Source organism: Rhizobium sp. RU36D, from assembly GCF_900176345.1.
In the GTDB taxonomy this organism is placed as follows: domain Bacteria; phylum Pseudomonadota; class Alphaproteobacteria; order Rhizobiales; family Rhizobiaceae; genus Allorhizobium.
In genome coordinates this window covers 1-230,686 of the sequence record NZ_FWXU01000005.1, presented here as the reverse complement: position 1 = coordinate 230,686, position 230,686 = coordinate 1, and the positions used below count along the sequence as shown (strand labels likewise).

The 230,686-nt window shown below is 62.2% G+C and carries 207 protein-coding genes and 3 pseudogenes (1 of these 210 cut by a window edge); 92 read left to right on the top strand and 118 right to left on the bottom strand.

The window, feature by feature from the left end:
- Positions 1-830: the 5' portion of an IclR family transcriptional regulator gene (locus tag B9A97_RS08765; RefSeq protein ID WP_244564161.1), read on the bottom strand. It extends 118 nt beyond the left edge of the window; only the first 830 of its 948 coding nucleotides appear in the window; the start codon lies at positions 828-830; its stop codon lies beyond the left edge, outside the window.
- On the opposite strand from B9A97_RS08765, the gene B9A97_RS08760 reads away from it, so the two are divergent.
- From B9A97_RS08760 to B9A97_RS08745, 4 genes are all read left to right on the top strand, one after another.
- Entirely contained in the window at positions 829-1,707 is an 879-nt protein-coding gene (locus B9A97_RS08760) for an IclR family transcriptional regulator (protein ID WP_084364980.1), read from the top strand. The genes B9A97_RS08765 and B9A97_RS08760 overlap by 2 nt on opposite strands.
- 94 nt (positions 1,708-1,801) lie before the next feature.
- Complete coding sequence (locus tag B9A97_RS08755; protein WP_084364831.1) at positions 1,802-2,740, top strand: acyl-ACP thioesterase; 939 nt, start codon at positions 1,802-1,804, stop codon at positions 2,738-2,740.
- Positions 2,741-2,909: 169 nt separating this feature from the next.
- A complete protein-coding gene (locus B9A97_RS08750) occupies positions 2,910-3,890 on the top strand; it encodes a sugar-binding transcriptional regulator (RefSeq protein WP_084364978.1) in 981 nt (326 codons plus the stop codon).
- A 60-nt stretch (positions 3,891-3,950) separates the two neighbouring features.
- Positions 3,951-6,005, top strand: a complete 2,055-nt coding sequence (locus B9A97_RS08745) for a bifunctional aldolase/short-chain dehydrogenase (RefSeq protein ID WP_084364829.1) — start codon at positions 3,951-3,953, stop codon at positions 6,003-6,005.
- A 65-nt stretch (positions 6,006-6,070) separates the two neighbouring features.
- Here B9A97_RS08745 and B9A97_RS08740 read toward each other — a convergent pair whose 3' ends face one another.
- From B9A97_RS08740 to B9A97_RS08720, 5 genes are all read right to left on the bottom strand, one after another.
- Entirely contained in the window at positions 6,071-6,379 is a 309-nt protein-coding gene (locus tag B9A97_RS08740; protein WP_084364827.1) for a type II toxin-antitoxin system RelE/ParE family toxin, read from the bottom strand.
- Complete coding sequence (locus tag B9A97_RS08735; RefSeq protein WP_084364825.1) at positions 6,376-6,630, bottom strand: antitoxin; 255 nt, start codon at positions 6,628-6,630, stop codon at positions 6,376-6,378. Before B9A97_RS08735 ends, B9A97_RS08740 begins: the two co-directional genes overlap by 4 nt.
- Positions 6,631-6,788: 158 nt before the next feature.
- Entirely contained in the window at positions 6,789-7,832 is a 1,044-nt protein-coding gene (locus B9A97_RS08730) for a substrate-binding domain-containing protein (RefSeq protein WP_084364823.1), read from the bottom strand.
- 50 nt (positions 7,833-7,882) lie between these two features.
- Positions 7,883-8,932, bottom strand: coding sequence for an ABC transporter permease (locus B9A97_RS08725; protein ID WP_084364976.1), 1,050 nt, complete (start codon positions 8,930-8,932; stop codon positions 7,883-7,885).
- The gene (locus tag B9A97_RS08720; protein WP_084364821.1) at positions 8,932-10,446 is read right to left on the bottom strand and encodes a sugar ABC transporter ATP-binding protein; all 1,515 of its coding nucleotides are present in this window, start codon (positions 10,444-10,446) and stop codon (positions 8,932-8,934) included. Before B9A97_RS08720 ends, B9A97_RS08725 begins: the two co-directional genes overlap by 1 nt.
- Positions 10,447-10,591: 145 nt before the next feature.
- Between B9A97_RS08720 and mtnK the strand changes: the two genes are divergently transcribed.
- Genes mtnK through B9A97_RS08695 form a run of 5 tightly spaced genes read left to right on the top strand, consistent with a single transcriptional unit; the run spans position 10,592 to position 16,016 of the window.
- The gene (gene mtnK, locus B9A97_RS08715; protein WP_084364819.1) at positions 10,592-11,863 is read left to right on the top strand and encodes an S-methyl-5-thioribose kinase; all 1,272 of its coding nucleotides are present in this window, start codon (positions 10,592-10,594) and stop codon (positions 11,861-11,863) included.
- Positions 11,860-12,954, top strand: a complete 1,095-nt coding sequence (mtnA, locus tag B9A97_RS08710; RefSeq protein WP_084364817.1) for an S-methyl-5-thioribose-1-phosphate isomerase — start codon at positions 11,860-11,862, stop codon at positions 12,952-12,954. The genes mtnK and mtnA overlap by 4 nt, the downstream gene beginning before the upstream one ends.
- A 4-nt stretch (positions 12,955-12,958) precedes the next feature.
- Positions 12,959-13,894 (top strand): transketolase, encoded by a 936-nt coding sequence (locus tag B9A97_RS08705; protein ID WP_084364815.1) that lies wholly within the window; start codon positions 12,959-12,961, stop codon positions 13,892-13,894.
- A gap of 2 nt (positions 13,895-13,896) precedes the next feature.
- Positions 13,897-14,898, top strand: coding sequence for a transketolase family protein (locus B9A97_RS08700; RefSeq protein ID WP_084364974.1), 1,002 nt, complete (start codon positions 13,897-13,899; stop codon positions 14,896-14,898).
- Complete coding sequence (locus B9A97_RS08695) at positions 14,898-16,016, top strand: RuBisCO large subunit C-terminal-like domain-containing protein (RefSeq protein WP_084364813.1); 1,119 nt, start codon at positions 14,898-14,900, stop codon at positions 16,014-16,016. The genes B9A97_RS08700 and B9A97_RS08695 overlap by 1 nt, the downstream gene beginning before the upstream one ends.
- A 71-nt stretch (positions 16,017-16,087) precedes the next feature.
- Here B9A97_RS08695 and B9A97_RS08690 read toward each other — a convergent pair whose 3' ends face one another.
- From B9A97_RS08690 to B9A97_RS08660, 7 genes are all read right to left on the bottom strand, one after another.
- On the bottom strand, positions 16,088-17,728 hold the full coding sequence (locus B9A97_RS08690) for a dihydroxyacetone kinase subunit DhaK (RefSeq protein ID WP_084364811.1): 1,641 nt from the start codon (positions 17,726-17,728) through the stop codon (positions 16,088-16,090).
- 10 nt (positions 17,729-17,738) lie between these two features.
- Positions 17,739-18,734, bottom strand: a complete 996-nt coding sequence (locus tag B9A97_RS08685; RefSeq protein WP_084364809.1) for an ABC transporter ATP-binding protein — start codon at positions 18,732-18,734, stop codon at positions 17,739-17,741.
- Positions 18,727-19,824: an ABC transporter ATP-binding protein gene (locus tag B9A97_RS08680; RefSeq protein ID WP_084364807.1), complete on the bottom strand. Its 1,098-nt coding sequence runs from the start codon at positions 19,822-19,824 to the stop codon at positions 18,727-18,729. The genes B9A97_RS08685 and B9A97_RS08680 overlap by 8 nt, the downstream gene beginning before the upstream one ends.
- Positions 19,825-19,827: 3 nt before the next feature.
- Positions 19,828-20,016, bottom strand: coding sequence for a hypothetical protein (locus B9A97_RS08675; protein ID WP_084364805.1), 189 nt, complete (start codon positions 20,014-20,016; stop codon positions 19,828-19,830).
- Entirely contained in the window at positions 20,013-20,954 is a 942-nt protein-coding gene (locus B9A97_RS08670; protein ID WP_084364803.1) for a carbohydrate ABC transporter permease, read from the bottom strand. Before B9A97_RS08670 ends, B9A97_RS08675 begins: the two co-directional genes overlap by 4 nt.
- On the bottom strand, positions 20,951-21,898 hold the full coding sequence (locus B9A97_RS08665; RefSeq protein WP_084364801.1) for a carbohydrate ABC transporter permease: 948 nt from the start codon (positions 21,896-21,898) through the stop codon (positions 20,951-20,953). Before B9A97_RS08665 ends, B9A97_RS08670 begins: the two co-directional genes overlap by 4 nt.
- 104 nt (positions 21,899-22,002) lie before the next feature.
- Entirely contained in the window at positions 22,003-23,337 is a 1,335-nt protein-coding gene (locus tag B9A97_RS08660) for an ABC transporter substrate-binding protein (RefSeq protein WP_084364799.1), read from the bottom strand.
- A 289-nt stretch (positions 23,338-23,626) separates the two neighbouring features.
- Between B9A97_RS08660 and B9A97_RS08655 the strand changes: the two genes are divergently transcribed.
- From B9A97_RS08655 to B9A97_RS08625, 6 genes are all read left to right on the top strand, one after another.
- Positions 23,627-24,649 (top strand): LacI family DNA-binding transcriptional regulator, encoded by a 1,023-nt coding sequence (locus tag B9A97_RS08655; protein WP_084364797.1) that lies wholly within the window; start codon positions 23,627-23,629, stop codon positions 24,647-24,649.
- Between the two features lie 391 nt (positions 24,650-25,040).
- Positions 25,041-26,750, top strand: coding sequence for a potassium-transporting ATPase subunit KdpA (gene kdpA / locus B9A97_RS08645; protein ID WP_084364793.1), 1,710 nt, complete (start codon positions 25,041-25,043; stop codon positions 26,748-26,750).
- A 9-nt stretch (positions 26,751-26,759) separates the two neighbouring features.
- Complete coding sequence (gene kdpB, locus B9A97_RS08640) at positions 26,760-28,796, top strand: potassium-transporting ATPase subunit KdpB (protein WP_084364791.1); 2,037 nt, start codon at positions 26,760-26,762, stop codon at positions 28,794-28,796.
- Positions 28,797-28,798: 2 nt separating this feature from the next.
- On the top strand, positions 28,799-29,368 hold the full coding sequence (kdpC, locus tag B9A97_RS08635) for a potassium-transporting ATPase subunit KdpC (RefSeq protein ID WP_084364789.1): 570 nt from the start codon (positions 28,799-28,801) through the stop codon (positions 29,366-29,368).
- 7 nt (positions 29,369-29,375) lie between these two features.
- On the top strand, positions 29,376-32,066 hold the full coding sequence (locus B9A97_RS08630; RefSeq protein WP_084364787.1) for a sensor histidine kinase: 2,691 nt from the start codon (positions 29,376-29,378) through the stop codon (positions 32,064-32,066).
- Positions 32,063-32,752 (top strand): response regulator, encoded by a 690-nt coding sequence (locus tag B9A97_RS08625; protein WP_084364785.1) that lies wholly within the window; start codon positions 32,063-32,065, stop codon positions 32,750-32,752. Before B9A97_RS08630 ends, B9A97_RS08625 begins: the two co-directional genes overlap by 4 nt.
- Before the next feature lie 17 nt (positions 32,753-32,769).
- Here B9A97_RS08625 and B9A97_RS08620 read toward each other — a convergent pair whose 3' ends face one another.
- Positions 32,770-33,585, bottom strand: a complete 816-nt coding sequence (locus tag B9A97_RS08620) for a ParA family protein (protein WP_084364783.1) — start codon at positions 33,583-33,585, stop codon at positions 32,770-32,772.
- A gap of 144 nt (positions 33,586-33,729) precedes the next feature.
- On the bottom strand, positions 33,730-35,244 hold the full coding sequence (locus tag B9A97_RS08615; RefSeq protein WP_143530373.1) for a hypothetical protein: 1,515 nt from the start codon (positions 35,242-35,244) through the stop codon (positions 33,730-33,732).
- Positions 35,245-35,456: 212 nt separating this feature from the next.
- On the opposite strand from B9A97_RS08615, the gene B9A97_RS08610 reads away from it, so the two are divergent.
- From B9A97_RS08610 to B9A97_RS08565, 10 genes are all read left to right on the top strand, one after another.
- Complete coding sequence (locus B9A97_RS08610) at positions 35,457-36,242, top strand: hypothetical protein (RefSeq protein WP_084364779.1); 786 nt, start codon at positions 35,457-35,459, stop codon at positions 36,240-36,242.
- Positions 36,243-36,552: 310 nt separating this feature from the next.
- Positions 36,553-38,487, top strand: a complete 1,935-nt coding sequence (locus tag B9A97_RS08605) for a methyl-accepting chemotaxis protein (RefSeq protein WP_084364777.1) — start codon at positions 36,553-36,555, stop codon at positions 38,485-38,487.
- Positions 38,488-38,498: 11 nt separating this feature from the next.
- Positions 38,499-40,034 (top strand): chemotaxis protein CheW, encoded by a 1,536-nt coding sequence (locus B9A97_RS08600; protein ID WP_084364775.1) that lies wholly within the window; start codon positions 38,499-38,501, stop codon positions 40,032-40,034.
- An 11-nt stretch (positions 40,035-40,045) separates the two neighbouring features.
- Positions 40,046-41,104 (top strand): chemotaxis-specific protein-glutamate methyltransferase CheB, encoded by a 1,059-nt coding sequence (gene cheB / locus B9A97_RS08595; protein WP_084364773.1) that lies wholly within the window; start codon positions 40,046-40,048, stop codon positions 41,102-41,104.
- A 9-nt stretch (positions 41,105-41,113) separates the two neighbouring features.
- Complete coding sequence (locus B9A97_RS08590) at positions 41,114-41,737, top strand: HEAT repeat domain-containing protein (RefSeq protein WP_084364771.1); 624 nt, start codon at positions 41,114-41,116, stop codon at positions 41,735-41,737.
- Complete coding sequence (locus tag B9A97_RS08585) at positions 41,738-42,574, top strand: CheR family methyltransferase (protein WP_084364769.1); 837 nt, start codon at positions 41,738-41,740, stop codon at positions 42,572-42,574.
- Positions 42,575-42,582: 8 nt separating this feature from the next.
- Positions 42,583-42,951 carry a response regulator gene (locus B9A97_RS08580; RefSeq protein ID WP_084364767.1) on the top strand — a complete coding sequence of 123 codons (369 nt, stop codon included), beginning with the start codon at positions 42,583-42,585 and terminating at the stop codon, positions 42,949-42,951.
- Positions 42,951-45,668 carry a chemotaxis protein CheA gene (locus tag B9A97_RS08575; protein ID WP_084364765.1) on the top strand — a complete coding sequence of 906 codons (2,718 nt, stop codon included), beginning with the start codon at positions 42,951-42,953 and terminating at the stop codon, positions 45,666-45,668. The genes B9A97_RS08580 and B9A97_RS08575 overlap by 1 nt, the downstream gene beginning before the upstream one ends.
- The gene (locus B9A97_RS08570) at positions 45,658-45,897 is read left to right on the top strand and encodes a hypothetical protein (RefSeq protein ID WP_084364763.1); all 240 of its coding nucleotides are present in this window, start codon (positions 45,658-45,660) and stop codon (positions 45,895-45,897) included. The genes B9A97_RS08575 and B9A97_RS08570 overlap by 11 nt, the downstream gene beginning before the upstream one ends.
- A gap of 10 nt (positions 45,898-45,907) precedes the next feature.
- Complete coding sequence (locus tag B9A97_RS08565; RefSeq protein ID WP_084364761.1) at positions 45,908-46,273, top strand: response regulator; 366 nt, start codon at positions 45,908-45,910, stop codon at positions 46,271-46,273.
- A gap of 372 nt (positions 46,274-46,645) precedes the next feature.
- On the opposite strand, the gene B9A97_RS08560 is transcribed toward B9A97_RS08565, so the two are convergent.
- From B9A97_RS08560 to B9A97_RS08515, 10 genes are all read right to left on the bottom strand, one after another.
- The gene (locus B9A97_RS08560) at positions 46,646-47,014 is read right to left on the bottom strand and encodes a response regulator (protein WP_084364759.1); all 369 of its coding nucleotides are present in this window, start codon (positions 47,012-47,014) and stop codon (positions 46,646-46,648) included.
- Between the two features lie 261 nt (positions 47,015-47,275).
- Positions 47,276-48,925, bottom strand: coding sequence for a flavin-containing monooxygenase (locus tag B9A97_RS08555; protein ID WP_084364757.1), 1,650 nt, complete (start codon positions 48,923-48,925; stop codon positions 47,276-47,278).
- Positions 48,926-49,235: 310 nt separating this feature from the next.
- Positions 49,236-49,679, bottom strand: coding sequence for an acyl-CoA thioesterase (locus B9A97_RS08550; protein WP_084364755.1), 444 nt, complete (start codon positions 49,677-49,679; stop codon positions 49,236-49,238).
- 184 nt (positions 49,680-49,863) lie between these two features.
- Entirely contained in the window at positions 49,864-50,655 is a 792-nt protein-coding gene (paaG, locus tag B9A97_RS08545; RefSeq protein ID WP_084364753.1) for a 2-(1,2-epoxy-1,2-dihydrophenyl)acetyl-CoA isomerase PaaG, read from the bottom strand.
- A gap of 36 nt (positions 50,656-50,691) precedes the next feature.
- Complete coding sequence (locus B9A97_RS08540; protein ID WP_084364751.1) at positions 50,692-52,254, bottom strand: SDR family oxidoreductase; 1,563 nt, start codon at positions 52,252-52,254, stop codon at positions 50,692-50,694.
- Positions 52,255-52,273: 19 nt separating this feature from the next.
- On the bottom strand, positions 52,274-52,825 hold the full coding sequence (locus B9A97_RS08535) for a flavin reductase family protein (protein ID WP_084364749.1): 552 nt from the start codon (positions 52,823-52,825) through the stop codon (positions 52,274-52,276).
- Between the two features lie 48 nt (positions 52,826-52,873).
- On the bottom strand, positions 52,874-54,994 hold the full coding sequence (locus tag B9A97_RS08530; protein WP_084364747.1) for an acetate--CoA ligase family protein: 2,121 nt from the start codon (positions 54,992-54,994) through the stop codon (positions 52,874-52,876).
- Between the two features lie 19 nt (positions 54,995-55,013).
- The gene (locus tag B9A97_RS08525) at positions 55,014-55,901 is read right to left on the bottom strand and encodes an SMP-30/gluconolactonase/LRE family protein (protein ID WP_084364745.1); all 888 of its coding nucleotides are present in this window, start codon (positions 55,899-55,901) and stop codon (positions 55,014-55,016) included.
- 75 nt (positions 55,902-55,976) lie between these two features.
- Positions 55,977-57,209 carry an ABC transporter substrate-binding protein gene (locus B9A97_RS08520; protein WP_084364743.1) on the bottom strand — a complete coding sequence of 411 codons (1,233 nt, stop codon included), beginning with the start codon at positions 57,207-57,209 and terminating at the stop codon, positions 55,977-55,979.
- Positions 57,210-57,283: 74 nt separating this feature from the next.
- Positions 57,284-58,039 carry an SDR family NAD(P)-dependent oxidoreductase gene (locus B9A97_RS08515; RefSeq protein WP_084364741.1) on the bottom strand — a complete coding sequence of 252 codons (756 nt, stop codon included), beginning with the start codon at positions 58,037-58,039 and terminating at the stop codon, positions 57,284-57,286.
- Positions 58,040-58,269: 230 nt separating this feature from the next.
- On the opposite strand from B9A97_RS08515, the gene B9A97_RS08510 reads away from it, so the two are divergent.
- Positions 58,270-59,049 (top strand): IclR family transcriptional regulator, encoded by a 780-nt coding sequence (locus B9A97_RS08510; RefSeq protein WP_084364739.1) that lies wholly within the window; start codon positions 58,270-58,272, stop codon positions 59,047-59,049.
- 14 nt (positions 59,050-59,063) lie between these two features.
- Here B9A97_RS08510 and B9A97_RS08505 read toward each other — a convergent pair whose 3' ends face one another.
- The 8 genes from B9A97_RS08505 to B9A97_RS08470 form a co-directional block, all read right to left on the bottom strand.
- On the bottom strand, positions 59,064-60,044 hold the full coding sequence (locus B9A97_RS08505) for a branched-chain amino acid ABC transporter permease (protein ID WP_084364737.1): 981 nt from the start codon (positions 60,042-60,044) through the stop codon (positions 59,064-59,066).
- 2 nt (positions 60,045-60,046) lie between these two features.
- Positions 60,047-60,916 (bottom strand): branched-chain amino acid ABC transporter permease, encoded by an 870-nt coding sequence (locus tag B9A97_RS08500; RefSeq protein WP_084364735.1) that lies wholly within the window; start codon positions 60,914-60,916, stop codon positions 60,047-60,049.
- Positions 60,917-60,918: 2 nt separating this feature from the next.
- Positions 60,919-61,662, bottom strand: coding sequence for an ABC transporter ATP-binding protein (locus B9A97_RS08495; protein WP_084364733.1), 744 nt, complete (start codon positions 61,660-61,662; stop codon positions 60,919-60,921).
- Entirely contained in the window at positions 61,655-62,449 is a 795-nt protein-coding gene (locus B9A97_RS08490; RefSeq protein WP_084364731.1) for an ABC transporter ATP-binding protein, read from the bottom strand. The genes B9A97_RS08495 and B9A97_RS08490 overlap by 8 nt, the downstream gene beginning before the upstream one ends.
- A gap of 80 nt (positions 62,450-62,529) precedes the next feature.
- Complete coding sequence (locus tag B9A97_RS08485) at positions 62,530-63,684, bottom strand: acyl-CoA dehydrogenase family protein (protein WP_084364729.1); 1,155 nt, start codon at positions 63,682-63,684, stop codon at positions 62,530-62,532.
- Positions 63,684-64,460, bottom strand: a complete 777-nt coding sequence (locus B9A97_RS08480; RefSeq protein WP_084364727.1) for an enoyl-CoA hydratase/isomerase family protein — start codon at positions 64,458-64,460, stop codon at positions 63,684-63,686. Before B9A97_RS08480 ends, B9A97_RS08485 begins: the two co-directional genes overlap by 1 nt.
- Before the next feature lie 18 nt (positions 64,461-64,478).
- Positions 64,479-65,594: an acyl-CoA dehydrogenase family protein gene (locus B9A97_RS08475; protein WP_084364725.1), complete on the bottom strand. Its 1,116-nt coding sequence runs from the start codon at positions 65,592-65,594 to the stop codon at positions 64,479-64,481.
- 57 nt (positions 65,595-65,651) lie between these two features.
- Complete coding sequence (locus B9A97_RS08470; RefSeq protein WP_084364723.1) at positions 65,652-67,283, bottom strand: long-chain-fatty-acid--CoA ligase; 1,632 nt, start codon at positions 67,281-67,283, stop codon at positions 65,652-65,654.
- Positions 67,284-67,575: 292 nt separating this feature from the next.
- On the opposite strand from B9A97_RS08470, the gene B9A97_RS08465 reads away from it, so the two are divergent.
- The 4 genes from B9A97_RS08465 to B9A97_RS08450 are packed head-to-tail and all read left to right on the top strand — an operon-like array spanning position 67,576 to position 70,715.
- The gene (locus B9A97_RS08465) at positions 67,576-68,121 is read left to right on the top strand and encodes a nuclear transport factor 2 family protein (protein ID WP_084364721.1); all 546 of its coding nucleotides are present in this window, start codon (positions 67,576-67,578) and stop codon (positions 68,119-68,121) included.
- A complete protein-coding gene (locus B9A97_RS08460) occupies positions 68,118-68,579 on the top strand; it encodes a MaoC family dehydratase (protein WP_084364720.1) in 462 nt (153 codons plus the stop codon). The genes B9A97_RS08465 and B9A97_RS08460 overlap by 4 nt, the downstream gene beginning before the upstream one ends.
- A 31-nt stretch (positions 68,580-68,610) precedes the next feature.
- Positions 68,611-69,501 carry an SDR family NAD(P)-dependent oxidoreductase gene (locus B9A97_RS08455; protein WP_084364718.1) on the top strand — a complete coding sequence of 297 codons (891 nt, stop codon included), beginning with the start codon at positions 68,611-68,613 and terminating at the stop codon, positions 69,499-69,501.
- 11 nt (positions 69,502-69,512) lie between these two features.
- Positions 69,513-70,715, top strand: coding sequence for an acetyl-CoA C-acyltransferase (locus B9A97_RS08450; protein ID WP_084364716.1), 1,203 nt, complete (start codon positions 69,513-69,515; stop codon positions 70,713-70,715).
- A gap of 116 nt (positions 70,716-70,831) precedes the next feature.
- On the opposite strand, the gene B9A97_RS08445 is transcribed toward B9A97_RS08450, so the two are convergent.
- The 3 genes from B9A97_RS08445 to B9A97_RS08440 all read right to left on the bottom strand — a co-directional run bounded on the left by B9A97_RS08445 (position 70,832) and on the right by B9A97_RS08440 (position 74,515).
- Positions 70,832-72,841 carry a primary-amine oxidase gene (locus tag B9A97_RS08445; protein ID WP_084364714.1) on the bottom strand — a complete coding sequence of 670 codons (2,010 nt, stop codon included), beginning with the start codon at positions 72,839-72,841 and terminating at the stop codon, positions 70,832-70,834.
- A gap of 67 nt (positions 72,842-72,908) precedes the next feature.
- Positions 72,909-73,079, bottom strand: coding sequence for a hypothetical protein (locus B9A97_RS29760; RefSeq protein WP_179145249.1), 171 nt, complete (start codon positions 73,077-73,079; stop codon positions 72,909-72,911).
- Positions 73,076-74,515 (bottom strand): APC family permease, encoded by a 1,440-nt coding sequence (locus B9A97_RS08440; protein ID WP_084364712.1) that lies wholly within the window; start codon positions 74,513-74,515, stop codon positions 73,076-73,078. Before B9A97_RS08440 ends, B9A97_RS29760 begins: the two co-directional genes overlap by 4 nt.
- Before the next feature lie 121 nt (positions 74,516-74,636).
- On the opposite strand from B9A97_RS08440, the gene B9A97_RS08435 reads away from it, so the two are divergent.
- On the top strand, positions 74,637-75,659 hold the full coding sequence (locus B9A97_RS08435; protein WP_084364710.1) for an AraC family transcriptional regulator: 1,023 nt from the start codon (positions 74,637-74,639) through the stop codon (positions 75,657-75,659).
- Positions 75,660-75,783: 124 nt separating this feature from the next.
- Here B9A97_RS08435 and B9A97_RS08430 read toward each other — a convergent pair whose 3' ends face one another.
- Together B9A97_RS08430 and B9A97_RS08425 are read right to left on the bottom strand one after the other, a co-directional pair.
- The gene (locus B9A97_RS08430; RefSeq protein WP_084364708.1) at positions 75,784-76,710 is read right to left on the bottom strand and encodes a response regulator transcription factor; all 927 of its coding nucleotides are present in this window, start codon (positions 76,708-76,710) and stop codon (positions 75,784-75,786) included.
- Positions 76,703-80,077, bottom strand: coding sequence for a hybrid sensor histidine kinase/response regulator (locus B9A97_RS08425; protein WP_084364706.1), 3,375 nt, complete (start codon positions 80,075-80,077; stop codon positions 76,703-76,705). The genes B9A97_RS08430 and B9A97_RS08425 overlap by 8 nt, the downstream gene beginning before the upstream one ends.
- A 323-nt stretch (positions 80,078-80,400) precedes the next feature.
- Between B9A97_RS08425 and urtA the strand changes: the two genes are divergently transcribed.
- The 7 genes from urtA (at position 80,401) to B9A97_RS08390 (ending at position 87,085) form a co-directional block, all read left to right on the top strand.
- Positions 80,401-81,663, top strand: a complete 1,263-nt coding sequence (urtA, locus tag B9A97_RS08420) for an urea ABC transporter substrate-binding protein (RefSeq protein ID WP_084364704.1) — start codon at positions 80,401-80,403, stop codon at positions 81,661-81,663.
- Between the two features lie 205 nt (positions 81,664-81,868).
- A complete protein-coding gene (urtB, locus tag B9A97_RS08415) occupies positions 81,869-82,795 on the top strand; it encodes an urea ABC transporter permease subunit UrtB (RefSeq protein ID WP_084364972.1) in 927 nt (308 codons plus the stop codon).
- A gap of 11 nt (positions 82,796-82,806) precedes the next feature.
- On the top strand, positions 82,807-83,940 hold the full coding sequence (urtC, locus tag B9A97_RS08410; protein WP_143530378.1) for an urea ABC transporter permease subunit UrtC: 1,134 nt from the start codon (positions 82,807-82,809) through the stop codon (positions 83,938-83,940).
- Between the two features lie 10 nt (positions 83,941-83,950).
- Positions 83,951-84,706, top strand: coding sequence for an urea ABC transporter ATP-binding protein UrtD (gene urtD / locus B9A97_RS08405; RefSeq protein ID WP_084364700.1), 756 nt, complete (start codon positions 83,951-83,953; stop codon positions 84,704-84,706).
- Positions 84,707-84,715: 9 nt separating this feature from the next.
- Positions 84,716-85,405, top strand: a complete 690-nt coding sequence (gene urtE / locus B9A97_RS08400) for an urea ABC transporter ATP-binding subunit UrtE (protein ID WP_084364698.1) — start codon at positions 84,716-84,718, stop codon at positions 85,403-85,405.
- 47 nt (positions 85,406-85,452) lie between these two features.
- Entirely contained in the window at positions 85,453-86,682 is a 1,230-nt protein-coding gene (gene fmdA, locus B9A97_RS08395) for a formamidase (RefSeq protein ID WP_084364696.1), read from the top strand.
- A gap of 70 nt (positions 86,683-86,752) precedes the next feature.
- Positions 86,753-87,085 carry an FmdB family zinc ribbon protein gene (locus B9A97_RS08390; RefSeq protein WP_084364694.1) on the top strand — a complete coding sequence of 111 codons (333 nt, stop codon included), beginning with the start codon at positions 86,753-86,755 and terminating at the stop codon, positions 87,083-87,085.
- Positions 87,086-87,558: 473 nt separating this feature from the next.
- Here the strand turns inward: B9A97_RS08390 and B9A97_RS08385 are convergent, their stop codons facing one another.
- Positions 87,559-88,215: a GntR family transcriptional regulator gene (locus B9A97_RS08385; protein ID WP_084364692.1), complete on the bottom strand. Its 657-nt coding sequence runs from the start codon at positions 88,213-88,215 to the stop codon at positions 87,559-87,561.
- A 142-nt stretch (positions 88,216-88,357) separates the two neighbouring features.
- Here B9A97_RS08385 and B9A97_RS08380 point away from each other — a divergent pair, with 142 nt between their 5' ends.
- The 12 genes from B9A97_RS08380 (at position 88,358) to B9A97_RS08325 (ending at position 102,403) form a co-directional block, all read left to right on the top strand.
- The gene (locus B9A97_RS08380; RefSeq protein ID WP_179145248.1) at positions 88,358-89,932 is read left to right on the top strand and encodes an ABC transporter substrate-binding protein; all 1,575 of its coding nucleotides are present in this window, start codon (positions 88,358-88,360) and stop codon (positions 89,930-89,932) included.
- Between the two features lie 59 nt (positions 89,933-89,991).
- A complete protein-coding gene (locus B9A97_RS08375; RefSeq protein ID WP_084364688.1) occupies positions 89,992-90,933 on the top strand; it encodes an ABC transporter permease in 942 nt (313 codons plus the stop codon).
- On the top strand, positions 90,930-91,787 hold the full coding sequence (locus B9A97_RS08370) for an ABC transporter permease (RefSeq protein ID WP_084364686.1): 858 nt from the start codon (positions 90,930-90,932) through the stop codon (positions 91,785-91,787). Before B9A97_RS08375 ends, B9A97_RS08370 begins: the two co-directional genes overlap by 4 nt.
- Positions 91,784-92,800, top strand: a complete 1,017-nt coding sequence (locus tag B9A97_RS08365) for an ABC transporter ATP-binding protein (RefSeq protein ID WP_084364684.1) — start codon at positions 91,784-91,786, stop codon at positions 92,798-92,800. Before B9A97_RS08370 ends, B9A97_RS08365 begins: the two co-directional genes overlap by 4 nt.
- Positions 92,797-93,783: an ABC transporter ATP-binding protein gene (locus B9A97_RS08360; RefSeq protein WP_084364682.1), complete on the top strand. Its 987-nt coding sequence runs from the start codon at positions 92,797-92,799 to the stop codon at positions 93,781-93,783. Before B9A97_RS08365 ends, B9A97_RS08360 begins: the two co-directional genes overlap by 4 nt.
- A complete protein-coding gene (locus B9A97_RS08355) occupies positions 93,776-94,402 on the top strand; it encodes a GDSL-type esterase/lipase family protein (protein WP_084364680.1) in 627 nt (208 codons plus the stop codon). Before B9A97_RS08360 ends, B9A97_RS08355 begins: the two co-directional genes overlap by 8 nt.
- A gap of 126 nt (positions 94,403-94,528) precedes the next feature.
- Entirely contained in the window at positions 94,529-95,788 is a 1,260-nt protein-coding gene (locus B9A97_RS08350) for a malonyl-CoA decarboxylase domain-containing protein (RefSeq protein ID WP_084364678.1), read from the top strand.
- A complete protein-coding gene (locus B9A97_RS08345) occupies positions 95,781-97,292 on the top strand; it encodes a malonate--CoA ligase (protein WP_084364676.1) in 1,512 nt (503 codons plus the stop codon). Before B9A97_RS08350 ends, B9A97_RS08345 begins: the two co-directional genes overlap by 8 nt.
- A 322-nt stretch (positions 97,293-97,614) precedes the next feature.
- Complete coding sequence (locus B9A97_RS08340; protein WP_084364674.1) at positions 97,615-98,640, top strand: helix-turn-helix domain-containing protein; 1,026 nt, start codon at positions 97,615-97,617, stop codon at positions 98,638-98,640.
- Between the two features lie 69 nt (positions 98,641-98,709).
- Complete coding sequence (locus B9A97_RS08335) at positions 98,710-99,648, top strand: SphA family protein (protein ID WP_084364672.1); 939 nt, start codon at positions 98,710-98,712, stop codon at positions 99,646-99,648.
- Between the two features lie 11 nt (positions 99,649-99,659).
- Complete coding sequence (locus B9A97_RS08330; protein ID WP_084364670.1) at positions 99,660-100,883, top strand: MFS transporter; 1,224 nt, start codon at positions 99,660-99,662, stop codon at positions 100,881-100,883.
- A 74-nt stretch (positions 100,884-100,957) separates the two neighbouring features.
- On the top strand, positions 100,958-102,403 hold the full coding sequence (locus B9A97_RS08325; protein ID WP_084364667.1) for an amidase: 1,446 nt from the start codon (positions 100,958-100,960) through the stop codon (positions 102,401-102,403).
- 8 nt (positions 102,404-102,411) lie between these two features.
- Here the strand turns inward: B9A97_RS08325 and B9A97_RS08320 are convergent, their stop codons facing one another.
- The gene (locus tag B9A97_RS08320; RefSeq protein ID WP_084364665.1) at positions 102,412-103,287 is read right to left on the bottom strand and encodes a helix-turn-helix domain-containing protein; all 876 of its coding nucleotides are present in this window, start codon (positions 103,285-103,287) and stop codon (positions 102,412-102,414) included.
- 92 nt (positions 103,288-103,379) lie between these two features.
- Here B9A97_RS08320 and B9A97_RS08315 point away from each other — a divergent pair, with 92 nt between their 5' ends.
- The 9 genes from B9A97_RS08315 (at position 103,380) to hpaI (ending at position 112,604) form a co-directional block, all read left to right on the top strand.
- Positions 103,380-104,942, top strand: a complete 1,563-nt coding sequence (locus tag B9A97_RS08315) for a 4-hydroxyphenylacetate 3-hydroxylase N-terminal domain-containing protein (protein WP_084364663.1) — start codon at positions 103,380-103,382, stop codon at positions 104,940-104,942.
- A gap of 7 nt (positions 104,943-104,949) precedes the next feature.
- Positions 104,950-105,462, top strand: coding sequence for a flavin reductase (locus B9A97_RS08310; protein WP_084364661.1), 513 nt, complete (start codon positions 104,950-104,952; stop codon positions 105,460-105,462).
- 103 nt (positions 105,463-105,565) lie between these two features.
- Positions 105,566-105,952 (top strand): 5-carboxymethyl-2-hydroxymuconate Delta-isomerase, encoded by a 387-nt coding sequence (locus tag B9A97_RS08305; RefSeq protein ID WP_084364659.1) that lies wholly within the window; start codon positions 105,566-105,568, stop codon positions 105,950-105,952.
- Positions 105,953-105,997: 45 nt separating this feature from the next.
- Positions 105,998-107,515 carry a 5-carboxymethyl-2-hydroxymuconate semialdehyde dehydrogenase gene (hpaE, locus tag B9A97_RS08300; protein WP_084364657.1) on the top strand — a complete coding sequence of 506 codons (1,518 nt, stop codon included), beginning with the start codon at positions 105,998-106,000 and terminating at the stop codon, positions 107,513-107,515.
- 58 nt (positions 107,516-107,573) lie between these two features.
- On the top strand, positions 107,574-108,554 hold the full coding sequence (gene hpaD / locus B9A97_RS08295) for a 3,4-dihydroxyphenylacetate 2,3-dioxygenase (protein ID WP_084364655.1): 981 nt from the start codon (positions 107,574-107,576) through the stop codon (positions 108,552-108,554).
- Positions 108,555-108,652: 98 nt separating this feature from the next.
- A complete protein-coding gene (locus B9A97_RS08290; protein ID WP_084364653.1) occupies positions 108,653-110,065 on the top strand; it encodes a pyridoxal phosphate-dependent decarboxylase family protein in 1,413 nt (470 codons plus the stop codon).
- Between the two features lie 22 nt (positions 110,066-110,087).
- Positions 110,088-110,960, top strand: coding sequence for a fumarylacetoacetate hydrolase family protein (locus B9A97_RS08285; protein WP_084364651.1), 873 nt, complete (start codon positions 110,088-110,090; stop codon positions 110,958-110,960).
- A 1-nt stretch (position 110,961) separates the two neighbouring features.
- A complete protein-coding gene (gene hpaH, locus B9A97_RS08280) occupies positions 110,962-111,765 on the top strand; it encodes a 2-oxo-hept-4-ene-1,7-dioate hydratase (protein WP_084364650.1) in 804 nt (267 codons plus the stop codon).
- 29 nt (positions 111,766-111,794) lie between these two features.
- Positions 111,795-112,604 carry a 4-hydroxy-2-oxoheptanedioate aldolase gene (gene hpaI / locus B9A97_RS08275; RefSeq protein ID WP_084364648.1) on the top strand — a complete coding sequence of 270 codons (810 nt, stop codon included), beginning with the start codon at positions 111,795-111,797 and terminating at the stop codon, positions 112,602-112,604.
- 61 nt (positions 112,605-112,665) lie between these two features.
- On the opposite strand, the gene B9A97_RS08270 is transcribed toward hpaI, so the two are convergent.
- Both B9A97_RS08270 and B9A97_RS08265 read right to left on the bottom strand, forming a co-directional pair.
- Positions 112,666-114,147 carry an aldehyde dehydrogenase gene (locus tag B9A97_RS08270; RefSeq protein ID WP_084364646.1) on the bottom strand — a complete coding sequence of 494 codons (1,482 nt, stop codon included), beginning with the start codon at positions 114,145-114,147 and terminating at the stop codon, positions 112,666-112,668.
- Between the two features lie 59 nt (positions 114,148-114,206).
- Complete coding sequence (locus B9A97_RS08265; RefSeq protein ID WP_084364644.1) at positions 114,207-115,658, bottom strand: APC family permease; 1,452 nt, start codon at positions 115,656-115,658, stop codon at positions 114,207-114,209.
- Between the two features lie 205 nt (positions 115,659-115,863).
- Here B9A97_RS08265 and B9A97_RS08260 point away from each other — a divergent pair, with 205 nt between their 5' ends.
- Genes B9A97_RS08260 through B9A97_RS08245 form a run of 4 tightly spaced genes read left to right on the top strand, consistent with a single transcriptional unit; the run spans position 115,864 to position 119,931 of the window.
- Positions 115,864-116,646, top strand: coding sequence for an IclR family transcriptional regulator (locus B9A97_RS08260; RefSeq protein WP_084364642.1), 783 nt, complete (start codon positions 115,864-115,866; stop codon positions 116,644-116,646).
- Between the two features lie 2 nt (positions 116,647-116,648).
- Positions 116,649-117,902, top strand: a complete 1,254-nt coding sequence (locus B9A97_RS08255; protein WP_084364640.1) for a Tm-1-like ATP-binding domain-containing protein — start codon at positions 116,649-116,651, stop codon at positions 117,900-117,902.
- 2 nt (positions 117,903-117,904) lie between these two features.
- On the top strand, positions 117,905-118,570 hold the full coding sequence (locus B9A97_RS08250) for an HAD family hydrolase (protein ID WP_084364970.1): 666 nt from the start codon (positions 117,905-117,907) through the stop codon (positions 118,568-118,570).
- Positions 118,570-119,931, top strand: coding sequence for an aspartate aminotransferase family protein (locus B9A97_RS08245; RefSeq protein ID WP_084364638.1), 1,362 nt, complete (start codon positions 118,570-118,572; stop codon positions 119,929-119,931). Before B9A97_RS08250 ends, B9A97_RS08245 begins: the two co-directional genes overlap by 1 nt.
- A gap of 31 nt (positions 119,932-119,962) precedes the next feature.
- Here the strand turns inward: B9A97_RS08245 and hpaR are convergent, their stop codons facing one another.
- Entirely contained in the window at positions 119,963-120,433 is a 471-nt protein-coding gene (gene hpaR, locus B9A97_RS08240) for a homoprotocatechuate degradation operon regulator HpaR (protein ID WP_084364636.1), read from the bottom strand.
- A gap of 544 nt (positions 120,434-120,977) precedes the next feature.
- On the opposite strand from hpaR, the gene B9A97_RS08235 reads away from it, so the two are divergent.
- From B9A97_RS08235 to B9A97_RS08215, 5 genes and pseudogenes are all read left to right on the top strand, one after another.
- Positions 120,978-122,255 (top strand): ABC transporter substrate-binding protein, encoded by a 1,278-nt coding sequence (locus tag B9A97_RS08235; RefSeq protein ID WP_084364634.1) that lies wholly within the window; start codon positions 120,978-120,980, stop codon positions 122,253-122,255.
- Positions 122,256-122,286: 31 nt separating this feature from the next.
- The gene (locus B9A97_RS08230; protein ID WP_084364633.1) at positions 122,287-124,587 is read left to right on the top strand and encodes a molybdopterin-dependent oxidoreductase; all 2,301 of its coding nucleotides are present in this window, start codon (positions 122,287-122,289) and stop codon (positions 124,585-124,587) included.
- Positions 124,588-124,618: 31 nt separating this feature from the next.
- Complete coding sequence (locus B9A97_RS08225; protein ID WP_084364968.1) at positions 124,619-125,905, top strand: NAD(P)/FAD-dependent oxidoreductase; 1,287 nt, start codon at positions 124,619-124,621, stop codon at positions 125,903-125,905.
- 12 nt (positions 125,906-125,917) lie between these two features.
- Positions 125,918-126,877, top strand: coding sequence for an ornithine cyclodeaminase family protein (locus B9A97_RS08220; RefSeq protein ID WP_084364631.1), 960 nt, complete (start codon positions 125,918-125,920; stop codon positions 126,875-126,877).
- Between the two features lie 75 nt (positions 126,878-126,952).
- Positions 126,953-127,117, top strand: a pseudogene (locus tag B9A97_RS08215) (GntR family transcriptional regulator); the annotation flags it as partial.
- 125 nt (positions 127,118-127,242) lie between these two features.
- On the opposite strand, the gene B9A97_RS08210 reads toward B9A97_RS08215, so the two are convergent.
- From B9A97_RS08210 to B9A97_RS29755, 7 genes are read right to left on the bottom strand one after another with little or no spacing between them, the layout of a single operon-like run.
- Complete coding sequence (locus tag B9A97_RS08210) at positions 127,243-128,187, bottom strand: branched-chain amino acid ABC transporter permease (RefSeq protein ID WP_084364629.1); 945 nt, start codon at positions 128,185-128,187, stop codon at positions 127,243-127,245.
- Positions 128,188-128,194: 7 nt separating this feature from the next.
- Positions 128,195-129,097: a branched-chain amino acid ABC transporter permease gene (locus B9A97_RS08205; protein WP_084364627.1), complete on the bottom strand. Its 903-nt coding sequence runs from the start codon at positions 129,095-129,097 to the stop codon at positions 128,195-128,197.
- Positions 129,094-129,837, bottom strand: coding sequence for an ABC transporter ATP-binding protein (locus B9A97_RS08200; RefSeq protein WP_244564159.1), 744 nt, complete (start codon positions 129,835-129,837; stop codon positions 129,094-129,096). The genes B9A97_RS08205 and B9A97_RS08200 overlap by 4 nt, the downstream gene beginning before the upstream one ends.
- Positions 129,834-130,622, bottom strand: coding sequence for an ABC transporter ATP-binding protein (locus tag B9A97_RS08195; RefSeq protein WP_084364625.1), 789 nt, complete (start codon positions 130,620-130,622; stop codon positions 129,834-129,836). Before B9A97_RS08195 ends, B9A97_RS08200 begins: the two co-directional genes overlap by 4 nt.
- A complete protein-coding gene (locus tag B9A97_RS08190; protein ID WP_244564158.1) occupies positions 130,615-131,772 on the bottom strand; it encodes a pyridoxal phosphate-dependent aminotransferase in 1,158 nt (385 codons plus the stop codon). The genes B9A97_RS08195 and B9A97_RS08190 overlap by 8 nt, the downstream gene beginning before the upstream one ends.
- 47 nt (positions 131,773-131,819) lie before the next feature.
- Positions 131,820-132,209 (bottom strand): Rid family hydrolase, encoded by a 390-nt coding sequence (locus tag B9A97_RS08185; protein WP_084364621.1) that lies wholly within the window; start codon positions 132,207-132,209, stop codon positions 131,820-131,822.
- Between the two features lie 29 nt (positions 132,210-132,238).
- Positions 132,239-132,508, bottom strand: a complete 270-nt coding sequence (locus B9A97_RS29755) for a hypothetical protein (protein WP_179145247.1) — start codon at positions 132,506-132,508, stop codon at positions 132,239-132,241.
- Here B9A97_RS29755 and B9A97_RS30130 point away from each other — a divergent pair.
- A pseudogene (locus tag B9A97_RS30130) lies at positions 132,416-132,607 on the top strand (flavin reductase family protein); the annotation flags it as partial. The gene B9A97_RS29755 and the pseudogene B9A97_RS30130 overlap by 93 nt on opposite strands.
- 219 nt (positions 132,608-132,826) lie before the next feature.
- Here B9A97_RS30130 and B9A97_RS08175 read toward each other — a convergent pair.
- The 9 genes from B9A97_RS08175 to B9A97_RS08135 form a co-directional block, all read right to left on the bottom strand.
- A complete protein-coding gene (locus B9A97_RS08175; protein WP_084364620.1) occupies positions 132,827-134,200 on the bottom strand; it encodes a M20/M25/M40 family metallo-hydrolase in 1,374 nt (457 codons plus the stop codon).
- Between the two features lie 4 nt (positions 134,201-134,204).
- The gene (locus tag B9A97_RS08170) at positions 134,205-136,238 is read right to left on the bottom strand and encodes a hydantoinase/oxoprolinase family protein (RefSeq protein WP_210189689.1); all 2,034 of its coding nucleotides are present in this window, start codon (positions 136,236-136,238) and stop codon (positions 134,205-134,207) included.
- Positions 136,225-138,057 carry a hydantoinase B/oxoprolinase family protein gene (locus B9A97_RS08165; RefSeq protein WP_143530371.1) on the bottom strand — a complete coding sequence of 611 codons (1,833 nt, stop codon included), beginning with the start codon at positions 138,055-138,057 and terminating at the stop codon, positions 136,225-136,227. Before B9A97_RS08165 ends, B9A97_RS08170 begins: the two co-directional genes overlap by 14 nt.
- Before the next feature lie 22 nt (positions 138,058-138,079).
- The gene (locus B9A97_RS08160) at positions 138,080-139,102 is read right to left on the bottom strand and encodes an NADPH:quinone reductase (RefSeq protein WP_210189688.1); all 1,023 of its coding nucleotides are present in this window, start codon (positions 139,100-139,102) and stop codon (positions 138,080-138,082) included.
- 14 nt (positions 139,103-139,116) lie between these two features.
- A complete protein-coding gene (locus B9A97_RS08155; RefSeq protein WP_348532392.1) occupies positions 139,117-140,019 on the bottom strand; it encodes an ABC transporter ATP-binding protein in 903 nt (300 codons plus the stop codon).
- 104 nt (positions 140,020-140,123) lie between these two features.
- A complete protein-coding gene (locus B9A97_RS08150) occupies positions 140,124-141,137 on the bottom strand; it encodes an ABC transporter ATP-binding protein (RefSeq protein ID WP_084364614.1) in 1,014 nt (337 codons plus the stop codon).
- Positions 141,134-142,036 carry an ABC transporter permease gene (locus tag B9A97_RS08145; RefSeq protein WP_084364612.1) on the bottom strand — a complete coding sequence of 301 codons (903 nt, stop codon included), beginning with the start codon at positions 142,034-142,036 and terminating at the stop codon, positions 141,134-141,136. The genes B9A97_RS08150 and B9A97_RS08145 overlap by 4 nt, the downstream gene beginning before the upstream one ends.
- Positions 142,029-143,006 (bottom strand): ABC transporter permease, encoded by a 978-nt coding sequence (locus B9A97_RS08140; RefSeq protein ID WP_084364610.1) that lies wholly within the window; start codon positions 143,004-143,006, stop codon positions 142,029-142,031. Before B9A97_RS08140 ends, B9A97_RS08145 begins: the two co-directional genes overlap by 8 nt.
- 134 nt (positions 143,007-143,140) lie before the next feature.
- On the bottom strand, positions 143,141-144,790 hold the full coding sequence (locus B9A97_RS08135; RefSeq protein WP_084364608.1) for an ABC transporter substrate-binding protein: 1,650 nt from the start codon (positions 144,788-144,790) through the stop codon (positions 143,141-143,143).
- Between the two features lie 270 nt (positions 144,791-145,060).
- On the opposite strand from B9A97_RS08135, the gene B9A97_RS08130 reads away from it, so the two are divergent.
- Positions 145,061-145,873, top strand: coding sequence for an IclR family transcriptional regulator (locus B9A97_RS08130; protein ID WP_084364606.1), 813 nt, complete (start codon positions 145,061-145,063; stop codon positions 145,871-145,873).
- 173 nt (positions 145,874-146,046) lie between these two features.
- Complete coding sequence (locus B9A97_RS08125; protein WP_084364604.1) at positions 146,047-147,780, top strand: M28 family peptidase; 1,734 nt, start codon at positions 146,047-146,049, stop codon at positions 147,778-147,780.
- 105 nt (positions 147,781-147,885) lie between these two features.
- Here B9A97_RS08125 and B9A97_RS08120 read toward each other — a convergent pair whose 3' ends face one another.
- The 5 genes from B9A97_RS08120 to B9A97_RS08100 form a co-directional block, all read right to left on the bottom strand.
- A complete protein-coding gene (locus B9A97_RS08120) occupies positions 147,886-148,638 on the bottom strand; it encodes an ABC transporter ATP-binding protein (RefSeq protein ID WP_084364602.1) in 753 nt (250 codons plus the stop codon).
- The gene (locus B9A97_RS08115) at positions 148,635-149,444 is read right to left on the bottom strand and encodes an ATP-binding cassette domain-containing protein (protein ID WP_084364600.1); all 810 of its coding nucleotides are present in this window, start codon (positions 149,442-149,444) and stop codon (positions 148,635-148,637) included. The genes B9A97_RS08120 and B9A97_RS08115 overlap by 4 nt, the downstream gene beginning before the upstream one ends.
- Positions 149,441-150,289, bottom strand: coding sequence for an ABC transporter permease (locus B9A97_RS08110; RefSeq protein ID WP_084364598.1), 849 nt, complete (start codon positions 150,287-150,289; stop codon positions 149,441-149,443). The genes B9A97_RS08115 and B9A97_RS08110 overlap by 4 nt, the downstream gene beginning before the upstream one ends.
- Complete coding sequence (locus B9A97_RS08105; RefSeq protein WP_179145246.1) at positions 150,286-151,266, bottom strand: ABC transporter permease; 981 nt, start codon at positions 151,264-151,266, stop codon at positions 150,286-150,288. The genes B9A97_RS08110 and B9A97_RS08105 overlap by 4 nt, the downstream gene beginning before the upstream one ends.
- Before the next feature lie 65 nt (positions 151,267-151,331).
- Positions 151,332-152,834: an ABC transporter substrate-binding protein gene (locus B9A97_RS08100; protein WP_084364959.1), complete on the bottom strand. Its 1,503-nt coding sequence runs from the start codon at positions 152,832-152,834 to the stop codon at positions 151,332-151,334.
- A 193-nt stretch (positions 152,835-153,027) separates the two neighbouring features.
- On the opposite strand from B9A97_RS08100, the gene B9A97_RS08095 reads away from it, so the two are divergent.
- Both B9A97_RS08095 and B9A97_RS08090 read left to right on the top strand, forming a co-directional pair.
- The gene (locus tag B9A97_RS08095) at positions 153,028-154,242 is read left to right on the top strand and encodes a M24 family metallopeptidase (protein ID WP_084364957.1); all 1,215 of its coding nucleotides are present in this window, start codon (positions 153,028-153,030) and stop codon (positions 154,240-154,242) included.
- A 347-nt stretch (positions 154,243-154,589) separates the two neighbouring features.
- Complete coding sequence (locus tag B9A97_RS08090; RefSeq protein WP_143530370.1) at positions 154,590-155,684, top strand: site-specific integrase; 1,095 nt, start codon at positions 154,590-154,592, stop codon at positions 155,682-155,684.
- Positions 155,685-155,764: 80 nt separating this feature from the next.
- Here B9A97_RS08090 and repC read toward each other — a convergent pair whose 3' ends face one another.
- The 6 genes from repC to B9A97_RS08060 all read right to left on the bottom strand — a co-directional run bounded on the left by repC (position 155,765) and on the right by B9A97_RS08060 (position 162,680).
- The gene (gene repC, locus B9A97_RS08085) at positions 155,765-156,979 is read right to left on the bottom strand and encodes a plasmid replication protein RepC (protein WP_084364594.1); all 1,215 of its coding nucleotides are present in this window, start codon (positions 156,977-156,979) and stop codon (positions 155,765-155,767) included.
- A 154-nt stretch (positions 156,980-157,133) separates the two neighbouring features.
- Positions 157,134-158,120: a plasmid partitioning protein RepB gene (gene repB, locus B9A97_RS08080; RefSeq protein ID WP_084364593.1), complete on the bottom strand. Its 987-nt coding sequence runs from the start codon at positions 158,118-158,120 to the stop codon at positions 157,134-157,136.
- A gap of 81 nt (positions 158,121-158,201) precedes the next feature.
- Positions 158,202-159,383, bottom strand: a complete 1,182-nt coding sequence (gene repA, locus B9A97_RS08075) for a plasmid partitioning protein RepA (protein ID WP_084364591.1) — start codon at positions 159,381-159,383, stop codon at positions 158,202-158,204.
- 296 nt (positions 159,384-159,679) lie between these two features.
- Positions 159,680-160,693 carry a zinc-binding alcohol dehydrogenase family protein gene (locus B9A97_RS08070; RefSeq protein ID WP_084364589.1) on the bottom strand — a complete coding sequence of 338 codons (1,014 nt, stop codon included), beginning with the start codon at positions 160,691-160,693 and terminating at the stop codon, positions 159,680-159,682.
- Positions 160,694-160,797: 104 nt separating this feature from the next.
- The gene (locus tag B9A97_RS08065) at positions 160,798-161,178 is read right to left on the bottom strand and encodes a DUF983 domain-containing protein (protein WP_084364587.1); all 381 of its coding nucleotides are present in this window, start codon (positions 161,176-161,178) and stop codon (positions 160,798-160,800) included.
- Between the two features lie 98 nt (positions 161,179-161,276).
- Complete coding sequence (locus B9A97_RS08060) at positions 161,277-162,680, bottom strand: aminotransferase-like domain-containing protein (protein ID WP_084364586.1); 1,404 nt, start codon at positions 162,678-162,680, stop codon at positions 161,277-161,279.
- A gap of 408 nt (positions 162,681-163,088) precedes the next feature.
- Here B9A97_RS08060 and B9A97_RS08055 point away from each other — a divergent pair, with 408 nt between their 5' ends.
- The 9 genes from B9A97_RS08055 to B9A97_RS08015 all read left to right on the top strand — a co-directional run bounded on the left by B9A97_RS08055 (position 163,089) and on the right by B9A97_RS08015 (position 170,849).
- The gene (locus B9A97_RS08055) at positions 163,089-163,571 is read left to right on the top strand and encodes an MSMEG_0572/Sll0783 family nitrogen starvation response protein (protein WP_084364584.1); all 483 of its coding nucleotides are present in this window, start codon (positions 163,089-163,091) and stop codon (positions 163,569-163,571) included.
- 61 nt (positions 163,572-163,632) lie between these two features.
- Positions 163,633-164,679, top strand: coding sequence for a Nit6803 family nitrilase (locus B9A97_RS08050; protein WP_084364582.1), 1,047 nt, complete (start codon positions 163,633-163,635; stop codon positions 164,677-164,679).
- Positions 164,615-165,733, top strand: a complete 1,119-nt coding sequence (locus tag B9A97_RS08045; RefSeq protein WP_084364580.1) for an MSMEG_0568 family radical SAM protein — start codon at positions 164,615-164,617, stop codon at positions 165,731-165,733. Before B9A97_RS08050 ends, B9A97_RS08045 begins: the two co-directional genes overlap by 65 nt.
- Positions 165,730-166,272, top strand: a complete 543-nt coding sequence (locus B9A97_RS08040) for an MSMEG_0567/Sll0786 family nitrogen starvation N-acetyltransferase (RefSeq protein WP_084364578.1) — start codon at positions 165,730-165,732, stop codon at positions 166,270-166,272. The genes B9A97_RS08045 and B9A97_RS08040 overlap by 4 nt, the downstream gene beginning before the upstream one ends.
- Positions 166,273-167,241, top strand: coding sequence for a sll0787 family AIR synthase-like protein (locus B9A97_RS08035; protein WP_084364576.1), 969 nt, complete (start codon positions 166,273-166,275; stop codon positions 167,239-167,241).
- Positions 167,238-168,392, top strand: a complete 1,155-nt coding sequence (locus B9A97_RS08030) for an MSMEG_0565 family glycosyltransferase (RefSeq protein WP_084364574.1) — start codon at positions 167,238-167,240, stop codon at positions 168,390-168,392. The genes B9A97_RS08035 and B9A97_RS08030 overlap by 4 nt, the downstream gene beginning before the upstream one ends.
- Entirely contained in the window at positions 168,385-168,672 is a 288-nt protein-coding gene (locus tag B9A97_RS08025) for an MSMEG_0570 family nitrogen starvation response protein (RefSeq protein ID WP_084364572.1), read from the top strand. The genes B9A97_RS08030 and B9A97_RS08025 overlap by 8 nt, the downstream gene beginning before the upstream one ends.
- Positions 168,673-168,683: 11 nt before the next feature.
- Positions 168,684-169,958 carry an MSMEG_0569 family flavin-dependent oxidoreductase gene (locus tag B9A97_RS08020; RefSeq protein ID WP_084364571.1) on the top strand — a complete coding sequence of 425 codons (1,275 nt, stop codon included), beginning with the start codon at positions 168,684-168,686 and terminating at the stop codon, positions 169,956-169,958.
- 3 nt (positions 169,959-169,961) lie between these two features.
- Positions 169,962-170,849: a Pnap_2097 family protein gene (locus B9A97_RS08015; RefSeq protein WP_084364569.1), complete on the top strand. Its 888-nt coding sequence runs from the start codon at positions 169,962-169,964 to the stop codon at positions 170,847-170,849.
- On the opposite strand, the gene B9A97_RS08010 is transcribed toward B9A97_RS08015, so the two are convergent.
- The 7 genes from B9A97_RS08010 to speD all read right to left on the bottom strand — a co-directional run bounded on the left by B9A97_RS08010 (position 170,836) and on the right by speD (position 177,105).
- Positions 170,836-171,567 (bottom strand): hypothetical protein, encoded by a 732-nt coding sequence (locus tag B9A97_RS08010; protein WP_084364567.1) that lies wholly within the window; start codon positions 171,565-171,567, stop codon positions 170,836-170,838. The two genes, B9A97_RS08015 and B9A97_RS08010, sit on opposite strands and share 14 nt — an antisense overlap.
- Positions 171,568-171,595: 28 nt before the next feature.
- Positions 171,596-173,218 (bottom strand): ABC-F family ATP-binding cassette domain-containing protein, encoded by a 1,623-nt coding sequence (locus B9A97_RS08005; RefSeq protein WP_084364565.1) that lies wholly within the window; start codon positions 173,216-173,218, stop codon positions 171,596-171,598.
- 65 nt (positions 173,219-173,283) lie between these two features.
- Positions 173,284-174,882, bottom strand: coding sequence for a polyamine aminopropyltransferase (locus B9A97_RS08000; RefSeq protein ID WP_210189687.1), 1,599 nt, complete (start codon positions 174,880-174,882; stop codon positions 173,284-173,286).
- The gene (locus B9A97_RS07995) at positions 174,879-175,115 is read right to left on the bottom strand and encodes a hypothetical protein (RefSeq protein ID WP_084364563.1); all 237 of its coding nucleotides are present in this window, start codon (positions 175,113-175,115) and stop codon (positions 174,879-174,881) included. The genes B9A97_RS08000 and B9A97_RS07995 overlap by 4 nt, the downstream gene beginning before the upstream one ends.
- Positions 175,115-175,837 carry a hypothetical protein gene (locus B9A97_RS07990; RefSeq protein WP_143530369.1) on the bottom strand — a complete coding sequence of 241 codons (723 nt, stop codon included), beginning with the start codon at positions 175,835-175,837 and terminating at the stop codon, positions 175,115-175,117. The genes B9A97_RS07995 and B9A97_RS07990 overlap by 1 nt, the downstream gene beginning before the upstream one ends.
- On the bottom strand, positions 175,795-176,646 hold the full coding sequence (locus B9A97_RS07985) for a DUF350 domain-containing protein (protein ID WP_143530368.1): 852 nt from the start codon (positions 176,644-176,646) through the stop codon (positions 175,795-175,797). The genes B9A97_RS07990 and B9A97_RS07985 overlap by 43 nt, the downstream gene beginning before the upstream one ends.
- A gap of 78 nt (positions 176,647-176,724) precedes the next feature.
- A complete protein-coding gene (gene speD / locus B9A97_RS07980) occupies positions 176,725-177,105 on the bottom strand; it encodes an adenosylmethionine decarboxylase (RefSeq protein ID WP_244564164.1) in 381 nt (126 codons plus the stop codon).
- 212 nt (positions 177,106-177,317) lie between these two features.
- On the opposite strand from speD, the gene B9A97_RS07975 reads away from it, so the two are divergent.
- Entirely contained in the window at positions 177,318-178,901 is a 1,584-nt protein-coding gene (locus B9A97_RS07975) for an ABC-F family ATP-binding cassette domain-containing protein (RefSeq protein ID WP_084364557.1), read from the top strand.
- Positions 178,902-178,978: 77 nt separating this feature from the next.
- Here B9A97_RS07975 and B9A97_RS07970 read toward each other — a convergent pair whose 3' ends face one another.
- The 4 genes from B9A97_RS07970 to B9A97_RS07955 form a co-directional block, all read right to left on the bottom strand.
- On the bottom strand, positions 178,979-179,266 hold the full coding sequence (locus B9A97_RS07970) for a hypothetical protein (RefSeq protein WP_084364555.1): 288 nt from the start codon (positions 179,264-179,266) through the stop codon (positions 178,979-178,981).
- 77 nt (positions 179,267-179,343) lie between these two features.
- Complete coding sequence (locus tag B9A97_RS07965; RefSeq protein WP_084364553.1) at positions 179,344-179,742, bottom strand: DUF6481 family protein; 399 nt, start codon at positions 179,740-179,742, stop codon at positions 179,344-179,346.
- A 68-nt stretch (positions 179,743-179,810) separates the two neighbouring features.
- Positions 179,811-180,035 (bottom strand): hypothetical protein, encoded by a 225-nt coding sequence (locus B9A97_RS07960; protein WP_084364551.1) that lies wholly within the window; start codon positions 180,033-180,035, stop codon positions 179,811-179,813.
- A 126-nt stretch (positions 180,036-180,161) separates the two neighbouring features.
- Positions 180,162-180,371: a cold-shock protein gene (locus tag B9A97_RS07955; RefSeq protein WP_084364549.1), complete on the bottom strand. Its 210-nt coding sequence runs from the start codon at positions 180,369-180,371 to the stop codon at positions 180,162-180,164.
- A gap of 352 nt (positions 180,372-180,723) precedes the next feature.
- Between B9A97_RS07955 and B9A97_RS07950 the strand changes: the two genes are divergently transcribed.
- Positions 180,724-181,545 (top strand): bifunctional allantoicase/(S)-ureidoglycine aminohydrolase, encoded by an 822-nt coding sequence (locus B9A97_RS07950; RefSeq protein ID WP_084364548.1) that lies wholly within the window; start codon positions 180,724-180,726, stop codon positions 181,543-181,545.
- Positions 181,546-181,600: 55 nt separating this feature from the next.
- Here B9A97_RS07950 and B9A97_RS07945 read toward each other — a convergent pair whose 3' ends face one another.
- From B9A97_RS07945 to B9A97_RS07840, 22 genes are all read right to left on the bottom strand, one after another.
- Positions 181,601-182,896, bottom strand: a complete 1,296-nt coding sequence (locus B9A97_RS07945) for an alkaline phosphatase family protein (RefSeq protein WP_084364547.1) — start codon at positions 182,894-182,896, stop codon at positions 181,601-181,603.
- A gap of 40 nt (positions 182,897-182,936) precedes the next feature.
- The gene (locus tag B9A97_RS07940) at positions 182,937-183,818 is read right to left on the bottom strand and encodes a metallophosphoesterase family protein (RefSeq protein ID WP_084364545.1); all 882 of its coding nucleotides are present in this window, start codon (positions 183,816-183,818) and stop codon (positions 182,937-182,939) included.
- Between the two features lie 10 nt (positions 183,819-183,828).
- Complete coding sequence (locus B9A97_RS07935) at positions 183,829-185,403, bottom strand: ABC transporter substrate-binding protein (RefSeq protein ID WP_084364543.1); 1,575 nt, start codon at positions 185,401-185,403, stop codon at positions 183,829-183,831.
- Positions 185,404-185,484: 81 nt separating this feature from the next.
- Complete coding sequence (locus B9A97_RS07930; protein WP_084364541.1) at positions 185,485-186,264, bottom strand: glycerophosphodiester phosphodiesterase; 780 nt, start codon at positions 186,262-186,264, stop codon at positions 185,485-185,487.
- A gap of 4 nt (positions 186,265-186,268) precedes the next feature.
- Positions 186,269-187,144 (bottom strand): ABC transporter permease, encoded by an 876-nt coding sequence (locus tag B9A97_RS07925; protein WP_084364539.1) that lies wholly within the window; start codon positions 187,142-187,144, stop codon positions 186,269-186,271.
- Complete coding sequence (locus B9A97_RS07920) at positions 187,141-188,091, bottom strand: ABC transporter permease (RefSeq protein WP_084364537.1); 951 nt, start codon at positions 188,089-188,091, stop codon at positions 187,141-187,143. The genes B9A97_RS07925 and B9A97_RS07920 overlap by 4 nt, the downstream gene beginning before the upstream one ends.
- Positions 188,088-189,122, bottom strand: a complete 1,035-nt coding sequence (locus B9A97_RS07915) for an ABC transporter ATP-binding protein (RefSeq protein ID WP_084364535.1) — start codon at positions 189,120-189,122, stop codon at positions 188,088-188,090. The genes B9A97_RS07920 and B9A97_RS07915 overlap by 4 nt, the downstream gene beginning before the upstream one ends.
- The gene (locus tag B9A97_RS07910) at positions 189,119-190,117 is read right to left on the bottom strand and encodes an ABC transporter ATP-binding protein (protein WP_143530367.1); all 999 of its coding nucleotides are present in this window, start codon (positions 190,115-190,117) and stop codon (positions 189,119-189,121) included. The genes B9A97_RS07915 and B9A97_RS07910 overlap by 4 nt, the downstream gene beginning before the upstream one ends.
- Positions 190,110-190,766, bottom strand: coding sequence for a DapH/DapD/GlmU-related protein (locus B9A97_RS07905; RefSeq protein ID WP_084364531.1), 657 nt, complete (start codon positions 190,764-190,766; stop codon positions 190,110-190,112). Before B9A97_RS07905 ends, B9A97_RS07910 begins: the two co-directional genes overlap by 8 nt.
- Entirely contained in the window at positions 190,763-191,626 is an 864-nt protein-coding gene (phnE, locus tag B9A97_RS07900; RefSeq protein WP_084364529.1) for a phosphonate ABC transporter, permease protein PhnE, read from the bottom strand. Before phnE (B9A97_RS07900) ends, B9A97_RS07905 begins: the two co-directional genes overlap by 4 nt.
- Before the next feature lie 3 nt (positions 191,627-191,629).
- Positions 191,630-192,568, bottom strand: coding sequence for a phosphonate ABC transporter, permease protein PhnE (gene phnE, locus B9A97_RS07895; protein WP_084364527.1), 939 nt, complete (start codon positions 192,566-192,568; stop codon positions 191,630-191,632).
- Between the two features lie 67 nt (positions 192,569-192,635).
- Positions 192,636-193,538 (bottom strand): phosphonate ABC transporter substrate-binding protein, encoded by a 903-nt coding sequence (phnD, locus tag B9A97_RS07890; protein ID WP_084364525.1) that lies wholly within the window; start codon positions 193,536-193,538, stop codon positions 192,636-192,638.
- A gap of 23 nt (positions 193,539-193,561) precedes the next feature.
- A complete protein-coding gene (gene phnC / locus B9A97_RS07885) occupies positions 193,562-194,368 on the bottom strand; it encodes a phosphonate ABC transporter ATP-binding protein (protein WP_084364953.1) in 807 nt (268 codons plus the stop codon).
- A 166-nt stretch (positions 194,369-194,534) separates the two neighbouring features.
- Positions 194,535-195,704 (bottom strand): alpha-D-ribose 1-methylphosphonate 5-triphosphate diphosphatase, encoded by a 1,170-nt coding sequence (locus B9A97_RS07880; RefSeq protein WP_084364523.1) that lies wholly within the window; start codon positions 195,702-195,704, stop codon positions 194,535-194,537.
- Positions 195,691-196,398 carry a phosphonate C-P lyase system protein PhnL gene (locus tag B9A97_RS07875; protein WP_084364951.1) on the bottom strand — a complete coding sequence of 236 codons (708 nt, stop codon included), beginning with the start codon at positions 196,396-196,398 and terminating at the stop codon, positions 195,691-195,693. Before B9A97_RS07875 ends, B9A97_RS07880 begins: the two co-directional genes overlap by 14 nt.
- Before the next feature lie 7 nt (positions 196,399-196,405).
- Complete coding sequence (locus B9A97_RS07870) at positions 196,406-197,233, bottom strand: ATP-binding cassette domain-containing protein (protein WP_084364521.1); 828 nt, start codon at positions 197,231-197,233, stop codon at positions 196,406-196,408.
- The gene (locus B9A97_RS07865; RefSeq protein ID WP_084364519.1) at positions 197,230-198,144 is read right to left on the bottom strand and encodes an alpha-D-ribose 1-methylphosphonate 5-phosphate C-P-lyase PhnJ; all 915 of its coding nucleotides are present in this window, start codon (positions 198,142-198,144) and stop codon (positions 197,230-197,232) included. The genes B9A97_RS07870 and B9A97_RS07865 overlap by 4 nt, the downstream gene beginning before the upstream one ends.
- Positions 198,141-199,220 (bottom strand): carbon-phosphorus lyase complex subunit PhnI, encoded by a 1,080-nt coding sequence (locus B9A97_RS07860; protein WP_084364517.1) that lies wholly within the window; start codon positions 199,218-199,220, stop codon positions 198,141-198,143. The genes B9A97_RS07865 and B9A97_RS07860 overlap by 4 nt, the downstream gene beginning before the upstream one ends.
- Positions 199,220-199,792, bottom strand: coding sequence for a phosphonate C-P lyase system protein PhnH (gene phnH / locus B9A97_RS07855; protein ID WP_084364515.1), 573 nt, complete (start codon positions 199,790-199,792; stop codon positions 199,220-199,222). The genes B9A97_RS07860 and phnH overlap by 1 nt, the downstream gene beginning before the upstream one ends.
- Positions 199,792-200,250, bottom strand: a complete 459-nt coding sequence (phnG, locus tag B9A97_RS07850) for a phosphonate C-P lyase system protein PhnG (RefSeq protein WP_084364513.1) — start codon at positions 200,248-200,250, stop codon at positions 199,792-199,794. The genes phnH and phnG overlap by 1 nt, the downstream gene beginning before the upstream one ends.
- On the bottom strand, positions 200,240-201,019 hold the full coding sequence (gene phnF, locus B9A97_RS07845) for a phosphonate metabolism transcriptional regulator PhnF (protein ID WP_084364511.1): 780 nt from the start codon (positions 201,017-201,019) through the stop codon (positions 200,240-200,242). The genes phnG and phnF overlap by 11 nt, the downstream gene beginning before the upstream one ends.
- A gap of 94 nt (positions 201,020-201,113) precedes the next feature.
- Entirely contained in the window at positions 201,114-201,767 is a 654-nt protein-coding gene (locus B9A97_RS07840; RefSeq protein WP_084364949.1) for a glutathione S-transferase family protein, read from the bottom strand.
- Positions 201,768-201,890: 123 nt separating this feature from the next.
- Here B9A97_RS07840 and phaZ point away from each other — a divergent pair, with 123 nt between their 5' ends.
- The gene (gene phaZ / locus B9A97_RS07835; RefSeq protein WP_084364509.1) at positions 201,891-203,105 is read left to right on the top strand and encodes a polyhydroxyalkanoate depolymerase; all 1,215 of its coding nucleotides are present in this window, start codon (positions 201,891-201,893) and stop codon (positions 203,103-203,105) included.
- A gap of 364 nt (positions 203,106-203,469) precedes the next feature.
- Here the strand turns inward: phaZ and B9A97_RS07830 are convergent, their stop codons facing one another.
- The 3 genes from B9A97_RS07830 to B9A97_RS07820 all read right to left on the bottom strand — a co-directional run bounded on the left by B9A97_RS07830 (position 203,470) and on the right by B9A97_RS07820 (position 205,758).
- Positions 203,470-203,616, bottom strand: a complete 147-nt coding sequence (locus B9A97_RS07830; protein ID WP_084364507.1) for a DUF1127 domain-containing protein — start codon at positions 203,614-203,616, stop codon at positions 203,470-203,472.
- A gap of 178 nt (positions 203,617-203,794) precedes the next feature.
- Complete coding sequence (locus B9A97_RS07825; protein WP_084364505.1) at positions 203,795-204,517, bottom strand: response regulator transcription factor; 723 nt, start codon at positions 204,515-204,517, stop codon at positions 203,795-203,797.
- On the bottom strand, positions 204,514-205,758 hold the full coding sequence (locus tag B9A97_RS07820; RefSeq protein WP_084364503.1) for a GAF domain-containing sensor histidine kinase: 1,245 nt from the start codon (positions 205,756-205,758) through the stop codon (positions 204,514-204,516). The genes B9A97_RS07825 and B9A97_RS07820 overlap by 4 nt, the downstream gene beginning before the upstream one ends.
- A gap of 271 nt (positions 205,759-206,029) precedes the next feature.
- Here B9A97_RS07820 and B9A97_RS07815 point away from each other — a divergent pair, with 271 nt between their 5' ends.
- The 5 genes from B9A97_RS07815 (at position 206,030) to B9A97_RS07795 (ending at position 211,426) form a co-directional block, all read left to right on the top strand.
- Positions 206,030-207,046, top strand: coding sequence for an ABC transporter substrate-binding protein (locus B9A97_RS07815; protein ID WP_084364501.1), 1,017 nt, complete (start codon positions 206,030-206,032; stop codon positions 207,044-207,046).
- 101 nt (positions 207,047-207,147) lie between these two features.
- Positions 207,148-208,614, top strand: coding sequence for a sugar ABC transporter ATP-binding protein (locus tag B9A97_RS07810; RefSeq protein WP_084364499.1), 1,467 nt, complete (start codon positions 207,148-207,150; stop codon positions 208,612-208,614).
- Positions 208,611-209,558 (top strand): ABC transporter permease, encoded by a 948-nt coding sequence (locus tag B9A97_RS07805; RefSeq protein ID WP_084364497.1) that lies wholly within the window; start codon positions 208,611-208,613, stop codon positions 209,556-209,558. The genes B9A97_RS07810 and B9A97_RS07805 overlap by 4 nt, the downstream gene beginning before the upstream one ends.
- Positions 209,555-210,496, top strand: coding sequence for an ABC transporter permease (locus tag B9A97_RS07800; RefSeq protein WP_084364495.1), 942 nt, complete (start codon positions 209,555-209,557; stop codon positions 210,494-210,496). Before B9A97_RS07805 ends, B9A97_RS07800 begins: the two co-directional genes overlap by 4 nt.
- A gap of 15 nt (positions 210,497-210,511) precedes the next feature.
- Positions 210,512-211,426 (top strand): SMP-30/gluconolactonase/LRE family protein, encoded by a 915-nt coding sequence (locus B9A97_RS07795; protein WP_084364493.1) that lies wholly within the window; start codon positions 210,512-210,514, stop codon positions 211,424-211,426.
- 23 nt (positions 211,427-211,449) lie between these two features.
- Here B9A97_RS07795 and B9A97_RS07790 read toward each other — a convergent pair whose 3' ends face one another.
- On the bottom strand, positions 211,450-212,454 hold the full coding sequence (locus B9A97_RS07790) for a GlxA family transcriptional regulator (protein WP_084364491.1): 1,005 nt from the start codon (positions 212,452-212,454) through the stop codon (positions 211,450-211,452).
- 195 nt (positions 212,455-212,649) lie between these two features.
- Here B9A97_RS07790 and B9A97_RS07785 point away from each other — a divergent pair, with 195 nt between their 5' ends.
- Complete coding sequence (locus tag B9A97_RS07785) at positions 212,650-215,469, top strand: type 2 lanthipeptide synthetase LanM family protein (RefSeq protein ID WP_179145245.1); 2,820 nt, start codon at positions 212,650-212,652, stop codon at positions 215,467-215,469.
- Here the strand turns inward: B9A97_RS07785 and B9A97_RS07780 are convergent.
- The 3 genes from B9A97_RS07780 to B9A97_RS07770 are packed head-to-tail and all read right to left on the bottom strand — an operon-like array spanning position 215,447 to position 221,789.
- Positions 215,447-218,359, bottom strand: a complete 2,913-nt coding sequence (locus B9A97_RS07780; RefSeq protein WP_084364487.1) for an NHLP bacteriocin export ABC transporter permease/ATPase subunit — start codon at positions 218,357-218,359, stop codon at positions 215,447-215,449. The genes B9A97_RS07785 and B9A97_RS07780 overlap by 23 nt on opposite strands.
- Positions 218,356-220,539: an NHLP family bacteriocin export ABC transporter peptidase/permease/ATPase subunit gene (locus tag B9A97_RS07775; RefSeq protein ID WP_084364485.1), complete on the bottom strand. Its 2,184-nt coding sequence runs from the start codon at positions 220,537-220,539 to the stop codon at positions 218,356-218,358. The genes B9A97_RS07780 and B9A97_RS07775 overlap by 4 nt, the downstream gene beginning before the upstream one ends.
- Entirely contained in the window at positions 220,536-221,789 is a 1,254-nt protein-coding gene (locus B9A97_RS07770) for an NHLP bacteriocin system secretion protein (protein WP_084364483.1), read from the bottom strand. Before B9A97_RS07770 ends, B9A97_RS07775 begins: the two co-directional genes overlap by 4 nt.
- A gap of 221 nt (positions 221,790-222,010) precedes the next feature.
- Between B9A97_RS07770 and B9A97_RS07765 the strand changes: the two genes are divergently transcribed.
- Positions 222,011-222,304 (top strand): hypothetical protein, encoded by a 294-nt coding sequence (locus tag B9A97_RS07765; RefSeq protein ID WP_084364481.1) that lies wholly within the window; start codon positions 222,011-222,013, stop codon positions 222,302-222,304.
- A 76-nt stretch (positions 222,305-222,380) separates the two neighbouring features.
- Here B9A97_RS07765 and B9A97_RS07760 read toward each other — a convergent pair whose 3' ends face one another.
- The 8 genes and pseudogenes from B9A97_RS07760 to B9A97_RS29750 form a co-directional block, all read right to left on the bottom strand.
- Positions 222,381-223,586, bottom strand: coding sequence for a pyridoxal phosphate-dependent aminotransferase (locus B9A97_RS07760; RefSeq protein ID WP_084364479.1), 1,206 nt, complete (start codon positions 223,584-223,586; stop codon positions 222,381-222,383).
- Positions 223,587-223,632: 46 nt separating this feature from the next.
- On the bottom strand, positions 223,633-225,042 hold the full coding sequence (locus B9A97_RS07755; RefSeq protein ID WP_084364477.1) for a M20 family metallopeptidase: 1,410 nt from the start codon (positions 225,040-225,042) through the stop codon (positions 223,633-223,635).
- A gap of 29 nt (positions 225,043-225,071) precedes the next feature.
- Entirely contained in the window at positions 225,072-226,229 is a 1,158-nt protein-coding gene (gene argE / locus B9A97_RS07750) for an acetylornithine deacetylase (protein WP_084364475.1), read from the bottom strand.
- 50 nt (positions 226,230-226,279) lie between these two features.
- The gene (locus B9A97_RS07745) at positions 226,280-227,293 is read right to left on the bottom strand and encodes an ABC transporter ATP-binding protein (protein WP_084364473.1); all 1,014 of its coding nucleotides are present in this window, start codon (positions 227,291-227,293) and stop codon (positions 226,280-226,282) included.
- A gap of 12 nt (positions 227,294-227,305) precedes the next feature.
- Positions 227,306-228,268 (bottom strand): ABC transporter ATP-binding protein, encoded by a 963-nt coding sequence (locus B9A97_RS07740; protein ID WP_210189691.1) that lies wholly within the window; start codon positions 228,266-228,268, stop codon positions 227,306-227,308.
- A 20-nt stretch (positions 228,269-228,288) separates the two neighbouring features.
- A complete protein-coding gene (locus B9A97_RS07735; protein WP_084364472.1) occupies positions 228,289-229,212 on the bottom strand; it encodes an ABC transporter permease in 924 nt (307 codons plus the stop codon).
- A gap of 5 nt (positions 229,213-229,217) precedes the next feature.
- Positions 229,218-230,195: an ABC transporter permease gene (locus tag B9A97_RS07730; protein ID WP_084364471.1), complete on the bottom strand. Its 978-nt coding sequence runs from the start codon at positions 230,193-230,195 to the stop codon at positions 229,218-229,220.
- Between the two features lie 102 nt (positions 230,196-230,297).
- Positions 230,298-230,686, bottom strand: a pseudogene (locus B9A97_RS29750) (hypothetical protein); the annotation flags it as partial.

The following is a 230,686-nucleotide window of genomic DNA, read 5'->3' as shown; positions in this document are numbered from 1 at the left end:
AAGCTTCCCATCGGGCTTTCGCCGCCGTCAAAAAGCGGCGCGGCAATACCGACGACACCGGGCGTGACCTCACCGAATGCCACGGCGACACCCGCCCTGCGGACCCGCTTCAACGCCTCCAGCACCTCGGCTTCGCCATGACCGAAACCCACGGCAGCGAGCTCATCGAGCAGCGACCGGACGACCGGAAGCTGCTGTCGCCGGGACAGGAAGGCCAACACCGAGCGGCCAATCGCGCCGCGACCAAGCGGCATCGGACGCCCTCGTGGGTAGCTCGTCACCGGTTTTTCGGCCGAATTTCGCGAATCGATGCACAGAATCTTGGCTCCGTACCAGCGTGCGAGCAGGGCTGTGCATCTGTAGCGCGCGACGAGGCGCTCCAAATGTTCGGCTCCATGCAAGGCCAGCGGATCGGATTTTCTCAGCAGATAGTCCATTTCCACGACGCGTGGGCCGAGCGTGAAGGCCCCTGATGATGCTGATACCAACAGGCCGGACTCCTTCAGCGTTTTCAGATAGCGATACAGCGTCGGTCGGGAATAGCCCAAGCTCGCCATCAGCTCCTCCGGCGTCCATTCCAGGCGGTCTTCGGTAAAGACGTCCAGGACGGCAAGGATCCGCTCAAGGCTGTTGGAGGCGGGAATGTTCAATATCTTACTGCCATATGACGAAGCCGATAAAGGCCCTTGCTGCCGCGAAAATCGCATAAAACGAGATTTTTGGACCGGAGGCAAGGTTGCCCATACCGCAGCCGCATTGTGGAAAACCGCGACCGCCTCGACCCACTTCGCAAAGACGGATAAAATGATCGGCGAGCGGGGAGCCAGCATGTCGACAAAAGACCAGAAGCCCGGAGAGTGGACCCAGCGCCGCATCCAATCAATCGAAGTTGGATTTCAAGTCATCAGGGCCATGGAAGCCGCCAACGGCCCCCTGCCCTTGCGGGATATCGCCGCCGCGGCCGGCATGCCGCCCAGCAAGGCGCATCTTTACCTGGTCAGCTTCATCAAGGAGGGCATCGCCTTTCAGGATCCGGTGACGGGGCATTATGGTTTCGGCCGCTTTGCCGTGCAACTTGGGCTCTCGGCCATCCGCCAGTTGGATGTCGTGGCCTTCGCCCGGGAGGAACTGTCGGCGCTGCAACAGGCGACCGGGTTCGCCACCTATCTCTCGCTCTGGGGCGATCGGGGACCGGGCATCGTCTCGAAGGTGGACGGCGAAAGACAAGGGTCGCTCGCCGTGCGTCTCGGCTATGTGCTGCCGCTCCTCACCTCCGCGACCGGTCAGGTTTTCCTGACCTATCTTGATGAGGCTGAAACCGCGGCCGTGCGCCAGGACGAAATGGCCGCCGCCCGCCGCGAAGCGCCGGATGATGCCCAATCCCTGGCGCCGCGGGTGACGACGGCGCGGGACATCCAGAAGATCGTGGAGACCGTTCGCCGGCAGGGTTATTCCATGACCATCAACAGCATCAATTCCAGCTTTGCGGCCATCGCGGCACCGGTCTTCGACTATAGCGGCGCCATCGTTGCAGCCATGACCGTGCTCGGCTCCGACAAGCAGATCGCCGGTCCGCGCATGACCTCGACGACGGAGGCCTTGATTGCAGCCGCCGGGCGGCTGTCGGAGCGGCTCGGTGCAGGGACCCGGGCCGCCGAGGCTCAGGTTGCCATGACATCGAAGACACGGCGACCGGCGGAGAAATAAACAGGCCCTGGCCATCGGCAGGTCCAACCGAGACAGGCAATTGCGATATCGCAGGCCTCCTGATATGCAGATGCTGCATTTGGGAGGAAGCGAAATGAGCGAAACGATGATCGAGGTCTGGCGCGGCAGCGTGCGCCAGTGGGAACTGGACGAAATGGGCCACTGGAACACCCAGTTCTATGCCGCCCGGTTTCATGAGGCGCTGGTCGTTCTTTTCGGACTGTCCGGCATGCCGGGTCTCTATTCGCCGCGATCCCCTTCGACCCTGAGCTATGATGAGAGCCATATCCGCTTTCACCGCGAGGCGCATGCGGGCGCGCCGCTGCATATCACGGGTGGATTCCTCGGCGTCGAAGAGAGCACAGCGACGATCGTCCTCGTCATGTATCACAGCGTGAGCGGGCAGGTCGCAGCAACATTCCGGGTCAGGGTCTCCCATGTCACGGCTCCCGAAGGCACCGTGACACTGCCATGGCCGCCCGCATTCACGGAGGCTGCGGCGTCACGGCGTGTCGATCTTCCCAAGGAGGCTCAGGCCCGCAGCACCGGCGATGATCCGGTCGTCATGACCGCCGCGCGACATCGGGCCATGGAACTCGGCCTCAAACGCACCGCGATCGGGCTGATCGAGCAGGATGCCTGCGATGCATTCGGCCGCATGGGCCTGCAGAAATTCATCGGCGCTGTCGGCAATGGGGTGAAGCAACTGACCGGCCCCCTGCATGCTATCGTCGCCGAAAACGCTGTTGCGCCAACCGGCAAGATCGGCGGCGCTCTACTGGAGTTCCGCATCCTCAAAGGCAAGACGCCGCGCCTTGGCGACTGTTTCGAGATCTGGGCCGGCCTGCAGCGGGCAGACAAGCGCGTGATGCACCTGGTCTTCTGGATGATCGATCCCATTACGGGCACCGTCTTTGGATCGATGCAATCCGTCGCCGTCGTCTTCGACATCGACAGGCGCGGGATCATCGATATTTCCCCTGCCGCTGAGGCAGCGCTTTTACCGCATCTTGTCGCCGGGCTGGATCTGTAGGAAGGAGCCACCAACCCAAGTCACCATAGCTTGACGCTCCTGAGCTTCCGATCAGAAGTGGGAGGCGCCACACGCCCGGCACGGCCAACCCAACCGTCCCAAATGACCTGCATTGACTTTTGTCAGCGTTGATGAATTATGTCAGTGCTTATCATGCTTAGGGACAATGATGCCGATCCGTGCCGCCGACCAGATCATCCACAAGGCCGCCTGGCTTTATTATACCCATGGCCTGCGCCAGGATGAGGTAGCCCAGAGGCTGGAAATTTCGCGGGCATCGGTGGCCATGTATCTGCGCCGCGCCCGCGAGATGGGCATCGTGACGATCACAACGTCGTCGGAACTGTTTTCGGATGACGTCCTTGCCCGTGAGCTGGAGGACGCGACCGGGCTGACGACCGTATGGATCGTTCCCGAGGACCGACAGGCGATGAACCCGGCCGCAGAAATGCCTGTTGTTGCCGCATCCGTTTTCCTCGAGCTCATCAACAAGGGTGACCGTGTCGGTGTCGCCTGGGGCCGCACCGTCTATCACATCGCCGATGTCATGCCATTCGCTGATTTGCGCGGTGTCACGGTGGTGCAGCTCTGCGGCAATCTCGGCGCGCCCTATTCCTATCGTCCCGATCAATGCACGACGGAAATCGCCCGCCGCCTGAATGCCGAGGGCATCAACTTCTATGCGCCGCTCGTGCTGTCCTCGGAGCGCCTGGCGGAGGAACTGCGCGGCGAGCCTGTGATCAAGGAGCAGTTGGCCGCCATATCCGACTGTGAGTTGGCGCTTTATTCCGTCGGCGGCATCGAGGATGACAGCCACCTCGTCAAATGTGGCGCCCTTTCGGCGCAGGACATGCATGACATGGGGGAACAGGGCGCCGTGGGCGTCATTGCCGGGCAGTTGATCGACCACGACGGAAATTGGATGGATTGCGCGCATAACCGCCGCTGCATTTCTGCCGATCTCGATTCCATCAGGGCCATCCGCAAGCGTATGCTGGTCGTGCAAGAGGACAACAAGTTCGCGCCGCTGATCGCCGCGCTGAAAGGCGGTTTCGCCTCGCATCTGATCCTGACAAGCTCAATGGCGCGGCGGGTCCTGGACCATTGGAAACAGCAGGGTTTCGGCAAGATCGGTTCGAGCAAGGCTTGAATTTGAGGAGTTTTGGCCCGCCGTTTCCGGCCGGGCCGGTATATCGGGAGGCTTAAATCAATGGAAAATCTCTGGCGCGACGACGAAGCGGAAAAGATCGTCGCCGGCTATGCCGCCAAGGGTATCAATCGCGACCTGGCGCTACGGACCTATACGACGCGCCTGCTGGGCGGCGAGCCGCGGCTCGTCTTGCACGGTGGCGGCAATACCTCCGTGAAGACCGAGATGACCGATTTGGTCGGGGATACCCATGCGGTGCTTTGCGTCAAGGGCAGCGGCTGGGACATGGGCACCATCGAGCCGCCGGGTCTGCCGGCGGTCAAGATCGCCGCGCTCCTGAAAAGCCGCAAGCTGGACAAACTGTCAGACGAGGACATGGTGACGCTGCTGCGCGCCAATCTTCTCGACCCCGCAGCGCCGAACCCATCCGTGGAAGCGCTGCTGCATGCCTTCCTGCCGCACAAGTTCGTCGATCACACCCATTCCACCGCCATCCTTGCCATCGCCGATCAGGCGAAGAGCCGGGAGATGAGTGCTGAACTCTTCGGCAAGAAGATGGGCTTCGTGCCCTATATCATGCCGGGCTTCGCGCTGGCCAAGGCGGCGGCCGAGGTGTTCGACCAGGACCCGACCGTAGAGGGACTGATCCTCGACAAGCATGGCATCTTCACCTTCGCCGAGACGGCGAAAGAGGCCTATGACCGGATGATCCACTATGTGACGATCGCCGAAGACCACGTAAAGAAGAATGGTCGAAACCCCTTCACGCCAGCGGCCCTGCCAAAAGACTTGGCAAGCGCCGACGACATCATGCCCCTGCTGCGCGGCGCCGTCGCTGTCGACAAGGGCGAAGGTCGATACGACCGCATGGTCAGCGTCTTCCGCAGCTCGGCTGACATCCTTGACTTCGTCAACGCACGCGAAGTCCGCGACATGGCGGCGCGGGGCGTGTCCACGCCTGATCTGTCGATCCGCATTAAGACCGGGCCGATGGTCCTGCCGGCGCCGGAAAAGCAAGGTCTCTCGGGATATCGCGCCGTTATCGATGAGCATGTCGCCCGGTTTGTGGCCGATTACACCGAATACTTCCGCAGCAATGATGCGCGGGACGATGTGAAGCGCACGATGCTGGACCCGATGCCGCGCCTGACGCTGGTGCCGGGTCTCGGCATGTTCGGCCATGGCCGCACCTACAAGGATGCGATGATCGCCGCCGATGTCGGGGAGATGTGGATCGAGGCGGCCCGCGATGCCGAATCCGTCGGTCGCTTCGAGCCGGTCAGCCGGCCCGATCTGTTTGACCTCGAATACTGGTCGCTGGAACAGGCAAAGCTCGCAGGCGCAAAACCCAAACCCTTTACCGGCCAGGTCGCACTGGTCACCGGCGGCGCAGGCGCAATCGGCGCGGCCGTCGTGAAGGCCTTTGCCGCCGAGGGCGCCCATGCCGTGGTGCTGGATCTCGATGGCGAAAAGGCGTCTGCGGTGGCAAAGGCCGCGGGCAACAATTCCATCGGCATCGCCTGCGACATCACCGATCCGGCCTCCGTGCGTGCCGCCTTCGACAAGGCTGTGGCGACCTTCGGTGGCGTCGATATCGTGGTGTCCAACGCCGGCGCCGCCTGGGAAAGCCCGATCGCAACCATGGACGACGCGCTGCTGCGCAAGAGCTTCGAATTGAACTTCTTCGCCCACCAGACCGTCGCGCAAAATGCGGTGCGCATCATGAAGGCGCAGGGCACCGGCGGCGTCCTGCTGTTCAATGCCTCGAAGCAGGCGGTCAATCCCGGCGCAAAATTTGGCGCTTACGGCCTGCCAAAGGCAGCGACGCTGTTCCTGTCGCGGCAATATGCCCTGGAGCATGGCGCCGACAGTATCCGGGTAAACGCCGTCAACGCCGACCGCATCCGCTCCGGCCTGTTGAATGACGAGATGATCGCCAACCGCGCCGCCGCCCGGGGCCTGTCCATCAAGGAATATATGGGCGGAAATCTGCTCGGTCTGGAGGTCACGGCGGAAGACGTCGCCCGCGCCTTTGTGCATCAGGCGCTCGCCGAACGCACCACCGCCGACGTGACAACCGTCGACGGCGGCAATATCGCAGCCGCCATGCGCTAAGTTGTGTTGCGGAGGCAGGGCTTGACCCTGCCTTCCGCGATGCAGGCAGTGTCGGGTGACCGCCTCTAACCGCCCAACCTGTCGGCCAGTCGCACCATCAAGTCCATGCGCTCATGGAAGATCGCGATGATCAGGGCTGGCGCCTTTTCACGCGGCAGGCAGAAGATGTAGTGGTGCTCGCAACGAGCCATGCGCAGCGCGGGGTGTAGGGCGTCAAGCCTCTTGAACACGCCCTGTCCGGCCGCGACGCGGACGACTGCCGCTTCCAGCTTGGCCACATAGATGCGCAGCTGCGCGTCGCCCCATTGTTTTCGCGTGTGGCGGATGATGGCACGCAGATCAGCTTCCGCGTCATGGGTAAGAACGTAGCTCAAGCGGAGCCGCGTCCAGCCAGTTCCTCGTCAAGAATCTGGTTGATGCTCTTGTCCGAGACCCTTCCAGCCATCCCGGCCTTGATCCGGTCACCCAGGACGGATTTCAGGTCCTGCCAAGCCTGGTCGGCATCGGTATCGCCGGGAAAGAGACGCTCAAGCGCATATTGCTTTATCGTCTTTCCCTCCAAGGCAGCAAGCGCCTTGAGGCTCTGGTGCTGCTGGTCGGTCATGTCGATCGTCAGGCGGCTCATGCGGACTACCTCGCTAGTTCCCACATCCCCACATTAGCACATATACGGGCGGCGTGCCAATCTGGCCCCAACCGCCATCGCAACAGACAAACGTCCATGAATAAAAAAATGGGGGCGGCCCGGCGGACCGCCCCCTTTATCTTGTCGTTCCGTAAAGCTCAGGGCTTCGGCATCCAGGCGGGCATGGCCACATCGGCATGGGCGAACTGCGGCAGCTTCGCACCAAGCTCTTCCATGTTCTTGATGTCCTGGTCGTTCAAATCCTTCTGGGTGATCAGGGTCGGCGGCACGATGACCTGCTTGCCCGGATCTTCACCAGCCAGCGACATCGCCAGCGCGCGGACGGAGACCTGGCCGACGACAGCCGGGTTGGTGGCGGCGGTAGCGACCCAGGCGGAACCGGGCTCGCGCATGGCGGCGATGTCGGATGTGGAGATGTCGGCGGAATAGATCTTGACGCTGGAGGTCAGCCCCGCCTCGTCGACAGCGATCTTCACGCCCTTGGCGAATTCGTCATAGGGGGCGAACATCACGGTGATATCGGGATTGGCCGAAATGACCGAACGGGCCTGGTTGGCGACGGAATTGGCGATCGGGTTATCCATCGTGCCGAACTGGGCGGCTTCATTGATGCCAGGATACTTCTTCTTGAATTCCTTCCAGGTCTCGTCGCGGCGGTCGAGCGGGGCGATACCGGCAACATAAACGTAGCCGGCCTTGAAGCTTTCGCCATTGTCCTTGATCGCCTGCTCCAGCGCCAGGCGCGCCAGGTCGCGGTCGGACTGCTCGATCTGCGGGATCTTGTCGTTTTCGACGTTCACGTCAAAGGCGACGACCTTGATGCCGGCATCCACGGCGCGCTGGGCGGCTTCCTTCATGGATTCCGTCAGGCCGTGCTGGATGATGATGCCCTGCACGCCAAGCGCAATCGCCTGGTCGACCATGTCGGCCTGGAGAGCAGCATCCTGGCGGCTGTCGAAGACCTGAAGCTGGACGCCGAGTGCCTTGGCCTGGGCCTCAACGCCCGAGAGATAGGACTGGAAAAAGTCACCGGTCGAGAGATAGCGCACGAGCGCAATCTTCACGTCGCCCGGCTTGTCGAATGGCTTGGGCATGTCGGCCGCGAAAGACGGGCCGGCAAATGCCACGGCGCCCATCAGTCCCAATGTCAGCTTGCCCAGAGTTCTGCGAGAAATGCTCATATCAGTCTCCTCCACTTGTCTATCTTGGTTATCCGCTGCGGCCTCCCGCCTCAGCGTTTGCCTCTTTTCGAGAGCGCAAAGGTGAATATCAGGGCGATCACCAGCACGGCGCCCTTGATGAAATCCTGGGTGTAGTAAGGCGCATTCATCATCGTCAGGCCCTGCAGCAGGATGCCGACAAAGAGGGCGCCGATGGCGGTGCCGAAGGCGTTGGGCTTGGCGGCGCCCAGCACGGCAAAGCCGATCAGTGCAGCGGCGACCGCATCGAGAAGCAAATTGTTGCCGGAGGCAATGTCGCCGCGGCCGAGCCGTGCGGCCAGCAGGATGCCGCCGATCGACGCAAACACGCCCGAGATGATGTAGGCGGAAATCTTGTAGGCATTGACGGGCGCTCCGGCGAGTGCAGCGGCACGCTCATTGGAACCGACCGCATACATCATCCGCCCGAAGCGCGTGTATTCCAGGAAGAACCAGATGACGATCGCCAGCACGATCAACACGACCACCGACACCGGCACGAGATTGGGCAGGATGAAATCAAACCGATGACGCCCAAGTGCCAGGAAGGCGGGGCTGAAGGCACCCGTGGCGGTCGAACCGTCGGGCAGCGACATGCCGGTGGCAATAGAACGGCCCTCCGTTGGAATGCGCTGGAGGCCGAGCAGCAGGAACATCATGCCAAGCGTCGCCAGGAGATCCGGCACCCGCATATAGACGATGATGATGCCATTGATGAGGCCCACGAACACGCCGACCGCCAGGCAGACCAGCGTTGCCGTCAGCGCATCGCCACCCATCACCACCATGACATAGGAAGAGGCCATCATGGCCGTCGTGGCGACCGAGCCGATCGATAGGTCGAAGCCGCCGACGACCAGCGTCGCCGTGACGCCAAGCGCCAGGATCCCGGTGATCGAAACGGATTGCAAGATGAAGACAGCACTCTGCGGCGAGGCGAACCCGCCGGTGACCAGGGAGAAATAAACCACCATGCCGACGAGCAGCACCAGAAAGCCGTATTTGATCGCGGCCTCCCGCATGCTGAAGGCAGCGGGTGGGACAACACCTGTCGTGGCGGATTTGCTCTGTTCACTCATCATCATGCGCTGACCTGTTGATAGAATTGCCCGGCGATCTCCTGGAGCAGCCGGTCCACATCGATATCGGCGTTTCGGTGCGCGCCAACGATGGTCTGTTCCGACATGACGAGGATCCGGTCTGCGACCTCGAAGGCCTCGTCGAGTTCGGTCAGAAAGATAATTGTGGACCGCCCCGAGGCAGACGCCCGTAGCTTCTCGCCGATGTCGCGCCGGGCCGCGATGTCGACGCCCTGGAACGGTTCGTCGAGAATGAGCAGCCGCGAGGGCTCCGACAGCCAGCGACCGACCATGACCTTCTGCTGGTTTCCGCCCGAAAGGGTCTGCATCTCGTCCCGCTCCGTGCGGCAGACGACACCCAGTTCGGCGATCTGCCGCCTGGCCCGCGCCCTTTCGGCCCGCCGGCTGGAGATGCCGAGCGACGACAGGCGGCGCAGGAATGGCAAACTGATATTCTCGTAGATATTGAAATCTGGCACGATGCCGCTGATGGCGCGATCCTTGGCGACGAGGAAGACGCCCCGGTCGATCGCCTGGCCCGTCGTTTTCGGGGCATAGCGTCTGCCGTCCAGGGTCATCTCACCCGCAGCAGGCGGGCGAGCACCAAACAGCGTTTCAGCAAGCGCCGTCTTGCCGACACCGACAAGCCCTGTCACGGCAACGATCTCACCATCCGCGAGATCGAAGTCGAAGGGCCGCGTATGCTCGGACAGCTTCAGTCCACGCGCGGTAAAGACAGCCGGGCCGCCCTCGCGCATGGCGATGGCGCCCGCTGAGACCTTGCGGCCCAGCATGGCATTGACCGCACCCTCATAGTCTAGGTCAGGCCCCTCGAAGCGGCCGGTGATCCGGCCATCCCGCAAGGACAGGATGCTGTCTGCCAAACGGCGGATATCGGACATGCGATGCGAGATATAGAGGATGGCGACGCCACGGGCCTTGAGGCGATCGACCAGTTCGAACAGCCGATCCGCCTCGGCACTGGAAAGGGACGACGTCGGCTCGTCCAGGATCAGCACCCGGGGCTCATGGGCCATCGCCCGGGCAATGGCGACCATCTGCCGGTCGGCAAGCGTCAGGTCATTGATATTGGCGGCGAGATCAATGTGCAGGCCCATGCGGGAGGCAACCGCGGCAGCCTCGCGCCGCACCCGCCTCGGATTGAACAGCAAGCGCGCACCGCTGCCATTGAGCCGGTCCAGGGTGAGATTGGTGGCGACATCGAGATCGGCAACGACGCCATCATTGATATTCTGGTGAACGGTGACCACGCCCGCCCGGATAGCCTCAGCCGGCGTCGCCGGATCGAACGCCTGTCCCGCAAGCGTGATCCTGCCGCCATCACGGGTGTAAACACCTGAAAGGATGCGCACGAGCGTCGACTTGCCGGCGCCATTGGCACCCATCAACACCGTTACTGCGCCTGCCTTGAGGTCGAGGTCAACACCCTGCAGGACCGTGACCGGCCCAAAGGATTTGCGCACGTCCTCAATGCGAAACACTGCCTGTTCGCTCATTCTCTCCTCCCAATGCCATCAGGTTAGGATGACCATTCATCAAATGTCAAGGCCGTTGACATTTGACAAGATCATGCCTTAGCTGTTGATAAGAACGACATGGCGGCGCGCGGTGGAGGCAGCCCCATGCTGAGGAGGAGCAATCATGGACAGCCACGCCTTCGAGGCATTGACAGTGGAAACATTGCCGGTCCGGCTGGGCGGCAACGCCGCCATAAAGCGGAGGATCGGTGACAATTCGTCGCTCTGGAGCATCAAGGAAGTCGGCGACGGCAACCTGAACCTGGTCTTCATCGTGACCGGCGAGACCGGCAGCGTCATCGTCAAGCAGGCGCTGCCCTATGTTCGCCTCGTCGGTGAAAGCTGGCCGCTGCCGCTCAAGCGCTCCTTCTTCGAATATCACGCCCTGAAACGCCAGGCCGCCCGCGACCCAGGCATGGTTCCGGAAATCCTGTTCTTCGATGAAGCCCAGGCGATCATCGCCATGGAGTTCCTGACACCGCACGTCATCCTGCGCCGCGCTTTGATCGATGGGCGCGAGCTGCCGAGGGTTGGCCGTGATCTGGGCCTGTTCGTGGCGCGCACGCTGTTTCGCGGTTCCGACCTCTCGATGGATACCCGCGCCAAGAAGGCGGATGTCGCGCTGTTTTCCGACAATGTCGAGCTTTGCGACATCACGGAAAACCTCGTCTTTTCCGATCCCTATTTCGAAGCGCCGCTGAACCGGCACACCACGCCACAGCTCGACCCGCTGGTTGCGGAACTGAGGGCCGACCGCGACCTCAAGGTCGAGGCGCAGCGGCTGAAGCACCTGTTCTCCGCCAAGGCCGAAACGCTCTGCCATGGCGACCTGCATACTGGCTCCGTGATGGTGACCGAGGCCGAGACGCGGATCATCGATCCGGAATTCGCCTTCTACGGTCCGATCAGCTTCGACATCGGCATGCTGGCTGCAAATTTCTGGATGAGCTATTTCTCGCAGACAGGTCATGAGGCCACTCCCGGCGCCCGCGATTCCATGCGCGCCTATCTGCTGGGCACGATCGATACGCTGTGGGAAACCTTCCGGGCCGAGTTTGCCCATCTCTGGCGCACCGAGCGCAAGGGCATTCTCTATCAGGCAAGCCTGTTTGAGAGCCGCAGCGATCCGCTGGCCGCCGAGCAGGCGCTGGCCTGCGTCATGAATGACATCTGGCATGAGATGCTCGGCTTTGCCGGCATCGAGATCCATCGCCGGATTATCGGCCTCGCCCACAATGCCGATTTCGAAACCATCACCGACCCCGACAGCCGTGCCCGTTGCGAAAGCAAGGCGCTCAAGCTCGGGCGTCACCTCGCCGTCAACCGGCAGCGTATCCACAGCCTCCGCGACATCCGCGAGACGGTGGAACGGCTTGAAAAGGAGATTCTCGCGTGAAAGTCGGAGAACGCCACTACCATACGATCTGGCTCAACGAGGATGGCCGCTCGGTCGACATCATCGACCAGCGCTGGCTGCCCCATGAGTTTCGTGTCGTCACACTGAAGACCGTGACCGACGTCGCAGTTGCGATCCGTGACATGTGGGTGCGCGGCGCGCCGCTCATCGGGGTTACCGCCGCCTATGGCGTGGCCATCGCCATGGCAAAGGATCCCTCCGACGCGCATCTCGATGCCGTATGGGAGGAACTGAACGAAACCCGGCCGACAGCGATCAACCTGCGCTGGGCGCTGAATGCCATGCGCGACCATTTGAGGCCACTTCCCGAGGGTGATCGGGCAGAGGCGGCCTATCGGCGCGCGGCCGAGATCGCCGAGGAAGACGTGGAGCTGAACCGTGCCATCGGCGCCAACGGCCTTGATGTTATCCGCGAGATCGCTTCGAAGAAGAAACCGGGCGAGCCCGTGCGCATCCTGACCCACTGCAATGCCGGCTGGCTGGCGACCGTGGATTACGGCACGGCGACCGCGCCGATCTATATGGCGGTGGAAGAAGGCATTCCGGTCCATGTCTATGTCGACGAAACCCGGCCGCGCAACCAGGGCGCCTATCTGACCGCCTGGGAGATGAACGGCCATGGCGTGCCCCATACGCTGATCGTCGACAATGCCGGCGGGCATCTAATGCAGCATGGCGATATCGACATGGTGATCGTCGGCACCGACCGCACTACGGCCAATGGCGATGTCTGCAACAAGATTGGCACCTATCTTAAGGCGCTGGCTGCGCGCGACAATGGCGTGCCTTTCTATGTCGCACTTCCCTCGCCGACCATCGACTGGACGGTGCATGACGGGGTGAAGGAAATTCCGATCGAGGAGCGCGCTGCCGACGAGGTGAGTTTCGTCCAGGGCCGCGCCGCCGACGGCTCTATTGCCACGGTGCGCATCTCGCCGGAAGGCAGCCCGGCGGCCAATCCCGCCTTTGACGTCACCCCCGCGCGCCTCATCACCGGCCTGATCACCGAGCGCGGCATTGCCACGCCTTCGCCCGAGGGACTGAAGGCGCTCTTCCCGGAACGGAGCTGAAACAATGATCCTGCCCAACGCCAGATCAACCGAGGACATCGCCCTCGGTATTCGCAGACGTGTGTTCTTTCACACGATGAAACATAATGGCGGGTATCTCAGCCAGGCCTGCTCGGCCGCCGAGAGCCTGGCCCTGCTCTACAACGAGTTGCTTAAGATCGGTGAGCCGACGTTGCCTAAGGTGCCGCTCCCGTTCCGCGGCGTGCCCTCGGCCCACAATCCCGATTCCTTTACCGGTGCCGGCTATCACGGCCCCATCGGCCCGGAATATGATCGCTTCTTCATCTCTCCCGCCCACTATGCGCTGGTCATCTATTCGGCCTTGATCGAAACCGGCCGAATGGACGAGCATGCACTCGACCATTTCAATAAGGATGGCGGCTCGGTCGAAATGATCGGCGCCGAGCATAGTCCGGGCATGGAAGTCACGACCGGATCGCTGGCCCAAGGGCTTTCCATGGCCTCGGGCGTTGCCTGGGCACGGCTGCGCAGACATGAGCCGGGCAAGGTCTGGGTCTATATGTCCGACGGCGAGTTCCAGGAAGGCCAGACCTGGGAATGCCTTGCGGCCATGAGCTATCACGGCATCGACAACATCCGCGTCGTCGTCGATGTGAACCGCCAGCAATGCGATGGCGCCATGTCGTCGGTGCTGGATCTCGGTGATCTTCAAGCTCGCGTCTCCGCCTTCGGCGTCACTTGCCGCTCGGTGGACGGTCATGACCTGAAAGCCCTGCGCGACGCCGCCGAGAGCGCGGAAGCCGGCAAGCCGTTGGTGGTGCTCGCCAACACATCGCCCTACCAGGGCATGGACTTCCTGAAAAAACGCTTCCCGCGACTACATTATGTGCGCTTCAAGAGCGTGGAGGAGCGGAAGGAAATGCAGGTGGCGCTGGCCGCCGAACTCGGGATCGATGCAGCCGAAATGGAAGGGGCATGAGCATGGTCGAAATCGTCAACCGCCCCTATGCCAAAGCCTTCGAAGCCTTTGCCACGGCAAGGCCGGAAGTGCTCTGCCTGTCCGCCGATCTCACTTCCTCCTGCGAGGTCGATGGCTTCCGCGACCGGCATCCGGACCAATTCCTGTCGCTTGGCATGGCGGAGCAGAACATGCTCTCCTTTGCCGGCGGCCTCGCGATGCAGGGCTATCGTCCGTTCATCCATACCTTCTCGGTCTTTCTCTATCGCCGGCCCTATGACCAGCTGATCAATTCGATCGCCTATTCCAACCGCAAGGTCCGGCTGATGGGCTTCCTGCCGGGCATCACCACCCCCGGCGGCATCACCCATCAGGCTATCGAGGACATCGCGGTGCTGCGCGCCGTGCCCAATATGACGATCCTGGAAACCGGCGACGCGACCGAGGTCGAGACCGTGCTTGAGGTTGCAGACAGCATCGACGGCCCCGTCTATGTCCGCGTGTTGCGCGGCGAGGTGCCTCGGCTCTTTGCCACACCCTTCGAGTTCAACAAGCTCCGGGTTCTCTCCGAAGGCGACGACGTGCTTGTGGTCTCCTCAGGCGTCTGCACCGAAGAAGCCTTGCGCGCAACCCGACCGCTGCAGGCGCGCGGAATTGGTGTCACGCATCTGCATGCCTCGACGCTGAAGCCCTTTGACCGGGAGGGTCTCTTGAAGGCGGCCCGCGGCAAGAAAGGCGTCATCACTCTGGAAAACCACACCGTCGTTGGTGGCTTGGGATCGCTGGTCGCGGAAATCCTGGCGGAAGAGGGTCTTGGCATCAAGCTCAAGCGCCTCGGCCTGAACGATACTTTCGCTCATGGCGCGTCGAAACCGTATCTGATGAAGAAATACGGGCTCGATGCAGGCGCTCTGGTTGCGGCCATCGGCGATCTCATCGGCAAGCCCATGGCAATCGATGAGGCGGAGCTTGCCGAAGTTCGTCTCGACCATGTGCATTCCGCACAAAAGGCGGAGGCGCTCTGATGGCACCGCGCTTTGCCGTCACCTATTTCGTGCGCGCCGCCGACGAAGCGGAAGCAAAGGCGCGCGCGCTCGACATCGCGCTGGAGCAGACCGTCGAAATCCCACGCAATGCCGTGCCCAGCGGCTATGTCGAAGACGAGATCCTTGGCAGGCTTGAAACGCTCGAAACCGATCCCGCGGGGCGTCCGGGCTATCTCGCGACGATCTCCTATTCCGAGGACGATGTCGGTGGCGATTTCCTGCAATTCCTCAACATCGTCTTCGGCAACAGTTCGATAAAGCCGGGCCTGAAGGTCGAAGACATCCATCTGTCGCCCGGGCTTTTGCAACTCTGCAAGGGTCCCCGGCACGGCATTTCCGGGCTGCGCGAACAGGCGGGCATCGGCCAGACCCCGCTACTCATGTCGGCGATCAAGCCGGTTGGCCTGACGACGCGGGAGCTCGCGCGCCTCGCCCGCGACTTCGCATTGGGCGGCATGCACTATGTGAAGGACGATCACGGACTGGTGGACCAGAAGACGTCGCCCTTCGAGGAGCGGTTGCGCGCCTGTGTCGATGCCGTCGGCGATGCCAATGCGACAACCGGCGGCAAGACGCGTTTCGTGCCGAATATCACCGGCCCGGCCACCGCTATCATCGAGCGGGCCAAGACGGCGCAGGAACTGGGCGCCGGCGCCGTCATGATCGCCCCCGCACTGGCCGGCTATGACGTGGTTCGCACGCTCGCTGCCGATCCTGATTTCGCGCTGCCGATCGTCTCGCACCCGGCATTTTCAGGCGCCAACGTCGTTTCTCCGGATTGCGGTTTCTCGCATCGCAGCTTCTTCGGCACCTTGCATCGCCTGATGGGGGCGGATGCCGTGATCTATCCGAATTTCGGCGGACGTTTCGGCTTCACCCGCGACGAGTGCCTGTCGATTGCGCGCGCCTGCGCCGAAGACCTCGGCGGTCCCAAGGCCATCGTCGCGGCCCCCGGCGGCGGCATGACCTTTGCCCGGGTGCCGGAGATGCGCGACGCCTATGGCAACGATGTCATGTACCTCGTCGGCGGCGCCCTTCTTCAGGAACCCAACCTCGTCGACGCCTGCCGTCGCCTCGTTGCCGCGGTTTATAAGTAACGGAAACAGGATATAACGGTGACAGTTGATGGGACGGCGGCAATCAAGCTGCCACTGTCCCGCAGCGGAGATCAGGCGGTGTTGCGTTCTGCACGCGCCGCCAGATATTCGAACAACTGGGCAACCGCCTCCGCACCGGGATCCTTGTTGCCTTCGAGCTGGCGGGCATTCACATAGGCGGCCCGCCCCGCCTTGGCGCGGGCCATATGCGCGGTTCCGTCGGCTCCCTTGCGCGCCGCCGCAGCAGCGGCCTGCAGTCCGCTGCCAAGGTTTTCCAGTGCCGGGGCCAACGCATCGATCATGGTGCGATCGCCGATGGTGGCTCCACCGATTTCCTGCATCCGGGCAAGACCTGCCTTCAGCGCATCGCGCATCGTCATGCCGCTGGATGCGCCATCTCCGGCCGCGGCAAAGAAGATCGCCAGCAGGACGCCCGAGGACCCGCCCATCGTCTGGCTGAGTTCAAGCCCGATGGCGCGCAGGAGTTGGGTGTGGTCGGATAGCGGCAGGCGGTCCATGGCGCTGATCAGCGCGCGGGCGGCGCCTGCAAGGGTGGAGCCAGTATCCCCGTCCCCGGACTTGGCATCGAGCGCATTGAGTTCCTGTTCCGCGCCGATCATGACGTTGCAGCAATCGGTGAGGAAGTCGCGCGTCGGCTTGTGATCGGATGGCAGGGGCATGATGGGCGTGAGGCCGTCCGGCAATGCCAGAATTGCCGTGGGCCTGACACTCGCGAGCCCTGGCCAGGCCGAGGGGCCTGCTGGCGCGGCCAGGCTGGCAAGATCCTCGGCATCGGCCGGATAAAGCGAGATCGAAAAGCCGCGCATATCGAGCGAGGTCATCATGGCGGCCGGGCCGACAACATGGCTGATATGGGCCCCGATCTCGGAGCGAATGAGTTCGTGAGTGAGGACGGACATCTCAAGAACGGAGGTCCCGCCGAGATTGTTGATCAGCGCTACATGGCTGCGATCGCCCACCACGGCCTTCAGTTTCTGGGCAACCGCGGCCATGGCAGACTGGGCGCCGGAAAAATCCACCTGCTCGACCCCGGCCTCACCGTGGATGCCGAGACCCAGTTCGGCCATGCCCTTGGGGATTCGATCTTCCTTGGGTGAGCCCGGCACAGTACAGGTGTCGAGCGACATGCCGATGCTCTTCGTGCCGGCGATGACCCGCCGGGCGGCCAAGGTGACGGTGTCCAGGTCCTTGCCCTGTTCGGCCAGGGCTCCGGCGATCTTGTGCACGAAGAGCGTGCCCGCGACGCCGCGCGCCTGCGGCAGGTCGGGCAGAGCGATATCGTCATCGACGATGACCATCTCGACATTGAGGCCAAAGGCCCGCGCCCTCTCGGCCGCAAGGCCAAAATTGAGTCGGTCACCCGTATAGTTTTTCACGATCAGGAGGCAGCCTGCAGCACCTGTGACGGCAAGGATACCGGCAAGGACCGCATCAACGCTTGGCGAGGCGAAAACATCGCCGCAGACCGCAGCCGTCAGCATGCCGGCGCCAACGAAGCCGGCATGGGCCGGCTCATGCCCCGAGCCTCCGCCCGAGACCAGCGCGACCCGGGATTTGTCCCAGTCGGCCCGGACGATAACGCGCACATGGGGATAGCCGTCGAGCCGCGCAAGCGGCACACCCGAGGTGGCAAGCAGGCCCTCAAGGGCCTCCACGACGACGTCTTCCTTCTTGTTGATGAATTGTGCCATGGGGTTCTCCTTATGCCAATCGCATGCCGTCGGCATCGAAATAGAGTGGATCGAGAGGTTCGAACTGGACGATGTCGCCTTCGCTCAAGGTCGTATGCGGATCGGTGACCGTCACCAGGGCATGGCCCTTGAAGCTGAGGTGCAGCCGCGTCTGGTCCCCCAGGCGCTCGACGCGGTTGACGAAGCTTTCCTGCCCTGAGCCCTGGCGAATATGCTCGGGCCGCAGACCAATGTTGACAGCGGATGACGGGGCGGCAGGGAAGAGATTGGCCGGCAGCACGTTGATGCGAGGCTGGCCCAACCGCTGGGCGGCATAAAGGCTCACCGGCCGCTCATAGATTTCCCTTGGCGGTCCGAACTGGATGAGGCGGCCCTGGTGAAGCACCCCGACATGGGTCGCCATGGTCATCGCCTCAATCTGGTCGTGGGTGACATAGAGCAAGGTCGCCCCTGATTTCGCCTGGATGTTCTTCAGTTCGATCCTGAGATCAGCCCTGAGTTTCGCATCAAGCGAACTCAGCGGTTCGTCCATCAGATAGATCTGCGGATTGCGCACGAGAGCCCGTCCGATGGACACGCGCTGCATCTCGCCGCCGGACAGGGCCGTGGCCTTGTTGTCCAGCTTGTGGGCGATCCTCAACATCTCTGCCACGGCCTTCACCTTGGTCTCGATCTCGGCGGGAGGCGTGCGCAGCAGCGGCGATTTCAGCGGGAAGGCCAGGTTTTCGCGCACGCTCAGATGCGGGTAAAGGGAATATTGCTGGAAGACCATGGCAACATTCCGCTCCGCCGGCGTCAGCCCGTTGACGGGGTGGCCACCGATGGAGATATCGCCCATATCAGGCTTTTCCAGCCCGGCTATCAGCCTCAGAGTGGTTGTCTTTCCCGCGCCCGTCGGTCCCAGAAGCACCACGAAGGAGCCATCCGGCACGGTCATCGAGACATCATCAAGCGCGGTGGTTCCGCCAAAGGACTTGGCTACGGCGTTAAGGACGACTTCAGCCACGGCGCAGCACTCCCTCATTGACCTCTGAGACCAAGGCCTGGCCACGGTCGCCAGCGAAGATTGTCAGGGTGCGGGGATTGAATTCAAGTCCGACAGTCTCATCGCTCAAAACCCGGTCCGCAGATGAAATCCGCGCCTTGATCGTGCCGTTTGCGGTAGTCAGCGTCACGATCTGGGTCGTTCCGAGATACTCAACCGCAATTACCTTGGCTCGGTACGTCGAACTGTCGGAAAACCTGACATGCTCGGGCCGGACACCGAGCGTCAGCCGTCCCTCCGCCCCCTCGCGCTGCACCGGCACGGCAAAACGCGTGTCCCCGAGCATAACGTGGTCCCCGCCTGTTCCGATCATCCCCTCGAATTCCAGGAAATTCATCGGCGGAGAGCCGATGAAGTCCGCGACGAAGCGCGTCGCCGGCCAGTCATAGATCTGCTGCGGCAGGCCAAACTGCTCGACCACGCCGTGGTTCATCACCGCGATCTTGTCGCCCATCTGCATGGCCTCCAGTTGGTCATGGGTAACGTAGACGGTCGTCGCCCCGATGCGGTCATGGAGAGCACGCAGTTCTTCCGCCATATGTTCGCGAAATTCCGCATCCAGCGCACCCAGCGGCTCGTCCATGAAGAAGGCCTTGGGCCGCCGGACAATCGCACGTCCCAGAGCCACCCGCTGCCGGTCGCCGCCGGACAGTCCTCCGACCGGCTTGTCCAAAATGCTTTCGATCCGAAGCGTGCGCGCCACCTCGTCCACGCGCTTTCGCACATCGGCTGCCGGAACGCCCTGGCTTACCAGCGGATAGCCGATGTTGCGCCGGACATTCATGTGCGGATAGAGGGCAAACATCTGGAAGACGAAGGCAATGTCCCGCTGGCTCGCCCGCTTCATGCCGACTTCTTCGCCATTGATGAAGATCTCGCCACTGGTCGGCAGTTCAAGCCCCGCCATCATCCTCAGGGTTGTCGTTTTTCCACAACCGGATGGCCCCAGCAGCATGAAGAACTCGCCGTCCTCGATGGTGAAACTCGATGACTGCACGGCGGTAAAGGCGCCGAATTCCTTGCGCAGGTTCTGAATTCTGATCTGCGCCATGTCTTACTCCGGAAAGTGACTTACGATGACGAACATCACTGTGCCGATGAGCGTCACGACGAAGGAATAGCTGTAGAGGGCGAGCGCGAAGGGCTGCATCATCATGAAGACGCCGAGCCCGATGGTGAGGGACGCCAGGATTTCCCATTCATTCCGGCGAAGGCGGAACAGTCTCTCAAGGAACCTTCTCATTTGCGAACGGCTCCGAATGTGATGCCGCGAAGCAGATGCTTGCGCAGGACGATCGTGAAGACCACGACGGGGACAAGGAACAGGGTGGCGCCCGCGGCGACGGCCGGCCAGTCCTGGCCGCTGACGCCGATGATCGTCGGGATGAAGGGCGGCGCCGTCTGCGCCGTTCCCGAGGTCAAGAGGACGGCGAAGGCATATTCGTTCCAGGCGAAGATCAGGCAGAAGATGGCGGTCGATGCGATCCCCGTCACCGCCTGGGGCAGGACGACCTTGTAGAAGGCCTGAAACCGCGTGTAGCCGTCGATCAGGGCCGCTTCCTCATACTCGATCGGGATCTCGTCGATGAAGCCCTTGAGCAGCCAGACGGACAGCGACAGGTTGACGGCGGTGTAGAGTAGGATAAGGCCGGCATGGGTGTCGCTGAGCCCAAGCGACCTGAACATCAGGAAGATCGGGATGGCAACCGCGATCGGCGGCATCATGCGCGTCGACAGAATGAAGAACAGCAGATCGTCCTTCAGCGGCACCTTGAAGCGAGAGAAGGCATAGGCTGCGGCCGTTCCAAGGACGATGCAGAGGAAGGTCGATCCGAAGCCGATGATGAGCGAATTGGTGAAGCGTTCGCCAAAGCGCGAGGGGCCGGCGATGACGAGCCCATCCTTTCGCACCAGACGATCATACCATGTCTTCGGCTCGCCCAGCGCCTGCAGATCGGCCTCCGTGACCCGCGTCCTTGTGGTAAAGAGGTTCACATAGCCTTCCAGCGTCGGCGAAAACAGGAGCTTGGGAGGATAGGCAATCGAGTCGGAAGGGCTCTTGAACCCGGTCGCGATGATCCAGACCAGCGGCATCAGCGTGACGAGCGCATAGATCACCACCAGTGCGCCGGCGAACCATTTCTGGCGGATCGAGGGCTCGGTAACGGAATAGCTGCTCATCGCTCTTTGACCTTGTTCAGGGCTTTGACATAGATCGACGCGAGACCGAAGACCGTGACGAACAGGATCACGGCATAGGCAGAGGCGTAGCCCGTCCGCCATTTCTCGAACGCCTCGCGCTTGAGATTGATCGAGGTGAGTTCCGTGACCGAACCCGGACCGCCGCCGGTCAACTGCACCACCAGATCGAACATCTTGAAGTTCTCGATGCCGCGGAACAGGATCGCCAGCATCAGGAACGGCAGGACGAGCGGGATGGTGATCGTCCAGAACTGGCGCCAACGGCTGGCACGGTCGCATTCGGCGGCTTCGTAGATGCTATCGGGGATGGAGCGCAGCCCGGCCAGGCAAATGAGCATCACAAAGGGCGTCCACATCCAGGTGTCGACGATGACGATCGCCCAGGGTGCGAGCGACACGTCCCCGATCATCGAGAAGCTGGAGGGATCGGCGCCCGTCAGGAAGGCAATGACGTAGTTGAAGAGGCCGATCTGCGGCTGATATAGGAAGGTCCAGAAATTCCCGACCACCGCGGGGCTCAGCATCATCGGCAGGACAATGATCGTCGTCCAGAGATCGTTGCCGCGAAACTTCTTGTTGATCAGATAGGCGAGCGTAAAGCCGATCAGCACCTGCAGCGCGATGGTCCAGAAGAGGAAATGCGCCGTCGCCTGCATTGTCAGCCAGATGTCGCCGTCGGTCAGGATTCGCTCGTAATTCCTGAGGCCCACGAATTCCGGGGCTTCGTTTGGCCTGTTAACGCGGAAATTGGTGAAGCTCAGCCACACGGTCCAGATCAGCGGAAAGATATTGACCGCCAGAAGAAGAAGGATGGTCGGCGTGACGAAGATCCAGGCAATCGCCCGATCGGACAGGCCTGACACCCGTCGGGAAAGGCCTGATGGTGTTGCGCGCGCAATGCGGTCGATGGCGCTGTCGGACATGGGATCGGTCTCCCCCGCATGAACATGGATGAAGAGCGGAACAGCCGCGGCAATTCCTGATGAACCGGACCGTCCTGGCGAACGGTCCGGTAAAGGCAGGCTGATCAGAGCTTGCCTTCGTCCTCGAAGACCTCGGTCCAGTCCTTGACCAGACCGTCGAGCGCTTCCTTCGCCGTTCCCTTGCCGGCAACGACATAGTCATGGAAGCGTTTCTGGGATGCCTGCAAAAGCGAGGCATAGGAGGGCTCGGCCCAGAAGTCCTTCACGATCGCCATGGAATCCAGGAAGGTCTGGGCATAAGGCTGGCTGGTGGCAAAGCCCGGATCCTCGACGACGGAGCGCAGTGCCGAATAGCCGCCGAGCGACCACCACTTGTTCTGGATCTCGGGCTGAGCAAACCACTTGATATATTCGAGCGCCGCTTCCTGCTTGGACGAGGCCGCGACCACCGAGATGCCCTGCCCGCCGAGCTGGGCGAACTGCTTGCCGTCAGGCCCCGCCGGGTTGGGGAAGTAGCCCGACTTGTCGCCGCCGACATTGGCATCGGCATGGATGCCGGGCCAGATGAAGGCGAAGTTCATCTGCAAGGCCACCTGACCAGACTTATAGGCGTCGATGTTCTCCGACATATAGGTGTCGGAAGAACCGGGCGGCGTGCAGCAATCATACAGGGCCTTGTAGAATTCGAGGCCGGCAACGGCCTGGGGCGAATTCACGAAGCCTTCCATCTCATAGGGTTTTGCGGGATTCTGGTATTCGAAGCCGAAGGAATAAAGCACATCCATGGCGCCCATGGTGATGCCTTCCGAACCACGCTCGGTATAGATCGCGGCGCCATAAACGGTCTTGCCGTCGATGTTGCGTCCCTGGAAAAATTCCGCGATGTCCTTCAACTCGGCGAAGGTCTTCGGCACGGCGAGGTCGCGGCCATATTTCTTCTTGAACTCGTCCTGCAGCTCGGGCCGCGAGAACCAGTCCTTGCGATAGGTCCAGCCGACGACATCGCCGAAGGCCGGCAGCGCCCAGTAGTTCGGGGTATTCTTCGGCCACTGCGCATAGCCGACGACGGTTGCGGGAATGAAGTTGTCCATCTTGATTCCTTCCTTGTCGAAGAAATCATTGAGCTTCACATACTGGCCGTTTTCCGCGGCACCGCCGATCCACTGGCTGTCGCCGATCATCAGATCGCACAGCTTGCCGCCGGAATTCAGTTCGTTCAGCATGCGGTCGGCAAAGTTCGGCCAGGGGACGAACTCGAATTTCATCTTGTGGCCTGATTTGGCCTCGAAGTCCTTGCTCAGTTCCACAAGCGCATTGGCGGGGTCCCAGGCGGCCCAGCACAAGGTCAGGTCTTCGGCTTTCGCCGCCGTCGCGCCCGTCAGTCCGGCATAGAGCAGGACCCCAGTTGCGACGGATGATTTCAGGAATGCAGGCGTCATGACGTTCTCCTCCCATTGCGAACCGCGCACGCACGCGTTCGACAGACGGCCAAAGGGCCCCAAGCATCGGATATGCAAGTCCTCCAGTCGCACCCCTCTTCTCCGGCGCGACGCCGAGCCAAGGCAATGACAGATCCCCGTCGTCAACCAAGCTCTCATCACATCTATAATTGAGGTGCGCACCTCAAATCAAGGTCATTTTGAGGTGCGCACCTCAATTTCTTGCTTTTCGTTTGAAATTGCTACAGAACTCTTTGCTGAAATCGATCCGCCGGGACCCTTGATACGCATGAGACCAACAGCCAAAGATCTCGCCGAAGCAGCGGGCGTCAGCCTCGCAACGGTCGATCGTGTCCTGAATGACAGGCCCAATGTGAGCCAGAAGGCGGCCCGCAAGGTCAACGAGGCCATCGAGCGGATCGGCTTCATCCGCAATCCGGCGGCGGTGAACCTTGCCCGCAGCCGCATCTATCGCTTCCTTTTCGTGCTGCCGCAGACGGGCGATCAGTATCTCCAGGAACTGCTGAGCCAGGTAGATGCCGCACGCGAGGTCATGCGCGCCGACCTGACCGACATAGACGTGATTCAGGTGCCGAGTTCCGACCCCCACGGTCTTGCCCGGCGGCTTTCACAGCTGACGACGGACGAGATCGACGGGGTTGCCATCATGGCGCCGGAATCGCCGCAGGTGCGTGACGCCATGGCGCGGCTGATCGAACGCAACATCAAGGTCGTGCAGTTCCTCTCGGGACAGGAGCGATTGCCGGCGGCGGATTTCGTCGGCATCAACAACTTCGCTGCGGGCGCCACGGCCGGGAAGATCATCGGCCGGTTCCTTGGCCATCGGGTCGGCAAGATCATGGTGGTGGCCGAGACCATGATGGCGCAGGACAGCATCGAGCGACGCCTGGGCTTCGACAGCATCATCAATGGCCAGTTTTCCCATCTGGTGTCGCTGCCGTCCCTCGAGACGTATGGCGACGAACGGCGTGCCCGCATGGTAGTGCGCCGCCTCCTCGAAAACCACCCTGACGTGAGTGCCGTCTATGTCATGAGTTCCGAGGCCCGCGCGCCGCTTGCAGCCGTCGAGGAGGTCCGCGATGCCCGGGCGCTCACCATCGTGGTGCATGAACGCACCCCGTTCAGCGAAGACGCCTTGAAGGATGATCGCATCGACGCCATCATCGCCCAGGATCCCAGCCACGCGGTGAGAAGCGCCATTCGCATCATGCGCGCAAGGCTGGAACTGCGCGAGCCCATCGCTTCCCAGGAGAAGATTCGGATCGAGGTGCTGCTAAAGGAGAATTTGTAGGCCGCACCGGGGCCGTAGACGGACGGGCTTGCCGGCATAGTATGATATCCGCTGATAGTGGCTTTCAGCAGGTCGTGGTTCTTGCGGCGGTGGCTCGCCCTTCCTTATCTTTTCTTGATACCCGCTTGTTGCCTTCCCAATCGAAGCCTGACGTGAAACGGGGCTAGCCTCCTCCTGTACCAACAGGAGACCCTGGTATGTCCGACCTCATCTTCATCGCGCTCGGCGGAGGCACGCTTATTGTGCTTGCCTTTTATGCCCGCGTGCTCGACCGGCTGTGAGTGGTTCCGATGATTGAACCTCTCTTCGGCCTTTTCGTTGCCATTGCCCTTGGCATCTATCTCGTTGTGACGCTGCTGCGTCCCGAGCGTTTCTGATCGGGAGCAGATCCATGACCATTGTCGGATGGCTGCAGATCAGCCTCCTCTTCCTCGCCGTCCTCATCGTCATCAAACCACTCGGCCTTTATATGGCACGCGTGTTTTCCGGCGAGCGGACCTTTCTTTCGCCCTTGCTCGGTCGCGTGGAGCGTGACCTCTACCGCGTCAGCGGCATCAATCCTGATAAGGAGCAAAACTGGCTTGGCTATACGCTTGCCATGCTTGCTTTTTCGCTCGCCGGCTTCCTGGCGCTCTACGCCATGCTGCGGCTGCAGGCCTATCTGCCGCTGAACCCGCAAGGCTTTTCCGGCGTCCCGGCAGACCTCGCCTTCAACACGGCGGTCTCATTCGTCACCAACACCAACTGGCAGAACTATGCCGGCGAGACGACGATGAGCCATTTCTCCCAGATGGCAGGCCTCACCGTGCAGAACTTCCTGTCGGCGGCGACCGGCATGGCGCTCGCCGTTGCGATCACCCGGGCGCTCGCCCGTTCCAAGGTTTCGACGCTTGGCAATTTCTGGGTCGATATGACGAGAGCCACGCTCTACGTGCTGCTGCCGATTTCCATCGTCGTAGCCCTCGCCTTTGTCGCCATGGGCTTGCCGCAGACGCTTGATGCGTCCGTGACGGCCACGACGCTGGAAGGCGCCAACCAGGTGATCTCGCTCGGACCCGTCGCATCCCAGGAAGCGATCAAGCAGCTGGGCACCAATGGCGGCGGCTTTTTCAACGTCAATGCCGCGCATCCCTTCGAAAACCCGACCACCTGGTCGAACTATCTCAACATCTTCGCGATGCTGTCGATCTCGGCGGCCATGGTCTACACCTTCGGCCAGATGGTCGGAAATCGCCGTCAGGGCTGGGCCCTGATCTCGGCCATGGCCGTTCTGCTGATTGCAGGCGTAGCCGTCGTCTACTGGGCAGAGGCCCAGGGCAATCCGATCCTGACAGCTGTCGGTGTCGATCCCGCGCTCGGCAACATGGAAGGCAAAGAAGTCCGCTTCGGCCAGGCCATGACCGCGCTCTATGCGGCGGTCACCACCGGTTTGTCGGATGGCGGCGTCAACGGCATGCACGGCTCGTTCACCGGCCTGGGTGGTCTGGTGCCGATGTTCCTCATCCAACTCGGTGAAGTGCTGCCCGGTGGTGTGGGTTCGGGTCTCTACGGCATGCTGGTCTTCGCCATGCTGTCGGTCTTCGTCGCCGGCCTGATGGTCGGGCGCACGCCGGAATTCCTCGGCAAGAAGATCGAGGGCCGCGAGATGAAGTTCGCCATGCTGGCCGTCCTGATCCTGCCATTGGTCATCCTCGGCTTTACCGCCGTCTCGGCCATGCTGCCGTTTGCGGTGGCAAGTGTCGGTACCGCTGGTCCGCACGGTCTGTCGGAAATTCTCTATGCCTATACCTCTGCAGCCGGTAACAACGGCTCGGCCTTTGGCGGGCTCACGGGCAATACGGTCTGGTACAACACCACGCTCGGCATCGCCATGCTGCTGGGTCGTTTTGCCTATGTCGTGCCGGTCATGGCGATCGCTGGATCGCTCGCCGCCAAGGTGAAGTCGCCGGCCTCTGCCGGCACCTTTCCGACCGACGGCCCGCTCTTCGTCGGCCTGCTGATCGGCATCATCCTCATTCTCGGCGGCCTGCAGTTTCTGCCTGCGCTGGTGCTCGGCCCTATCGTCGAACACTTCGCCATGCTTGCCGGCCAGACCTTCTAAGGAACCATCATGTCAAATGAGAAAAAGGCATCCGCTCTTTTCGACCCGGCGATCCTGTTCCCGGCGATGCGTGATGCATTCATAAAGCTCGATCCGCGCCAACTCCTGCGCAACCCGGTCATCTTCGTGACCGAGATCGTCGCCGTCGTCGTGACGCTCCTCTTCATCCGCGACCTCGCCTCAAATCCGGGCGAGGCCGGTTTCTCCGGCCAGATCGCCGCCTGGCTCTGGTTCACCGTTCTGTTCGCCACCTTTGCCGAAGCCGTGGCGGAGGGCCGCGGCCGCGCCCAAGCGGACAGCCTGAAGAAGACCAAGTCGGAACTCGTCGCCCGCCGACTGGGCAACAACGGCAAGGTGGAGACCATCCCGGCCTCCAGCCTCAAGGTCGGCGATATCGTGCTGGTCTCAGCCGGCGAGTTGATCCCTGGGGATGGCGAAGTGATCGAAGGTGTCGCCTCGGTCAATGAAAGCGCCATCACAGGTGAATCCGCCCCCGTCATCCGCGAATCCGGTGGCGACCGCTCGGCAGTCACGGGTGGTACTCAGGTTCTGTCGGACGAGATCAAGGTGAAGATCACCGTCCAGCCCGGCTCGTCCTTCGTCGATCGTATGATCGCGTTGATCGAGGGCGCCCAGCGCCAGAAGACGCCGAACGAGATCGCCCTGTCGATCCTCCTTTCGGGCCTGACGCTGATCTTCCTGTTCGTCTGCGTCGCGATCTGGGGCCTTGCCGGCTATTCCGGCACGGTGCTCTCGGTCACGGTTCTGGCAGCCCTGCTCGTGACCCTGATCCCGACCACGATCGGCGGCCTGCTCTCGGCGATCGGCATCGCCGGCATGGATCGCCTGGTGCGCTTCAACGTCATCGCCACGTCAGGCCGCGCCGTGGAAGCTGCCGGCGACGTCGACACGCTGCTGCTCGACAAGACGGGCACAATCACCTTCGGCAACCGCATGGCCAGCGACTTCCTGCCAGCTCCGGGCGTAACGCCGGCGGAACTGGCAGAAGCGGCGCTCATCGCCTCGCTGTCGGACGAAACGCCGGAGGGACGCTCGGTCGTGGCGCTTGCGACAGGTGAGTTCGGCATTCCCATGCCGAAGGCCGAGTTCGATGCCGTGATCGGCTTCACCGCCGAAACCCGGCTGTCGGGCGTGGATATCGGCTCGCGCCGCCTGCGCAAGGGTGCCGTCGATGCCGTCTTGAAATTTGCAGGTCTCACCGAACAGGATGCCCCGGCCGAATTCCGCCGCGCCGTCGATCAGGTCGCCCGCACCGGTGGCACGCCGCTCGGCGTGGCCGATGGCGACCGCCTGCTCGGCGTCATCCACCTCAAGGACGTGGTCAAACCCGGCATCAAGGAACGCTTCGCGGCGCTGCGCGCCATGGGCATCCGCACGGTCATGGTGACAGGCGACAACCCGGTCACGGCAGCCGCGATTGCTTCCGAGGCCGGCGTCGACGACTTCCTCGCCCAGGCAACCCCGGAAGACAAGCTTGCCTATATCCGCCGGGAACAGCAGGGTGGCCGCCTGATCGCCATGTGCGGCGACGGCACCAACGATGCGCCGGCCCTTGCCCAGGCCGATGTCGGTGTCGCCATGCAGACCGGCACCCAGGCCGCCCGCGAGGCCGCCAATATGGTGGACCTCGATTCAAGCCCCACCAAGCTCATCGAGATCGTCGAGATCGGCAAGCAGTTGCTGATGACACGTGGTTCGCTGACCACCTTCTCGATCGCCAACGACGTCGCCAAATACTTCGCCATCATTCCGGCGCTGTTCGTGGCGACCTATCCGGCACTCGAAGCCTTGAACATCATGGGCCTTGCCTCGCCGCAATCGGCCATTCTCTCGGCCGTCATCTTCAACGCGCTGATCATCGTGGCACTGATTCCGCTGGCCTTGAAGGGTGTGGCGTACCGCCCGGCCGGAGCCGCCTCGCTGCTGCGCCGCAACCTGCTGGTCTATGGCGTCGGTGGTCTGATCCTGCCCTTTGCAGGCATCAAGGTCATCGACATCGCCGTCAGCGCTCTCAATCTGGTGTAACCATGCTCAACCATATCAGACCCGCCCTCACTCTGGTCGTCGCTCTCACCGCCCTCACGGGCCTCGCCTTTCCGCTGGCGATCACCGGCATTGCCCAGGCCGTGCTGCCTGGGCAGGCCAATGGCAGCCTGATCGAACGAAACGGAACGGTCATCGGTTCGTCCCTGATCGGCCAGACCTTCACCTCAGATCGCTATTTCTGGCCGCGCCCCTCCGCGACCGGCCCCGACGCCTACAACGCAGCCGCATCCTCGGGCTCGAACCTCGGCACCACCTCGGTCAAGCTGAAGGATCGTGTCATCGCGGATGTCGCCCGTCTGGCCGAAACCGGCATCACAGCGCCCGTTCCCGCCGATGCCGTCACCACCTCCGGCTCTGGCCTGGATCCGCATATCTCGCCTGCCTTTGCCGCAGCACAGGTAACACGTGTCGCAACAGCACGCGGATTGCAGCCCTCCGCCATTGCCGCGCTCGTAGCACAACAAACCGAAAATCCAGACTTCGGCGTTATCGGCGAAGCAAGGGTCAATGTGCTAGAGCTCAACCTGGCGCTCGATGCCCTGAACCAATGAGAGCTTGATGGCGGAAGACGACCGCAGGGACGAACGGCGTCCCGATCCCGATGCATTGCTTGCCCTGGCGGACAAAGACCGCCGGGGCAAACTGACAGTTTTTCTGGGTGCCGCTCCCGGCGTCGGCAAGACCTATGCGATGCTATCGCGCGCTAGACGCCTGAAGGCCGATGGCAGCGATGTCGTGGTCGGACTGGTCGAGACCCACGGGAGAAGCGAGACGGCAGCCCTGCTCGATGGACTGGAGATCCTGCCACGTCGGCGGGTGGCCCATCGCGGCCGAATGCTGGAGGAATTCGATCTCGATGCGGCACTTGCAAGGCGACCCCGCATCATCGTCGTTGACGAACTCGCCCATTCCAACCCGGAAGACAGCCGCCATCCCAAACGCTATCAGGATATCGAGGAACTGATTTCTGCGGGCATCAATGTCTGGACAGCACTGAATATTCAGCATCTCGAAAGCCTTGGCGATCTCGTCACCCAGATCACCGGTGTCACAGTGCGCGAGCGCGTGCCGGATGTGGTTCTGAAGCGGGCCGATGAGGTGCTGCTGGTCGATCTCGCTCCCTCGGAACTGATCGAGCGGTTGAAAGAGGGCAAGGTCTACCTGCCCGAAAGCGCCAACCGCGCTGTCGACCGCTTTTTCCGGCTCGGCAACCTGACGGCGCTGCGCGAACTGGCGCTGCGCCGCACCGCCGACCGGGTCGACGACCAGATGGTCGACTATCTCAAACAGAACGCCATCGACGGCCCCTGGGCCACCGGCGAACGGCTTCTGGTCTGCGTCGGTTCGGACGCCCTGTCGGAAAAGGTGGTGCGCGTGGCAAGCCGTCTCGCCTCGGGCCTCAACGCGCCCTGGCTGGTCGTCTCGATCGAGCGGGCCGACCGGGAAGTCGAGACGCCTCAACGCCTGCAACGCATCGAAACCCTCTTCCGTCTGGCTGAACAGCTCGGCGCCGAAACACGCCGCGTCATCGGCAATGATTTCGTCGAGGAGATCCTGAAGCTCGCCCGCCGCGAACACGCCACCCAGATCGTCATCGGCACGCGCAAGCGTTCTCGTTGGCAGAAGCTCGTCAACCGGTCGCTGCCGGACGCGCTTTCGGGCAGTGCATCCGGTCTCGGCATCCATATCGTGACGCCGGATAGCGCTCCCGTTGAGAGGCGGCATATCGCCTTCGCCATGCCGAAAGCCGCATCGCTGCGCCAGTCGACATTGTCGGCCGTCGGCTTCGTTGCCCTGACGGCGCTGATCGGCAAGGGCATCGATCTATTCGTCGATCTGCCGAACATCTCGCTGCTGTTCCTGCTCGCCGTTCTCGGCGCTTCCGTGATCGGTGGTTACATGGCGGCCTTTCTTGCCGCGGCGCTCTCCGCGCTGGCCTACAACTTCCTGTTCATCGATCCCGTGCACACCTTCACCATCGCGGCACCCCACGAGGTTTTTGCACTTCTCATCTTCTTCGCGGTCGCGATGATTACCGGCGGATTTGCCTCGCGCATTCGCGAACAGGCGGAGGTGGCGCGGGTGCGAGCAACGGCGTTGCAATCCCTCTATGATTTCTCCCGCAAGCTCGCGAGTACCGCCAAGGGCGATGACGCGATCTGGCTCGCCGTCTCGCAATTGCAGGCGAGCCTCAAGCGCAAGGTCGTGCTGCTGGTGCCGCGCAAGGGCGATCTGGGCGTCGCGGCCGCTTGGCCACCGGACACCGAGCTCGACGTGACCGACATGACCGCCGCCCGCTGGACCCATGACAAGCGAGAGCCCGCCGGCCATGGCACCGGCACCCTGCCGAACAGCCGTTTCGAGTTTCGTCCCTTGCTCGGACCCCACGGCATCGTCGGCGTCTGCGGCGTGGAACATGCCGGCGAGCGGCTCGATCTCAATGCCGAGCGGTCGCTGACCGCCATTCTCGACCAGACCGCCATAGCGCTCGATCGCGCGCGCCTCGCCGAGGAAACGGTCGAGCAGGCCGCGAGGCTGGAGGGCGAGCGTTACCGCGAAGCGCTCTTGTCGTCGATTTCCCACGACCTGCGCACGCCGCTCGCCACCATCACCGGCGCCGTCACAGGCCTTCGCGAACTCGGCGAGCGCATGACACCGGAGAACCGCGACGATCTTCTGCAGTCGATCGAGGAGGAGAGCGGCCGCATGAGCCGCTTCGTCGCCAATCTGCTCGACATGACACGCATCGAAGCCGGAACCCTGAAGCCCAAGCGGGACTGGGTCGATGTTGCCGACGTCGTGCAATCGGCTGTCGAGCGGACCCGCAAGCATGCGCCGGGCCGCGTGATCGAGACGGGGATTGCCGGAGACCTGCCCCTGATACGCGGAGACAGCGTGTTGTTGAGCCAAGTTTTGTTCAACCTGCTTGATAATGCGGTCAAATACGGCGGAAGCGAACCGATCAACGTCTATGCCAGGCGCGACGGCAAGGACGTGCTGATTTCGGTGACGGATCTCGGCAAGGGCATTCCGCCGGACGATCTGGACCGCATCTTCGAGAAATTCTACAGGCGGGGAAAACCCGATGGACGATCGCCGGGCACGGGGCTCGGGCTTTCCATCGCCCGCGGCTTCGTGGATGCCATGGGCGGGCGGATCCATGCAGAAAGCCCTGCGCTGAAGAAGCGTGGCACCCGGATCGTCATACGGTTTCCGGGAAGCGATGACAGGAAGGGCGCCATCGAATGAACCAGTCCCGCATACTTGTGGTTGATGACGAGCCGCAGATCCAGCGCTTCCTGAAACCCTCGCTATCCGCCGCCGGCTATGAGGTCGTTGAGGCCGGCACAGGTGCCGAGGCCTTGAAGGCGGTGGCCACCCAGGCGCCTGACCTCATCATCCTTGATCTCGGCCTGCCAGACATGGACGGCAAGGAGGTGATCGCCAGCCTGCGCGGCTGGTCGGATATTCCGATCCTCATCCTCTCGGCCCGCGACCGCGAAAGCGAGAAGATCGCCGCCCTCGATCTGGGCGCAGACGACTATGTGGAGAAGCCCTTCGGGATCGGCGAACTCACCGCCCGCATCCGCACGGCGCTGCGCCATCGTGGACGCCGCGACGCCATCCCTGCCATCAGCGAGATCGATGGGTTGACCATCGATCCGATCAAGCGTCTCGTCTCGCGAGACGGCGAGATCGTCCATCTGACGCCGAAGGAATACGATCTCCTTCTGCTCCTGTCCCGCCATGCCGGGCGGGTGGTCACCCACAAAACCCTGCTGACATCCGTCTGGGGACCCGCCCACGGCGACGACCTGCACTACCTGCGCGTCTTCATCGGCCAGCTGCGGCAGAAGATCGAGCGCGACCCGACCCAACCGCGCATCGTGCGGACAGAGCCGGGCGTGGGCTACCGCATGGCGGAGACGGAGTGAGGCCCGCCTCTAATTTCCTAAACCCGAGCCGAGGTCTTGGCGGCTTCGGCATAGACCACATCGCGCGTCCCGAACCAGCCTGATATGACCGCCTCGGTTAGCAGATGATAGTCGCTTGCTCCGCGTGAGGCGGGATAAAGATCATAGATGGGCATATGGCTCGCCGCACAGCGGGCGAGTTGGATATCGCTGCGAATGGCGCCGACCAACCGCGAAGCGCCGAATTCATGGCGCACGGATTCGACGACATGCCGGTGGAGCGCGCTTTGCTGGTTCATCTGCGTTGCAACCATACCGAACGACTTCAAACCGGGATTGAGCTTCATGCGGATCATCAAGGCAATCCGCATGAACTGCCGGATGCCTTCCACTGCCAGCGGATGCGGTACGAACGGAATGAGCACGGCATCTGACGCGGCAAGGGCGACGACCAGGCTCTGGTCATAGGCCGGCGCGGTGTCGATGACAACGGCCTCGTATCGATCCACGTTTTCGTCCGCCAACAGGAGATTGCGAAGGGCCAGAGGTTTGGCTCCATTTTCACCGGGTCCTCGATTGCGATCCGCGCAGATCACATCTAGGCCATTTACCGGCGAGTCCATCACGGCAGGCGACAGGTCGGCACCACCGGCTGATGTGATGAGATCATGCGATGTCACGCTGCCCGGCTTCGCCTGCAGGCCAAGCAGGAGCCCGGCATGGCCGAGAGTATCGAGATCGATCAGCAAGGTGCGACGTCCGCGGCGGGCAATCCCTGCCGCCAGGTGAACAGCCGTCGTGCTCTTCCCCGTGCCGCCTTTCCTGTTCGCCACGGAAATAATGACCGGCGCCATGAACCTCTCCCACAATCACGCAGACTATGGGTTACATTAGCTTTTTGCGGAAGAGCGAAGGTTTCTCGACCACCCTCGCATCCCCGCCTTTTTCGATTGATCGCTTGTCGAGTGCCTTGATTACGGCTGAGGTGAGGTCAAAAACTAGAAAAGCACGGAGGCAAGATCGAGTTCGGAGTTCGCGGGCTGTGCGGAAAACACGTTGATGGCATCGCAGTCGGACGAATCGATATCGATCCAGAAGTGCTTCTTGTGGACCTCTCGCTCGGAATTCATCGTATAGAAGGCAAATATCTTCTCACTCAATTCCTCTGCCCTGTGCGACAAGTCTGACTGGTCTTGCGCACCTCGGTGATACTGCCCGAGGTAGGCCTGGATCGTATCGGACCCTTCCGCCACCGCATGCAGACGCGGAATTTCCGCCAGCACCGCGTCCGAGAGTTCCTGCAGCCGACCGGGGCTCAGCCAGGCCTGGCGGGCGCGTTCGGCGAGAGCTGCAACCTGATTGGCCAACCTATCCTTTTCGCGCCTTAGAACGTCGTCGACTTCGCTGTTGGATCTGGCTTCGTTGTCGGCCACATAGACTTCTCCCAGGCCGGGCATCAATGCAGCGACATTATCGACGATCTCCGTGAGCTTCAGCACATGAAAGCGAATCTCGGAGGTGATCGGCGATGCAGATGATGCATCCTGTCCTAGACGACCGCAGCAAAGCGTGGTGTTCAGGGCCATGTAATATATGTCGAGCACGGCCGACCGCATGATTGATATCTGCCGGTCGAGCTGTGCGGGGCTGTCGAGCCCCTCTTCTGATGCCAACTGCTCATGCTGTTGAACCTGTCGACGCAAGAGATCGAGGAGCGCTTCGAAATAGGCCTCCAACCGTGCCTGCAAATCCTTGTAGTTACCCGCAAGCCGGATCCGGTGCACGTCGGCGTTCTCGACCAGAATGCCGATGCGCGCAGCGATGCGGTCGATGCTTTCCGTGAATAAGCCGCAGTTGGACTCCAGTTCGACAAGGGTGTGTTCGATCTGATCCGCCACCATGGCCATGAAGCGGCTGCGCTCGCTTTGCGATAGCGAGGCCGCTTCGACCGCCTCCATGGTCTGACCGATGTGATCCAGTCGCTGGCTGGCAATATCACCGCTTTGCAGGGTGCTCATCAGCCGGGAGATCATCCGGTCGATTTCCTCGGCGGCGACGCGCATCGATTCGGGTTCGGTGTGGAATGCCTCGTCCAGCGGCGGCGGTTCGGGCGTTTCGAACGCTGTAGTCCTCGGGTCTCCGGCCATTCCCAGCATCGTGCCGAGGGGTGTCTCCATCGCCTCGACAGCCCCGCGCACGCGGTTCACGCAACCGGCCATTTCCTCGGCAAAGCCGAGGATTTCCCCATAGCGTGCGCTCACGACCTTCAGCGTGAAGGTGCAGCTTCTGAGAGAGATGCTGTGAGCCACGATATCAGGCATCATCTGGGAGAATTCTTTTGCACGGGCCGAATTACGCTCGCGAAAAAGCTGGTGTCGTCGGACCGCGGCCTCCAGATGCGACATGGCACCGACGAAGTCGACCGTGTACTGCGGCAGGTGAATGCCCGAACTCGGATCTTGCCGCAGATAGCCCTGGAACGCCGCCGCCACCGCGGCTAGCTGGTCAAGCAAGGCACCAATGGCATGGAAACTGGTTTCGACTCGTGTCCTGATTTGCGATACCGGTTGGCATACCATCACGGACGATTGATTTTTTTCAGAAAAAGCGAATTGCGCCACCGCGCTCCCCACCGATATCAATGTAATTACGAACACACTAAAACACGAATGTTAAATATCTTTATGCGATTGTCCTCTCAAATTGAGTCGAATCGGAGCCTTCCATGACGGGCGGTCAAAATGCCCCCTCGGAGATCTCATCCTCGCAGGAGCGGCACGAAACTCTCTATCTGCTGCGCGAGACGCTTGCGGCACTCGTTGAAGACAAACGGATCAAGAGCTTCTCTCTTGGCTGCAGAGAGGGCATGGGATTGCTGGACATCCGTTTTCGGCCCGGTCTCGTGCCGGGTCTGAACCTGCGCCGCGGTGAAATCCTGTTTGCACCGGAGCATCTTGGCGTTTGCTGGGAGCAGGTCGATGGGTTGCGTCGGGGGATTTCGATAAAAGGCGAGGACCCGGATCAAATCGCCGGGTTGTTGCTGGACCCGATGGCCCTGCTCCTGCCGGTGACGGGGAATGATGTTCCGTGGCAGTTGCGCGAGGCGAAACCATCTGAAGGTTTCAAGATCTCCTGCGCGGCTATCCGCATGCTGCTGCGGCACGCAAGTGTGACCGACCTCCTGTTCGGATCGGACGGCAGTGAATGCAGCCTGCAGTTTCAGCTTGCCGATGGCTTTGCCGGCATCTGTTCCCAATCGCCGGAAGACTGGGTCGGACTGGACTTTGACGACACGACAGCCGACCTCTCATGGTTCGATCGCACCGGAAACTACAGTATTCGCTCCTATCGATGGCCGGATGACGCGGACGTCCTCGCGCGGCTCGAGGTCGATCCCCTGGGACACGTCATGTTGGCCGGACTGGACGCCAGCGTGACGGCGGCCAGCCAGGGAATCCTTGGCTTGATGCAAACATTAACATCGAGTTTCCAGCACAACCCCAGCCAGTGATGAAACTCCGGGAATCAGGCTGCAACAGCGTTTCCACAGTGTGTTCGGCGCGGGACGCGCTTTGACGCCATTTGCCTTGATATGGCGAAAGGCCGGAATTGCGGGGAATCCTGACGCGTTAATTTCTCCATAACAATCATAGGCTTGCAACGCGCCTGTCTCAGCAATGGACAGTCTCAACCCTTTGTTGACGCTATGGGAGCTTACGGCTTGACCGCCTCTTATTAGTAATTCCAGAAAGTCTCACGCAAGCTAGTTCTTATATGCACACATAGACAGATAACCATTCATATCCCGCCGAGGTTTCCTCATGCCTATCGTCAAGAAGACATCCCTTTCCTCCTCTGCTCATCCCTCCTCGGCACCGTCAGCTGCAAAGGGCCTTCCCGCCTCCGCCGCGCGGGAGGCCGAAGCGCAACGCAAACGGGCGAGGACATTCGCCAAGCAGCAACAGGCCGCAGAACGGATCGCCGCCGCCACCGCGCAGATTGCTTCCAGCACCGCAGAAGCATCCTCGGCAGCCGAACAACTGAAACGCGCGTCGGATCTGATCGCGGCCGGCGCAGAAGAATCCAGCGGCGCGGCCCAGGAGTCGCTTGCCGCCACCCGGCAGGTGATGGACCTCTTGACCCGCCAGATGAAGGCCGCGGAACTCAGCCAGACAAAGGTGGAGGCAGTTCAGGGGCTGACCACGCGTACCACGGTTGATATCGAAGGTTTGATCTCGAATGTCGGCGTAGCGGCCCAGCGGCAGGCCGGTTCGGTGCAACTGGTCAAGGAACTCGAAACCCAGGCCGCCAATATCGGCGACATCGTCAAGGCGGTGGCGCGCATTGCCGACCAGACCAATCTTCTGGCTCTCAATGCGGCCATCGAAGCCGCGCGTGCCGGAAAGCATGGCAAGGGCTTTGCCGTGGTGGCCGACGAAGTGCGTACCCTGGCAGAAACCTCCGAAAAGAGCGCCCAGCAGATTTCGGAACTGGTCGGTCAGATCCAGGCAGAAGTCGATCTCATCACCACGGGCATCAACAGTTCGGCCTCCGCGGTCATGGGCGAGGTGGAGAAGGGCAAGGCCATCAGCGTGCAACTCTCCGAGATCGGCACGAACATGCTGGAGATCCTGGCCGGCGCCCGCGAGGTGGCGACAGCAGCGCTTCAGTCCAACGCCGCCGCGACCCAAGCCCTGCGCGGCGCCGAGGAGATAGCTGCTTCAGCCGAGGAACAATCGGCGGCGGCAGAGGAATCGGCGAAGGCGGTCGCATCTCAGACCGAGAGCCTGGCCGAATGCGAACAGACCGCGCAATCCCTCAACGAACTCGCGGAAGACCTGAAGAACTCTGCCGACATCACCAAGAGTGCAGAGGACGTGGCTTCGGCATCGGAGGAACTGTCCTCGGCGATCCAGAGCATCAACCGCTCCGGCGCCCAGATCATGACGGCCCTTGAACAGATCCGCAAGGGGGCCCAGACCGCGGCCGCAGCCACGAGCGAATCCGCCGCCGCCATGACGCAAATTGAGAAAGGTGCCGATGTGGCCTTGGCCAAGGCCGAAGCAAGTTCCGAGAAAATTGGCATCATCCGCCGCCTCATTGCCGAGAACCAGGTTTCGGTGGAGCAGTTGATCCAAGGCATCTCAGGATCGGCAGACAGCACTCGCACCAGCATCAGGCAGGTGAAGGACCTCGGCGTGGTTTCCCGCAAGATCGACAAGATCGTGGAAGCAATCGCAAATGTGTCGATCCAGACCAACATGCTGGCCGTCAACGGCTCGATCGAAGCAGCCCGTGCGGGCGAATTCGGTAAGGGCTTCGCCGTGGTGGCCACCGATATCCGCAATCTCGCACGGGATTCGGCAGAAAACGCGGACCGAATCAAGGACCTCGTTAAGGCGGTGCAGGACCAGATCCAGGTGGTCGGCCGTGACCTCGACGAACTGGTGGATACGGCCCAACGGGAAGTCGAGAAGGCCCGCAGGACCAGCGAGACGCTCAACGTCATCGAAGGTGATGTGCGCGAAATGGAGAATGGGTCCGCGGCCATTGCCGGCAGCGCCCGCGAGATCTCGATCGCCCTCGGCCAGACCAAGCAGGGCATCGATCAGATTTCCGCCGCTTCGAACGAAGCGGAGAAGGCGGTGACGGAAGCCGCCACGGCGGCCAAGCAGCAAGCCCAGGGAACCGAGGAAATGCTCGCCGCAATCGAGGAAATCGCCTCGCTGGCCGATGAGTTGCAGAGCGCCGGTTGAGGGAGGTTCCCATGCAGGAAGCCACTAACATGGACGGGCCGGAAGACGATTCGGTCGAGCGGGAAGAACGGCAGTTCGTCACCTTCGTGGTGGAGGACGAAATCTTCGCCGCACCGATGGCGCCGGTACAGGAGATCATCCGCCTGCCGGATCTCGCCCGGGTTCCACTTTCTCCACCGTCGCTCATTGGTCTTGCCAATCTGCGCGGCCGCGTTCTTCCCATCGTCGATCTCCGTCAGATCTTCGAACTGAACACGGTTGCCCATACCGATGCCACCCGTGCCCTGGTCATCAACTTCGGGACGCCGCTTGGCTTCGTGGTCGATCGTGTATCCAGTGTCATCGCCGTCGATCCGGCCGATATAGAGCCGGTCTCGACCATCCGTTCCGCCATCAGGGATGATCTCCTGACCGGTGTGGTGCGGGCCCAGGATGGGCGCCTGATCATGGTGATCGATTTTGAACGGATCATCTCGAGCGAGTTTTCTGCGGTCATGGAGCGGCAGGAACGGCAAGGCCATGCCGACGTCATGGGGCAGAGCACGGATGCGGATGAAGATGGCGAGAGCGACGAATTGCAGCTCGTTTCCTTCTCCGTCCACGGCCAGGAATATGCAGCCGACATCGCCGCGGTTCAGGAAATCGTGCAGATGCCGCCGCGTATTACGGCATTGCCGAAAGCCTCCCATCATGTGCTCGGCCTGATGACGCTGCGGGAACGCCTGCTGCCTCTGGTTTCCATGCGCGCCCTATTGGCTTTGCCGCCAGCTTCGGAGGGTGGCGTGCAACGGGTCGTCGTCCTGGCGTTGCGCGGCGGTAATGCCGTGGGCGTGGTTGCCGACTCGGTCGATGAGGTCTTGAGGGTGCCGCGCCAGCTTGTCGAGCCGCTGCCCGGCCTCCTGTCGCAGAACAATGGCATCGAAGAAATCTCGTCAGTTTGCCGTCTCGATGGCGGACGCCGGCTCGTATCCGTGATCGATTCCAACAGGATGTTCGACCAGGACGCCTTCCGTCACGCAATCGACCAGGTTTCCCAAATGGAGAACACGATGAGCGAGCAGTCCAACGACAACGACGATGTCGGCCTGGAGGACGAGGAACAGGTCGTCGTCTTCCGCCTTGGCAGCGAGGAGTTCGGCGTTCCCATTTCCTCGGTTCAGGAAATCGTCAGGGTGCCCGAGCAACTGACCCACGTGCCCAAAGCACCGGGCTTCGTCGAAGGCGTCATCAACCTGCGTGGTTCGGTCCTGCCTGTCATGGATCAGCGACGTCGGCTGGGGCTCGACGACGTCGAGCGCAACGACCGTCAGCGGATCATGGTGTACCTGCTCGACGGCAGCCGCATGGGCTTCATCGTTGATGCGGTCTCCGAGGTGCTCAAGATCCCGCGCGCCGCGATCGAGGAGGCTCCGCATCTCTCGGGCGAACAGCGGCGCATGCTGGGCCGGGTGGCCAATCTTGAGAAACAGCGACGCATGATCCTGCTGATCGAGCCCTCCGCGCTTCTCACGGGCACCGAGATGGCCGAAGTCGCCAAAGTGGCGTGAGGGTCTGACCGATGACCGCAGTCCTGATTGTGGATGACTCTGCCCTGATGCGAAAGCATCTGAGCTCGCTGTTCAAGGAAGCGGGCATGGTGGTGCGAACGGCCAGCAACGGCGCGGACGCCGTTCAGGAAGTCCTGAACAATCCGCCCGATGTCATTACCCTCGACGTCAACATGCCGCAGATGGACGGCTTGACCGCGCTGTCGCAGATCATGGCCGCGCGGCCCACGCCGGTGGTCATGGTTTCCTCGCTGACGGCTAAGGGCACCATGGCGACGCTCGAAGCGCTGGCCATGGGAGCCGTCGATTTCATCGAAAAGCCCGGTGGCACCATCTCGCTGTCGCTGGACGCCGTGGCGAAGACCCTGGTCGACAAGGTGTCGAGCGCGGCGCGCGCGCGCCTTGCAAAGCCCAAACCCGCGGCACCGGCCGTGCGCCGTGTCGTCGAGAAACCTGCGCCGCCGGTCGCAAAACCGCCGCAGGTGACGCCTGGCATGCCGGACGGGCTCGTTCTGATCGGCATTTCCACCGGCGGGCCCAAGACGCTGGAAGAGATCCTTCCCGCGCTGCCGGCTGATCTGCGCTGGCCGGTGCTGGTCGTCCAGCATATGCCGGCCAGCTTTACCGGACCGCTGGCCAACAGACTGAACCAGAAATGTCAGCTCGAAGTGAAAGAGGCCGCCCAGTTCGACCGTGTCGTTCGGGGATGCATCTATATCGCCAGGGGTGGCACCGATCTTGCGGTGGGCGTGCGCAACGGCGTGCTTGTCGTGATCAACAAGCCGGAGTCGCCCCGCTATCACTGGCATCCCTCCGTGGATGGTCTTGTCTCCTCGGCTTTGGAATGCATGCCCGCCGCCCGCATCCTCGGGGTACAGATGACCGGCATGGGCAATGACGGCGCGGAAGCCATGACGGATCTGAAACGCCGCGGCGGACGCACGATCGCCGAAAGCGAGGAAAGCAGCGTCGTCTTCGGCATGCCGCGGGAACTCATCGAGCGCGGTGGAGCGAGCATTGTGCTGCCCTCAAGCGCCATCGCGCAAAAAATCATCGACTGGGCGAGATAGGAGATCGCTATGCCGCTGACCAAGCACAAGTCCGACCCGGCAGCGAAATCGGATCAAGGATCGCCTCTGTCTCAAGACGAGGCCATCGAGCTGCTCAAAAGCCCCGATCCTTCGCAACGCCAGGCGGCGGCGCGCAGCCTGGCCGGCAGCGAGCCGGCGGCCGCTGCTCTTTGCGACCGCTTCATCGTCGAAGACAATGCGCCGACGCGGGAGGCGCTCGCGGTGGCCATCATGCGAACCGGCAGCCGGGTCGCGGTGGAGAAGCTTCTGCCCTTGCTTTCGTCCGAGAGCACCCCGCTCCGCAACCATGTCATCGAAATCCTGCAGGCGCTTCCCGCAGACGTGGCGCCCCACATGGAGGAACTGCTTGATAATCCGGATTCGGACGTCCGGATCTTCGCGGTCAATATCCTGGAAGCCCTGCGCCACCCCAAAGTCGAGGACTGGCTGATCGCGGTGATTTCGACCGACACCCACGCGAACGTGGTCGGCACGGCCCTCGACCTCCTGGTGGAAGTCGGCACCAAGTCGTCTATCCCCTCCCTCATGCGGGTCCGGGAACGATTTGCCGAGGAACCATACCTGCAGTTTGCCGCTTCAAATGCGATCCAGCGAATTGGAGCAGGATCCTGAATGTCAAACCTGACGATCGGCCACGAGGACTTTCAGAAATTTCGCGAGTACTTCTATCGCAAGACCGGCATCCTGTTCGAGGACAACAAGCGCTATTTCGTCGACAAGCGGCTGATCGAGCGCATCCAGGCAACGGGCAGCGACGGCTTCCGCAACTACTTCACCATGCTGCGCTTTCAGACCTCTAACGAGGAATTGCAGGCGCTCACCAATTCAATGACGGTGAACGAGACCTACTTCTTTCGCGAGTCCTATCAGTTCGACTGCCTTGTGAATTCCATGCTGGATGAGGCAACGCAGAACCGCAAACCCAACCAGCCGATCCGCATCTGGTCGCTGCCCTGCTCCACCGGGGAAGAACCCTACTCGATCGTCATCTACCTCCTTGAGCATTGGTCGAAGCTCGAGCAATTCGACGTCGAGATACTGGCCTCCGACATCGATACGGAAGTGCTGAAGGCGGCGGCGGCCGGCGTCTTCAGCCCGCGTTCCGTCCAGCACCTGCCGGCGGCGCTGCTGAAGAAATACTTCACCCGGCTCGCCAGCGGCAGCTACAAGATCGATCCCGAGATCGCCGGCCTGATTGATTTCTCGCGGGTCAACCTGCTCGACCCGCTCGATACGATGAAATACCACGACATCGACGTGGTCTTCTGCCGCAACCTGTTGATTTACTTCGATGACACGTCCCGACGATCTGCCGCCGAGACCTTCTTCAATGCAATGCGGCCAGGCGGTTTCATCTGCCTTGGCCATTCTGAGTCCATGAGCCGGATTTCCGATCTGTTCACCGTCCGGAAGTTCAAGGACGCGATCGTTTACCAGAAGCCGAGGTGAGCATAACGATGAAATCCATTTTGATAATCGATGATGCCTCGACGGTCCGCATGTACCACCGGTCACTGCTGGAAGAGGCGGGCTTTGCCGTAGATGAAGCCATCAACGGGATCGAGGGACTGGAGAAGGCGCTGGGCAAGCGCTACGATCTCTATGTGGTCGACGTGAACATGCCGAAGATGGATGGCTACGCCTTCCTGCGCGAGGTGCGCAAGCGCAAGGAGATCCATCAGGCACCCGCCGTCATGGTTTCGACCGAGGCGGAGGAGCGGGATCGCCAGCGGGCCTTTGCTGCCGGCGCCAATTTCTACCTCGTCAAACCCACCAAACCGGCGGAACTGCTGGAAGTGGCCAGCCTCATGGTCGGAGGCAATTGATGCCCAACCTGCTCAAACAGTTCGTCCTCGACGCTCACGACATCCTGGAACGGATGGGCGAAGCGCTGCTTGCGCTTGAAAAACGCCCTGACGACGAAACCATGGTGGACGAACTGTTCCGAGCGGCCCATACTTTGAAGGGCAATTCAGGCCTCTTCGACATTCCGACCTTTACCCGCGTCGTCCACGCGGCTGAAGATCTGCTCGACAAGGTCAGAGATCGCGAGTTGTCGATCGACAACGACATGACGGACGACCTGCTCGACTCCATGGATTTCATCCAGCAGATGGTCGAGGCGGTCGAGGCCACCGGTGGCATACCGGATCACTTCACCGATGCGGCCGAGGCGCGCATCGCGCGGTTGCGGGAACGCCTGCCCCTTGTGGACCCTTCGGCGGCAACCGCTCAGGAGTATGAAAACCCCGACCAGGTAAAGCCGCCGACCACGCTTGATTGGCTCTCGCGCCTCGATGAGAGCGAGCGCCTGTCGTTGATCACTGATGGTGGCGCCGATCTTCTGGGTGTGCTCTATCGGCCGGAGCCGGAATGCTTCTTCAAGGGCGAGGATCCGCTGCTGGTGCTGCGCAATCTGCCGCATCGCCAAGCCTTTCTGATTTCTCTCACCACGCCATACGGCGACCCAGGGGAAACCGACGTTTACCGCTGCAACCTGGAAATCCAGGCGCTTAGCCGCGCTGCCGAAAAGGACCTGCGCGAGCATTTTCGCTATATGCCGGAGCAGGTGGCGATCTATCCGGTCGCCCGCCATTTGCTGGCGCAGCCCACCGGCAGTGCAGGTTGCGACGAAGGCTTGCGGGACGAATTCCTCGCCCAGGCCGACCAGGCGCTTCGCCAGGCCGATACTGCCATGCTTGCATCGGCTGCCGAAGCGATGCTCGACATGCTGAACCCGGAGCTGAAGGCGGCCTCCACGCTGCGCTTCATCCGGGCGCTTGCCCTTGGCGGCGCTGATCACACTGTCCTCCAGGCGCTGCTAAAGGCTTTTGAGACAGGGGAACCACCGGTGTTTCCGAGCGCCGAGCTGCCGGAACCAGCCGCATCTTCTGTTGCCGATGCCACATCCGCGGCTTCACCGGCGATCCGTGCAGCCCAGGGATCGGTACCCTCGGCTCCGCCGCGTGGAGGTGCTGCGTCGGTCGCCTACAATATTCTTGCCACCCAACGACAACTTCTCGACATGGCAGCCCCCGACGATCAGTGGGAAGGTCGCCTCAACGCCGTTGGCAATACGGTCAGAGCCATGTTCCAGGCGCGGCAGATGACAGCTGCGGTAGAAGAGCTGGATGGAGTGCTGGAGCGCTGCCGCAACGACGCCAGTCTTGTCCCGCTGGCCTTTTTCCTGGATGAGAAACTGGAAGACCTTGAGGGCGAGACAGCCACGCCTGCGGTCGCAGCGCCTGTTGCCGCACCCGCCACAGAGGAACCGGCTGCCCAAGCCCCAGCGACCCGTGAGCGCGCAGGTGCCGAGGATGGAGCCGACGTCGGCAAGGCTGCCGAGCATTCGGACCGGCCGGCCCGCACACTCAAGGTGCCCCAGGAGAAGATCGATCGGCTGATGGACCTCATCGGCGAGATGGTGGTCGCCAAGAACGCCCTGCCCTATCTCGCGGCAAAGGCCGAAGATGTGTATGGCTCGCGCGATCTTGCCCGCGAAATCAAGGCGCAATTCGCCGTGATAAACCGCATTGCCGAGGATATGCAGGACGGGATCATGCAGGTGCGCATGCTGCCTGTCGGTCACGTCTTCCAGCGCTTTCCCCGCCTCGTCCGAGACGTGGCGCGCCAATTGGGCAAGAAGGTGCGCCTGGTCCTGGAGGGCGAAGATGCCGAAGCCGACAAGCACATCGTGGAATCCCTAGGGGATCCACTCATCCATATCCTGCGCAACAGCCTGGACCATGGGCTGGAAACCCCCGAGGCCCGTCGTCTGGGCGGCAAGCCGGAGGAAGGCCGTATCCTTGTCAGGGCGAGCCAGGAAGGCGATCGCGTCCTGATCGAGATCGAGGATGACGGCAAGGGCATCGATCCGGTGCTGATCAAGAGAAAGGCGTTCGAAAAGGGCCTGATCGATGAGGCGCGGCTGGAAACCCTGACCGATGCCGAGGCTATCCAGTATATCTTCGCTCCCGGCTTCTCCACGGCCGAGACCGTATCGAACCTCTCCGGACGCGGGGTGGGCATGGATGTGGTCAACACCAGCCTGCAGAAGATCGGCGGGCAGATCCGGCTGACCAGCGAGAAAGGCCGGGGCACGCGCATCCTGCTGACCCTGCCCCTGTCCGTCTCGGTATCGCATGTGCTGATGGTGAGGATGAACGGGCAGCGTTATGGCGTGCCGATGGACGTGGTGGTCGAGACCGTCCGCGTGCCACGCGCGGATATCCATGTCATCAAGGACCGGCGCGTTGCCGTCTTGCGCGGGCGCATCGTGCCCCTGTTCGGCGCCGACCATCTGCTGCAGCTTCCCGATCCGCCGCTCGCCAATAACGACGATGAGTTCGCCGTCCTCGTCGCCCGGGTGGACGGCGCCGTCGTCGGCGTGATCGTGGATGGCTTTGCCCAGACGACCGACGTGATCCTGAAACCCCTGGAAGGCCCGCTATCCTCGCTCGCCGGCTTCCTGGGCAGCGCCCTTCTGGGTGACGGAAGTGTGCTGCTCGTTCTCGACCTCAAGGAGCTGATGCATGGCGCTTAAGTTTGGAAAGTCCCGCGTCGAACTGACGGGAGAGGTGGTGGTCGACGATGCCGAGACGCTGTTCGGCTGGCTGACGACCAATACCAAGGCTCAAGTCGATGCAAGCAAGGCAACCCATATCCATGCGGCGGTGCTGCAAGCCCTCGTCGCCGGCAAAGGCCAGATTTCGAAAATGCCGCAGGATCCGTTTCTAGCGGACTGCATTCGCCAGATTAACATGCCAGTATAGGACCAAAGACATGAAAACCATCTTTGTCGTCGACGATTCTCCTCTCATCATTTCCTTTTTGAAGACGACGCTTGAAGGCGCCGGATACAAGGTCAACAGCGCGGCCGATGGTGCGCAGGCTGTGTCTGCCTTGAAAGTGGCGATGCAGAAACCCGACCTCATCATCACCGACATCAACATGCCGCACATGAACGGTCTGGAACTGATCAAGAACGCCCGGCAGATGTTTCGCTTCACGCCGATCCTGGCGCTGACGACGGAGAACCAGGCGGCCAAGCGCGACGAAGCCAAGAAGCTGGGAGCCACGGGCTGGCTGACCAAGCCGGTGACGCCCGACGACCTGTTGAAGGTGGTACGCCAGGTGCTGCCGGGCTAAAGCATGCCTCCCAAAAGTGGGCACCGGTTTTGGGACAAAGGCATGCGAAAACAAAAGTCTACAGCAGGCCCATGAATCCGAATCAACGCGACCTGCTGTAACACGCAGGTAGCACAGATGCGATCGAAGGTTTTCAAAAGCCGTTGCAACGATCGCGTTGTCAGTGATGGATGGCAGCCGTGCGGAAGACCAAAACGGCTTGCCGCCATTGCTCAAGCTGACTTCGGCATAGAATGTCGAACTGTGTACGGGTAACGCGCGCTACTGCGCGAACCATCTGATGCAAACGACAAATGTCCGGGAAGCCGCATATCCCATGCGACTGCCGGACATCCTTCCATGACAATCTGAAAAAAAGCGCTGAGATTGGCGTCAGGCGGCCTTGGCCAAGAGCGCATCGATGACCTTCAGCACATCGGTCGGCTGAACGGGCTTTACCAGCCAGCCGGTTGCACCGGCGCGCTTGGCCTCATCCTTGATCCCCAGCTGGGATTCCGTCGAAACGACGATGATCGGCGTGAACCGCAGCTTCTGCCGGACGGCGCGGATCAGCTCCAATCCATTCATATTTGGCATGTTCAGGTCTGTCAGGATGAGATCCGGGCGCATGCCCGAATTCACGCGCTCCAAAGCCTTGGCCCCATCGGGACAGGCTTCGACCTTGAACTGAGCCCCCTCCAGTGTCGACTTCAGCGACCACTGTATCAGCGTCGAATCGTCGACGACGAGTATCGTTTTCATCTGCTGCTCCAAACCAGCTATCAGACCTAAAAGGAGCGGGAGGTCCTGAAAACCATGTGCTTTAAAGCTTGCAGCCCCCACGCCCGGCACAGGGGAATATCTATCAGAGAATTACGCATGCGTAATTAAGCGTATACTTAAACATTGATGCTTCATAGGAATTCGGGGGCTGGCATCAGACCCCGCTGGCAAAGCGTCGATCACGGCGACGGTATAATCTGCACCGTGATCTTGCTCATAAGCCGCCTGTCTATCCCACCGTCAGGCGACTTCTTGCCTGTTGACACCTGTAAACGTGAACTCGCGATATCCGGCGCGGGCGGAAGCGGCGCAATGTTCGGCATATCGCGGAAAGCCGCCGGTGAAGATCGTGAGGCCCTTTGGCTTGCCTTCGACATTGGCGCCGACATACCAGGTCTGCGCCTTGGACAGCAGAGTGCGCTGGGCCAGCGTGTTGACGGTCTCCATCCAGCTGTTTTCCGCCTCAAGCGTCGGCTCCATGGCTGAGAGGCCGTTGTGATGCATGCTGGTGAGGGCGTTGGCGATCCAGTTCACGTCGTTCTCGCTGATGCGGACGATGTTGGCGAGGGCGGAGGGCCCGTTTGGTCCCGTCGTCATGAACAGGTTGGGGAAGCCGTTCATCATCAGGCCGAGATAGGACCGCGAGCCGTCCTTCCATTTGTCCTTCACGCGCAGCCCGTCGCGTCCGACCACGTCGAAGGCCAGCATGGCACCGGTCAGACCGTCATAGCCGGTGGCCAGGATCAGCATGTCCAGTTCCACCTCGCCCGAGCGCAGCCGGACGCCCTTCTCGGTGATCTCCTCGATCGGATCGTCAAGGCAATCGAGCAAATGGACATGCGGCAGGTTGTATGTCTCGTAATAGCTGGAATCGAGGCAGGGGCGGCGCGCGAAGACCGGATAGCCCCGCGGCTTCAGCTTTTCCGCCACCGCGGGATCGTGCACGACCTCGCCGATCTTCTCCCGCATGAATTCCGCCACATGTTCGTTCGCCTCCGGGTTCGTCAAGAGGTCGCTGAACGTGCCGAGCATCGCCAGCCCACCTTGTTTCCAGGCGTCTTCCAGGAGGGATCGGCGCTGCTGCGGTGTGACGCTGAAGAAGGCGCGGGTGGATTGCGGCCGCAATCCGCCGACGGCGCTGTTGAGTGCGGCTGCGCGCAGCCCCGCATAGTTGCGCTTGACCTCGGCGACATAGTCCGGTTCCAGCGTCTTGTTGCGCATGGGCATGGAGAAGCTAGGGGTCCGCTGGAACACGAATAGCTCGCCCGCCCGCGGCCCGACCTCCTGGATGATCTGGATGCCGGTCGAGCCCGTGCCGATGACGCCCACGCGCTTGCCGGCAAAATCCACCGGCTCGTGCGGCCAGCGAGCGGCACGCATCAACTCTCCCTTGAAGCGATGCAGGCCGGGAATTTCCGGGTCCTTCGGCACCGAGAGCGGACCGGTGGCCATGACGCAATAGGTCGCCTCGTAGAGCTCCCCACCTTCCGTGAAGACCTGCCAGATCTGGCGCTGTTCGTCCCAGATCGCGCGGGCGATGCGCGTGTTGAACTGGTAGTGCTTGCGCAGATCCAGCCGGTCCGCGACGAAATTCATGTAGGACAGCAGTTCCGGCTGGGCCGCGAACTCTTCGCTCCAGGTCCATTCCTGCTCGATTTCGGGGGAAAAGGAGAAGCAATAGTCGATGCTCGGCAGATCCACGCGCGCGCCCGGATAGCGGTTCCAATACCAGACACCGCCGACATCGCCACCGGCCTCGAAAGCCTGGATCGACAGGCCCATTTCGCGGAACTTGTAGACCGCATACATGCCGCCGAAACCCGCACCGACGATCACCATGTCAAGGCGCTTCACGGCCTTCATATCCTGCCCAGCAGTCTTGTCGCTCATCTGAATTCCTCCCTTGCGATATCCATGCCGCATCGGCCGATGCGCGAAACGCGCAACGCCTGGCCTTTGTCCGGCGCCTTCTCCCCGGCACCCGCAAAGGGCAAGCCAGCCTCCTCACGAGGCAAGGATGTCATTCAAAGGAGAGGCTGCACAGCGAAATTCATCCGTGCAGCTTGAATTCACGTACATGAATTCCGGCATCGCCAGATCCCGCCGCGAAGCGCTCAAAATGCGCTGACGCCCACCTCCGCCACGATGGATGTCGTGGCGTTGAAGACGACGCCGATCATGACGGATGGTGCTTGGGAGATTAGACGCTGTGAACCCTCAGCGCTTCCAGCACCTCTCGGTGTTCCGGCTTCAAGGGCATTGGTCGGCGCGATACGGCATCGACATGCACGTGAACGAAATGCCCCTGCGCCGAGGCCGTGTTTTCGTCGTTGCGGAACAGTCCTATTTCATAGCGAACGGAGGACGAGCCGAGATCTGCCACACGAACCCCGGCAGTCACCTCGTCTGGATAGGCCATCTCGGCGAAATAAGCGCAGCCGGTCTCCGCGACCACGAAGATCGTGTCTCGGACGGCACGGCTCAGAATGCCCTTGTCCACCAGCAGCCGGTCAATGGCCGTATCGAACAGCAGGTAATGCACGACATTGTTCATGTGGCCATAGATGTCGTTGTCGGACCAGCGCGTGGTCATGGTTCGGAATACGCGATAGTCCTCGCGCGCATTTGGCTTCGGCCTCGTCATTAGTCCTCCCGTCGCCTCGCGACATACCCCACCACACAAGCATCCATCAGAGCGTCAGGCCCACAGGCTTTCAAGGCATCGCAGGCAAAGATGCCGAGGATTCATGTATCTGAAACTCGCGCGACGATATGGCAGCCACGCCTCCTTGCCGCCCGGCCGCTCACCTGACAGGGGAACCGGCGGTTCAGCGGCCGACGAAATGCGGGGGCTCTCCGGCGCGAAACGCAGCGACGCCGATGCGGTAGTCCTCGGAATGTCCCGCCTCGCGCTGGAGGGTGGCCTCCAGCGCGAGTTGCTCCTCCAACGTATTGGAGCCGCTGGCCAGCAGTGCCTGCTTCATCAGGGCGAAGGCGCGGGTCGGGCGCTGCGCCAGATCGGCGGCCAGAGCTTCGGCCTGCGGCATCAACTCAGTATCGTCCACCGCCTTCCAGATCAGCCCCCATGCAGCCGCATCCTCGGCCGTCAGCGGCTCGCCCAGCAGGAAGAGCGCCCGGGCCCGGGCATCGCCGATCAGCCGCGGCAGGAAATAGCTGCCGCCGGCATCCGGCACCAAGCCGATGCGGGAGAATGCCTGGATGAATTTGGCCGACCGGGCGGCCAGGACGATATCGCAGGCCAGGGCTACATTGGCGCCGGCGCCGGCTGCCACGCCGTTGACGGCACAGATGACCGGCTTGGGCGCGCTGCGGATGGCAAGAACAAGCGGATTATAGTTCTCGGCGAGAGAGGCGCCCAAGTCCGCGACCTGCCCTTCCTCCAGCTTGCGTTCATTCAGGTCCTGGCCGGCGCAGAAACCGCGACCGGCTCCGGTCAGCAGGATGGCACGGCAGGCGCTGTCAGCCGCTGCTTCGTCAAACGCCGCCTTCAACGCCTTGTGCATGCCAACCGTGAAAGAGTTCAGTTTTTCCGGTCGGTTGAGGGTGATGGTGGTGACAGCGCCGGTTCTGGACACCAGAACGGGAGACGGCTCGGACATGATCAACTCCAGTTTTCTTGGATATCTGTATCGGCATTATTGCCCGGAGAGTTCTGCAGCATCTCCAGCATCCCCGAAAGCCGTCCAGCCTCCATCCACATAGAGGATCGACCCGTTGATGTAGGAGGCTTCGGACGACGCGAGAAATGTCGCGGCCTCGGCGATATCAGCGGGGGCTCCCAGATCCCCCATCGGAATCCGGCGGCGGATCTTCATGATGTCGATACGCTCGGCCTGTTCCAGCGCCGCGACCCCCGGGGTTCTGATATAGCCGGGTGCCAGGGTGACCACGCGGATGCCCTCCGGCCCCAGTTCGCCCGCCATACAGCGGGTCAGCATGTCGATCCCCGCTTTGGACGCACCATAGGCGTGGCGGGGAGCAAATGGCAGGAAAGTGTTGATCGAGCCGATATTCAGAATGACACCGCCGGGTCGCGGCATGGCGCACAGCGCCTCCCGGGCACAGAGGAAAGTGCCTGACAGATTGACGTCGAGCAGCGACATCACATCTTCGGCGCGTTGCTCCCCGACCGGCAGGAAACGATCGGCGACACCGGCATTGTTGACGAGAACATCGATCCGGCCGTGGCGCTCCGCGATGTCAGCGAATACACGCACCACCTGCTGCTCATCAGCCACGTCGACTGCAAATACATTCTCCCCGGCGGAGCCGGCTACATCCCGGTCCAGTATGATGACCGTATCGCCAAGGCTCTGGAAGCCGGCGGCGATCGCCTGTCCGAGCCCGCGCGCACCGCCAGTGACCACCACCACCCGCGGCCTGGACACCTCGGCCGGACGGTTAAGTTCCGCAGGCGGCACGCCGTCAACAGGCGGGTGGGCCTCGCCGGGCTGGTTGAAACAGGCCCAGCCACCATCGACGGTGAGCACCGTTCCGGTGACATATCTTGCGGCTGGGGAGGCGAGAAATGCGGCGGCGGAGGCGATCTCCTCGGGCCGTGCCATCCGCCCCATGGGAATGCGCTGCCGCACGCGCGCGAGATCGGCCTTGCCGTCCCGCTCCAGGCCCGCCACCATGGGCGTGCGGACATAGCCGGGCGCCACGGCGCAGACGCGGATCTTGCGGCTTGCCCATTCGCAGGCAAGCGACCGCGTCAGGCTGATGACGCCGGCCTTGGAGGCGGCATAGGCATTGCGTTTCGGATTGGAGACTATGCCGGCGAGCGAGGCGATATTGACGATCGCCCCGCCGTCAGGTCCCATGCGTTGCGCGACCTCGCGCGCCAGAACCATGGGACCGACGAGGTTGACGCTCAGGGCAGCGCGAAAATCCTCCAGACGGGTGTCCGCCGTCGCGGCCATGGTGGGGCCGAGAGCGGCGTTGTTGACGAGAACGTCGATGCGTCCGAAGTGCCGGAAAATGGCCTCGACGGTGGTGACGATATCCGCCTCGCGCTGCAGGTCGCAGGCAAAGGCGCCATGCCCCTCGCCCAACGAACCGGCCACCTCCTCGATCGGTGTGCCCGGGAGATCGATGGCCGCGATTGCATGGCCCTGCCGCGCCAGGGTTTCACACAGCGCGCGACCGATCCCGCCCGCAGCACCGGTAACGATGGCAACCTTCCTTGCTTCGTTCATGATCTTGTCTCCGCTCGCCTCAGGTGATCGGTTGCAGGCGACGGAACAGGCCGTCGCGATAGAGAAGCACATCCTGCGGCAGAGAGGCGACCCCAACCACGCGTCCGACATAGATGGCATGGCTGCCCGAGACGAAACAACTCTCGACGCAGCAATCGAAAACGGCCACGGCCCCCTCCAAGACAGGCGCGCCGGTCACCATGTCCCGCCAGTCGCTCACCGCATAGGCCTCGGCAGGGTCAACCACCGGGGCGGAAAACAGCCGGGCGACGGGATGATGGGCATCTGCCAGCATGTTGATGGCAAAGGCCCCGCTCTGGGCGATAATCCTGTCTGCGCCGGCACTGCGATTGACGCAGACCAGCATGGTCGGCGGCGCCGCCGAGACGGAACTGATGGATGTCGCCGTCATGCCGGTTCGCGCGTCGCCATGCCTTGAGGTGATCACGGCGACCGGCAATGCGATCTGCCGCATTGCCAGCCTGAATTCGTCCGCATCGACATACGCCTTGGTGCCGAGCTGGTTGCTGTGGGCCGGGCGCCTATCGGCTTTGTCCTGGGGTGGGGGCATGGGAGGGGCCTTTATCTCGGTGTTGCCGCAGCAGGGCGCGGTGGGCAATCAGGTCTCTGCGACCTGCCTGGCAACGATCAGGGCGTCCAGTGGCACGACGCCGTTGCCGCGCTCCATCACCAGAACCGGATTGAGATCGATGCTGTCGATCCGATCGGCGTTTGCAGCGGCAAAATGCGACAGCTGCGACAGCAGGTCGGCCAGCGCCTCGATATCGGCGGGCGGCGCACCCCGCACACCCTCCAGCATCGCAAATCCCTTGATGTCACGGATCATGCGCAAAGCTTCCGCCTGATCGAAAGGCGCGGCGCGGAAGGTCACATCCTTCAGAACTTCGACGAATACCCCGCCAAGGCCGAACATTACCATCGGCCCCATGACGGGATCGTTGAAAACACCGGCAATGGTCTCAACACCCTTCTTGACCATCGGCGCAAGGATGACGCCTTCGATGACGGCCTGGGGCGCTTTCTCGCGAACGCCGGCAAGCATGTCGGCCATGGCTAAGCGCACCTGGGCGGCATCCCTGAGGTCGAGCCGAACCCCGCCAACCTCGGTCTTGTGCGGGAGATCGGGGGATGAAATCTTCATGACGAGGGGATAGCCGATCGCGTCTGCGGCGGCCGAGGGATCCTCCCCCGGCGCGACCAACCGCTCATCGGGAAACCGGATACCGGCATTCGACAGGATCGCCTTGGCCTCATGTTCTGCAATGGCTCTTTGCGGAATATCAGTCACAGAAAGGACAGACTTGGCCTCTGTCTTCGTCTTCGCCTGGTCGAAGCTGTGGCGAAAGCGCACGAGCGCACCCAATGCATGGATCAGCGCGGTGCCGTCCTCATAGACGTAAAAGCCCTTGTCCTCATAGCTGCGAACGATATCAGGCGGTGCCGACATCGTCACGCATTTGAGGCAATGGTCCTTGCCGGCGGTGGCCTCTTCCAGCGCCTGGCGGAGCGAGGCCGCAAAGGATGGGCTGGCCGGACCGACGCCGAATATCCCGGCAAAAATATTGTAGGCGCCCTTGTCCAGCATATCGGAAATGAAGCGGGTCATCAGCGGCAGGTCCGTCACCGCCTGCGCCGTCGCATCCACGGGATTTCGCGGCGACGCGTAGGGAAGAAGCTCCTTCAACTCCTCCTGGGCCTGTTCCGGCATAGGCGCCACATCAAGGCCCGCTTCCGCCGCATCATCCGCCATCTGAATGCCGAAGCCGCCGGACATTGTGAAGATGCCAAGCCGGTTGCCGGACGGGAAGACCCCGCGTGAGGCGGCGTAGGCAACGTCAAGCTGCTCCGCCGTTGTGCGCGCCCGGTGAACGCCATATTGCCGCAAGACGGCGTCGAACACGGCGTCCGATCCCGCCAGCGCCGCCGTGTGGGAACTCACTGCATGCTGGCCGACCTCGGAACGCCCGACCTTCATGAAAACGATGGCGGTCTCACGGTCTCGGGCGGTTTCGAGGGCGGCGATGAAGGCGTCGCGATTGCGCACGCCTTCCGCATAGGCCATCACCACATTGACGTCAGGCTGCTCCACGATCCACTGCAGGGCTTCCGCGACATCGATATCGCATTCATTGCCTGTCGTGACCCAATGGTTGATGCCGAGCCCCCACTGGCGGGCCAGATGGGTGATATGTGATCCATAGGCGCCACTTTGCGACACGATGGAGATCGGCCCGGGCTTCACGAAACCGGTATCGAAGATGGCCGAAAACGTCCCGTAGTAATTGGCGCTGGCGTTAAAGACACCGAGACAATTCGGCCCGAGCAGGCGCATGCCGCTCTCTCGGGCGACACCCGCCATTTCCAGCTGCAGCGCCCGCCCCTCGTCCGAGGATTCGGCAAAGCCTGCGGAAAACACGATGGCCGAGGTCACCCCTCGCCCGGCGCATTCGCGAACGGCTTCAAGCGTCGCGGAGGCCGGAACTGCCAGAATGGCGACATCGGGCGTCTCCGGCAGGCTTGATATGGAGGCCCAGGCCTTCACACCCTGGACCGTGTCCCGGTTGGGATTGACGGGGTAGATCTTCCCCGCAAAACCACTTTCCCTGAGATAGCGCAGCGGCCGCCCGCCGATGCGCGCGACATTGTCCGACGCGCCTACAAGGGCGATGGAGCGGGGCGAAAGCAGGGACGAAAGGGAACGGTGCCTGGTGGCGCTCATGATGTCAGTCCTGACCGTTTCAATGGGAAGGGGGAGCGCCGAAACGCTGTTCAGGCAGGCCCTTCACACCCAGGCCCTCGATGGCAAAGAGACAGCCGCCATGCGGATGTCGGGAGATGGCGCGGCCCGAGCCGGAATTGCGGATCGACGTCACGTAGAGCGTCGAGAGGTCCCGCCCGCCGAAGGCCAGGCATGACGGCATGTCGGTCGGCGCCTTGATCTTGCGCTCAAGCCGTCCATCCGGCGCAAACCGCGCGATTTCACCCACCTGCACCAGCGCGACCCAAACAAAGCCCTCGGCATCCACGGTCGCACCGTCAGGCCCGGAGCCAAAGGGTTCGGTATCGACGAACATGCGCGCTTCCGTCAGTGGCTCCGGACCCTCGCCATAGCGATAGGCGCGGATGGTGCGGTCCAGGCTGTCGGCAAAATACATGGTGTCGCCGGAAGGGCTGAAGCACAGCGCGTTGGAAATGCGGATACCATTGGCCAGGACATCCGTCGCGCCATCGGGCGATATGCGGAACAGCGCCCCGCGTGGATCGGCATGCACGCCCATGGAGCCGCAAAGAAAGCGGCCGGAGCGGTCAACCTTGCCATCGTTGAAGCGCACCGCCGGATCCGGCGGCGAAATCTGGAACAGGGGCGAGAACGTCCCTGATGCAATGTCGAAGCGATAGATGCCATCCGCAAGACCCGCCACCAGCGTCCCATCCGCGGCAAGGCCGATCGACCCGATCATCGACGGTGTTTCCCAGCACTGGAATGCCCCCGTCTGCGGGTCATGGGAGCGGATCAGCTTGGAGACGCCATCCACCCAGTAGAGGCGCGAGCTCTCACCGTCCCAGACCGGACTTTCTCCGAGCAGGTCGGGTTTTTCGCACACGCGCTTGTAGATGACGGACATGGTGATCCTTCATAAAATCTTGGCATTGATGGAATGGAGACCGGTGGCGAGCGTCCGCCGCCACCGGCTGACGGATCAGTTCGACTTGAGCTGTGGGCAGACACTCTCAGCGGCCGGGCGCCAGGCATCCTCTGCCGCAACGATGCCGGTGATCTCGTAGTAGTCGTAAGGTCCCTTCGATTCAGCAGGCTTCTTGATCCGGGCGGAGTAAAGCGGCCGCATGACTTGTCCATCGGCGCGGATCGTGACGCCCTTCATTTCGAAGTCTTCGATCGGCAGTTCGCGCATCTTGGCTGTCACGGCCTCGCCGTCATCGGTGCCGGTGGCCTTGATCGCCTTGAGGTAGTGATGGATGGCGCTATAGGTGGAAGCCTGCGGCTCATTGGGGGCACGGCCACCAAAGGCTGCCTTGAAGCGATCGGCAAAGGCACGGGTCTCGTCGGTCCGATCCCAATAGAAGGGCGTGCTCAAGCGCACATCCTGCAAGATCTCCAGGCCGATGCCGTGGGTCTGGTTGAGGAAGAGCCCGAGAGGGGCGATCTTCTGTCCACCCTCCGACACGCCGAACTCCTGGGCCTGCTTGACCACATTGGCAAAATCCGAGCCGGAATTGGCAATGGCGATGACCTTGGCCCCGCTGGCCTGTGCCTGGACGATATAGGACGAGAAATCGGTGGAGTTGAGCGGGTGCAGGACCGAGCCGATGACCTTGCCGCCACCCTGTTCGATGAAGCGCGTGGTATCGGCCTGCCAGGCCTTGCCGAAGGCATAGTCAACAGTGATGAAGAACCAGCTGTCCAGCCCCTGCTCCAGCAGGGACTTCACCGTTGCCTTTGGCAGGGCGTAGGTATCCTGGACCCATTGGGTCGTCATCGGGGTGCACTTCTCGTTGGTGAAGGCCGAAGACGCCGTGCCGACCAGCATATAGGGCTTCTTGCGCTCCTTGGTGATATCCTGAACCGCCAGCGCGATGGACGAGGCGGAGCAGCCGGCGATGGCATCGACGCCATCCTTGTCGAGCCATTTCAGCGCGGCAGCCACACCGACATCCGGCTTGTTCTGGTCGTCAGCGACCACGATCTCAATTTTCTTGCCATCGATGGCACCGCCGACATCTTCGACGGCAAGCTTGGCCGCCGCCACCGAACCCGGGCCGCAATTGTCGGCATAGGGACCGGATTGGTCGTTCATGATGCCGATGCGGATGACGTCATCGGAAATGCCCGCCGCCAAGGCCTGCTGCGATCCCGAAGCCAGGAGCGCCGCAAGGATGCCGGCTGTCACAAGAGTATGCGATCTGCTTTTCATGTCTCTCTCCCCTTTTGCGGCCGCCGGTCCTCCTCCGGGAATGGCGCGCGTTTCCTCAATTCTCAACCCTTCAGTTACGAAAAGGCGAATGTCTGACCGCCATCGACAAACAACATGTCTCCGGTGATGAAGCTGGCTTCGTCGCTTGCCAGAAAGACGGCGGCGCTGGCGATGTCCTCCGGGCGACCCAGGCGCCCCAACGGAACCCGGGCCCGCCGACGCTCCCAGGCCTCTTCGGTCACCACGAGATTGGCGCCCTCCGTCGGCGTGGAGCCCGGCGCAATCGCGTTGACACGAATGTTGCGCGGGCCAAACTCTGCCGCACCGGAGCGGGTCATGCCCAGGACCGCCGCCTTGATGCCGCTGTACATAACCCCATGCTTCATCGCGAGCATGGATGATGGCGAGCCGATATTAATGATGCTGCCGCCGCCGGCCGCCTCCATGGGAGCCAGCACTGCCTGATAGCCCCAGACGACACCCTTCAAGCCGACATCGATCATGCGACCGATCATGTCTTCCGTCTGCTCCTCAAGCGGGCCGTAGCGGTTCCACATGGCATTGTTGACCAGGATGGTCACGCCACCCGACGCCGCTTGAAGCGCATCCACGGCTCGAAAGACATCTTCGCGACGCGCCACATTGCCGGCGATGCCCAGGGCACGGCCGCCCGCGGCTTCAATGGCCTCCACGGCCTGGTTGGCGATCTCTTCCTTCAGGTCGAAAACGCCGACAAAAGCCCCTTCCCGCGCGAAGGCAAGGCTGATCGCCCTACCGATCCCGCGTCCACCGCCGGTGACGAGCGCCACCTTTCCGGCCAGTCTTTGCATACCTGTCTCCCACTGCGGATCCCATGCCACGGCGCCCCTGCCCTCAAGGGCAGGCAAGGCTGTGGCTCCTGCGGAAGTCTCCTCCCTCCGCTGTCCTGCGCGGGAAAGTGCCGCGCTGGACTTGACGAGGAACATCCTGTCACGCAACGTCGCCGGAGAACAATTGCAATTCGTATGTGCGGTCGAATTTCACGGATGTGAAAGAGTGCCGTTCTGGGAGGACATTCGACATGCAGCCGTCGCAGGTAAAATCGGCCATGCGCGTTCTGGAAATTCTCGATTATTTCAAGCGGATAAGACAGCCGCGGGCGATGTCGGAGATCGCCGCGGCACTGCAGTATCCCCAATCGAGCACCACCGTGCTGCTCAAGACCCTGGTGTCCATGGGCTTCCTCAACTTCGACCGTCGCGAGAGACTGTATTTCCCGACGGTCAAGGTCACGGCGCTGGGGGATTGGGTGCCGCGCGCCCTGTTCGGCTCGGGCAAGGTGATCGAGGCCATGCGGGATGTGCACACCGCCACGGGCGAAACCGTGTCGATCAACACCAAGAACGATGTCTACCTGCAATATGTGCAAGTGATCCAGTCCGTCCATGCGCTGCGCTTCCATGTGAATGAGGGGGAACTTCGCCCGCTCACCCAATCCGCCGTGGGCTGGCTGCTGATGTCGACGATGAACGATGACCTGATCGACAATATCATCCGGCGCGCCAATATCGCCACGCAGGACGTTAGCAAACGGGTCAAGCTGCCCGAGATGATGGAGCGTATCCGCAAGATCAGGGCCCAGGGATATGCGTCGGTCGAGAATGTCCCCTTCACCGGTGGCGGCACCATCTGCGTCCTGCTGCCCATATGCATTCGCGACCAACCCGTTACCCTGGGGCTTGGCGGTGCGGCCGAACGCATTCGCCAGAACCATGATCGCTACCTCGCCGTTCTGCAGCAGGCGGCAAAGTCCGTCGAGCCCACGGATCCCTTCGACCAGCCGATCGAGATCGATTTCTGACGCTCCGCAACATTCTACGACTTGCCTTCGGCGAGCCTTGATGAGACCGGCACGGGTGGTTCGGCTGTGTCGGCTGCGCGAAGACGCTGCCTGAGGCTAGCCAATTCCCCGACGAAGCCCCGGCGGAAAAAGATCACCACCACCAGCAGAACGACCCCCTGGGCGATCAGGGCCCATTCGCCCAAGCCGGCCAGGAGATCGTTCATCACGATGATGATGGCCGCGCCGAACATCGGTCCGGTAAAGGTGCCAAGCCCACCCAGCAGCGTCATCAGGATGACTTCGCCCGAGATGTTCCAGGAGGCATCAGTCAGCGTGGCGAACTGGAAGACGGTCGCTTTCATGCTGCCGGCCAGGCCGGCAAGGGCCGCGGACAGAACGAAGGCAATCAGCTTGAAGTGGACCGTGTCGAAGCCAAGCGACTCGACCCGTGGTTCATTGTCCCGGATTGCGCGCAGTAGTTCTCCGAAGGGAGAATGCACGATCCGGTGGAAGGCCAGGATCGCGAGAACGGTAAAACCCAGGATGACATAGTAGAAGGTGAAGCTGTCCTTGACCTCGAAGAGGCCGAAGAGATTGTTGCGCGGAATGCCCTGCATGCCATTTTCGCCGCCGGTGAACGGCGCCTGAAGCAGCAGGAAGTAGACGAACTGGGAAATGGCCAGCGTGATCATGGCAAACTGGATGCCCTGCCGGCGGATGGCCAGCAGGCCGACGACCAGACCCAGGCCCGCCGAAAACACCATTCCCGCCAGGATCGACACCTCAACGGAGATCGAAGTCGTCTTCAGGATATGACCGGTTATGTAGGCCGAGGTGCCGAAAAACATGGCGTGGCCGAAGCAAAGAAGACCCGCATAGCCGAGCAGCAGGTTGAACGAGCTTGCGAAGATGACGAAGCACAGGATCACCATCAACAGCACCGGGTAGACGAAGAAGGGAGCGACCAGTGCCAGAACAGCGGCGATGACGGCGAGAATGATGTTTCTGTTCATGCTCAACCCCGATGGCTGGACTGGAAGACGCCGGCAGGCCGAAACAGCAGCGCCGCCATCATGAAGATGAAAACGACGACCGTCGCCGCTTCCGGATAGAAGACCTTGGTCAATCCTTCCACCAGGCCCAGAAGGTAACCAGTGACAATCGCGCCAAGGATCGATCCCATTCCGCCGATCACGACTATGGCGAAGACGACGATCATGACGCTCGACCCCATCGAGGGCGAGACCTGATAGATCGGAGCCGCCAGGACGCCTGACAGCGCGGCAAGCCCGGCACCGAAACCGTAGGTAAGGGTGATCATCTTTGGCACGTTGATGCCGAAGGTTTCGACGATATCAGGCTTCTCGTTGGCCGCGCGCAGATAGGCACCGAGCTTCGTATGCTCGATCAAGTACCAGGTGCCGAAACAGGTCACGAGCGAGAAGGCCACGACCCACAGACGGTAATAGGGCACGAACATGAAGCCCAGGCTGACACCGCCCGGGAAGGGATTGGCATAGGGAATGCCGGTCGCCCCATACTTCTGGCGCACAAAGCCCTCGACGATCAGGGCCACCGCATAGGTGGCGAGCAGGCCGTAGAGATGATCGAGGTTCTGCAAGGGACGCAGCAGCAGCCGTTCCATCACGACCGCCAGCATCGCGACCGCCAAGGGCGCGATGACGAGGGCGGCCCAGTAGGGCAGACCGAAGGTCGTCAAAAGCAGCCAGGCGATGAAGGCACCGATCATGTATTGGGCGCCATGGGCAAAATTCACGACGTTCATGAGCCCGAAGATAATGGCAAGGCCCATGCTGAGCATGGCATAGAACGAACCGTTGATCAGCCCGAGGAGCAACTGGCTGGCGAGTAGCTGGATGGACATGGTCACACTCCGAGATAATGCTGGATGCGCTGCGGCGAGCGGTCCAGTTCGTCCGCCGTCAGCACATCCGCGACCTGGCCGTTTTCGATGACCACGTGCCGGTCGGCGACGCGGCGCGCGAAGCGAAGGTTCTGCTCGACCAGGAGGATGGTGTAGCCGCGTGCCTTGATCTGGAGAATGAGATCGCGGATTTCCTGGACGACCACAGGCGCCAGCCCCTCGCTCGGCTCATCCAGCAACAACAGCCGGGCGCCGGTCCGAAGGATCCGGGCAATGGCCAGCATCTGTTGCTCGCCGCCCGAAAGCTTGGTGCCCTGGCTGTTGGCGCGCCGCTTGAGATTGGGAAAGGTCTCCAGCAGCTCTTCTTCCGCCATGCCACCCGGACGCAAGGCCGGCGGCAGCAGCAGGTTCTCCCGCACGGAGAGCGAAGAGAAGATGGCCCGTTCCTCCGGACAATAGGCGATGCCCTTGCGCGCGATCTCGAAGGTACGCCGGCCCATGAGGTTTTCGCCGTTGAGCGAGATCGATCCGGTTTTCTTGCGCAACAGGCCCATCAGCGCCCGCAGCGTGGTCGTCTTGCCGGCACCGTTGCGGCCGATCAGCGTGACCAGCTCGCCTTCCCGCACGTCAAACGAGATGCCATGCAGCACCTTCGATTCAGCATACCATGCATGCAGATCGCGCACCGACAGAAGGGCGGGTGCCGTAGCCATGGCGGGGTTTTGAGCGGTAGCAGCGTCACGCATCGTCTTCTCCCATATAGGCGGCCCGAACCTGCGGATCGGTGGAGACTTCGGCATAGGAGCCGTCGGCAATCACCTGGCCGTGCTGCAGAACCGTGATCCGGTCACAGAGCGTCGAAACCACCGAAAGATTGTGCTCCACCAAGAGAACCGTCCGACCTTTGGCGACCTCGCGGATCAGGTCAGTGATCGGCCCGATGTCCTCATGGCCCATGCCGGCCGTCGGCTCGTCCAGCAGCAGGAGTTCCGGCTCCAGCGCGAGCGTCGTGGCAATTTCCAGCGCACGCTTCTTGCCGTAGGACAGCGCCGAAGCCGTCAGATGGCTGGAATCGGCAAGCCCGACCTGGGAGAGCAGCTGCATCGCGCGGTCGTTCAGCGTCTCAATGGAGGCGAGCGGTCGCCAGAAGTGATAGGCCTTGCCATGGGTCTGTTGCAGCGCGACCCGCACATTCTCCAGGAGCGTCAGATTGGCGAAGGTGGCCGAGATCTGGAAGGAGCGCACGAGACCGAGCCGCGCGACGGCAGCCGGGCGCAGGCCCGATATGTCGGTGCCGTTGAAGGTGATCCGGCCTGAGGTCAGCGGCAGCGCCTTGGTCAACAGGTTGAAACAGGTGGTCTTGCCAGCTCCGTTCGGCCCGATCAGGGCATGGATCGAACCGCGCCGGATCGACAGGTTGAGGTCGCTCACCGCCAGGAAGGCGCCGAAACGCTTGGACAGGTTTTCTGCCACGAGAATATCATCCGTCGCGACGGATTGCTCTGCCCGCGGTGACCGCAAGACGCTTTGCATGCTGCATGCTCCTCCCAAACAAAGATCGTCCCGTCCGATGCTCCGCTCCCTCCAGGGCGCCGGCCGGGCATGGGTATGAATCAGCCCGGCAACCCGAGAACTGCCTTGGCCAGGATGTTGCGCTGGATCTCGTTCGAGCCGCCGAAGATGGCCGGAGCCCGCGCATCGAGAAACAGGTTCATGGCATCCACCGGCCCCGTTCCGGTCTCCAGGTCGTCGTTGTAGCGAGCTTCCTCACCCGCAAGCGCAAGCAGTTCGTCCGTGACCCGCTGGTAGAGTTCGGTGGCCACGATCTTCAGGATTGACACATCCGCACCCAACTCGCCGCCGGACCGCAGCACCTTGGCAAAGCGCTCGAAGGCGGAGCCGAGATCGTAGATTTCAAGCCGCAGCCGCGCATAGCGGGAAAGGAAGGCGGGATCATCGAAAGCGCCGCGTTCCTCGGCCAGCTTTTCAAGCCGCCCCAGGGCATATTCGGCTCGTGTCGGCGCCCCGAGGAAAATGCGTTCATGGCCGAGCACCGACTTTGCCAGCGTCCAGCCCTGGTTGACCTCGCCGACCAGGTTGCGGGCCGGCACGCGCACGTTGTCGAAGAAGACCTCGCAGAAGTCGGCCTCCTCGCGCAGGTTGGCAATTGGACGCACGGTCAGCCCCGGCGTCGTCATGTCGACCAGCAGAACCGAAATCCCGCGCTGCGGCTTCGCTTCCTTGTCGGTGCGCACCAGAACGAAGATCCAGTTGGCGCAATGGGCAAGCGTCGTCCAGATCTTCTGCCCGTTGATGACGAATTCATCGCCTTCCATGACCGCGCTCGTCCGCAGGCTGGCGAGATCGGAGCCCGCATTCGGTTCGGAATAGCCCTGGCACCAGATATGCTCGCCGGTGAGGATCTTCGGCAGGTATTCCGCCTTCTGCTCCTCCGTGCCGTGGTGGATGAGCAGCGGGCCAGTGAGGCCGATCCCATGATCTGGAATACGCGGGCAACCGAGCCGCCCCCACTCCTCGACATAGATCATGTGCTTTGCCGCCGAGAGGCCCATGCCGCCATATTCCCGCGGCCAGACCGGGGCGAGCCAGCCCTTGCGGGACAGCGCCTGATACCAGTCCTTGACCTCTTCATAGAGGGGTCGCTGCTTGCGGATGAAACGCAGTTCCGGCGGGCAGTTTTCATCGACCCAGCTGCGGAAAATCCGGCGGAATTCCTCGTCCGGCAGGCTGTTCCAGTCTTGGCTCATCAGATCGTGTCCTTGAATACAGGCTCGCGCTTTTCCAGGAAGGCCCGCATCGCCTCCTTCGAATCCTCGTGCTGGGTCATTTCGACCGTGAGGTTCTGTTCAAAGCGGTAGCCGTCCTTGAGGCCCATGGTCTCCACGGTGTTTATGGCGCGCTTGGCGAGCTTCAGCGCCGCAGGGCTTTTCGAGGAGATGGCGCGGGCAATCGCCATCGCCTCATCCATCAGCTTTTCGCGCGGCACGCAGGCCTCGATGATGCCGCGCCGGTAGAGCTCTTCCGCCGGCACGCGATAACCTGAGAGAACCATGCGCCGCGTCAGCGAATGCGGGAAAAGCCGCATCGTATGGCGCACGCCGCCCATCAGGCCGATATCGATTTCGGGCAGACCGAAGACGGCCGTGTCCGATGCCAGGATAATGTCGCTGCACACGGCCAGGCCAAGACCCGCACCAAGTGCGGGACCATTGACCGCCGCGATGACGGGCTTGTTGCACTCCATGATGCAAAAGCCCACCTCGCGGGTGCGGCGCAGGTGCCGATAGGTATCGCCGGGTTGCGCGCCGACGCTGCTGCGGGACTTGATGTCTGCACCGGCGGAAAACACCTTGCCGGCACCGGTCAAGACGATGACGCGCACGGTGGGCATCTCGTTCAGTTCATCGAAAACCGAAATCAGCTCCTCGACGAAATCCTTGGACTGCGCATTGACGGGCGGCGCATCCATGGTGACAACCGCGATGTGGTCTTCGATCGTGGTCTTGATCAGATTGTTGAGCATTTTGTCCTCCCGGCGCCCTCAGGCAGCCCTTTCCTCGCGCACAAACTGCAGCCGCAGGTCCTCCGCCTGGCCCAGCATGGCGCCCAGGTTGATGGCGCGCTTCAGATACAGGCCGATATCGCATTCGTCGGTGAAGCCCATGGCGCCGTGCAGATGGATGGCGCGTCGACCGATGAGGAATGCCGCCTCGGAGGCACGCGCCTTGGCCGCCAGTACGGCCAGCCGTGCTGCCTTGCCCTCGCCTCTTTCGAGCCTTTCGATGGCATTGACGACAGCCGAAGCCGCGAATTCCGCCTCGCCCCACAGATCGACCAACCGGTGCTGGATGACCTGGAAACCGGCAATCGGCTTGCCGAACTGGACGCGCTGCTGCGTATAGGCGGAGGTGATTTCAAACGCGCTGCTGGCATTGCCCGAGAGTTCGGCCGCCAGCGCGACGCGCGTGATTTCCACCGCCTCGTCGATGACAGTCCGCACATCGTTCCCCTGTGCCAGAACACTGTCCGCCGGCACCCGAACCGCGGAAAACGTGAGCGAGGATACCAGAGTGCCATCCACACCGGGCCGGTCAACGCGCTGCAACCCGTCACTACCAGCAGGCAGGCTCACCAGCACCGGCGTGTCGCCAAGGGCAGCTTCTATGATGAAATCGGTGGCAGATGCGGCGGCCTCCAGGAAGTCTAGCCGTCCGGAGAGCACAATCCCCCCATGATCGGCCGTCGCCATGGCGGCGCTACTGCCTTGCGACAGCGCTGGCGCGACAATGGACGTGCCCTCCACCAGGCCAGCGGCCAGGCGGGAAACCTCGTCACCGGGTTGGACACGGGCCAATAGCGCTGCGGACAGGACGGAGGCCGTGGCCAGAGGCGAGGGTATGAGAGCCCGGCCGAGGGCCTCGCTGATCACGGCCTGATGACGGATGGAAAGACCCGCACCGCCCAGGGCTTCCGGTAGGAGAATGCCGAGCCAGCCGTTTTCCGCCATGGCGCGCCACAGAGCGATGTCCATGTCGCCGCCGGAAGCCCTTATGGCCCGCATTCGCTGCGCACCCGGCCATCCCTCAGCGAAGGATGCGATACTGTCGCGCAGCATGGCGATAACGCCGTCATCGTCCTCCAAAATCAATTGGGGCATAGTTTGTCTCCTGACTGCAGGGGTAGAGGATGCCGGACGCACCGGCCCACCACCCTTTCAGTGTTTGAAGGTGAAATCCTTGAACTGCTCGCGAAGGCGGTTCTTCTGCAGCTTGCCGGTTGCCGTGTGGGGCAATTCCTCCACGAACACGACGTCATCCGGCAGCCACCATCGCGCCACCCGATCGGCCAGGAAGGCGAGGATATCCGCCCCGTCGACCGCCGCGCCCGGCTTGGCCACGACCAATAGCAGGGGCCGCTCCTGCCACTTGGGATGGGGCAGCCCGATCACGGCCGCCTCCTGCACGGCGGGATGGGCCACGGCCGCGTTCTCCAGATCGATCGAGCTGATCCATTCGCCGCCCGACTTGATGACATCCTTCGAACGGTCGGTGATCTGCACAAAGCCCTGCTGGTCTATGCTGGCCACATCGCCCGTCGCGAACCAGCCCTCGTCATCGAGCACGTCGCCGCCCTCGCCCTTGAAGTAGGCAGCAGCGACCCACGGACCGCGGACCTTGAGATCGCCCGATGTCTTGCCGTCACGCGGCAGCGGGCGATTGTTGTCGTCGGTGATGCGCACTTCGACGCCATAGATGACACGCCCCTGCTTCGCGCGCAGGGCAAATTGCTCGTCAAGCGTCAGCCCGTCATGCTGCGGCAGCAGGTTGCCGATCGTGCCCAGCGGGCTCGTCTCGCTCATGCCCCAGGCCTGGATCGTATAGGCACCCAGCTTTTCGTGCAGGCGTTCGATGATGGCGCGCGGGGCTGCCGAGCCGCCGATGACAATCCGGTCGAAACGCAGCCGGGAGAGATCGAGCTCGGGATGATCGTCCAGATATTTCAGGAAGCCAAGCCAGACCGTCGGCACGCCCAGCGACATGGTGCAGCCTTCGGCGGCCGCGAGCTCGAACAGGCTTTTGCCATCAAGCCAAGGACCCGGCAGAACCAGCTTGGCGCCGCACATGGCCGATGTGTAGGGAATGCCCCAGGCATTGACGTGAAACAGCGGCACCGCAAGAAGAATGCAGTCGCGGCTTGAGACCTTCAACCCGTCAGACGCACAGGCGGTGAAGGAGTGCAGGACCGTCGAGCGGTGGCTGTAGAGCACGCCCTTGGGATTGCCCGTGGTGCCGGAGGTATAGCAGAGCGAAGAGGCGCGCGTTTCCTCGAATTGTGGCCAATCGAGCTCGTCGTCCTGCTCGGCGACAAGGTCTTCGTAGCACAGGCAGTCTTCAAGACCGGCTGGCATATGCGCCCGATCCGTCATGACAACCAGCGTTGTGGTAAACTTCAGCTTCGGCCTGAGCCGCGCAACGAGTTCGGCAAAGGTGGTATCGAAGAACAGCACCCGGTCTTCGGCATGATTGATGATGTATTCGATCTGGTCCGGAAAGAGGCGCGGATTGACGGTGTGCAGCACCGCGCCCATGCCTGAAACACCGAAATAGAGTTCCATGTGCCGATGGGTGTTCCAGGCCAGCGTTGCCACCCGATCGCCGCCCTCGATTCCCAGCGCGATCAATGCCTTGGCAATCTTTGCGGCACGAGAGCGCAACTGGCTGTAATTCAGCCGCACGGTCTCCCCATCGCAATTGCGTGAGACGATCTCCGTCAGTGGATGATTGAGCGCAGCATGTTCGATCAAGGTCGAAATCAATAGCTGCCGCTCTTGCATCAAGGCGCGCATGTATCCTCCCGAATAGCTGTCGCGGGCAATTTCCTCCAACCGCCCGAACATGCCCAGAGCGTGGGTTCGCAGGCCGATATTGTCAAACCAAACTCATTCGCGAAGTAGAAATTCACGAGTGTGAAGTTTTTCCGGACTTTGCACCCATGAGCGCCCCGCCCTCACGACATCGCATGGGTCGCCGGCGAGCGATTTCGGATGCAAACTTCACCCATGTGAAAGAGGCCGCGGTCCTTTGACGGGCGCCGAACAATCAAAATATGGTCTGCGCCGTTGGGGATGGGAGGAAAACATGCCGAACGACAGTGACATGCTTGCGGAGTTGATGGATCGCGAGGCGATCCGCTCTTGTCTTTACACCTATTGCCGCGGGATCGACCGCGCTGATGAGGCAGCCCTTCGCGCCGCCTATTGGGAGGATGCGACGGATCGCCATGGCCCCTATCAGGGCAGCGCGAGCGGCTTCATAGAGTGGGCGATGAAGGCGCTGGCGAACACAGAGCGCAGCATTCACCAGATCACCAACGTCATCATCGACTTCGCACCCGGCGGTGCGGCGGTTGAATCCCAGTTTACCGCCTGGCAGCGCGCTCCGAACGCCGCGGGCATCATGCAGCAGATGTTCCTGATGGGCCGCTACGCGGACTGGTTCGAAAAGCGCGATGGCGTTTGGAAGATTGCGCGGCGCACCGTCATTTACGACTGGGTCGAAGAGCAGCCCTTGCCGGTCGGAAGCGAGAGCGAGCGCTTCGGCGTGCGCCAGCCGATCGGCGCGAAATGGCCTGAGGACGCGATCTACACCGTCTTCAGTGCAGACCGCCTCGAGCAGGCCTCATGACGACGACGATCACCCTGGAGCAACTGGGTGCGCTGGTCGGCCAGACCGTGGGGACCTCGGACTGGATGTCGGTGGATCAGCCACGGATCGATGCTTTCGCCGACGTGACGGAAGATCGCCAATTCATCCACGTCGACCCCGAGGCCGCCCGCGAGACGCCCTTTGGCGGCACCATCGCCCATGGCTTTCTGACCCTTTCGCTGCTCAGCCGCATGGTCGAAACAGGCCTGCCGGTGCTGGAACGGCAGACAATGAGCGTGAACTACGGCTTTGACCGGTTGCGCTTCCTGGCGCCCGTGCCGTCTGGTGCGCGCGTGCGGGCCCATTTCGGTCTTGAAGGCATAACACCCCGCAAGGGCGAGCAATATCTCCTGCATTACCAGGTGAATGTCGAGATCGAAGGATCTGAAAAGCCGGCGCTATCCGCCAACTGGCTCATCCTGTCGGCGCTTGCTTGAAGCGCCGGAACACATCTACGGAGAGAATGGAATGAATGATTTCAACGGCCGTGTGGCCATCGTGACCGGGGCCGGCAACGGTCTGGGCCGCAGTCATGCCAAGGGGCTTGCGCGTTTGGGTGCCCGCGTGGTGGTGTCGGATCTTTCCGCCAGCGCTGCGCAATCTGTCGTGGCCGAGATCGAGGCGGATGGCGGTCAGGCCATCGCCGCAGCCACGGATGTTGCTGACGCAGCGGCCGTCAACGCCATGGTGGAGCGAATCCTAGGCCAGTGGGGCAGGATCGACATTCTCGTCAACAATGCCGGCATCCTGCGCGACAAGAGCATGAGCAAGCTCACGCTCGAGGATTTCGAACTGGTGCTAAAGGTTCATCTCACCGGAACCTTCAACTGCATCAAGGCCGTGTGGGATCACATGAAGGCCCGCCAATACGGGCGTATCGTGCTGACGGCCTCCTCCTCCGGCATCTTCGGCAATTTCGGTCAGACCAATTACGGCAGTGCCAAGGCGGCCATGGTGGGCATGATGAACTGCCTTGCCATCGAAGGCGCGAAATATGACATCCGCGTCAACGCGCTGGCGCCGACGGCCGCAACCCAGATGACCGACGGCCTCCTGGCGCCCGAAGCCGCCGCCCTGCTCTCCCCTGAAACCGTCACGCCCGCCGTGCTCTATCTCGTGGGAGACAATGCGCCCACCAAGACCATCATGGGGGCTGGCGCCGGCGTCTTCGCGGTGACGGAAATCCGGGAATCCGAGGGCGTGTTCCTGCCGGAAGAGCAGCGCACACCCGAGGGCATTGCAGCGGCCATCGGCCGCATCCGCGACCAGTCGCACTCCAGGCCGATCGAAACCGCTTTCCAGCAGACGGCAAAATATGTCGAGATCGCTTCTGCGGCGATCGGCAAAATCAGGGCGTGAAAGGTAGGATCATGAAAGAAGCGGTTATCGTCTCAACGGCACGCACGCCGATCGGCAAGGCCTATCGCGGCGCCTTCAACGACACCCAGGCCCAGGCACTGGGCGGCCATGCGATCGCCGAGGCCGTTGCCCGCGCCGGCATCGATCCTGCTGAGATCGACGACGTCGTGATGGGGGCTGCCTTGCAACAAGGCTCGACCCACATGAACATTGCGCGGCAATCGGCGCTGCGTGCCGGCCTGCCCACCTCGGTCGCGGGCATGTCCGTGGACCGGCAATGCGCATCGGGCCTGATGGCCATCGCCATTGCGGCAAAACAGATCACCGGTGACGGAATGACCGTCACGGTCGGCGGCGGCGTTGAATCGATCTCGCTGGTACAGACGCCCCGGATGAACCTCGACCGCTACAGCGATCCCTGGCTGGTGGAACACCGGCCGGACACCTACATGTCCATGCTGGAGACAGCCGAGGTGGTTGCCGCCCGCTACGGCATTTCCCGCGATGTCCAGGACGAATACGCCTTTATGTCCCAACAGCGCACCGCGCGCGCCCAGGCCGACGGCCGTTTCGATGCGGAAATCGCGCCGATGAGCACGCTCATGCTGGTCAAGGACAAGACCACCGGGGTCGAAAGCCGCGTGCCCGTGCGACTTGAGAAGGACGAAGGCAACCGGCCAGAGACGACGCTTGAGGGCCTGAAAAGCCTGAAACCGGTCTTCGCCGATGGGCAACAGATCGCCACGGGCGCCTATATCACTGCCGGAAACGCATCACAGTTGTCAGACGGCGCTTCCGCAAGTGTGTTGATGGAGGCTGGGGAAGCGGAACGCCGTGGCCTTGCCCCGCTCGGCATCTACAGAGGCATTGCGGTCGCCGGCTGCGACCCCGACGAAATGGGCATCGGCCCCGTCTTCGCCGTGCCGAAGCTTTTGCGCCAGCACGGCCTCACGGTCGATGAAATCGGTCTCTGGGAACTGAACGAGGCCTTCGCGGTGCAGGCGCTCTATTGCCGCGATCGTCTCGGCATCGATCCCGACAGATTCAATGTCAATGGCGGCGCCATATCCATCGGTCACCCCTATGGAATGTCCGGCGCACGGATGACCGGCCATGCTCTCATCGAAGGCAAGCGGCGCGGGGTTCGCTATGTGGTGATTACCATGTGCGTCGGCGGTGGCATGGGCGCCGCAGGTCTGTTTGAGGTCTGCTGAGCAAGGTGGGCTTGCCGGCGCTTGATCTCGAAATTCCCCAAAGGTAACCGCGATCAACGCCATTGTTGATCGCGGCCGTGGGTCATGATCTCGCGGCTTTCGCTTCGAATGGAGATTTATGGCATTGCCGTATGGCAGCAGCCGCTGCTCGCCGCCTCTGCCTTGGGTGAGCAGCAATCCGCCTCGCGGTTGTCCCGGCTGTGGCCATTTTTCTCGGCCGGCAGGTCCATCGCAATGTTGGCATCGAAGAAGCCGTTCGGTTTCAGGGTGAAGCCCGCATATTCGACCGGCATGATCGGGAAATCCTCGGGCTTGCAGACATGGGTGTGACCGAAGGAATGCCAGAGAACCAGGTCGGCATTCTCGATGTTGCGGTTCTGGGCGACATATTTCGGCAATCCGTCGCCGCCGGCATGGACGTTCGGATAATCGCCGGAAGCATATTTTTCCGCCGGATCGAAGGCCGTGACCCAGATATGCTTCTTGGCAAAGCCACCGCGCTGGGCGACCGTCGAGCCCTCCTGCGCCAGCATCAACGGGCTTGGCATCACCACCATCTTGTAGCCCGGCGCCTTGCCGACGGAATTCTTCACATTCGGGTTCTGCACCTTCCAGTAGCGGCCCGTCTCGCCATTGGCGACAGCGGGTGAATCCAGTTCGCGCTTCAGCACCCGGGTCCTGGTGTCGAAGACATTGCCATAGGGGTTGTCGTCGCCCCAGGGACGCGGCACGAATTCATGCTCGGTCACGGTATTGCCGCCGCCGTCGACATCCATGTGCAGGCGGGCATTGAAGAAGTGCTGGTGGGTCGGGCCGCCGAGATCATCATCGACCATGCCGCCCCATTGGTAGGTTTCGCCGGGAGCGACGGCTGCCGTCTGGATGATGCCGGTGAGCTTTGCTTCGAGCTGGATCGTGCCGTCCTGGTAGAGATACCAATAGAAGCCGTAGTCGTAATTACCGACGGTCGCGAAGAAGGAAATGACGAGGCGACGCGACCGGCGGACTTCGAAGATGCCGTTGCGGAATTCGTAATGCTTCCAGAGGATGCCGTAGTCCTCCTCATGCATGCAGATGGCATTTTTCATCACCACCGGCTGGCCAAAATCATCTGCCGAGGGCACGTCGAAATAGTGGATGTGACCCAGGCAATCGCAGCCCAGCTCCAGGCAGTTGGCGAGACGTCCGAGGCCATATTCACCGGCATCGAAGGCGCTTTTCCAGAAGTGGTTGGCGGTCGGGTCGGCATAGGGCACCACCATTTCCGTCACCGAGGCACGGAAGACGATCGGGCGCAACTTGCCGCCATCCTTGATGCCGAGTTCATGGAGGACAAGACCCTCTCGCGGGGTGAAGCCGACGCGGAAGGACCAGTTCTGCCATTCGACATTCCAGCCATCGACGGTGAAGCTCGGCCCATCAGGCTGAACGATATCGAGGGGTTTCAGGCCTTGGCGCGTTTCCGGAAAGGCCTCCTGGCCGTAATTGCGCTTCTTCTTGCGCACCGGAATGATCTTCTCGTCATCCACGAGGTCAACGACCTGGTTCTTCACCAGGTCCACCACGGCAACAACGCCTTCGATCGGATGAGAATAACCGTTGTCGCGGATGTCTTCGCGCCAGTAAGAGACGGCGCGGACGATGCGCTGGCCCTTCTCGAATTCCAGGCCAAAATAGCCTGACGAGAAGGGATCGATCTGCACGAGCGGGATATCCTCATCGGTGATGCCCCGCTTCTTGACCGCCGCGATCCAGCGCGGGTCGGATTTCACCGTCGCCTCGACGGTCTCGAATTCACAGAGCATGACCGGCGGCTGACCATAGGGGAGTTCGTCATGGGCAAGGCGCTTGTGGTCGGTCACGCGCTTGGTCTTCAGATCGACGATGCTCTCATGGGTCTCGCCGGTGGTGATGTCGAGCGAGAGGATGAAGGCGAGGCGCGCCAGCGGCTTGCCGGTCCGGAAGGCGGTGAGATCCGCCTTGGTTGGCTCTTCGAGCCGGATGATCGGAAAGCGGATGGTCTCGGCCAGTGCCTTTTCGTCCTTGAGGATCGCGACGGCTTCGGCGATTTCATTGAGGCTCAGGGGATCGAGCGGATGGCGGATGGTGTCGACGACAGCGTCCATGGGAGCGTCCTTTAGGCAAAAGAGTTGGGAAGATCAGGGTGGCGCAGGCACGCCACCCCAAATCGTGTCAGCCGCGGCCGGAGCAGATCTCGGTCTCGATCATTGGCATGCCGTGGATGCAGAAGAGATTGCAGAAGGCATGCGCCTCGGCGGCGAGCAGGATCGTGGCTACGGTCAAGGCAATGAGGGACGCGAAGAGCCAACGGTCAGTGGAGGGACGTGTGAGTAGCGCGATCATTCGAAGGCCTTTCCGAGGGAGGCGTAGAGCTGCGGCTTTGCCTTGCGGATCTGCATGGCGAAGGCAGCACCCACGAGGCCCACAAGCACGATCAGATAGGGGAAGGACTTGACGATGAGGCTTTCGGACCCCGAGAGCAGCGAGAGATTGGCGATCACCAGTCCCAGCGCGCCGAGCAGGCCTGCCAGTCCGAGCGCAGGCGCTATCATCGTCGTCCACGGGCCATAGCCGGTCTTCACCTTGCGGAAAAACAGGATGATGGCGACCGATACCAGGGCCTGAACAGTCAGGATGCCGATGACCGCCAGCGCCGACATCCAGGAAAAGACGACCGTATAAGGATCGGCACCGGCCAGGATAAAGAGCGCCAGCACGATCGCAGCAATCGCGCTCTGCAGCATGCCGGCGACATAGGGCGAGCCATGCATCGGATGCACCTTGCCCAGCAGCTTAAAGGCAAGGCCTTCGCGGCCAAGGGCAAAGAAGTAGCGGTTCAGCGTGTTGTGGAAGGAGAGCACACAGGCAAACAGGCTGGTGATCAGCAGGATGTTCATGACCTGCGACGCCCAGGGACCGAGAATGCTGTCAGTGGCTGCGAAATAGAAGGCTTCCAGACCAGCCGCCGCCGTCGGCTGCACGGCCGCCGGACCGTAGAACTGGACGATTGCCCAGGTTGAAAAGGCATAGAAACCGGTGATCAGCAGCACCGCAACGTAAGTGGCACGCGGAATGGTCTTTTCCGGGTTCTCCGCTTCCTCGCCAAAGATCGCGGTCGCCTCGAAACCGATATAGGAGCCGACAACGAAGACCAGCGCAACACCAAGGCCGGGTGCAAACACGGTGGCGGGCGAAAACGAGGTAAACCCAAAACCTTCGGGTCCGCCGCCCGCCAGAACGATGCCGATATCGAGCAGCAGCAGGATGGCAATTTCGGCGATCATGCAAATGCCGAGAATGGCGCCCGAGAAGGCGATGTTGCGCTGGCCGCAGACATGCACGACAACGAGTGCGGCAAACGACCAGACCCACCAGGGCAGGTCCGCGATCGGCGCCATGGCACCTGCCATGAAGACGCCGAACAGGCCGTAGACGGCGATCTGCACGGCGGAATAGGTGACGAGCGCCATCAGCGCCCCGCCGACGCCGGCCGGCTTGCCGATGCCATGGGTGATATAGGTGTAGAAGGCCCCGGCGCCGCCGACATGGCGGCTCATGGCGGTGAAGCCGATCGAGAACAGCAGATAGAGAATACCGGCGAGCACGAAGGCGCCGGGAACGCCTGCACCATTGCCGAAGGCAAAGGCGGCCGGCGTGGCACCGACCACCGCGGTCAAAGGCGCGGCCGCGGCGACAACGAAAAAGACGATGTGAGCGAGGCCGACGGAATTCTTCGCCAGCCGGTCCTTGGGACCATCCGCAATAGATTGTATTGTCATGAGAACCCCTCTTGTGCTTGATTTCCGTCAAGAGGGTAGGCGCGACATTCTGGTCTCGAAATTGCAGTTCATGCCATTGAATCGATAAACCGCGCCACGCGGCTGTTTCAGGATGGTGAAAATGGCAGTTGCATCGGAAATGAACAGGCAGATGCTCGGAATTGCATCCATCCGGGCCTCGGTACTTGCGCCGCTGGTCGACCAGATCGACCGGCGCAGCGGCAAGACCGACCTTTTGCTGGCATCCCATGGCATCCTGCGCAGCCAGCTCGACGATCCCCATGCCATGATCCCGATGGCCCGCTATGTCGCGATCTTCGAGGATGCGGCACTGGTCGCCGAGGAGCCATCACTCGGAGCCCGGCTCGGCACGCTGTTCAAGCCCAGCGATATCGGCCCGATCGGTGTCTTGTTTTCGATCTCGGGCACGATCCGCATCGGCTTCGAGCGCCTGGCGAAATACGTCAACACGGTGCAGAGCGCCACCAGTTCCGGCATCTTCGAAGAAGAAGGCAACCTGGTCTGGACCTACCGGCTGGAGGATCCGACCATGTGGCCGCGCCGGCAGGACAGCGAATTCTCGCTGGTCGCTTCCTGCCAGCTCGTCCGCTCCTGCTTCGCCAAGAGCTGGAAGCCGCTGGAGGTGCATTTCGAGCACATGGCACCGCGGGATCGCTCCGTCCTGGAGCGCATCTTCCGCTGCCCGCTGAAATTCGGGGAAACTGCAAACCGCATTATCGTCGCCGGGAGCGATGCAAACCGGCTTTACCGCAAGGAAGATCCCGCCCTTTCGGCCGTTCTCGAACACCATGTCGCCGAGCTGGTCGACAAGACAAGACTGCCAGATAGCATCAAAGAGCGGGTGCGCGGACTGATATCCATCTATCTCGGCCACAAGCCCGTCACCCTTGACGCGATCGCGGCGGACCTCCGGATCTCCGAGCGCACCTTGCAGAGACGGCTTGCCGAGGAGGGGACGTCGCTGAGAGACCTCATTAGAGAAACGCGGGCGACAATAGCGGCGACAAACATGCAGGCAGACGTGCAGATGGCACGGATCGCCGAAGTCCTCGGCTATGCCGACTCCACCGCTTTTTGGCGGGCACGCAAGTCCTGGGAGCGGCACATCAGGAAACCCGGGTAGTCGGTTCCGGGCTGCGGATATCTCCATACGCATTGGCGGCGGGCGGATGCGGCGGCTCATCGGCTCCCCCCTGGCGTGACTTGCCATGGGGTGTTCGGCGCATGAAACAGCGTCTTCCAGCACGTCACCCATCGCGCCACAGCACCTTGACTGCCATGGTCGCGGCGGACGTCCGCTTTTCCACCATCAGCTTGTTGAAGATCTGCTCCAGGTGCTTGTTGACGGTGCGGGGCGACATGTCGAGGATTTCGGCGATCTCCTTGTTGGATTTACCGTGCGCGATCCAGAGCAGCACCTCGGCCTCGCGCAGCGTGACGCCGAAGGCTTTTGAAAGCTGCTCTTCATCGGTGCCGCGATGCCGATCGATCAACCGCAACAACACCTCCTCGCCGCGATCATCCGAAAGAAGGCGAAACTCCAGGTCCTGGCCGTTTCGCGAATGACGCAGCGCATTACGGTTCAAGGGACCATGGCCGGCCTCGTCGGACTGCGACAGCCAGCCGACCACCTCCCAGGGAAGGTAGGCGCCAGGGTCGGAGCGAATGCCGGCACGATGCAGCAGGTCGGAAGCCTGTTGCGTGGACCAGAACACCTTGCCGTTGCGATCGCAGGCGACGATCCATCGCCCGGTGGAATCCAGTGCCCGGCTGGCCGAACGCGCCCGGCGAGCATTGCCGAGATGGACACGCATCCGCGCGAACAGCTCGTTCAGCTCGATCGGCTTGGAGACGAAATCCACCCCGCCGGCCGCCAAGGCTCGCACCACATGTTCGCTTTCGTTTAAGCCGGTCATGAAGATGATGGGAATGTCCTCGAAGCCACGATCGGCCTTCAGGATCTGGCAGGTCTCGAACCCGTCGAGCCCCGGCATGACCGCATCCATCAGCACGATATCGGGCGAGCCGCTATTGGCCATGGTTATCGCATGACGCCCGCTACTGCTGGTCAACACCTCCATGCCTTCGAGACGCAGCGCATCCGACAGCATCATCAGGGTGTCCTGGGAATCGTCGACCACCAGCACGCGATTGCTTTCTCTGGCATCAGACATGGGCTACCTCTTCAATCACCGCCATGAAGTCGCGCAAACGATGATGGGCGACCAGTTGGCGCATGTGGGCGCAAAAGCGCGCCGTTGCGGGGGATGATGCTTCGATGTCATCCAGCGTCGCCTCGATCGAGCGAACGAAACCCGTTTGGCCGAGGGTCCGCAACTGCTTGAGCTTGTGCGGTTCGGGCAGTTCGGATGACGCAAACACCGGTGTCAAATCAGGCTCATCGACGCCATCGGCGGCATGAACCCAGGTCAGCGACAGCAGCGTGGCAAGCTGGTCGAACAGTTCCTCGAAGCTGAAGGGCTTGGTGAGATAGGCGTTATAGAGCTCGGCCGATTCCGGCTTGGTGCGATCATTGCCGGCATCGGCTGAGAGCATGATGATCGGTAGGTCCCGGCCGATGCGCTTCCTGGCCCGCCGTGCCACTTCCCAGCCCGACATCCCCGGCATGGCGATGTCGAGCACCAGGAGATCGGGCCTGTAGAGCGACAATGCTGAGAGGCAGGCCGGGCCATCAGCGGTCGAGATCACGGTGAACCCCAGGGGTTTAAGCGCATCCTCCAGCAAGCCGCTGAGGCTTCGGTCATCGTCGGCAACCAGCACGGTGCGGCGCGGTCCCTCATAGCCACTGATGCTGGCGACCATGGATGTGGCATCCTCGACCCCGGTGGCCGATGACAGCAACAGGCGAACAGACACGAAGGTGCCTACACCAGGCCGGCTTCGCACGACAAGCTCGCCGCCCATGATCTCGACCAGAAGCTTGGTGATGGTCAGGCCCAGTCCCGTGCCCGGCGGGCGCATGCCGTCGGAGGGATGCTCGGCGCGTTCGAACGGCAGAAAGACGCGCTCGAGATCGGTTTCGCGGATGCCGACACCGGTGTCCTCGATCTCGAAGGTGGCAACCTGGTTGCGATAGCTGACAGTCAGCGTTACCCGGCCGTGACCCGTGAACTTGATGGCGTTGGACAAGAGGTTGATGAGCACCTGCCGCAACCGCTTCTCATCGGTGAACACGTAATCCGGCATGGAGGACGGCGCGCGGAACTCGAAGTCTATGCCCTTGGCCTGCGCCTGCAGCGTGAACATGTCGACGATCTGGTCGAGAAAGGGCTTGAGAGCGATCTTGTGGCGAAAGATTTCAAGCTTGCCTGCCTCGATCTTGGAAATGTCGAGCAGGCCTTCGATCATGTCAGCCAGATGCTCGCCGCTGCGCTTGATGGTCCGGGCGGCATTGTGGATATAGCCAGGAAGCCCCTTCTGCCGGTCGAGCAGCTGGGCATAGCCGAGAATGGCGCTGAGCGGCGTGCGCAGTTCGTGGCTGAGGCCGACCACATATTTGCTTTTGGCGATGTTGGCCGATTCCGCCACTTCCTTCGCCTTCTGCAACTGCCGGTCGGTTTCCTCATGGGCGCGTATCTCGTCCATCAGCAAACGGGTATGGCGGCGGGCTTCATCCTCGGCAAATATCCGGCTCTCCTGCGCCAGCACGAACAGCCAGACGATGATGCCCGATATGATGAAGACGATGATGAACAACTTCCAGAGCACGGTCGCAATCTGTTCGGCCGGCAGGTTCCGGTCCAGCGTACTTTGGAAATAGATGAGCCAGAAGACCAGCCCGATCAGCGCCGTGACGATCGTCAGTATGGTCAGATAGCGCGCCAACCGGCTTTCCAGGAAGCCGGCGAACCGATGCGGCAGATAAGCGCTGGTGAAGCTGCGTAACTGATCCATCAGCCGCGCATCCGGCTTGCAGGCATCCATGCAGCGGGCATCAAGCGAACAGCAGAGGGAGCAGATCGGTCCCGAATAGATGGGGCAGCGCGCCATGTCCTCGCTGTCGAAATGATGCTCGCAGATACAGCACTGGATTGCCTCGGCGCTTTTCCAGTCGGTTGAGGACTGGCGGGCGAGATAGAACCGTCCCTTCGTCAACACGGCCAGAACAGGTGCCACGACAAAGGCGGCCAGAAGGGCGACATAGATATAGACGGATGCCAGAACAGGCCCGAGGAAGCCGAAATAGGCCACGAGACCCGCAAGGGCCGAAATGATCATGGCACCGAAGCCGACAGGGTTGATATCGTAGAGATGCGCCCGCTTGAACTCGATCGAACGCGGCGACAAGCCCAGCGGCTTGTTGATGACCAGGTCGGCAACGATGGATCCCATCCAGGAGACCGCCAGGATCGAATAGAGGCCGAGCGTCTGTTCCAGCGCCTTGTAGACGCCGAATTCCATCAGCAGCAAACCAAGCATGACATTGAACACCAGCCAGACCACGCGACCCGGATGGCTGTGGGTCAGTCGCGAAAAGAAGTTCGACCAGGCGATCGATCCCGCATAGCTGTTGGTCACGTTGATCTTCAGCTGGCAGATGATGACGAAGATGCCCGCAAGCCCCAGCGCCAACTCCGGCGAGCCCAGCATTTCGCGAAACACGCTCAGATACATCTGTGTCGGATCAGAGGCATCCTCGAAGCTCACGCCGTGCTGGAAGGCATAGAAGGCGAGAAATGAACCTGCAAAAATCTTCAACCCGCCGATGACAACCCAACCGGGACCGGCAAAAAGCAGCGCCGCCCACCAGCGAAGCTGGTTCTGCCGGCTGCGTCGCGGGAGAAAGCGCAGGAAGTCGACCTGTTCGCCAATCTGCGCCACCAGCGAGAAGAGAACGGCCGAGGCCGCCCCGAAATGCACGATATCGACCTGGCCATCAGGCGCACCCAAAAGCCCGGAATAGCCCGTCCATTGCCTCACGGAAGAATGGCTCTGCAGCGCGATGAACACAAAGGGCGCCAGCTGGAGCACAACCCAGAATGGCTGGGTCCAGGCCTGAAATCGGCTGATGAACGTAACCCCGTGGGTTACCAGCGGAATGATGACGAGAGCGCTGACGATATAGCCGAAGGGAAGCGGCAGGCCGGTGCACAATTGCAGGGCCGTCGCAACGATTGCCGCCTCTATCGCAAAGAAAATAAAGGTGAAAGTCGCATAGATCAGCGATGTAACGGTTGAGCCGAGATAGCCGAAACCGGCGCCGCGGGTCAGGAGATCGATATCCACGCCATACTTGACGGCATAGTAGGCAATCGGCACGCCCATCAGGAAGATGATGCCGCAACACACGAGAATGGCGGTCGCGGCGTTTGCAAACCCGTAGTTGAGTGTGATCGACCCTCCAATTGCCTCAAGCGCCAGAAAGGAGATTGCGCCGATTGCGGTATTGGCAATCCGCCAGTTGGAAAAGCGGCGAACCTTGTAGGCGGTGAAGCGCAGCGCATAGTCTTCGAGGGTCTGGTTGGCGACCCACTTGTTGTAGGTTCTGCGATTTCGCGGAATGCGCCCCGTTTCGTTCAACCCATCGCCTCCATCCTGTCAGGGATCAAGAATGCACTGCACAAATCGGACGACAAGGGGATCACAGATCCTGGCGCAGCGCATTGTTCTGCAGCATCCGAAATATCTTTGCCGGCTATTTGCCCCGCCGAAAATTCATCTTTTTCTTCAAAGCGGTAATCGTTTCGTTCCCATCCATTGACTGCATGCTACGGGCAAAACGCACCAGGGCCAATACGTCAAATACTCCATTGTTGCATCGCGGCAATCCTGTCGAAACTCGCGTCAGTTGGCGGTTCACAAGCCAGCTCAGATGAACATCGAGCGAGATGAGAGGCTTTGCTATGAGGGACGATACCACCAGAAACACACTGTCCGTGAAGCGCAGGACGTTGCTTGCGGGAATTGCCAGCCTGTCGCTGCTATCCATGGCCGGGCTACCGGCGCTGGCCGTCGACTATCCGACCGCCACGGTCAACACCACGGGGCTGTCCGTGACCGACGACACGGTGAAGGTCGGCATTCTGCACTCGGTTACGGGCACCATGGCGATCAGCGAAACCGGTTCGGTTCAGGCCGAGAAACTGGCGATCGAGCAGATCAATGCCATGGGCGGCGTTCTCGGCCGCAAGATCGAGTTTGTTCAGGAAGACGGTGCTTCCGACTGGCCGACCTTCGCCGAAAAGGCGAAGAAGCTCTTGGTTCAGGACAAGGTGGCTGCAGTCTTCGGATGCTGGACCTCGGCGTCGCGCAAGGCCGTGCTGCCGGTATTCGAGCAGTATAACGGCATGCTGTACTACCCCACCTTCTATGAAGGCCTCGAAGAGAGCCCCAACGTCATCTATACCGGACAGGAAGCAACCCAGCAGATTCTTGCCGGCATCGACTGGGTGGTAAAGGAAAAGGGTGCCAAGAGCTTCTACCTGCTCGGCTCCGACTACATCTGGCCGCGCACCTCCAACAAGATCGCCCGCAAGCATATCGAGAAGCTTGGGCTGGAAGTCGTCGGCGAGGAGTATTATCCGCTCGGACATACCCAGTTCAACTCGGTGATCAACAAGATCAAGTTGAAGAAGCCCGATGTGATCTATGCGATCGTCGTCGGCGGCTCCAACGTCGCCTTCTACAAGCAGCTCAAGGCAGCCGGTATCGACCTCACCAAGGAAAAGCCGCTGCTTCTCACCATCTCGGTCACGGAGGACGAAATCCTCGGCATCGGCGGCGAGAACATCAATGGCGCCTATGCCATGATGAAATATTTCCAGAGCCTCGACAACGAGAACAACAAGACCTTCGTCTCCGAATTCAAGAAGATGTGGGGCGACAACATCGTAATCGGCGACGTGACCCAGGCCGCCTATCTGGGCCCGTGGCTGTGGAAGGCCGCTGTCGAGAAGGCAGGCTCGTTCGACATCGACAAGGTGAAGGCAGCCTCCCCCGGCATCGAGCTTACCACTGCGCCGGAAGGCTATGTGAAGATCCACGAGAACCATCACCTCTGGTCGAAGGCCCGTGTCGGCCGCGCCAAGACCGACGGTCAGTATGAACTGGTTTACGAGACCAGCGATCTCATGGAACCCGATCCGTTCCCCGAAGGCTATCAATGAGCCTCGCCTGACGCGCTGCCCTGCCCCCGGGGCATGATGCCGAAAAGTGGACGCGGTTTTCGGTCCACATCATGCCCTACTATTTGAAGCTAGAGCGGATTCAGATTTTAGGTCGATCCGACCTAAAATCATCCGGCTCTAGCCAGGGCAGCGCCTTTTCTTCCGTCCGACCAGAAGACACCAGCTTCCAGCACGCGAGGCCATGATGATTGGCGACTATACGATTGGCGAATTCACTTCGATCCTGGCCATGCAGGGCTTTGCAGGCCTCAGCCTCTTCTCCGTCTTTGTCCTGATGGCGCTGGGCCTGGCGATCATCTTCGGGCAGATGGGCGTGATCAATATGGCGCATGGCGAGTTCATGATCCTCGGCGCCTACATGACCTATCTGTGCTCGCATATCGTCACAGAATATGTGCCCTTCCTCTTTCCGATCTACTTCTTCATTGCCATGGCGATCGCCTTCGTCACGGCCTTCGGCCTCGGTGTGCTGGTGGAGTGGGGCATGATCCGGTTCCTCTACCGAAGGCCGCTCGACACCTTGCTCGCCACCTGGGGTCTGTCGCTGATTTTGCAGCAGCTTTATCGCTCGGTGTTCGGTGCCCGTGAAGTGGGCGTCACCCTGCCGGACTGGATGATGGGTTCGATTGCGCTCACCGATATGATCGAGATCCCGATCAACGGTCTCTTCGTGATGGCACTGACACTGCTGGTCTCCTTCGCCGTCTATTTCATCCTGTTCCGCTCGGCCTGGGGCAAGCAGGTGCGCGCCGTGTTGCAGAACCGGGTGATGGCCGGCGCGGTCGGCATCAATACCAAGCGCGTCGACCGCCTGACCTTCGGCCTGGGTTGCGGCATTGCCGGCATTGCCGGGTCGGCCTTCACGATGATCGGCTCCACCGGTCCGACGGCCGGCCAGCTCTACATCGTCGATACCTTCCTCGTGGTGGTGTTCGGCGGCGCGGGCAGCCTCATCGGCACCATCGCGTCCGCCTTCACCATCAGCCAGGCCCAGTCGACCATGGAATTCTTCATGAGTGGATCGATGGCCAAGGTGCTCACGCTGCTCACCGTGGTCGGCATCCTGATGCTGCGCCCGCAGGGCCTGTTCACGCTCAACATCCGTCGCTGAGGAAACCGATGATGAAAACCGAAAGCCTTCTCTTCAACCGGCAGGGCTGGATCGCCTTCGCCATCCTCGCGGCCCTGATCCTGGTCGTCATGCCCATGAGCGTCGATGTCTTCCGCCTCAATCTCGTCGGCAAATACCTCACCTATGCCTTCGTGGCGCTGGGACTGGTGCTCTGCTGGGGAACGGGCGGCATTCTCTCGCTCGGCCAGGGCATATTCTTCGGGCTCGGCGGCTACTGCATGGCGATGTTCCTGAAACTGGAAGCCTCCACGCCAGAGGCGACCAAGATCCAGTCAACACCTGGCATTCCCGACTTCATGGACTGGAACCAGCTTACGGAACTACCCTTCTGGTGGCAGCCATTCCACTCGCTGACCTTCACCCTGATCGCCATCATCGCCATACCCTCGATCTTCGCCTTCATCATTGGCGCGGCAATGTTCAAGCGGCGCGTGGGCGGCGTCTACTTCGCCATCATCACCCAGGCCATCGCAGCGATCCTGACGATCCTGATCATCGGCCAGCAAGGCTATACCGGCGGCGTCAATGGCATCACCGATCTCAGGACCATGCTCGGCTGGGACATCCGCACGGACGAGGCCAAGGTCATCCTCTACTTCGTTAACGCTGTCCTGCTGCTTGGCTGCCTGCTTTTGGCGCAGGCCGTGCGCATCTCCAAGTTCGGCAGGCTGCTCGTCGCCATGCGCGACCGGGAAGACCGGGTTCGCTTTTCCGGCTATGACGTCGCCAGCTTCAAGATCTTCATCTTCTGCTTTGCAGCGGCGCTTTCGGCCATCGGCGGCGCCATGTTCACGCTGCAGGTCGGGTTCATGTCGCCGTCCTTCGTCGGGATCGTTCCATCGATCGAGATGGTCATCTTCTGCGCTGTCGGCGGCCGGTTGTCACTGTTCGGTGCAGTCTATGGCGCCCTGATCGTCAACGCCGCGAAGACATCCTTCTCCGAAAGCTTCCCCGAACTGTGGCTGTTTGCGATGGGTGGCCTGTTCATCGCCGTCGTCATGGCCTTCCCCAACGGACTTGCCGGCCTTTACCGCGACCACGTCGAGCCAATGCTGCAGCCGATCTTCGGACGGTTGCTGGGCGGGCGTCCCACCGTCATCGCCACGTCCAACTCCGCCAACTGAGGATCATGCCATGCTGGTTACAGAGCCACAGAAGGACTTTCTGCTCAGCGTCGAAAAACTCACCGTCTCCTTTGACGGCTTCAAGGCGGTCAACGATCTCTCATTCTACGTCGACGAAAACGAGATCCGCGTGATCATCGGCCCGAACGGCGCCGGCAAGACCACGGTGCTGGACCTGATCTGCGGGCGCACCAAGGCAACGGAAGGGTCCATCCAGTTCAAGGGCAAGGAACTGACGGGCATGCGCGAGCATGAAATCGTGCATGCCGGTGTCGGCCGCAAGTTCCAGAATCCATCGATCTATGAGGACCTCACGGTCTTCGAGAACCTGGAACTTTCCTTCCCCCGCGGACGTGATGTTTTCGGCGCGCTGTTCTTCCGTCGGGACGCAGAGGTCAGAAACCGCGTCGAGGAAGTCGCGGAACTGATCTTCCTGAAGGACCACCTGAACACGGAAGCGGCGATCCTCAGCCACGGCCAGAAACAGTGGCTCGAGATCGGCATGCTGCTGATCCAGAGCCCCAAGCTGCTGATGCTGGATGAGCCGGTGGCCGGGATGAGCGTGGCCGAACGCATCAAGACCGCCGAACTGCTCAACACCATCATCCGCAACCAGTCGGTGATCGTCATCGAGCACGACATGAAGTTCGTCGAGGACATCGCCCACCGCGTGACGGTCCTGCACCAGGGCAAGGTTCTGTCGGAGGGCTCCATGGAGCGCGTCAAGAACGACCCAAAAGTCATTGAAGTCTATCTCGGCCATTAGGAGACCGTCATGCTCGCAGTCGAAAACCTCCACGTTTCCTATGGCCAGAGCGAAGTGATCCACGGACTGGATTTCGCGCTCAAACCGGGCGAGATCGTTGCCATCATGGGCCGCAACGGCATGGGCAAGACCACGCTGATGAAGTCCCTGATGGGCATCGTTCCCTCAACCAGGGGCGTGATCCGCATCGGAGGGACTGAGGTGGAGGGCATCGAGAGCTATCGCCGGGTCGCCGCCGGCCTCGCCTATGTGCCGCAGGGCCGCATGATCTTCTCGGCCATGACGGTGAAGGAGAATATTGAGACGGGGCTCACGGTGACCGGCGAAACCTCCGTCCCGGATCACATCTACGAACTGTTCCCTGTCCTGCTTGAGATGAAGAGCCGCCGGGGCGGCAATCTCTCCGGCGGTCAGCAGCAGCAACTCGCCATCGCCCGTGCGCTCGCCTCCAAACCGAAGGTCTTGCTCCTGGACGAACCGACCGAGGGTATTCAGCCCTCCATCATCAAGGAAATGGCCAGGACGCTTTGCCGCATTCGCGATGAGATGGGCCTTTCGATCCTGGTTTCCGAACAGGTGCTGAGCTTCGCGCTCGACATGGCCGACCGCGTGCTGGTCATCGAGAAGGGCGAGATCGTCCACGAGAGTGCACGCCAGGGCATCGACGAACAGAAAGTCGCCAGCTTCCTGTCCGTCTGACGGCAACGGACACATCAATCGCCACAACCAAGGAAGGAGTATCTGCGATGACGGAAACATTGATCGAGGTGGACCTTAGCACCTCGCCGCATACCAACGAGAAGATCCACAACCGCTGGCATCCCGACATTCCGATGGCGGTCTGGGTGGAGCCGGGTGACGATTTCAAGATCGAGACCTATGATTGGACCGGCGGCCAGATCAAGAACGACAATGACGCGTCCGACGTCCGCGACGTCGAGCTTGAGCAGGTACACTATCTCTCCGGTCCGATCGGCGTGAAGGGTGCCGAGCCGGGCGACCTGCTGGTGGTCGACATCCTCGACATCGGCGCCAAGCAGGACTCGCTCTGGGGCTTCAACGGCTTCTTTTCCAAGCAGAATGGCGGCGGCTTCCTGACGGAGCATTTCCCGCAGGCACAGAAATCCATCTGGGATTTCCATGGCATGTTCACGTCATCCCGCCATGTTCCCGGCGTGAAATATGCGGGCCTCATCCATCCCGGCCTGATCGGCTGCCTGCCAGATCGCAAGATGCTCGACATGTGGAACGAGCGCGAAAAGGCGCTGAAGGCCACCAATCCAACGCGCGTTCCGCCGCTTTGCGAACTGCCGAACACAAAATCGGCGCATATGGGCCAGTTGAAGGGAGAGGCGCGGGACAAGGCTGCCGCCGAGGGCGCACGCACGGTTCCGCCCCGCGAGCACGGTGGCAATTGCGACATCAAGGATCTGTCGCGCGGATCCAAGATCTATTTCCCTGTTTATGTCGATGGTGCCGGCCTCTCCATGGGCGACCTGCACTTCAGCCAGGGCGATGGCGAAATCACCTTCTGCGGTGCCATCGAAATGGCCGGCTGGCTCCATCTGAAGGTCAGCCTGATCAAGGGCGGCATGGCCAAATACGGTATCAAGAACCCCATCTTCAAGCCTTCGCCGATCACCCCCAAATACGACGACTACCTGATTTTCGAAGGCATCTCCGTCGATGAAGGCGGCAAGCAGCACTATCTCGATGTCCACATCGCCTATCGGCAGGCCTGCCTCAACGCGATCGAATACATGACGAAGTTCGGTTATACCCGAGCCCAGGCCTATGCGATCCTCGGGACTGCGCCTGTGCAGGGGCACATTTCCGGCGTGGTCGACATCCCCAATGCCTGCGCGACGCTGTGGCTGCCGCTCGACATCTTCGAATTCGACATGACGCCAGGGGCCGAAGGGCCGAAGAAGTTTCTCGACGGCTCGATCGATATCCCGCTCGCCCCCGATCTGTGACGAGGAGCCGGGGCGGAGAAGCGTCTCCGCCCTATCACCTCGCATACGTCCTATCACAAGGTGATCATCCATGCCGAACTACGACTACAACTGCCCTGAATGCGGAGGCTTCAGCGAAACGCGGCCGATGGCACAGTCGGCGGAGCCCTGCGCCTGCCCCGCATGCGGGACAATGTCCCCCCGCGCCTTCTTTACCACGCCGTTCTTCGCCATTTTGGACGGCGCAACACGCAAGGCGATCGCCACCAATGAACGCTCGGCCCACGCACCGAAAACCTCGAAATCCCTCGGCCACGGCCCGGGCTGCTCCTGCTGCAGCGGCAGCAAGCCCTCCAAGGCCATCTATCGTGCCGACGGATCAAAAACATTTCCTTCGTCGAGACCGTGGATGATCAGTCATTGAGCCAGGTGATATCGGTCTCCATATCTTGAGCGCGTAACCGACCCGCTCTCGATGCTCCCCGACTTCAGTTATCGGCCTGGTCTCGACATGCGTTTCATTCCAGGCCCAGATGGCGCCGCCAACGGGATACGCATAGCGGCCGACAACGGCTTCAATGATAAGGTCACACGGCGTTCGGTGCGCCGCGTCAGATCTTGCAGACAAGCGCCGGCCGAGTTGAACTGCTCTCACCTTTGCCAGGGAGCAAGTATAAATACCTTTTGCCGCTACGACCTTGGACAAGAGCGATGCTGGTCGGAACTCTTGGTAGCGGCCATCAGCGCGACGGCTCATCAACAGATCGACCCAGCCGTCGCCATACCAGCCATTCCTGAAAGCAAGAAAATTGCACCGACTCTAGCTGTCCTTGGTAGGTAAGCTATCGTACCATCACGTGGATGGTTCGATTGTCTCCAAGAGCGCACACCTGCCATTTATTGGTCGCGTGCCAGACCCGCGAGGAAGTCGTGAAAACGATCCGCCTGGATTGTGATGTGATCCCACAGCGCCTGTTCCGCCTCGGTTGCATGGCCGCTGATGATTGCCTTCACGATCTTGTCGTGCTCGGCAAATGATTGCTCGATGCGGTTGAGCGAGCGTAACTGAATGCGACGATAGGGCTTCAGGCGTCGATGGAGTGCGCGAGCCTGCTCTTCCAGAAACGGATTGCCGCTCGCCCGATAGATGGCCATGTGGAACCGCTCGTTTTCGTAGTAGTAGGCGTCTGATCCCTGCGTTACGGCGGCGCGGCAGGCTTCATGACAAGAGAGCAACTCTCGTTTGCATGCTTCGTCGAGACGGCGTGCCGCAAGCCGCCCCGCCATGGCCTCTAGTCCACCCATCACCTCGAACATGTGAATGAGCTCCGCCGGTCCGACCACGGTCACGGCAGCACCGCGACGCGGCTTGATTTCAACAAGGCCGGCCTCCTGCAACTGCCTGAGCGCCTCGCGCACGGGTGTGCGTGAAACCCCGTAGGTTTCAGCAAGGCTTTGCTCTTCCAACCGATCTCCCGGTCGCAATGTTCCTGAGACGATAGCCTCCTCGATGCGGTCACGCAGCGACGGGGCGGTATTTGAGGCTATATTCATGTAAGCATACCTAAGCATGTTTCGTGTATACACGAGATTGACAATTGTACGCGATATGGGCTAGCTAATTCTAGCATTGACTTTCTATCGCATGCAATCGGCTGGACAACCCAGCCAACTGGAGTTTTGGGAGGAGTTGAAAATGATATCTAAGCTCATGAAAACACTGACGGCAGCCACTGTGCTGTCGATGGGTATGGCTATGGCCGCTCACGCTGAGAGTGTCCTGCGCCTCAGAGACGTCGGCGACATTCAGCAGATGGATCCACTGCTGAGCACCAACTACCCGATGCGCGACATGTCCTATCTGTTGTGGGATACGCTGTTTGCCATGGACGCCAATTTCGAGGTCAAGCCTCAGATGGTCGATACCTTCACGACCAGCGCCGATGGCAAAGTCTATGACTTCACATTGCGCGGCGGCCTGAAGTTCCATGACGGCGCGCCGGTCAAGGCTGCCGATGTCATCGCATCCGTCAATCGCTGGATGGGCAAGGACAGCCTCGGCCAGGAAATTGCCAAGCGCCTCGACAAGATCGAAGCGACCGGCGAGACCTCGTTCCGTATCAGCCTGAAGGAGCCCTTCTCGCAGCTTCTCAACGGGCTCGGCCGCATGACGGCCTATCCGCTCTTCATCATGCCGGAGCGCATCGCCAAGACACCGATCGGCGAAAAGCTGCCGGAACTCGTTGGGTCCGGTCCGTTCAAGCTGGTCGAGTGGCAGCCGGGCGTGAAATTCGTGGTCGAGAAATTCGCCGACTACGTGCCGCGCGCCGAGCCGCCAAGCAATCTGGCGGGCGGAAAAGTGGCGAAAGTTGACCGGATCGAGCGCATCACCATTCCCGATGATACCAGCGCGCTGAATGCACTCCTCGCCGGCGAAATCGACTTCGTCACCGAAGTCCCCTATGATCAGCTCGCCCTTGTTGAAGGCGAGGAAGAGTTCACGGTCTCGACCAAGCCGCTTCTGGGCAAGAGCCTGCAGATCGTTCTCAACCATACCCAACCGCCGCTTGACAACATAAAGGTCCGCCAGGCGGTGCAACTGGCTCTGAACCAGCAGGATTTCATGGCGACACTGCTGGGTGATCGCACCGACCTCTACAAGCTTTGCGCTGCTATCTTCATGTGCGGAGCGCCATACGAGACCGACGTGAACAGCGATCGCTACATGAAGTCCGATCCCGAAAAGGCCAAGGCTCTGTTGAAGGAAGCCGGCTATGACGGAACGCCGATCACCTTCCTGCATCCCACCGACCAGGTGTTCCAGCGCGACATGGGCACGGTTCTCGTGCAGGCGCTTCGCAACGCAGGTTTCACGGTCGATGATCGGCAGATGGACCTTGCCACCATGTTCTCCCGTCGCAACAACAAGGGCACTCCGGCAGAAGGCGGCTGGAACATGTTCCTGACGGCCTTTGGCGGCGATGCCATGATGGATCCCCTCACGAACCCCTATGTGACCGGGGCGTGTGAGAAGGCTTTTGTCGGCTGGCCTTGCGATGAGGAATTGCAGGCTCGTTGGAAGGCGTTCCTTCTCTCCGGTGATCAGGCTTCGCGCAAAGAGGCTGCCGTGAAGATCCAGGAACGGGCCAACGAGATCGTCACCTTCATTCCGATGGGCCAGTATTACGGCGTATCGGGATGGAGCAAGTCTCTCTCCGGCATGATCGAAAGCCCGCTGCAGGTCTACTGGAACATCGAAAAGAAGCAGTGACATGAAGCTGCAGGCGTCACCTCAGAGAGGGTGGCGCCTGCGGTTCTCGGGAGGCATGCATGTCCAATTTCGTCGTCCGGCGGCTTTTGTCGGTCATACCCATCGCGTTGATCGTCCTGGTCACGGTCTTTCTTCTCTTGCATATCGGACCGGGGGATCCTGCTGCCCTCATTGCCGGGGAGAATGCCACTCCCGACCAGATAGAAAGTATCCGCGAGCGCTTGTTCCTCGACCGGCCGCTTTACGAGCAGCTGTTTCTTTATCTGTCGAGCGTCGGGCGGCTTGATCTTGGCCAGTCGGTCTATTCCGGCTTCCCGGTGGTCGATCTGATCGCGCAGCGCGTGGAGCCGACCGCGGTGCTCGCGCTTTCGACACTGGTTTTATCGGTTCTGATTGCCGTGCCGATGGGCGTCTGGGGCGCATGGCGCGCGGGCTCCGCCGTGGATACCTTCCTGATCGTCGCCTCGGTCGTCGGCTTTTCCGTGCCGGTCTTCGTCATCGGCTATGTGCTGGTGGACCTGTTTGCGCTCCGTGCCGGATGGTTGCCCGTTCAGGGCTACAAACCTCTGTCGTCCGGCTTGCTGAACTGTCTGCGCAGCATCACCCTGCCGTCGATCACGCTTGCCTTCCTCTTCTCGGCGCTCGTGGCGCGGATCACACGCGCCACCATGCTGGAGGTCCTGGCCGAGGACTACATCCGCACGGCCCGGGCAAAAGGTGCCAGCAACCCGCGCATCCTGCTCGTGCATGCGCTCAAGAACATCGGCGTTCCCGTCGTTACCGTTATCGGCACCAGCTTTGCAGCACTTCTGGGTGGGGTGGTGATCACGGAATCGGTGTTCAACATTCCCGGCATGGGCCGGCTGACCGTCGATGCGATCCTGACGCGTGACTATCCCGTGGTTCAGGGTGTCCTCATCGTCTTCTCCTTCGTCCTGATTGTCGTCAACCTGCTCGTCGACCTGTCCTATGCCCTCTTTGATCCGCGGGTGCGCCAATGACGACATTATCATCCCAGACCGTCACCAGGCCAAAGCGGGAGTATCCGGGAATTGCCGTCTCGCTCAGCCTGCTCGCACTGGCCGTCGTCATCCTGATGGCCGTATTCGGACCGATGCTGCTTGGCCCGGGCAACGATCTCAATCCCATGATGCGCTTGAAACCGCCAAGTGCCACCGCCTGGTTCGGTACCGACAATCTGGGCCGCGACGTCTTCGTTCGGACCATTTCCGGTGCGCGAAATTCCGTGGCGGTCGGACTTTGCACGGCCATCGTCGTGCTGGTGATCGGAGGAACGCTCGGCGTGGTCGCCGGTTATTTCAATTGGGTGGATCGCATCGTCATGCGGCTGGCCGATGGGCTCATGGCAATTCCCGGCATCCTGCTGGCGATTGCGCTCGTCTCTGTGCTGGGCGGCGGACTCGTCACTGTGATCATTGCCATCTCCGTACCGGAGATACCGCGTACCGCGCGGCTGATGCGCAGCGTGGTGCTGAGCATCCGCGAACTGCCATTCATCACCGCAGCGATTTCCGTGGGTTCGTCGACGTCTAAAATCCTGCTGCGGCATATCGTGCCGAATGCGATTGGCATGCTCAGTGTCCAGGCAACCTATGTCTGCGCGGCCGCGATCCTGTCCGAAGCGGCGCTAAGCTTCCTTGGGGTCGGCACGCCGCCTGATGTTCCCAGCTGGGGCAACGTGATTGCCAGCGGCAAGGAGTATTTTCGTCTCGCACCCTGGATCATCGCATTCCCCGGTCTGCTATTGTCGATCATGGTGCTATCCATCAACATTCTCGGCGACAAGCTGCGTGACCGCTTCGATCCGCGCCTTGCGGCAAGGAGGGCGTCATGACCGCCGAACCATTCCTCAGCGTTCGTAACCTCAGTGTCGGTTTCGGCCCCGGGGGCGCAATCCGCGCCGTGCGTGACGTGTCCTTCGATCTCGACGCTGGCAAAACGCTCTGCCTCGTCGGAGAGTCCGGTTCGGGCAAGAGCGTGACCGCGACGTCGATCATGGGCTTGCACAAACCCGGCAGTGCCCTTGTCGAGGCGTCAACGATGCGCCTCGATGGTATCGACCTTCTGGCTTGCGACGAAAAGGAACTCTCGCGCCTGCGCGGGTCGCTGATGGCGATGATCTTCCAGGATCCCATGTCGTCGCTCAATCCGGCGCTGACCATCGGATACCAGTTGCGCGAAGCCCTGCTGCTGCATGAGAAAATGAGCACAGGCGCTGCCAATGCACGCGTCATGGAGGTATTGCAGCGCGTGCGCATTCCTGATGCTGCCCGTCGCATGAATGCCTATCCGCATCAGCTTTCCGGCGGCATGCGCCAGCGCATCATGATTGCCATGGCGCTGATCTGCCGGCCGCGTCTGCTGATCGCCGATGAACCGACGACAGCACTTGACGTAACGGTACAGGCGCAGATCCTCTGGCTTCTCTCGGAACTCCAGCGGGAGTTCGGCACCGCCATCATCTTCATTACCCATGATCTCGGCGTCGTCGCCGAGATCGCCGATGATGTGGCCGTGATGTATGCCGGGTCGCTGGTTGAACGGGGTCCCGTGCATGCGATCTTCGAAAATCCGTCGCATGGCTACACTGCCGGACTGTTGCGGGCCACGGCCGAATTCGTGCCGGGTGAACCGAGCCGTGGACGCCTGGAGGAAATCCCGGGAAACGTACCCAGCTTCTCAATGCTCCCCAAGGGATGCAGCTTCGTTGATCGTTGTCGATTTGCCGCGCAGAGTTGTCATCAGCGCACGCCGGACTGGCGTGAACTGGCCAATGCGCACGCCAGTCGTTGCGACCAGCCCGTGGCCTATGGCGCCACAAACCTTCCAGTGGACATGCCCGCATGAGTGACAATACCGATGTCCTGGTCGCCGCAAACCTCGTGCGGCATTTTCGAACCGGCAAGGGCCAGACCGTTCACGCGGTCAATGACGTCTCCTTGTCGATTGCACCGGGTGAGACGGTGGCGCTTGTCGGGGAAAGCGGCTGTGGGAAGTCCACTCTTGGCCGAATGGTTATGGGGCTTGATCGGCCCGACAGCGGAAAGGTCCAACTGCTCGGGAGTGATCTCGGCCGGATGGGTCGACGCGACCTGCATGCGGCGCGTCGCTCCGTGCAGATGATTTTCCAGGATCCGTCCGCCTCGCTCGATCCACGCTGGACGGCAGAAGCCATCGTGCGTGAACCGCTCGACAATTTTCGGATCGGTACGTCATCAGAACGGCGGGAGCATGTGCTGCAACTCCTCTCCAAGGTGGGGCTACGGCCGGATCAGGCGAAACGCTACCCGCATGAACTCTCCGGCGGGCAGAGACAGAGGCTTGGCATTGCCCGGGCGCTTGCCACGCGCCCGCGCCTTGTCGTTGCCGATGAGCCGGTCTCCGCGCTCGATGTTTCGATCCGGGCGCAGGTCATCAATCTTCTCTGTGATCTTCGCGATGAGATGAATCTCGCGCTGCTCTTCATCTCGCATGATATCGGCGTCGTATCGCACATCAGCAACCGGATCGCCGTCATGTATCTCGGTCGCATCGTCGAGACGGGTGAAACCGCCGCCGTTTTGAATGCGCCACAGCATCCCTATACCGTCGGCCTGCTGGAATCCGTGCCGCGCCCGCGTCCGTCCGACCGCCGGCAACGTGCCCCGCTAGAAGGCGATCCGCCGAGCCCGATCAACCTGCCATCGGGTTGTGCGTTCCGGACGCGTTGTCCCATGGCCGTTGACGTCTGCGCAAGCAGCGTGCCCCTGTTGCGACCAACGGCAAATGGCCGCTACAGCGCCTGTCATCGAGCCGAAGACATGAAAATTCAGGAGGCATTGCATGTTTGATTTTCCAACCCCGCTCGCGACCAACCGCTTCGAGGATGACATCGTTGGTATTCTCGCGCGGTTGCAGCGGGGACCGCTGCCCAAGCGGCCAATCGCGTTCTATGGCTCCTCGTCTTTCCGGCTCTGGGGCACGATGCAGCAGGACCTGCAGTGCCTCGACATCGTCAATCTCGGTTTTGGCGGCGGTACGAACCTGTCCGGCCGCCATTATCTGCCCAAGCTGCTTACGCCGCTCCAGCCCGAGAAGATCGTGCTCTATTTCGGTGAGAACGACATCGCCAATGATGGCCTGACGGGACAGACGACCTTCGAGCACCTCAAGGCGCTGCTTGGCGATATCCGGCAGGGATTGCCGGATGCGAAGGTTTTCGTGCTTGGCACCAAGCAGAGCCCGACCCGCTGGATCTATGCCGACGAGGTGGATGGCTACAACGCGCTGACCAAGGCCTGGTGCAGCGAGAGCGGACAAGCGTCTTTCATCGATGTATCTGCCGGCCTGATCGGTGAAAACGGAAGGCCGATGGGGCGCTATTATCAGTCCGATTTCATTCACCTGAATGCAGGTGGATATGCGCTCTGGGCAGATATCCTGCGCCAGGTGCCCGGCCTCTTACCGTGAATGCCGGATCATGACGCGAGACGCTATCATGCCGCCGACGCTATCTGCTGACGACCGACAGGTTGGTGGCGTTTATCGCGTGTCTTGCATCCGGCTCCGCCACTCTTTCCATGCGGGAGCGCCACGATGAGTGTTCTGTCTGATGTGCTCGACCTGGTCTTTCGCCGATCCATGAAGGGGCCGGTATCGGCTTTTCCTGACAGCAGAGAACTGCCGCAACTGATGGAGGAGTTGCTGTCGTCGAAGGGAGAGATCACGGGATTGATGACCGCAAAGCGCATCCTCGACGGATACGCGGCCATGAATGATGAGGCAAAGCGCGAGTTCTTCACCGTCCTTGCGGATCGCCTGGATATCAATCACGCCGAGCTGGGAAAGAGCCTCGACGCCTTTCGCATCAAACCAGACCGTGGGACCTACGACGCCTTCCTGAAGGCCGCCGAACCGCGTCGCCAGGAGCTGGCACGTCGATTGAACAGGGTGCCGGGTGCGACACCACAACTGGTGGACATGCGAGCCGATCTTCTGCGGCTTGTTGATCCTGACTCCGCCACCTTTCGTATCGACTGCGATTTCAGCCACCTGTTTGCCAGTTGGTTCAATCGCGGTTTCCTGGTGCTGCGGCGTATCAGTTGGGAAAGCCCGGCGCACATCTTGGAAAAAATCATCCGCTACGAGGCGGTGCATGCCATTTCTTCCTGGGACGAGTTGCGCCGGCGCGTGGAGCCGGAAGACCGTCGTTGCTTTGCCTTCTTTCATCCGGCTATGCCTGACGAGCCTCTGATCTTTGTGGAAGTAGCCTTGACGAAGGGGATCGCGCGTTCGATCCAGTCGCTGCTGTCCGATCAGCGGCAGCCTCTGCCAGCGCATCGGGCTGACACGGCGATGTTCTATTCCATTTCCAACTGCCAGGCGGGACTTGCCGGTATCTCCTTCGGCAATTCCCTGATCAAGCAGGTGGTGAATGATCTCACGGCCGAACTGCCGGGGCTTTCGACCTTTTCCACGCTTTCGCCCATCCCCTTGTTCTGCCGTTGGCTTCAGGCGCAGGGTCTTGAGCCTGATCGGCTCTCGGAGGGCCAGTTGACCGCTGCCGCCGCCCATTACCTGACCGCTGCACGTCGGCCGGATGGACATCACTACGATCCGGTCGCGAGGTTCCACCTTGGCAATGGTGCTCTGGTTCATGCGGTCAACGTGGGTGCCGACCTGTCCCGGCGCGGCATGAAGGAAAGTGCTGGAGTCATGACGAACTATCTTTACGATCTTTCCAGACTTGAACAAAACCACGAAAGCTTTGCAAATCAACGACAGGTCGCTGCCGCACCGCAGGTGCATGGCCTTGCCCAGTCATTCCAGTCAGTCGAGGTTCTCCGAGATGCCTAACCCTCTTTACGACGCGCTTTTTTCCTCCGGCCGCGACAGCGATCGGACCTTTCTCGTCAAGGCAGACGGAGAGACGCTTCGATATCGTGATTTTCACGCCTTGGCTGCGCGGCAGGCAAATGCGCTTGTTGATGCCGGCTTGACGCCAGGCGATCGTCTGGCCGTCCAGGTGGAAAAGACGCCGGAGGCGCTCGCGCTCTATGCCGCCTGCGTCATGGCAGGCGTCGTGCTGTTGCCGCTTAACACCGCCTACACGCTGACGGAACTCGACTATTTCATCTCTGACAGTGGTGCCCGCGTGGTTGTTTGCGGCCCCGACATGGCGGATGGGCTGCAACAGCGTGCCGGTAGCGGTGCGGTTGTTCTGACGCTCGATGCGGCGGGGAAGGGGACGCTGTCCGAGCGGGCTGAAAGACAGCCCTCGACATTTTCTGTTGTCGATCGGGCTGACGACGATCTGGCCGCGCTGCTCTACACCTCCGGAACCACGGGGCGCTCAAAGGGGGCAATGCTGAGCCACGCAAATCTATTGTCGAATTCACGGACCCTGGCCGAACTCTGGCATTTCGACAGCAGCGACGTTCTCTTGCATGCGCTGCCGATCTTCCACACCCATGGACTGTTCGTCGCCTGTAATGTCACGCTGATGGCAAAAGCCTCCATGATCTTCCTGCCCAAGTTCGATCTGGCGGCCATGCTGCGACTGATGCCGCAAGCAAGCGTGCTGATGGGTGTTCCGACCTTTTACACCCGTCTGCTTGCCGACCCCCGCTTCAACCGCGAACTCGTCTCGCATATGCGGCTCTTCGTTTCGGGCTCCGCTCCTCTGCTGGCCGAAACCCATGTGGAGTTCGAGGCCCGGACGGGCCATCGGATCCTGGAACGCTATGGGATGACCGAAACCAACATGTCCGTGTCGAACCCCTATCACGGCGAGCGCCGCGCGGGCACGGTCGGCTTCCCATTGCCGGACGTCGACCTGCTGATCACCGATCCGGAAACGGGTGCCGTGCTGCCGAACGGCCAATCCGGCATGATCGAAGTGCGGGGCCCCAACGTCTTCAAGGGCTATTGGGGAATGCCGGAGAAAACCAAGGCGGAACTGCGCGACAACGGGTTCTTCATAACAGGCGATATAGGACGTATTGATGAGGACGGTTACGTCCAGATCGTGGGGAGAGCCAAGGACCTCATTATATCAGGCGGTCTGAACATCTATCCGCGTGAAATCGAAGCACTGCTCGATGAGCAGCCCGCTGTTTTGGAAAGTGCCGTTATCGGCGTCCCGCATCCAGATTTTGGTGAGGCTGTGCTGGCCTTCATCGTGGCCAAGCCCGGCCAGGAGCCGGATCTCGCCGCGATCAGCCGAACCGCGTCCGAAAACCTGGCGCGGTTCAAGCAGCCGAGGGAATTCATTCTGTTGGATGAGCTGCCTCGCAACACCATGGGCAAAGTGCAAAAAGCGGCGCTCCGCGCATCTTACAAAGATCGCTACAGCCAATGAAACAGCGGTGCTCGACGACGAGATCAATCTCGTCGTGCCATCTCACGAAGGTGGTGAGAGCGGTGGTGCAAAATTAGACCACCGTCGCGGCGGGATTGCCCCGCTGCGGGCAGCGCAAACGTCGGCTAGAACCTTCTGCGACGATTGAACGAGGGTTGGGGCATCTCTGCCGTGGAATTAAATCTGGTTGGCCTGACTTGCTCGGAAGGGATGAGCCGGCGTCAGGCCCCAAAGCATTTCAACATAATGGCAGACACGACGATTTACATGATGTTGATTAACCTGTTTACTTTCTTCCAGAGGGGGCTGGGGAGTGTGAACGATGTCGAAGGATGGGCAAAATCAGGAAAGGCCGTCCGAAACCTGCAGTATACGCTCAAATGACGTGCTCGAACACGGCCGGCAGCTGCGCGGCTGGCGGCTGGAATGCGTCCAGCTGTCGGCGGGCGCGTTCGACGGCATCACCTGCGAATTGCAGCTCGACCATTTCCAGATTATCCGCGAGCGCACCAACCAGGCGCTGATCAAGCGCGGTGCGAGTTGGCCGGATTCGATCGTGCTCAGCCTGCCACTCGATGCATCGGGCCAGGGCTGGCTCGGCGGTCATCAACTGCCGGCCGGAGCCACGCTGCTGTCGGATGGCAACAACCTGCCAGAACTGCGCACGCCGACGCGGCTCGACCTCATCTGCGTGGCTTTCAGTCGCCGCTGGTTTACCATCCGTGTGATTGAGGCCGGTTACCTGCGGCTCGCCGAACATGTTTGGCGGCTCGAGCGCTTTTCCATCCCCGAACAGCATCGGCTGGCGCTCTGCGCCCTCCTGCTGTCGATCTTCGAGGAGGTCGAGCGTCAGCCGTCGATCCTGGTGCATGCCGCCAGCCGCGAGGCGCTGGAGGATACCCTTCTCGAAACGCTGCTCGCCGGGCTGGCGGAGTCGGTGCTGGTCACTCTGGCCGAGGACACCCCCCGCAAGCAACTCGCCGACCAGGTGCGCTACCTGATGCTCAAGGATCCGTCAGAGGCGCCCAATCTCGCCGAGATCTGCCGCAGGCTGTCGATCAGCCGCGCCCATCTGCAAAACTGTTTCCAGCTGTCCTACGGGGTCACGGCGACCCAGATGATCCGAGCCGCGCGGCTCCACGGTGTCCGCAGCGAATTGCGCGACGCCCGTCTCTCCGGCCGCCAGGTGTCGATCGGTGACGTTGCCGCGCGCTGGGGCTTCTGGCACTGGAGCCGGTTCACAGCCGACTATCGCCGGCAGTTCGGCGAGCTTCCTTCGGTGACGGTCAGACCCGCTAGGCTGTCACAGTCGCGGCAATTTAAAGGCGGCCGTAGCGATTCCGGATAACGGAAGGTTAAATCCCCTGCCTAGACTGCCCCCATTGGTTCATTAGAGACCATATTGGGGAACTAGAACATGACAGCACGCAGCCTGCACTGCGCCCGCGGCCTTGCCGCCGGTGCAAGCCTCCTTTGCGCCCTGGCGCTCCCGTCGATTGCCCTGGCGACCGAGAACGGCGCTACGATCACGCCCTTTGGCGTCCTCGATTTCAGCGCCGGCATGCTACCGCCCGCCACGCCGGTCGGCACCGTCGGGGTGCGCGCCAGCTATTACAGCGCGACCGTCCAGAGGGACGGCAATGGCAACGAGGTGAACAACAACTTCGACCTGACGGTCAAGAGCTATGCGCTCGCCTATATAAAAATGACTGAAGCCGAGTTGTTCAATGCCAGCTTAGGCTTCGGCGCCATCCTGCCGGTAATCGACATCGATGGCTCGCTGACGGTCCGTACGCCTGTTGGTGGTATCCCGATTGCCGGCGACGACTTTGCCATCGGCGATATTCAGCTCCTACCGATCATGCTGCAATGGAACGCGCCGCCGAACCTCTTCGTCAACGCGTCCCTGCAGATCCAGGCGCCAACCGGTCACTACGACGTCAACAATCCCTTCAATGCAGGGGTCAACCACTGGACCATTGCGCCGACCGTGGGGATGACCTGGATCAGCGATGGCGGCTTCGAGGTTTCATCGCGGGCTCAGCTGAGCTTCAACACCGAAAATCCGGATACGAAATACCAGAGCGGGGTCGAATATCTGCAGGAGTTTGCGGTGGGACAACACTTCGGCCCCTGGACACTTGGTGTCGGCGGTTATGCCTACCAGCAGCTCACGGACGACACGGGTCCACGATCGGGTGATGGCAATCGCGGCAGGGTCTTTGCGCTTGGGCCGGCGATCAGCTTCTTCGACCCTGGCAAGCCGGTCGTATCGGTGCATGCCTACAAGGAATTCGGCGCAGAGAACCGTGCGGAAGGCTACAACGTCGCCATCCGTATCGGCATGTCGTTCTGAGGGGTGAGGTCATGAGCCAAGCCCTTCCCACCACACCAGCCGCTGGTCCCGTCCAGGGCCTGATGATCCAGCTCGCCAGCAGCCTCACCGTCATGGGTGCGGTCATGGTGGCCCCGATCCTGCCGAAACTCGGCGCCGAATTCGGCACCTCCTCGCCCCAGGCGGCCGAACTGGTGCCGCTGGTCGCCACTGGCCCGGCGCTCTCGATTGCGCTTTTTGCCCCGATTGCAGGTGTCCTTGCCGATCGCTTCGGGCGCAAGGCGATGCTGCTCATCGGTACCTTGCTCTACGCCATCCTCGGCTGCCTGCCGGCCTTTCTGCACGATCTCAATTCGATCCTGCTGGTTCGCCTGCTGTTCGGCTGTGCCGAAGCCATCCTGATGACCTGCTGCACGACGTTGATCGCCGACTACTGGATCGGGGAGGAGCGATCGAAATACGTCAACCGCCAGGTGGTCACCATCGGCATCGTCGGATCGATCTTCTTCGTCATAGGCGGCGCGGCGGGCGAATCCTCGTGGCGCACGCCGTTCTACCTCTATCTCCTGCCGCTGCTACTCCTGCCCTTCCTGGTCAAGCTGTTGTGGGAACCGGCGCGGCGCGTCGAGATCGATGCCGAGACCAGCGCCTTCTCGAAGGGCGAAATCTGGACGACCGTCGGCCTCTCCTATCTCATGGTCTTCATGGGCATGGTCGCCGCCTTCGTCGTGCCGGTCATGGCGCCTGGCATTCTGGTCGCCCTCGGCGTCACCTCGACTGCGATGATCGGACTTTGCACAGGGATCGGTCTGCTCGCTACCCTGGTCGGATCAATCGCCTGGCCGGCCACGCGAAATCGCATCGGCATCGCCGGCACCAATGCCTGGATGATGGCCCTGATCGCCGTCGGCCTTCTGCTTTTGACCCAGGCGACGAGTTTCCAGACAGTCCTGGTCGCGGTGGTCATCCATGGTCTCGGCGTCGGCTATCTGGTGCCGAACCTGATGCTGCCGCTGCTGATGAAGCTGCCCGCCCGGTTCCGTGCCCGAGGCGTCGGCGGTTTCACCTCCTGCCTCTATCTCGGTCAGTTCGCCAGCCCGCTGATCATCATCGCGATCGCCCAGGGTTTCGGCGGTATGCCGATGGGCCTCGGTGCGGCGATCAATGCCTGGGCCACCGTGATGCTGGTCGTGGCAGCAGCCTGGGTCGTCGTCCGGCTGGCCGGCGGTGCCAAGCGGCACGCCCCAACCCATTGAAACGAAAAATTGAAACGCGCTCTTGCAGGGCGGCCCCACCCCGCCCTGCTGCCCGACAACCTGAGGAGCCGAACATGAACGCATTCGTCAAAGATACGCATCTGCCCGACGGTCTCGCGACTGCCGATCTCGTCCGCAAGGGTCATCTTTCTGCCCGGGAAGCGGCCGTGCAGGCGCAGGACCGCATCCGCAAGGTCAATCCGGCGCTGAACGCCATCGTCGACGATCTGTGCGATCGGGCCATCGAGGCGATGGACGGCACCGTCGCGCAAGGCGCTTTCGCCGGCGTGCCAACGCTGGTCAAGGATCTCTTCCTGCCGCTCCAGGGTGCCCGCATGAGCAACGGCTCGCTGGTCACCGGAGATGCCCTCGCGCCCTTCGATGCGGAGGTCGTGAAACGGCTGAAGGCAACCGGCGTCAGCATTTTGGGTACCACGACCTCCCCGGAATTCGGCACTTCCTACACGACCGAATCCCGCGCCTTCGGCCGTACCGCCAATCCCTGGTCGCTGGACCATGTCGCCGGCGGCTCCAGTGGCGGGTCGGCGGCGATGGTCGCAGCCCGTGCCGTTCCCTTCGCGCTCGGCAATGATGGTGGCGGTTCGATCCGCGTTCCTGCCTCCTGTTGCGGCATCTTCGGGCTCAAGCCAAGCCGTGGCCGCGTTCCGATGGGCCCGGCGATCGGCGAGGGTTGGGCTGGCATGGGTTGCACCAATGTGCTGTCGATCTCGGTGCGCGACAGTGCCGCCATGCTCGACCATCTGAGCGGCATGGATCTGGGCGCGCCCTATGCCGCGCCGCACGACGAGAAGAGCTTGTTGTCGGCGAGCGGGATACCCCCGAAGAGCCTGAGGATCGGCCTGGTGCGCGACCTGCCACCGTTCCGCACGGCGCCGGACTGCATCGCCGCCGTCGAGGATGCGGCCTCGCTCTGCCGCGATCTCGGCCATGTCGTCGAGGACACTACACTGCCGGTCGATGCGATGGAATACTATGATGTCGTCTTCAACGTCATCGGGGCGCAGACGAAAAGCCTTCTGCGCTTCCTCGGCCAAATGGCGGGCAGTCCCGTCGACGAGGCGGGGCTTGAGGCCCGCACCCGGATCATCCTTCGCGAAAAGGGATCGATCGACGGGGCGACCTATGCCGCCTCGGTCGACTGGATCCACGCCTTCGGGCGCCAGATGGCCCATTTGCTCACCCGTTACGACGTGTTGCTGACGCCCACGCTCGCTAAGCCGCCGCAGACACTCGGCAGCTTCGACATGGATGACAGCAACAGCTTCGGCGACCTGATCGAGCGCTTCCACAGCTTCTCGCCCTTCACCTCGCTGTTCAACGCCAGCGGCCAGCCGGCGATGTCGGTCCCGCTCTACTGGTCGGCCGAAGGCCTGCCGATCGGGTCGCATTTCGCTGCCGGCTTCGGCCGCGAGGATCTGCTGCTGTCGCTCGCCACCCAGTTGGAAGCGGCGCGTCCCTGGGCGGGCCGCATTCCGCCCATCAATGCCCTCGCTCCCTGAGAACCGGATCAACCTCCCGGTTCGACCTGCCGGCGGCGCCATGCCGCCGGCGCTTCTCCCGTCCGCCTGCGGAAAAATCGCGAGAAGTAAGCCGGATCCTCGAAGCCGATCTCGCGGCCGATGTCTTCGACCGGCCGAATGGTGAACATCAGCAGACGCTTGGCCTCCAGCAGCCGCCGTTCCATCAGCATGTCCTTGACCGTCTGGCCGAAGGTCTCGCGCGCTGCCTTGTCGACGAGGTGCGGCGTGGACGCCAGCAGCTCGACATACCGCGAGACCGGCCAGTCCTCGCGGTAGTGCCGGTCGATCGCCCGGCGCAGGGCCACCGCGAGCAGCCGTCCGGGGACAGCCTCGTCCAGCCCGTGGCCACCGCCGAGCTTTGCGATCTGCGACAGCACAACGCCGATCAGGCCCGAGATCAGCCTTGGGCTTGCCGCGGTCGCCGTCCTATACTCGTCCGCCACCATCCGGATCAGCACGTCGAGCCGTTCCCAGGCCGGATCGTCTGCGGTTCCAGCGATCAGGCGGGGCCGGGTCAGGTCGAGATCGACCTGGGCTTCGAGCGTCCGCAGGAGGTCGTCGGAGATCGACACGACGATTGCGTCCGAACTTTCATCTACCGTGAACCCATGCACCACGCTCGACGGTACGAAGCTCAAGGTCGGTGCCGAAAAATTCCAAGTCCTGTCTTCGATCCGATAGGTTCCGCCTCCTGAGAACCAGTAGGTGATCTGCCCCAGTTGCGGATGTTGATGCGGCGCAACATGGCCGAAATGGACGCTTTTCCGTTCCATGACGGTCTCGACATGGACAAAACCCACATCGAGCATGCGGCTGGGCTCACCATAGACGAAGAAGGCTGGGACGGTGTTTTTCTGGGTCATGCCGGGAAAAGTACCAGCGAATTGCCTGGTTTGTCCATGGAGCGCCGGCGTCCCCGGATTTAACGTTTGTCATGCATTCGAGGAGGACCATCATGCGAGCAGAAGATCACCGCAGCGACAAGACCCGTCCGTTCACCGGCGCCGAATATCTAGCCAGCCTTCGGGACGGCCGCGAAGTCTATATCAATGGCGAGCGCATCGCCGACGTCACCACCCATCCCTCGATGCGCAACTCCGCCCGCTCCATCGCCCGGATGTATGACGCCCTGCACGACGAGAAGACAAAGGAGCGGCTGACCTCGCCGACCGATACCGGCTCGGGCGGCTATACCCACAAATATTTCCGGGTCGCCAAGTCGTCGGACGAGTTAGTCGCCCAGCAGGGTGCGATCGCCGATTGGGCCCGCATGTCCTATGGCTGGATGGGCCGCACCGCCGACTACAAGGCGGCGCTGATGAACACGCTCGGCGCCAATGCCGACTGGTACGGCCCGTTCAAGGACAACGCCCTCTCTTGGCACAAGCGTGCCCAGGACAGCGTGCTGTTCATGAACCACGCGATCGTCAATCCCCCGATCGACCGGCACAAGCCGGCGGATGCCGTGAAGGACGTATTCGTCCATATCACCAAGGAAACCGACGCCGGCATCTATGTCTCTGGTGCCAAGGTCGTCGCCACCTCCTCGGCACTGACGCACTACAACTTTCTCGCCCAGAGTTCGGCGACGGTGACCGAGGATCCCTCGCTGTCGGTCATGTTCATCGTGCCGATGAACGCGCCTGGTATCAAGATGTTCTGCCGTGTCTCCTATGAAGAGGCCGCCAACAGCGCGGGTCAGCCCTTCGACTATCCGCTGTCGTCGCGCTTCGACGAGAACGACGCCATCCTGGTGCTCGACAATGTCTTCGTGCCCTGGGAAGACGTTCTGGTTCTGCGCGATGCAGCTAAGATTCTGTCCTTCCACCCGGCGTCCGGCTTCATGCACGGCTACTGTTTCCAGGGCTGCACCCGGCTTGCGGTGAAGATGGACTTCCTGGCCGGCCTGCTCGCCAAGGCGCTGCGCGCCACCGGTGGTGACGCCTTCCGTGGCAACCAGGCGATGCTCGGCGAAGTGATCGCAATCCGCCATCAGTTCTGGACTTTTTCCAATGCCATGGCGCACAACCCGATCCAGTGGGCGAACGGCGCAGTCCTGCCCAATCTTGAGGCGGCACTGTGCTACCGCACCTTCATGTCGGAAGCCTATCCGAAGGTCATCGATATCGTGCGCCGGACCGTGGCTTCGGGTCTCATCTACCTGCCGTCTTCGGCCAAGGATTTCCAGAATCCGGAGATCAACCGCTATCTCGCCCAGTATGTGCGCGGCTCCAACGACATGAGCCATATCGAGCGCATCAAGATCATGAAGCTGCTCTGGGATGCGACCGGTACCGAGTTCGGTGGGCGCCACGCTCTCTACGAATTGAACTATGCCGGTGCGCCGGAAGAGGTGCGCCTGCAGGTGCTGAAGGGCGCCGAGCGCGGCGGCACGCTGAAGAAGATGGAAGCGCTCGTCGACCAGTGCATGGCGGATTACGACGAAAACGGCTGGACTGGCGATACCTGGCAGGGGCCGGCCACCGACCTGCGCCCGCTGCGCGACGCCGCCGAGTGAGGCTGCCATGACCATCGCCGTCTCGAAAAGCGAATTCCGCAACGCCATGGCGCGTGTCTGCGCGCCTGTCAATGTCATCACCACAAAGGGACCCGCCGGCCGCGGCGGGTTCACCGCCACCGCCATGTGCTCGGTCACCGACGAGCCGCCGACGCTTCTGGTGTGCATGAATGCGCGCTCGGCGCAGACCGGTTTGTTCGTAGAGAACCGCCGCTTCTGCGTCAACGTGCTCACTCCCCAGCACCGGGATCTGGCCGGGTTCTTCGCTGGCCAGCAAAGCGACATGGATGCGCGCTACGCTGCCGCCGACTGGATCGACCTGCCTTCCGGGAACCAGGCGCTCGCCGATGCCATGGTCTCCTTCGACTGCCGGCTGACCGAGGCCCGGCTGGTGGGCACGCACAACATCTTCATCGGCGAGGTCCTCGACATCCGCGCCCGCAAGGACGGCCACGCGCTCCTCTATTTCGACCGCAACTACGTGCATGTGCCGACGCAGGCCGGCAGCTTCGGCGGCTGACACAGTCTCACCTGTCGTCGTCTTTTCGCTGCCAACACGGCGAAAAGGGGACTTGACATTCGATCCGATCTTTAACATGTTAAATAAAAAGTTCGGAGGAGACATGCCACACCTGACCGTCGAATATTCGGCCAATCTCGATGGCCGTGCCGATCTCGACCGGCTCTGCGCAGCCCTGCTCGAAACCTTGCTTGATACCGGGTTGTTCGAGATCGGCGCCGTTAGGGTGCGGGCACTGCGGGCCGAACATTACGCCATCGCCGACCGGCTGCCGGACAATGCCTTCGTCGACCTCAATCTGCGCATCGGTCAGGGTCGCAGCGCCGAGGAGAAGAAGCGCACTGGCGAGGCCTTGTTCGCCACCGCCACAGCGCTGCTCGCGCCTCTGCTTGCGACGCCGCATTTCGCGCTGTCTCTGGAGATCCGCGAGATCGACGCCGAACTCAGCTGGAAGAAGAACGCCATCCATCCGCGTCTGCGCGGCCAGTAAACCGAAAAAGACAACGCCGCCCGCCGGTGACCCGAGGAAAACCCTATGTCGACACTGCAGGAAAATATTGCGAAGGCCGAGGCCTATCTCGCCCGCTTCCAGGCGCAGGGCGTCCTGAACCGCATCGGCGGTGAGGATGTCGCGGCCGCTGACGGCACCACCTTCGAAACCATCTCGCCGGTTGACCTGAGGCCGCTGGCCAGGGTTGCGCGCGGTAAGGCCGAGGATATCGACCGCGCCGCCAAGGCGGCCAAGGCCGCCTTCGCCGACTGGGCGGCCATACCTGGCGACCAGCGCAAGAAGCTCTTGCACAAGATTGCTGACGCGATCGTTGCCCGCGCCGAGGAAATCGCCTTCGTCGAATGCATGGACACCGGTCAGTCGCTGAAGTTCATGGCCAAGGCCGCCCTGCGCGGGGCCGAGAATTTCCGCTTCTTCGCCGACAAGGCGCCCGAGGCGCGCGACGGCAGGACGCTGCAGGGGCCGGGCCAGGTCAACATGACGACGCGGGTGCCGATCGGTCCGGTTGGCGTCATTACGCCTTGGAACACGCCCTTCATGCTGTCGACCTGGAAGATCGCCCCGGCGCTGGCCAGCGGCTGCACCATTGTTCACAAGCCGGCCGAATTCTCGCCGCTCTCCGCTCGTATGCTGGTTGAGATCGCCGAAGAGGCGGGCCTGCCCAAGGGCGTGTGGAATCTCGTCAACGGCTTCGGCGAAGATGCCGGCAAGGCTTTGACCGAGCACCCACTGATCAAGGCAATCGGCTTCGTTGGCGAGAGCCGCACGGGCTCGATGATCATGAAGCAGGGCGCCGATACGCTGAAGCGCGTGCATTTCGAACTCGGCGGTAAGAACCCGGTCGTGGTCTTTGCCGATGCCGATCTCGAACGGGCCGCCGATGCTGCGGTCTTCATGATCTATTCGCTGAACGGCGAGCGCTGCACCTCGTCGTCGCGCCTGCTGGTCGAGGCCAGCGTCTACGACAAGTTCACCGCTCTGGTCGCGGAGAAGGCCAAGCGCATCAAGGTTGGCCATCCGCTCGACCCCGAAACGGTTATCGGCCCACTGATCCATCCGGTGCACGAGAAGAAGGTGCTGGAGTATATCGAGATCGGCAAGTCCGAGGGTGCCAAGGTGGCGGCCGGCGGCGCGAAGTTCGATGGTCCAGGCGGTGGCTGCTACGTCTCGCCGACGCTGTTTACCGGCGCCAACAACCAGATGCGCATCGCCCAGGAAGAGATCTTCGGCCCGGTGCTCACCGCGATCCCGTTCAAGGACGAAGCCGAGGCGCTGTGTCTCGCAAATGACGTCCAGTACGGCCTGACCGGCTATCTCTGGACCTCGGACGTCACGCGCGCGTTCCGCTTCACCGAACATCTCGAAGCAGGGATGATCTGGGTGAATTCGGAGAATGTGCGCCACCTGCCGACGCCGTTCGGCGGCGTCAAGAATTCCGGGATTGGCCGCGACGGCGGTGACTGGTCCTTCGATTTCTACATGGAAACCAAGAACATCGCCTTCGCCACCAAGCCACACGCCATCCAGAAGCTCGGCGGCTGATCGCCCACAGAATAAGACCCGGACCTGCGGTGCCAGCCGCAGGCGGGAGGAGGACATCATGGCACTACCGGAACCCAATCTCTACCCGCCCTTCAACATCGTGCGTCTGAGCCATGTCGAGTTCGGCGTCACCGATCTCGCCCGCTCGCGCGCCTTCTATGTCGATACACTCGGCCTGCAGGTGACCGACGAGACCTCGGACGCGATCTATCTGCGCGCCATGGAGGAACGCGGCCATCACTGCATCGTGCTGCGCAAGTCCGATAAGGCCGAGGCGCGCGATCTCGGCTTCAAGGTCTATGACGAGGCCGAGCTGGATAAAGCGGCGCAGTTCTTCGAGGCCAAGGGTCTTGGCGTCGAATGGGTCGAGCGGCCCTATCAGGCGCGCACCTTCCGCACCCGCGATCCGCATGGCACGCCGCTCGAATTCTATTCGAAGATGGACCGCCTGCCACCGATCCACCAGAAATATGCGCTCTATCGCGGCGTGAAGCCGCTGCGCATCGACCACTTCAACTGCTTCTCGCCGAATGTCGACGAAAGCGTCGCCTTCTATAACGAGATCGGCTTCCGGGTCACCGAATACACCGCCGACGAGGAGACCGGTCGTCTCTGGGCGGCCTGGACCCATCGCAAGGGTGGTGTGCACGACATCGCCTTCACCAACGGTAAGGGTCCGCGCCTGCACCACACCGCTTTCTGGGTGCCGACGCCGCTCAATATCATCGACCTGCTCGACTTGATGGCGACCACCGGCTGGGTCGCCAATATCGAGCGTGGTCCGGGCCGTCACGGCATTTCGAATGCCTTCTTCCTCTACATCCTCGATCCGGACGGTCACCGCATCGAGATCTACTGCTCGGATTACCAGACGGTCGATCCGGATCTTGAGCCCATCCATTGGGACCTCAAGGATCCGCAGCGCCAGACGCTCTGGGGCGCGCCGGCACCGAAGTCGTGGTTCGAGCATGGCAGCCTGTTTGCTGGTACTGCCGTCCGCGAGCCCGACCTCAAGGCCCAGCCGATCATCGCCCCCTGATCGGTGCCGCCGTTGCTGATGACCCGGCTTGCCCCGTCGATGACAAACACCGACAAAGGGCGGGCCGGGATGGCCGGCGAAGGGAAGGGAGTGACGCCATGGATGAGACGGAATTTCGCAACTGGTCACATCGGGCCGCCGATTGGGGCGCCGATTACCGTGCTGGCCTGCGCGACCGGCCGGTCCGGGCGCAGACGAAGCCGGGCGACATCATCAGGCAGATCGCCGTGTCGCCACCCGAACAGGGCGAAACGATGGAAGCGATCTTCGCGGATTTCGAGCGCATCGTGCCGGATGGGCTGACCCATTGGCAGCATCCGCGCTTCTTCGCCTATTTTCCCGCCAATGCCGCGCCGGTCTCTGTCATCGCCGATTATCTGGTCACCGCTGTCGCTGCCCAATGTATGCTCTGGCAGACCTCGCCGGCGGCGACCGAGATGGAGACCCGCGTCACCGACTGGTTGCGTCAGGCGCTCGGCCTGCCCGAGGGCTTTGCCGGCGTCATTCAGGATTCAGCCTCCACCGCGACGCTCGCCGCCGTGCTCGTCATGCGCGAGAGGGCGCTCGGCTGGACCGGCAATAGTGCGGGACTGGCCGGCGAGGCGCCGGTGCGCATTTATGCCTCGACCCAGGTGCACACGTCGATCGATCGGGCGATCTGGATCGCCGGCATCGGCGAGGCCAATCTGGTGCGCATCCCGACGAGTGGGCCGCTGCACGGCATGGACCCGGCAGCACTCGAGGCGGCGATCATCGCGGACCGGGAGGCCGGCTTGCTGCCGGCCGGCATCATCGCCTGCACCGGTGGCACCTCGATCGGCGCCTGCGATCCGATCGCGGCGATCGGCGAGATCGCCGGCCGCCACGATCTTTATATGCATGTCGATGCAGCCTGGGCCGGGTCGGCGATGATCTGCCCGGAATTCCGATCCCTCTGGGACGGCATCGAGGCGGCGGATTCGATCGTCTTCAATCCCCACAAGTGGCTCGGCGCCCAGTTCGATTGCTCGGTGCAATTCCTCAAGCGCCCGGAGGAACAGGTCCGCGCGCTGGCGATCCAGCCGGAATATCTGAAGACCCATGGCCATGACGGGTTGATCAACTATTCCGAATGGTCGGTGCCGCTCGGTCGCCGCTTCCGCGCACTGAAGCTCTGGTTCTTGATGCGCCATCACGGGCTTGATGGCCTGCGGGCGATGATCCGCAATCACGTCGCCTGGTCGGTGGAACTCGCGGAGATGCTCCGCGCCGAACCGGATTTTTCCATCGTCAGCGAACCGATCCTGTCGCTCTTCTCCTTCCGTCACGAGACGGCGGGCGATCCCGACCGGCACACCATCGCCGTCGTCAACGCCATTAACGACGACGGCCGCATCTACCTCACCCAGACCCGTGTCGATGGGCGGATGGCCATCCGCTTCCAGGCCGGACAATTCGAGATGACCCGCGACGACATGCTGACCGCCTTTGAGGCGATAACCACGATCGCGCGGGTGACAGACGCGGCGTGACTGCACGCCAGAAGGAGACGCCATGACGCCGAGACCGAGACTGTTGAGCTTCCGCCACCAGCGCGCCCTGAAATACGGGCTGGTGGTCGGCGAGGGCGTGGTCGACTTGTCGAAGCGCCACCCGGAATGGCCGAGCCTGCGCGAAGTGATCGAGGCGGGCGCGCTTGTTAAGCTTGCGGAAGAGGGGGCGGCTCTCGCGCCGGATCATGCGCTGGCCGATATCACCTTCGAGATCCCGCTGCCAAACCCGGAAAAGATCATCTGCGTCGGCGTCAATTTCCCCGACCGCAACGAGGAATACAAGGATGGGCAGGCGGCGCCGTCGAACCCCTCGCTGTTCATCCGTTTCCCTCGCTCCTTCACTGGCCATAACCAGCCGCTGATCCGTCCGCCGGAAAGTGCGCAGCTCGATTACGAGGGTGAAGTCACCATCGTCATCGGCAAGGGCGGTCGTCGCATTCCGGAGAGCGATGCGCTCGGTCACATCGCGGCGCTGACGCTTTGCAACGAGGGCACGATCCGCGACTGGGTTCGCCATGCCAAGTTCAACGTCACCCAGGGCAAGAATTTCGATCGCACTGGCTCGATCGGCCCCTGGCTGGTGCCGTTCACCGACGAAAGTCAGCTTGCCGACATCAAGCTGGAAACACGGGTGAATGGCGAGGTCCGCCAGAGCGACCGCACCAGCCGGATGATCTTCTCCTTCCGGAAGATCATCAATTACGTCTCGACCTTTACGACGCTGGTGCCGGGCGACGTCATCGTTTGCGGCACGCCGACCGGGGCGGGCGCTCGATTCGACCCGCCGATCTGGCTGAAGCCCGGCGACGTCGTCGAGGTTGAGGCCGAGGGCATCGGCCTCCTGTCCAACACCATTGCCGACGAGGGGATCTGATATGCTGACAACGAGCGAAATCATAGCTGCGGCTGAGAGCCTGGACCAGGCAGAACGGACCCGGGTGCAGACCGGCCTCCTGTCGCTCCGCCACCCCGGCATCACCATGGACGACGCCTATGCCATCCAGAGCGCCTGGGTGCAGAAGAAGATCGCCGCCGGTCGCAAGGTGATCGGCTGGAAGATCGGGCTGACCTCCAAGGCCATGCAATATGCGCTGAACATCAACATTCCCGATTCCGGCGTGCTGTTCGACGACATGGTCTTCGAGGATGGCGCGACCGTGCCGAAGGACCGCTTCATCCAGCCGCGCATCGAGGCCGAGATTGCCTTCGTGATGAAGGCGCCGCTGAAGGGGCCCGGCGTCACGGTCTTCGATGTGCTGAACGCCACCGACTATGTCACGCCGGCGCTGGAGATCCTCGATACCCGCATCCGGCGTGTCGATCCGGAAACGAAGAGGGCGCGCACGGTCCATGACACGATCTCCGACAATGCCGCCAATGCCGGCATCGTCACCGGCGGCCGGGCGGTTCGCCCCGACCAGATCGACATGCGCTGGATGGGCGCGATCGTCAGCCGCAATGCCGAGGTCGAGGAAACCGGTCTCGGGGCCGGCGTGCTCAACCAGCCTGCCCGCGGCGTCGCCTGGCTCGCCAACCGCCTTGCCCAGTACGGCGACGGCATCGAAGCCGGGCAGGTCGTGCTTGCAGGCTCCTTCATCCGCCCGGTCGAGGCCCGTCACGGCGACACCATCGTCGGCGATTTCGGCCCCTATGGCAGCGTCAGCCTGTTCTTCGAATAGGCGACTTTTCTTTCAGCGGAGGGCATCCCATGCCGGCACCGAAAAACCAGTTCAAGCAGGCGCTCGCCGAGGGCCGCGTCCAGATCGGCCTGTGGCAGGCGCTTGCCAGCCCCTATACGGCCGAGATCTGCGCCGGTGCGGGCTATGACTGGCTGCTGCTCGATGCCGAGCACGCCCCCAACGACATTCCGCTGCTGGTGTCGCAGCTGCAGGCGATGAAGGGCAGCGAAAGCCAAGCCATCATCCGCCCGCCGATCGGCGAAACCCATGTCGTCAAGCAGTTGCTCGACATCGGCGCCCAGACACTGCTGATCCCAATGGTCGAGAGCCGCGCGATGGCCGAGGCCATGGTTAGGGCCGTGCGCTATCCGCCGCACGGCATGCGCGGCGTGGGCGCGGCACTCGCGCGGGCTTCGGCCTTCAACCGCATCCCGGACTACCTGCAGACGGCCAATGCCGAGATCTGCCTGCTGCTGCAGGTCGAAAGCCGCGCCGGTCTCGACAATCTCGATGCCATCGCCTCGACCGACGGCGTTGACGGCGTCTTCATTGGTCCCTCCGACCTTGCCGCCGACATGGGCCATCTCGGCAAGCCCGGCCATCCCGAGGTCCAGGCCGCCGTCGAAGTGGCGATCGCGCGCATCCGGTCGCATGGCAAGGCGGCGGGCATCCTGATCGGCGATCTCGCGCTCGCCAAACGCTACCAGGAATTGGGGGCAAGCTTCATCGGGATCGGCAATGACGTGACGCTGCTCGCCAATGCCACGACGCGGTTGCTGGCCGACTTCCACAGCACGGCGGCGGCTCAAGCCCCCGATCCGTCCGCCCGGGTCTACTGACAGCGTTCTTTCCAGCTTTGCGACCGGCAAGCCTGTTGGGCGTCACCGGTCTGCAGGGTCGTCACAGCTGAATCCAGGCCGTCTTCAATTCGGTATATTTGTCCAGCGCATGCAGCGACTTGTCATGGCCGTTGCCGGACTGGCGCATGCCGCCGAGCGGCACCGTATTGTCGGCCCCGCCATAAGTGTTGACATGCACGACGCCGGCCTTGATCGCCCGGATCATCCGGTGAGCGCGGCTGAGATTGGCGGTCCAGACGGCCGAGGCAAGGCCATAAGGCGTCGAATTGGCGATCGCCACAGCCTCCGCCTCGTCGCGGAAGGGCAGGACTGAGAGCACCGGCCCGAAGACCTCCTCGCGGGCGATGGTCATCTCAGGCGTCACGTCGGCGAAAATGGTCGGCTTGAGGAAATAGCCCCCGGTCTCGGCAAGGAGCCGCGTGCCACCAGTCAGCAGGCGCGCGCCCTCTCGCGATGCTCCGGCAATGAAGTCGAGATCCTTCAGCAATTGCGTCTCGCTCGACACTGCGCCGGCCTCGGTGCCGAGGTCGAGCGGGTCGCCCAGCTTCATCTTTTCGGTGATCTCGACCAGTCGGGCGGTGAATTCCGCCTGGATCGACTGTTCGACGAGCAGCCGCGAGCCGGCGACGCAGACCTGGCCGGCATTGCGGAAGATGCCGTAGGCGGAGATCTTCGCCGCCTTGTCGAGATCCGGCGCGTCGGCGAAGACGATGTTGGGCGACTTGCCGCCGAGTTCGAGATAGACCCGCTTCAGGTTGGAGCGGGCGGAGTATTCGAGGAGCTTGCGCCCGACCGGGCCGGAGCCGGTGAAGACCAGCACGTCGACATCCATATGCAGGCCGAGCGCTTCGCCGGTGACGGCACCCTGGCCGGTGACAACGTTGAGCACGCCGTCCGGCAGGCCGGCCTCGGCGCAGAGTTCGGCAAGCCGGAGCAGGCTGAGCGAGGCGACCTCGGCGGGCTTCAGCACCACGGAATTGCCGGCGGCCAGCGCCGGGGCGATCTTCCAGGCGCCGATCATCAGCGGGAAATTCCACGGCACGATGGCGCCGACCACGCCGACCGGTTCGCGGTGGATGAGGCCGAGCACGTTTTCGGCCGTCGGCGCGATCTCGCCATAGACCTTGTCGATCGCCTCGGCATAGTAGCGGAAGGTTCCGGCGGCACTGCCGGGTTCGGCCTTCAGCGCCATCTGGATTTCGGTGCCGTTGTCGCGCACGCCGAGCACGGCGAGTTCGAGCGCATGTTTCTCGATCAGGTCGGCGATGCGCGAGAGCACCTTCTTGCGCTCGGCCGGTGCGGCACGCGACCACTGGCCCCGGTCGAAGGCGGCGCGGGCGGCCTGCACCGCGCGGTCGACATCTTCAGCACCGGCATCGGCGATGGTCGTCAGTTCCCTGCCGTCGAGCGGCGAGATCACCGGCAAGACCTTGCCACCCTCGGCCGCGACCCAGCGACCGCCGATAAAGAGGTTCCGGGCGGCAATCGGCTTCAGCCGTTCGATGTCGATCTTGTCCTGCATGCTGCGGCTCCGTGTCAGTGGGGGAAGCCGGGCGGTGAGGGCCGCCCGGTCATATTGGCTTATTCTGCCCGGGCGGTGCCGAGCCGGGCAAAGGCCGATGCATCTGCCGATTTCAGCTTCAGCGCAAGGACAAAGCCGATACCGGCGGCGATCAGCACGAGACCCGGAAGCAGCACGGCGAGCGCACCGGTTACGCCGGCCAGGTCGCTGAAATTGCGCACGATCGTCAACACCACGCCGGTCAGGATCAGGCCTGCCACCGCCGGCACGACCTTGGTCGTCAGTTGATTGGCTTCGAGACCCGAATTGCGGCTGAAGAAGGCGACGATGGCGAAGGCAGTGAGCGCCATCAGCACGATGATGCCGAGCGTGCCGACATTGGTCATCCAGGAGAACAGCGCCAGGATCGGGTCTTGTCCGGTCACGGCGAAGAGCCCGACGACGAGGAAGGCGATGACGGTCTGCGCCACCGAGGCGACGTGCGGGCTCTGGAAGCTCGCATGCGTGACGCCCAGGCCCCTCGGCAGCAGGCCTTCGCGGCCGGCGACGTAGAGGTAGCGGGCGACGCCGTTCTGGAAGGCGACGACGCCGGCAAAGACGCTGGTGATGAAGAGAATGCTCATGATCGGCGAGAGCCAGGCGCCGACATAGCGCTCGGAGGTCACGAACAGGAAGGTGGTCGGGTCGCTCAGGCCCTGCAGTTCTGGCAGGAGCTTGTCGTAGCCGGAGGCGTTGACCATCAGCCAGGAGGTCAGCATGTAGAAGACGCCGATCAGCAGCACGGAGATATAGGTCGCCCGCGGCACGGTGCTGTGGGCATCGCGCGCCTCTTCGCTGTAGATGGTCGTCGCTTCGAAGCCGATGAAGGCGGCGAAGCCGAACAGCAGGCCGATCGCGGGCGAACCGGAGAAGAAGGCCTCGGTGGAGAAGGGCTTCAGGCTGAGCCCGCTGTCGCCGCCGCTGCCGAGGATGGCGACGTCGATGATCAGCACCACCAGATATTCGAGGATGACCAGGATCGTCAGAATCCGGGCCGACAGGTCGACGCGGCGATAGCCGAGCAGGCCGACGATCAGCACGAAGCCGAGCGCGTAGAGCCACCAGGGCAGATCGAGGCCGAGGCTGGCGAGAAAGCCGGCGGTCGCGGCCCCCAGCATGCCGAACAGGCCAACCTGCATCGTCGCATAGGCGAGGATGGCGATCAGTGCCGCCGCGCCACCTGCAAGGCCGCCGAAGCCCTGGGCGGTATAGGCATAGAAAGCGCCGGCATTGCGGATGTGGCGAGCCATGGCGACGTAACCGACCGCAAACAGCAGCAGGATCGCAGTGACCAGCAGAAAGGTCGCGGGCATGCCGGTTCCGTTGCCGAGCAACATGGCGAGCGGCACGCCGCCGGCGACCGCCGTCAGCGGTGCAGCCGCCGAGACCACGAGAAAGGTGATCGCCCCTGTGCCTAGGCTGTTCTTGCGGAGCTGGTTGCCCCCGCCTTGTTGTGTCGTGACGTCTATCATGTCTGTTCCCCATTATTGTGAATGACGCAGATCTCCGGTGATGCCGCCGTGCGGATCGCGCGCCTCCCAAGCCTCGATCATCACCAGGCCGATTGTTCGGCTCTTTTTTCGTGGTTCAAATAATGAACCAATGATTTAAATATAGACTTGCAAATCGGCGCTGTCGCTGTCAAGTTATTTCGCATGTTAAGTATATGGAGGGATCGTGAGCACAGTCGGAAAGGCCTTGGGGCTTCTCAATCTGGTTTCGTCGCTGGACGAGGACGTCGGTCTGACCGATCTCGCGCGCATGGCCGGCTTCGACAAGGCAACCACGCGCCGGCTGCTGATGGACCTCGAATCTTTCGGCTTCATTGAGCAGGACGAGGCAAGCCGGCGCTATAGGCTCGGCCCCGCGCCGGTCAGGCTTGCCCGGCTGCGGGAGGCACGCTTCCCCTTCCTCCGTTCGGCCGTTCCCTTCGTCAAGGCACTGGCCGATAGCACGGGTGAAACCTGCCACCTCGCAGAATTCGCCAATGGCGAGCTGCGCTCGCTGCATGTCGAGGCGCCACCGCGCGCCAACCGCATCAATGTCGAGATCGGCGTGCCGCTGCCGCTGCATGCGACGGCCTCTGGCCTCGCGCTCTTGGCGCGTCTCGATGCGGCGCGGATCGCGACCCATCTGCGGCCGCCGCTCGAAGCCTTCACCGGCGAGACTGTGACCGACCCGTATGCCCTGCGCCAACGGCTCGCCGAGACGCGTGCGCGTGGCTGGTCGATCAGCCGCAACGGGCTTGAATCCGGCGTGATTTCGACGGCTGCAGCGATTGTCGCGCCCGACGGCCAGCCGGTCGGGACGCTCGCCATCGCGGCTCCCGCTTCGCGGGTGGAGCAGAGCACGCTGACGCGCTTCGGGGAGCAGGTGGCCGAAGCCGCCCAGGCGCTCGGCGACAGACTTTTCGGGAAGGAAAGCGCCTCAGGCGCCGATCATCAACGACAAGGGGAATAAGCATGTTTGCAGGACGGGAGGAGCCGCAGATCTTCATTTACGGGACGGGGGACACCAAGGCCGACGAGATCCGGTTCATGGCCAGCGTCATAGCTCGGGCCGGCGGCAAGCCGGTCCTAGTCGATGTCAGCGTACTGTCCGATCCGCCTTATGTGCCCGACTATGGCCGTCACGATATCGCCGCCGCTGCCGAAACCACGATCGAGGCCATCATCGACAGCGGTGACGAGAACACAGCCATGGCACTGATGGCCAGGGGCGCTGTAGCACTGACCCAGCGCTTGTTCCGGGACGACGAGATCGACGGTATCATTGTGCTTGGCGGTTCCATGGGCACAGATCTCGCGCTCGATGTCGCCGCCAGCCTGCCGCTCGGCGTACCGAAATTCGTCGTCTCGACCATCGCCTATTCGCATCTGGTGCCGCCGGAGCGCATCTCGCCCGACCTGATGATGATTCTCTGGGCGGGCGGTCTCTTTGGCCTCAACCCGATCTGCGATGCGGTGCTCGCCCAGGCCTGTGGTGCCGTGGTCGGTGCGGCCAAGGCCTCGCCCCGCCGCAACAGCGTTCGCCCGCTGATCGGCATGACCTCGCTCGGTTCAAGCTGCCTCAAATACATGAAGCACCTCAAACCGGAGCTGGCCAGGCGCGGATACGATCTCGCCGTGTTCCACGCCACCGGCATGGGTGGCCGGGCCTTTGAGGCGCTCGCCGCCGATCGTGGTTTCGCCGCCGTGCTTGATCTGTGCACCCAGGAGGTCAATAACCACCTGAACGGTACCTGCGTCACATCAGGCCCCGATCGGCTGGAAAATGCCGGCCGCCAGGGCATTCCGCAGATCGTCGCTCCGGGCGGGGTCGACATGGTGGACCTGCAGGCCTGGCGCGATCTGCCGGCGGCGCTTGCCGACAGGCCTTACCACGCCCACAACCGGCTGCTCGGCTCGGTGACCACCGATCTCGATGGGCGCAGCAAAGTGGCGCGGGTGATCGCCGAAAAGCTTGCAAGGGCGACCGGACCGACCGCCTTCGTGCTGCCCACCGAAGGCATCCACGAATGGGACAAACCCGGCGAACCGCTGCATGACCCCGAAGGCCTCGCCACGCTGATCGCGGAACTTACCGAAGTGATGCCCGCCTCGGTCGCGTTCCATCGCATCGACACCCATATCAACGCCCCCGCCTTTTCCGCCAAGGTCATGGAGATCTTCGACGCCTGGGTAGCCGAGGGACATATCCCGGAAGGCAGGCCATGACCATGACGACGCGCGCGCTCATCCTCGATTTCGGCGGGGTCGTCACCCGCACGTTGTTCGAGACGCACGACATCACCGAACGGGCGCTTGGCCTGCAAGCGGGCACGCTGACCTGGCGCGGTCCCTTCGACCCCGCCGGCGATCCTTTGTGGACCCGCATGCAGGCCCGCGAAATCAGTGAGCGCGACTACTGGATGGAGCGGACCCGCGAAACCGGCCGCCTCGTTGGCGAGGACTGGACCGACATGAAGACCTTCGTCCAGCGCGCCCGTGGTGCGGAGGCTGAACTCGTGCTGCGTCCCGAGGCCCGGGAGACCATCCTTGCCGCCAAGGCCGCGGGCCTCAAGCTCGCCATCCTGTCCAACGAACTCGACCTGTTCTACGGCGTCGAGTTCCGCAAGCGCTTCCCGCTGATCGACCTGTTCGACGTGATCATCGACGCCACCTATACCGGCATCCTGAAGCCAGATCCGCGCGCCTATGCGATGGCGGTCGAGGCGGTCGGCCTGCCGATCGGTGACTGCGTCTTCGTCGACGACCAGCTGAAGAATATCGAGGGGGCGGTCGCCGCAGGCCTTCCCCATGTCCATTTCGACGTAACCCGCCCGGCAGCAAGCTTTGCACTTGCCCGACAGATGCTGGGCCTGCCAGAGACCGGAGACGCCTGATGCGCGAGACAAATTTCCTCATAGAAAACAATGCCAAACATCTTTGGCACCCGATGGCCCATCCCGCCGAGATGCGAACCCATCCGCCCAAGATCGTCAATGGCGCCGATGGTGTCGAGATCACCGATATTCACGGCAAGACGGTGCTCGATGCCGTCGGCGGCCTGTGGAACGTCAATCTGGGCTATTCCTGCGAGCCGGTGAAGGCGGCGATCCGCGACCAACTCGAGCAGCTGCCCTATTACTCGGCCTTTCGCGGCACCACTAATTCGCCGCTGATCGAGCTCTCCTACGAACTCGCCGAATGGTTCCGCCCCGATGGCATGGTGCGCTCCTTCTTCACCTCGGGCGGGTCAGATTCGGTCGAGACGGCGCTGCGGCTGGCGCGACAATTCCACAAGATCAACGGCCAGCCGGAGCGCACCAAGTTCGTGTCACTCAAGAAGGGCTATCATGGAACCCATTTCGGCGGCGCCTCGGTCAATGGCAACGCCAATTTCCGCCGCAACTACGAACCGCTCCTGCCGGGCGTCTTCCATCTTACAGCCCCCTATCTCTACCGCAATCCGCTCGATATCGATGACCCCGCGGCGCTGGCCAACATCATCGCCCGCGAGTTCGAGGACGAGATCGCCTTCCAGGGGGCCGACACGATCGCCGCGCTGATCCTGGAGCCGGTGCTTGGCGCCGGCGGCGTAATCGTGCCGCATGAGAGCTTCATGCCGTTGATGCGGTCAATCTGCGACCGCCATGGCATCCTGCTGATCGCCGACGAGGTCATCACAGCCTTCGGCCGCACCGGGGCATGGTCCGGCTCGCGGCTGTGGAACGTCCAGCCGGATATGATGTGCACTGCCAAGGCCATCACCAACGGCTATTTCCCCTTTGGCGCTGTCATGATCGGCAGCCGGGTGGTCGAGGCCTTCGAGTCCAACAAGAACAGCTTCGGCGCGATCGGGCACGGCTACACCTATTCCGGCCACCCGGTCGGCGCGGCCGCGGCGCTGGCCACGCTCAAGGAAACCGGGCGCCTTGACGTCGCCGCCAATGCCGGCGCGCGCGGTGCTGAACTGTTGGCCGGACTGGAAAGACTTAAGGACAAGCATGCACTGGTCGGCGACGCACGCGGCAAGGGCCTGATGTGCGCGGTCGAGCTGGTTGCCGACCGCAAGACCAAACAGGCTGCCGCCAAGGACGTCGTTGCCGAGGCCTATGAGGGCGCCTATGAAGCTGGCGTCATGGTGCGTACTTCGGGTGCCAACATCATCCTGTCGCCGCCGCTGGTGATTACCGCTGCCGATGTCGAGCGCATCCTGTCGGCACTCGACGCCGGCCTGACCCGGGCGGCCGCGAAGGTCTGAGGCCCGGACAAGATCGCTGTCGGGGAGGGAATCACTCCTCCCCGATTGTGGTCGCACCATCGAGCTTGAGGCTCGCGAGGTCGTCCAGCATGTCGAGGAGTGCGTCGACCCGCTCGCGCCCGAAACGGGCGTCTATCTCTGCATAGACCCGTCTGCTATCCGGCATCACCTCTTCGATCATTGCCGTGCCCGCAGGGGCGATCCGCAACAGGACACGGCGACCGTCTGCCTTGTCCTTGTGTTTGGTGATGAAACCGCGCTCCTCGAGCGACTTGATCATTCGCGTCAGGCTTGGGGCGAGGATGAAGGCCTTGTCTGCCACTTCGCTTGCATCCAGCGTGCCCGTCTCGTGAAGAACGCGCATCACGCGCCACTGCTGCTCGGTCACGTCGTGGTTGGCCAGGATGGGACGGAAATGGCTCATGACAGCCTCGCGGGCCCTGAGCAGGCCGATCGCCAACGAGCGTCGGCGCTCGGTGACGTTGGTTTTCAGTTCCAGCATGCCAATGGTATCCTTCGGAAGCGTTGACTGAGGTTCAGGCCTCTATCCTGCATTTCCAATGGAGATGCAATCAATCGAGGCAGGACGAAGCCGCCATGCCTCGGACAAGTTTTACAACCGCCTCAACGCGTGCGTTGCCGCAGGGCAGACTTTCAAGAGATCTCGCCGCTGAAGTTTGATTGTTGTCGGTTTTACCGATGGTGTGGTTGTCGCGATGCCAATCGACACATCAGGTCGTCCTGCAGCGTCCGGATGGACGCATAGCGATCGGGCGCAAAAGATCGAGACCAAGAGCTCGGTCGCGACGAGCAGCGGAACCAATTTCGTCCTAACGATCGGGGATGGATGAGCCGGCCGTCAAGCGAAACACCGAGCGACTTTAAAAGAACCGCAAAATCCAGACGCTTTACAGGATTTCGATTATACGATTATATGATCAAATGATTGGTCAAGGCTGAATGCAGCCGACCGTCAGAAAAGCGCGGTGCGGCAGAATAGCGGCCATGTTGCGAGAGCTAGGAACAAACCTACAGAGGACGAACACATGATACGGTTTCACAGTTTGCTTGCCGTTGGCATGCTTGCAGGGGCGTCGCTTTACACCACGGGCGCGCAGGCGCAGGACGCCACCTGCCCGGTGCGCATCGGCGGCGTGCTTTCGTTGACCGGCTCGATGGGTGCGGTCGGCAAGAACATCGCCAACAGCGCGCAGCTTGCCATCGATCACATCAACGAAGGCGGCGGGATCAAGGGTTGCAAGGTAGAATTCCTGCTGCGCGACGACCAGGGACAGCCGAATGTCGGCGTCGATGCCGCCAAATTCCTCGTCGAGGTGGATCGTGTCTCCGCGATAACAGGCGCGATCTCCAGCGGCGTGACCATTCCGATCCTCACCTCGGTGACCGCACCGGCCGGCATTCCGCAGATCGGCTGCTGCTCGTCTGCACCGGTCCTGACCGATCTTGCCAAGCAGGGGAAGACCGGCGGCTATTTCTTCCGGACCTTCCCGTCGGTGAAAAACCTCGCCTATCCGCCGGCCAGCGTCGCGATCGAAAAAGGTCTCAAGCGCGTCGCGGTTATCTACATCAACACGGACTATGGCACGAGCCTGGTCAAGGATTTCAGCGCCGCCATGAAGACGCTGGGCGGCGAGGTGGTATCGTCGGTGGCCTTCAACGAGAACCAGGCCTCGTATCGCGCCGAGGTATCCACCGCGCTGGCATCGAAGCCTGATGCCGTGTTCCTCGTGGCCTTCCCGCAGGATGGCGCGACGCTCGCACGTGAATGGATTTCGCTGGGCGGCACACGCAAGCTCATCCTCAACAACGCGCTGCGCAGCGCCGATTTCGTCAAGGCGGTCGGCGCCCAGTACCTGACCGAATCCTTCGGCACCGACAATGCGTCCGCCGGCGGGCCGGAACTCGATACGTTCCGCGGCCTTTACGAGGCAGCCTACAAGGTCAGCGCCGAAGGCCCGGGCATCTACAACGAATATGATGCTGTCATGGTGCTGGGGCTGGCCATGAACATCGCCCCCGATCTTTCCGGCGCAGCCATCCGCGATTCCATCCGCAAGATCCACACGTCGGGCGGCACCGCCATCGGAACCGGACCTGAGGCTTTCGCCGAAGCGCTGAAGACAATAAAGGAAGGTAAGCCGATCCGTTACAACGGCGCTACCGGCCCGCTCGAATTCGACGCCTATGGCGACGTGACCGGGCCGGCGCTGACATGGAGCATCGGTGAGGACGGCGCGCTGAAGATCGACAGCAAGCTTTCGATGCAGGATATGCAGGCGCTGTTCAAGAAGATCGACGGCTGAAGCGGTCCATAACGGGGGCAGGAAAGACGATATGACCTATACGTTGTCGCATTGGGGTACTTACAAGGTCGAACAACGCGACGACGGGTCGCCTGCCCTCCTGCCTTTCGAGCGTGATACCGACCCCAGCCCCATAGGGCTTCATCAAAATGCCGCGTCGCTCGCGCGCCTGCGTGTGCGACGGCCGGCGATCCGCAGAAGCTGGCTGGAAGGCGGTCCCGGCCATGCCACGGACCGGCGCGGCACGGATGAATTCGTCGAGGTCGACTGGGACCAGGCGCTGGACCTTGCTGCGGCCGAGATCGACCGGGTACGAAACCTGCATGGCAACAACGCCATCTTCGGCGGATCCTACGGCTGGGCCAGTGCCGGGCGCTTCCACCACGCGCAGAGCCAGGTGCATCGTTTCCTCAATGCCGCGGGTGGCTATGTCCGCCATGTGGATTCCTACAGCCTCGGCGCGGCCAATGTCATTCTGCCCCATGTCGTGGCGCCGATGGACGAGTTGATGGCCAGCCATTCTTCCTGGGACATGCTGGCGAAGCATACCGGCCTGTTCGTGACGTTTGGCGGCGTTCCGGTCAAGAACGCGCAGATGAATGCCGGCGGTGTCGGCCTGCATCTTGCGACCGCGGGCCTGCGCGCCATGGCGGATGCCGGCGTGCGCATGGTCAATATTGGCCCGGTTGGCGACAATATGGGACCGGTCGAGGACCGCACGGAATGGATCCGCTGCCGGCCGAACACCGATACAGCCGTCATGATGGCCATGGCCTATGTGCTGGTCACCGAGGGGCTGCATGATCGCGGCTTCCTCGACCGATGCTGCGTCGGCTTTGATGCCGTCGAACGTTATCTCCTGGGCCGAGACGATGGCATAGCCAAGACGCCCGCCTGGGCCGAGACGATCAGCGGCGTATCGGCTGCCGCGACCACTGCCCTTGCCCGCGATATGGCGGCGACACGCACCATGCTGAACGTGTCATGGGCCATGCAGCGCGCCTCCCATGGCGAACAGCCGTTCTGGATGGTGGTGACGCTCGCATCGCTGCTTGGCCAGATCGGCAAGCCGGGCGGCGGCTTCGGCGTGGGCTATGGCGCGGCCAATCTGGTGGGCAGCAGCCATCGCCGCATCAAGGGCCCCACGTTTTCCCAAGGCCGCAACACCGTGCCGGATTTCATTCCCGTGGCCCGCATCGCCGACATGTTGCTCGATCCGGGTGGCGCCTTCACCTATAACGGCATCGATTATCGCTATCCGGATATCAAGCTGGTCTATTGGGCCGGCGGCAATCCGTTCCACCATCATCAGGACCTCGGGCGCCTGGAGCAGGCATGGGCCCGGCCTGATACCGTGATCGTCAACGAGAGCTACTGGACCGCGACTGCGCGCCGCGCCGATATCGTGCTGCCGGCGACGGTGACGCTGGAGCGTGACGATATCGGATCTGCCACGCTGGAAGGCTTCTTTGTTGCCATGAAGCAGGCGCAGCCGCCTGCCGGCGAGGCGCGCGACGACTACCGGATCTTCGCCGACATCGCCGGGCGACTGGGGTGCGGCGATGCTTTTACCGAAGGCCTGGATACCATGGGCTGGCTGCGGCGCATGTATGACGAGTGCCGGCGCGTCAATCACGAGCGGGCCATCGACCTGCCGGCGTTCGAGGCGTTCTGGGAGGATGGGCTGCTGGACCTGACGGCCCATGATGCGCCCGTGACCATGCTCGAAGGTTTCGTCGCCGACCCCGCGGCCAATCCGCTGGCAACGCCCTCCGGCCTGATCGAACTCTATTCGGAGACGATCGCAGGGTTTCGTCTTCCCGATTGCCCGGGCCATGCCGCCTGGATCGAACCGGCAGAGTGGCTCGGCGCCGACGAAGTGCAACGGCACCCCCTCCATCTCCTGACCGACCAGCCGGCGCGGCGGCTGCATAGCCAACTGGACGCCAGCCCCTATAGCTCAGAGGGCAAGATCGACGGGCGGGAGTTCGTCTACGTCAATCCGGCCGATGCCAAACAGCGCGGAATCGCAACAGGCGATGCCGTCGAGCTTTTCAACGGTCGGGGACGCTGCATAGCAGCCGCCAAGGTCACCGATCGCGTCATGACCGGGGTCGTTCGGCTGAACACCGGCGCATGGTATGATCCGGAGCCGGGAACCGGCCGCGACCGCCACGGCAATCCCAACGTCTTGACGGCCGACCGGCCGGCATCCTCGCTGTCGCAGGGTTGTGCCGCCCAGAGCTGCCTGGTGCAGCTTGTCCGCCATGACGCTGATCCGCCGCGAGTGGGCGCCTTCGACCTGCCGCGACTGATAGAACAGAATCGATAGCCGACAACGAAGATGAATGATTGATATGCAGATGAGTCCTCCCATTTCCCGCACCATCTGGTCGCGGTCGGTCCGCCAGTTTGCCCAGACAGAGCCGGCACCCACCCGTGGCACGGCCGATGTGGTGGTGGTCGGCGGCGGCTTTACCGGGCTGACGGCAGCGCTGCATCTCGCCCGCCGCGGTGTCCGGGTCACCTTGCTGGAAGGCGGCGACATTGCCGGTGCAGCGAGCGGTCTCAATGCCGGCTTCGTCGTGCCGAATTTCGCCAAGGCAGACCCGGCCGCCGTGGTTGCACGACTGGGCAAGCCGCGTGGCGAGCGCCTGCTGCGGATGATCGGCGCAGGCGCGGCACGGGTCTTCCGCACCATCAGCGAGGAAGGAATCGATTGCGACGCCGAGCAGACGGGCTGGATGCATATTGCCCATGACGCATCGATGTTGCCGGTGCTCTCGGCGCGGGTTGATGCCTGGCGTGCGCTCGGGCGACCCCTCGAAATGCTGGACCGCTCCGCTGCACGCGCCCGCAGTGCCGCCCGCCATTGCGAGGGCGCCCTGTTCGATCCGGAAGGCGGCATGCTCAACCCGCTGACCTACGCCCTGGGACTTGCCAATGCCGCAAGGCGGGCCGGGGCGATGCTGCATCAAAACGCGATGGTGCAGACCATAGAACGACAGGGAGATGGCTGGCGCGTGGAGGGCCAGGGCTTCTCCGTCGCCGCCAAGCAGGTCCTGCTCTGTACCAATGCCGGGCGGCTTGGCGCCGCAGGCCGCCTCGGCCAGGCGGTGGTGCCCCTGAAGGTCTACCAGATCGCGACCAAGCCCCTGCCTGCGGAAGTGGCCCGCCGCATCTCGCCACAACGCACGCCGGTCGCGGATACCCGATCCAACCTCTTCACCTACAGGCTGGACCGTGACAACAGGCTGATCAGCGGCGGCATGGCTGTGCTGCCGGTTGGTGCGGAAGGGCGCATGGGGCGGATGATCGCCACGCGCCTGGCGCGCGAACTTGCGCTGCCCGCGGTGCCGGAGGTCGATGCTGTCTGGCAGGGCACAGCCGCGATGACCACGGATTTCCTGCCGCATGTCTATGAATTCGGCCCCGGCTTCTGGGGCGGCATTGGCTGCAATGGCCGCGGTATCGCGCTGACGGCGATGGTCGGCGAGGTGCTGGCCGATATCGCCACGGGCAAGTCCCTTGAGGACGTTCCGGTTCCCCTGGCCAAGGCGCATCGCGTGATGTTCGCCCCGATTGCCGCCGTTGCGGCCTCCGTCGCCGTCGCGCAGGCGAAATTGCGGGATCGCCGACAAGGTTTGTAACGGAGAAGCAGCATGTTCGTCGTCAACCGCGAGGCCATCCAGCGCACCTTCACCATGACGGATTGCATCGCCGCCGTTGAGGAAGGCCTTGTCGCCTGGACCCGTGGAGCAGCTTTCCTCCATCCCCGCTTCCAATTGCCGGGCGGCCCCTCGAACGCTCTGATGGGCCTGATGCCGGTCGTCGCGATCGAGCCCGAACGGTTGTGGGGCCTAAAAGCCGTGATGGTGGCCCATGGAAATCCGCAACAGGGGCTGGACAGCCATCAAGGGGCGATCCTCATCTGCAATGCCGAAACCGGCGTACCTCTCGCCCTGGTCGATGCGACTGAGATCACGGCGATGCGCACCGCAGCGGCCAGCGCGCTGGCAACCCGGGCGCTGGCCAAGCCCGATGTCGGCAGGATTGCCATCCTTGGAACGGGCCGGCAGGCAAGGACGCATGTCGAGGCCCTGCGTGTGGGCTATCCAAAAGCGGAATTCAGGCTATGGGGCCGTTCGCCCAAGGCAGAGGCGCTGGCGCAGAGCATCGGGGCCTGTCATGCCGTCTCCGTCCAGGAAGCGATCGACGGAGCGGACGTGATCTGCACCGTCACCGGTTCGCGTGAGCCGCTTCTGAAGGGCGGCTGGATCACGCCTGGTTGCCATATCAATGCCGTCGGCGCCAGCAGGCCAGACGCCCGCGAGCTCGACAGTGACCTGGTGGCGAGGAGTGAGTTCTTCGTGGATTCTCGCAGCCAGGCCGAAACGGAATGCGGCGAATATCTGATCCCTCTCGGCGAAGGCCGCATCGGCACTGATCACATCCGCGCCGAGCTTGGAGCAATCCTGGCCGGGCAGGCTCCAGGCCGCAGTTCTCCGGCAGCGGTGACGGTCTTCAAATCGCTCGGGATTGCGGTTGAGGATCTCTGGGCAGCCGCAAGGGCGCTTGAATGCGCAAAGGCCGCCGGCCAGGCGCAGCAGGTACGCTGGTAGCATCGACCGCTTGAGGCAAGCGGTCACGGATAACACAGATGAAGGCATTTCATCGTTGATCAAGGCCGGTTTGCCATGAGTGTCGATTTTCTAGAGCCAGTAACCACCCGTTCCACCGTTCAGGACGTGGTCTACCGGCAGTTACGAGCGGCTCTCATGTCCGGCCAGTTCGATCCTGGCCAGACGCTGACCATAGCTATGCTGTCCGAGCGGTTCGGTACCAGCCACATGCCGGTGCGCTAGGCGTTGCGGCGGCTGATGGCAGAAAGGGCGGTGAAGGCCGACATCCTCACCACCCAGACCTTGCTCCGCAAGCTCTGCCGGAGCGAGGTGGAGTCCGGCGAGCGCTGACGGGCGCGGCGCTATCACGCCGCGCGTCTTGCCCCCGCGACCTTCTCGCCGATCAGGCCCCGCGGACGGAAAAGCAGCATCAGCACAAGGACCAGACCGATCATCATGGACTGCACTGCGCCACCGTAATTCTGGTAATCCTGCGGCAGCGCCTTGATGACGTAGCCGCCGACAAGGCTCCATAGGCCCCAGACGATCACGGCACCCAGGATGGCGCCGCGATTGTTGCCGCTGCCACCGACGATCAGCATGGTCCAGATGAGGAAGGTGATGATCGGGAGGAAGTCGAACGGGCTGATGAAGCCGATGAAGCTGACATAAAGCGCACCGCCAAGTCCCATCAGGATCGATCCGAGCACGAAAGACTGCAGCCTGAACAGCCGCACATCCTTGCCCAGGGTCTGCGCCGCGACCTCATCCTCTCGTAGCGCCCGCAGGACCCGGCCCCAGGGCGAGCGTCCGATGCGTTCCAGCGCAGAATAAGCAAGCAGGAGAATGACGGCCACCAGCGCCAGATAGGCCAGGCCGTTGGCCAATGGAGAGGCAAACAGATTGCGGGTTGGATTGGGGATCTCAGCGATGCCCATGGTCCCGCCGGTCAGCGGCTCCAGGTTGACGGCGATCAACTGGATTGTCACGGCGATGCCGAAGGTCGCGACGGAAAGATAATCACCCTTCAGCCTGATGGTAATGAGACCGATCAGCATGGCGGCCAGCGCGGAGACCGCCATGGCGCCGACAATGCCCACGAGCCACGGCAAGCCGAGATTGCCGATCAGCCCCTGCTTGGCCGGCGCCGTCAGGATCGTGAAGGTATAGGCGCCGATCGCATAGAAGCCGACGACGCCAGCATTGAACAGGCCGGTCATGCCCCATTGCAGGTTCAGCCCCAGGGTGACGATGCCGAGTATCAGCGCGACACTCAGGAAAAAGACGAGGTAGGAAAGGATTCCGATCATGGGGACCTCAAATGCGCGACGATTTGGTGAACAGGCCCTGCGGACGCATCGACAGCACGATCAGCAGTAGGACGAAGGGAATGGCGGCCTTGTAGCCCGTCGGCAGCACCAGCGTGGAAAGGCTTTCCGACAGGCCGACGATCAATCCTCCGGCGACGGCGCCGAACAGATTGCCCGAACCGCCGAGGATCGCTGCCGCAAACAATGCCAGCAGCATGTTAAACCCAAGCTCCGGCCTGATCTGCACCGTCAGTCCGGCGAAGATGCCAGCAAGCGCCGCAAGCGCCCCGCCGAGCATCCAGGTCCAGCGGACGACATTGCGGATGTCGATGCCGCAGACCTGCGACAGCGCCGTGTTGTCGGCCATGGAACGCATGGCAATGCCGACCCGGCTATGGGTGAGGAACAGGTGCAGGCCGAGCACGAGAAGCGCGGTCAGCACCAGCACGAAGACCTGATCGGGCATCATCCTGATATCGGGCAGCACCTCGATCGACATCTGCAGGGCGGTGCTGTAATAATAGGCATCTGAGCCCCAGAACAGCAGGATGGCGTGGCGTAGCATCAGGGCGATGCCGAAGCTGGCGAAGACCAGCGTCAGTCTGTTGGCCCGCAAACCGCGCAGCCTGCTGAAAACGAGTTCGTCCATGGCGATGGCAATCAGGCCCGTGCCGACGCAGGCGATGACGATGGCCGGCAGCAGCGACCAGCCGAAGGAGAACGGGCCGATCTGCTCGCCCGCCGGCATAAAACTGATCACGGCGAGCCCGATATAGGCTCCCCAGGTCAGTAGCTCCCCATGGGCGAAATTGGCGAATTTCAGGATCTGCGAGCAGAGGGAATACCCGATGGCGCCCAGCGCGAGGATACCCCCGGTAAGAATGCCGTCGGCGATGGCTTGTCCGATCATATCTTTCTCCGTGCTCCCAGAAATGCTTCGGCAACGGCAGTGTCGTCCATAAGGTCTGCAGCGGTGCCCGAGATGTGATTGCGTCCCTCGACAAGAACATAGGCCCGGTCGGAGACCCGCAGCGCGGCCTTGGCGTTCTGCTCCACCATCAGCACACCCACGCCCGTCCGTGACAGGTCCCTGAGGCTGACCAGCACTTCCGTGACGATCTTCGGTGCAAGTCCCGCGGTCGGTTCGTCCAGCATCAGCACGCGCGGCCGGGTCATCAGGGCGCGAGCGACCGCCAGCATCTGCCGCTGGCCGCCGGAAAGCACATTGGCCAGTGCATTGCGGCGTTCGGCCAACGTGGGGAACTGGGCGTAGATCTCGGCCAGCCGTTCGCGCAAGGCGCCACGCGACAGCGTATGCCCGCCGGCGACGAGATTGTGCTCAATGGAAAGCGAGGCGAAAACATTGCCGGTCTGCGGCACGAAACCTATGCCGGCACCGACGACGGCATGGGTGGGCAGGCCGGAGATCTCCCGGCCCTCCAGCCGCACCTTGCCGCCTTCGATACACACAAGACCGGCGAGCGCCTTCATGAAAGTCGACTTTCCAGCGCCGTTCGGCCCGATCAGCGTCACGAACTCGCCGGCCGCGACCGTTACCGAAATGTCGAACACGATCGGCATCTTCGGAATATAGCTGGCGCAGACATGGCTGGCCTCCAGCAGAGGCGTTCCGTTGGGTGGCATGGTCATGCATGCTCCTCCTGCGTGACATCGCCGAGATAGGCGTCGATGACCTTCTGTTCGCGCATGACTTCGGCAGGTGCACCTTCGAAGATGACCTTGCCCTGAGCCATGACGACGATGGTGCCGCAGATGCGCATGACCAGATCCATGTTGTGCTCGACGATCAGGAAGCCGGTGCCCCGCGCATTCAGCGCGACGATCTTCTCGATCAGCGTTTCGATCAATGTCGGATTGACGCCCGCGGTCGGCTCATCGAGCAGGATCAGCTTGGGGTCGATCATCATGACCCGGGCGAGTTCCAGCAGCTTCTGCTGGCCGCCTGATAACAGCCCCGCTGCGTGGTTCACCACCTCCTTGAGGCCGGTGAATTCGATGATCTCCATGGCCCGCTCGGTCAGTCGCCGTTCTTCCGCGGCGACAAGACTGGGTCGGAACCAGTTGTTCCAGAAGCGCTCGCCCGACTGGCCAGAGGCGGCGCAGACGACGTTTTCGAGCACGCTCATCTGCGGGAAAGGACGTGGGATCTGGAACGTCCGGGCCAGCCCATGGCGAAAGACCTGCTCCGGCCTGAGACCCGATATCGTCTGGCCGTCGAACACCACCTGCCCATGACTGGGCTGAACCTCTCCAGCAATCAGACCGAACAGGGTCGATTTTCCGGCACCGTTTGGTCCAATCAGGCCGGTGATGGTGCCGGCCTTGACATCGATGTCGACCCCATCGACCGCCCGCAAGGCGCCGAAGCTGCGCGCAAGGCCGCGGGTTTTCAGGATGATCCCGTGGTCAGCCATTGCCAACTCCGTTTCCTGCGGCGCCCGCCTGCCACAGCCCGTTGAAAAAGGCCTGCAGCCGGTCAAGACCGATCTCGATGCGCTCGATGCTTTCCGAACCGAAGCAGATCCGCAAATGCCCCTCGCCCGCAGGGCCATAGAAGCTTCCCGCTTCCACCACCACGCGCGCCTCTTCCAGTATTCGCTCCGCCATGACCTGCGACGGCAGCCCGAAATCCGAGATGTCTGGGAAAGCATAGATGGCCCCCTGCGGCAGGGCGCAGCGCACGCCCGGCATCTGGTTCAGCCGCCGGACCACCACATCGCGCTTGCGTCGATCTTCATCGACGAGGTCTTCCAGCGGTTCCGGCGGACCTTCGATTGCCGCACGAGCGCCGGCCTGAATGAAGGTGTTGACATGCGTGGCATCGTTGGCGGTAATCTTGAGCATCCCGGCCATGGCCCAGGACGGCGCTACGGCATAACCCAACCGCCAGCCATCCATCGCATAGGATTTGGTAAAGGCGAAGGCGGTAACGGTGCGCTCGGCCATGCCGGGCAGCGAGGCGATCGAAATATGCTTGTGGTCATCGAAGACGATATCTTCATAGACTTCGTCCGATAGGACCAGCAAATCATGGCGGATCGCCAGGTCGGCAAGACCCTGCAATTCCTCCCGGCTGTAGACCCGTCCGGTCGGATTGACCGGGTTGACCAGCACAATCATCCGCGTGCGGGGCGTGATCGCCGGTTCGATGAGCGCAGGCTTCAAGGTAAAATCATCCGCGGCGTCGAGCGGCGCGATCACGGCCCTCGCGCCGGCAAGCTCGATCTTGCCGAGATGCTGCGGATAATATGGTTCCAGAAGAATCACTTCGTCGCCCGGATCGATCAGGGCCATGAAAGCCGCGAACGAGGCGTGGGTCAGTCCGTTCGTGACGAGGACGTCATCCGCAGATGCCGCAATGCCATTGCGTTCGTTGAGCTTGCGGGCAAGCGTCTTGCGCAATTCAGGCGTCCCGCGCAGATCGCTGTAATGAACCTCGCCGGCCAACAGGGCGTCGATGGCCGCCTGCTTGATATGGCCAGGCGTATCGGCATAGGGCTTGCCGAGTTCGAAATGAATGAGGTCGGCCCCACGCGCGCCCAATTCGGCGGCTTTCTGATACATGCCAAAGGACTTCTTTGGCGTTTCGGATATTCTCTTCGCAACCCGTCTCATGCGTCGCTCCGCCGCCGTGCAACTGCTTCAATCTCGACCTTGATCGCCTCGACCGGAAAACCGCAGATAATCGTCGTGTTGGTTGGCCGCGGATCGGAGAAGACCGCGCCGAGCAACATGGACACTGGCACCACATCATCGCGCGAAGCGAGATAGACGCGCACCGAGACGATATCCGCCATGGAGGCATCTGCCTCGGCAAGCGTGGCCGAGATGATTTCAAGCACCCGCTTGGCCTGATCCTCGGCGCTCGCAGCAAAGCCGCCGAGTGCCGGATCAAAGCCTGACGTGCCAGAAATGAAGATCCATTCCCCGTCGACGACGGCCCTGGAATAGCCTGCGAGCCTCTCGAATTCCGAATTCGAGTAGATTGATTTCCTTGTCATACGTTCCCCGTGACTAAATGCGCGTTTGATCAAACTATCGCGATTGAGATGACGTTTTGCAAGCGTTTTATTTCAGACATGCTGGTTGTGGGATGGCCCGCCCTTGCGAGGACGTCGGCCATGATCTCGTTTTCTAGAATAGAGAGGCGCCAAGCCATGCAGATTTGCAGATTGCATTGCAATTTATGTGTGCGCGATGTGAGGACATCACGCTTGAGCTTGGCAAATCCCGGCAGACCATCATGAGCGAAATTCTGTTTGTCCATGATGCGCAGGGGGTGGTCGATGAAAAGCTGCAAGTGGATTCTGCCGGCATAGACGCAATCGCACGTCTTGGCGGCAACACCTGCGCAACAGGTCCGCGACCGGTCGAAATGGCCACTCCAAAGCTGTCCTGACCGTCAAACCAGCCCGCTTACATCAGGTATGTCAGAGCCGATCGTCTCTGATCCTGGCGCAACAATGCTCTATCCCGTTTGCAGCGGCAGAACGCTTCCATTTGGCCCTGGAATGCTTCAAAGCACGTTGCGGGGCATCGGCCCCACGCAACGTGCTTTAAGTGCTTGTTTAACGCATGTGTGATTGCAAAGCCGCGGCATGCTTTGGCGCGACATGGTCTAAGCTGTCCCCTCTCCCAGCTTTGTCAGCAGGGCCGCGCCGGTCTTGATGCCGGCAATGAAGAGGTCGATCTCCAGGTTTTCGTTGGGGGCGTGGTTGGCCTCGTCGGCATTGGCATAGGGCACGACAAAGGCCGGGGTCTTCAGGATCTTGGTGAAGACGTAGTCCGGCAGGCTGCCGCCGACGGTCGGATAGAGCAGCGGCTCGACGCCGCGCGCTGCAACAATCGCCTCGCGAATGACATCCGCAAACGGATTGTCCATGGGTGTCTTCGATGGCAGCATGCCGTTCAGCGGCACAAATTCCACGTCGGGCGCGTGGCGTTCGACATGGGCGCGCACCCGGTCGAACACATATTCGGGGGTCAGCGGCTCCACCAGGCGTATGTCGCATTTGGCAAAGGCCTCGCACGGCAGCACCGTCTTGGAGCCGGGTCCGCCATAGCCGCCATGCAGGCCGTTGATGGTGAGGGTCGGGTGGAACATCAGCCGGTCGAAATAGGCCCTGTCCTGCGGCGCGTCGAGTTGGCTGATACCGAGATCGGCCTTGATCGCATCAAGATCGAGCGGCAACCGGCTGACCGCCTCCCGCTCCATGTTGGTGGGCGGAATGACGGGATCGTTCAATCCCTCGATGGTGATCTCGCCGCCTTCGTTTTTCATGGTCCCGAGCAGATGCACCAGTTTCCAGATGGCATTCGGCATGACCCCGCCGAAATTGCCGGAATGCGCATCCCGTCGGGCCGTCTTTGCCCGGAGCTCAAAGGAGGCGACGCCGCGCACGCCGAAGGTGATGATCGGCATGCCGCTCTCATGCAACGGACCGTCCGAGGTGACGACCAGATCGGCCTTCAGCTCGTCGGCATGCTCGCGCACGAATTCGGCGATATGCGGAGATCCGATCTCCTCCTCGCCCTCCAGCAGGAACAGGACATTGCAGGGCAAGTCGCCCATGACGGCCAAGATGCTTTCGATGGCCAGCAACTGGGCGAAATGCTGGCCCTTGTTGTCGCCGATACCGCGGGCATAGATGCGTCCATCGCGGATGGTCGGCTCGAAGGGCGGGCTGAGCCACAGGTCGAGCGGCTCCGGCGGCTGGACATCGTAGTGACCGTAGAGAAGCACCGTGGGTTTTCCCGGATGCTTCTCCCTGCGCCCCAGCACCATAGGGTGATTGCGCGTGGGAATGGCCTCGGCCTCAAAGCCCATGCCTTTGAGGATATCGACCAGGATTGCCGCCACCTCGGCTATGCCCACGTTTTGCGCGCTGATCGAGGGATGGCGGACATAGTCCATCACCCGGTCGATGAAGCTGCTTGAGTTGGCCTCGATATGGGCGAAGACGCGCTCGAGCGCGGTTTGGTCTGCGGTCATGGTTTCAGCCCTCCGCCCGGGTTAGCAGTATCGCGCCGGATGGGTGGACCGTGCCGGTCCAGCGCGGTGCGACGAGCGTCGTGGTGTCGAGCTGGGTCAGAATGACAGGACCGGAAAATTCCGTGCCGGCACCCAGCTTCGCACGATCGGCCACGGGCACGGTCGCCGGCCCCGTCTCGAAATGCACCTGCACATGGTCATAGGGCTCCAGCGCGCCGCCTGCCGCAAGCACGGCGGCGGCTGGCGGCTTGGTCAGGCCGGAGGCTTCCACCCGCAGCGTCACCAGTTCGATTTCCGCCTCCAGCACGAAGCCATAGAGTGCCTGGTGCTCCCTGGCGAAATTCTGCTCAACCAGTTCGCGGCTTTCCGCCCACGGCACGGCCAGTTCACCGCCCTGGCCGTGATAGCGCAGCAGCGCAACGGTCTGAATGCGCCGGTCCGCTTGGCTGACACGTTCGGTTTCGAACCAGGCAGAGGCCTGCTCTACCAAATCGGCGATGATCGCCTCGGCGGCCTTTACATCAATGGGACCTGCCTTCGGCATCGTCCGGCTGAACTCGGCCTTGAGGTCGGCGGCGAGCAAGCCATCGGCGCAGAGCACGCCGGGGGCCGGGGCGATCAGCACGCGGGAAATACCCAGCAGTTCGGCCAGCGAGCAGCCGTGCAACGGTCCGGCACCGCCGAACGGCACCAGCGTGAAATCACGGGGGTCATGACCCCGCTCGACCGAGACAACCCGGACAGCGCCCACCATGTGGCTGTCGACGATGGCCAGCACCCCGCGCGCCGCATCGGCCACGCTGAGATCAAGCGGGTCGGCGACCCGGGAGCGGATGACGGCGCTGGCGGCATCGACATCGAGCGCCATGCGCCCGCCCAGAAGCCGCGCGGGCAGATGACCCAGCACGACATGGGCATCCGTGACGGTGGCTTCCTTGCCGCCATGGCCATAGGCTGCCGGCCCGGGACGGGCCCCCGCGCTTTGAGGGCCGACGGTCAGGGTGTGATCGGTGACGGCGGCAATCGACCCGCCGCCCGCGCCGATCGTGACCATGTCCACCATCGGCAGGGGAAGCGGCCATTCACCCACCTTGCCGTGCTGCGTCAGTCCGATCTTGCCGTCCTTGATCAGGCAGATATCGGCGCTCGTGCCGCCGATATCGACGGTGATGATATCACTGATGCCGCAGGCAGCCGCCACGGCCCGGGCACCGACCACGCCGGCCGCGGGCCCGGAAAGAGCTGTCAATGCGGGTGCGGTGCGGATCGTATCCGCCCCGGCAACACCGCCATTGGACTGCATCAGCATCAGCGGTGCGGTGACCCGTTCGTCCTCCAGCCGCTGTTCCAGCCGTCGCACATAGGTGGTGACGCCGGGCATGACGGTGGCATTGAGCACCGTCGTCAGTGAGCGCTCGAATTCGCGCACCACCGGCAAGACATCGGTCGAAGTGGTAATGGCCAGACCCGGAAGCTCCTGCCGCAGCAGGTCCGCCGCGCGGCGCTCATGGGCCGGATTGGCAAAGGCGTGCAGCAGGCAGATGGCAACCGCCTCCACCTCCATGGCGCGGATCATCTCGGCAGCCTGGCGAACGCTTGCCTCGTCCAGCGGATCGATAACGGCGCCGCCGGCGGCAATACGCTCATCGATCTCGACGATGCGGGCGGCCGGAACCGGCCGCGACGGCTTGACCCAGGTATAGAGATTGGCCTTGCGGGGGATATCCTGCCGGCCGATTTCAAGCACGTGGCGGAAGCCGCGGGTAGTAACCAAAGCGGTGCGTGCGCCCTTTCCTTCCAAAATCATGTTGGTGGCCACCGTCGTGCCGTGAAGCACCTGGCCGAGCGTGTTTGCCTCCCGTCCGGCCTCCGTCAGCGCCAGGCGGATGCCGTTGAGAAAGGCCTCGGACGGATCGGTCGGCACGCTCGGCGTCTTGGCGCGCCAGATGGCGCCCGATGCCCGGTCCAGGAGCGTGATGTCGGTGAAGGTGCCGCCGATATCGACGGCGATGGACAGAGCGGACTCAAGCGAGGACATCGACATACTCCTGGCGATGGAAGGTGCCCGTGACGGGGCGGTTGGCGCGCAGGGCCTCGGTCGAGGCCGCGTCGATCTTGCCGGCGCGGATCACGACGCCATACAGGCGCTCCGCCGCCGAGACGCTGACGAAGCCGCCGAGCACATCGGCCAGAACCGCGTCCACAGGCCGGTCGAACGGGTGGCCGTAGCCGCCACCGCCGCCTGTCTCCATGCGCAGGATATCGCCCTTGACCAGCCGGTTGCCGTCCGAGAGCGGAGGAAGCCGGCGCTCGTCCGCCTTGCCCGGGTTGACGGTGACGCGCCCGGTGCCGCCACCCATGCCGCCGTGAATGCCCCAGGGCGGGTTCTTCACGCTGTCGATGCGAACGGCGAGCAGCATGTCTTCCGCGAGGATTTCATATTCGCGGATGATGCCGCATCCGCCTCTGAAGCGGCCTGCTCCACCGGAATCCTCGACGATTCCGTAAGTTCGGAGCCGAACGGGATAGCCGACTTCGAGGAACTCGACCGGATAGTTTTCCTGCGCCACGAAATAGACCGCATCGATGCCGTCGGAATCCGGGCGGGCGCCGTAGCCCACGCCGATGCCATCGGCCAGCAGGAAGCGCTTCAGCTCTCCTGCCTCGTCACGATAATTGCCGCGCATGATGGTGATGACATAGGCGGAATTGGAGGCTGGCGCCTTGCCGCCAGCCACATTGACGAGGCCGTTCAGCGCCGACAGCACGCGCATGGTGGTGAGGCCACGCATGCCGAGCGCTGCCGGAAAGCGCGGCTGCAGGAACGAGCCTTCGCGCAGCCTGACGTCGTCGATCGCCTGCGGACCGCCGGCATTGCAGACCTGGGCCGGGTCGCCGCCGAGATAATAAAGGCCGAGCGCCATGCCCGGCACCCCGCGATTCATCAGGAAATTGACCGGTCCGGGCGCCTGGTCGTCCGACTGGGTGGCATCGAAGATGAAACGGTCTTCCCCATCGCTGCCCTTTTCGCGCGTCAGCGACATGCGCATCTTGAACGGTCCGTTGCCGTGGCCGTCGGTGTCGATGGCATCCGTGAAGCTGTAGGTGCCGTAGTCGAAGGTTTCCGCCAGCTTCTTGCGCACCAGCTTGCGGGTGCGGGTCAGAAGCTGCGCCAGCGCGTCTGCCACCACATCGCTGCCGAACCGGTCGAGGATTTCGCCGATGCGTTTGACGCCGAGTTCGACGCTCGCCATCAGGGCACGCATGTCGCCCATGCTCTGGTCCGGAAAGCGGGAATTGCGATGGAAGATGGCCAACGTCGCCTCGTTGGTGACGCCGGCATCGATCAGCTTGGTGGGCGGGATGATGATGCCTTCCTGGAAGATCTCCGTGGCATCCGGACTGATGGATCCCGGACGGATGCCACCGATATCGGCGAAATGCGCCCAGCTCATCACGAAAGCGCAGCGCTTGCCATCCTTGAACACCGGCGCCAGCAGAACCTGGTCATTGGAATGCGAAACCGCGCCGCGGGAGCCATAGCAGTCGTTGTACCAGTAGAGATCGCCCGGCTTCATCGTCTCAGCCGGGAAATGCTCAAATACGGGGCTCGTCATGTCACCGAAGATCGGCACCATGGAGCCCACGGCCATCACGCCATCGCCATCGAACAAGGCCGTGTAGAAATCCTTCTTCTCGCGGATGAAGGCGGAGATGGCGGTCCGCTCCAGCAAGGCTTCCATTTCGGACTGGGCGGCGGCAATGGCGCCGCGGATGATTTCCAGCGAGACGGGATCGCGGATCGGTCTTTCGGCCTGCTGCGGGGAGGTTCCCGGTTTCTCCTTGAGATTGAGCATGATGTTGTCCTTGCGGTTATTCTCAAATGATTGGGTCTGGTGCGGGCGATAGCTGCACCACGACATTGCCGAGGCCGCCCGCCTCCACCCGTTGATGCGCCTTGGCGATCTCGGAAAGCGGAAACCGGGCACCGATCGCCACGGCCAGTCGTTGATTGGCGGCAAGCGTTGCGATCATCCTGTGTCCCACCAGCCTGGCGGCCTCGGGTATGCGGAAGCCCTGGATGAACCTGAGATTGGCGCCCTTCGCCGCGAAAGCGTAATAGGGCAGCACCGGTGTCGGATCGCTGCTGGACGAATAGGAGGCGACGGTGCCGTTCGCCTTGAGGATCGCGGCGTCGAGGGCCAAGTTGTCGCCGAAATCCACTTCGATAACCCTGTCCACCCCCTGCCCGCCGGTGAGGTCCAGGACCCACTTGGCCACATCGTCCCTCTTGCGGTTGATGAGGTGATGGGCGCCCGCCGACTTGGCATGGCTAGCGGAAGCCTCGCTGCTGACGGAGCCGAACACGGTTGCACCGGCAGCCACCGCCATCTGCACGGCAAAGTGACCGACGGCACCGGCTGCGCCGCTGATGAACACCGTGCATCCATCGATCGGACCATCCGAAAACAAGGCGCGATAGGCGGTCATGGCCGGCACGCCGAGGCAGGCACCCTCTTCGAAACTCAGGGCATCGGGCAGTGGCACGGCCTGCTGAGCGTCAATCGCGATAAACTCCGCTGCGGTACCGAAAGCACGGCCGGCCTCGCCATAACCGCCCTGGGCATTCCAGAGCCAGACGCGCTCATCGATCCGGGCCCGGTCTACGCCCTCTCCAACATCGACGATGGCACCGGCGCCATCGGTATGCGGAATGACCCTTGGGTGTTCCATCTGCATGCCCCGCCATCCCGCCCGACGCTTGACGTCAGCCGGGTTGATGCCGGAAGCCATGACGCGGACCAGAACCTCACCGGCTGCGGGTCGTGGAATCTCCATCAGCCCATGCTTCAACACCTCGTGTGCCGGTCCGGTCGTTTCATAGAATGCCGCTTGCATCATCACCGTCCCATCCCTCAATACAGATGGCAGGCGACCAGCCGGTCACCCACATGCTTGGGCTGGGGGACTTCCGCGGCGCAACGTTCATGCGCGGCGGGGCACCGGTCGCGGAACACGCAGCCAGAGGGCGGGTTGCGAGGATCCGGCGCTCCACGGCCGATCGGAAGCGGCGCATGGCTCTGGTCCGTGTGCGGCACAGGCACCGCCGCCACCAAAGCCTTGGTATAAGGATGCAGCGGCTCACGGACGATGTCCTCGGTCCGGCCATCCTCCATCACGCGGCCGAGATACATGACGATGGTCCGCTCGCAGACATAGCGTACCAGGGCGAGATCGTGGCTGATATAGATGGCCGTCAGGCCCAACCGGTCGCGCACATCGCGGAAGACATTCAGCACGCCCGCACGAACGGAGACGTCCAGCATGGACACGGGCTCGTCGGCTACGACGAATTGCGGCTGCAGGATCAGCGCCCTTGCCATGACGACACGCTGCAATTGTCCGCCGGAAAGCTGGTGCGGATAGCGGTCCAGGAAGCTCAAGGGGTGGGGCAGCTTCACCAGTTCCAGGGCTTTGATGATCAGGCCTTCCCGCTCGGACTTGGCTATGCCGGCATTTTCCAGCGGCTCGGCCAGGGTGGCCCGGATCGAGAAGCGTGGATTGATAGCGTCGAAGGGATTTTGGAAAATCAGCTGCGCCCGGGATCTGAAATCCCTGAGCTGCGCCTTTGTCAGGGTCGACAGATCATAGCCATCGAAGTGCACACTGCCGCCCGTCATGGGCTCCAGCTTCAGCAGCAGCCGACCCATCGACGTCTTGCCACAGCCGGATTCGCCCAGCAGGCCAATGCTCTCGCCGTGGCGGATGTCGAAGGACACGCCATCCACCGCCTTGACGACTGTTGACTTGCCGCGCATCGCTGCCAGCGCACCACCGACCTTGTAATGCAGCTTGGCCTCGGAGACCGAGATCAGGACGTCCGTTTTTCCGCCGGACATTGTGCCAGACATTGTCATTGTCATCAGCTAGCCACCCATGTCTCAGTGTTTGCGGCCTGGATGCGCAAGGCCGCCGCTTCGTCTGCGCGGTGGCAGGCGACGGGGTGATCCGGCTCCACGAGAACCGTCGGCGGCTCCGTTGCGCAGACCGGCAATGCGAAGGGACAGCGCGCCGCAAAGCGACAGCCCAGCGGCGGGTCCGCCAGGTTTGGCGGCGCACCCTCGATCGGCGTCAGCACGCCGGAGGCAGCGCCTGCCAGATCGGGGAAGGCATTGCGCAGTCCCATGGTGTAGGGATGCGATGGCCGGTTGAGGGTCGCTACCGTGCTGCCGGCCTCGGCAACCTTGCCGGCATACATCACCACGGTGCGGTCACAGATATAGGCGACCACCGAGATGTCATGGGTGACCAGGATCACCGAGAGGCCGAGCCGTTCCTGCAAATCCTTCAACTGGTCGAGGATCTGCCGCTGCACGATGACGTCGAGCGCCGTGACAGGCTCATCGGCGATGATCAGTTTCGGATCGAGCGCCAGGGCCAGGGCGATCGCCACGCGCTGGCGCATGCCTCCCGAAAACTGATGCGGGTAATCCGTGAGCCGGCCGGGATCAATACCCACCATTTCGAACAGCGCCTCGGATCGCTCCCTTGCCGCTTTGCGCCCCAGGCCGCCGCGCCGGCGCAGCACCTCCGCAAGCTGGTATTCGACCGTATAGACCGGATCGAGCGAGTTCATCGCGCTTTGCGGAATGAAGGCAATGTCACGCCAGCGCAGGGCGTTCATGTCGCGCTCCGGCAGGCTGGCCAGGTCCTTGCCGTCAAACAGCATCCTGCCGCCGGTAATGGCCGCGTTCTCGGCGATAACCCGCGTCAGGGCCCGGGCAACCGTGGTCTTGCCGCAGCCGGACTCGCCCACCAGGCCGGTGATCGAGCCGACGGGCACGTCGAAACTCGCGCCATCCACGGCGTGGACCTTGCTGCGGCCCACCTGATAGCTGACCCGAAGGTCCCGAACGGAGAGAAGAGGTTCTGTCATCGGTTCAACTTCGGGAAGAGAATGTTTTCGTAGCCGCGCGTGATGAAGAAGCCCGCGCTGACGACCAGGATGATGCAGATGCCGGGGGGCAGGAACCAGTAATAGGCCTGCTTTGCGAGCGCCTGGCTGGCAAAGGCATCCTGCAGCATGTAGCCCCAGCTGATGGAATTGGGATCGCCGAAACCCAGGAAGCTGATCGAGGCTTCCGTCAGGATCGCCCAGCCGATGGCAATCGATCCATAGAGGAAAGAGAGCGGAAGAATGTTCGGGGCGACATGGCGCAGGATGATCTTCAGATCCGACGATCCCGCCACGCGCGCGGCTTCCACATAGCCGCGGGTTCTCAGGCTCAGGACCTGGCTGCGGATGACCCGGGCGGTATCACGCCACAGCACCAGCGCCATGGCGAAAACCACGTTCCAGATCGACGGCTCGAGAAAGGCCGCAAGCACGATCACGAAGGGCAGGAACGGAATGCCGAAGGCAATGTCGGCAAGCCGCATCAACACCGCATCCACCCAGCCGCCGAAATAGCCGGAAACCAGCCCGACGATGGAGCCGATCAGCGCCACCATGAAGGCGGCGGTTATGCCGATCAGCAAGGCCGAGCGGCTGCCATAGACGATCTGGGAAAAGATGTCGCGACCGAGACTGGTCGTGCCCATGATGAACCCATCCTTGCCGGGCGGCAGGTCGGCAGCAAGGTCATAGGCCTGGGTGTAGAGAATTTCCGTGGGATCATAGGGGGCGATCTGGTCCGCAAAGATCGCGGCAACCAGGAATATGGCATAGATCGCCAGCCCGGCCACGGCAAAGGGATCATTGGTCGGCAGCCTGAGCGCGCGGAAGAAGCGCGTGAACAGGCCGGTTCGGGGAGCGCGGACGATATCCTCACGCATGGCTGATCCTCGGATCGAGCAGCGCATAAAGCATGTCGGCGAGCAGGTTCATCAGGATCACGACAAGCGCAATCATCAGGAAGGCACCCTGCGCCAGCGGATAATCGGAAGCCGCGACTGCATTGACCAGTTCACGCCCGAGCCCCGGCCAGGAGAACACGCTCTCCACCACCACATTGCCCTGCAGCTGATAGCCAACGGCGATGGCGAAGGAGGTCATGACGGGCAGCAGCGCGTTGCGCGCGGCATGCCGAACGATGACCGTCCAGCTCGACAAGCCCTTGATCCGCGCCATGGTGACGAAGTCCTCCTTCATCACGTCAAGCATGTTGGAGCGCATCAACAGCAGCGGCAGTCCCTGGCTATAGATGGCAAGCGTCGCCGCCGGCAGCGCCAGGTGGGTCAGGAAATCCCGCGAGGTGTAGAAATCGAGCAGGCCATCAAATTCCGCACCGGCCGTGCGCGTGCCACCGGCCGGAAACCAGCCGAGCCAGAAGGAAAAAATGGCGAGGATCACCATGCCCAGCCAGAATTCCGGCATGGCCCTTGTGGTCAGAACGAGGGGGATTGCGGTTTGCTCCACCCAGGAGCCGCGACGCCAGGCGAGATAGGCGCCCGCGAGAATGCCGAACGCATAGGCGACGATCAGGGAGGAGAAGGTCAGCACCAGCGTATTGGGCAGGAGCATCAGGATACGCTCCCCGACCGGCTGCCGGTAGCGGAAGCTGTCGCCCAGCTCCCCCTGCAGCAGATTGCCGAGATAGATGAAATATTGCTGCCACAGCGGCTTGTCCAAGCCGAAGGCGACCATGAGCTCCTGTTGCTGCTCTACTGTAAACGACGGGTCTATATAGGCCGCCATCGGATTGCCCGGCATGAGCCGGAACATCAGGAACAGGATGGTCACCACCGCCCAAAGGACGAGCGCAAGCTGCAGCAATCTGCCGCCTATCGCCTTGAAATTCGACATGGATTTTCCCTCAATCCCATCCGTGGCCGATGCGGGCCACGGGTGGGAGCTACGAGCTTCAGGGAGGAGCGGCGGCTTGGACGAACGCCGCTCCTCGCGTCAGGGTCAGGGGCCAGGGATGACGGTGTGCGCCGTTACTCGCCCAGGGTTTCCTTGATGTCGCCGGGATAGTGGAGCTTGCCGCCTTCCAGCGTGTAGCCGGCATCCGCCAGCGCCTTGGCGGCAATCGCCTGACCGGCCTTGAAGCTCTCGACCACCGACTTGTCATGCCAGAATTCAAGCGCCGGCGAGACAACCGAGTTGGAGGGCACGGCGAAGCCGCGATAGGCCGCCTTGACGATCAGCTGGCGATCGACCGCTTCCGACAGAGCCTTGCGGAAGGCGGGATCGTTGAAGGGCGGGCGGCGCATGTTGAAGCCGATATAGCGGAAACCCATGTCAACAGTGGAAACCACCTCAAGCTTGGGGTCCGCCTTGGCGGCATCGACCAGCACCTGCGGGTCGCCCGAGAATTCGCCGACGAAATTGATTTCGCCTGATTTCAGCATGCCGAGCGCGGCTTCCGCATTGGGAACGATGCGCAGGATCCAGCGCTCCGCCTTGGGCGCATTGAAATGCTCCTTATTGGCAGCAAGAACGATTTCCTCGTTCTTGGCCCAGCTGACAAACTTGTAGGGGCCGGAACCGATTGGCGTCTGTTCCTGGTAGCTTTCGGCATTTTCAGGCTTGGCTGCGAGATCCTTGAGGATCGGTTCCCAGACATGCTTGGGGATCAGGTTGATCTTGGCAAGGCTCGACGTCACGAACGAGGCCGATGGCGTGTTCAGCTGGAAGGTGATGGTATCGCCGGCGGTCTCGATCGACTTGATGTTAGAGGCGAACGGCTTGTACATCGGCGCTTCGCCGCCGACGGCCGCCTCGAAGGAGAACTTGACGTCTTCGGCCGTGACCGGCTGGCCATCATGCCATTTCAGGCCGGCGCGCAGCTTCACGTCGACGGTCTTGTCGTCCTTCCAGGTAAAGCTCTCCGCCGCCCAGGCCTTGGGCAGTCCGTCAGGACCGACGCGCAGAAGGCGATCATAGATCAATTCCGTGACCCAGCTGTCGACACCGCCGGAGATGTAGAGCGGATTGACCGCCTTCACATTGTCCGAGGAGTTGATGACGATGTCCTTCTTGGCGCCTGCCGGCTCCATGCCGAGGAAGGTCCAGGTGTTGCGGATGCCGATGCCGCTCTGGTTGACGATGGATTCCGGCTTCCAGACCTCCTTGTTATAGGCAAAGGTCGATTTCGGATGAACCAGCATCATGTTGGGCTGGTCTTTCGCAAGCACCTCCTGCGCCTTGAAGATCAGCGCCTTGCGCTTTTCCGGGTCGATCTCGCTGCGCTGGGCCTCGACCAGGGCATCATATTCCGGATTGTTGTAGCCGACGAAGTTGTAGCCCTTTTCGGCCGTCGAGGAATGGAACAGGTTGAAGACGATTTCATCGGGATCTGAGCGCTCCGGGCGGCCGACCATCTGCCATGCGGTGGCGTCCCATTTGTCGCGCTTGTACCAGACCTCTTCCGACATCTGCTCCCAGGGCTGCGCCTTGACCTCGACATCGAGGCCGAGCTTGCGCCATTCCTGCGCGATCAATTGGACGGACTGGAATTCGGCCTGCTGGCCGGCCTGGGGGCGGCTGAGAATGGTGATGGTGCGAATCTTGTCGCCGGCAATGGCCGGCATGGCGACAGCCGTGGCCATCAACATGATGGCGGCGGTCCTCAATATGGTTTTCATTGTTGTTCTCCTCTGAAAGACTGGGTTTTGTCCTTATTGGCGAGGGGCAGTCAGCCACCCGCAGTCGCGAAGCATTGCCGCCGGTAAAAGCCGCCGCTGATTTGACTGGGACCCCAATCCGGCCTTGGGATCGCAGGAAAATGAAATTACGCGGAGCCCCATCTTGTTTTATTGTATGAAACAGTGTTTCGTATTTTTGGTTAGTAAAACACATTCTTGAAAGATTGCAAGAAGCGATCACAAGATCGCCGTGACAAGGGGAGAACGCCAATGAAGGATACCAAAGACTACAAGATTGCCGCGGTCGACCGGGCGCTCGCACTGCTGGAGGCCCTGGCCGACAAGCCCGAGCAGGGCGTGACCGCCCTGGCCAAATCCCTTGGCATGACGAAATCCCTCGTCTTCCGGCTGCTCTGCACCCTTGAGGAGCGCGGGTTTGTCTCGCGCGATGCGGAGCGGGCGGAATATTCGCTGGGTTATCGTGTGGGGGTCCTGGGCGAGCGGCTCGGCAAGGATGGCAGCCTGTTGCATGCGGCCCGCCCCGTCATGGATGCGCTGCGCGACCGGACCTCCGAAAACGTCAATCTTGTGGTGCGCGAGGGCTTGCGCAGCTATGTGCTGGCGACCCGATCGGGCCATCACTCGATCCGCCTCTTTGCCCAGGCCGGGCGAAACGGTCCCCTGCATGCGGGTGGTGGCTCGATGCTGTTGCTGGCCTTTGCCGATGCGGCGGTCATCGACGCCGTCGTGACGCCGCCGCTTGAGGCCTTCACGCCCTATACGATCACGGATGAGGCCAGGCTGCGTCAGGCGCTGGAGCGCATCCGGGCCAATGGCTACAACATCGCCATCAACGATCTGGACGAAGGCGCCTTTTCGGTGGCAGCGCCCATCACCGGCACCGATGGTTCCGTCATCGCCTCGATTTCAGTCGCCGGCGCCGTCGCCCGTTTCGATGAGGAACGGCGGACAAGCTATCTCCAGGCCGCCCTTGAGGCGGCGGCGGAAATTTCCGAACGCCTGTCCATCTCCCCCGGCCGAAAGGCGGCCCCCAAGGCGCCAGCGGCCAGCGCCGCCGTCTAGCCTCGGCTTTTGCAATGATCTGTTTTTGACCTTGCGACTGGTGTTGCGGCACCGGTCCGCCTTTGCACGCCCCGGCCATCAACTCCTCGCTTGCGAGCCAGATCGACCTCTGTTAGCCTTCATCAGAATTATGAAACAATGTTTTAACTGATGAAACAACGGAGGATATTGGCATGAATCAGATGGAATCCGCGATTTTGGAAGCCGTCTCCCTTGAGGAGCCATGGGCCTTGGTGAAGAGCTTCGCCACCTACAAGCGGGAGCATCCGACCGATGTGAACCGCGCCATGGATGAGGTGGCGGCCCGCCTGGCGCGGCATGGCGTCGAGGTCACCATGCATGAGCCCAGCCTGCATCTCAGCCTCCCCGGTCTCGCTAGGGTCGAGGCTGTCGGCAAAACCTTTCGCGCCAAGCCGCCGGCCTATGCCCGCGACGCCCGTGATGGTGTCAAGGGCCAGCTCATCTACGTGGCCAGCAACCAGCCCAGAGCCATTTCCACCATGTTCGAGCGATCCGTCGAGGATACCAGCGAGCTTGCGTCGCGTGTGCGGGGCAAGATCGTGTTGTCCGAAGGCTTCGCCAATCCCGGCCTTGTGGCTCAGTTTTCCGACATGGGGGCAATCGGTGTCATCGCGATCAATCCGGGCGTCGATATCCATTGGGGCATCTGCACCACGATCTGGGGAACGCCTGACCTCGACGACCTGCCGCGCAAGCCAAAAATCCCGGCTGTCGCTGTCAACCGGGAAAGCGGCGATGCCCTGATGGCGCTCGCCGAGACCGGCGCGGAGGTGACCGTCTACACGGAAATGGAAGAGGGCTGGTTCAAGAGTAAGCTGCCCGAAGTCTTCATCAAGGGCACCGAGGAACCCGAGAAATACGTGCTGCTCCACGGGCACCTCGACAGTTGGGATGTCGGCGTGGGTGACAATGCCACCGGCGACGCCACCATGCTGGAAATCGCGCGGGTGCTCTGGGCAAACCGCGACAAGCTGAAGCGCTCGGTCAGGATCTGCTGGTGGCCCGGCCACTCCACCGGCCGTTATGCCGGCTCCACCTGGTTCGCCGATAATTTTGCGCTGGATCTGGACGAGAACTGCGTGGCGCAGGTCAATTGCGATAGCCCCGGCTGCCGCTGGGCTACCGAATTCATCAATCTGTGCATGATGAGCGAAACCGAGGCCTTCCTTTCGGACGTGATCCAGGAGGTGGCAGGCAAGGCTGCGGAGGCGGAGCGCCCTCACCGCGCCGGCGACTATTCCTTCAACAATATCGGTATCAGCAGCTATCTCATGCTGTCGTCGACCATGACCGACCGCGACCGGGAGGAAAAGGGGTACTACACCGTTGGCGGCTGCGGCGGGAACATCGCCTGGCATACCGAAAACGACACGCTCGAGATTGCCGACAAGACCATCCTGGAACGCGACATCAAGGTCTATCTGCTGGCGGTGATGCGCAATGCCAATGCGACGGTCCTGCCATTCGACTGGCGTGCGACTGCCAAGGAATTCCGTCATACCGTCGATGACTACCAGAAAAAGGCCGGTGATCGTTTCGATCTTTCGCCTGCCCGCAAAGCCGTCGACAGCATGGCGGCCCGACTTGACGCCTTCTACGCCGGAATTGCCGAAGGCCAGGTTCCGCCTGAGCCGGCCAACGCGGTCATCCAGGGGCTCGCCCGTATCCTGGTGCCGCTCAACTACACCCGCGAGCAGCGCTTCCGACACGATCCGGCGATCCCGATTCCGGAACTGCCTGCCCTTGCAACGGCGGCCGATCTCGACAAGCTGGGGCCGGAAAAACTGGGCTTCGCCAGGACGCAACTGGTGCGCGGACAGAACCGCGTCGTCGCGGCCTTGCGCCAGGCCGAGAAAATGGTCGCAGACGTGATGGCGGCGGCTTAAGCCCCCCGCGACACGCGGATGGACCGGCGGGCTGACCCTAGGCCCGCCGGGTGATGACCTCGCATCTGGGAACGCACCGTCAGGCAGCCCGACTTCAGACCTGGTTCAAACCAAGGCCGGCATGCGCGGCGTGCTGGCCAGCAGCCTTTGGGTATAGGGATGCTGGGGATGCGCGAGAATGTCGCGCGTCCTGCCCTGCTCGACGATCCTCCCCTTTTCCAGCACCACGAGTTGCTGGCACAGCAGCGCAACCAGAGAGATATCGTGCGACACGACGACGAAGGTGATGCGCGGCGACAGCACGCGCAGCAGGTCGATGATGCGTGTGCGCGTTGTCAGGTCGAGCGCGCTGACCACCTCGTCGGCGATGATCAGCTCCGGTTTGGCGACGATGGCGCGGGCAATCGCGATGCGCTGCCGCTGGCCTCCGGAAAACTCGTGGGGGTAGCGCCCGGCGGCATCGGCCGGCAGGTCGACATCCGCAAGCGCCTGCGCCACCGCGGCCGCAACATCGGTCTCCACCTTCAGAGAGCGCAGCGGCTCTGCAATGATGTCGAACACCTTCTGGCGCGGATCGAGCGACGAATAGGGATCCTGGAAGACCGCCTGAACGCTCCGCCGAAAGCCGCGTATGAAGCCTCGGTCTGACGTATCAAGCGGTTTGCCGCGAAACGAGATCCTACCCACGGTGGGACGCTCCAATCCCAGAAGCAGCTTCAGCAAGGTCGTCTTGCCGGAGCCGGATTCGCCGACAATGCCGAGATTGTCGCCGGCGGCCACGGCAAGGTCGATATCCCGCAGCACCGGCTTTGCCGGGGAATAGCCGAAGGACAGGCCGGAAAGATCAAGCAGCGTCACAGGGCAGCCTCCAGGGCTTGGTCGAAGGCGCGGGCGGCCGCAACCAGGCCCTGCGTATAGGGATGGGTGGGGCGATGGAACAGTGGGCCGACGGGTCCTGCCTCGATCAGTTCTCCGTGGCGCATGACCAGGGCCCGTTCGGTGACAGCAGCCACCACCGGCAGGTCGTGGCTGATGAACAGAAGCGCCATGCCCTCGTCACGCACCAGGCCCTCCAGCAGCTTCAGCACCTCGGCCTGGGTCGTCACGTCGAGCGCCGTGGTCGGCTCGTCGGCGATAAGGAGCTTCGGCCGGCAGGCCAGCGCCATGGCTATCGCCGCACGCTGGCGCTGGCCGCCCGATATGCCATGCGGATAGGCGCGAGCGATCCGCTCCGGCTCCGGCAGCGCGACGCGGTCAAGCAGGGTGAGAACGCGCGCCCTCACCTCCGCCCTGCCCGGCGTCTCGCCGTCGCGGTTGGCGCGCCGCCTGACCACCTCGCCCACCTGGTCGCCGATCCGCATCAGCGGATCGAGCGCCGTCATCGGCTCCTGGAACACGGCGGCGACACTAACCCCTCGCAGCGGCACGAGATCGCGGTCCCGCGCGCCCACAACTTCATGGCCATCGAGCCGAACGGATCCCTCCACGCGCATCGCGTCCGGCAAAAGGCCGAGCACCGCCAGCGCCGTCAGGGATTTGCCCGAGCCGGATTCGCCGACAAGGCCGACACGTTCGCCGGCATCAATGGTGAAGGAGACTCCGGAGACCAGCGTGGTTTCCACGGTGCGGATATAGAGGCTGTCCACTGAGAGCAACGGGCTCATCGGCTTCTCCTGCGGGTTGGGTCGGCCACATCGCGCAGGCCGTCCGCGAAGAGATTGAGACCGATGACGAGCGAGACCAGTGCAACGCCGGGTGCAATCGCGCCGAAGGGTGCGGTATAGACCGAGGCCTGCGCCTCCTGCAGCAGCCTGCCCCAAGAGGCGTTTGGCGGCGGCGCGCCGAGACCGAGATAGGACAGCGAAGCTTCCGCAATGACCGCCAAGCCGAATTGCAGCGCGAAATTGACGATCAGCGTCGGCCAGATATTGGGGAGGATATGAATGCGGACGATAGCAGGCCAGGACGTGCCGGAAATGCGCGCGGCGGTGATGTAATCCATCGACAGGATACGCTTGACCAGGATGCGCGTCAGACGCGCCACGATGGCCGAGCCGGCAATGCCGATCGCCAGGATCGCGGTCCCGAGGCTTGCGCCGTCGCTCGATGCGACGATCAGCATTGCCAAAAGAAGCGTGGGGAAGGCGATCAGGATGTCGAGCGCCGCGGCCAGCACGTCGTCCAGCGTGCGGCTGGCGAAAGCTGCGAGCACGCCGATGGTGACACCCAGCAGGGCACCGAGTGCCACCGCACCGCAGCCGACAATGACGGCGATGCGCGAGCCGATCATGATCTGCGTCATCAGATCGCGGCCCAGGCGGTCCGTTCCGGCAAGGTGGGCGAGCGACGGCCCCTCGAGCCGACCGCCGACCATGTCGCTGACGCCATACGGCGTCCAGACCAGCGAGAGCAGCGCCACGACGAGATGTAGCCCGACCAGCAAGCCACCGACGACGAAAGGCCAGGGCAGCGCAAATCTCTTGTTTTGTTGGGTTGCCGAGGTGTTCATGCGGCGCCTCCGGCCATGCGGCCGCGCAGGCGCGGGTCGATCAGCCGCTGGATGATATCGGCAGCAAAGCCCAAAAGCAGCACCAGCAGCGTGGAGACGAACAGCACGCCCTGAACATTGGGATAATCCCGCTGCTCGATCCCCAAGAGCAGCATGGAGCCGAGACCGGGCAAGGCGAAGACCCGCTCCACCACCACGGCCCCGAGCAGCGTGGAGGCGAGCTCGATGCCGAGCACGGAAATGACAGGTACGGCGCCATTACGGATGCCGTGGCGGATCAGCGCCTCGGAATAACTGGCGCCCAAAGCGCGGGCGGTGCGCAGGTAATCGCTGCCCAGCACATCCTGGGTGGCCGACCTGACATAGCGGATCAGCGAGGCCGACATGACGATGGCGATGGTGGCAACCGGCAATATGAGCGCCTGCAAGGCAGCACCCGGCGCCTGCCAACCACGCGATGGGAAGCCGCCCGACGGGAAGAGCCTGAGGTTGACGGCGAAGAGAGTGACAAGAAGAATGCCGATCCAGAACACCGGAATGGCGATGCCGAGCTGCGAGACGACGGAGATCAGGCCGCCATACCACTTGTGCTGGCGCACCACCGAGAGGATGCCGAGCGGCACGGCGATCGCGACGGCGACAACGAAGGCGAGCAAGGTGAGCGGCACGGTCACGATCAGCCGCTTGCCGATTTCGGCCAGTACGGGCGCGCCCGAAACAAAGGAATTGCCAAGGTCGAACCGCGCGAGATTGCCGGCAAACTGCAGGAATTGCTGATAGATCGGCAGATCAGAGCCGACCTGTTTGCGCGCGGCCTCGATCTGTGCGGCGTCCGCGCCGACGGAGACCAGCGCATTGGCGGGATCGCCGGGAAGCAGACGCAGGAGCACGAACAGGATGACGGCGGCGATGACGACCGACAGCGCCAGGATGGCCGAGCGGCGGATGAGATAGGATAGGATGGTCGTTACTCCCATGCGAAAACGCCGCCTGAAAATAGGTCAGGCGGCGTCCGGTGTCGAGTTGGGCCTAGGAAGACCTTTTATTCGGCCTTGGTTATGCCATAGGCGAAGAACTGCGAGTTCAGGCCGTTCAACGAATAGCCGCTGACCGTCGCCTTCGAGACGACGATCTGCGGATAGAGGTAGAACCAGTTGCTGGCCGCATCCTCGGCGATCTGGATGTTGGCTTCCTTGAGCTTCTCGGCCTGCTCCGCTTCCGTGGCGCTGGCTTCCGCCTGCTTGATCAGATCAACCACCTTGGGGTTGTTGTAGCCCCAGTAGAAGTCGGGATTGCCGTAGAACACGATGTCGCGATGGTTCACGTGTTCCTGCAGCGTCGCCTGGAAATCATGGGCCTTGTAGACCTTGGTGTACCACTCGTTGGCGGTGATCACGTTGATCTCCACCTTCACGCCAACCTTGGCCAGTTCGCTCTGGATGAACTGGGCGGCGATCGGGTGCGGGTCGTAGTTCGGCGTATCGATGGTGAAGGTGAAGCCGTCGGGATAGCCGGCTTCCTTCAAGAGCGCCTTGGCGCTTTCCGGATCATAGGCGTCGGTCTTGGTGAGATCGACATACCAGGCATCCGTCGGCGGCACGAAGGAGCCGATCAGCGTGCCGTAATCGCCCCAAACCGCCTTCAGCAGCTTCTCGTCGTCGATCGCCCGGGCCAGCGCCTTGCGGACCTTGACGTTGTCGAATGGCGCGACGCGGTCGTTATAGGCGAGCAGCAGCTTGGTGGTGGACTTGCCCTCGCTGACGGTGAATTCCTTGTTGTCCTTGAACTGCGCGAGCGAATCCGGGCTCTGCACCGAGGTGATGATATCGACCGAGCCGGTGAGCAGCGCATTGTTGAGCGCGGTCGCCTCGGTGAAATACTGGAACACCACGTCGGCATTCTTAGGCTTTTCGCCCCAGTATTTGTCGAAGCGGGAAAGCGCCAGCGACGAACCACGGCGCCATTCCTGCAGGGTGTAAGGGCCGGTGCCATCTTCCTTGGCCTGGAAATCCCCCGCCTCGTCATTGGCAACCCAGACATAGCTAAGGTTGTATGGCAAGGAGATGGACCGCGAGGCAAGCTTCACCACCACGGTTGCATCATCAGGCGTTTCGATACTGGCGATGTTTTTCAGGCTGTTCTTGCGCGAGCTCTTGGAAGCCTCCGCCCGGACGCGCTCGATCGAGAATTTCACATCCTTCGACGTGAGCGGCGCGCCGGAATGGAAGGTAACGCCCGGCTGCAGGGTAAAGGTGTAGGTGAGGCCGTCCTCGCTGACCTTGGTGTCCTTGGCCAGAACGGGCTCTACCGTGCCGGCGTCGGTGAGGCGGAACAGGGCCTCATAGACATTGCCGTTGAACGCTTCGTTGATGCCCTGGCCAGCACCGGCGGTGTTGTCGAGGTTCTGCGGCTCGTAAAGCGATCCGATGTTGATCGTGGCGTCCGGATTGGCCTGCTGCGCAAGCGCGGAGCCAAAGACCCCTGTCGCGAATACGGCGGCAAACGCGGATGTCAGCGCGCGATTGCGGATTGTGGAACCGCTCATGTCATTCTCCTGTATGGCGATCGCCGTCGGCCGGCGTTCATGGGAGCAATCATAGCGTCCGCGGGCCGGCATGCCATCCTCCTCCGATCCAATTTATGGAAATCCTCTGGAATTGTCTTTCAACGAACGTGAAACCGGAGGATAGATTTCGCGCCGGTGCTGCATGACGCCGGGTGAGGACAATGAGGGTGCAATGAGCGAGATCGATCGGGCAAGGGCGCAAACACTGCTGGCGGCGGACGGGCTGGAGGGCATGGTTCTCTTCCGTCCCGAGGCATTCCGCTATGCGACGGGCCTCGCAGCCGGCGTCGCGACGATGTGGGGACGCGCCGGCTCGGCCATTGCGCTGGTGCCCGCCGATGCGGGCGCACCTCTTGCGGCCATCATGAGCGATCACGCAGCGGGAAGTGCACGGCCCATCGACATCCGCACGCATCGCATCTGGATCGACGGGGTGACGGCCTCAGATGCCAGCTCCATCGCCGACATCGACGCCGCCTATCGCCAGAGCGCCAATGTGGGTCCGCGTCCGGAAACCTTCGACCAGGCCCAATGTTTCGCCCTGCTGCGCGACCTGCTGGACGAGCGCGGCCTCTCCCGTGCTCGCCTTGGCATCGACCTCGACTTCATGCCGGCCGCCGATTTTGCCCTGCTGCAACGAGCGATCCCCGATGTGACGTGGCGCGATGGCTCCGAGGTGCTGCGGCGGTTGCGGCTGATCAAGAACTACAGGGAAATCGACCGGCTGCGCCGCGCGGCCCACTGCGCGGAGGCAGGGCTGGAAAGCCTGATGCGCGAGGCACGTCCGGGCATCGGGGTTGCGGACCTTTCCGCCGCCTGGCTCTCGGGTGCTCGCGCGGCGGCAAGCCAGGGCGGTTTCGGGCTGTCGGGCCACTGGGACTATATCTCCATCGGGCCAGATCTGCAGAACGGTGCGGCCATCCTCGGTCCAGGCGATCTAATCAAGGCGGATGTCGGCACACTGGTCGATGGCTACTCCTCCGATGGCGCCCGCACCTTCGTCTGGGGCACACCCGCGCCGCTGGCGGCTGAAATCTACAAGGCCCTGCTCGACGCATTCCTGGCAGGCGTCGAGGTTCTGAGACCCGGCAAGACCTTTGGCGAGGTACATGCGGCGATGTTGTCGACCATGCGCCGGCATGGATTCCACGAGTATTACCGTGGCCATTTCGGCCACTCGGTCGGATCAGCCACCGGCATCGAGGAATGGCCCTTCCTCTCCCACGCCAACCCCATCGTCATAGAGCCGGGAATGGTGCTGGCCCTGGAAGCGCCGTTTTATGCCAATGGCATAGGCGCCCTGATGATCGAGGAACAGTTCTTGATCACGCAGGAAGGAGCCCAAACCATGAACCGTTTGTCGCGCGACTTGATCAGCCTCGCCTAGATGCAAGTCCTTGCAGCGTGCCTGTCGGCAAACTCTTGCATCAGAGAAGTCAGCAGCCATGTCGAAGCTGCGGATTTTTCCAGTGGGATTGAAGCGTCGCGGACTGGCATAGACAGCGACATAACTCCATTTAAATAACGCACAAACCGCCCACTATGATGCTTGCAAATAACGCATGATAACCTTGCATTATCGCTCCCTGTGAGCTTTCACCGATTCTCGTCCGTGGCCAGGACTATACGCGGTTTTCGGATGGCGGGGACGCAAGGACTCCACAACAGTCGTCAAACCGGTTTCTGCCGGGCTATAGTGATGTGCATGATTCGTTCACGACAATCGGAAGCCCAATGACCGCCAGCAGCAGTTTACCGGAAGACCACGATCATCTGGACCCGCATGACGGACATACGCCTGTTCATGCGCTGGACAGGCAAGACGACAGCGGCGAAAGCCTGCCTGCGCATCTGGACGATCTCGTTGCGCGGGCCCGCACTTATGTCGAAGCGGCCAGTTCCGCGAACACCCGGCGCGCCTATGCCTCTGACTGGTCGCATTACTCGACGTGGTGCCGCCGGCAAAACCTGCCCCTGATGCCGCCAAGCCCGCAGGTGGTGGGGCTTTACATCACCGCTTGTGCGTCGGGTGCCGCCAGCGCGGATGGCCGCAAGAACTCCGTCTCGACGATCGAGCGCCGCTTGTCCTCGATCACCTGGAACTATGCGCAAAGAGGCCTGTCTCTGGAGCGACGGGACCGCCACATCGCCACCGTGATGGCCGGCATCCGCAACTCCCATGGCCGCCCGCCGCAGCAGAAGGAAGCGGTGCTGCCCGAAGATCTCATAGCCATGCTGGAGACGCTGGATCGCAGCACGCTTCGAGGACTGCGCGACCGGGCCATGCTCCTGATCGGATTTGCCGGCGGCTTGAGGCGCTCGGAGATCACCGGGCTGGATGTCGGTCGGGACCAGACGGAAGACGGCCGCGGCTATCTCGAAATCCTCGATAAGGGCGTTCTGCTGACATTGCGGGGAAAGACCGGATGGCGAGAAGTCGAGATCGGCCGCGGTTCGTCTGATCTCACCTGCCCCGTCGCGGCGCTGACGGCCTGGATGAAATTCGCCAGGATTGCCCATGGTCCCGTCTTCCGCCGGGTGACCAAGCACGGAAAATCGGTCGGCTCCGAGCGGTTGAACGATCAGGAGATTGCAAGACTGGTGAAGCGTACCGCGCTTGCAGCAGGTGTGCGTGGCGATCTGCCGGAAGGCGAACGCGCGCAGAAATTTGCCGGTCACTCGCTTCGCGCCGGCCTCGCCTCCTCGGCGGAGGTCGATGAACGGCATGTTCAAAAACAACTCGGCCATGCCTCGGCCGAAATGACCAGAAAATACCAGCGGCGCCGCGACCGCTTTCGCGTGAACATGACAAAGGCGGCGGGCCTCTGAGCCCGGACCTGCAGTCAGCCGCCTTGGTAGGTCGATCACAGGATGCTTGATGCTCGGATTTAGCAGGCGCAACTGATCGCTCATGATGCCTGCCTGTCCGAAACGCCGCGTGCTCTCAGCAAGGCCATGAGCATCGGCCCCAAGGAAAACTCGCCGCGCTCCGCCCGTCGGGTCAGGTCGCGCAGATAGCCGCCGGCCGAGTTGATCTCCCCTCCCCTTTCGAGGATGCAAGCAACCGCCACGGCCGCGCTTTCAGGCCCCATCACCTCACAGGCATGCTCGTAGGCCGAAGGGCTGACGCCGAGCATCGATCGCACAAGCACCGCCGCAGCCATCATTTCGCGCCAGCTGGATATGGCGCCGCCCGGTCCATAGGCCGAGATTTCGGGGCATGCCCGCAGGACCATAGACAGCGGAAATGCCTTCAACTGTGTTCCAGGGTCAAGCTGCACGACCTTCGGTTTTTGCTCCTGCCTTTTTTCGAAGGCTGGTTCAGATTCATTCGGTGATTCGGTATTTGAATTCTGTATGTGCCGCTCACTTTGATCGGGACTGCCGATTATATTTTTGTAAGAAGACAGCGTTTGCAATCTGTTAACCAATCGGTCGCGGAGTTCTTCGACGGACTTCAAGACATTGTCGAGATCCTGGGCTATCGGAACGCGCGGTAAAGCCCCGACGAGTAGCCGAAGTTCAGCCTGTGCGTCGAGCCAGTCCCCAGGCGCCCCCTCTTCCAGCGCCGTATTGATGAGCTTGGCGACGTCGCGCCGGCATATCGTCAGACGCTCGCGAAGCCGCTGCAGATGCAGGCGTTCTGCAACGACATCAGCAGCGATCTGCTCGATCTCCTCGGCACGAGCCAGAAGTGGCGCCAACGAAAAACCAAAGGCCTCGTCGAGGTCGCCGTGCTCGTCCCGTCGGGCATAGCGCTTGCCGTTCGCGCTGTCCCTGCGAACCAGCAGACCCGCTTGAACGAGTACGGCCAAATGCCGGCGTATCGTCGCCTCTGCCATGCCGTTTGCCCTGAGGGACAGCTGGTTGTTTGACGGGAAGACCACCAGCCCGTTCTCCTCCGATAGCTCTGACTTCGGCGAGAACGACAAGAGCGCATTCAAGAGGGACAGCGCGCGGTCGGATATCCCAAGCCGCACCCGCGCTTCACACAGGGCGCGGTATAGCTTCCATTTGTCGATCGACTTACCTGGAGCGATGGTCGCGCTGGTGACCTGCGTTGCAAGCATCCCAAGCGTCATCGCCCGCCGCCCAAAGGGCGTGGTTACATTTCCAACCTGCATTTTCCTTCACCTGTTGTAAGGCAAACGAAATCGGCCCGTCAAAACGACGGCTCTACTCTTGACAGTGATTCGTGGAAATGCGATTCTCAGGCTGCTAAACGATGAGAGAGGCTTCCACGACTTCGGTCGCTTGGGGGCCTTTTTCTTTTGCTAGTTAGTCTCCGTGTTCACTACCTTCCTTGCGGAACTCGTCGTAGAAGCGCTCCAAGTTCTCCGACAAGAAGCGCCCGAATTTGCCGGCATCCCTAGCCTTCAAGGCCAGGGTGAATGACTTGCCGGTATTCTTATATTCTGCCTTGACTGCTTGGTCGCCGGATTGCCAGGTCGCTGTCGCGGCACTGCTTTTGACGCTGCGGCGGACTTTCTTAAGCTCCGACACGATACGCTCGAAGCGGTGTTCCGAGGGTGACTCGGCGAAACCGACTTCCTTGACCAAGGCGATGGCCCTGTTGGTATTGTCGGGCCGTTCCAGCAGCTGCGCGAGATCAAGCCATCGATCGCGTCCAATTCCTTTAGCCGCTCCGATCGCTTTGAGAACCTCATGCGGAACACGGCCTGCCACAGACAACATCCGCGTCAGCATGGGCGCATCGACGGAAAGCGCTTTCTGGATCGTGGCCCGGTCATAGGCCAGATCCTGCAGCTTTTGGGCAAAGACAGCGCGCTCGATGAACGACAGGTTTTCCCGCGCAGAGTTTTCCTGCCCCTGGGCAATGACGTGATCGAGATCGGCGATCGGCTTGATCACGGCCCGGACCGGCTTTTCCAGCAGCCGCGCTGCCTTCAACCGCCTGTGGCCAAAGACCACCTGATATCGCCCTAATGCCGTTGGATGCGGCCGCACAAGGATCGGGCTGTCTTGTCCCCTCTCCCTGATGGCCTCGACCAGCTCTCCAAAGGCCACCTCGTCGTCGTCAAGGCGATCAGACACGAAGGAGTCGTCTAGAAGAGCAGGATCAAGATCGACCACAGCCTCTCCTTCCATGATCTGTTCGGCCTTGGCCGCTCGTTCGGCAAGTTCCCCCAAGGAGTTGATCATGGAGCGCGACGCGCCACGGGTGGCGTAACCCGGTGTCGCCTTCCTCTCCGGACGGGCGCTGTCTGTCGCCGTAATATTGGCAAATACGTCCTTACGCGCCATGATCTACACCCTTATTCGCGTTCATCTCGCTGATTTCAAACGAGAAAAACCCCATCTGTACGGCTGACAATTGACGCGACATCACCGACCCCATGCCTTGCGCATCAGCTCAGCCACTTCGGCATTCACAGCGTCAGTCGATTCGCGGGCCCGATCGTAGGTCGCAGGCGAAAACTGCGAGCGTTCGACCTCGTAGAGCGTCTGCTTGGTTAGCCCGGCATCGGAGACGGCGGTCGACTTCACCATGTGATTGCGCATCATGTGCTGCGCAAACATGGACTGCATGAAGCCCACCATCTGTTGCTGCGGAATGTCCATCGGCTCGTAGCGGGTGATCAGGTAGCGGAACCAATCAAGGCTCACGCTGACGCCTGCACCTTCGATGCTTTTCAGGATGTCACCCAACATCAACAGGAATTGCGACATCGACATGATATCGAGCATCTGCGGATGTACGGTGATCAGGACGGAGGTCGCAGCCGTCAGTGCCGTCAGCGTGAGATAACCCAACTGCGGCGGGCAGTCGACCACGACCACGTCATAGCGATCATCGACATCGGTCAGTGCAGTCCCGATGCGGGTATAGAACAGCTTGCCGTCCGTCGTATCCTTCCGCTGCATCGCGAGCGGGGTCTCGTATTCGTATTCCTGAAGTTCGAGATTGGCCGGAACGATATCGAGATTGGGAAAATTGGTCGGCTGGATGATATCAGTGATTGGCCGCCGCTTCTCGTCATAGCGCAGCGTCTCATAAAAGGACGGCTTCTCATCCAGCTCAGGCTGTATCCCGTAAAGCGCCGTCAGCGACGCCTGGGGGTCGAGATCCACGGCCAGAACGCGATAGCCGCTCAGCGCCAGGTATTGGGCGAGATGCGCCGATGTCGTGGTCTTGCCCGAGCCGCCCTTGAAGTTCACGACAGCGATGACCTGAAGCTTCTCGCTGCCCTTGCGATGCGGTTGGCGATCCAGCAGTGCCCGCAACTCGTCCATCTGTTCCGCCGTGTAGTAGCGGCGACCGGACGCCGTCACCGTGGTTGGCTCAACACCCTTCCCCTGCAGATGCAGCTTCTTGAGATAGCTTTGGGACACGCCGACAAAATCGGCCACTTCGGCAAGCGTGAACAGCCGAAGCGACTTCTGGGCGTTCGGCGGAAATTTTTCGAACCGCAACATATCCAGCTTGCTGGAGATCTCGCTTCCCTGATCCAATATGGTTTCCGCAAAACTGGGCAAAGCCTCAGATATTGCCTTTCTCACGTTCATTCCGGTGCGCGCCTCGTGTAACGATTTTTCTCGATTTTCGGGAGAATTATCGTCACTCTGCCCCGATTCCCGCGGCGTGACAAGACAATTGCGGTCCGGGCGCGTGTTGCAGATCCGCAGGCACTGCGGATCGCGCTTTTTTATCAACAGGATACCGTCGCCAGCCTTCTCATGCGCTCGCCGTGATCATGCGGCGGCAGATTGGGTGCGACCCGATTCGACGGCGTGTTCGTTCATGAACACGTAGAATCAGCCATGCGCTGACAATCATGCCTTCGGCCGCGAGGTCAGCCGAGTCAGCGCTCGATCACCACCTTGAGAGAGTTCCGGTTGCTGTCCCAATAGGGCAGGGCCTGCTCGGCATCATCGAAGGCAAAGACCTTCGAGATCAAAGCGTCGGCCTGATCGCCGATCGTTTCGAGATGGCGGATGACAGCGCGAAAATCGTCGATCGTGGCGTTGCGCGAGCCCATGATATCGAGTTCCTTCAAGTTGAAGAACTTGGTGTCATAGGTCACCGGCGCCTTGGAATAGCCGATATAGACAACACGCCCGGCAAAGCAGGCGAGGTCGATGGCCTGCGTGAAGGTCTGCGGCAAGCCGACTGCTTCCAGAGCCACATCGACGCCGTCGCCACCGGTCCAATCATTCACCGCCGCCAGAACATCCGCGCCGGCATCCACCGTGAGCGTCGCTCCAAAGCGTTCGGCCAGCGCCCGCTTCTCGGGGCTGATATCGGTGGCGAGGACCTCGGCACCGGCAGCCACGGCACCGATGATCGCGCCCATGCCGATCATGCCACAGCCGAGCACCGCGACCTTGTCTCCCTTTCCGACACGCCCGCGAGCAACCGCATGGAAGCCAACCGACAGCGGCTCGACGAGCGCCAGCCGACGCGGCACCAATGTGTCATTGAGGATCAATTTGGCAGCGGGAAGCACGATCTCTTCGGCAAGCCCGCCATTCTGCTGCACACCGAGGGTCTTGTTGTAGCGGCAGGCATTCAGGCGGCCCTTGCGGCAGGATGAGCATGTCCCGCAATTGGTATAGGGCATGACGATGACCCGGGCACCGATTTGAAATCCGGCATCGACACCCGCGCCGACCTCAAGCACTTCCCCGCCGATCTCGTGGCCGGGAATGCGCGGCAATTGCACCAGAGGATTCAGTCCCTTGAAGGTGTTGAGATCGCTGCCGCACAGTCCGATATGGCGCACGCCTACACGAACCTCGCCCGCACCCAGCGGCTGCCTGTCCACCTGGTGAAAGCGCGTGACATTTTCGCTTTCGATCATCAGTGCCTTAATCATAGTCCGTCCTTGCTCCGCCGCGGCCTTCCCATGCCGTCCGCCTGCGCGGAACCTAGCCCGAGGCCGAGGCGAAAACAATGGCGGTCAGATGCTCACCCACGGTCTCATTCGCCAGCCTTTGCCAACCGTCCCTCGGCCGCCTTGTAGAAATACTGGCTGCACACGAGCCATCCTTTCAGCGGACGAAGCGGCGGGATACAGGTCAGCGCCATGAAGGGCACTGTCACGATCAGATGCGCCCACCGGGCCGGCTCGTACACCACCTCGAACCACACTCCGAGAAGCATGCTCGGCACGCAAGCAAAGCAGATGACGAAGAAGGCCGGGCCATCCGCCGGATCGGCAAAACCATAATCGAGATCGCAGACTTCGCAACGCGGCTTGAGCGTCAGGAACCCCTTGAACAAATGTCCCTGGCCGCAGCGCGGACAACGTCCGCGGATGCCTGTCTCCATAGGTGGAAGGGGTGGGTATTGGCTTTCCATTGATGTCACTCGACTTGCTTCACATTGAAAGCAACATTAGCATGCATTGAATGCATATAATATGCGACAATGTGACTGTGGGCCGCCGCGACCGGTCTTTAGAAGAAGGAGCCAACCATCTCGGGCGAACCTTCCAGGGCATGCCCCATGAATTCCAGTGCGCCTTTCAGCTTTTCCCGGGTGATCGATCCACCGAGGCATACTCGAACCGCTTCCTCAGGCGTTCCATCGACCGTGAAGGCATCGCTCGCCACAACGCCGATCCCGGAATTGCGCATATGCGTGCCAAAGGTGGAACGCGTCCAGCCATTGGTCAGCGGCAGCCATATATTGAAGCTGATCGGGTCCGCCTTGTAGCTGCCTGCCGGCAGCAGGCCGGAGACGATCTCCTGGCGCGCAGCCGCCTCCGCACGAATGAAGCGCAAAATCGTATCGGCCGTCCCGTCCTCGATCCAGCGCGTCGCAAGGGCAACATTGAGCGGCGAGGCCATGACATTATTGGCGCGCATGGCGCTGACGAAGGGCCAGGCGGCCTTGGTATCCGGTGCAACGACGTAGGCGAGCCGCAACCCGGCACCAATGCATTTGGCGAGACCGCCGATATGCCAGGTCAAATCAGGCGCCATGGCGGCCAGCGGCGCAGGCGCATGCACCGGGATGAAGCCATAGGCGTCATCTTCGACGATCGGCACCCGATACTTCCGGGCAACCGCGCAGATGTCCTCGCGTCGCTTTTCCGGAACGGTGAGGGTCGTCGGATTTTGCAGCGTCGGGTTCATGTAGATGGCCTTGGGCGACCGGTTCTTGCATGCCTCCGCGAAAGCCTCGGGGATCACCCCGTGCTCATCCATCGCCAGGCCGCACAGGCTAAGGCGCAATTGAGCTGCCACCGACCGAATGCCCGGATAGGTGATGTTCTCGCACAAAATCGTCTGTCCGGGCTTGGCGAGGTTGCTCAGGATCGCCAGAAGGGCAGGGTGCGCCCCAGGCGTCACGAAGATGCGCTCCTGGGAGGGTACAAGCCCGCGCCGGCTGAGCCATGCGGCGGCGGCATCCTTGTCCATGGAGGAACCGCCAAAGCCCTGATAGCGCAGCAGGGAGACCAGATTGGTCGCGACGGCGCAAAGCCCCTCCTGCATGCGCGCGATCAGGACCGGATCATCCGGCTCCGGCGGCATGTTCATGGAAAAGTCGATGGCCTGGGTACGGCGCGGGTCTGGGGCCGCATCCAGTTGGAAACCGCGCCGCTCCCGATCCACGCCCCCTGTTACGAAGGTTCCCCGCCCGACATGGGAACTGACCAGCCCGCGCTTGTGCGCCTCGACATAGCCCCGCGCCACCGTGGTGAAATCGATATTGAGGCGCTTGGCCAGTTCCCGCTGCGGCGGCAACCGGTCCCCGACCACCAAGATGCCGCTGCGTAGATCCATATCGATCAGATCGGCAATTGCCATGTAGCGGGGGCTTGTGCTGCGGGTGAGGTCGGGAAGCCATTCTTTCATGATGTACCTGCACGATTCTAAGCGGAGCTATTGACCGTATATTGTTGCGCGGACGCGCTGTCATCAGCAAAGACGCAGCAACGCGAAATATACGCCCTAAAGCCAAAAATCCGCGTTGCGCCGTTCAAAAGCGCTCCTCGCGTTTTCTTTTCGCTGGCGCTCTGGTGATAAAACGCGCGTATTGATCGCAGATTGACGGCGTCAAAATCGATGCATCTCGCCACGCTTTTCGTCAGCTCGATGCTGCCAAAAAAGCCAGAGCATGAAACCAACGCTCAATATTGAATGCATATTTGAATGTATATGCACATTATTTGATCGGATATTGCCAAAAATCAATTTGGCACGCCCTTTGCAATTATTGGACTGCGCCACACCAGCGGCTCAAGTTAACCAGAGGAGCGATCCATGCCAGCAGTTACCAAACCAGCCCATGAGAAGGGCGATTTCTTCGTGGACTACGAGGACAAGGTTTTTGAAGACGTCCAGGCCAAGGAGGGCGAAAAGGCCCTGATCACCTTTCATACCGTCGCATTCGAAGGCTCCATCGGTCTGGTCAACCTGCTGCAGGCAAAGCGGCTGAAGCGCAAGGGCTTCGAGACCTCGGTGCTTCTCTATGGTCCAGGCGTCACGCTCGGCGTGCAGCGTGGCTTTCCCAAACTCGGCGATGAAGCCTTTCCGGGCCACCTGAACTTCAACAACCAGATCGCCGGCTTCATGGAAGAGGGCGGCAAGGTCTATGCCTGCCGCTTTGCTCTGCAGGCGCTATACGGTCATGGCGAGCCTTCGCTTATTCCCGGCATCAAGCCGATCAGCCCGCTCGACGTGCTCGACCTCATCCTCATCCACCGTCGGGATGGCGCCTTCATCCTGGATACCTGGACGCTCTGACGCAGCGGGGCGGGACCTTGAGCGTCCCGCCTCTTCCACTTCACCTCATGAGGACCGTGTCATGGACAAGAAGACCGTTCGGGCCGCCGCCGTCCAGATCGCGCCAGACCTGGCGTCACGCGGGAACACCATTGCCCGCGTATTGGAAGCCATCCGCGAGGCCGCAACAAAGGGAGCGGAACTGATCGTCTTCCCCGAGACTTTCGTGCCGTGGTATCCCTATTTTTCGTTTGTCCTGCCGCCTGTTTTGTCGGGGCGTGAGCATGTCAGACTCTACGAGGAAGCCGTCACCGTGCCGAGCCCGGCCACCGAAGCCGTCGCTGCCGCCGCGCGCGAACACGGCATTGTGGTGATGCTGGGCATCAATGAACGCGACCACGGCACGCTTTATAATACGCAGCTCCTGTTTGATGCTGATGGCAGTCAGATCCTCAAGCGTCGCAAGATCACCCCGACATTCCACGAGCGGATGATCTGGGGGCAGGGGGATGGCTCCGGCCTCAAGGTGGTTGAAAGCGCCGTCGGACGGATCGGCGCATTGGCCTGCTGGGAGCATTACAATCCCCTCGCCCGCTACGCGCTGATGGCCCAGCATGAGGAAATTCATCTGGCACAATTCCCGGGCTCCCTGGTGGGTCCGATCTTCGCCGATCAGATGGAGGTGACGATCCGCCACCACGCGCTGGAGAGCGGTTGCTTCGTCATCAACTCCACGGGGTGGCTGACACCGGAACAGATCCAGTCGATCACGCCGGATCTCGGTCTGCAAAAGGCACTGACCGGCGGCTGCATGACGGCGATCATCTCGCCGGAAGGCAAGCATCTGGCCCCGCCGATCACGGAAGGGGAGGGGATCCTGATCGCCGACCTCGACATGAGCCTGATCGTCAAGCGCAAGCGGATGATGGACTCCGTCGGCCACTATGCCCGCCCTGAGCTTCTGCATCTCGTCATGGACAACAAGGCAGTCACGCCGATGGTCGCCTCTGGCGACGACAGCGCCCCAAACATCTTCGAACGGACAGTGACAAGGATCGAAACCGATGGACACGATAACACTTCCCTCGACCGAAACGCTGATCAACGAGTTGCAATCCTTCGGGGCTAGGCTCGTTGATCCGAAAGCCGGCCATGAAAGCCGCCGTGGCGGTGCCGGCCCGTCCGACCACAAGGCCCTGACGATCGACGGCATGACGGTGATGGTGCCGGTCCACACCGCGCCGGCCTTCGAAAGCCCCTATGTCGTCGAAAAGCCTGATGAGGCCGGCAAAAGCCGGATCAGCCGCGATGGCAAGGTGTTGGGTGAGGTCTCTTTCCCGCTCCGGCCCCGGTTTTACGAGCGCTCCACTGCCGACGGCATTCCCTTTTCCCAGATCGCGGTGCTGCACGGTCGCGACGTGCTGGCGACCACCGTGTTGCAGACCTGTATCCGCTATCAGAGCCGAACCAAGACCTGTCAGTTCTGCGCGATCGGCCAGTCACTCGCAGCCGGCCGCACCATCGCCCACAAGACACCGGCGCAGCTTGCCGAAGTGGCGAAGGCCGCCGTGGAGCTCGACGGCGTCAAGCATATGGTGATGACGACCGGCACGCCTAGAGGCGATGACCGCGGCGCGGCCGTGCTGGCAGAAAGCGCACGCGCCATCAAGGCGGCGGTTGATCTGCCCATCCAGGGGCAATGCGAACCACCGGAAGACGACGTCTGGTTCGAACGGATGAAGGAGGGCGGCATCGACACGCTCGGCATGCATCTGGAGGCCGTGACGCCTGAAATCCGCGCCCGCATCATGCCCGGCAAGGCGCAGGTGCCGGTTGAAAAATACATGCGTTCCTTCGAAGCGGCGGTCAAGGTCTTCGGACGCGGCCAGGTCTCCACCTATATCCTGGCCGGTCTCGGGGACACGCGCGAAGCCATTCTCGAAATCTGCGAGCAATTGGTCGCCCTCGGGGTCTATCCCTTCGTCGTGCCCTTCGTGCCGATCTCCGGCACACCGCTGGAAAGCCATCCGACCCCGACGCCCGCTTTCATGCATTCGATCCTGGAGCCGTTGTCCCGCATGCTGATCGACAGCGGCCTGAAGGCCGTCGACATCAAGGCGGGCTGCGGAAAATGCGGTGCCTGCTCTGCACTCTCCACCTATGAAAGGAGACTGACGGCATGATGTTCGAACCCATAGCACCTTTCCGGACCTGTGAATATCAGGTGAAGTTTGCGACCTCGGCTTGGGAGCGCCGCGAAGCCCATGCGCTTCGGCGCGCGGTCTTCTGCGAAGAACAGGGGATATTCGAGGGGGATGATCGCGATGCCATCGACGATCACGCCATTCCGATCGTCGCCCTCTCCATGCTGGGCGTTGTCGCCGACAAGGTGGTGGGAACAGTGCGAATTCACGAGGCCGAGCCTGGCGTATGGTGGGGCTCGCGGCTCGCGGTGCATGAGGATTATCGCAAGATCGGGGCGCTCGGGGCGACGCTGATCCGGCTTGCTGTCTCCTCCGCCCACGCCATGGGCTGCCACAAGTTCCTCGCCAATGTGCAGACACAGAACGGCCTGCTGTTTCGACGGCTGCACTGGGATGTCATCACGGAATTCGAAATCTACGGTAAGCCGCATCTGAGGATGCAGGCGGACCTCGCCCATTACCCACCCTGCGCGACACCGGAAGCCGGTTTCGTGGCGCTGGCGAAGAAGGCGGCCTGAATGTCTCTCGATCTTGCTGCCATTGCGGATCAGGTGAGGGCCAGTGTCGGTATCGCCGCCAAGGCCGATATCGGCACGGTGGCTACCCGTCTCGGTCTGCCCGGCCAGGCGATCTTCGTTGGCGACGACTGTGCCGCCATTCCCGACGGGGATGGATTTCTGCTGTTTGCCATCGAAGGCTTCATCAACGAGTTTGTCGCGGCAGATCCCTGGTTTGCCGGCTGGTGCGGCGTCATGGTCAACATCTCCGACATCGCTGCCATGGGCGGCAGGCCGGTGGCGGTTGTCGATGCGGTCTGGGCCGCGGGCGAGGAGGGTGCCGCCCCAATCCTTGACGGCATGCGTGCGGCATCGGCCGCATTCGGCGTGCCGATCGTCGGCGGCCATACGAATATCCGAACCGACCGCGGACAGTTGTCGGTCGCGATCCTCGGCCGGGCAAAGCGCCTGCTGACGAGCTTCGACGCGAAACCGGGCGACCTGCTGATAGCCGCCATAGACCATCGCGGCAGATATCGCGAGCCTTTCAACAACTGGGAAGCAGCGACATCCGCACCTCCGGAGCGCCTGCGCGGTGACCTGGACATGATGGCCGAAATTGCAGAGGCGGGGCTGGCGGTTGCCGCCAAGGATATCAGCCAGGGCGGCATCATCGGGACCGCGATCATGCTGGCGGAATGCTCCGGCGTCGGCATCGACATCGACCTGGAAGCGATCGCGCTTCCATCAGGCGTCACCATGAGCCGCTGGCTCGCGACATTTCCAAGCTTTGGCTATCTGCTTGCCGTGGACGAACAAAACGTTGCCGCCGTTCTCTCGCGCTTTGCTGCAAGGGACATCACGGCCAGCGTGATCGGCACCGTGAAACCGGGATCTGAGGTCGCCTTGACAGCCTTCGGGTCGCGCGAACTGATCCGCGACTACCGCATCTCCCCCCTGATGGGTCTGGCAAATGGGGGCGGCGCATGATCCGGCCTCTGCGTATCGCCATGCTCACCCATTCGACCAACCCGCGCGGCGGCGTGGTGCATGCCATGCACCTCTCGGAGGCGCTGACGGCGATGGGCCACCACGTCGTTCTTCATGCTCCCGATTCAAGCGGGCGCGGATTCTCGAGACGACCCGCCTGCGAAACAGCACCCTTCCGCGTCGGACCCACCCCGACGCCCATGACGGAACTGGTCGAGCAGCGGATATCGGACTATCTGGCCTATTTCGCGCCTGGGGAACGCCGACAATTCGACCTCTATCATGCCCATGACGGTATTTCGGGAAACGCCCTGGCGACCTTGAAGGCCAAGGGCCTCATTCCCGGTTTTGTCCGGACTGTGCACCACATCGATCAATTTTCCGACCCGCGTCTGATGACCCTGCAAAAGCGGTCCATCGATCAGGCGGATCGCTTCTTTACGGTGAGCGCGCTTTGGCAAGACGTCCTGAAGGCGGAGGGCAAGCCATCGGTCAATGTCGGCAACGGTGTCGATACCGCACGCTTTTCACCGCAATCGGACGAGACGGATGCGCCGTTGCGCAAGAAACTGGACCTGCCCCCTGGCCCCATCTTCCTCTGCGTCGGTGGCATAGAGGCCCGCAAGAATACGCTTCGTATCCTCGACGCCTTTGCACAGGTACGGGCCGTTCTCCCCAATGCCCAACTCGTCATCGCAGGCGGCGTATCGCTGCTCGATCACGGAGCCTATCAGACTGCATTCCGCACGCGTCTTGAGCAGTTGCCGACGGTTCGAAACGCGGTCCACATCATTGGAGCAGTCGCTGACCGGGACCTTCCGGCCCTGTTTCGCCTGGCGGACGCGCTCGTCTTTCCCTCCGTCAAGGAAGGCTTTGGACTGGTCGTGCTCGAAGCCATGGCGAGCGGCACACCGGTCGTCGTCTCGTCGATCGCCCCCTTCACCGGATACCTCTCGGCAGATGATGCGATCTGGTGCGATCCGCTCAATCCCGCCTCCATTGCTGAGGCGATGATGCTTTCGCTGGCTCCCGATATCCGCCGGCAACTGATACCGGCCGGGATGGAGGTCGCGGCGCGTCATAGCTGGCGCCGAACCGCTGAGGCCCACCTTAACACCTATATCGAGATGATGGAGCCAGCCCATGCCTGAAATGCGGTTCATCGTGACCTGGCCTGATGGCCGCGACGAAGAATGTTATTCGCCCTCCCTCGTGATCCAGGATTTTTTCACCGAGGGACAAAGCTATCCGCTGTCCGATTTTCTGGATCGGAGCCGACAGGCCCTGACCATCGCCAGCGACCGGGTCGAGGCGAAATACGGCTTTGCCTGTTCGCTGGCGCGCGGCCAGCTCGCCCGCATCGAAAGCGTCGCCAGCCATTATCAGGATCGCGACACCGCCTCGGTCCTCGTCAAGACATTCATCGCCTGAAGGAGCGCTTCATGAACACGCCCGCACTTAAGAGCCATTATCAGGCCGTAGTTATCGGCGGCGGACAGGCCGGACTGTCGGCAAGCCACTACCTGAAGAAGCACGGCATCAGCCATGTCGTTTTCGAAAAGAAGACCGCGGCCCATAAATGGCGGGACGAGCGGTGGGACGCCTTTTGCCTCGTGACGCCCAACTGGCAATGCCAGTTGCCGGACCATCCCTATGATGGTGACGACCCGCACGGTTTCATGGTGAAAGACCAGATCCTGGATTATGTCGGGCGGTTCGTGAAGAAGGTCGATGCGCCGATCCTGGAGCACACGGAAGTCACCTCTATCGAGCGACACGGCAGCGGTTTCCGCATTGAAAGCGCGGCGGGGGCGGTCATGGCGGATGCGGTGATTATTGCCACCAGCCTCTACAGCGAGCCCGCCATTCCGCGCGCCGCCGAGCGGCTGCCGGACAGTATCCTGCAGCTTCATACCGCCGACTACCGCAGTCAGGGCCAACTGCCCGAGGGGGCGGTGATGGTCGTCGGCTCGGGCCAATCAGGCTGCCAGATCGCAGAGGACCTGCATCTGGCCGGCCGCAAGGTGCATATGGTCACGGGCAATGCTCCACGATGTGCCCGTTTCTACCGCGGCCGGGACGTGGTCGACTGGCTTGCCGATATCGGGCAGTACGATATCACCATCGAACATGATGGGATGGGCAAGAAGAAGCATGACACCAACCATTACCTAACAGGCCGCGATGGAGGCCGCGACATCGATCTGCGGAAGTTCGCCCTTGAAGGCATGGCGCTTTATGGACGCATGGAGACGGTCAGCCAAGGCCGCATGCTCTTTGCGCCGAACCTCAAGTCAAATCTCGATGAGGCGGACCGCGTCTATAATGGAATCAATGCCCTGATCGACCGCCATATTGCCGAGAAGGGCATTGATGCGCCTGACGGATCGGTCTACCAGCCGCTCTGGACGCCGGAAAAGGAGACTACGGAACTCGATCTTGTGGCCGAGGGCATCACCTCGGTGATCTGGGCAACTGGTTTTCGTCCGGATTGGTCCTTCGTCGGCCTGCCGATTTTCGATGGCACGGGCTATCCGGTACAGCGCCGCGGTGTGACCGGCATTCCCGGCGTCTATGTCCTCGGCCTGCCCTGGCTGTGGACCTGGGGCTCCGGCCGTTTCCTCAGCGTCGGCAAGGATGCCGAACACGTGGTCGATCACCTCGCGGATGCGCTGGCGATGCGACAGGTGCCCCTCAAGCAGGCCGTCGGAAGCTGACGCATGAACATTGCCGTTGCCGATATCGAGACCGCGCCGCCGTCTCCGCGCCAGCTGATGGAACAGGCGCTTGCGCCCCATCTTCTCCTCGGCATGCCGCACCTGACCCCCTCGGGGCTTTCCGAAACATGGCTGATGAAGGAGCTCGGCCATCGCCACTGGCTGATGCTGGCGCTTGAACTGGGCATGGACAACGCCGATTTTCGGACGCCTGAAGGAGACGAGGCCTATGCGGCGATATGCGCGACCTCTCTCGAAAGCCAGGGGCTCAGCGATATCAGGGCCAATGATGTGCTCAGCATCCGATCTGATCTGGTGGCCGTGTCGCGCACACGTTTCGAAAGCCGCCATCGGCTCTATTGCGGGTCACGCTGCGTCGGCAGGGCGGCTTTGCTATCGACCTTCGTCAGCCGTCATGGCAATGGCAACCGGAGCATCGCGCGCACCATGGTCGCCGGCTCGCCCTCGCTGCGCTCGGTTCAGCCAAGCCTGTTGATCGACCTGAGCGCCGCGTTAAAAGCCGGATGTTTCGACAGGTTTTCCGGGCTTGAGGCGCCAGCGAATCCGCCACCGGCAATGACGTTCACCCCCTCGGCCTCGCAGGAATTCAACGGTGCCGGCCTGTTCTACTTCGCGGAATTCCAGGCCCTTGCGGACCGGGCCTTCGAGCACTGGCAGGGCAATGTCGCGGAGCCGCTGGCGACTTCCAGCCGCCATGTATCCTTCGCCGGCAATATCGAGCCCGGCGAGCCGGTGTCGGTTGCGCTCGTCCGCCGTTCCGCCGATGGCCTGTCAACGGCCGACCATCTCCTGGGATCGGATGGACGGCTGCTGGCAGTGATCGTGACAAACCGGCTCGGCTGCCGGTCGCCCCATGTCAGGAAAGGCTGAACGCATATTCCTTGCCAAGCAGGCCGACAAAAACTGTCCCGGTTGAGGGTACCTTGACCGCCCCGCAAACGCTGCCGGTGGTGACAACCTGCCCCGCCTTCAGCGGACCGAACGGGCCGGGCACGCCATTGGCATAGGCAACGAGTGCCGCGACCGGATCGGCGTCGGGATGCTTCGCAGGCTGGTCGACCAGGACAGTGCCGTTGGATTCGACCCGGACCTGGCCAAGGTCGAAACCCTCGGCGAGCACGCCGCGGTCCAGTTCGGCACCGACGAGATAGCCGATATTGCTCATGAAATCGGCCAGGCCGAGCGGCCAGGCCGGCGGGGTCGAGAAACGGCTGCGGATGATCTCGACGCCAAGCGAAACCTTGCCGATCGCCTCGACGATCTCGTCGCGGCTATACGGCGTTTCGCGGGCCGGCAGGTCTTTCGAGAGCGTCAGGGCCAGTTCCGGCTCCACGCCGATATCAGGCACATGGGCGTACCGATCACCGCTTTCGACAAACAGCAGCGGCGCGCTATAGGCGCCGTCCGGCTTGAGGCTGAGCTTGAAGCCGGCAACGGCATAGTCACCGCGCTGAAACAGCGCCGCCTGCACCGCATAAGCGCCGGCGGCATCCAGAGCGGTGACGGACCCGGTGTCGACAGTGCCGTTCCCGGTGATCGCCTTGGAGAGGTCATCGACCAGCCGGCCCTGTGTTTCGCTGTTGACCATGGGTTTCCTCCCTAAATCAATTTTGTTTCTAGTGCCTCAGACCCGGGGCTTCCTGCCCCGTGCGCGCAACGTATTCCAGATAACCGCCGCCATATTGGTGGATGCCTTCCGGCGTCAGTTCCAACACCCTGTTCGACAAGGCCGCGAGGAAATGCCGGTCGTGGCTGACGAACAGCATCGTGCCCTCATATTCCGACAGCGCCTTGATCAGCATTTCCTTGGTATCGAGGTCGAGGTGGTTGGTCGGCTCGTCGAGAACAAGTAGGTTCGGCGGATCGAACAGCATGATGGCCATGACCAGCCGTGCCTTCTCGCCGCCCGACAGCACACGGCACTTTTTCTCTATATCGTCGCCGGAAAAGCCGAAGCAGCCTGCCAGGGCTCGGAGAGAGCCTTGGCCCGTCCGCGGGAAATCATGCTCCAGCTGTTCGAAGACCGTGCGATCACCATCCAGCAGGTCCATGGCATGCTGGGCAAAATAGCCCATCTTGACGCTGGCGCCGATGGCAACGCTGCCCTGGTCAGGCTCGGCCGCGCCGGCCACCAGCTTCAGCAGGGTCGATTTCCCGGCGCCATTGATGCCCATGATGCACCAGCGTTCCTTGCGGCGGACCATGAAGTCGAGCCCATCATAGATCACCCGCTCGCCATAGCGCTTGTGCACGTTCTTGAGGTTGACCACATCCTCGCCGGACCGCGGCGCGGGCTTGAACTCGAAAGCCACCGACTGCCGCCGCTTGGGCGGCTCGACGCGCTCGATCTTGTCCAGCTTCTTGACCCGGCTCTGCACCTGCGCGGCATGGGAGGCACGCGCCTTGAAGCGCTCGATGAACTTGATTTCCTTGGCAAGCATGGCCTGCTGTCGTTCGAACTGCGCCTGTTGCTGTTTTTCGTTCTGGGCGCGCTGGCCCTCGTAGAACTCGTAGTCGCCGGAATAGGTGGTGAGCTGGCCGCCGTCGATTTCGATCACCTTGCCGACGATGCGGTTCATGAAGGCGCGGTCGTGGGAGGTCATCAGCAGGCCGCCCTCATAGCCCTTGAGAAAATCCTCAAGCCAGATCAGGCTTTCCAGGTCCAGGTGGTTGCTCGGCTCGTCGAGCAGCATGGCATCGGGACGCATCAGAAGAATGCGGGCCAGCGCCACACGCATCTTCCAGCCGCCCGAGAGCTTGCCGACATCGCCATCCATCATCTCCTGACTGAAGGACAGGCCGGCCAGCACCTCCCGCGCCCGGCCTTCCAGCCCATAGCCATCCAGTTCCTCATAGCGGGCCTGCACCTCGCCGTAGCGCTCGATGATCGCGTCCATCTCGTCCATGCGGTCGGGATCTACCATCGCCGCTTCAAGTTCGCGCAGCTCGGCCGCGACGGTGCTGACGGGACCTGCGCCCTCCATGACCTCGGCAACCGCGCTGCTGCCGGACATTTCACCGACATCCTGGTTGAAATAGCCGATCGTGACGCCCTTATCGACGGAGACCTGGCCCTCGTCGGGCTGTTCCTGGCCGGTGATCATGCGAAACAGCGTGGTCTTCCCAGCACCATTCGGCCCGACCAGCCCCACTTTCTCCCCCCTGTTGAGCGCCGCCGACGCTTCGATGAAAAGGATACGATGGCTGTTCTGCTTGCTGATGTTTTCGAGGCGGATCATGGTCTGTCTTGCGGCTGGAGATTTCGTGTTGCGGCGCCCTTATGCCACGGGTCCGCCGACCTGTCTCATGTTTTTCGCGCGTGAAAGTCGATCCCGGGCCGACGCCTTTGCCTAGCGATAATGCTGCCAACCAGAAAGGTAGTAATCGAGGACGACAGGTTTATCGAGCGTGGTGACCTCGACGTCACCCACGGCCGTGTCCTTGTCGAAGACAAAATGGCCAGCAAAATTCCGTAGGTCCAGATAGCGGGTTTCGACTGCAATCGATGGGTGGTCATATTGAGCTTGGCATTGCTCGCCAGAACGAAACCCCAATCACCGAAGGAGGGGACGTTCGCATGATAGGGATAGAGGTGTTGAAACCCGGCTGCCTCGATGGTCTTGGCGATACCGGCAAAGGCCCGTGGCGCGAAGTATGGGCTGGTCGCCTGTGTCACAAATAGCCCACCCGGACTCAAGTTTCGTTCCGCGAGTTGATAGAACTGCTTGCTGTAGAGTCGGGCAAGCCCGCTGTTGTTGGGATCGGGCAGATCGGCAATGATGACGTCAAATCTTTCTTCGTTCGTTTGGAGATAGCCGAAGGCATCGGCAAACACGACTTTTACCCGGGCGTCATTGAGACTGCCTCGGTTGAGCGTTGAAATATGCGGATTGTCGCGCGCCAAAGACACAATCTGCGGATCGAGATCCACGAGGACAATCTCGCTGATGCCGTCATACTTCAGCAGTTCTCGTGCGGCCAGGCCGTCACCGGCGCCAAGCAGCAGGACGCGCGACGGCGTTCCACTGCCCACAGCCAGGGGAATATGGACCAAAGCCTCGTGATACCGATACTCGTCGATCGACGAAAACTGCAGATTTCCGTCGAGATAGAGCCGCGTGTCGTCGCGATCCCGCGTTAGCACGATCCGCTGGTAGGACGACTGTGCGCTGTAGACGATCCGATCTTCATAAAGGCTCTGGTCCCAGTGGCTCAGGAAATGATGAGACGTCAGGATCATGACGCCCAGTGCACCCGTCAGCACAAAGGTCAGATGCTTCAAAGATCGCGTCTTTGGCCCAATCTCTGAGGCGAATACACGAAGCACCGCAAAGCCGATCGACATATTGGCGAAGCCGAACAGGAGAGAGGACTGATAGACACCGAAGAATGGCAACAGGATGAAGGGAAACGACAGTGTCGCGATCAACGCGCCGAAGTAGTCGAACGAAAGGATGTTGGCGATATTCACCTTCAGCTGATTGTATCGCTCCATCAGCCGCGTGAGAAACGGGATCTCCAGCCCAATCAAGACACCGATGGACACCGTTAGGAAGAGATAGACGGGGATAAACAGCTTCGTCCATGCATAGGTCAGATAGAGCAGCGGGATGCTCAGTCCGCCCAAGGCAGCCAGCGCCAGCTCAATCTGTACAAACCGCGTCAACAGGTCCCGTTCGATGTATTTAGACAGATAGGTCCCAATACCCATGGCCGCCATGTAGATGCCGATAGTCAGCGAGAAGTATTTGACGCTGTCTCCCAGAAAATAGGATGCAGTCGTGGCGATCAGCAACTCATAGATAATGGAGCAAAGACCCGACACGAAAGCCGAGAACATGAGCGCCATGGATTGCCGCCCGCCATCTCCATCAGGCGGCATGACCTCTTCATGCGTGGTCATTTGCCACTTTCCGGGCCGCCGCCCAGAACCCCGAGCCCGCCGACACTGCCGCTACGATTGCTGCGTTCGTGGAAGGTCTCCACGCTGTTCCAATACCAAATTGAACTGCGCCCCGATGATCCGCCATAGCCCTGGTAGCCATAGCCACCAGAAGAGGGAAGAAAGAGATACAGGTAGATGGTGCCGAGGACGACCATGGCGATAACAACGGCTTGCTTGGTTTCCGAATTCATCAGGAAAACCTCGATGTCAGCCGGATAAGGGTTCCGTTCGATACCTCGTTCAGCACGAGGCCAATCACCAGGGTGATAACGCCGAAGGCGAAATGCGGGACGCTGCTGCCGACCGTGGATGCCACTGAAACGGTGATAACTCCGGGCGTGTAGTCACCCTGCGTCTTGATCTTCAGATAATAGTCCCCCGGCTCGGCCACTGTGAACTTCATCTCGTAGGCTTCGTCTGCCTCTTCCCACACGCCATCGTCGTTTCCGGTTTCATGCCAGAGTTCCTTGCCGAAGGAGAAGAGATATTCCTTCTGATTGTCCAGCAATTCTGCTTCGACAAAGGACCAGCGATTGACAAGTATGTTGGTGCTGATCTGCACTTTGACGACCTGACCAGAATCATGAATCTTGAAGGGGCCGATCAACGCAAAATCACGCGCGGCGACCGTCTCACCAGGTTCGATCGGATCGGTAAGCGACGCGCCGCTGGCCACCTGCTGCCTGAGTTGGGCCTGGTAGATCCGTTTGGACTGGGTGTTCATGATCCAAGATGTCAGCAGTCCAAGCAATCCATAGATAATGAAGACCGAGGCCAGTTTGCCGATATCGATACCGGATGGCTGGGCGGCCTTGACTGACTTTCTTGCTGTTCTGGGACGGCTTGCACGCAAGAGCTTGTTCCTCGTCCCTAGAGCAATACGGCGAGAACGATGGCAAAAGTTATTGAACAAGTGCCCTCGAGCAATCCCGCGGCCACATTGCCATCATCGCGAATATCCCTGCCGAGCGAGTGCCCCGGTATAACAAGGCGATCCATTAGCAAGCGGACCAAAGGCAGCATGACGAAGGCAATGAGATTGGACCAGCCAAACTCGATGAGATCGCGTCGCCAGTCTACGAAGTCTCCCGAGGAAGCATTCATCACGATGATCGCCAAGGCAATGACATTGCCGCCGAATGCAATGCCGGCTGCAATGTTGTGCTTCACCAATTCGCCATGGATGTCATAACACGAGAAGCGCTCGTAAATCAGGCTGAAGAGCAGCAGCGAAATCTGCCCCAGAAGGAAAAAGGCAACCGCCGAAAACACACCGCCGCCTTCGCCCGATACAGCACCAGCCGCGATAAGTCCCGTCGCCAGATAAATACCGAAGTGTACCGCGCCGACGCCAAGATTCTTTTCCTGCACCAACTGCGCCGTGTCGCTAAAGCGACGGAGCACGGCCACGTCGGTAAGCCAGGCTGAGACATTTAACAGGACGATCCCCAGGATCGAATAGCCGCCGACTGTCATCAGATCCTGAATTAAGCCGCGGGATGGCCCCAAAAGGCTTGCTGCGAAAATCACCGCAGTGCCAAGATAGTAGCCGCTTATAGCCAACCCGACAGCCTGGTTGTTCTTCTCCATCAGTTCGATGCTGAGCTTGTACGTGCTGATGGTGTCCTTTAGCCATTTCGAGAACAAAAACAGGACAATGTAGAGCGCAACGAAGGACACGGCCCTGATGATGTCGCTGAGAACAAATGAGGCGGTCATCATAATATGCTCATCAAAAATATGGGTCGAATTCAAATTGCCAACACCATTCAACAGTGGCAGGCAAGTATCAAGTGCCGCCTATGATGGTTCTTGCGTTTTCTGCCCTCGGATCAGCGTCGTGGTGTCGACCCGACCCGGCCGCAAGCAAGTCCTCAGATGTTCCAAAGCTTCCTCAGCATTGCAACCGCCACAGACGAAGACATCGAGCGCGGCATATCTCAGTTCGGGCCAGGTGTGGATGCTGATATGCGACTCAGCCAGCAGTGCAACGCCGGTTATCCCGCCCTGGTCACCGAACTGATGCAGTTTCACCTCCAGCAGCGTTGCTCCGCAGGCTGACGCGGCACCGACCAGTGCGCGTTCGATATTGGCTATGTCATCGAGTTCCGACACGCCCCAAAAGTCGGCAATGACATGCATTCCAGGTAAGTATGCGGTTGCCAAAGGAGCACTCATCATTTGTCCCAAATCATGGTCCCGCCGGGCTCCGCGGTCCTGAGTCAGCCGATAGCATCTCACCAGCGGTGATGCCAGCACGACCGAACCGGATATCTTGAACCTGCCGCATTCGTTTGATATTCAACCGTCATCCGCGGCTTCAACAGGCAGGTGCATCATGGAAATCGCCCTGAAAACAAACGTTTCTCGTTCTGTTTCCAGAGGTATTTTGCATGCCTGCAGCTATAACCATTTCCCAACTATCATGGTCCACGCCTGACGGCCGCCCGCTCTTTTCCGATCTCGATCTGACATTCGGGCCTGGGCGCACGGGTCTCGTCGGGCGCAATGGCGTTGGCAAGTCCACGCTTCTCAAGATCATTGCCGGCACACTTCCACCAAGCCACGGGTCGGTCTCTCAAGGGTTGAAGATCGGGTTGCTCCGGCAGACCTCCGGCGCCGAACCGGGCCAGACGGTCGCGGATATCTTTGAGGTTCGCAGAGCTCTCGATATTCTCGCAAGGGCGGAGCGGGGCGAGGCGACGGCGGAGGAGATTACCGAGGCCGACTGGTCGCTGGAAGATCGTATCCACTCGGCCCTGGCGAGCCTCGGCATGTCAGCGAAACCCGATACGCCATTGTCCACGCTATCAGGCGGGGAATACACCCGTGTCGCGCTGGCGGCGCTGGTTTTTGCCAAACCCGATTTCCTGCTGCTGGACGAACCGTCAAATCATCTCGATGGCGCGGGGCGCGGTTTCGTCAAATCCCTTCTGAACAGTTGGAAGGGCGGTGCGATCGTGGTCAGTCACGATCGGGATCTGCTGGACACCATGGACACGATCGTTGAGCTGACCTCGCTCGGCGCCAACAGCTATGGCGGCAATTGGAGCCACTACCGCGCGGCAAAGGCGCTGGAACTCACCGCGGCCAAACGCGACCTTATAGAAGCGGAAAAGGAGTTGAAGACCGTGGCCCGCGCCACGCAGGCGTTGGCAGAGCGAAAAATGCGCAGGGACAGTGCCGGACGTCGCAAAGCCAGCAAGGGGGACGCGCCTCGCATCCTCTTGGGCGCGATGAAAAACCGAAGTGAGGTTACAGGAGCCAATCAGGCGAAACTGGCCGATAAACAAAAACAGATGGCCAGAGAACAACTGGCTGCTGCCCAGGAACGCATCGAGATTTTGCAGCCGCTATCTGTGACGCTGCCGAAATCCGGACTGCCGCCGCATAAGGTCGTCCTCCGGGCGAACGATCTCGGTTTCGCGCATGACGGTGGAAGGTCGCTGTTCTCCGGGATTTCCTTCGAGATTGTCGGACCGGAGCGGCTTGCCATTACCGGACCGAATGGTTCGGGAAAAACGACATTGTTGTCGATTGCCTCAGGCTTGCTGCAGCCAACCACCGGCTCAATCGAAATTCTTGCCGATCATGTGCTGCTCGACCAGCATGTGAGGCTGCTTGATCGGTCATGCTCGATTCGGGACAATTTTCGCCGCCTTAACCCGCAAGCGGATGAAAATGCCTGTCGGTCGGCGCTTGCCCGCTTCATGTTCAGGGCGGATGCTGCCTTGCAGATCGTGGGCAGCCTGAGCGGCGGTCAAATGCTGCGGGCCGGACTTGCCTGCATCCTGGGCTACAAGCCGCCGGCTCTGCTGATGTTGGATGAGCCGACGAACCATCTGGATATCGCATCCATGGAGGAAGTGGAGGCGGGGCTGAGGACTTATGATGGCGCGCTAATCGTCGTCAGCCACGACGAAGCCTTCCTGGAGAATATCGGCATCTCCCGACGACTGGCGTTGACGCGCGCGTGACGCCGGGGAATGCAAGGAGAACTGGCGCCTCGCCGCATGGCAGCAAAGCGGCGACGCGCTTTAGCTGACCAAAAGACCTATTTGTTCTTCAGCAGCCACATCTTGCCGGCCATGGTGATGCCGTAGACATCCTTGGCGGCGTCGTCATCCAGATGGCGGCGTTCGAGCAGGCCCGGCCCGCTCAGGTCCTCGATGGTCTTGTTCGTCACGAACTTGATCTTCAGCGGCCTCTCCTTCCAGCGGTCGGTTTTCGCAAAGGTCACTGTCGCGTCCTTATGCGTCCACTTGGTTGGGGATTGCGGATAAAGATCGCCGTTCTTGGCGAGCTTCAGTCCGGCAATTTGCGATGGGGAGAGTTCGATCATGGGCGTAGAAAGTCCGGTTCGAGGTATGTGCGTTGAGGAAGGTCCGGCTGTGGCCGAGACGGGGCTCTGGTGCTCCGTCACGCCTGACGCGCCTTGCGATTGGCATAGCGACGGTCGCGTTCGGCCTTGCGGGCCGCTTCATCGGAGACGACACGAGAGATGCGATCGCGTTCGATAGCCTCCCGTTCCTCGATCTCGGCACGGGCCGCCGCCTCGCGCGCGGCGATCTCTGCCTTGGCGGCAAGGTCGCGGGCTTCCGCTTCTGCGGCAAGGCGCTGCTTTTCCTCGGCCTTCTTCAGGTCGCGGGCCGCATTGCGTTCGTTGCGCGCGGCGACGATCGCCTGTCGTTCCGCCTGCTTGGCTAGCAGTGCGGGTTCGTCCGCCTTCTTGGCGCTATAGGCTGCGAGAAGCTTTGCCTTTGCCTCATCCGCCGCATTGCGGCGATCGGAAAGGTCGCTGTTTCTTGTTTTTTTCAAGGTTTGGTTCCGTTTGTAGAGTGTCAGAAGATCGTAGAGGAGACGGGCAGCGCAGAGCTGCGCCGATCTCAGCCTTTTTTCGGATGCTTGCCGGCTTTCTTGTCGGCGAGGGCGGCCAGATTGGCTGCTTCGCTGGCGTGCCGGGCCTCGCGCAGGCGTGCGGTCTTTTCGTCGCGGGCCTGCACATGTGCGTTCTGCTCCTCCAGCCCCTGGCTGCGCGAGAAGAATTGCGATTGAAGACTGCTAAAGGCAATTTCGGCCTTAGCACGCGATTTACTGAATGTTTGGGTCATAGGCTCGAAGCTCCTCCAGCGTAGCGACCAAAAAAAAGGCCAGGCTATGCGCCTGACCTCTCGCTGGTATTTGTGCTCATCAACAGTGCCAGTACATCCGTGGTCACCGGACGGCTCAAAGACCTATTAGGCAGCCTGGAGGCGGCAGGCGGACATCTTGCCCGACTTGTTGTCGCGTTCCATCTCGTAGCCAATCTTCTGGCCTTCGACGATGTCACGCATGCCGGAACGTTCGACAGCAGAGATGTGTACGAATACGTCAGCGCCGCCGTTGTCAGGCTGAATGAAGCCGAAGCCCTTGGTGGAATTGAACCATTTAACTGTGCCAGTGGTCATAACGAACCCTTTCATAGCAACTGAGTTACGAACACGCCGATGCGTGTGCGTGTCGTCTCGATTTTGAAGGGAGAAGTTCGTCCAAGGCGCGCCATTAGGGCGCAGTAACAAAAGTCAAACAGCAATATCGACAGCCCTAAGATAGGGGCTAGCACAATCAATGTCAACCAATGGTTTTCAGATTATCCAATAATTCGACTTTCAGTCGAGAAATCATCGTTCGTGCGATCAGGAATCATCGGACAATCATACCCGCCGTCCCATCTGTAAGCTTGACCCTCCTGACGAGTTGTTTGATAGCTCACATGTCCTCCGCGAAGCCGAAACAGACAAGATTGGACATGGCGCTTACATGAGCACTTCGAACTTCTATTCCGCCATGGGCGGGCTGCCCGGGCAAACCGAGCTTCTTTCCAGCAAGGCGATTTTCACCACGGCCTATGCCGTCATTCCCCGCACGGTTATGAGTGACATCGTCACCAGCGTGCTGCCGCACTGGACCGGCACGCGGGCCTGGATCTTGTCGCGCCCGCTGACCGGATTTTCCGAAACCTTTTCACAGTATCTGATGGAAGTCATGCCGGGCGGCGGCAGCAACCGGCCCGAGCCCGATGCCCGTGCCCAGGCCGTCCTGTTCGTCGTGGCCGGCACCCTGACGGTGGAACTGGACGGCAAGGCGCAGGACATGCGCGCTGGATCCTTCGCCTATCTTCCGGCAGGCTCCAAATGGACGTTGCGGGCGACCGGTGCTGAGCCGGCCAAGTTCCACTGGTTCCGCAAGGTCTTCCAGGTGGTCGAGGGCCTTGACTTGCCCGAGCCGATCTTCAGCCATGAGGACCAGCACGAAATCGCCTTCATGCCCGATACCAATGGAAGCTGGGGCACGACGCGCTTCATCGATCCCGCCGATGTGCGCTACGACATGCATGTCAATATCGTCACCTTCGAGCCCGGCGGCACGATTCCGTTCATGGAGACCCATGTCATGGAGCACGGGCTCTATGTGCTGGAAGGCAAGGCGGTCTATCGCCTCAATGGCGACTGGGTCGAAGTCGAGGCCGGGGATTTCATGTGGCTGCGCGCCTTCTGCCCCCAGGCCTGCTATGCGGGCGGCCCCGGCAAGTTCCGCTACCTTCTGTATAAGGATGTCAACCGCCACACCTCGCTGTGGTAGGCCGTCCCGCAGGAAGCCCGTCGTCCCGGTGATCTTGCCGGGACGACGGAAAGCATTATCCAGCCATGGCGACCTGAATGCGAGACAGGTCAGCCTGCAGCGCCTTACCGTCCATGTCCGTTTCCGGAAGGCCGAGATGGCGGATGATGCTGGGAGCGATGTCGGTGATCGAGCTTTCGTCCGACACCTCAAGACCGGCCTCGAAGCCTACTCCGACGATCATCAGCACCGGATTGGTCTCGTATCGGCCGCGGCCACCATGCATGCCGCAATCACGACGCACCTCGCCGATCTCCTCATCGAAACGCACGGCCATGGCGGATAGTCCAGGCACGCCATTGATATTGGCGCCTTCCGTCTTGGCCATGTCGATGGCGATCAGATCGTCTCCGGGGATCTGGCCGAGCTTTGCCAGGTCCTCACCCATGAAGACCTCCTCCACCCAGGACTGCTGGCGCAGCCAATCCGCCGCCTCGATACGGCGCGTGGATGCCTCACCGCCGAAATGGATGAAGGCGGCGCAGCCCTGCGGCGCAACCACGATCTCGGGTCCGTCAATCGACGATTTGAACCCCGCCTCAAACAGTCGGCGCTCGACCGGTATCGCCTCGGTCACCGACTCATGGCCATGGTCGGAGCCGACGATGAACAGCACCTCGTGGCCTTCGTCTCGCAGCCGCTCCACCGCCTCGGCAACCTGACCGACCAAGCGGTCGGCGCCGGCCAAGGCTTCGAGATGGACATCCGATCCGAGCGGCGCGGCATGCATCGACTTGTCCGGCTCGGACAGCCAGAGCGTGGCGGAGGACGGGCGCTTTTCCAGCAAGGCCTCGATAAAGCGGCGCGTGGCGATGGCGTCGCCCTCATGACCGGCCGCCGTCTTCATGACCTCACCGGTGGGAATGCGGCCCGGCGCATAGCAAAGCTCGCGATGATACATATTGGCGTGGCTGTAGCTGTCGTGGAAGAAGGCCGCACCCGGTGACGCGTTGCTGGCGATGATCGCGCCATGCAACCCAGCCACGCGTTCGGATACGGAGGGACGCGCCAGCATGCGGCCATAATGCCGGCGGAAGGTGTCGAAGAATTCCGGCTTGCCGGCATCGTGGAATTCAAAGCCGCCTTCTATCGGCAGGCCCATGGAATTGCCCCTGAGGCCATGGGCGAGGGGATGGCAACCCGTGGCGATGGACGCCGATGAGGCGCGTGTCGCCGAGGGGAAGATGCCGCGCTGATTAGCAAACCAGATCCCGGCGCGCTTGAGCGCCGCCATGACGGGGGTCGTCTCGTTGGTGACAAAATCCGGCCGGTTGCCATCGCACATGATGGTGACTGCAATTCTATGGGTCATGATGTGTCCTTGTTCAATTCATGCATGAAATCGGAGGCGCTCAGCCGAACCACGGCTGGAGTGGCCGCTCCGGCAGCGACGTCGTGGTCTTGGCCTGCTCCGTCCAGTTGCTGGCATCGATGCTGATGAAGAGGCGCGGCCGCACCACCTGATGGCGCAGGCCGTCCGCATCCAGGTGCCAGAGCAGATAGCCGGTCCGCATATGGCTGATATCGCTGGGTGGGCTCGCCGGCATGTTGACGAAGGACGTGGCGGGTGCGGTGACGATCGCCAGTCCCTTGTAGTCATGCACCGTATGGCGATGGATATGTCCGGCAGCCAAGACCGCGACGCCATGCTCCAGGCATCGGTCGAGCAGCCAGCGGCGCGGCTCCGGCAGGATACAGTGCGTGGTGATCTTCTGGTCGTCCGGATCCTTGTCGAAGGGCGGCATGTGAGTGAACACCATGGTCAGGCGGCCGTCGCGTTCGGCAAGGGCGGTTTCCAGAAAGGCCGCTTGCACGGCCTCCTCTTCGTGGCCGCTGCCCATCAGGGCGCTGTCCAGACCGATCAGCCGCAGACGCAGGCCGTCCTTTTCCAGATCCTGGACCCACCATGACAAACCGACATGGCTGCGCCAGGCGGCGAGCCTCGCGTCGTTCACCGGCTGGTTCAGCCGCGAGGCGACCGGCGCCTCGCCGACATCGTGATTGCCTGCAATGGCCCGCCACGGAGAGGAAAGCTCCCGGTGGCAGGCGACAGCGAAGGCAAGATCATCGGGCCTGTCAGGCCCGTTGAAGGAGATGTCGCCCGAATTGATGATGAAATCGGGCGACAACTGGCGCATTTCCTCAACGAAGACAGGCCAATTGGCCGTGAACCAGGCATGGCTGCGCGACAGATGCGTATCGGATACCTGGACGATGGTCAGCCTATTGGCCATGTCTTGTTCCTCAGGCCTGCGGGAAGCGCAGGTTGTCGGGGCGCAGATCCATGAAGTAGAAGGTGGTCGGACGCCACTGGATCGACTTCTTGATCGCGTAGGCCTCGAAGGGCTGGTAGAGGATCGTGCCGGGCGCTTCGTCTTCCCAGGTGTCCAGCATCTTCACGAACAGTTCCTTGCGCTTGACCGGATCGGTTTCGGCCTCAAGCGCCTGGCCATATTCGTTGAAGGCCTTGCGGGATTCGGGAGACCAGACGTCCTTCGACTGGATTTCGCCACCCGGACCCCAGGCAACCCAGAGAGCGCCGAGCGGATCGGGCAGGCGTGTGGAGTTCGACCAGTTGTAGACCTGGGCGCCTTCGCCCTTCATCTGGTCGCCGGTTTCCACGACCTGCAGCTCGGCATTGATGCCGACGGCCTTCCACATTTCGACCAGAACCTGGGCTGCTTCCAGGGCATTGGTGTAATAAGATGCCTGGGTCTTGTAGACGATCTTCTCGCCCTTGTAGCCAGCCTCGGCCAGCAGAGCCCTGGCCTTCTCGGGATCGTAGGGAAGTTTGCGGCCTTCGACGAACATCTGGCCATATTCCGGATAGTTGTGGCTGCCGGGGACCTCTGCCTTGCCGAGCCAAAGCGTATCGACCAGTTTCTGGCGGTCGATGGCGTTGGAAAGGGCCTGACGCACGCGCTTGTCGGCCAGAACCTTGTCATGATTGTCGAAGACGAGAACATGGGAATTGGCGAGGACGACCGAGCGGATCTCGATATCGTCATAGCCGCCGATGATCGCCACCTGGTCCGGGGGTACGTTGGTGATCAGGTCGAATTCGCCGGATACCAGGCCGGCGACGCGGGCGGCCAGTTCCGGAACGGCGCGGAAGGTTACCTTCTTGGCGGTGGGGGTGCCGAGGAAATAGTCGTCGAAGGCTTCCAGAGCCGTCGCCTCGTTCTGGCTGTGGGAGATGACCTTGTAGGGACCGGTTGCGACCGGCGCGCGCGAATAGGCGTCGAAGCCCATTTCTTCATAGGCGCGCTTGTTGACGATCCAGGCGCACCAGGAGGCGAGACGCTGCTCCAGCAGCACGTCGGCGACCTTGGTGGTGAAGCGCACGGCGTAGGGATCGATCGCCGTGACATCCTTCAGAATGCCGAAATAGGGCTTGCCCCCGGGGATCTGGGCCTTTTCGCCACGCAGGCGTCCGTCGCGGAAGGTGTAGACCACGTCGTCAGCCGTCAGCTCGTCACCGTTGTGGAACTTGACGCCCTGGCGCAGCTTGACGATGAGTTCAGAGGGGCTGACGCGCTCCCAGGAGGTTGCCAGATGCGGCTTCAACTCGGAGCCGCCACCATCCGGCGAGCCGAGGAAATCGCGGCGGATCAGCGTATCGAATACGGAATAGGTGACGCGCGTGCCGACATTGGAAAGCTCACGCGCTGGCTCCAGCGTTGCCGGCAGCGCCGCAACGGCAACGGTGAAATCGGGGCGGGGTGCGCCGGCGGCAGCGAAGGCCGAGGGCACGAAATCGAAGATGAAAGGTGTCAGGGCGGCACCCTGCAGCAGCAGGCGGCGGTTGATATTGGGCATCGTAGGCTCCGTTGGTTGATACGACGGGAGTTGCATGGCTGGGTTTTCGAGGCCGCAGCCACCTGCCGGAGGGATTGGTGGTCAGCCCCCCGGCGAATTCGGTTTGGCAGGCGCGTCTGCCGCGCGTGCGGCAAGACCCAGCCTGACATCGTTGAGCATCACGGCATCGGGCCGTCGCTGAAGGATCGTGTGCATCCGTTCCGGCGTGACGACGCCGACACCCTCATGGGTTGGCTGGCCGGCCATGATGATGACCCGGAGCCCCATGGCCTGGAGCGTGCCGATTGACGCCTCGGTTGCATCATCCTCCCAAAGACGAGCCCAGAGGCCGTCCATCTCCCGCAAGGCTGGATAGTCGCCATAATCTCTGAACAAGCCGAGCATGGGACTATCAGGCAATCGCTGCCTGACCACCGCGCTTGCTTCCAGGGAACGGACGCCGAAGGCGACCGCGGCATCATCGCCAAGATGGGGTGCAATCAGGTCAAGGGCCGAGCCTAAGGCCTCGGGTTCGGTGATCTTCGTATCCAGCAGCACGCAAATTCGACCGCGGACGGCAGTCAGCGCTTGTGGAACCGTCAGCAGGGCCGGATGCATGGCGTGCAACTCGGCATACGAGATCTCGCCGATCGCCTTGGCGTCACCATGCAGCCGCTCCAGTGTTTCGTCGTGGAAGACGACCGGAATGTTGTCCGCGGTCAGCCGCCAGTCGAACTCGATGAAATCGGCGCCGGCGGCCACCGCCTGCTCGAATGCGGCGAGGGAATTTTCGCCGGCTTCGGTGCTGGCTCCCCGGTGACCGCCGACAAAGACCGGCGCGCCGGTCATATGTTCTCGAGTCCAGATCGATGTGAATGTCATGGCATCATCCTTCCTGTTCGGCCGTCGGATCGAGACGGTCGCGGAGCCAGTCGCCGAAGAGACTCATGGCAAGGGTTGTGAGGAAGATGACGATACCGGGCAGGACGGCGATCCACCACGCGTTGAGCAGGTAATTGCGGCCCTCTCCCAGCATCAGCCCAAGGGAGGTGCCGGGCGGCTGTATGCCAAGGCCAAGGAAGGAAAGGGAGGTTTCCAGCAGGATCGTGCCGGGGAAATTGAGCGTCGCCTGCACCACGAGCGCCGCGGCAATATTCGGCAACAGGTGCCGGAAGACCACGCGGCCAGGACCCGCGCCCAGTGCTTCCACGGCCTTCACATAATCGGCCGATTGCTCCGAAATGACCTGTCCTCGGGCAAGGCGCGCATAGCGTTCCCAGCCTTCCAGGCTGACCAGGACGATGAACAGAGGGATGCTGTTGCCGAAGAAGGCGAGGAAGGCGATGGCGATGAAAAGCGATGGCATCGCCGTCTGGATATCCGTGAGCATCATCACGAACAGATCGACAAGCCCGCGCAGCCGCCCGGCCGCAAGCCCCATGAGCGTGCCGCAGACGGCACCGATCAGGGTGCCGAGGACAGCAATGAGGATTGAGGTGCGCAGCGCATAGATGATGCGGCTCAGAACATCCCGGCCCAGATGATCAGTACCAAGCACATGATCCCAACTGCCGCCAATGAAAACGGGCGGGCGGAAACGCGCGAGCAGGTCCTGCGTGGTGTAATGGGCAGGTGCCACCAGATCGGCAAAGATGGCTACGAGCACGACGAGCGCGAGCCAGCTCAGGCTGATGACTATCGAGATGGGCATGCCACCTAACAGCCGACGACGGGGCAAAGCAGGGCTGTCGATCGTCGTCATTGGGCACCTCCAAGCGTGCGGGCAAGGCTGACCTTGGGATCGATGACCGCATGGAGGATATCGACCAGAAGATTGGACAGCACGATGATCAGGGTCACCGTGAGGATGACGCCCTGGACCACCGGCAGGTCGCGCATGTAGACAGAAGACACCAGCAGCCGGCCGAGGCCGGGCCAGGCGAAGATGGTCTCGACCACGACTGCACCAGAGAGCGTCAAGCCAATCTCGATGCCGTAGAACATCAGGAGCGGCACCATGGCATTGGGTAGCGCATGGCGCAGGATCACCGTGGTCTGCCCGGCGCCCTTGGCATGGGCGGTGCGGATGAACTGCTTGCCCATGACCTCCAATGTCGCCGTGCGGGCAAAGCGGGCGATGCGCCCGGCCAGCGGCAGCGCCAGCGTCACCGTCGGCATGATCAGGTGCAGCCATGTCGTCGCCCCTGATGACGGCAGGATGCGCAGCTGCAGGGCAAACAGGAGTATCATCATGATCCCGAGAAAGAAGATCGGCATGGAATAGCCGAGCACCGCAAAGGCCATGACGCCGCGATCGACAGCCGAACCCCGCCGCACCGCGCCGAGGATGCCGAAAGTCAAGCCGAGAAGCGATGCCAGCAGCAGCGCGCAAATGCCCAGCATCAGTGTGCGCGGCAATGTCTCAACGATCACATCGACCACCGGCAAATCATTGGTGAAGGAGACGCCGAGATCTCCTTGCAGGGCACGGCCGAGAAAGGCGACGTATTGCACATAAAGCGGCCGATCGAGGCCCCAGGCCACCCGGTAGTCCTCCATGACGGAGGGCGGTGTTTCGGGCGGCAGCAATTGATCGACGGGATCGCCGGCCGTGCGCAAGACGACGAAAACGACCGTTACGCACAGCAGGAGCGTGATCAGCGAACGCAACACGCGATAGAGAATGGCGACAAGGCTCTGGACGGTCATCGGGCAGCGCCCTCCATGGTGCGGGCAGCGGCACTGCCGGAAGGCGAAGCCACGTCTATAGAGTTCGCCCCTGTGGCAAGGTGGCAGGCCACCAACCGGTTGCCGCCGAGATCAGCAAGCGCAGGCATCTCCGTCCGGCAACGCGCCAGGGCCACGGGGCAGCGTGGATGGAACGAACAGCCGGAAGGACGGTGGGCGGGGTTTGGCGGCTCACCTTGCAGCATGTCCCGATCGGCCATGCGACGGCCGGGCATAGGCGCCGCGGAAACCAGTGCGCGGGTATAGGGATGCTCGGGGCGGACGAAGAGATCATCCGCATCGCCTTCCTCGACGATCCGGCCGAGATACATGACAGCAATGCGCCGGCTGACCTGGCGCACGACCCGCAGGTCATGGCTGATGAAGACCATGGCAATGCCGAGATCCGCCTGCAGATCGCTCAGGAGGTTCACCACCTGGGCCTGGATCGACACGTCGAGCGCCGAGACAGGTTCGTCGCAGACGAGGAGATCGGGCCGGGTGATGAGCGCGCGCGCCAGCACCACCCGCTGACGTTGTCCGCCCGAGAGTTCATGCGGAAAGCGCTTCGTCACGCTCGCAGACAGCCCGACCGCCTGCAGCAACTCACCAACACGCGCATCCCGGTCGGCCGGCGTGCCGATCGCGTGAATATCTAGGGGTTCGCGCACCTGTGCCGCGACCGGCATGCGACGATCCAGTGCGCCGAACGGATCCTGGTAGATCATCTGCATGCGCATACGGGCCTTGCGCCATTCCGGGCTCCCATGCCGGGGCATCGGCCTGCCGTCGAACAGGACCTCGCCCGCGCTCGGCGGCTCCAGACCGAGAACGACGCGACCAGTGGTCGACTTGCCCGAACCGCTTTCGCCAACAATGCCAAGCGTATCGCCGCGTTCCAGCAGCAGCGAGACATCGTCGACCGCGCGCACGCCCGCAGCCTTGGCGAACATGCCGTGATGCATATCGTAGACACGGGCGATGGATCGGACGTCCAGCAATGACCTGGTCATGGTGACACCCGTTCCAGGGACACACCCGCCACCGGCAGCCGCTCGTATTGGACCGCATTGAAGCAGGCGAGGTTACGACCGCCACCGATGCCGGCAAGCGGCGGCACCGAATGCTGGCAGTCAATGCTTGCCCTGGCGCATCGGGGTGAGAAGGCGCAGCCTTGCGGCAATGACCGGGGATCGGGAACCGTACCGCCGATCGACACCAACCGGCGGCGCGGTCCATCGATGCGCGGCAGACTGTCGATCAGGCCACGGCTATAGGGATGGGCGGGGCGGTCGAACAATTGCTCGGCAGCGGCCTCCTCGACAATCCGCCCCGCATACATCACCGCAACCCGGTCACAGGTCTGGGCGACCACGCCGAGGTCATGGCTGATCAACACGAGGCCGGTGCCGGATTCGCGCTGCACCAAGGCCAGCAGATCGAGGATCTGCGCCTGGATCGTCACGTCAAGTGCCGTGGTCGGTTCGTCGGCGATCAGCAAGTCCGGTTCGCCGGCCAGCGCCATGGCAATCATGATGCGCTGGTTCTGCCCGCCTGATAGTTCATGCGGATAGGCGGAGAGCCGTCGCTCCGCATCGGGAATGCCGACGAGATCAAGCAGGCGGCGCGCCTCTGCCCGTGCCGAACGCCCCGAAAGGCCGCGATGGAGCAGCAGAGCTTCGCCAATCTGGCTGCCGATGGTGAGCATTGGGTTCAGCGCGCTTGCCGGATCCTGGAAGATCATCGCGATACGCCCGCCGCGGATGCGACGCAGCGCGCTCGGTGCCATGCCGACGAGGTTCTCGCCATCCAGCATCACGCGGCCGCCGACCTTTGCTTTGCCGGGCAGCAGACCGAGTGCCGCAAGCCAGGTCAAGGATTTGCCGGAGCCGGATTCGCCGACCAGACCCAGCGTTTCGCCCCTGCCGATGGCAAGGTTGATGCCGTGCAGAACAGTCACGCCGTCAAAGGCAACGGTCAGATCTTCGATGGTGATATAGCTATTCACCGGCCTCAGCCTCCATGGTGGCGGCCGGCGCAGATGTGCCCGGACGATATTTCTCGATGAAGGCGTCGATCGACAAGCGCCGGATATCGGGAAGCGCATGGCGGAGTGTGTCATGCGGCCAGTCCCACCAGGCGATCTGCATCAGAGCTTCGGCCTGGGCCTCGCTAAATCGACGCTTGATGAGCTTCGCCGGCACGCCACCGACGATGGTGTAGGGTTCCACATCCTTGGAGACGACGGCGCCGGCGCCGATGACGGCCCCCGTGCCCACGGTCACACCGGCAAGAATGGTGACGCCATGCCCGATCCAGACATCGTGACCGATCGTCACCCAATGATCCCGGCGCCATTGGAAGAATTCGGCATCGTCCTCACCCAGACCATATTGCGCGGCGCGATAGGTGAAATGGTGCTGGCTGGCGCGCCAGGTGGCGTGGTTGCCGGGATTGATGCGCGCGCCCTCGGCGATCGAGCAGAACTTGCCGATCGTGGACCACACGACATTGCCGCCCTTGACGATGTAGGAATAGTCTCCAAACTGGCTGTCACGCATGCTGACATGGGCTTGAATTTCGGTCCATCGACCCAGTTCGCAGCCGATCACGCTGGCGGTGTCATGAATGGTCGGTTGCTCGCTCAGCATTTTCATCGCGTGGTTCCCATTGTTCCAATGAAGCGCGTGCGGATCGCCGCCGACAGGGCATCGATTACATAGACCATGGCAATGATCAGGAAGATGATCGACCAGGCCTCATCCCAGCGATAGGCACCGATACGATCCGACAGCAGGAAGCCGATGCCGCCCGCGCCGACGATGCCGAGAATGGTCCCGGAGCGCACATTGGATTCGAAGTTGTAGAGCGTGATGGAGAGCAGAACCGGCATGACCTGCGGCATCATGGCAAAGCGCACGGCCTGCATGCGCGACCCGCCCGACGCCACGACGCCTTCCACCGGCTTCTTGGAAATGTTCTCGATCGCTTCGGCATAGAGCTTAGCGAGAACGCCGATCTCGCTGACGGCGATGGCGAGCACGCCGGGCAGCGGCCCGAGTCCGAAGGCGCGGATGAAGACCAGGGCCAGGATCAGCGTTTCGAAGGCTCTGATGATATCGAAACCGCGCCGCACACCGAACCGGAGCAGCGGCAGACGATTGATGTTCTTGGCACCGAGAAACGACAGCGGAAAGGCAATGAGGGCGCCCAGAACCGTGCCGAGGAAGGCCATGGAGAGGGTTTCGCCCAGGCCATTCAGGATATCGGCAAACTGCTCCCATTCGGTCCAGACATGGGGCGGGAACATGAAGGAGAGGACCCGGCCCAGCCGCCCCAGGCCGGCGATGATCCGCTCCGGAGAAAAGCCGAAATCATAAAGACACCAGCCAAACAACGCGGCAAAGGCAGCGAACAGAGCGTATCGGCGCAGCCGCACGGAGAGCGGCTCGCGAAATGCCTCCGGCATCTTTTCGCGCCAGGCGGCGACATCGGTCGGAGAGATCGAGGTCTGCATGTCTCAAGTCCTTTCCAGGCCGATCAGCCGGTGGCGGAGCTTTTCCGACCCCCAGTCGATGACGAAGACGGCGGCGAAAATGATGATGAAAAGGGCGGAGAGATCGGTGTATTCCTGCAGGGAGACGGCGGTGCGCAATTCCTGGCCCAGGCCGCCGGCACCGACATAGCCGATGATCGAGGACGACCGTACATTGATCTCGAAACGCAGCAGGGTGTAGCTGACGATATTGGGCAAAACCTGCGGCACCGCACCGTAGCGGATCTGGTCGGCCCAGCTGCCGCCAGAAGCCTTCACGCCTTCCAGGGGCCGCATATCCAGATTTTCGTTGGCTTCGGAATAGAGCTTGCCCAGTGCACCGCAGGTATGAAGCGCGATGGCCAGAACGCCCGCCATGGGGCCGACGCCGAAACAGAAGACGAAGATCAGCGCGAAAACCAGTTCAGGAACAGTGCGCGCCACTTCCAGGAAGCGCCTGGTGACGAAGAGGACCCATGCATTGGGCGTGATGTTGCGTGCTGCAGGGAAGGACAGAAGAAAACCACCCGCAACGCCCAGCGCCGTTGCCATGAAGGCAATCAGCACCGTCTCGAGAAGCAGCCAGGCCCAGATCTTCCACCGCCAGAACCAGGTGGCGATATCGGCACCCAGGGTCTCCCAGGAGAGGGAAGGCATTGTCTTTGCCAGATATTCCCCAAGGCGGGGCAGGCCGGCGAGCAGGATCCAGCGCTCGGCGCGGGTTCCATCCGTCAGGGTGACCTGCGTTACCTTGAAGAAGTTGGAAAAATCGGCCGTCACGATGAACAGGGCCAGCAACACGAACCCAACCAGAGCGGCTTGCAACCGGGCGCGGTTTCGGTGAAGCGCATAGGCGCGCTCGAAATCGGCAATGGCGGCCGACGGCATGGCGGCCAATGGCATGGCGGAAAGGGCGGCTGTCATGGCTGCATCATCCAGGGGAAATTGAAAGGGACAGGCGCTGACGCCTGTCCCTGGGTCTCTTGCTCGATCAGCTCTTGCGCTGGGCCTTCAGCCAGGCGCGCATGTCGACAATCCACTGGTAGCGGTCATGGTTGACCTCAACATAGGCCTTGGCGGTGGAGCTTTCGGCGCCGCTCATTTCCTTGAAGGCCGCCGGATCGGCGGTCGGCACGTTCTTGACGGCGTCCTTCATGGCGGAGATCAGCTCGGCCGGCAGGTTCTTGCGGGCGGTGAACGGTCCCGAGGTGATTTCGGGCGACTTCCAGATCCAGCAGACTTCGCCCGCCTTGATCATGCCCTTGGCGACCATGCGCTGCGGAATGCCGCTCTTCTCATTGTTGATGTAGGTCGCGGCAGCATCGAACTGGCCGTTAACGACACCCTGCACGCCGGCCTCGTGGCTGCCCGAGAAGGGGATGGCCGAGAAATAGGTGGAGGGTTCAAAACCCTGCTGCACCAGATTGTAGTTGGGAACGGCATAGCCGCTGGTGGAATCCGGGTCTGCGAAGGCCAGCACCTTGCCCTTCAGGTCCTCGATCTTCTTGTATGGGCTGTCGCAACGCACGGCGACGATCGAATAATAGCCGGTCGAGCCGTCTTCCTGCTGCGACGTGAGCAGCGGTTCGACACCGCCATTGGTCTCGGTATAGGCAGCCGCATAGGCGGACGAGCCGAGGAAGGCGAATTCGATCTGGTCGGCGGCAAGCGCCTGCACGACGCCGTCATAGTTTCCGGCCGTGAAGATTTCGATGTCGACGCCAAGCGTCTTTTCCAGATAGGCCTCGAAAGGCTTGTACCGGGCAATCCGGTCTTTTTCGTTTTCGCCGGAGAGGACGCCGAAACGGACGACCTTGTAGTCGGTCTTCCAGTCAGCGGCCATGGCCGGAACGGATACGAGGGCAATAAGCGCAGTCGCGGCTAGAAATCGCATGGATGTCTCCCTTGGTAGGTGGGTCAGGCGGGAACCGCAGGGCGGATCGCCGTCGAGGTCACGGATTCGTTAAATTCGGAAAGGTCGCCGCCGCCATAGATGTCGCGGACGACATCGCTGCTGAGGTCACGGGCACTACCGTCGAAGATGACGCGGCCTGCGCGCATGCCGATGATGCGGTCGCAATAGGCGCGCGCAGTATCCAGCGTGTGCAGGTTGACGAGCACGGTAATGCCGTCCTCGTTGTTGATTGACCGCAATGCATCCATCACGCGGGTGGCATTGCCGGGATCGAGGCTCGCGATCGGCTCGTCGGCCAGCAGGATGCGGGGATTTTGAACCAGCGCACGCGCGATGGCGACGCGCTGCTGCTGCCCGCCGGACAGAGTGCCGGCTTTCTGGAGCGCTTGGGGCGCCAGGTCCAGCCGGTCGAGCGCGCGGATCGCAAGCGCCCGCTCCCCATCGGTGAAATGCATGGCCATGGAGCTTGCGAAGCCATGAGAGGCAAGCCGGCCCACGAGCACATTCGTCAGCACATCGAGGCGATCGATCAGGTTGAACTGCTGAAAGATCATCGCGCATTGGCGCCGCCATTCGCGCAAAGACCGACCCTTCAACGCCGTCACGTCCTGGCCGCCAAACACAACCTTTCCCTCGGTCGGATCAACCAGCCGGTTGACCAGTCGCAGCAGGGTGGACTTGCCCGCACCGGAGCGGCCGATGATCCCGACGAACTCGCCGGGGCCGATATCGAGGCTGACGCCGTCCACCGCGCGGGTGGAACCGAAGCTGCGGCCAAGGCCGCTCAGGGTGAGATTGTGCTTTTCCATGAGGCTGATCGTGAGCCCCGTCTGTGACACCCCGATATCATCCGAATGAATTTATTTTTGCGGATTTGTGACATCCGCATGACGCAAACGAGACAGGGAGCCTCCCGGACAAACAAGAGGGCCGGCAGCTCTCGCCACCGGCCCGAAAGCATCGGAAAGACCGCATTCAAGCCGCCCGAAGACGGAAAACCGAGCCATCGGAATAGATCTTGCCGCCCTGACGGATGGTCGCCCGGACATGCCCTATGCCGCTATCATCCGCGATGACGAAATCGGCCAGCTTGCCCACGGCAATTTCGCCGCGGTCGGAAAGGCCGAGTGCCCTGGCGGGGTTGAGAGTCGCCAGTCTGGTGGCACCGGGAAGGCCTGCAGGATCTGCCTTGGCCAGTTCGAGGATCGCCGGCAGGATGGCGGAGGGGTGGTAGTCCGAAGCCAGGATATCGAGAACGCCCTGGGCATGGGCTTCACGCGCCGACAGATTGCCGGAATAGGACTGACCCCGCAGCGCATTTGGTGCGCCCATGGCGGTGGCAAGCCCCATTGCACGGGCTTCACGGGCGGCCTCGATGGTCACCGGGAATTCGCTGATCGCGGCGCCCAGATCGTGCATCAGGGCCACCTTGCCGATCGTGTCGTCATCATGGCTGGCAAGGATGACGCCATGGGCGCGGCAGGTCGCGGAAATCGCATTCAGCGTCTGCGCCATGATTTCCGCGGGCACGGTGCGTTCCTCGATCCGCTTGGCGACCGACTGGGCCGCCTCGTCGCGGCTCACGCCTTTTTCGCGTACCATCTTTTCCACATGGCGCTCGATATCCCGATACTGGCCCTGACCCGGCGTATGATCCGTGAGCGAGATCAGATCTACCGCCCCCTCGGCAATCAGCGCATCAATGACCGCCAGGGCCTTGGGAAAGGTGATCTCGAAGCGGGCATGGACCCGGTGATCCACCAGAAGCTTCGGTCCCATCGATTTCAGGGCACGGATGATGGCGCTGGTATGCTCGTAGCTGCGCAGATGGCCATAGGTGGACGAGGGGCTGAAGGATACGGCGGCATAGGCCGTTGTAATGCCGGCGACCGCCAGCCTGCGATCGAGATCGCGCAGGCCAAGCTCCATCGGCATCGGCACGTTCAGGCGGGGCTCCACCTCGCGCTCCACCATATCGCCATGCATATCGACGAAGCCCGGCAGAAGCAGCAGGCCATCGCCAGACATGTCGGCGCCGGCCACCGGGGTTTCAGCGATCTCCGCGATCCTGCCGTTCTCGACCCTGACGGAGCCACGTTCAATGACGCGGTCCAGTAACACCACGCGAAAATCAGATATCCACATTGCCGTCTATCTCCTCGGCTTTCAGTTCGATGTCCCGGTCCACAAGCCCTGCTACGTCGCCCGGATGATGGAAGACCCCGATCATGGCCACGCCTTGTGCCTTCAGTTCAGCAAGCCGGCGCACAAGCGCAGCGCGCGCATTCACGTCGAGCGAGGCCGTCGGTTCGTCGAGCAACAGCAACCGCTGCGGCAGGATCAGAGCCCGCGCGAGGTTGACTTTCTGCTGCTCGCCGCCGGAGAACGTGGTCGGATAGGCGCGCCAGAGATCGCGCTTGACGCCAAACGCTTCCAGCCACCGTCGCGCCTCAACGAGAGCATCGGCATGGGCATACCCTGCCTGTCGCAGCGGCTCGGCGACGATCTCCTCTGCCGCGACACGCGGACGGGCGATCAGGAATTGGGTGACGAAACCGATCTCGCGGCGGCGCAGGAGCGCGATATCGACATCGGCGGCGCGCGCGAGATCGATGCGGCCCTCCGCCGTGCGGTACCAGATGTGACCGTCGCGCGGCAGGTAGCTTCGATAGAGCGTGCGCAGCAGGGTGGATTTGCCGACCCCGTTCGGGCCCTTCAACAGCAGGAACTCACCGGCATGCAGCGTAAACCCAATGCCGGTGAAGGCATGCAGACGCTGGTCGAGATGATGCATATGAAAGGTCTTGGCGAGACCCTCGACTTCAAGAACGACTTGCATCGTCATCTCACAGTTTCGCATGGACGAGTTGCTGGGTGTATTCATGCTGCGGGTCCTGGAAGATCTGATCCACCAGGCCTTCCTCCACCACGCGCCCCCGGCGCATGACCATGACGCGATCGGCCATGGTCCTGATGACGCCGAGGTCGTGACTGACGATCACCATGGTGATCGCACGGTCGCGTTGCAGCCGCTTCAGGGTATCCAGCACCAGCGCCTGGACGCTGACGTCCAAGCCCGTCGTCGGCTCATCCAGTAGGAGCAGCGCCGGTTCGAGCGCGATCGCCTTGGCGAGTTGCACCCGCTGCTGCATGCCGCCCGACAATTCCATCGGCCGCGCATCCATGCGGCTCAAGGGAAATTCCGAGGCATCGAGCGCTTCCCGTGCCCGTCCACGCAAGGCTTCAAAACTGCGCTCGCCCGCGATCAGCAAGCGCTCCGCAACATTGCCGGAACTGGTATGGTTCATCAGCAGGCCGAGATGCGGGTTCTGGTAGACGATGCCGATCTGGCGGGCACAGAGCATGCGCCGTTCGAACCGATCGAGATGGAAGAGATTGTCGTCCAGGCCCGGCAGGTTCAGCCGGTAATCGCCGCTGTCGGGGGTATCTTCCAGGTTCATCATCCGCAACAGGGTGGATTTCCCGGACCCGCTCTCACCGACGATGCCGAGCACTTCGCCGGGATAAACGGTGGCGGACACATCCTGCAGGGCAACGACTTCGCCAAAGCGGCGGTTGACATCCGTCATGGTCAGGAGCGGCGGTGTCGTCATCAGTTGCGGCGGCAACTGCTGCATTGAGGCGGCCGTAATGGTCTTGTTCTGTAGCGTCATGGACGAAGCTCCCCGTTCTTGTACCAGGTATCACCCGTCGCCACCGTTTCGCCGTCGGCACGGCGGATCGCCTTGACGCCGAACTGGCTGTCGGACAATTCAAAGGCGGAACTGCCGTCATCCTGAGGGATCTCGTTCATGAAATAGCCCCTCACGCCGGACCGATGGCAAATGAGGTCGGCATGGTCCTCGACCTTGTAGGGCACATCGGAAAACACCAACGGCTCCACCCGAGTAAACGGCGGCACGGCGAACAGCCGCTTTTCGCGACCGGCCGACAGGAAGGTCAGGTGACGTGCCATGTGAAGCTTCGGCACATCCCAGCGCGGGATCGGCGATGGCGTCATCACGTGACGGCCATTGACCAGCGCTGGATAGGCAGCACCCTGCATGATGCGACCGGAGCGGACGATCTGTTCGTACAGCGTCAGCCAGAGACGGCTGTAATCGACATCGGCATGCATCTGCCGCGCGATGGATATGTTCGGTTCGACGGGCCGCAGCGGCTCGGGGTTCGGCACCTGCAGCACCAGCACCTGATCCTCCCTGAGTTTTTCCTCGGGGATACGGTGGCGGCTCTGGAGGATCGACGCCTCCAACGTATCCAACGTTTCGCGCGCGCCGGAGACCCGGGAGAGGAAGCGCCGTATCGAGGCGGCGTTGACGCTGTCATCAGACCCCTGGTCGATCACCTTGACCGACGCGGCGGGATTGATGAGCGTCAACGTCACCTGCAATCCGCCCGTGCCCCAGCCGCGCGCGATCGGCACTTCGCGGCTGGCATAGGGCATCTGGCAGCCGGGAACGGCAATGGCCTTCAGCATCTTGCGGCGCATCTCGCGCTTTGCCGAGGCATCGAGGAAGCCATAGCTGAAAGCTTCCCATGGCTTGGTGAGGCTTGCGAGGCTCATGCCGGCTCCTCTTGGCGCTGTTTTGCAGGTTCTGCCGGTGCAGTCCTGTTCGCGTTGGCATCCCGCAGCGCATCCAGCGAGGACTGGAACGTCACGTAATGCGGCAGCTTGAAATGGATGCAGAAGCCCGAGGCCTCGACCGGCTCGGTGTGATAGAGGAAGAATTCCTCGTTGACCGGCGAGTTTTTCGGTGCACCGGGCGCATTGAGATCGAGTGTTGCGCCCGAAATCACCTTCACCTCGTTCCATCCGAGCGTCGCGCAGAAACCGAGTTCCAGCTTGCCGGACTTGCCATTGGTCGTCACCTCCGCCTGGGACACCTTCACACGACCGGCGGAGAATACGGTGCCGCGGGGATGGCGGACGCGGACCTCGGCTTCGGCAAGACGCAACTCGTTCACGGTCGGATGGGCATTGCCATAGCCACGCATGGCCGAATAGCCGAGCGCCAGCACGCCTCCGGTATCGGCCCTGGCCAGGCTTTGCAGCGTGTGGGCGCGCTTGGCCGGAAAAAGCAGCGGCTCGCGGGTAAGGTCTGGAATATCGTCGGGCTGAACGGGCACCGCCTGCACATCCGCGACCAGTCCGGCCGCCTTCTGCCACGCGGCAAGCGATAGCTGGCGGCTTGGCGCGGCATAAGCGGCGGGCTCGACCGGCGGCGGCACGAAGGGCTGTCCCTCCAGCACACCGGTCGCCAGCAGCCGGTGGGAATAGTCAAGTGTAGGGCCAAGCACCTGACCGCCCGGAATGTCCTTGAAGGCTGCCGAAATGCGGCGAACGGTGAAAAGTGTATCCTGCGTCACCGGCTCGGCGATGGCCAGCCGCGGCTGGGTGGTGCGCCAGGCGCGCAACAACAGCACCGCTTCATAGAGATCGCCGCCGGCCTGGGCCAGCGCAAGTGCGGCAAGATCGGGTTCGTAAAGCGAAGCCTCGCCCATCACCCGGTCGATCAACCAGGGCAGGGAGTGCCGGATTTCCGCGACACGCCCCGCATCGATCTCGCCAAGTTCAGCGCGATAAAGCCGCTCGGCCTGTTCGATCGCGCGCTCGCCGCCTCGGGTTGCCACATAGGCCATCACAGCACCTCTATAGTCGTGGATCTGGGAATGCCGATGACCTTGTTGCCATCGATCAAGAACAGTTCGAAGCCGGTGGGATAGAGGCATCGGGATGCACGGATCGACCAAACGTCCTCGGGGAGTCCGCCCAGCGCGATCTCGCAGGAGGTTTCAATGCCTGGGCCTGACAGCCTGAGGCGCTGCCCTGTTCCAATCGCGGCGGCTGCAAAGACTGTCGCGCCTTCGTCCGGATAAAGATGCGTGCCGGTCGGCACCTCTCGAAGCGCGGCAAGCCCTGTTGCTGTGTCCAGCGCGAGAAGGGCATGGTCAGCCTGCGCAGCGGCAACGATCTCCGCCCCCATTGCTGCAATTCTGGCTGCAAGGTCGCTCTCGCCAGCGAAGACGCGGCATTCCCGATCAACCAGCGTCTCGGCGATCGCGGCCAAATCATCGCTCGGCAGCGTCTGCACTGTGCCCGGTCGCGCCAGCGCCCACATCAGTGCCTCATAGGTTCTGTTGGCGAGGATCTCCGCTGCATTGGGAATGGGCGCTTTCAGCGGAGACAGGGGGTCCAGGGCAGAAACGCTCATCAGAAAGTCTCCATATCGACGCGGGTGGCTTCAACCGCACGCAGGCGCGCATCGTCATCAGCGCGAATTCGCTCAGCTTCCCTCTGGATGAACTGCGCGATACGGTCGGTCTCCTTGCCCGCCGCAGCCGCAGCGTCGATGACGGCCACCGCCATGGCCCGTTCCAGGTCCCGGCCCGTCACCATGCCATAGCCTTCCACCGAGGTTCCCGGCAGCCGGATATGGGCTTCGGCAACCAGCACCTCGCCGAGATGGAAGTCCGTATCCGCCACCGTATCCCGCAGCGGCAGCATCACGAGGCCGGTGCGGCTTTGCACGACGTCGATATCGCCCAGTCCCGGCAGCAGGTACTCTGCCATGGCCTTCATCGCATCGCCATCGGCGCGCGCCAGGGTGTCGAGCCACCAGCCGTGGTTCGACAGGCCGGCGTCCTGGACGCCGGTCACATCATTGTTCATCGAAATTCCTTTCCTGCAGCGAATCGGGCGCTAGTATCGACGGTGCGGGGTCGGGGTCATCGAGTGTGTCGAAACTGAACTGGACACGATCACCGGCCCAGACGGCTTCGGAATAGCCAATCGCCCGCCCATCCGCCGTGACATCCGTCTTCGTCAGAACCATCACGGGATGATCGACATGCTGGTTGAGCAGCCTTGCCTCATCCGGCTCGGCACGGCGGGTGAAGATCGTGGTTCTCTTGCGGAAGTAATCCGAGATGCCGTGATCCCGGTAGATCTCCGTGACGGAAACGCCGCTCGCCCGGCGGGCGCCGAGATCCGGGAAAACGGCCGCTTCATGAAAAGCCATGCCTAGGTTGAGCGGTATCCCGTCGGCAAAGCCCCGGCGAAGGATGCGATGGACCAGCGCACCCTCAGCGATCCCAAGCGCGCTTGCCACCCTCGGCGGCGCGGGAATGATCTCGGCCGAGAGATGCTCGCCCTTGGGTGACAGGCCCTGATCCAGCAGGTTTTGCCGGAAGCGCGTGCGACGGCCGATCTGGTAGGTGATCAGCGGCGCGGCTTCCACGAAGGTGCCGCGCCCTTGCTCCACCCTGAGCTTACCCTCGACCGCAAGCGACGCGACCGCGCGACGAACGGAATGCCGCCCCGCACCGAAGGTCGCGCAGAGTTCCGGCTCCGTGGGCAATCGCGCCCCCGGTGCAAGCTTGCCGGAGGCGATATCACCTGCCAGGCGATCCCTGATAATCTGCCAGCTGTCCCGCTGCATGCGCTCCCGTCCGATTCATTCGAATGAATCCGGAATAGCGCATGCGTATGACGTGCCGATGACGCCTGGAGGGTTTGTTATTTGTCGTGGCGGATCAGAACTCGACTTCGAGTTCGATGATCTCATCGGGTTCGGCGATGGCGCCTTCGGTCCATTCCAGCATCAGCGGCCAGGCAAGAACCATCTCCGCATAGGCCGCAAGCCGCGGCTCAAGCTCTACCGCATAGGTGCGGAACCGGGTGCAGATCGGGGCATACATCGCATCGGCAACCGTCGGTGCTGAGCCGAACAGCCAGGGACCGCCACTCGTCACCAGGCATTCGTTCCAGATTGCCTTGACTCGTTCGACGTCAGGCCGCGCGCCTGAAAAGATCTTGAACTTGGCGTGGCGCGCCTTGAGGTTCATCGGCAGGGCTGAGCGCAGGTTATGAAAGCCGGAATGCATCTCTCCCGAGACCGAACGGCAGAGTGCCCGCGCCACCTTGTCGGCCGGCCACAGACCGGCAGACGGGAAGGTTTCCTGCAGATATTCGGCAATCGCCAGCGTATCCCACACCGTCACATCACCATGGGTCAGCCGCGGCACCAGCATCGAGGGCGACAGCAGGAGAAGCTCCTGGCGGGCCTCGTCATTCAGCTCGACAAACACTTCCTCGAAGTCCAGGCCGGCCATGCGACACAAGAGCCAGCCCCGCAGGGACCATGAGGAGTAATTCTTGGAAGAGATCGTCAGCGTTGCCTGCGCCATCTTGGTCATGAACCCCTATCGGAGAATATCTTCTTTCCTCGAATAATGTTCTCGCATGGCAACACGTCTTGCACTAGCATTTTTTGCACTGCCGAAAGAGACGGCCCGTCGGAGATCCAGTCGATGCTCTATCACGCCTATCAGTTCCAGGATGACATGATCGCGCCGCTTCGCGCATGGGCGCGGATGATGCAGACAGTCTCCGCCAATACATGGAAAGGCTTGAGCGAAAGCCACTGGCGACACTTCTCCGCCGCCCTCGAACTGATCTCCCGATTCGAGATCACGCATGCCCGACCCGATTTCGACATCACGACGGTGACGATCGGCAATCGCGAGGTGCCGATCGCGCTTCAGACTGTGCTGGACATGCCCTTCGGCAAGCTGCTGCGGTTTGCAGCCGATGTCGATATGGCGCGACCCAACGTGCTGGTGGTCGCGCCGCTTTCGGGCCATTTCGCCACCCTGCTGCGCGGCACGGTGCAGACGCTGCTGCGCGATCACGATGTCTACATCACCGATTGGGCCAATGCGCGCGACGTGCCGCTCTCAGCCGGCCGCTTCGGCATGGATGATTACGTCGACTATGTCATCCGCTTCCTGGAGGAGATTGGCCCGGGAGCCCATATCCTCGCGGTGTGCCAGCCTTGCGTGCAGTCGCTGGCGGCCGTCGCCATCATGTCGGAGCAGCGCCACCCGGCAACGCCGCGGACCATGACGCTGATGGCGGGGCCGATCGACCCACGGGAGAGCCCGACGGCGGTCAACGAACTCGCCGTCTCCAAGTCGCTCGCCTGGTTCGAACACTCCCTGATCAGCAGCGTGCCCTGGCGGTTCGGCGGCGCGGGACGCCGGGTCTATCCCGGCTTCCTGCAACTGGTTGCCTTCATGGCCATGAACATGGATCGCCACAAGCAGGCGCACAAGAAGCTCTACGAACACCTTTCCAAGGGAGAAACCGCGGAAGCCGACAAGATCAAGACCTTCTACGATGAATACTTTGCCGTGCTCGACCTGACCGAGGAATTCTACATCGAGACCATCGACAGGGTTTTCCAGAAGGCGGAACTGGCGACCGGAAACTTTACCCATCGCGGCCGCAAGGTCGATCCGGGCCTGATCCGCAATACGGCACTGCTGACGGTGGAAGGGGGCAGGGACGATATCTGCGCGCTCGGCCAGACTTCGGCTGCGCATGATCTCTGTCGCTCGCTGCGGCCACATCTGAAACGCCACCACCTGCAGGCTAATGTCGGCCACTACGGTGTCTTCAACGGCCGTCGCTGGGAGCGGGAAATCTATCCCGTCGTTCGCAACATGATCCTGGCGATGGAATAGCCGGCTCGTTTTTGGGGCGAGAATAAGAAAAAGGTCCCAGAAACCAGAAAACCTGCCGCGGGAGGAGGTGCGGCAGGCTTTCCGAAAAGAACCGAGCAGCGACTGGGAGGAGGAGTGTCGCTGCTCCTACAGACAACCCCTGGGAGGAGGAGTGGGGCGCCTGATATCGAAGATCTGCGGGAGGAGGAGCATCACTTCGATAACTATGACTATACACTGATTCTGCGCATTTGATAGGCATTTTGTTGCAGTGCAGTTATGCAAAAATCACATATCAATTTTGGGCCATTTCCATCGGCCAAAATGCAAAACGCCCGCTCCGAGGAGCAGGCGCTTTTGAACTGCGAAGGCTGAAGCGGACCGATTACAGAGCAACAGCAGCGCGGGCAACGCGATGGATGTCGGCCTTGTTAATGCCCAGGTCCTGCAACTCGCGGCTGCTCATGCGGCCGAGTTCGCTGACGGTCTGACGATACTTGAGCCAGTTGTTGAAAGAGCGTGCTACGTTCATGATGATCCCCTTTCTGAGGTCTGTCTGACGTCAGCAACCTTGTTGGCCCCGGCGTCGTTTCGATGACCCTGATATAGAGATGCCTAGGCATGAGTAACAGCGCCAATGCGTCACGCCACCCATGCAGATGATGCAAGGCTATGGTAACATCTCCTTAAGAATTGCAGGGTCGCCCCGCTCAATGCGACTTCAGCCAGTCCGCCAGTTCCGCCTCCGCCCGCTCCAGGGCGCTGTAGTTCAAAAGCTTGCGCAGCAGCGCCACAGTGACGGCGCGGGCGCGCAGGTTGAAGCGGCCATCGTCGTGATCGTCGGACGACATCTGGTAGACATCGAGCTTTTCGTAGAGATGCTGCAGCCGGTTCTGGACGCTGCGAAGCGAGAGGCCACGACGGCGCGCAATGGCCCGGTCGGTCAGCCCAAGCGCAATATCCACCAGAATCTCGTATTCGGTATCGCTGAAGCCGTTGACCTGGCCCAAGCTCTTCTGCTGCATGCCGCGCACTTCGCGGTCGATCACGCATTGCGCCTCCACGAAAATACTGCGCAGGGCGAGTTTCAGCCGTTCGTCCGAGGCCGATTTCAGCACATAGCCATAGGCGGCTCCGTCCGGAACGATGCGGGAGACGCCGCGCACATAGGCCTCATCCGAGTAGTTGGACCAGAACAGAATGCGGGTATCGGGCCGCTCCTTCCAGATGGTCCGGGCCGCCTCGATGCCATTGCGGGCGTTCATCTGCAGGTCCATCACCACATGCGCCGACTTGTGGTCACGCGCCAGCCGTTCGCCATCGGTGCCATTGCCGGCCTCGATCACCGTGTCGCATTCCGGCAGGGCGGCGCAAACGGCCTCATGCAGGTAGGAGCGGTGCAAGGGGTCGTCTTCGACAATCAGGACCTTCATGCGGATTCTCCGGGCATTTTGGGTTTGGCCGCGCCGCGCGGCAATTGCACTTTCACCAGCGTGCCATGGCCATCCCGGCATGGGCCGATGGTGAACTTGGCCGATATCAATCGTGCGCGCGTCATCATGTTGTCGATGCCACCGCCGCTGTGGCGGTTTGGCTTTGCCATGCCGCGGCCATCGTCGCAAACCTCGATGGCGATACCCACAGCACCCGTCCTCATGCGTACCTCGATTTCGCTGGCTTGAGCATGGCGCACGGCGTTGTTGATCGCTTCCTGCGCGATGCGAAACAGCGCGATCCGAACCGTCTTGTCCAGGCTGTCGATCAGCCCATCGGTATCATCGATCAACTGCCAGCGGATCTGCGAGCCGTTGTCGCGCACCGACCGGTCGAGATGGTTTTCGACGGCCTGCGAAAAGCCGAAGAGTTGCAGAACAGACGGCTTGGCTTCCTCGATGATCTCCCGCAGGTCCTGCATGCAGTGCTGCAGGCTGCGCGCCAAGGGCTCCAACGCCTCGCCGCCCACCTCGCCTTCCTGCATCAGGCGGTCCAGCCTGCGCGACAGCCGGGTCAGGTCAGCCAGCGTCTGGTCGTGCAGGTCCATGCCGATGCGCTGGCGCTCGCGTTCCAGCGCTTCCGTCAGGTTCAGCGCGCCAAGCCGCAGCCCCTCTTCACGGGCCCGCGCCTCCGCCTCAACGATGGCAGACTGCTTGGCCTGATCCGCTGCCCGCAAGGCAAAGAAATAGGGTGATAGAAGATCGGCAACCGAATGCGCATTGGCAACGTCTTCGGCGGTGTAGAAGTCGATCCGGTGGGACGAGCAGCTGAGCGCCCCGATCACCTCGCCCTCGACCTTGAGCGGCACATGAATCCGGCTTCGGAGGTTATGTTCAAAGATCGGGCGGGTGAAGGCATTCTCGAAATGGAAGCGCGGATCCACCTGGGCATCGGCCGTCAGCATGGATTGCACCTCGCCCCAAAGCAGCGAGCGGATGGGGCTATTGGCAACCAGCGCCGGCGCATGTTCACCCCAGGCGGTGTCGAGCCCGGTCTCATAGGCGGTATGGTATTTACCGTTGACCATGGTGATGCAGACATCGAGATGGTCATGCGGGATGATGTGTGATACCTCCGCGCCGACCGCCTTGATGGCCGAGCGGAAATCGAGCTGACCTGCCAGCAGGCGCGAGATACCGAGATAGTGATCGAGCAGCGCCGTCGGCGCCATCTTGAGCATGAAGTCCGTCCTCCCTCGGCGCCGCTCCTATCGGCACCGATCCAGCCATAGAATAAGCCCGCCGCGGACCGCGTCTTGCGAGATCCCGCACGATATTGTGTAGATCGCGCAATCGCGCTGCCGCAGCAAGCCTATACAGGCACCGCATTCTATTCCATCCTTGATGCCGTCGAGAGAGGTGCTCGGCAAGGGAGTTTCAGTTTCGTCCGGCAACCGGGCGGCTTGAAAAGAGGAACCGGTCCCGGGAAGACCGGCTAAAGGGAGAGAGACCATGAAAATGACCAGACTGCTTCTGGCGACGGCAGCGCTTTGCCTTGCCGCCGTGCCGATGACTGCCCAGGCGGATACCTCGGGCAAGAAAATCGCACTGTCGAACAATTATGCCGGCAACTCCTGGCGTCAGGCCATGTTGACCAGCTGGGAAAAGGTGACCGGCGCCGCCGTCAAGGACGGCAAGGTCGCAGCCGCCGATGCCTTCACGACCGCTGAAAACCAGGCGACCGAACAGGCCGCACAGATCCAGAACATGATCCTGCAGGGCTATGACGCTATCGTCGTCAATGCCGCCTCGCCGACGGCCCTCAACGGTGCGATCAAGGAAGCCTGCGACGCCGGCATCACCGTCGTTTCCTTCGACGGCATCGTCACCGAACCCTGCGCCTGGCGCATCGCCGTCGATTTCAAGGAAATGGGCCGCAGCCAGGTTGAGTATCTCTCCAAGAAGCTGCCGCAGGGCGGCAATCTCCTGGAAATTCGCGGCCTTGCCGGCGTCTTCGTCGATGACGAGATTTCGGCCGGCATTCATGAAGGCGTGAAGCAGTTCCCGCAGTTCAAGATCGTCGGTTCCGTCCATGGCGACTGGGCGCAGGACGTCGCACAGAAGGCAGTCGCCGGCATTCTGCCCAGCCTGCCGGAAATCGTCGGCGTGGTTACCCAGGGTGGTGACGGCTATGGCGCCGCCCAGGCGATCGCCGCCGCCAAGCGCCCGATGCCCGTGATCGTCATGGGCAATCGCGAGGACGAACTGAAGTGGTGGAAAGAGCAGAAGGACGCCAACAAGTATGAGACCATGTCGGTCTCGATCGCGCCCGGCGTGTCGACGCTCGCCTTCTGGGTTGCCCAGCAGATCCTCGACGGCAAGGAAGTGAAGAAGGACCTCGTGGTGCCGTTCCTGCGGATCGACCAGGACAATCTCGAAGCCAACCTCGCGAACACCCAGGCCGGCGGCGTCGCCAATGTCGAATATTCCCTGGAAGACGCGCAGAAGGTGATCGCTTCGGCGAAGTAACGCGGTCCATCCCGTTCCTCCCCGTTCCGTCCGGCGACACCGCCGGGCGGGGCAGGGGAGACAGGACAACCGTGCTTTAATTGCATCAGGACACGAAGCACATGAGTGAAGCGCGTAGCACGGAAACCGTGGTCAGGGTTGCCGGAGCAAAGGTCAGCTTCGGCGCGGTGCGCGCATTGGATGGCGTGACGCTTTCGATCAGGCCGGGCGAGTGTGTCGGCCTTGTCGGCCATAACGGCGCCGGAAAATCCACCATCGTCAATGTCATCAATGGCGGGCTTGCGCCGCATGAGGGCGCCGTGATCTTCGGGTCCGGCGAAACCTCCGCACAGGGCATCAAGGCCGCGCGCGACAACGGCATACGCTGCGTGTTCCAGGAACTATCCCTCTGCCCCAATCTGACGGTGGTCGAAAATACCCGCGTCATGCATCGCTCGCTTTCCGGCTGGGGCTGGCGCAAACGCGGCGCTGACATCATCAGCCGCAAGCTGGATGAGATTTTTCCCGGCCACGGCATCGAGAGCGGCGAGCATGTCGGCAATCTCTCGATTGCCGAACGGCAGATGGTGGAGATCGCCACAACCTTCTGCGAAATCGGCCAGCCATTGCGGCTGGTCATCCTGGATGAACCGACTTCCTCGCTGGATGCACGGCTTGCCGGGCAGCTTCTGAGCTATGTGCGGAAATTTGTGGCCTCCGGTGGCTCGATCATCTTCATTTCCCACATTCTGAGCGAGATTCTCGGCATTGCCGACCGCATCGTCGTGATGAAAGATGGTCGCGTGGTTGCCGAGCGCCCAGCCGCAGAATTCACGGAGCACAGCCTGATCGAGGCCATGGGCAGTGTCGTCAAGGAAAAGCGTGCGGCAAAGCCGGCGACCGCGAGAGCCGATGCCGCGCCCATTCTGTCCGCCCCGGCGATCCACGGACGCGGCCTGCCCTTTGCGGCGCGCAAGGGCGAGATCATCGGCTTTGCCGGTCTCGGCGGTCATGGCCAGACCGACATGCTGGTGAGACTTTACGAATCCCGAAGCGGCAACTGGCTGCGGCCAGGCAATCCAGAGGTGATGTTCGTGGCGGGCGACCGCAGCGTGAACGGCGTCTTTCCGCTGTGGAGCATTCTGAAAAACATGAGCATCGCCATTCTGCCCGACCTCACAAAATCAGGTCTGCTGGATGAAAAACGGGAGGCGGCGCTGGGCCAATCCTGGCGGCAGCGCATCGAAATTCGTACGCCTGACATGGAAAACCCGATCCTCTCGCTATCGGGCGGCAACCAGCAAAAGGTGCTTTTCGCCCGCGCGCTGGCCAGCCGGGCGCCCGTCATCCTGATGGACGACCCGATGCGCGGCGTCGATATCGGCACCAAGCAAGAGGTCTATGGCATCCTGCGCGCCGAGGCCGACCAGGGGCGCACCTTCATCTGGTATTCGACGGAGATGGATGAAGTCTGCCTCTGCGACCGGGTCTATGTTTTCAACAACGGCGCAATCGTCGCGGAACTGCAGGGCGAGGCCATATCGGAGGAAAACATCCTCGCGGCCTCCTTCAAGGAGGCTGCCGCATGAAGAAATATCTGTCCGCCGATACGATCCGCCTCCTGGTGCCCGCCCTGTCGCTGGCGGTGCTGCTCTGCGCCGTCTTCTACCTCCAGCCCCGGGCGATGAGCTATACCGGCCTCAACCTGCTGTTCAATCTTGCCGTCCCGATCGCGCTGGCAACGATCGCGCAGATGCTGATCATGACCGTCAACGACCTCGACTTGTCGATGGGAACCTTCGTCAGTTTCGTTGCCTGCGTCACCGCGACCTTCCTGCAGACATCCCCGGCGCTTGGCGTGATCATACTGTCCGCGGCCATTGCCGTTTACGCCGCCATCGGGGTGCTGATCCATGTGCGCGACCTGCCGTCGATCGTGGTCACGCTGGGCATGAGCTTCGTCTGGGGCGGGCTTGCGGTGCTGATCCTGCCAGCACCCGGCGGTCAAGCCCCCACCTGGATTCGCTGGATCATGACCTCGAAGCCGCCTGTCATGCCGATGGCGATTGCGGCCAGCATCTTGATAGCCCTCATCGCCCATTTTCTGATCATGCGCTCATCCTTCGGCGTCGTTCTGCGCGGTGTGGGTGGCAATGCCCGTTCGGTCGAACGCGCCGGCTGGTCCATCATCGGCGCCCGTGCTGCCATCTATGCGCTGGCCGGCTTCTTTGCCGTGCTGTCAGGCATGGCACTGGTGGGGCTGACGACATCGGCGGATGCCAATATCGCTCTGCGCTACACGCTGCTGTCGATCGCCGGCGTCATCCTCGGCGGCGGGGAATTTGTCGGCGGGCGCGTATCGCCGATTGGCGCCGTGATCGGCGCGCTGACGCTGACGCTGGCCGGCTCCTTCCTGTCCTTCCTGCGCATTTCGCCGGACTGGCAGATCGGTGCACAGGGGGCGATCCTTATCATCGTGCTAGCGCTTCGGCTCTTTCTCAACCGAATGGAAGGCCGGAGGTCGCGCCGATGACCGCACTGCTGAGAAAACCCTGGATCTGGTCTTTCATCGCCACAGCCCTGGTGTTCGCCACGACGACCCTGTTCACCGGCGGCACCGGAATGGGCGGCCTTGCCCAGGCCACGCTGACCTTCGCCGCCTTTTCCGTGATCGTCGGCATCGGACAGATGATGGTCATCACGCTCGGACCTGGCAATATCGATCTCTCCGTTCCCGCGACGATGACGCTTGCCGGTACCATCGCGCTGAAGGTCATGAATGTCGAAGACAGCATGGTCTTGCCCGGCCTGCTAATCGCCATCGCCATCGGTGTGGCGATCGGCATCGGCAACTATGCCCTGATCAAGCTGCTGCGCATTCCGCCGATCATCGCCACCCTGTCGATGAGCTTCATCGTGCAATCCTCGGCGATCTGGACCAACCGGGGCCTGCGCATCAAGCCGCCGCCGGTGCTTGCCGATTTCACGACATCGAGCACGGCGGGCATCCCGAATGTTGCGATCATTGCCCTCCTGCTGTCGGCGGGTGCCTGGGTTCTGCTGCACAAGACGGTCTATGGTCGCTCCATTGCCGCCACCGGCCAGAGCATCCGCGCTGCGCGCATGGCCGGCATCCCGATCGACGGCGCGCGCATCGCCACCTATGTGCTCTGCGCTGTCCTTGCCTCGATCTGCGGCTATCTGCTGGCGAGCTTTTCCGGTGGCGCCGCACTCAACATGGGGTCGGAATATCTCCTGATGTCCATCGCCGTCGTCGTCATCGGCGGCACGGCGGTCGCCGGCGGAGATTCCAATGTGCCGGGCATCTGGGGCGCATCGCTCTTCATGTTCCTTGTCGTTTCCATGCTCAACACCTATGGGTTCGGCGCCGGCGTGCGGTTGATCCTCACAGGTCTCATCATCATCGCCGTGATCATGCTGGCGGGCGGGCGCCCGGTCGGCAAACGTTAACCAGGACCAGAACCCATGTCGGGCAATCCCCTCTACGAGATCCACGATCCCCGCTTTCAACAGCTGATCATCGGCAGCGCCGCCCTGGATGAGCTCTATTCCGGCTGCCGCTGGGCCGAAGGTCCCGTCTGGTTCGGGGATGCAAACCAGCTGGTCTGGAGCGACATTCCCAACCAACGCATGTTGCGCTGGGTCGATGGCGGTGGGGTCTCGGTCTTTCGCAGCCCGTCCAATTTCACCAATGGCAATACCCGCGACCGGCAGGGACGCCTTGTTTCCTGTGAACACGGTCTGCGGCGCGTGACGCGCACCGAACCTGATGGCGCCATCACTGTCCTGGCCGAGAGCTATGGCGGCAAGCGCCTGAACTCGCCCAACGACGTGATCGTCCGCTCCGATGGCAGCGTCTGGTTCACCGATCCGTCCTACGGCATCCTGTCCGACTACGAGGGCTACAAGTCACCCCAGGAGCAGGCAACGCGCAATGTCTACCGGCTCGATCCCGAAACTGGCGCGCTGGATATGCTGGTCAACGATTTCCTGCAGCCGAACGGCCTTGCCTTTTCGCCCGACGAGACTCTGCTTTATGTCGCCGATTCTGGCGCGAGCCACGCGCCCGAAGCGCCGCGCCACATCAGGGTCTTCGATATCCTCGACGGAAAAAGGCTGGAGAACAGCCGCGTCTTCGCGACCATCGACAAGGGTATACCCGATGGCATGCGCGTTGATACGTCAGGCAATGTCTGGTCGAGCGCGGCAGACGGCGTGCACTGCTTTGCGCCGGATGGCACGCTGCTCGGCAAGATCCTGGTGCCGCAGACGGTGGCCAATCTGACCTTCGGCGGACCTCGTCGCAACCGGCTGTTCATCACCGCGACGCGCTCGCTCTATGCCATCTATGTCACGGCCACGGGCGCGCAAGTCCCATAAACAGGCCTCGTCACACCTGTTTTTCAGCTCTGGGACGGCGCGCCGGTCCGCAGTTGCGAGGGCGTGATGCCATAGATGCGCTTGAAGGCGCGGGAGAAGTGGGCGGCGCTGGCGAAGCCGACATCGAGCGCCACATCGATCAGCGGCGCCTTGGATTGCAGCAACAAGGCGCGCGCCTTCTTGAGCCTGAGCTTGTTATAGGCATTGGCCGGTGACATGCCGGTCTTGGCAATGAAAATGCGCTCCAGTTGGCGCCGAGACAGGCCGACGCTGCGGGCCAGTTCCTCGATCGAAACGGCCTCTTCCATGTGTTGCTCCATGGTAATGATGGCCGCTTGGATGCGCGCATCGTCCACCTCATCGACAAGCGGCCGGCGGGACTGGATATCGGTCGCGGCTCGCGCTCGGTCGATCTGCAGCACTTCCAGCGCATTGCGCTCCGCATCCCGGTTGATATTACGCCGCACGAGGAACGCCGCCATGTCAGCTGCGCTGCTGCCGCCGGCGCAAGAGCCGAGCTTGCGGTCGAAATGGAACAAGCGGTCGGCGCGCACGGGATGGTCGGGAAAGCGGTCGCGATAGGCCTGGTAGTGCAACCAGCTGACGCAGGCACGATGCCCCTTCATCAGGCCTGCCTCGGCAAGAATGAAGGTGCCCGTGCAGAGACCGATCAGCGGCACGCCCTTGGCTGCGGCCTGGCGCAGATAGCGAATGGTGATGTCGTCGACCGGCCGCTCGACGGTCAGCAATCCACCAACCACCACGATATAGTCGAACTCCTCCGGCGGCAGGAAATCCGAGGTTGGCGCCACCTGCACCCCGCAACTGGACTGAATGAGATGCCGGGTGCTGCCCAGAACCTGCCAATCGGCGCGCACGCGGCCTGATTTATCCAGTTCGTCGCTGGCCAGCCGCAGCGTATCGACAAACAGCGCGAAAGCCGACAGCGTAAACGACCGCGACAGCACAAACCCGATCTTGAGTTTGGCCGCAGCTTTGGCAACGTCCGCGGAATTCAGTACTTTCATCTGCCTGGGCACAATCTTATCCCCGATATCAGCTCCATTTAAGCATCCGAATGGACAGGATCAATCGTGATGATCTCCCAGCCGGGATCAGCCGTGTCGAATGCGAAGAGACCAAACACGGCTATGGACTGAACATGCCGCGTCCCATATCCCTAGTCTCAAAACCGGCCGATCATCCAAACCCACCGAGGCGCCTTGCCCCTTCGCGAAGAAGACATTCCGTTTGGCGCGATCCTGCGATCCTGGCTCGACAGCCGAGAGCCTGCGTTGCCCTTCGGCACGGACGGACTGCTGTCCGAGACTGCTCGGTACGAGCTACAGCTTTGGCAACTGACCCGGTTTGCGGATGTGGCCGTAACGGTGCTCCTGCGGCTCTTCGAACCGTCTCGCGTTTTGCCGCCCTTGGCAAGGCTGACGCTGCAAACCCCAGCCTCGGCGCCGACATCAGCGCATGACCGGTTCATCGCCGATATCAATGCGCGCGGGCTGGAAGATGCGCTGAAACCCTGGCCCTTGCTGATCAATCTGCTCCGGCACATGGCCGATGACAGCCATGCCGCGATGTCAGACTTCCTTCGCCACCTGGATCAAGACCAGAAACGCCTTCGAAAAGCGATCCCAGGCTGGCACAGAGGCATCCCTAAGATCACCGGTGTCACATTCGGATTGTCGGATCCCCATGGCGGCGGACGCACGGTCGGGCAGGTTCGTTTCGCCGATGGGATCGTCCTTGCCTACAAGCCGCGGTCGCTTGCGGTCGATGCCGCCTTTTATGGCCTGGTGGAAGAGGTGAATGCGGAGGGTGGTGCGCCTCGCCAGCGGGTGCCGTGGATCATGGACTGCCGTGACCACGGCTGGATGGAATGGGTAACGCCCGAACCGATGCGCAGCAGGCGTGAAGCCGTGGCATTCTACCGCCGCTGCGGGGGGCTGCTGGCCCTGATACGGGCGGTGCGCGGCGGCGACATCCATCCCGACAATCTGATCGCCGCGGGGGCCTTTCCCGTAATCCTCGATCTGGAATGTCTGTTCCAGCCGGGTCCCGCTGATCTTGGCATGGCAGATCCGCTGCTGGACCCCATCCTGTTTCAAGCGGGCATAACCCCGGTCTTTTCGAGCTTTGACGGCGGCAAAAGCATGGTGCGCATTGCCGCCGCAGGGACGAGCGTGGTGGCTGAGCGCCCGCAACGCCGGATCGTTCATGCCGGCACCGACTGGATGCATGAAGCGGAGTGGCCGGTGCCGGCCTTCGATGGGCCAGGCCCGATGCTCGACGGTGAACGGCTTGATGTCAGGGACTTCTCGCAAGATTTTGCCTGGGGATATCGGCAAACGCTGGCCGTAGTGGCGCGGCGGCAGGCGGACTGGTGGGGCCGGGGACATCAGTTGGATCTGCTGTCCCGCACACAGATGCGGTTTCTCGCGGCGCCAACCAATCTCTACGCCCTGATCCTGGAGCACCTTCGCCAGCGCGGCATTCTGGCGGAACAGGCAGCGCTGGCCAGGACTGCGGATCGACTGGCGGCACGCCAGCCGCTGATGACGCCGGGCGCGACATGGAACACCGTGACCGAACGTGAAAAGCTGGCGATTGCCCGCTATGATGTGCCGGCCTTCCGCTACCAGCCCACACGTCGCGCTCTGCGCGATGCCTTTGCAGAACCCGCAGGCAGCCTGCCGGGCAGACCCATGATCGAAAAAGTCCGTGCGGATCTGGCAGGCCTGACGCCGGCGATGATCCGTGAGGAGACGCGGCTGCTCACCGCAAGCCTCGCGCGGCCAGGTGCGACAGCGCCGCGACCTGCCGCCATTTCGGCCAGAGATACGCTCGTGCGGCTGACCGATCGCATCGCGGAACTGGCTGTGCCCGCGGCTCACGGCGTGCAATGGGTGCGCATGTGGGAGCAGATGCCGGCTTTGGTCGCGCCGGCAGGGCCAAGCCTTGCCTATGGGGCGACGGGCATTGCGCTGGCCCTGGCATCCGCCGCGCGGACTTTGCAGGACGATTGCCTGGCGCTCCTGGCGCGGCAATCGCTGGCACCCTGGACGGGCAAACAGTTGCGGGATCCTGCCGTGCTTGCCGCACGCCTCGGCCCCGGCTGGAGCAGGGGCATCGGCGGCATGATTGCAGCGCTCGTCTGGTGCGCCGAGCGGCTGGAACTGCCCGGCCTGCTGGAGGATGCATCAAGACTGGCGCTCTCGGCCAAGCATGCGCTGCGTGTCGCCCCTGCCGTGCCCGACGTGATGGACGGAACCACGGGACTGCTGCTCGGGCTTTGCGTGCTTCATCGAAGCCGCCCCGATGCGGGCATCATGGCTGCCATGCATCATTGCGGCCAAGACATCCTGCGGCGCTCCACGCGGTCTGAAAAGGGGATCGAATGGCAGGATCGCGGACGGGCCGGTTTATCGGGCCTTTCTCATGGCGCAGGCGGGATCGCCGCCGCCCTCGCCCACCTCGCCGAGCACGATCAAAAAGACCAGTCATGGCGCGAGGCCGTCCGGCAGGCGCTGGCCTATGAAGACAGCCTGTTCGATCCGGAGCGCCGCAACTGGCGCACGCCCGGCAACAGCGTTACGCCCTTCAAAAGCACCTGGTGCCATGGCGCACCGGGCATTGCGCTCGCCCGGCAGTCGATCTGCGAGTTGTTGCCCGATCTGACAGAGGCTCAGACCATCCCGCTTGAAAACGCCATGGCGACCGCGAGGCAGCAGCCGATCGATGACGTCGATGACCTCTGCTGTGGCGAGGCGGGACGGCTCGATATCCTGCTCACCCTTTCGGCGCGGCGGGGCGATGCGGAACTGAAGTCGGAGGCCGAGGCGGCCCTGACCGCGAGGCTGCCGGATTGGGCGTCGGGCCGCTCAAGGCTGATGGCTGCACAGGCGGGCGCGCCTGACGACCCCAGCCTGCTGCGTGGGCTTGGTGGGCCGGCCCATGTCCTCATCCGGCACCTTGCGTCAGAGAACGCGGCTGACGTGCTCCTGCCCTTTATCCCTCCGCCGCTCCGGTAAGCTGCCGGCGGGCCAGCTGTGCAAACAGACCGTTGCGGCCCATCAATTCGGTGTAACTGCCTTCCTCCGCGACCATTCCATTGCGCAGCACGATGATACGGTCGGCCCGCTCGACCGTGCTCAGGCGATGCGCGATGACCAGACGGGTGGCGGCGATATGGTTGAGGCTGTCGGTCACGACGGCCTGCGTACGGTTATCGAGGGCACTCGTCGCCTCATCCAGCAGCAGGATGCGCGGCTGTCCGACGATAGCGCGCGCCATCAGCAGGCGCTGGATCTGGCCGCCGGAAAAGGCGGAGCCGCCATCCGTCACCTGTGTGCGCATGCCCATGGGCATGTGCAGGATGTCATCGGCAATTGCCGCCTGCCGCGCCGCCTCCCAGGCTGCATCCTCGCCCAGATGCAGGTTTGCCCCGAGAATGTTTTCCATGACCGTGCCCGGCATGAGCTTGCCGCTCTGCAACACCACGCCGCATTGCCGCCGCACAGCCTGGGGGTCGAGCCCGTTCAGGTCGACGCCATCATAGAGCACGAGGCCCGAGGTCGGCTGCTCGAAGCCCAGGAGCAAGCGGAAAAGCGTCGACTTGCCCGTTCCTGACGGGCCGACCAAGGCGACGAATTCTCCCGGCCGGACCTGAAGCGACAGGTCGTTGAAGATCAGCGGCTGGTCCGGGCCATACTGGAATTTCAGGCGCGATACCTCGATCGCTCCGGACAGAGGTCCTGGGTCGATCTTGACGCGTTCCGTCTCCGGCACCGTTTGCAGGATTGGCGCTGCATGTCGAGCAATCGGCGCGAGGGCTGCGATTTCAACGATTGCGGCTGCCAGCGCGGCCAAGCCACCCAGGGCGGCATTGAACGCCGAGAGAAAGGCCACCAGCAAGCCAAGCGACATGCCCTCCGCCAGCCCCCACTGCACGCAGACCAGAAGGATCCCGGCCGTGGCGAGCGAGGTATAGCCCGTGGAGAATGCCTGTTGGCGCACGGCGAGACTATCGGCCTGCAGCCAGGATTGCGTCGCATCGGCATAGAGCCGCGACCAGTGCAGGAAGACGCGATCCTCCGCCGCGGCCAACCTCAGCTTGGTGATGCCGCCGGCAAGCTCCAGGGAAAATCCCGTCATCTTGGCATCCTGCTGCACCATGGCTGCTTCCCGCCGCACCCGCAGCATGCCGAAGCCCAGGGTCGCGGCGGCCAGCACCAGCGTCAGGACGACGGCAATGAGGCCCAGTCGCCATGAATAGGTCAGCATAAGGCCGAAGGATATGAGCGCCACACCGCCCGTGACGACGGACCCGATCATCGTCGCCGTCAGGGCATTTTCCAGTCGTTCCACGGCCAGAACCCGCGTCCCAAGCTCGCCCGAGGTAAAGCGACGGAAGAAGCGCGGCGGCAGACGCAGCAACCGATCCATGACGGCCGCCTGCAGACGACTGCCGGCCAGCCCCTCCATGCGCAGGCTCGCAAACTGGGCCGTGATCCGCAGAACCAGGGTCAGCGCCGACACCAGCACCAGCGCCGCGGCCACTTCCCAGAGCTTGCCGAGGGCATTGTCCGGCAGCACCGAATTGAGCACATAGCTCATCGCAATAGGCACGGCGAGCGTCAGAACCCCAAGCAACAGGGTTGCCCCAATGAGCGTAGAGAGTTCCGGCAACCGGGCCTTCATCGCACCGGCAAGAACATCGCGAACAGGAAGCGGACGATCTTCGAGCGGGGGATAGAGCGCCAGCGCCAGGCCCTCCAACCCGCCTGCCTCGTCGGCACCCAGCCGTCGCTCGATGTTCTCAACCGGATCATAAAGGCGATAGGAGCCACCCACCCGCCACAGCGCGAGCGGACGATCGTCGCCCTTTCGGATCAGCAGGAATGGACCATGGTCGGCACGCCACCAGCCGGGTTCAAGCCGGAGCGAGCGGCTGCGAAGGCGGCTTGCCCGCAGGATATCATCAAGCGCAAAGGGCAGGGGTTCGTCGCCCTGCTTCAGCGGCATATCCAGGCGGAAACCGGTCAGGTCTCCCAGCCTGGCCAAGGCCTGGACAAGGGGCTGCTGCACGTCAAGCCGGTGATTGCTGGCACCGCGATGGTCGAAGATGCCGGAAAGCACATCCAGCGCCCGACCAGCCGCATGACGATTGCCTTCGGCGCGCGCCCTGAGCCGGTTCACCTCGTCGGCAGAGGCAAGGCGCAAGGCCATTGGCAAGGCATCGGCGGCCAGGGCGTGGAACCGCAGCAGCGCCGCCTGCATGCCGCCCGATCTCAGGAGGTCGGCCGTTGTCACCGTGCCGACACCAACATTCCTGGGAATCGCCAGCCATGTATCGCGCGTCAAGGGCAGGGCAGGACCGCCGGCATCCACGCTTTCGACATCGGCAAACAAGGCACCGTCGCCTTGCAAGGTGCACCACGCCACCCTCTGGCCAATGCTGATATAGCGGCCGTCGCCAGGCTCGGCGACTTCGCCGGGCATCAGCACCTCATCCGGTCGTGGACGGGGCACCATGGGTCGCGTGATGGCCGCGGAGAGCTGTTCCACCCACGCATCGATCGCCGCCGCGACGGTCTCGTTCGCCTGGGTGATGTCAGCCAGCTTCATGGCAACCAGCAACGTGCCCGGCGTTCCGGTGGCGAGGAACCCCATGTCCATCAGACCCGCGGAGGTATCAACGCCGAAAAGCAGGCCGCCGGGTCCGACGCTGAACAGGTGCTTGCGTGTGCCGGGCATGTCCTCGGCGTGGTTTTCGACGAGGAACAGCTCGATCGCACCCTGCTGCACAAGGTAGCAAGCATCGGGATCGTCAAGTCGCAAGGGTCGGTTGCCCGTCACCTCCAGCGGCTGAGTCATGGCGGCTCGTTCGCCGAGCCAGCCTGCTATCTCCACGGCAGTCATGATTCCACCAGCCGCCGATACGGCCCGTCATTCGCCATCAGGGCCTCGTGCAAGCCGCGCTCGACCACCTTGCCCTTGTCCATCACGACGATCTCGTCACAGTCGCGGATCGTGCTTAGCCGATGGGCGATGATCAGGCAGGTGCAGCCGCGCCGGCGAATATTGTCCATCAGCTCCTTCTCGACGACGGGGTCGAGCGCACTGGTCGCCTCATCGAGCACCAGGATGCTGGGCTCGGCGACCAGCGCCCGGGCGATTTCCAGGCGCTGCCGCTGTCCGCCGCTCCAATTGCGACCGCCTTCCTCTACTGCAGCGCCATATCCGCCGGAACGGGCGACGATGTCGTCGTGGATCGTCGCATCGCGGGCCGCCCTGACCACGCGCGATTCCGGCATGGTTTCATCCCACAGCGTGATGTTGTCGCGCACCGAGCCTTCGAACAACACAATGTCCTGGTCGACAAAGGCCACACTGTCGCGCAGAACGGTGCGGGAAATCCGCTTGATCGGCTGGCTGTCCAGCAGGATTTCTCCTTCCCAGGGGTCGAACAGGCCGCAGACGAGCCGTCCGATGGTGGACTTGCCACTGCCGGATGCCCCAACCAGCGCAACCCGGGCGCCGGGCGGCAGATCAAGATCGAACCCCTGGACCAGGGGCGGCTGGAGCGGATTGTAGCCGAAGGCAAGGCCGCGAACGGCAACCGCACCGGCGAGCTTTGAGACGCGACCGGTGGCACTTGCCTCGGCCAGCCCGGTATCGGCGCAGTTTTCAAACTCCCAGGCCATCGGCGCGGTCGCGACATCGTCGAACTGATCGAGTGTGCCGCGCGCCTGCTTGATGGCGGCCGCCTGTTCCACGAGCGTGTTCAGCGGTTGCGCAAAGGCGCCGATCAGCGCCTGGAATGCGGCCAGCATGCCCACGCTCATCTCTCCGCGCGCCACCAGCCAGGCCGACAGGATCAGCACAACCGCCTGATTGAACAGCATGAGGCTTTCCGGCAGGGCGCCGAGAATGGCTTGAATCCGCCCCAGCGCCTGGCGCTCCCGCACCATATTGGCGAGGTAGCCGGACCATTGCGAGAAAAAAGCTCCGTCGGCGCCGCTCGCCTTGAGCGACTCGATCATGCCGATGCCCTGCATTGTTCGGCCATAGAGCCGGATGCCGGTCATTGAGACCTTCCGCCCCGCCTCCTCCAGCCTCAGCCGAGACAGCGCGAAAATCAGCAGGGTGGCCGCGGTGCAGGCCACCGTCACCAAGGTCAGCAGCGGGCTGTAGGCCAGCATGACCAGGAGAAAGAACAGGCAGGATATCACCGACAGCACGATATCAGGCAGTTGCGCACCGGCATGAACGCCCAATTGCCGGGCAAGCTCGACGCGCCCTGCCAGCGCACCGGCATGGCGCTGCGTGAAAAACCGGGTCGGCAGCCGCACCATGCGCCAGACCATCTGAACGGCAGCGACAACGGCAATGCGGGCGCGCAGCCGCAGCAAGACCTCATCTTTCAGCCAGGACAAAGCCGCCTGGACACAGCCGGTCACCACGAGCACCGCCAGCAACACCGGCATCCAGTGCTGCTGGCCATCGATCAGGTAATGGTCGATGAAGATCTGCGTCGCAGCCGGCACCACGAGACCCGGCAGGATCAAGGCAAGGCCGGCCAGAAGAGCCAGCATCAAGGAGAGGCGCAGGCCGTCGAGCAAGCCCGTGAGGTCGCGCCACAAGCCCGGGCGCCTGCCTTCGCGCCGAAACTCCGGACCGGGCTTGCATGTCAGGAGCACGCCGGAGAAGACCGCGCTGAATTCCTCCCGACTGAGCGCCCGGCGGCCGGCCGCGGGATCGTTGAGCCAGAAGCGACCGCGCTCCCAGCCTTCCAGCACGACGAAATGGTTGAGGTTGATGAAGGCGATGGCGGGCATGGCGAAATCGCCCATGTGCTCCGGCTCGCAGCGGAAGCCCTTGGCCTCCAGCCCGTAGCGGCGCGCGGCGCGCACGATGTTGGAGGCGAGGCTGCCATCACGCGATACGCCGCAGGCTTCCCGCAATTCCGGCAAGGGCACCCAGCGACCATGCGCTGCCAGAACCATGGCAAGGGATGCCGCACCACACTCCACCGCATCCATCTGGAAAATGGTGGGCGTGCGCTTGCGGCGTGGCTTGGCTCCAACCTTTACCGTCATCCGTCCAGCCCAAGCCAGTGAAGCAACCGGTCGACCTGCGGAAAGACCAGGGCCAGTACGCGGACGCGACCGACGACGATCTGCGCGTCCACGGACGTCCCGCCTTCGACCGCCCTGGTGCGACCAAGATCGGTCGACCAGGCAAAGCCGGAGACCGTCTGCGGATCGGGGCGCAACCGCACCTGCACCTCGAAAGGCGGACCATTTGCCAGGAGCGTATCCACCAGCGCCGCATTCACCAGGCGCCGCAGCACGGCTTCCCGGGTTGCCGGTATCTCGGAGACGGACACCACCTCGGCGAGGATAAAACCTTCCCGCTCCATGCGCACGGTACTTGGCACGACCTGCACCGTCATACCCGGCGTGATCTTCTTGCCGTCTCCTGAGGAGACGTAGATCAGCGCCGAAAGGCCGTCACTGCCATCAGGCGCGATCCGCAGCAGGGAACTGCCGGCGGCCACCCGATCGCCCGTCTCGACCGCAAGCTCGACCACCCGGCCGGAGGTCGGCGCACGCACATCGCTGCGAACCGTGATCTCTGCTTCCACCTCGGCGATCTCCTGCGTGGTCGCCGCGATCTTGCTGTCCACCTCCATCAGCGCCTGCTCGAACCGGACACGGCGTTCATTGGCATCCAGACCGAGGGATTGCAGGTTGTCGCGCAGCGTCGCTATATCCCGGCGCACACCAGCGAGGTCCGCCTCGACCGATAGCACCCGGTCGCGACTGGTCACCCCGCGCTCCAACAACCGGCGCTGGCTGGCGACGCTCTCCTGCAGCGCCTGTTCCTGGGCGAAAAGGGTCGCCAGGCTCTGGTCGAGACCGGACCTGCGCTCCGTATCGGCGGCGAGCCGCAGTTCCTGCTCCTTTTGATTGAAGCCGATCAGCCGCTGGCGCTCGTTTTCGAGCATCTCGCGTCGTCCACGCAGGCTATCGCGCTTCACGTCCAGTGCCGGCTGGGCGAGGCGCACCAGCAGATCGCCGGCTGCCACCCGCTGCCCCAGGCGCGCCTCCACGCTCGCCACGGTTCCGGCATCCGGCGCTACGAGCTGGGTCAATCCGCCGCTTGTCTGGAGAATGCCTCGACCCGGCACCTTGATATTGGCCATGGAGACCACGGACCAGCCAAGTCCGACGACCAGGACCAGCAGGAGAACCGCCAATACAATCCAGCCTCCGGGACCGGCCACGCGAATCATGCGGTCCAGTTGCTCGGGACTGTTGTTGCGAAAGGTGATGTTGCCCGACACTGTCGAAGGCGCTCCTGCCAATATTGTGCATGTGCGGATCGCCGAGGCGACTCGAACAGCATCTTACTGAAGAATTGACGGGAATTGACTTCAAAGGAGTAAACAAGGCCGGCCAAGAAAGGGTGATTCACCCCCTGGTAGAGCCGAGGGTTGACACCTCCAGGGGCAGGAGGCAAGTTCCGCTACACCATTGAATTTGATGAAAAGCGGCGGAGAAGAACATGACAGATACGGCACTAGCGCGCCTGCAGAAAATGCTGGCTGATGATCCCGAGCTTTTGAACGGCGTTGCCGGCTCGGGCGATGTCAAGGAAGCCGCGGCCGCTCTTTCGCGTTACGCTTCAGCCAAGGGCATTCCCCTGACGGCCGAAGACATTGAAAAGGTCTTTGAGCCCCGCGCTGGAGACAACAGCGCCGTTGAAGCGCTTGATGATGCCGCGCTCGACCAGGTCGCAGGTGGCGGATCGCCGTATTGCATCTTGACCAAGGGTTGCTACTGCATTTTCACGAGGTAGCACCCAGAACACCCCGTTTCGAATGGCAACGCGCCGGCATATGTCGGCGCGTTGTTTTTTTTGTTTTGGCCTGGGCTCAGCCCAGCGCTTCGACCATGCGATCGACGGCCGTGCGGATTTGCCCTGGCTCGCGGAAGGTGCACATGCGCATGAAGCTTGCCGATGAGGCCCCGAACAGATGCCCCGGAGCCAGTCCGACACGGGACTTTTCGAGGATCGTCATGCAGGCCTCGCGCGCGTCAGGAACACCCTTCATCGAGAAGAAGGCGTACATGCCGCCGCGGGGTTTTTCGGGCAGGATCAGCGAGGGGATTTTGGAGAGGCCGGCATAGGCGACGTCGAGACCCTCACGCACGCGGTTTCGGATCTCTGCCACCAGTGGCTCGCCTTGCTCCAGAGCGGCGACGGCACCGGCCTGGATGATCGCGGCGGTGCCGCTGTTGATGTACTGGGTCATGGCGGCAATCTGGTCGGCAACGCTTGCGGGATGGGTCAGCCAGCCAATCCGCCAGCCGGTCATGGCCCAAGCCTTGGAGAAGCTGTTGATGGTGATGACGCGATCTTCCGCATCGGCAATCGGCAGCATGGATGGTGCCACGTCGCCCTCGAAATAGAGGCGCGCATAGACTTCGTCCGAGATGATCCAGATGCCGGTCCGGCGGCTGAAATCCAGGAGAGCCGCCATCTCTTCGCGGCTTGCGGTCCAGCCGGTCGGATTGGATGGTGTCGACAGGAAGATCGCGCGCGTGCGGGCATCGCAGGCGGCAAAAAGCTTGTCGAGGTCAAGGCGCCAATCCGTATCGAAATCCAGAGCCACGGCGCGCGGCTCGGCACCCAGCAGATGAATGGCATTGTGAATGTTCGGCCACTGCGGCGCCACATAGACGACATTGCTTCCCATGTCGGTGATCAGCGCCAGCGCAATGTACAGAGCCTGCATGCCACTCGGCGCAACCGTGGAGCGTGTCACATCGATGGTCTTGCCATAAAGCCGCGTCTGATACTCGCTGAGCGCCGTCTTCAGCCGTCCCGTCCCGCGCATGTCGGGAACATAAAAGGTCTGGCCGTCATCGATCGCCGCCTTCGCGGCCTCGCGAATGAAGGCAGGCGTCACGATGTCGCCTTCGCCGTACCACAGCGGAATGACGCCCTCCAGCCGGCTAGCCTTGACAGCGAGATCGGCGATGTTTTCGGTGCGCAGATCCTTTATCTGGTCGCGAATGCCGCTGAAGGCATTCAAGCCGGAATTCTGCTGCGCGATAAGCTTGTCAATGAATGACATGGTGCTCTCCCTGAGACGTGGCCGGGACGTATCCCAGCCCATTATTTTATTGAGATGACGTGGATCCCTCGGTCTCGCCGAGGTCGTGATAGAGGCCCGCCATGATGGCTAGTCCCTCGCGGACGATGCTGACGGGCAGATGCTCGTTGGCGGCATGCTGCAGGCAGCCCGGATAGGAATGGGGGATCCACACTGTCGGAAGCCCCAAGATATCCGAGAAAACATTGTTTGGCAGCGAAGCCCCGAGATTGGGCAGGATGGCCGGGGCCCGACCCACCGTCTTCTTAATCGAAGCAGCTACCCGCTTGACCCAGGGGTGGTCCGGGTCCAGGCGGCTTGCGGGAAAAATCGCATCCGATGGGTCGGTCACGACGACACGGTCATAGCCTGCTTCCTTCAGCACGCGGCGAACCGCGGGCACGACAGCCGTGTAATCGACCCCGACCGGGAAGCGCAGCTGCATGCGCGCCCGCGCCTTGGGCGGTATGGCATAGAGAGGCTGTGCAAGGTTGCCGCATTCCATCTCCATCACCTCGAAGGACGACCAGGCAAAGACTTTTTCCTCTGCCGTCAGACCAGGCTCGCTCCACCAGTCCTCGATGGCCGGATCGCCGTGAGCAGGCTCCATATGGCAATCAGCGAGCGCGGCACGGACATTGGCAGGAATAGTGCCGGGGGTCATTTCCGGAACCTTGATCACCCCCGTGCGGCTGACCAGTTCCGTGATCGCATGGCAAAGCTCGATGCCGGGATTGGCCAGAAGGCCGCCCCAGTTTCCGGAGTGCTGGAAGTCCTCGCGCGCCACGACTTCCATATGGAACGACATGCCGCCGCGGGCCCCGAGAAAGATGGTCGGCTGCTTCAGGGCGAGCCGCGGTCCATCGGAGGCGATCAGCACATCGGCCTTCAACAGGTCGCGATGGCGCTCGCAGACCGTGTCGAGGCCGGGAGAGCCTGACTCCTCGCCCATCTCGATCAGGTATTTCAGGTTGAACCCGAGTGAACCGCGTGTGTTCAACACGGCTTTGATCGCCGCCATGTTGATGGAGTGCTGGCCCTTGTTGTCTGCCGTGCCGCGGCCATACCAGTTGCCCTGGCGTTCCTTCATGGAGAATGGCGCAAGCCCGTCGCTCCACTTGCCGTCAAGCCCGGCGACGACATCGCCATGGCCATATTGCAGGATTGTCAGGAAGGATGGATCCTCGATACGCTCCGCCAGCAGGAAAGGACCGGGGGCCGTGTCGTCTTCGAGGATATGGATGGTGAAACCCATGCGTTCGAAATGCGGCCGCATCTCCTCGGAGAGATAGCGGGTCAGGTCCGGTTTGTGCTCGGGCAACCGGCTGGCGGACGCGATCGCCACGCGACGGCGCATCACCGCTTCAAAGGAACCGTCTTCGAGTTGGGCGAGGGCTGCGGCAATCGCGGCATCGCGTCCGGTGGTGGTCTCGGTCATCGTCTTGTCCGTTGGCTGGTCGTTATCTCTTATCGCTCGCAGCAGCTCTCGCCAAGACGATCGAGAAAGGCCACGCAGCGTTCCAGTTCGGAGATCTCGATGCCCTCATCGGGCTGGTGGGCATCGGCGATATCGCCCGGTCCGACCACGAAGGACGGCACGCCCGCCATCTGGAAGATCCCTGCTTCGGTGCCGTAGGACACATAGCGGGGGGACACCTGGCCCAGAAAATCCAGCATCTGCCCGGTCAGGGCCTCACTTTCCGGCTTCAATCCGGGAATGCGGGCCTGCACGTCCAAAGTGATGCCGCAATCCGGATCGACCGCTTTCATCGCCGGCTCCAGCACATCAGCCGCGTAGGCCTTGATGCGCTCCAGCACAGCATAATCGCTTTCGCCGGGGATGATGCGCATTTCCCAGAAGAATTCGCAGCTCTCGGCGACGATATTGCCATGCAACCCGCCCCTGATGACATTCACCTGGATCGTCGAATAGGGCGGATCAAGCCCTTCGAACTGCGGCCCGGCACGCATGTCTGCACGAATACGGTTGATCTCGCCGATTAGGTCGCCCGCCGTCATGACCGCATTGACATAGCGATCCGGCTGCGAGGAATGGCCCGGCTTTCCACGAATGCGCGCCCAGCCGATCAAGCCACCCTTATGGGCTGCGACCAGGTCCATGCCTGTGGGCTCACCGATGACTGCCAAACGCGGCGCGAGATTGCTCTTGCCGATCCATTCGGCCATGTCGCCGACACCGGTACAGCCGACTTCCTCGTCATAGGAAAAGGCAAGATGCACCGGCCGTTTCAGGGGGCGGCTGGCAATGCCGGGCAAGGCCGCGATGCAGCAGGCCAGGAAGCCCTTCATATCAGTGGCCCCGCGACCGATCACGCGCGAACCCTGCTGCCGCAGCGTGAACGGATCCGCGCTCCAGGCTTGGCCCTGGGTCGGCACCACGTCGGTATGGCCGCTGAAGACGATACCGCCAGGGGCGTCCGGACCGATCGACACGAGCAAGCTAGCCTTGTTGCCCTCGGCATTGGGGAACCGCCTGACACGCGCCCCAAACGGCGCCGTTACAGCCTCCAAATGGTCGAGCAGGGCGAGGTTGGACACGGAACTGACAGTCGGAAAGCCGACGATGTCAGCTAGGTGCTTGGTCACGTCTTGGGCGATGGACATGGCATTACCTTCTTAAGTTCTGTTGGACGGCAACCGGCAATTTCAGCAGCTTACTGCGCCGCCACCGCGAAATCGGCGGCGAAGTGGCATGCCGAGAGCCTTCCCGAAGCCGTTTCCCGCAAGGCCGGCCGCTCGCTGGAGCAGATCGGCGCTGCAAACGGACAGCGGGGATGGAAGTGGCATCCGGGCGGCGGATCAAGCGGAGAGGGCATCTCGCCCTTGATCGCAGCAAAGGCGCGTTTCCTCGGCTCCAGCGTCGGAATCTCCTTCAGCAGCGCCTGGGTATAGGGATGATGCGGCCCCGCAAACAGCGCCTCGGTATCCGCAAGTTCCACGATCCGGCCGAGATACATAACGGCGATGCGATCGCAGAAATTCTCGATCATGCCGAGATCATGGCTGACGAAAATATAGGTGAGGTCGAGATCACGCTTCAACTGCATGAACAGGTTGAGGATCTGCGCCTGGATGGAGACGTCGAGGGCGGCCGTGGATTCGTCGCAGACCAAGATGCGCGGCTTCACCGCCAGCGCCCGGGCGATGCCGATGCGGGCTCGCTGGCCGCCGGAGAACTGGTGGGGGTAGAAATCGCGGCTAGCGGGATCGAGGCCGACGCGCGCCATGAGGTCGCAGACGTAGGCCTCCAGTTCGGATGGCCGGACAATGTCATGGACCACGGCCGCTTCGCCGATGATATCCACCACCCGCTTGCGCGGGTTGAGCGACGCGGTGGCGTCTTGAAACACCATTTGCACGGAGAGGCTCGCCTTGCGGCGCTCAGCCTCCGACAGGGATGCGACATCCCGGCCATCAAGGACGATCCGTCCGTTGGACGGCGGCAGGATGCCGGAGATGACGCGGGCGAGGGTCGATTTCCCGCAACCGGATTCACCGACCAGGCCGATGATCTCGCCCGGCTTGATCTGCAGGTTGACGGCATCGACGGCCTTGACCACCTGTTCGGAATTCTTGCCGGTCAGCATGTCGGAGATGCGCTGGGCAAAATCCGGCGTGGAGCGGAACTGCCGGGATATGCCATCGAGCGTCAGGATGGGCTGGTCCATGGAAATCGGCTCCTATCGCGGATTGTGGCAGCGCAGAAGACGGCCCGACGCATCCGACACGACCGGTGGGAGCACGGTCGAACAGATGTCGCGGCGAGCCTCGCAACGCGGGTGGAACGAGCAACCCTTGGGCATGTTGGCCAGACTTGGCGTCGATCCGGAAATCTGGGCAAGCGGCTGGCCGCGCCGGTTGCGGCTTGGTACGGAGGCAATCAGGCCGGCGGTATAGTGATGGCGCGGCGTGGTCAGGATGTCGGATACCGTGCCGCCTTCGACGATCCGACCGGCATACATCACGGCGATGCGGTCAGCCAGGCCGGCGACGACGGAGAGGTCGTGCGTGATCCAGACCAGAGCCGTGCCATTCTCCGCTGCAAGCCGCTGCACCTCGCCCAGGATCTGCGCCTGGATCGTCACGTCAAGCGCCGTGGTCGGCTCGTCCGCGATCAGAACGGCGGGCCGATGCAGCAAGGCGATGGCGATGGCCACACGCTGGCGCATGCCGCCGGAAAACTGGTGCGGATAGGCTTCCAGCCGTGATTCCGGCGAGGGAATGCCGACTGCCTTCAGCGCCTCGATCGCCCGGGCGCGGGCTGCGGCCTGCGACACCCGCTCATGGGCCGTGACCGCTTCCATGATCTGGGTGTCGATGCGCAGAACCGGGTTCAAGGTGGAAATCGGGTCCTGGAAGATCATGGCGATGCGATTGCCGCGCAGACGGCGCATGTCCCGCTCCCCGAGATCCGTGATGTCCTGTCCTGCAAGGACGACGCGACCAGCGGATATATGGCCCGGCCGTTCGATCAGGCCCATGACGGCAAGCCCGGTCACGGATTTGCCCGATCCCGATTCGCCCACGACGCCCAAAACTTCGCCGGGGTTGACATAGAAGCTGACATCATTGACCGCGGTGACGTCTCCCCGTCGCGTTGCAAAGTCGACCGAGAGATTGTCTACCGACAGGGCCGGCGTCACTGTGGATGCTTGGACTGCCATCATTGGGTGAACCTCGGATTGAGCACGACACGCAGGCGGTCACCCACAAGGTTGATCGCAACCACGATGAGGACGAGCGCCACGCCGGGATAGGTGGAGACCCAGTAATTGCCCGAGAGCAGGAAGTCGTAGCCGCTGGCGATCAGCATGCCGAGCGAAGGCTGGGTGACCGGCACACCGACGCCCAGGAAGGAAAGGGTGGATTCCAGCGTGATGGCATGGGCGATCTGCACCGTCGAGACCACGATCAGCGGCGGAATGCAATTCGGCAGCATGTGCCGGATCAGGATGCGGTGCCGGGGAAGCTCAAGACAGCGCGCCGCGGCGATGTAGTCCTTGCTCTTCTCTACAAGAGCCGATCCGCGCACCGTGCGGGCATAGTAGGCCCATTGCACGAAGACCAGAGACAGGATGACCTTGTCCAACCCGCGGCCGAAGACAGTCAACAGCACCAGGGCAATCAGGATCGAGGGGAAGGAGAGCTGCAGGTCGACGATGCGCATGACCAGCGCATCGAACCGCCCACCGATATAGGCCGAAAGCACGCCGATAAAGGCGCCGATGAAGCTTGCGATCAGCACCGAAGCGATGCCGACGCCGAGCGATACCCGCATTCCATACATGATGGCCGAGAGCATGTCGCGGCCCTGGTCATCGGTGCCGAGCCAGGCAGTTACACCACTGCCCAGTTGCGAGCCGGGGGGCAGCATGTTGTCCATGATGTCCAACTGCATCAGGTCATAGGGATTCTGCGGCGCAATCCAGCCGGCGAGGACGGCCGTCAGGATCAGGATGAACAGGATGATCAGCCCGACAGCCGCCTCCGGATTGGCGATCAGGTCTCCCATTTGCCGAAGCAGAAGACGCTCGCCCTTGGGAGGGGCTTTGGACGGTGCGGTGTCCTTGACAGCAAAATCGCTCATCGGGGCTACTCGCTTGTGCCGCCGAGCCTGACGCGCGGATCGAGCGCGACATAGAGCAGGTCGACGATGAAGTTAATGACGACGAAGATCACGGTCGTGACCATGAGATACGCGACGATGACGGGCCGATCGAGCCGGTTGATGGATTCGATCAGCAGCTTGCCCATGCCGGGATAGGCAAACACCGTCTCGATCACGACGGTGAAGGCGATCATCGCACCGAACTCCATGCCGAGAATGGTGACCACCGGGATCATCATGTTTTTCAGCAGGTGCAACCGGATGATCCGAAACCGGCCTATGCCTTTGGCGCGGGCGAAGCGGATATATTCCTGCGTCATGATCTCCCGCGTGCCCGCTTCACAGAGGCGGACCACAAGGGAGGCCTTGTAGAGCGCGAGCGTCAGCGCTGGCAGGATCAGGTGACGCCAGCCCTCCCAGGTCAGGATGGACAGTTGCATGCCGAGCACTTCCGTCGTCGGGCCGCGGCCACCGGCCGGCAGCACACCGAGATAGACGGCGAAGAACAGGATGAGCATCAGCCCGATCCAAAAATTCGGCAGCGAGAATCCAAAGATGGAGGTCGACATGATAGCCCGCCCCGCGATCGACCGCGGCCACAGGCCGGCGACGACGCCAAGCGGCACGCCGATCGCCACCGAAAAGCTCAAGGCCAACACCGCGAGTTCGATCGTGGCCGGCAGGCGCTCGGCAATGACCGCAAGCGCCGACTTGCCGTAGACGAAGGACGATCCAAGATCGCCCTGCACCATGTTGGTGATGAAGGCCGCGAACTGCACCGGCAGCGGCTGGTCGAGGCCGAAGCGCGCCGCAAGCGCTGCCCGTTCCGCCTGGTCGGCATCGGGACTTGCCAGCATATCCACCGGATTGCCAAGGGCGAAAACGGCGAGGAAAACTAGCACGGCCATGGTGAATAGCACCAGGACCGACTGCCCCAGCCGGCGTATGAGATAGGCTATCATCGGACGATCCAACCAAGCATCCGCCCAGACCCTAAGGCAACAGACGGGAAGATTATCGAGAAAAGGCGGCGCCGAACACGTCGGCACCGCCCCTTTGTCGCATCAGTTTGCCGGCTTGAAGGTGAAGGCCGAGGTCCGCTCATCCATGCGCGGAAGGATCTCTATGCCCTTCTTGGCAGCCCAGGTCATGCCCTGGAAATAGAGCGGCACGATCGCCATGTCGTCCACCACGGTGTGGACGGCAGCCTTCAACATCTCGTTGCGCTTGGCGTCGTCCATCTCCGCCGTCAGGGCAACGAGCTGTTCGTTGAGCGCGGGGTTGCAGTAGTTGCTCCAGTTCACGACACCCCAGCCGCGTTCCTTGTCCGGGCAGGCGACCATCATGCGGATGCCGGAGGAGGCTTCCGCGGTCTGCACGCCCCAGCCCATCATCACGGCAGAGAACTCGCCCTTGTTGCCCTTGGTGTTAATGGCGGAGAACGGAACGGCGT

Bases quoted from the DNA above. Each gene is read 5' to 3' on its own strand.
- B9A97_RS08760 (WP_084364980.1), top strand. From the start codon at position 829: ATGTCGACAAAAGACCAGAAGCCCGGAGAGTGGACCCAGCGCCGCATC.
- B9A97_RS08755 (WP_084364831.1), top strand. From the start codon at position 1,802: ATGAGCGAAACGATGATCGAGGTCTGGCGCGGCAGCGTGCGCCAGTGG.
- B9A97_RS08750 (WP_084364978.1), top strand. From the start codon at position 2,910: ATGCCGATCCGTGCCGCCGACCAGATCATCCACAAGGCCGCCTGGCTT.
- B9A97_RS08745 (WP_084364829.1), top strand. From the start codon at position 3,951: ATGGAAAATCTCTGGCGCGACGACGAAGCGGAAAAGATCGTCGCCGGC.
- B9A97_RS08735 (WP_084364825.1), bottom strand. From the start codon at position 6,630: ATGAGCCGCCTGACGATCGACATGACCGACCAGCAGCACCAGAGCCTC.
- B9A97_RS08730 (WP_084364823.1), bottom strand. From the start codon at position 7,832: ATGAGCATTTCTCGCAGAACTCTGGGCAAGCTGACATTGGGACTGATG.
- B9A97_RS08725 (WP_084364976.1), bottom strand. From the start codon at position 8,932: ATGATGAGTGAACAGAGCAAATCCGCCACGACAGGTGTTGTCCCACCC.
- B9A97_RS08720 (WP_084364821.1), bottom strand. From the start codon at position 10,446: ATGAGCGAACAGGCAGTGTTTCGCATTGAGGACGTGCGCAAATCCTTT.
- mtnK (WP_084364819.1), top strand. From the start codon at position 10,592: ATGGACAGCCACGCCTTCGAGGCATTGACAGTGGAAACATTGCCGGTC.
- B9A97_RS08705 (WP_084364815.1), top strand. From the start codon at position 12,959: ATGATCCTGCCCAACGCCAGATCAACCGAGGACATCGCCCTCGGTATT.
- B9A97_RS08700 (WP_084364974.1), top strand. From the start codon at position 13,897: ATGGTCGAAATCGTCAACCGCCCCTATGCCAAAGCCTTCGAAGCCTTT.
- B9A97_RS08695 (WP_084364813.1), top strand. From the start codon at position 14,898: ATGGCACCGCGCTTTGCCGTCACCTATTTCGTGCGCGCCGCCGACGAA.
- B9A97_RS08690 (WP_084364811.1), bottom strand. From the start codon at position 17,728: ATGGCACAATTCATCAACAAGAAGGAAGACGTCGTCGTGGAGGCCCTT.
- B9A97_RS08680 (WP_084364807.1), bottom strand. From the start codon at position 19,824: ATGGCGCAGATCAGAATTCAGAACCTGCGCAAGGAATTCGGCGCCTTT.
- B9A97_RS08675 (WP_084364805.1), bottom strand. From the start codon at position 20,016: ATGAGAAGGTTCCTTGAGAGACTGTTCCGCCTTCGCCGGAATGAATGG.
- B9A97_RS08670 (WP_084364803.1), bottom strand. From the start codon at position 20,954: ATGAGCAGCTATTCCGTTACCGAGCCCTCGATCCGCCAGAAATGGTTC.
- B9A97_RS08665 (WP_084364801.1), bottom strand. From the start codon at position 21,898: ATGTCCGACAGCGCCATCGACCGCATTGCGCGCGCAACACCATCAGGC.
- B9A97_RS08660 (WP_084364799.1), bottom strand. From the start codon at position 23,337: ATGACGCCTGCATTCCTGAAATCATCCGTCGCAACTGGGGTCCTGCTC.
- B9A97_RS08655 (WP_084364797.1), top strand. From the start codon at position 23,627: ATGAGACCAACAGCCAAAGATCTCGCCGAAGCAGCGGGCGTCAGCCTC.
- kdpA (WP_084364793.1), top strand. From the start codon at position 25,041: ATGACCATTGTCGGATGGCTGCAGATCAGCCTCCTCTTCCTCGCCGTC.
- kdpB (WP_084364791.1), top strand. From the start codon at position 26,760: ATGTCAAATGAGAAAAAGGCATCCGCTCTTTTCGACCCGGCGATCCTG.
- kdpC (WP_084364789.1), top strand. From the start codon at position 28,799: ATGCTCAACCATATCAGACCCGCCCTCACTCTGGTCGTCGCTCTCACC.
- B9A97_RS08630 (WP_084364787.1), top strand. From the start codon at position 29,376: ATGGCGGAAGACGACCGCAGGGACGAACGGCGTCCCGATCCCGATGCA.
- B9A97_RS08625 (WP_084364785.1), top strand. From the start codon at position 32,063: ATGAACCAGTCCCGCATACTTGTGGTTGATGACGAGCCGCAGATCCAG.
- B9A97_RS08620 (WP_084364783.1), bottom strand. From the start codon at position 33,585: ATGGCGCCGGTCATTATTTCCGTGGCGAACAGGAAAGGCGGCACGGGG.
- B9A97_RS08610 (WP_084364779.1), top strand. From the start codon at position 35,457: ATGACGGGCGGTCAAAATGCCCCCTCGGAGATCTCATCCTCGCAGGAG.
- B9A97_RS08605 (WP_084364777.1), top strand. From the start codon at position 36,553: ATGCCTATCGTCAAGAAGACATCCCTTTCCTCCTCTGCTCATCCCTCC.
- B9A97_RS08600 (WP_084364775.1), top strand. From the start codon at position 38,499: ATGCAGGAAGCCACTAACATGGACGGGCCGGAAGACGATTCGGTCGAG.
- cheB (WP_084364773.1), top strand. From the start codon at position 40,046: ATGACCGCAGTCCTGATTGTGGATGACTCTGCCCTGATGCGAAAGCAT.
- B9A97_RS08590 (WP_084364771.1), top strand. From the start codon at position 41,114: ATGCCGCTGACCAAGCACAAGTCCGACCCGGCAGCGAAATCGGATCAA.
- B9A97_RS08585 (WP_084364769.1), top strand. From the start codon at position 41,738: ATGTCAAACCTGACGATCGGCCACGAGGACTTTCAGAAATTTCGCGAG.
- B9A97_RS08580 (WP_084364767.1), top strand. From the start codon at position 42,583: ATGAAATCCATTTTGATAATCGATGATGCCTCGACGGTCCGCATGTAC.
- B9A97_RS08575 (WP_084364765.1), top strand. From the start codon at position 42,951: ATGCCCAACCTGCTCAAACAGTTCGTCCTCGACGCTCACGACATCCTG.
- B9A97_RS08570 (WP_084364763.1), top strand. From the start codon at position 45,658: ATGGCGCTTAAGTTTGGAAAGTCCCGCGTCGAACTGACGGGAGAGGTG.
- B9A97_RS08565 (WP_084364761.1), top strand. From the start codon at position 45,908: ATGAAAACCATCTTTGTCGTCGACGATTCTCCTCTCATCATTTCCTTT.
- B9A97_RS08560 (WP_084364759.1), bottom strand. From the start codon at position 47,014: ATGAAAACGATACTCGTCGTCGACGATTCGACGCTGATACAGTGGTCG.
- B9A97_RS08555 (WP_084364757.1), bottom strand. From the start codon at position 48,925: ATGAGCGACAAGACTGCTGGGCAGGATATGAAGGCCGTGAAGCGCCTT.
- B9A97_RS08550 (WP_084364755.1), bottom strand. From the start codon at position 49,679: ATGACGAGGCCGAAGCCAAATGCGCGCGAGGACTATCGCGTATTCCGA.
- paaG (WP_084364753.1), bottom strand. From the start codon at position 50,655: ATGTCCGAGCCGTCTCCCGTTCTGGTGTCCAGAACCGGCGCTGTCACC.
- B9A97_RS08540 (WP_084364751.1), bottom strand. From the start codon at position 52,254: ATGAACGAAGCAAGGAAGGTTGCCATCGTTACCGGTGCTGCGGGCGGG.
- B9A97_RS08535 (WP_084364749.1), bottom strand. From the start codon at position 52,825: ATGCCCCCACCCCAGGACAAAGCCGATAGGCGCCCGGCCCACAGCAAC.
- B9A97_RS08530 (WP_084364747.1), bottom strand. From the start codon at position 54,994: ATGAGCGCCACCAGGCACCGTTCCCTTTCGTCCCTGCTTTCGCCCCGC.
- B9A97_RS08525 (WP_084364745.1), bottom strand. From the start codon at position 55,901: ATGTCCGTCATCTACAAGCGCGTGTGCGAAAAACCCGACCTGCTCGGA.
- B9A97_RS08520 (WP_084364743.1), bottom strand. From the start codon at position 57,209: ATGAAAAGCAGATCGCATACTCTTGTGACAGCCGGCATCCTTGCGGCG.
- B9A97_RS08515 (WP_084364741.1), bottom strand. From the start codon at position 58,039: ATGCAAAGACTGGCCGGAAAGGTGGCGCTCGTCACCGGCGGTGGACGC.
- B9A97_RS08510 (WP_084364739.1), top strand. From the start codon at position 58,270: ATGCAGCCGTCGCAGGTAAAATCGGCCATGCGCGTTCTGGAAATTCTC.
- B9A97_RS08505 (WP_084364737.1), bottom strand. From the start codon at position 60,044: ATGAACAGAAACATCATTCTCGCCGTCATCGCCGCTGTTCTGGCACTG.
- B9A97_RS08500 (WP_084364735.1), bottom strand. From the start codon at position 60,916: ATGTCCATCCAGCTACTCGCCAGCCAGTTGCTCCTCGGGCTGATCAAC.
- B9A97_RS08495 (WP_084364733.1), bottom strand. From the start codon at position 61,662: ATGCGTGACGCTGCTACCGCTCAAAACCCCGCCATGGCTACGGCACCC.
- B9A97_RS08490 (WP_084364731.1), bottom strand. From the start codon at position 62,449: ATGCAAAGCGTCTTGCGGTCACCGCGGGCAGAGCAATCCGTCGCGACG.
- B9A97_RS08485 (WP_084364729.1), bottom strand. From the start codon at position 63,684: ATGAGCCAAGACTGGAACAGCCTGCCGGACGAGGAATTCCGCCGGATT.
- B9A97_RS08480 (WP_084364727.1), bottom strand. From the start codon at position 64,460: ATGCTCAACAATCTGATCAAGACCACGATCGAAGACCACATCGCGGTT.
- B9A97_RS08475 (WP_084364725.1), bottom strand. From the start codon at position 65,594: ATGCCCCAATTGATTTTGGAGGACGATGACGGCGTTATCGCCATGCTG.
- B9A97_RS08470 (WP_084364723.1), bottom strand. From the start codon at position 67,283: ATGCGCGCCTTGATGCAAGAGCGGCAGCTATTGATTTCGACCTTGATC.
- B9A97_RS08465 (WP_084364721.1), top strand. From the start codon at position 67,576: ATGCCGAACGACAGTGACATGCTTGCGGAGTTGATGGATCGCGAGGCG.
- B9A97_RS08460 (WP_084364720.1), top strand. From the start codon at position 68,118: ATGACGACGACGATCACCCTGGAGCAACTGGGTGCGCTGGTCGGCCAG.
- B9A97_RS08455 (WP_084364718.1), top strand. From the start codon at position 68,611: ATGAATGATTTCAACGGCCGTGTGGCCATCGTGACCGGGGCCGGCAAC.
- B9A97_RS08450 (WP_084364716.1), top strand. From the start codon at position 69,513: ATGAAAGAAGCGGTTATCGTCTCAACGGCACGCACGCCGATCGGCAAG.
- B9A97_RS08445 (WP_084364714.1), bottom strand. From the start codon at position 72,841: ATGGACGCTGTCGTCGACACCATCCGCCATCCGCTCGATCCCCTGAGC.
- B9A97_RS29760 (WP_179145249.1), bottom strand. From the start codon at position 73,079: ATGATCGCGCTACTCACACGTCCCTCCACTGACCGTTGGCTCTTCGCG.
- B9A97_RS08440 (WP_084364712.1), bottom strand. From the start codon at position 74,515: ATGACAATACAATCTATTGCGGATGGTCCCAAGGACCGGCTGGCGAAG.
- B9A97_RS08435 (WP_084364710.1), top strand. From the start codon at position 74,637: ATGGCAGTTGCATCGGAAATGAACAGGCAGATGCTCGGAATTGCATCC.
- B9A97_RS08430 (WP_084364708.1), bottom strand. From the start codon at position 76,710: ATGTCTGATGCCAGAGAAAGCAATCGCGTGCTGGTGGTCGACGATTCC.
- urtA (WP_084364704.1), top strand. From the start codon at position 80,401: ATGAGGGACGATACCACCAGAAACACACTGTCCGTGAAGCGCAGGACG.
- urtB (WP_084364972.1), top strand. From the start codon at position 81,869: ATGATTGGCGACTATACGATTGGCGAATTCACTTCGATCCTGGCCATG.
- urtC (WP_143530378.1), top strand. From the start codon at position 82,807: ATGAAAACCGAAAGCCTTCTCTTCAACCGGCAGGGCTGGATCGCCTTC.
- urtD (WP_084364700.1), top strand. From the start codon at position 83,951: ATGCTGGTTACAGAGCCACAGAAGGACTTTCTGCTCAGCGTCGAAAAA.
- urtE (WP_084364698.1), top strand. From the start codon at position 84,716: ATGCTCGCAGTCGAAAACCTCCACGTTTCCTATGGCCAGAGCGAAGTG.
- fmdA (WP_084364696.1), top strand. From the start codon at position 85,453: ATGACGGAAACATTGATCGAGGTGGACCTTAGCACCTCGCCGCATACC.
- B9A97_RS08390 (WP_084364694.1), top strand. From the start codon at position 86,753: ATGCCGAACTACGACTACAACTGCCCTGAATGCGGAGGCTTCAGCGAA.
- B9A97_RS08385 (WP_084364692.1), bottom strand. From the start codon at position 88,215: ATGAATATAGCCTCAAATACCGCCCCGTCGCTGCGTGACCGCATCGAG.
- B9A97_RS08380 (WP_179145248.1), top strand. From the start codon at position 88,358: ATGATATCTAAGCTCATGAAAACACTGACGGCAGCCACTGTGCTGTCG.
- B9A97_RS08375 (WP_084364688.1), top strand. From the start codon at position 89,992: ATGTCCAATTTCGTCGTCCGGCGGCTTTTGTCGGTCATACCCATCGCG.
- B9A97_RS08370 (WP_084364686.1), top strand. From the start codon at position 90,930: ATGACGACATTATCATCCCAGACCGTCACCAGGCCAAAGCGGGAGTAT.
- B9A97_RS08365 (WP_084364684.1), top strand. From the start codon at position 91,784: ATGACCGCCGAACCATTCCTCAGCGTTCGTAACCTCAGTGTCGGTTTC.
- B9A97_RS08360 (WP_084364682.1), top strand. From the start codon at position 92,797: ATGAGTGACAATACCGATGTCCTGGTCGCCGCAAACCTCGTGCGGCAT.
- B9A97_RS08355 (WP_084364680.1), top strand. From the start codon at position 93,776: ATGTTTGATTTTCCAACCCCGCTCGCGACCAACCGCTTCGAGGATGAC.
- B9A97_RS08350 (WP_084364678.1), top strand. From the start codon at position 94,529: ATGAGTGTTCTGTCTGATGTGCTCGACCTGGTCTTTCGCCGATCCATG.
- B9A97_RS08345 (WP_084364676.1), top strand. From the start codon at position 95,781: ATGCCTAACCCTCTTTACGACGCGCTTTTTTCCTCCGGCCGCGACAGC.
- B9A97_RS08340 (WP_084364674.1), top strand. From the start codon at position 97,615: ATGTCGAAGGATGGGCAAAATCAGGAAAGGCCGTCCGAAACCTGCAGT.
- B9A97_RS08335 (WP_084364672.1), top strand. From the start codon at position 98,710: ATGACAGCACGCAGCCTGCACTGCGCCCGCGGCCTTGCCGCCGGTGCA.
- B9A97_RS08330 (WP_084364670.1), top strand. From the start codon at position 99,660: ATGAGCCAAGCCCTTCCCACCACACCAGCCGCTGGTCCCGTCCAGGGC.
- B9A97_RS08325 (WP_084364667.1), top strand. From the start codon at position 100,958: ATGAACGCATTCGTCAAAGATACGCATCTGCCCGACGGTCTCGCGACT.
- B9A97_RS08320 (WP_084364665.1), bottom strand. From the start codon at position 103,287: ATGACCCAGAAAAACACCGTCCCAGCCTTCTTCGTCTATGGTGAGCCC.
- B9A97_RS08315 (WP_084364663.1), top strand. From the start codon at position 103,380: ATGCGAGCAGAAGATCACCGCAGCGACAAGACCCGTCCGTTCACCGGC.
- B9A97_RS08310 (WP_084364661.1), top strand. From the start codon at position 104,950: ATGACCATCGCCGTCTCGAAAAGCGAATTCCGCAACGCCATGGCGCGT.
- B9A97_RS08305 (WP_084364659.1), top strand. From the start codon at position 105,566: ATGCCACACCTGACCGTCGAATATTCGGCCAATCTCGATGGCCGTGCC.
- hpaE (WP_084364657.1), top strand. From the start codon at position 105,998: ATGTCGACACTGCAGGAAAATATTGCGAAGGCCGAGGCCTATCTCGCC.
- hpaD (WP_084364655.1), top strand. From the start codon at position 107,574: ATGGCACTACCGGAACCCAATCTCTACCCGCCCTTCAACATCGTGCGT.
- B9A97_RS08290 (WP_084364653.1), top strand. From the start codon at position 108,653: ATGGATGAGACGGAATTTCGCAACTGGTCACATCGGGCCGCCGATTGG.
- B9A97_RS08285 (WP_084364651.1), top strand. From the start codon at position 110,088: ATGACGCCGAGACCGAGACTGTTGAGCTTCCGCCACCAGCGCGCCCTG.
- hpaH (WP_084364650.1), top strand. From the start codon at position 110,962: ATGCTGACAACGAGCGAAATCATAGCTGCGGCTGAGAGCCTGGACCAG.
- hpaI (WP_084364648.1), top strand. From the start codon at position 111,795: ATGCCGGCACCGAAAAACCAGTTCAAGCAGGCGCTCGCCGAGGGCCGC.
- B9A97_RS08270 (WP_084364646.1), bottom strand. From the start codon at position 114,147: ATGCAGGACAAGATCGACATCGAACGGCTGAAGCCGATTGCCGCCCGG.
- B9A97_RS08265 (WP_084364644.1), bottom strand. From the start codon at position 115,658: ATGATAGACGTCACGACACAACAAGGCGGGGGCAACCAGCTCCGCAAG.
- B9A97_RS08255 (WP_084364640.1), top strand. From the start codon at position 116,649: ATGTTTGCAGGACGGGAGGAGCCGCAGATCTTCATTTACGGGACGGGG.
- B9A97_RS08250 (WP_084364970.1), top strand. From the start codon at position 117,905: ATGACGACGCGCGCGCTCATCCTCGATTTCGGCGGGGTCGTCACCCGC.
- B9A97_RS08245 (WP_084364638.1), top strand. From the start codon at position 118,570: ATGCGCGAGACAAATTTCCTCATAGAAAACAATGCCAAACATCTTTGG.
- hpaR (WP_084364636.1), bottom strand. From the start codon at position 120,433: ATGCTGGAACTGAAAACCAACGTCACCGAGCGCCGACGCTCGTTGGCG.
- B9A97_RS08235 (WP_084364634.1), top strand. From the start codon at position 120,978: ATGATACGGTTTCACAGTTTGCTTGCCGTTGGCATGCTTGCAGGGGCG.
- B9A97_RS08230 (WP_084364633.1), top strand. From the start codon at position 122,287: ATGACCTATACGTTGTCGCATTGGGGTACTTACAAGGTCGAACAACGC.
- B9A97_RS08225 (WP_084364968.1), top strand. From the start codon at position 124,619: ATGAGTCCTCCCATTTCCCGCACCATCTGGTCGCGGTCGGTCCGCCAG.
- B9A97_RS08220 (WP_084364631.1), top strand. From the start codon at position 125,918: ATGTTCGTCGTCAACCGCGAGGCCATCCAGCGCACCTTCACCATGACG.
- B9A97_RS08210 (WP_084364629.1), bottom strand. From the start codon at position 128,187: ATGATCGGAATCCTTTCCTACCTCGTCTTTTTCCTGAGTGTCGCGCTG.
- B9A97_RS08205 (WP_084364627.1), bottom strand. From the start codon at position 129,097: ATGATCGGACAAGCCATCGCCGACGGCATTCTTACCGGGGGTATCCTC.
- B9A97_RS08200 (WP_244564159.1), bottom strand. From the start codon at position 129,837: ATGACCATGCCACCCAACGGAACGCCTCTGCTGGAGGCCAGCCATGTC.
- B9A97_RS08195 (WP_084364625.1), bottom strand. From the start codon at position 130,622: ATGGCTGACCACGGGATCATCCTGAAAACCCGCGGCCTTGCGCGCAGC.
- B9A97_RS08190 (WP_244564158.1), bottom strand. From the start codon at position 131,772: ATGTATCAGAAAGCCGCCGAATTGGGCGCGCGTGGGGCCGACCTCATT.
- B9A97_RS08185 (WP_084364621.1), bottom strand. From the start codon at position 132,209: ATGACAAGGAAATCAATCTACTCGAATTCGGAATTCGAGAGGCTCGCA.
- B9A97_RS08175 (WP_084364620.1), bottom strand. From the start codon at position 134,200: ATGACCGCAGACCAAACCGCGCTCGAGCGCGTCTTCGCCCATATCGAG.
- B9A97_RS08170 (WP_210189689.1), bottom strand. From the start codon at position 136,238: ATGTCCTCGCTTGAGTCCGCTCTGTCCATCGCCGTCGATATCGGCGGC.
- B9A97_RS08165 (WP_143530371.1), bottom strand. From the start codon at position 138,057: ATGCTCAATCTCAAGGAGAAACCGGGAACCTCCCCGCAGCAGGCCGAA.
- B9A97_RS08160 (WP_210189688.1), bottom strand. From the start codon at position 139,102: ATGATGCAAGCGGCATTCTATGAAACGACCGGACCGGCACACGAGGTG.
- B9A97_RS08155 (WP_348532392.1), bottom strand. From the start codon at position 140,019: ATGCGCGGCAAGTCAACAGTCGTCAAGGCGGTGGATGGCGTGTCCTTC.
- B9A97_RS08150 (WP_084364614.1), bottom strand. From the start codon at position 141,137: ATGACAGAACCTCTTCTCTCCGTTCGGGACCTTCGGGTCAGCTATCAG.
- B9A97_RS08145 (WP_084364612.1), bottom strand. From the start codon at position 142,036: ATGCGTGAGGATATCGTCCGCGCTCCCCGAACCGGCCTGTTCACGCGC.
- B9A97_RS08140 (WP_084364610.1), bottom strand. From the start codon at position 143,006: ATGTCGAATTTCAAGGCGATAGGCGGCAGATTGCTGCAGCTTGCGCTC.
- B9A97_RS08135 (WP_084364608.1), bottom strand. From the start codon at position 144,790: ATGAAAACCATATTGAGGACCGCCGCCATCATGTTGATGGCCACGGCT.
- B9A97_RS08130 (WP_084364606.1), top strand. From the start codon at position 145,061: ATGAAGGATACCAAAGACTACAAGATTGCCGCGGTCGACCGGGCGCTC.
- B9A97_RS08125 (WP_084364604.1), top strand. From the start codon at position 146,047: ATGAATCAGATGGAATCCGCGATTTTGGAAGCCGTCTCCCTTGAGGAG.
- B9A97_RS08115 (WP_084364600.1), bottom strand. From the start codon at position 149,444: ATGAGCCCGTTGCTCTCAGTGGACAGCCTCTATATCCGCACCGTGGAA.
- B9A97_RS08110 (WP_084364598.1), bottom strand. From the start codon at position 150,289: ATGAACACCTCGGCAACCCAACAAAACAAGAGATTTGCGCTGCCCTGG.
- B9A97_RS08105 (WP_179145246.1), bottom strand. From the start codon at position 151,266: ATGGGAGTAACGACCATCCTATCCTATCTCATCCGCCGCTCGGCCATC.
- B9A97_RS08100 (WP_084364959.1), bottom strand. From the start codon at position 152,834: ATGAGCGGTTCCACAATCCGCAATCGCGCGCTGACATCCGCGTTTGCC.
- B9A97_RS08095 (WP_084364957.1), top strand. From the start codon at position 153,028: ATGAGCGAGATCGATCGGGCAAGGGCGCAAACACTGCTGGCGGCGGAC.
- B9A97_RS08090 (WP_143530370.1), top strand. From the start codon at position 154,590: ATGACCGCCAGCAGCAGTTTACCGGAAGACCACGATCATCTGGACCCG.
- repC (WP_084364594.1), bottom strand. From the start codon at position 156,979: ATGCAGGTTGGAAATGTAACCACGCCCTTTGGGCGGCGGGCGATGACG.
- repB (WP_084364593.1), bottom strand. From the start codon at position 158,120: ATGGCGCGTAAGGACGTATTTGCCAATATTACGGCGACAGACAGCGCC.
- repA (WP_084364591.1), bottom strand. From the start codon at position 159,383: ATGAACGTGAGAAAGGCAATATCTGAGGCTTTGCCCAGTTTTGCGGAA.
- B9A97_RS08070 (WP_084364589.1), bottom strand. From the start codon at position 160,693: ATGATTAAGGCACTGATGATCGAAAGCGAAAATGTCACGCGCTTTCAC.
- B9A97_RS08065 (WP_084364587.1), bottom strand. From the start codon at position 161,178: ATGGAAAGCCAATACCCACCCCTTCCACCTATGGAGACAGGCATCCGC.
- B9A97_RS08060 (WP_084364586.1), bottom strand. From the start codon at position 162,680: ATGAAAGAATGGCTTCCCGACCTCACCCGCAGCACAAGCCCCCGCTAC.
- B9A97_RS08055 (WP_084364584.1), top strand. From the start codon at position 163,089: ATGCCAGCAGTTACCAAACCAGCCCATGAGAAGGGCGATTTCTTCGTG.
- B9A97_RS08050 (WP_084364582.1), top strand. From the start codon at position 163,633: ATGGACAAGAAGACCGTTCGGGCCGCCGCCGTCCAGATCGCGCCAGAC.
- B9A97_RS08045 (WP_084364580.1), top strand. From the start codon at position 164,615: ATGGACACGATAACACTTCCCTCGACCGAAACGCTGATCAACGAGTTG.
- B9A97_RS08040 (WP_084364578.1), top strand. From the start codon at position 165,730: ATGATGTTCGAACCCATAGCACCTTTCCGGACCTGTGAATATCAGGTG.
- B9A97_RS08035 (WP_084364576.1), top strand. From the start codon at position 166,273: ATGTCTCTCGATCTTGCTGCCATTGCGGATCAGGTGAGGGCCAGTGTC.
- B9A97_RS08030 (WP_084364574.1), top strand. From the start codon at position 167,238: ATGATCCGGCCTCTGCGTATCGCCATGCTCACCCATTCGACCAACCCG.
- B9A97_RS08025 (WP_084364572.1), top strand. From the start codon at position 168,385: ATGCCTGAAATGCGGTTCATCGTGACCTGGCCTGATGGCCGCGACGAA.
- B9A97_RS08020 (WP_084364571.1), top strand. From the start codon at position 168,684: ATGAACACGCCCGCACTTAAGAGCCATTATCAGGCCGTAGTTATCGGC.
- B9A97_RS08015 (WP_084364569.1), top strand. From the start codon at position 169,962: ATGAACATTGCCGTTGCCGATATCGAGACCGCGCCGCCGTCTCCGCGC.
- B9A97_RS08010 (WP_084364567.1), bottom strand. From the start codon at position 171,567: ATGGTCAACAGCGAAACACAGGGCCGGCTGGTCGATGACCTCTCCAAG.
- B9A97_RS08005 (WP_084364565.1), bottom strand. From the start codon at position 173,218: ATGATCCGCCTCGAAAACATCAGCAAGCAGAACAGCCATCGTATCCTT.
- B9A97_RS08000 (WP_210189687.1), bottom strand. From the start codon at position 174,882: ATGACCACGCATGAAGAGGTCATGCCGCCTGATGGAGATGGCGGGCGG.
- B9A97_RS07995 (WP_084364563.1), bottom strand. From the start codon at position 175,115: ATGAATTCGGAAACCAAGCAAGCCGTTGTTATCGCCATGGTCGTCCTC.
- B9A97_RS07985 (WP_143530368.1), bottom strand. From the start codon at position 176,646: ATGATGACCGCCTCATTTGTTCTCAGCGACATCATCAGGGCCGTGTCC.
- speD (WP_244564164.1), bottom strand. From the start codon at position 177,105: ATGATGAGTGCTCCTTTGGCAACCGCATACTTACCTGGAATGCATGTC.
- B9A97_RS07975 (WP_084364557.1), top strand. From the start codon at position 177,318: ATGCCTGCAGCTATAACCATTTCCCAACTATCATGGTCCACGCCTGAC.
- B9A97_RS07970 (WP_084364555.1), bottom strand. From the start codon at position 179,266: ATGATCGAACTCTCCCCATCGCAAATTGCCGGACTGAAGCTCGCCAAG.
- B9A97_RS07960 (WP_084364551.1), bottom strand. From the start codon at position 180,035: ATGACCCAAACATTCAGTAAATCGCGTGCTAAGGCCGAAATTGCCTTT.
- B9A97_RS07955 (WP_084364549.1), bottom strand. From the start codon at position 180,371: ATGACCACTGGCACAGTTAAATGGTTCAATTCCACCAAGGGCTTCGGC.
- B9A97_RS07950 (WP_084364548.1), top strand. From the start codon at position 180,724: ATGAGCACTTCGAACTTCTATTCCGCCATGGGCGGGCTGCCCGGGCAA.
- B9A97_RS07945 (WP_084364547.1), bottom strand. From the start codon at position 182,896: ATGACCCATAGAATTGCAGTCACCATCATGTGCGATGGCAACCGGCCG.
- B9A97_RS07940 (WP_084364545.1), bottom strand. From the start codon at position 183,818: ATGGCCAATAGGCTGACCATCGTCCAGGTATCCGATACGCATCTGTCG.
- B9A97_RS07935 (WP_084364543.1), bottom strand. From the start codon at position 185,403: ATGCCCAATATCAACCGCCGCCTGCTGCTGCAGGGTGCCGCCCTGACA.
- B9A97_RS07930 (WP_084364541.1), bottom strand. From the start codon at position 186,264: ATGACATTCACATCGATCTGGACTCGAGAACATATGACCGGCGCGCCG.
- B9A97_RS07925 (WP_084364539.1), bottom strand. From the start codon at position 187,144: ATGACGACGATCGACAGCCCTGCTTTGCCCCGTCGTCGGCTGTTAGGT.
- B9A97_RS07920 (WP_084364537.1), bottom strand. From the start codon at position 188,091: ATGACCGTCCAGAGCCTTGTCGCCATTCTCTATCGCGTGTTGCGTTCG.
- B9A97_RS07915 (WP_084364535.1), bottom strand. From the start codon at position 189,122: ATGACCAGGTCATTGCTGGACGTCCGATCCATCGCCCGTGTCTACGAT.
- B9A97_RS07905 (WP_084364531.1), bottom strand. From the start codon at position 190,766: ATGAAAATGCTGAGCGAGCAACCGACCATTCATGACACCGCCAGCGTG.
- phnE (WP_084364529.1), bottom strand. From the start codon at position 191,626: ATGCAGACCTCGATCTCTCCGACCGATGTCGCCGCCTGGCGCGAAAAG.
- phnE (WP_084364527.1), bottom strand. From the start codon at position 192,568: ATGACAGCCGCCCTTTCCGCCATGCCATTGGCCGCCATGCCGTCGGCC.
- phnD (WP_084364525.1), bottom strand. From the start codon at position 193,538: ATGCGATTTCTAGCCGCGACTGCGCTTATTGCCCTCGTATCCGTTCCG.
- phnC (WP_084364953.1), bottom strand. From the start codon at position 194,368: ATGGAAAAGCACAATCTCACCCTGAGCGGCCTTGGCCGCAGCTTCGGT.
- B9A97_RS07880 (WP_084364523.1), bottom strand. From the start codon at position 195,704: ATGTGGATATCTGATTTTCGCGTGGTGTTACTGGACCGCGTCATTGAA.
- B9A97_RS07875 (WP_084364951.1), bottom strand. From the start codon at position 196,398: ATGCAAGTCGTTCTTGAAGTCGAGGGTCTCGCCAAGACCTTTCATATG.
- B9A97_RS07870 (WP_084364521.1), bottom strand. From the start codon at position 197,233: ATGACGCTACAGAACAAGACCATTACGGCCGCCTCAATGCAGCAGTTG.
- B9A97_RS07865 (WP_084364519.1), bottom strand. From the start codon at position 198,144: ATGAGCCTCGCAAGCCTCACCAAGCCATGGGAAGCTTTCAGCTATGGC.
- B9A97_RS07860 (WP_084364517.1), bottom strand. From the start codon at position 199,220: ATGGCCTATGTGGCAACCCGAGGCGGCGAGCGCGCGATCGAACAGGCC.
- phnH (WP_084364515.1), bottom strand. From the start codon at position 199,792: ATGAGCGTTTCTGCCCTGGACCCCCTGTCTCCGCTGAAAGCGCCCATT.
- phnG (WP_084364513.1), bottom strand. From the start codon at position 200,250: ATGAACAATGATGTGACCGGCGTCCAGGACGCCGGCCTGTCGAACCAC.
- phnF (WP_084364511.1), bottom strand. From the start codon at position 201,019: ATGCAGCGGGACAGCTGGCAGATTATCAGGGATCGCCTGGCAGGTGAT.
- B9A97_RS07840 (WP_084364949.1), bottom strand. From the start codon at position 201,767: ATGGCGCAGGCAACGCTGACGATCTCTTCCAAGAATTACTCCTCATGG.
- phaZ (WP_084364509.1), top strand. From the start codon at position 201,891: ATGCTCTATCACGCCTATCAGTTCCAGGATGACATGATCGCGCCGCTT.
- B9A97_RS07830 (WP_084364507.1), bottom strand. From the start codon at position 203,616: ATGAACGTAGCACGCTCTTTCAACAACTGGCTCAAGTATCGTCAGACC.
- B9A97_RS07825 (WP_084364505.1), bottom strand. From the start codon at position 204,517: ATGAAGGTCCTGATTGTCGAAGACGACCCCTTGCACCGCTCCTACCTG.
- B9A97_RS07820 (WP_084364503.1), bottom strand. From the start codon at position 205,758: ATGCTCAAGATGGCGCCGACGGCGCTGCTCGATCACTATCTCGGTATC.
- B9A97_RS07815 (WP_084364501.1), top strand. From the start codon at position 206,030: ATGAAAATGACCAGACTGCTTCTGGCGACGGCAGCGCTTTGCCTTGCC.
- B9A97_RS07810 (WP_084364499.1), top strand. From the start codon at position 207,148: ATGAGTGAAGCGCGTAGCACGGAAACCGTGGTCAGGGTTGCCGGAGCA.
- B9A97_RS07805 (WP_084364497.1), top strand. From the start codon at position 208,611: ATGAAGAAATATCTGTCCGCCGATACGATCCGCCTCCTGGTGCCCGCC.
- B9A97_RS07800 (WP_084364495.1), top strand. From the start codon at position 209,555: ATGACCGCACTGCTGAGAAAACCCTGGATCTGGTCTTTCATCGCCACA.
- B9A97_RS07795 (WP_084364493.1), top strand. From the start codon at position 210,512: ATGTCGGGCAATCCCCTCTACGAGATCCACGATCCCCGCTTTCAACAG.
- B9A97_RS07790 (WP_084364491.1), bottom strand. From the start codon at position 212,454: ATGAAAGTACTGAATTCCGCGGACGTTGCCAAAGCTGCGGCCAAACTC.
- B9A97_RS07780 (WP_084364487.1), bottom strand. From the start codon at position 218,359: ATGACTGCCGTGGAGATAGCAGGCTGGCTCGGCGAACGAGCCGCCATG.
- B9A97_RS07775 (WP_084364485.1), bottom strand. From the start codon at position 220,539: ATGACGGTAAAGGTTGGAGCCAAGCCACGCCGCAAGCGCACGCCCACC.
- B9A97_RS07765 (WP_084364481.1), top strand. From the start codon at position 222,011: ATGACAGATACGGCACTAGCGCGCCTGCAGAAAATGCTGGCTGATGAT.
- B9A97_RS07760 (WP_084364479.1), bottom strand. From the start codon at position 223,586: ATGTCATTCATTGACAAGCTTATCGCGCAGCAGAATTCCGGCTTGAAT.
- B9A97_RS07755 (WP_084364477.1), bottom strand. From the start codon at position 225,042: ATGACCGAGACCACCACCGGACGCGATGCCGCGATTGCCGCAGCCCTC.
- argE (WP_084364475.1), bottom strand. From the start codon at position 226,229: ATGTCCATCGCCCAAGACGTGACCAAGCACCTAGCTGACATCGTCGGC.
- B9A97_RS07745 (WP_084364473.1), bottom strand. From the start codon at position 227,293: ATGGACCAGCCCATCCTGACGCTCGATGGCATATCCCGGCAGTTCCGC.
- B9A97_RS07735 (WP_084364472.1), bottom strand. From the start codon at position 229,212: ATGAGCGATTTTGCTGTCAAGGACACCGCACCGTCCAAAGCCCCTCCC.
- B9A97_RS07730 (WP_084364471.1), bottom strand. From the start codon at position 230,195: ATGATAGCCTATCTCATACGCCGGCTGGGGCAGTCGGTCCTGGTGCTA.